Origin of the sequence: Formosa haliotis (genome assembly GCF_001685485.1) — a bacterium.
Taxonomy (GTDB): Bacteria; Bacteroidota; Bacteroidia; order Flavobacteriales; family Flavobacteriaceae; genus Formosa; species Formosa haliotis.
In genome coordinates, this window is sequence record NZ_BDEL01000001.1 from 2,138,598 (window position 1) to 2,369,283 (window position 230,686).

Sequence of the window (230,686 nt, forward strand, 5' to 3'; positions counted from 1 at the left end):
CACTTGTTTTGCCACTAAAAACTCCAATAATTTAAAAGTTTTAAAGCCATCGCCAGCTCCTAATTCTATGATATTAAAAGGTTCCGAAAACTCTAAAGCCCGATAAATTTGCTCCGCTTGAAGCGATAAAATTTCAAATTCGCTATCGGTTAAATAGTAATCCGGCATGCGCATAATTTCCTGAAAAATGCGACTGCCAGTAGCATCGTAAAAATATTTAGACGCCATATATTTATTTTGGGCAGTTAAACCTTCAATAATCTCGTGTTTTACTAGTGTTTCCATATTATTTTACCAATCTAATTCCAGAAAATTGCCATCGCATACTGGGGTGAAAAAAATTACGATATGTAGGACGACTATGTCCAAATACCGTTGCTACAGAGGCGCCACGAAGCACCATCTGGTTAATCATAAACTTACCATTATACTCGCCCAAAGCACCTTCTGCCTTAGTAAAATTAGGATATGGTAAATACGCACTATAGGTCCATTCCCATAACTGCCCCCAAGCCAAATGCCCCGAAGCGACTTCCCACTCAAACTCCGTTGGTAAGCGCATACCTTTCCATTCGGCGTAAGCAAAAGCTTCATAAAAACTAATATGCATTACCGGTTCGTTTTCTTCCACAGGTTTAAATCCATCTAAGGTATAGGTATGCCAAACGCCATCCACTTTATGCCAATACAAGGGCGCTGAAATATGTTCTTCTTGTATAAAATCCCAGCCTTCGGCGTGCCATAAATTAAAATCTTGATATCCACCTGCTTCAATAAATGCGATATAATCAGCATTACTCACTAGGTTTTCACTTATTTGAAATTCTTGAAGAAACACCTTATGAACACCCTGCTCATTATCATAACAAAACGAAGGCGATTGATGCCCGATAGTGTAAATCCCCTCTGGAATAGTTAAAAATTCTGAAGATTCTGAAACCGGTGTAAACTTTAAGTCATTAGTTATCGCAGGAAAAGTAGGCTGATTTCCTAAAATATATTTTATGTCGTAATAAAACAACTCTTGATGTTGCTGCTCGTGATTTATCCCTAAAATGACGATATCTTCAGCTTCCTTACCAATATCACCGTCTAAAAATTTTAGCATTTGGGCATCGACATAGTCGCGATATTCAAACACAGCAGCCACACTTGGCCTAGTCATTAATCCGCGGTTAGGCCGCAGTACCCGATCGCCTGCATTGTTATAATAACTGTTGAACAGGTATGCAAAATCCTCATCGAACACCTGATAGTCTGCCACAAAATTCGTGAGTACAAACTGCTCGAAAAACCAAGTAGAATGCGCTAAATGCCATTTGGGTGGCGATACAAACACGGCTGGTTGCACAGAATAATCCTCGACTAACAAGGATGTGCTAATCTGTTTAAAGCGTTCTCGCGTATGTATAAATTGCTCTTTTAAAGACATAGGTTATGCGTGTATGGTAAAAGTCTTTAATAATTCGCAGTTCTACGCGCTGTATCGCATAAAAACGGTGCTTAATCCACCGTAGTTTCAATTATAGTATCGGTAACCAAGGTTTTATGTACCGGACATTTTGAAGCTATCTCTTTTAATTTTTCTTTTTGTTCTGCGGTTAAATCACCAACAAATTTCAAGGTCTTTTGTAAATGATCTATTTGCGCCGGCTTTTCAAGTTCTAGTTTTAAATCGTCGCTATGCTTTTTTGAGTAAGTGATATATACAAACACTTCTTTTAAATCCCATTTTTTTCGTTCGGCATATAATTTTAAAGTCATTGCGGTACATGCCGACAAAGCTGCGTTTAAGTATTCGTATGGTGACGGACCAAAATCATCACCACCAAAACTTTCCGGTTCATCGGCCACAAGCGTATGCTTTTTAGTTTGAATATTGGTTGTGAATTTATCTTCTTCCAAATTTAAATGGGCGACCAATTGCTCGCCTTCCGTATCTAAAATATCACTAGATTTTTCTTCAAAATAACGTTGCACCCAGGTACCAATAACATTTCCGGCGTACTGGCTATCGCGAGAATCGGTAAGCAAATGATCGGCCTGATCTAAACTCACAAAACTTTTAGGGTGATGCGCTGCTTTATACAATTGCTCGGCATTATCTATAGACACTACATCATCGAAAGGTGCATGCATTATAAGCAAGGGTTTACGCTGTTCCTTCGTAATTTCTGGTAAATCGGTTTTACTAAAATCGTCTACAAAATCTTTATTTATTTTGAACGGCCTTCCGCCAATATTTACCTCTACATCACCTTTCTTTTCAACCTCCTCAAAACCATGCGAAAACAGATGCGTAACATGTTCTACTGTTGAAGGTGCTCCAATAGTCGCCACTGCTTTAACCGATTCTAATTTCGAAGCCGCTACAATCACCGCTGCGCCACCAAGCGAATGCCCAACCAATAGCGACGGCGCTTGGTAATGGGTTTCTAGAAATGCACTCACCGCCATCAAATCGGAGACATTTGAAGAAAAATGACTATCGGAAAACTCACCATCACTACGACCTAACCCCGTAAAATCGAAACGCAACACCCCAAAATCGTGCTGCGTTAAGGCACGACTAATATGTTTTACCGCCGACAAAGTACTCGTACACGTAAAACAATGGGCAAAAACCGCAAAATAATGTGGATTTTGATTGGCTGGTAATTCTAAATAAGCTTGAAGTTTTACTCCTTTATCATTTTCTATTTCAAGTTTCTGACGTTTCATAATGGATTTTTTTACTGGTTTATAGCGTGAGTTCTGGTTAATTTGATGCCTTTACATAAGGCGCATAGTGCTCTAACAAGATTTCTAGTTTAGGACTGATATAACGCTCGCAAAACGGTTTTTTCGGATTCTTAAGATAATAATTTTTTATCGCTTCTCGAGACGGTTTAAATTCCCGAAACGGAAGCACTTTAGTGATGAGCTGAAAATTAAAATCGGTTTGAAAACTATTTAAAAGATCTATAATCCTGTTGTACTGTTCGTTTGAAAACACATACACTGCAGATCGATATGTCTCGCGACGACTATGATTAGACGTGCTGTTATGCGTGTGCAAATGAATGTCTAAAAGCGTGGCTTCAGAAATTTCAAGAGGATTAAAATGTACAATAACAGCTTCCGAAAACGAGGCTGCATCTCCAACCGATGCCACATAACCTTGCTCAACAAGCCTGACACCTTTTAGACTCTGAAACACCGCCTCTGTACACCAATGACAGCCACCACCCAATGCAATTTTGTCTTCTACTTTTAAGTCCATACGGATTAAGTCGAAAAAGTATTGTAAACCTTATGTCTCTTTACTACGAACTACAAGACAACATAGAGCAACCCACTTTGTTTCGTGCCCATTCCGGGCGTTTTGCAAACCACTTTTCAGATTCTGGTTGTTCGGCATAAGGATTTTTAAGGAGTTGAAAAAGCTCATCTACTAATCCATAATCACCTTGCTCTGCATCGTCTATCGCTAATTGTGCCATATAATTTCTAAGCACATATTTTGGATTTAATGCATTCATACGTTTGGCCCGATCGGCATCTGTAGATTTTTCCTGCTGCAAACGATTGGCATAGTTCTGGAACCATGTGTTCCAAGCTTCAGTAGTTTCGTCAGTTAACCCTTTCGGATTATAAAAAGCATCTTCTATAATTTGGAATCCTACTTCAGGATGATCTTTTTCAAATTGCGATAGTCTTCTAAAAAAAATCGTCATATCCGTTTCCATCACTTGTAGCAAATCTTCTAAATCCTGAATAAGCTTTAAATCCGCTACATCGGTATCTTCAAAACCTATTTTAGCACGCATCATGGCTAAACTTTGAGTTTCAAAATCGGTTTTATAATCATCTAACACCGCTTGTAAACCTTCCGCTTCTCCGATTAAAGGATACAAGGCATTTGCCAGTTGATATAAATTCCAAAGTCCGATATTAGGCTGATTGCCGTAGCGATACCTTTTATGTTGCCTATCGGTGGTGTTTGGTGTCCAACCAAAATCGAAACCTTCCAACCACCCGTACGGGCCATAATCTATGGTTAAACCTAGTATCGATAAATTATCGGTATTCATAACACCGTGAACAAAACCTACCCGCTGCCAATCTATAATCATCTTTAAAGTGCGCTGAGATACCGCCTTAAAAAAAGCTAAATAGGTATCTTTTGAAGGCCCTCCAAATTCAGGATAAAACTGCGTTATAGTATAATCTGTAAGTAGCTTTAAAGTGTTAACGTCTTCTCTTGCAGCAAAAATTTCGAAACTTCCAAAGCGCAAAAAACTAGGCGCTACACGACACACTATAGCTCCGGGTTCGTATTCCGGATTGCCATTATACATGACATCGCGCAACACTTGGTCTCCAGTAATTGCTAAGGACAAGGCACGCGTTGTTGGCACTCCCAAATGAAACATGGCTTCGCTGCATAAATATTCGCGTATCGACGAGCGTAAAACAGCTAAACCATCTGCAGTTCTAGAATACGGGGTTTCGCCAGCACCTTTAAGCTGCAAGGCCCAATGTTTCCCTTTGTAATCTATTTCGGTTAAATTAATGGCACGACCATCTCCTAACTGACCGGCCCAATTCCCAAATTGATGTCCGCCATAGCACATGGCATAGGGTGTTGTTCCCGGTAAGACGGTATTCCCTGTAAATACTTTTAAAAACCCTTCCGACTGACTTTCGGTTTCAGAAATCCCTAAGGCCGCTAACATTTCTGGAGACACATGAACCAATTCTGGCTTTTTCGTTTGTTTTGGCGTGACATACGAAAAGCAGGCCTGTGTTACCTGCCGTCTTGTATTGTCCTGAATAGGATCGGCAGGTAAGGTTTCCGTAAAATTTGAATGGATATGTGTTTTAAAAGTTTTCACAATAAAATTATTTTAGTTTATCGGCGTGCATGTGCCGTAATTTGGCCAACTTCGGACTGATAACCGCAGTGCAATAGCCTTGCGTTTTATTATTTTCATAATAATCTTGATGATAGTCTTCTGCTTCAAAAAACACGCCCAACGGACTTACTTCTGTCACAATTTTATCATCAAAATAAGGTTGAATTTTACTGATAACCGCTTCTGTAATTTCCTTTTGTGTTTCATTTGTATAATACACCACAGAGCGATATTGCGTTCCGCGATCGGCCCCTTGACGGTTTAAAGTGGTTGGATCGTGACTGGTAAAAAAGATAATTAAAATATCTTCTAATGAAATAACATCTGCATCGAATGTGACTTGAACAACTTCGGCATGCCCAGTTAAACCTGAGCATATTTCACGATAGGTTGGTGTTCCCGGAACGGTTCCTCCCGTATAGCCCGAAACTACAGATTCAACGCCTTTTATTTGTTGAAAAACGGCTTCTACACACCAAAAACAACCGCCACCTAAGGTAATAACTTCTTTATTTGCACTCATTAGTTCTCTGCTTTCTCTAAGGTTATCGATTCTGAATTTACACAATACCGCAAGCCACTTGGCTCCGGCCCATCGGGAAACACATGGCCTAGATGAGCATCGCAGGTATTACATAACACTTCTACGCGAACCATACCAAAAGAAACATCTTTATGGTACTGAATCGCATTTTCTTTTATGGGCTGCGTAAAACTTGGCCACCCCGAACTTGAACTAAATTTAATTGTAGAATCGAACAACAAAGTCCCGCAACACACGCAACTATAAGTCCCAGCGTCGTGAGCACTACAAAGTGCTCCAGTATGTGGTGCTTCGGTACCTTTTAAACGTGTTATTCTAAATTGTTCAGGCGTTAAAACAGCGCGCCATTCGTCTTCAGATTTTTCTACCCGACGGTCAGGTTTTGGATTGCCATTAACGGCAAAATCCATAACATTTTTCCATGTTAACATAAGCCTGTTATGTGTTTAAATTAATAGAGTGTTTTAGTCGTAGCCGAATGCAATTCCTAACTTTTAAAGCAATGTCGTCTTATTTACTAATAAGAATTTTATATTCCCAAGGTTTGAAATTTACTTTATCTTGACCAACAACAAAATCTTGACCTGCCATATAATCTATGTAAGTCCCTTTCATCATTTCGAAAGATTGCGGTTTACCAGAAAAATTACCAACAAACATGGCATTGTTTTTCCCCTTGCTTCTAGACGAAATTAACACATTTGGACTTCCTGAATCAAATTGTAAAGACGAGGCTTTCTGTTTTCCACCATTTAAGGCCGGATTCGTATTTTTTAACTGTCCTAATTTTTCTAGAACTGGCCACATTTTCCCTTGAGTTCTTCCTATAGAATCTTTTTCGAAAAACTTTAAACGATGATCTAAATCGTATTCCTGCCCCGAATAGATTAGAGGCATCCCTGGAACAAAATAACTATAGGCTAACATAATTTCTGAGGCATCACCTAATCGTTCTTTAACGGTTCCATTCCAAGAATTCTCGTCGTGATTGGTAATAAAATTCATTAATATATCGTCTCCCTCATAATCGGAAAACAACTTTACAGAATAAGCATCCCAATCGGAAATTTTCTTTTTCCCTTGGGCAATCTCGTTCATTAATTTATGACCTTTCCAAGCATAAGCCATATCGAACAAATCGCCTTTTAGTAATTCTGGTTCATCGGCTTCAGCAAGCATAAACAATGGTTTTTCAGCTCTTAATTCTGGAATTGCTGTTTCCCAAAAATCGACAGGCACAGCCCCTGCAACATCGCATCTAAACCCATCAATATTTAGATTTGACACCCAATACTTCATATTGGCAATCATATCTTTACGCATGTCTTGATTATCGTAATTCAAATCGGCAACATCGGCCCATCCCATAGATTTCCCGTGTTTATCTAGAGGTTCTGTAATTTCCCCATCCTTATTTTTAGTGTAGTATTCGGGATGCTCTGTAATCCATTTATGATCCCAACCGGTGTGGTTTGGTACCCAATCTAAAATTACATACATATCGTTATTATGTGCTGTAGTAACTAGATTTTTAAAATCTTGAAGGGTTCCAAATTCTGGGTTTATCGCGGTATAGTCTGAAACCGCATAATAGCTTCCTAGCATACGGTCACGAACAGCTTCATCTTGAATAGTGCTAGCAAACTCCCCTCCTGTTGCTTTTCTATTGGTTTCTGAAATTGGAAACACAGGCATTAACCAAATGATTTTAACTCCTAATTGTTTTAATTTCGGGATGTCTTTGGTGAAGGCGTTAAAGGTTCCTTCGGAAGAATATTGACGAATGTTAGCCTCGTAAATCACGGCATTTTCCATCATAGCATCAGCGACTGGTGCGATTTCATGCGTTGCTTTAACCACAACTTCCGGATCTTTTAAATCTGGATGTCCAGTGGTAATCGAATCTGAAGAGGAATTAGCACCGGGATGTTCTCCTGATACTTGTGCTTCTGGCGTTCGAGGTGTTTCTGTATTTTGGCTTTTGTCTTTCTTACAAGCAGTTAACGCCAAAGCCAAACATGCAATGAGATAAATACGTTTCATTATTAGGGTGTTTTAATTCACAGAACTGTTATTATACCGCCCTAAAATAATACATTTTTAATGACTACGTTCTAAAAGCACAATATCTAAATTTGAATCAATTTCTACCTGCCCATTTTTCACTTCTGAAATCAGTCCAGAATAAGCATCGCGAATAGTAGTACCGTCTTTAAAAATGGTAGCAACAGGAATCGCTTTTACACCTTTTTTTAAATTTAAACCAACAACAACCTCATCTTTAAAACCGGCATGATTATAGGTTCTAGAAAACACATAAGGCGATTGTGAAATCATTTGATGTCTTCCGGCTCCAACCGCTGGATGATGCGCTCTAAATTGCCCTAAATTTTGCCAATGCGCCAAAATAGCTTTTGTAGTGGGATTTGATTTGATAGCATCCCAATTCATATAAGTCCGTAAATTGGCATCGCCAATCGCCCCATCGGCATGAAGAACTCTAGCCGATTCATCGCCATAATAAATTTGTGCGGCTCCTGGACTTAATAATAAACGCGTAGCTGTTTCGAAAGGTTTTTCACGCATAGGATCGAAAGGTTGTCCATCGTCATGCGAACTTAAATAGTTTAAAACACTATAGCCCTTTAAACCGGTGTTTAGAATACTGTCGTATTTAGAAAACATGGCTTCGTAATCGAGTTGTTGAGCATTCCACTTAAATTCAAAGTTGATTAATTGATTGAAAGCCTTATCGAAATAATTCACTTTTTTGTCGCCAAAATCAAAAGATTTCGCATGGCTAATGGCATAATTATACACCTCGCCCACCAAATAAAATCCATTATCATCTAGCACCTTCTCCGGGTTTTCTAATTTAAACTGAGAAAAAGCCGCATCTACCACTGTTCTAAATTCTTTCCATACATAAGGTTCTGTATGCTTTACCGTATCTACCCGATAGCCATCAATTCCGAAATCGGTAATATAATCGGCCAACCATTTCATGATATAAAAACGAGGCGCTCTAGGATATCCTGTTCTTTCAAAAAACACATCTAATTCGGCTATTTCTTTTTCGTAACGGCCTTCCATCTTCCATTTTTCTACCAATTGGGGAGGCAGATCTACATGCTCGTTACTTTCCGTTTTTATATCGGGAAGATTCTCGACTAAGGTACAACTTACGGTACTATCAAAATCCTGATAATTACAGGCAGGCCCTGTTCTTACCCAATCGTCTGGCCAAACCGGATCTTTGTCTGTCACCGGTCCCGTATGATTTATCACGGCATCCAGCACAATTCGGATACCTTTTTTATGGGCAACTTTTACTAATGTTCTCAAGTCGTCTTTCGTTCCGAAATTAGGATCTAAATTGGTCCAATCTTTGGTCCAATACCCATGAAAACCATAAGATAAACCTGTGCCTTCGTCTGTACCACCATGGATTTGTTCTACAATCGGGGTCATCCAAATCGCATTTACACCCAATTTGGTAAAGTAACCGGATTCAACTTTCTGAATTACACCTTTAATATCGCCACCTTCAAATCCTCTTAAAAAACCTGTTTCTTCATTCCTATCAAAATTGAGATCGTTAGTAGGATCTCCATTATTGAATCTGTCGGTTAACATAAAATAAACTGTAGCTGCATCCCACGAGAACGGAATATCTTCTAATTTTCCCAAGGTTTTCTCTGATTTATTTTGACATCCTAAAAGCATGATACCTGTAATTAAAATGGCTACAAAGTTACGCATAATCTTATTGTAATTTTAAAATGAAAGACTCTAATGGTCTAATTGTAATTTTTGCCACTGCACCTTCTTCCGATACTTGTAAGGGTGTTTTATAAATGTTATACAACGCATCTTCCAACATATAAGTCCCAGGTTTTAAGCTCCATGCGTTAATAATTTCATTCGGAATTCTTAAATAAAATTCGGTGCCGTAATTGGCATCAAAATTATTTACTACGATTAATTTTTCGTCGTTGCTCCAACGTGTATAAGCCAATTGTTTTAGGCCATAATGTTCGGTATGTTCGGTATTATACCGGTGTAAATCTCGATACTCACCCATTAAAGCATCACTAGAAATTGTAAAATTGAGCAAGCGTTTATAAAAATCGCGTAATTCCAATTCATCACGGGTAGATTGTCCGCTATCAAATTCTTTATTATTCACCCAACGTCTAACTGTTGGTACACTGCCGTAATCGAAAATAGAGGTACGCGACGGATCGCCAAACCCTAAATCTTCTGCCCCAGGTTCTCCTAATTCTTGTCCGAAATAAATTAGCGTTGGAGATGTACTTATGGTAGCAGACACGACCATTGCCGGTTTTGCTTTAAATGCATTTCCAGCAAATTCGGGGCTTGCAATGCGTTGCTCGTCATGATTCTCTAAAAAGTGAAGCATGTTATGTTCTATATCTTTTAAATCTTCTTGAATTGGCGGAATATTATCGGTTTTACCCCAACCTTGAATAACATGTTTTAAGGTATCGTACAACTGCACTTTATCGTATAAATAATCCATTTTTCCTTTACGGATGTAGTCTCTATATAAACTTGGATTATACACTTCGGCAAGTAGAAAGGCTTCTGAATTTTCCATTTTTATAGCAGAATTCATATAACTCCAAAATTCCACGGGTACCATTTCTGCCATATCATATCTAAAACCATCTACACCTTTTGCGGTCCAATACAATGCAATCTCTTTAAATTTCACCCAAGAGTCTGGCACTGTTTTTCCTTTCCAAAATTCAAAATGAGCCTTATAGTCTTTCGTATCGAAACCTTCTGGCAAACTGTCGAAATCATGATGCCCGTCTGGAGATACACCGTAATTTATCTTTACGGTTTCATACCAATCGTTGGCATCGGGTTGAGATAATCGCGAGCCGTTTCCAGTCCATTTCGCTGGATTCTCATCGAACCTACCATCGGCCAAAGCTGTTTTATCTCCACCTAAAGGTTGGTAGCCATGATGCCATTCGGGCAAGGTAAAGGCTTCGCCAGGATTGTAATAAAAATTATTATTTACATGATAAGTAACCGTGGTGTCGTCGTGTTCCCCAAAACTTGCAACCCCTTCTGGATTCGTTATACTTTTGTAATTCCGGGCCACATGGTTTGGCACAATATCGATGATTACTTTTAACCCTGCCTTATGCGTACGATCTATTAACGCCTGAAATTCGTCTAAACGTTTAGAAACATCTACTGCTAAATCTGGATTTACGTTATAATAATCTTTAACAGCATATGGTGAACCGGCACGGCCTTTAACAACATCTGGATCGTCGTTAGAAATCCCATATTTTGTATAGTCGGTTATCACATCGTGATGCGGAACACCGGTATACCAAATGTGGGTAACTCCCAAATCTTTAATCTCTGCTAGGGCTTTCTCGGTAAAATCGTTAAATTTCCCTACCCCATTCTCTTCAATCGTTCCCCAAGGTTTATTTGTAGCATTTGTATTTCCAAACAATCTAGTAAACACTTGGTAAACGACTTCTTTCTTTTGTGTTTTGGCTGTTTCTGCCGAGTTATTTTCTTTCAATACATTTTTCTTTTTAGTGTCACAACTTACTAAAACTAACAAAATTATTGCTATCGGCATCAAATATCGGTTCAACATTATGCTTTTATTTTAATTTCTAATTCAACGTTTGTATTCCAACTTACCGGAATATTTAGTACCTGAGTATTTCTATTGTAGGTAAACGGTATATTTTTTCCTTTAACTTTTATGCTTTTAGGCTCCGATTTTATATTATGAACCGTTAATAGGATATGTTTTGTTTGTGTGGTATAATTGGCACCAATATCTGCATCAAACTTAAAAACAACATGGTTATTCACGCTATCAAATGAAAACTTAAGCATTTCGAAAGCACCGTTTTCAAAAGCCTTTAAAGTGATACCATCATCATTATACAAATGATATGTGCTGTGTTTTACAGAATCGTCATTGTAGTAATGAAGCAATACATCGTTTCCTTTATAATTCTTTGTATTCTGCATTGGTTTTGCCATCGGAATAAATGCCCCTGCTTTAACATAAGTAGGAATATGGTTTTCTGAAACAAAAACTGTTTTGGTTTGTCCACCAGCTATTTTTTCATCGGTATAAAAATCAAACCACAAGTGATTCTTAGGAAAAATTACTTCTTGCTTCTTTACTCCGGATTTTAAAATTGGAGACACTAAAAATGAATCGCCCCAATAATAAGTACTAGATTGATTCTGTAGAGCAACATCGGCCGAATTTTCGAAAAATAACGGACGCATTAATGGTGTTCCGTGTTGATTATTTAAAAATGCTAAATTGTAATTATAAGGCAACAAAGCATAACGTAATTTTATAGTTTCTCGTGCTAAACCTTTAGCTTTTTCGCTTCTGAAAACAGGTTCGCTAGCCACCTCCTCCTGTGCATGCGGTCTGTAAATAGGTTGAAAAACACCATACTGTAACCATCTTGCATATAATTCATCATCTAGGTTTGCCCCTGCAAAACCACCTAAATCGCTATGCATATACCCCAAGCCTTGCATTCCCATTTGAAGTGCTATTTCTGGCTGACTTTGTAGACCTCCCCAAGTGCGATTTACGTCTCCGGACCACGGAATTAACCCGTAGCGTTGAGCCCCAGAATATCCCGCACGCATTAAAATAAATGGCCGTGTATTTTTATTAATTTCTATACTACTATTATACACCAATTTGGCCCAATCTTGTCCGTAGATATTATGAACTTCGTCTGCTGTTCCTTGGGCATGCATTAATGCTTTTGGATGCACTTCTGGCTCTCCTAAATCACCCCAAATTCCAGAAACTCCCTGTTTAAACAACTCTTTATAAATATTAGAAAACCAATGGTATCCTGAGGCACTATAAATATCTATCAATCCTGTGTTTCCGAAGAAAAAATCGTAAGTAAACGGATTTCCTAGTGTGTCTTTAGCCAGCACATTTTCCCGCACCGCTTCTTCCCAGCGTTTAGACGTGGTTAACACAAAGGGTTCGGTAATTAAAATAGTATGCACCCCTTGATCTGCAAAATCTTTAATCATTTTTTTAGGTGTAGGAAATGAATCTGTATCGAAAGCCAAATTTCCCATAGTACCTTGAACTGTTTTCCCAAACCAATACAGGTCTAATATCACCGCGTCTACAGGAATATCCTCTTCCTTAAATTTTGAAATGGTAGCTCTAGTTTCTGCTTCCGAATGGTAGCCAAATCTGCTTGAGAAGTTCCCCAAAGCCCATCTTGGCGGCATAGGTTGCCTTCCTGTTAAAAGGGTGTATTCATCTACAATTTCCGCCCACGACTCTGCAGCAATAACTTGATATGTTTTACGTCCAGAAATTGTTTCGTAAGTCAGCGTGTTATCCTTTTTACTATCTAAATCCAAGTATCCTAAAGGAGCATTATCAAAATGAATCATGTATTTTTTTGAAGAAAACACAATGGGTAAAGTATAATTCATCAACTCACTATGCGTTTCGTAACCGTAATGTGCACGATTGTAAAGTTCTAATCGGTATCCACGACGATTCATCCCTAAAGCTCTAGCGCCACCGCCATATAAAACCTCGGTACTATCTAAATTAAATTGAATGGTTTCGCCTTCTGCCCGATTCTTATAACCCTCCTTTTCTGTTATTAAAGGCTTTCCTTTATAGACATATTGAATTTGAAATGGTGCTTTTATAATAGTAACCGAAAGTCCTTGTGATTTTAAAACAACTGCTTCAGAGGTTTCTGAAATCGTACTAAAATCCATTTTTGGCTTTAGAACCACAGCATGAGATTCTGGATTTAAAACTTCTCCTTTCGGAACAAAAGTGGTTTCTACAATAGATTCGTTGTATAATTTAAAGACATAAAACCCGTCATTTACAGTCACTTTATATCCTAAATCAGAAGGTGCTGCATTTACAAAAATGCGATTCTCATTTTGTGCTAAACAACCTATAGAAAGACCTATAATTAAGAAAAAGGGAATAAAAAATTTCATACTAATTTGCCATTAAAAAGGTAAAGGGAATATAAATTCGTTTTTGCCATGATGCTTCCGAATGATCGGCACCTTCAATCTTTTTGTTCATAAAATTATTAGAGGTGTAACCTGCATTTTGAAACAACGCATTGACGGCTGTTTCGTATTTTGGGTAATATTGATCTAAGGTTTTAGTTCCAAAATCAAAATACAATTTATGTGAATTTGGTTTTGGCATATGGGCCTTTATATAATCGAAAAATGCTTTAGGAAATGGCCCCGGTGTTTCAGGGTCTATGCCTGGCCAATGAGTCGACATACAAGCTGCACCACCAAAAATTTCGGGATATTCGCAAATGGCATACCAAGACATTAATCCCCCCATACTTGAGCCCGCAACGACTGTATTTTCTAAACTCTTTAACGTTGAAAACTGAGCATCTATAAAAGGTTTAATTTCTTCAACTAAATATTTTAAATACGCATCGCCTTTAAAAATTATATTCGGATTATCTTTTTGGGCATACGCTAAAAATGCTTTTTTGCCTTCTGGATTTAAATAATCGATGGCTTTCTGTGGAAACAAATCGGCATATCGTGTTTCTGAAATACTATGAATGCCCACGACAATAAAACCTCTAGTTTTATGGGATTTCATCAATTCTGAAGCAACCTCATCCACTTTCCATTCTTGATGATTCCAAGTTACTGAAGCATCAAACAGCATTTGTCCGTCGTGCATATAAAGCACAGCGTATTTTTTAGATTTAGAATATCCGTCTGGCAACCAAATATCAACCGTTCTTGGAGTAATGAATTTTGACGGAAATTTTTCAACTCTAAACAATTCACCTGAAGATATATTTGCATTGGCCAATGGTAGCGCTTCAATGGTTTCGCCACTTGTATTCACTGCAGTTATTTGTGCCTCTAAATGTTGCGCCATAAAGACACCTAATAAACAAGTAAATAAAACCCTATACAACCAGTTCATAATCTACTGTTTAGTGGTTAACAAATGAAATCCGGCACCATTGAGTTTTAGTGATGCATCCCAAAGCACGGACTCGTCTGAAATTATATTTTTAAGAGTTTCACCTTCTAGACCTAACTCCTTAAAGCGAGTTAAGTCTAAATCATCTAAAGATTCATTTTTATTTAAAACAAGAACTACCGTTTCACCTTCTAAAGATCGGGATAGCACATAAACACCGTATTCTGGAGCAAAATGAATGGTTTTTCCTTTGTGAATCGCACCGCTATTTTTTCTATAATTGACTATTTTACTCACAAAATTCTGCATACCGGCTTGGTCTTGCGTTAAACCTTCTCCTGAAAACGCATTCACCTCATCCCCATTCCAACCACCAGGGAAATCGGTGCGAATTAAACCATGATCGTGCGGTTTCGCTGTATTTTGCATTAAAATTTCGGTCCCATAATACATTTGTGGAATTCTGGGCATAAGAAAAATATAAGCCAAGGCCATTTTAGTATGCGTTACATGTTCTTTTAATTGTGTAAATACGCGATCCATATCGTGATTGTCAGGAAAAATCATAAGATCTTCGGGAGTAGTATAGGCAAAATCCATAGCTAGACCTTCGTACATTTTCACAAAACCGGTATCCCATGTTTCCTCTTCGTTTAAGGCCTCTACAATATATTTTTGCATCGGAAAATCCATAGTCGATTTTAAGTGCGACTCATATCCCTCTTTATTTGGTGTTCCCGTTTGCCAATATCTCACCAACAACGGATTTGTACTCCACTCTTCACCCACGATACTGAAATTTGGATATTCTTTCATAATGGCTCGAGCCCAATCACTCATAAAATCCTTATCGGAATACGGGTAAGTATCTTGGCGAATACCTCCTAGAGCTAATGTTTCTATCCACCAAATATTATTTTGAATGATATAATTCGCCATAAATGGATTACGCTGATTGAGGTCGGGCATAGCCGATACAAACCAACCTTCGGTCATTTCTTTTTTATCGATAGCCGAAGCATACGCATCTTGATTTACGGTACGCCTATGATTCGAATTTTTAAGCTCCCCGTGGTTCTCGAAGGTTTCTTGTTGATTTATCCAATCTGAAAATGGTAAATCTGCCATCCACCAATGCTCGCTTCCACAGTGATTTGCAACCATATCCATGATTAATTTTAAACCACGTTCACTCATTTCTTGAGACAATTCTATGTATTCATCCATGGTTCCAAAACGCGGATCGACTTGATAAAAATCGGTAATCGCATAGCCATGATACGAGGAATTCGACATGTCGTTTGTTAGAAGCGGTGTTGGCCAAATGGCCGTAAATCCTAATCCATGAATATAGTCTAGGTGGTTTATCATGCCCCGAATATCGCCCCCATGTCTTCCGTAATCGTCATCGCGATTTACCGTAGTTTCGTTAAGTGCTGTATCTATATCATTTTTCGTGTTTCCATTAGCAAACCTATCTGGAGTTATCAGGTAAATAGCATCAGAACTATTAAAACCTACATAATCTGTGGCCTTTCTATCTCTTGCTTTTAATTGATAAGGATAGGTTTCTGTCTTGCCGTTTTTAAAATTAAGAACAATATCAAACTGTCCAGGTTTTGCCGTTTTATCTATATCTAGATCGATAAACAAATAATTAGGACTTTTGGCTTTATGTACCTTCTTAAGATGCACACCTTCATATTTAATTTCAGGAATTGCCTCACCCATGTTCGGTCCGTGAATCATGATTTGTAAGGCTGAATTTTCGAAACCTACCCACCAATTTGGTGGTTCAACTTGTGTAATTTGTCCTTGTATATTTGGTGTTACTAACATAATAAACAAACTTACTATTAATCCTTTTTTTATTTTATTCAACATACTCAAAGCGCGTTTCATAATTAAACAATTTAGCTGTTCGTTTGGCGTCAAAACATCATATTTAAGTCATGCCGAACTTATTTCGACATCCCATGGTATATGGAATTCAACACTTTATTTTGAAACTCTGAAATATATTCAGGGTAACGAGCAACTTTATGACTGAATATGGCTATTCAACTTAAACCATTTAGAAATATCACTATTTTTTTAGCTCCATAATACTCATAGCAAATCCGCCCCCTGGAGCTGACACTTGAGACCATTTTGACTTACTCGTCACCTTCAACTTCTTAATAGTATAGGCCTGTGGTTTCGTTTTATAATGAGCATCTTTGGCATCTGCATAAATTGTTGCTTCGTATTGTTTTCCTTTTACTAAGAAATCGAAATTGATGTTCGAGGTGCGAGACTCATTTCCGTTTACATTCCCTACAAACCAATTACTAGATCCCTTCTCTCTTCGTGCAACTGTTATATAGCGTCCTGGCTCTGCCTCTAAATAGACACTATCGTCCCAGTCTATAGCCACATCTTTTATAAACTGAAACGCATCCATAAACTGTTCGTAATGTTCTGGTAGGTCGGCTGCCATTTGAAGTGGACTATACATGGTTACATACAATGCCAATTGATTGGCTATTGTACTATTTACATGCGATTGATTATCTGGATTTAATTTAGAAATATCCATTTCGAATATTCCTGGCGTATAATCCATAGGTCCTCCTATTAATCGTGTAAAAGGTAAAATAGTGACATGATTTGGTTTAGATCCTCCAAAGGCTTGATATTCGGTTCCTCTTGCAGACTCATTCCCTATTAAATTAGGATATGTTCTCGCAATTCCAGTTGGTCTAACGGCTTCATGAGCATTAACCATAATCTTATAATCTGCTGCTTTTTCTAAAGCATACTGATAGTGATTTACAATCCACTGACTGTAATGATTCTCCCCTCTTGGTAGAATATCGCCAACATAACCACTTTTTACCGAGCCATATCCATTATCGTTCATAAACTTATAAGCGGCATCCATATGGCGTTCGTAATTGCGCACAGATGCCGATGTTTCATGATGCATCATCATTTCTACACCTTTAGATTTTGCGTAAGCATGAAGCGCTTCAACATCAAAATCGGGATATGGAGTAACAAAATCGAAAACATAGTCTTTAGATTTTCCAAACCAATCTTCCCAACCTTCATTCCAACCTTCAACCAAAACCGCATCGAATCCATGTTCTGAAGCAAAATCAATATAACGCTTAACCTTATCGTTATTGGCACCGTGTGTTCCGTTAGGTTTTACTTTAGAATAATCTGTAACGCCCAATTGTACAGATGGTAAATCGTTCGTGTACGACCAAGTACTTTTTCCTGTAATCATTTCCCACCATACACCTATATATTTTACAGGTTTAATCCATGAGGTGTCTTCAATCACACAAGGTTCGTTTAGGTTATAAGTAATTTTAGAGGCTAATATATCTCTAGCATCATCGCTAACCATAACCGTTCGCCAAGGCGACGTAGCGGGTGCCTGTATATAGCCTTTATCTCCGTTTGAATCTGGTGTTAACCAAGACTCAAAAATCATATTTTTATCATCTAAATTAAGATGCATACAAGCGTAATTGATTAAAGCTGCTTCATGCAAATTAATATATAAGTCATCGTCGGTTTTCATGATTAAAGACGTTTGCACTCCTGTTGGAGAAAACGATGTTTGCGATAAATTTTCGGTAACGGCGCCTTCAGAATAACTTCTTATTTCAGACAATTTCGATTCAGTATAATCGTATTCCTGCGTGTCGTAATCGCCAGGAATCCAAAACGCTGTATGATCGCCTGCCATTGCGAATTGTGTTTTTTCTTCTTTAATTACGAAATACACAAGATTTTTTTGAGTTGGAAATTCATAACGAAACCCTAAACCTTCATCAAATAAACGAAACCGAAGAATCATAATTCTATTGGTCTTTTTCTGTGTTAAAGTAATGGCCAATTCGTTATAATGATTGTTTATCGTTTTTGTTTCACCCCAAACTGGTGTCCAATTTTCATTAAACATTGTGCGTTGCGAATTCGAAATTTCAAACCCGTTTAACAAGGAGGTCTCATCATCTTTTAATTCCAACCCTAAATTACTTGTTTTAATAACAGCCTTGTGTTTGTACGTTAGCGCATAGGTTGGCGTGCCATCTGGTTTAAGGGCAAACGACAAGGTTAAATCTTTATTAGGTGATTGTAATTCTTGCGCGTTAACCAAATGAAATGATGTTAACAACACCACTATATTTAGCATGAATACTTTCATGTTTCTTAAGTTTAAATTATTAATTCACAATCTAAATGAGAGCCTGAAACAAGTTTCCACTTCTCTCTAGGCTCCATTTTGAATACGATTGTGTGAAGTCCTGAAACAGATTCAGGATAACCTTACAAATTGTCTTTCTGTCTATTAAAATCTCGTTTCTAGATTCTATTTAAAGGAGATTCTTTATTATCTTCCAATTAATCTATTTCCAAATCCACATATCAATCTTCTAACCTCAACATCAAGGTTTCACCAAACGATAAGATTTCTAATTCGTTTCCTTTTTCGAGTTTAAATTCAGCTCCTTTTTGAGTGACATGAACTTTTACAATCTGATTTCTAAAGTTGACTTTAAACGAATAAGCGTCCCACTGTTCTGGAATTTTAGGTTCGAAAGACAGGGTATTATTTTTAATACGCATACCTCCAAAACCTTCAACAATACTCATCCAAGTTCCTGCCATAGAGGTAATATGAAGGCCTTCTTCGACTTCTTTATTATAATCGTCTAAATCTAAACGCGAGGTTCTTAAATAAAATTGGTACGCCTGGTCCATACGGTCTAATTTCGCGGCTTGAATACTGTGCACGCAAGGCGATAAAGAACTTTCGTGAACAGTAAACGGTTCGTAGAAATCGAAATGACGCTCAAGTTCTTCGGTTGTAAAATGATCTTCAAAAAAGTAAAATCCCTGTAAGGTATCTGCTTGCTTAATATATGGCGAACGCAAAATGCGATCCCAAGACCATTTCTGATTAATTGGGCGAGACGCTTTATCTAAGTCGGCTACAGTAATAAGTTCTTTATCTAAGAAGCCATCTTGTTGTAAATATACATTATGCTCTTCCGAGAATGGTAAATACATGTCGCTCGTTACCGCTTTCCATTGTCTTAATTCAGCTTCAGTAAGGTTTACTTTGTCTTGAATTCTATCGAAATCTGCTTCATACTCCGCAGCTACTTTTTTAATGTTTTCGATGGCATAATCTATACACCACTTGGCTATATAATTGGTGTAAAAATTATTATTCACGTTATTTTCGTACTCATTTGGTCCTGTAACTCCAAGAATAACATACTTATTATGCACTTTAGATAAAGTAGCACGTTGTTGCCAAAAACGAGCAATTCCGATTAACACTTCTAATCCTTTTTCTGGAATATAGCTGTAGTCGTTTGTATAGCGGTGATAGTTAAATATAGCAAATGCTATGGCACCATTTCTATGAATTTCCTCGAAGGTAATTTCCCATTCGTTATGGCATTCTTCACCATTCATAGTCACCATAGGATACAATGCTGCGCCGTTAGTAAATCCTAATTTTTCTGCATTTTCAATGGCACGATCTAAATGATTATAACGGTATTCTAGCAAATTACGGGCAACTTTCTGGTCTTTAGTAGCCATGTAAAACGGAATACAATACGCTTCGGTATCCCAATAGGTACTTCCTCCATATTTTTCGCCAGTAAATCCTTTAGGACCAATATTTAATCGTGCATCTTTACCTAAATAGGTATGATTTAATTGCATGATATTAAATCGGATACCTTGCTGCGCTTTTACATCGCCTTCGATAGTAATATCGGCCATGTCCCAAATTTTAGCCCAGGCCAGTTCTTGCTGAGTTAACAAATGCTGAAACCCTAAAGCCATTGCTTTTTTAATTACATCTTTTGCTGCTGCTATTAAAAAATTCGCTTCATGATTACGATCTACAGTATATCCTCCATATTTATGAATAGAAAATGTTTGATTTTGTTTTACTGCTGAAGTATATTTAAAGGTGATTGATCTATCGGTATGAGACACCTCTTCTTTAGCTTCCAATTTCTTTTCGTCCAGGAAATATTCTGAAGCCATAAACGTACAGGTTTTAAATTCTGTTTTCATGGTGTAGGCTTCAATAAAGCCCATATTCCCGTCTTGAGACACCGCTGTAGTTTCCCAAAATTTATCATCCCAGTTACTATCTTCGTTAGTTATACCCGAATCTAAATAGGGTTCGAAGGTAATTTCGGCATCACCATTTAAAGGCGTTACACTATAAGAAATGGCTCCTAACTCATCATAATCTAAACTTAAAAAGCGCTTAGCTTCTACCTGAATTTCTGTCCCGTTTGCAAGCACTGCTTTAAACGTACGCGACAAAAATCCTGCTTTCATGTTTAACTCACGTTTAAAATCTGAAACAGATGTACAGGTAAATAAATCTAAAGGCATGCCGTTAACAAAGACATTAATTCCAATCCAACTTGGCGCATTAAGTACTTTAGCAAAATATTCTGGGTAACCGTTTTTCCACCAACCTACTCGGGTTTTATCAGGGTAATACACTCCGGCAATATAACTCCCCTGAAATGTTGGCCCCGAATAGTACTCTTCAAAATTTGCACGTTGCCCCATAGCACCGTTTCCAATACTAAATAAACTCTCTGACGATTTAACGCGTTCTACATCAAATCCTTCTTCTATAATCGACCAATTGTCTGGTTTAATATAATCTTGATTCATTTTATTTAAGATAATAGCATATTACGATAGGTTTCCTGAACTGGAAAAAAATCAGAAAACGACATGACTTCGCATGCGCTAGTTATTAATTATTTTATTTAAAAATTCTGTTGAAATCTCCGTGAAGTCTTTAAAAACATAATCGGCTTCATATAACACATCTTGACTTCCTATACCTATTGAAATCATGTTGGCAGTATTTGCTGCTTGTACACCCGCAACAGAATCCTCGAAAACCACACAGTCTTCTGGCTTTATGTTTAATGCCGTAGCGGCATTTAAAAATACTTCGGGATCTGGTTTGGCTTTGCTAACATCGTTACCATCTACAATAGACTGGAATTTTGGTAATAAATGTACTTTTTCTAAAATTCTTCTTGCGTTTTTACTTGCCGACCCCAGGGCGATGCCTTGGTTCTCATCAATTAAATAATCTAACACTTTAGGTACATCGGGTAAAATTTCGCTCTCATCCATATTATCAATAAACTCTAAATACTCTGTATTTTTTAAGGTCATTAACTCTTGAAATTTAGCATCGGAAACCGTTTTATTTCCCCAAGCTAATATTTTTTTTAGCGATTCTACACGGCTTACACCTTTAAGCTGTTCGTTTTGGGTTTCGGTAAAATCGAAATCTAAACTGTTAGCTAGGTTTTTCCAAGCCAGGAAGTGATATTTAGCGGTATCAACAATAACACCGTCTAGATCAAAAATAAATCCTTTTGTTTTCATTAGTTTTCTTTTTCTGGTTGATATGAAATAGCATTTTTATCGGTAATTAATATATTACAAAGTCCTGCAACTATTAGACTAAAACCAGCTACAAGCATAGCATTTATAGTCGCTTCTCCTAATAAGTTAGATACAAAATTGATTCCTCCTATTGCTGCAATAATTTGTGGAATAACAATAAACATATTAAAAATCCCCATAAACATACCCATTTTATTTGGATCTACAGCACTGGATAACATGGCATAAGGCATAGATAATATACTACCCCAAGCAATTCCAACAAGAATAAAAGAGTACTTTAGAAACTCTGGAGACGGCACATAATACATCGATAAAAACCCTAACCCTCCTAAAAATAGCGAAAACATATGTACATATTTTCTGTTTATATTTTTTTTAGAAGTATAGAATGCTAAAATAAGTGCAAATGCCATAGAGGACAAACCGTAAATTCCCATTGCCGACCCCACTAGATTTGATGCCTTTTGAAATGCGGTATTTGCTACATCGAAGGCTGCTGCTTGCGCTGGGATAGCTAGGTCGTACGCAGATTCTATAGGTGCTGGTGTGCGAAACACATGCTCGGTTAAAGCTGGGTTTGCCATACTCCACATGGTAAAAAATGCAAACCAACTAAAGAACTGAATGAGCCCTAACTTTTTCATGGTGGTTGGCATATTCCCTATATTATTTATAATATCTGGAATAAATTGGTTTTTTTTAGCCTTCTCTTTTTCAAAAGCCTCCATATTTTCTGGCGGATATTCTGTAGTGGTAAAAACAGTATATAAAATACTTAATAAAAACACCACAGCCCCAATGGCAAACGCCACTTTAACGGACATTGGAACAACGCCCATGGGAGCAGCATCGCTTACGCCAAGTTGAGACACTAACCAAGGCAAATTACTAGCAATATACGTACCTATACCAATAATTAGCGTTTGCACCACAAAACCATAAGAGCGTTGAGAATCTGGTAATTTATCGGCTACTAAAGCCCTAAACGGCTCCATAGAAATATTAATGGAAGCATCTAAAATCCATAAAAATCCCGCTGCTACCCAAAGTGCAGGAGAATGCGGCACGATAAATAAGGCTATAGAGCTTAAAATAGCTCCAATAAGAAAGTAAGGTCTACGACGACCCCATCGTGGACTCCACGTGCGATCGCTCATATAACCAATAATAGGTTGAACCAATAATCCCGTTAAAGGCGCAGCAATCCATAACAATGGAATGGCTTCTTTATCGGCTCCTAAAGTTTGAAATATTCGAGACATAAAGCCTCCTTGTAATGCAAATCCGAATTGTATTCCTAGAAATCCGAAACTCATGTTCCAAATTTCCCAGAAACTAAGGGCGCGCTTTTTCATTATAGTATTATTAAATTGATACTATTGATAAGCGAAAAACTTATCAAAACTTAAAAGTGAGAAGTAAAAATATAAGTTTTGATTATGCCGCTAATATACAAAAGATTTTAAAACGGCATATTATTTTTTTTATTTGGTTGATTCTCTTTCGATTAATTCGGTTTCTATAACCACCGTTCTTACAGGTTCATCGTCCGTTTCACTCTCTAATTTTTCAATAAGAAGTCCAGCTGCAACTTCCCCAATTTTTTTACCATGCTGACTAATAGTTGTTAAGCTAGGCACGGCATGTTTAGATAGCACACCATCTGTAAACCCTATAACTTGAAGATCTTCGGGAATGTTTTTACCCATTTTTCTTGCGACTTTCATAACTGTAATGGCATACAATTCGTTTACAGCAAACACACCATCAATTTCTGGGTTTAAGAGAAATAAGGTTTTAATTTCTTCCTCTAAAACATCTAGATGATCTTGAGATTCTAATTCATCGTGCACTTTCAAAATTAATTTCTCTTCTATATCTATATCCTTAGCCATTAATGCCTCTATATACCCTTGGGTACGCAAACGCCCTACACTTATATAATCTTCGGTTGTGATTATGGCTATATGCTCACATTCATTTTTAATTAATTTATTTACGGCCTTTTTTGCTCCTTCTAAATCGTCTACAATGACTTTATCGCAACGCACATCGCTAACTATACGATCGAACATTACAATAGGCATACCTTGATTTATAATTTCGTTTAAATGATGAAAATCCTGCTGATGCAAAGTTTCTTTAGAAATAGACATAATAAAGCCGTCTATACTACCACTAGCCAGCATTTCCATATTAAGAACTTCCTTGTCGAAAGACTCATTAGACAAACCGATAACCACATTGTATCCCCTTTTGTTAGCTACACATTCTATACCTTGAATTACTTTCGAAAAAAAATGATGAACAATTTCGGGAATAAGAATCCCTATAGTTCTAGTTTTCCTATTTTTTAAACTTAGAGCAATATTATTTGGTCTGTAATTATACATTTTTGCAAACGCCTGAATCTTCTCCTTAGTATCCCCGCTAATCTCCTTGCTATCCTTAAGCGCTTTAGATACGGTGCCAATAGATACATCTAATTCTTTTGCAATTTGCTTTAGTGTAATCTTTCTTTTCATTACCACTTTTTTGTATTTATGGTAAAGGTATTGGATAATTATATAATTACCTAAATTATCATATTGATAATTTGAAGACTAATTATTATTCAAATTAAACAAAGTTACCAACACGCAAACGTTTTCGTTAAGAATTTCGTAAACCCAAAATCTCATTTAACATAAATTTTACATAATTTTATACACGAGAAGTAAGAATATAAACCAAACAAACAACTTTTAGATTTTTAACTAATTCGCATTGTATGAAAACAATTTTAAACAGTTTATTACTAGCACTGTTTTTTGCTCCAACATTTTTAATGGCGCAAAATACTGTAACAGGTAATGTTTCTGAACAAGGATCAAATTTACCCATACCTGGCGTAAATATTATTGTAAAAGGAACTGCTACTGGAGCAGCAACAGATTTCGATGGAAATTTTTCGCTTTCAGTAAATAACGGAGATGTTTTAGTATTCTCTTTTATTGGGTATACCACTCAAGAAATAACCTATACGGGACAACCTACCCTTTCGGTAAAATTAGCAGAAGATGCTGCTTTACTTGATGAAGTGGTTGTTATTGGGTATGGTTCGGTAAGAAAGGAAGATGTTACCGGAGCCGCAGATTTAGTAACGTCAAAAGACTTTAACCAAGGTCCTATAGTTAATGCTCCTCAGTTAATTCAGGGTAAAGTTGCAGGGGTTTCTGTAACCTCTTCTAGTGGAGCCCCTGGAGACGGACAGGAAATTAGAATTCGAGGAAACAGTTCGCTTTCTCTTAACAGCAACCCTTTAATCGTTTTAGACGGTATCCCGTTAGACCAAGGAGGAATTGCAGGATCTAGAAATCCGCTTAACATGGTTAACCCTAACGATATTGAAAGCATGACCGTACTAAAAGATGCATCGGCAACTTCTATATACGGATCTCGTGCTGCAAACGGGGTAATTATTGTAACCACAAAAAAAGGAAAAAGTTCAGACTTTAAATTCAACTTTAATACCCTTACCTCTGTAGGTACGCCTATTAATAAGGTAGATGTGTTAAATGCAGACGAATTTAGACAAGTCGTTTCTACACTTCCTAGAACAGACGAAACAACTTTAGGGCTTTTAAAAAATAACAATACCGATTGGCAAGACGAAATTTATGGCAATGCTTATGGGCAAGACCATTCGTTTAGTGCCTTAGGTGCTGCTTTTGGTGTACCAATGAGAGCCTCTATCTCGTACACCGATTATGGCGGAATTTTAAAACGTGACAATTACAAAAGAACAACGGGGTCTATAAACTTAACTCCAAGTTTATTTAAAGATCATTTAAAAGTAGAATTAAATGCCAGAGGAAACTACACCGAAAACTTTTTTGCTAATAGAGACGCCATCAGTTCTGCTAATGCATACGCTCCTACAGAAGCTGTTTACGACCCAAATTCACCTTTTGCAGGATATTCTTCTTGGACAGAAAACAGCGGACTGAAACCTACCTTGGCAGGTACAAACCCTGTAGCTTTATTAAACTTACAAGATGACGAATCGGAAGTAAGACGTTTTATTGGAAATGCCAAATTGGACTATCAATTACACTTTTTCGAAGACCTTACGGTAACAGTAAACATGGGACTTGACAAATCGAACAGCCATGGTCGTAAAATTGTATCAGAATTTATGCCTACTACCGACCCAACATGGAACGGATCTAGAAACACGTATAGAAATGAAACAACAAACAAATTATTTGATGCCTATGCCACTTACAACTCTACATTTAACGAAGTACACAACTTAACTGCTGTTTTAGGATATTCGTATCAATCTTTCGAGTACGATAATTATAGTTACGATAGTGAAGATGAAGAAAACAACGTGACTTACGAGTTTATTGACAAATCTAAAAACGTGTTACTATCTTACTTTGGAAGATTAAATTACGATTACGACGGTCGTTATTTGGTAACCGCTACCTTAAGAGCAGATGCGTCTTCAAAATTAAATCCGGATGATCGTTGGGGATATTTCCCTTCTGTTGCTTTAGCCTGGAACGTTCATAACGAAAGCTTTTTAAAAGACTCCTCGCTTAACGAATTAAAATTAAGAGTAGGTTACGGTGAAGTTGGTAACGTAAACGGTTTAGGAGATTATTTATTTTTAACACGCTACACCGGAAGTCAATCTAGTGCAAACTATCAATTTGGAAACAGCTTCTACCAAACCTACAGACCAGACCCTATAAATCCAGATTTACGTTGGGAAATTGGTAACACTTTAAACGTGGGGATTGATTATAGTTTCTTAGACAGAAGAGTTTCTGGATCTTTAAATGCCTATATTAAACAAACTAAAGATTTAATAGCCTCGGCTACAGTAGATCCTTTTACAAATTTTGGAAGCCGTATTGAAAAGAATATTGGCGACATGGAAAACAGAGGTATAGAATTTGCCATAAATGTTATTCCTGTAAGAACCCAAGATTTTGAGTGGTCTATAAGCTATAACATTGCTGTAAACGATAATGAAATAACAAACCTTCCTTTCGACCAAGAAACAGGAGATATTAGTGGAGGAACGGGTAACAAAGTGCAAATTCACACAGAAGGTGAAGCGCCTTATAGCTACTTTGTGTTTGAACAAGTATACGATTCTAACGGAAAACCTATAGAAGGTGCCTATGTAGATAGAAACGGTGATAATGTAATTAACGACGAAGATAAATACATTTATAAAAATCCGTATGCAGATATATTAATGGGTTTAAACACCAATTTAAATTATAAAAACTGGGATTTATCTGTTATTACAAGAGCAAGCCTTGGCAATTATGCTTACAATAATATTGCTTCTTCTAACTCTTATTCAAACAACATTATCCCTACAACAAATAACTTCCTAACAAATGTGCATTCTAGTTATTTAGATAATGGATTTGTGTTTCCTACCGATGAAAATTTTAGAAGCGATCATTTTGTTCAAGACGCTTCATTCTTTAAAATTGACAACATTACTTTAGGTTACACGATAGATGATGCCTTTAAAGACACAAATATTAGAGTATATAGCTCCGTTCAAAATTTACTAACTGTAACAGATTACGACGGTTTAGACCCAGAAATTAATGGTGGTATAGATAACAATTTCTACCCAAGACCAAGAACATTTGTATTAGGACTTAACGTTAGCTTTTAAACTTTGACTTATGAAAAACATTATAAAAAAATTCATTCCTATTTTAACGATCTCCATCGCATTGGTTTCATGCCATGTCGATTTAAACCAAGATCCAATAGATCCAGATAGTTTTACAGAACAAGATGTATTTGCAAATACTACGGAAGCCAAAGGGGCTTTAGCAAAACTATATGCCAGTTTAGCCTTAACAGGACAAAACGGAGGCGACGATGGGTCTCCAGACATTAGCGATATTAACCAAGGGTTTTCGCAATACACACGTATGCTGTTTAACCTTAACGAAATTACAACAGACCACGCCATTGTAGGTTGGGGAGACCCAGGATTACCAGATTTACACGGTATGTACTGGACAGCCAATAACGATTTTACTGGTGCCATGTATTTACGTTTAGCTCAAGAAGTTTCTTTTTGTAACTCATTTATCGCTAACGCATCTGCCTTAGAAGGTGAAGAGGCTCAAGTTTTTATTGCTGAAGCTAGATTTTTAAGAGCTTTTGCCTACTACAATCTAATTGATTTCTTTGGAGATGTACCTTTACTAACTCAAATTTCAACCGAGTTACCATCGCAAAGTAGTAGAACAGAAATTTTTGAATTTATAGAATCTGAATTATTAGATATTCAAGATGCATTACCGCAAAGCCAAGCTAATGAATACGGCCGAGTAGACCGTGTTGCTGCCTGGGCTTTATTATCAAGATTATATTTAAATGCTGAAGTGTGGACGGGCTTAGCGCGATTCGACGACTGTATCACCTACTCTAACGAGGTTATTAACTCATCTTACAGTTTAAACACTAATGATGTTAATGGTAATGGAACTGCATACGATGAATTATTCTTAGCAGACAATGATAGAAACGGTGCTCAAAACGAATTCATTTTCACTATTAATTTCGATGGAATTTCTTCTACCACTTATGGCGGAACAACATTTTTAATTCACGCAGCTGTTGGTGGTTCTATGGATCCTGCTGCCTATGGAATTAATGGTGGTTGGGGTGGAAACCGAGTTACCTCGGCACTAGTTAAAAAATTCCAAGCCAACGATAAACGTGCTATGTGGTATACAGACGGGCAATCTTTAGAAATTACAAGTGTACCTACTTTTACAGATGGTTACGCTTGCGTTAAATTTAAAAACATAGATTCTAACGGTGAGCAAGGAAACGACAAACGTGGTGATTTTACAGATCCAGATTTAGCGATTATGCGACTTCCAGAAATTTATCTTAATTATGCCGAAGCTACTTTACGTGGAGGAAACGGAAATTTAACCACTGCTGTAACCTTAATAAATGCTCTTAGAACCCGTGCATTCGGAAATACTTCTGGTAATATCTCTACGGCTAACTTAGATCTAAATTTCGTTTTAGACGAACGCTCTAGAGAGTTATATTGGGAAGGACAAAGACGTACAGATTTAATCCGTTACAACTATTTCACTTCAGATAGTTATGTATGGCCATTTAAAGGAAATCAGCCAGATGGTACAGGGACAGATGCCTTTAGAACATTATTCCCTATACCTAACAATACCATTTTAATTAATCCGAACCTGGTTCAAAACCCTGGATACTAACATAAAAACACTCTAATATGAAAAATATAGTTTCAAAAATATTTAGTATAATGTTAGTTGTTTTGGCATTATACAGCTGTAGTACAGACGACACAGTCACTGTACTAAACCCTGCGGCTACTACACAGCTTTCCGCGTCAGACAGCGATATTGTTCTTCTTAAAGAAAACGAAGGAACTCCAGCATTAACCTTAACCTGGACAGATCCAGATTATGGTTATAATGCGATTCCAGAATATACTGTGTATATCGATGTTGCTGGAAATAATTTCCAAAATGCAGTTAAACGCGAAGTAGGTAACTCTTTAGAATATGCACCATTAACAGAACAACTTAATACCGTATTACAAACTCTAGAAATAGAACCTGAAACCGAAACAGCCTTAGACATTAAAGTAGAAGGTATTGTTGGTACGTTTGAAGTTGCTGCCGTATCTAACATTTCTACCATACAAGTTACTGGATATGCAAACGTTTTAGACTTATCGTCAGATTGGGGATTAGTTGGTAGTGCCACCGTAAATGGCTGGGACGGTCCAGATATGCCGTTTTATAAAACGAGCGATGCTAATATTTATGCAGCATATGTAACACTTACCGATGGTGAAATTAAAATTAGAAAAGACAATAGTTGGGATGTAAACTATGGTGATACAGGTGCCGATGGTACTTTAGAACCAGGTGGAGATAATATTCTTGTTGATGCTGGTACTTACAAAGTAACTTTTAACGAAGGCACATTAACTTACAGCATAGAGCCTTACACATGGGGATTAGTAGGTAGTGCAACCACAAACGGTTGGGATGGCCCAGATATGCCTCTTAGCTACGATCCTACATCAGATCAATGGCGTGCCATTGTTACGCTGACTGAAGGGGAAATGAAGTTTAGACAAAATAACGATTGGGCGTTTAATTACGGGGATACAGGTGCAGACGGGTCATTAGAAGATGGTGGAGACAACATCGCTGTTTCTGCTGGCAATTATTTGGTAACCTTAAACCTAAACGATTTAACCTATACCCTAGAGCCTATTGAAAAATTATGGGGTCTTGTTGGAGATGCCACTCCTAATGGTTGGGACGGTCCAGACACCGTAATGAATTTAGATTATGCACAAGAAGGGGTTTGGTATTTAAACGATGTAACCCTTACTAACGGAGAAATGAAATTTAGAGCCAACAACGACTGGGGTATTAATTATGGAGATGATGGTAACGATGGTACTCTTGAAGATGGTGGTGCCAACATTCCAATTACTGCGGGTAATTACAATATTGTTTTAAACCTTTCAGACGCTAGTAACCCAACGTATACCCTTACTAAAAACTAATTAGTTAAAAAGGGCTGTTTAAAAAGTTTTGTTTTCGTCAACCTGAGCTTCTGCTAGCCGAGAGGAACGGCAATTCTAGCTCTCATAAAATTGCTAATCAGAGCAATAAGATTCTGAACTAAATTCAGAACGACGGATTTAAATACTTTTCGGACAGCCCTTTTTCTTTTTAATCTTAATTCTTATGAAAAAACTTTACTTACATTTTTAATCATAATAATAACGCACTTTGGTTATGCTCAAATAACCACCAATCCAAGCGCATTTAACGCTACAGATGCGGTTACTATAACGGTAGACATTTCGTCCGCTACCGGGTGTAATTCACTAAGTAATCCAACAAAAGTTTATATGCATTCTGGAATTGGAGACGACTCCAATCCTTGGGGATATAGCGTGATTGGCAATTGGGGCGAAGACGATGGGATTGGAGAAATGTCTAACCAAGGTAATGGTCTATGGAGCATTACCATAACACCAAAAACATATTACAATTTAAGCGACTCGCAAGCCAATACAGCAACCAAGATGGGGTTGGTCTTTAGAAATGCTGCTGGAAATCAAGAAATGAAAGCTTCTGGTTGTGCAGATTTCTATTTAAACGTGGGAAACTTTCAAGTGACTCTAAATTCGCCTAAAGCCAACAGTACAACCATACTTGCTTCCGGAGAAAACCTTTCGATAACAGCTTCAAATAGTAATGGAAATGCAACTTACACCTTAACGAGTAATGGTGTAACTATCGACTCCCAAACAAATATCACAAATTATGCTTTTACGCATTCAAATATAACAAGTAATCAGAATTATAACTTAACCGTTTCTCAAGGTTCAGAAAGCATTCAAAAATCATTTTCTGTTGTTGTAAATCCCGGTACGGTAATGCAAGCGATGCCTAGCGGATTGGAAAATGGAATTAATTATTCTGGAGATCTTACAAAAGCAACACTCGTTTTAGACGCGCCTTTAAAAGATTTCGTTTACGTAGCCGGAAGCTTTAACAATTGGAATCCGACCTCTGCCCATGCCATGAAAAAAGATCCGAGTACTGAAAAATTCTGGTTAGAACTTACCGGATTAACAGCTCAAAAAATTGAAACCTACCAATATTGGGTGGTCGACGAAACCCCTATTACAGATTCTCCTGTAATGGTAAAAGCTGCCGATCCGTTTTCAACTTTAGTACTATCACCTTTTGACGATCCGTATATTCCTGCTTCTACTTACCCTAATTTACCAGCGTATCCTGACGGACAGGAACGTGAAGTAACGGTGTTACAAACAGGTAAAACAGCTTACAATTGGCAAGTCCCTAATTTTGAAAAACCTAAAAAGGAGGACTTAGTAATTTACGAAGTCTTAATTCGTGATTTCGATACAGACCGTAATTTTCAAGATTTAATAGATCGTATCGACTATTTTAAAGATTTAAATATAAATGCCATTGAACTTATGCCTGTCATGGAATTCGAAGGCAACGAAAGCTGGGGCTATAATACAGCCTTCCATATGGCTTTAGACAAATTTTATGGTACCGAAGACAAGTTTAAAGAGTTTATCGATGTCTGTCACCAAAATGGTATTGCCGTTATTCTAGATTTAGCTTTAAATCACGCTTATGGCAGAAATCCGATGGTACGCATGTGGATGAATGATCCCGATGGAGACGGTTGGGGAAGTCCAAGTAGCGAAAGTCCGTATTTTAACGAAGAAGCCAAACACAGTTACAGTGTAGGTATGGATTTTAATCATCAACAACCAAGAACACAATATTACGTAGAGCGCGTGGTAAAACATTGGATTGAAGACTTTAACATCGATGGATTCCGTTGGGATTTAACTAAAGGATTTACTCAAAACTGTACACCTTCCGATGAAAATTGCACAAATACATACCAACAAGATCGTGTCGATATTTTAAAACAATACGCCGATTATTCTTGGAATTTAGATGACTCACACTACGTTATTTTCGAACATTTAGGTCAAGACAATGAAGAACAACAATGGGCGAATTACAGAGTTGATGAAGGCAAAGGAATTATGATGTGGGGAAAAATGACAGATTCTTACAACCAATTAACTATGGGTTATGCCTCAAATTCGAACTTCAACAGAATGGGGAATGAAGCTCATGGCTTTACCGCTAAACGTTTATTGGGTTATGCTGAAAGTCATGACGAAGAACGCCTGATGTACAAAAATTTACAATACGGAGCAGCATCGGGTTCTTATAATGTAAAAGATCTAAATACAGCTTTAGCAAGAATGGAAGCTTTAGGTGCCGTAACCTTAACCATTCCTGGACCTAAAATGGTTTGGCATTTTGGAGATTTAGGTATGGAAAATTCTATTTTCACATGTACAGATGGTAGTGTATCTTCAGACGATTCTTGTAAACTCAGCACAAAACCTCAACCACAATGGACCGAAAGCTGGTTAGGAAACACAAACCGAAATGCGATTTACAAAACCTGGTCACGCATAAATGCATTAAAAATAAATGAAGATGTTTTTGAAGGGGATTATACGATTACATCTGGAACTTTAACTCCAAATATAAGGGTATGGAATACAACATTGCCATCGTCTGAATTGACAGAAGTAGTGATTATTTCAAACTTCGATACGACTACAAAAACTGTAGATCCAGATTTTCCAAGCAATGGCACATGGTACGATTTAATGGACGAAACAGGGTCTACAACCATTTCCGCAACCAATGCCATAACTTTAGCACCTGGAGCATTTAAAATTTACGGAAATAATCTTCCTAAAAGTTTAAGTGTTGAAGACGATAGTTTAAAAAAGTCGTTTGCAATTTTTCCTAATCCATCGCAAAACAGTTTTAAAGTAAACCAAGCTGTTGAAACTGTTAATATATACGATATTACAGGAAAGTTAGTAAAACGTTTTTCGGGTAGTTTTAACGCCCAGCATCAATTCAATATTTCAAATTTACCCGCTAGTTTATACCTCGTAAATATTACTAATAATCAAGGCACAACACAAACAGCAAAGCTTATTAAGCTATAACAACCCATTTTTTTAATAGTATAAAGGCCCAACATTTTTATCGTGTTGGGCGTTTTTCTTATGAAAAACATGAAAATAGAAGCTAAAAGAAGTTCAATGTAACGATTTGTACCAAGTTAAAATTGTGCTGATTTTTTATAATCCACAAACTACTGCCTATTTGCTATTACCTTATTAAAACACCAAGATCAAAACTTCCACACTTCTTTTTAGATAATTTTAATGTGATAACCCTAGAAACCGATAAATTTGTAAATTGCACAAAAAACAAGACTTTTTATGAAAAAAATATTTTTTTTACTTGTAGTGGCTGTATGTTTTTCTTGTAACTCTGATGACGATGGAGGAAGAAACACTTCATTCCACTCCCCTTCTTGGATTCAAGGCACATGGTATGTTGCTGGTTCAGATTTAGCGGGTGTTAGATTTACTTCAGATGACTACTGTACTATAGCATCGGGTAATGAAACCTGTTATAAAAACATTATAGAACAATCTGATCTCGACATTAATATAGAAGGTGAAGTGAGTACAGATACCGATTATGAGTTTAATATAATTTATAGAGGAGAACCAGGTGTAGAGCGCGATGAATATTTACATTACAGAAAGATTTCTGAGACGCAAATGGTATCTATTGTAGACGGTTTAGAACGCCTAACTTATAACAAGCAATAACTCAAATACATATTTAACAACTTAAAAAGCTTCAGTGTAAAACTGAAGCTTTTTTGTTTGGTTATAAATTGTAAATTGCTTCCAAAAACTAAACTTATGAAAAGATTAATTTTAATTTTCGTTATCACTTCCTTTTTTATTTCATGTTCTTCAGATGACGATAACGACGACCAAAATAAAGCAGCATTTAATCCGCCAGCTTGGATACAAGGCACATGGGAAGCCGACTTAATAGATGAGGTTGGTGTAGGTGTAAAATTTAAAGCCGATGATTACTGTAATATCGTAACTGGAAACGACGTTTGCTTTAAAACCGTCGTAGAAGAATCTTTGGGATTAATCACTGTAGAGGATGAACAAAGTACAGATACCGAATATAAATTCACAATTAAAAGACCTTTAGAAACCACTAGCTTTCACTATAAAAAGAAATCAGATACTTCTATTGTTCTAGTGGTTCTGAATATAGACACGGTGGTTTATGATAAAAAGTAGAAAAACAAATCAGCTAAACAAAGACGCTTTGAGGTATTGTTTTTAAATCGAATAAAAAGTGTCTCCAAGAATTCCTGAAGACTCTAAGCATACAAATTTTATCCCGAATCTTAAGCTAAAGGCTAAAGGTTCGGAATAAAACATTTAACTTCTTTCATTCTGTTTATGCCCTGTAGCCAAAACTTGCTCTGGAGACAAGGCTGTTATTTCAGCTCTTAATTCTGATGTCATGTTTATATCTAATGCCGCCAAGGCCGGTTTAAGTTGCTCTAAATTACGAGCACCTATTAAAGGCGAGGTAATCGCATCATGCGATTTCACCCAAGCAATAGCAAGACTTACAGGGTTAAAATTATGTTTTTGTGCAAAAGAGACGTAAGCATCTACCGTTCTATCTGTAATTTCATCATCGTAACGTTTTTGGTACATGCTGCTTTCAGCAAATCGCCCTTCTTTTTTACCGGTTTTATATTTTCCGGTTAATAATCCGCCTCCCAAAGGACTATAAGGTGTAACTCCCAAACCTTCGCTAATCGCCATAGGCAATAATTCAGACTCACATTGTCGTTTCACTAAGTTGTACATGGGTTGAATGACGCTTATTGGTGCAAAATGATTGTGTTGTGTAACAGCAATCGCTTTCATAACCTGCCAAGCCGCAAAATTACTTAAACCGATATATCTAATTTTACCTTGTTTTACAAAATTATCTAAAGTATAAAGCGTTTCTTCTAATGGCGTTTCAGGATCAAAAGCATGAGCATAATACACATCTATATAATCGGTATCTAAACGTTTTAAGCTAGCATCTAATGCGTTGATTAAATGTCGTCTTCCTAATCCGCTATCGTTAATATTATCGCTAGTTGGAAAATATGCCTTTGTTGTAATAACAACCTCGTTTCTATGCGGTTTTATTAATTTCCCTAAAATGCGTTCAGACGCTCCATCTGCATAAATATCGGCACAATCGAAAAAATTAACACCTTTATCTCGTGCTTCATTATAGATAGCTTCAGACATTTGTGCATCGGCTTCATTCCCAAAAGTCATGGTTCCCAAACATAATGTAGATACTTTTAATCCGGAATGTCCTAATGTTTTATAATCCATATTAATTTAGTTTGTTATGTCTTTATCTTATCAATTGAAATGGTTAAAATAAGAAACTGCGCTTGTTTCGATATACAAAATCAATCCAAAATGACTTAAAATGCACCTACTTCCTCTGTAAAATCAACATTACTATTTCAGTACGTCAGGCAAACTTCACGATCTTTAACTGCCTAGCCTAAGCCAATTGGTATAAAGCTGAAACTTTATTTAAATTGGTTTGAGAATTGATTCTATAAAAATAGTCAATTTGCCATTCTTGCGCACGTTTTGCTTGCTTATTATCTGGCTCTACCCAATCTGGATACACACGAAATGCACGTTTCCCTGGATTATTTTCTGAAGAAAGGACACGGTGTTTAAGCAAAACAGATTTTGGAAATACAAATTGCCCATACTGTTCTTGGTCTCTAACATTAACCACATAAAAATCGAAGCTATCATCCATACTAAAAGGAGTGGTTACTCCTTCAATATTTCGTTTCCAAAACGTAACAAACTGTCCCTTTTTCTTTGGGGTAATTTTAGCCTCTCGACATAAGATATGCCGTCCGCTTAATTCAAACAAACAAGCCTTATAAGCTTTACTTTCTTGCTCAAGTTCGAACTTAGAGATTTTTAAATTTAAAGGGTTATAAATCACTTTTATAATTTGAGCCAGCGATGTATTTGATTCATCCATTACCTTATAATACTAAATCTTCGAAAAGGCGCTGTGCTGTTTTATTTAAATCGGCACACATACCTGGATGTGGTCTAGATGTTTGTATAGAAGAACTTCTTACGGCCGTTAACCAACGAAACCGCGATGGAATATCCATTAAAGCAATCGGACCACCATCGGCGCTACCTGTTGCAATTTTTTGAAAAGCCTTCATGTTTTTTTGCAACTGATCTAAATCGAAATCTTCGCAAAAAAGTTTGATTTTTTCTGAAGGTATCGCATACAACACAGAAATAAATTTTTCATGCTTACTAAACAGAATAATTCCTATGTTAATAAACTCTTCGCGTTCTACTTTTGGTACAACACGAATGATAGCATATTCGTATAATTTAAGATCTTGCATGTTCAATTTCATTTACAAAATTTTCAGAATGAGCTAAGCGGGTGTTAAGGAAATTAAAATAGACTTCTCGAATATCGTCCGGGCTCGCCTCTGTACCTTCCCATGCTAACCAGGCATCTGGTATGGTCGCTACAATATCTTTTAATAGCGCTGTAGACAATAAGGCTTTATATTCTGTATCCACTTGTCTTACTTGAGTGGCCTGAGGCAACAAAACATGATCTTTAATAAGTTTAAACGGACTTTTAGCAGCCTCTTCCCAATTTTTCCAAGAATGATGAAAATATAAACATGCACCGTGATCTATTAACCACAATTCGTTGTGCCAAATAAGCATATTGGTATTTCTAAACGTACGATCTACATTAGTAATAAAAGCATCTAACCATACAATTTTAGAAGCTAAGGTTTCATCGATTTTAGTTACAGTTGGATCGAAAGTGATGGCACCCGATAAAAAATGTAAAGCAAGATTTAACCCTTGACTGCCTTGTAATAAATCCTGAATTTCCTCATCGGCTTCGGTACGCCCAAACGCTTCATTTAAATGAGCAAACACCAATTCTGGTAATTTTAAACCTAAAGCTTTCGCTATTTGTCCGCCAATAAGCTCTGCAATTAAAGCTTTTGTACCGTGTCCCGCACCCTTAAATTTTAAAACATATTTAAAATCGTCGTCGGCTTCTGCCAATGCTGGCAACGATCCGCCCTCACGCAATGGCATAATATACCGAGTCACGTTTACATGTCTCAATTCAAATTTATTTGTCATACTTGAAAAACTAGATTGTAAATTTAGCAATAAGTTACACGAAAAGGCAGATAGGTTTTAAATAAAATATAACGCCTAAAATATTAAAACGGATAGCCTATAGCAAAGTTGAAGGTAGTTTCTTTATATTGGAAATCGAAACGCTCGCCTTTTTCTAAAGAAGGATCTTGAAGCGGTGCTGCAAAATCAAATCGGATGACAAACCCTTGTACATCTACACGAAGTCCTGCCCCAACGCCAACACCTAATTCACTCATAAAATCTGACGTGAATTTTCCTCCTGGAGTTGCATCGTTCTCTAGGGAGTTCCACACGTTACCAGCATCTGCGAAAACGGCACCTTTAAAAAAGGAATAAATAGGGAATCGATATTCTATATTAGCTTCTAACCTAATATTCCCTGTTTGGTCTATATACGTATTATTTTCCTCGTTATTTCCACCATCGTAACTTCCCGGTCCTAACGATCGGATTCTAAAAGCACGCACACTATTTGGTCCTCCAGAAGCGTATTGTTTAATATACGGCATAAGCTCTGAGTTTCCGTAAGCCAATCCATACCCCGCAAATATTCTAGTGGCAATTTTTTGTTCTTTTTTGAAGTTGAAATGATATCGTAAATCAATATCGGCTTTAGCATACTGCGCATATTCTAAACCAAGAAAAGTTCTATTTCCTGCATCGTTTTTAGATCCAAATAAACTCACAAAATTTCCAGCTATATCTAAAGTAACATTGGTATAAAACTGATGCTTTTTCTTAACATCAACCATATCATTATAAATAAAAGAATAGTTTAATCCGGCTATAAATTTCTGTTCAAAACTACGGGCTAGAAAAGGATTATCTGCAAGAATTTCGTCAAACTCCGGCGTGGTTTTTAAAAGATTGTTATAGTTAATAGAAATCGGAGATAGCTCGTGTGTTGTAAATCTGTTTTCGTTCCACAAGTATCCAAATTGAGCTGTTCCCGAAACTATAGAATATAAATCTGTTCGGTTTAAATAGTCTACCCCTAGGCTTGTTTTTGTTTTAGGAATGGAATATTTAAAGAAATCGTCGCTAATTTTTATTGGAAAAATAACCCTAGGAAATATTAATTCCGATTTAATACCTACAGTGGTATTACTATTTCTGTTATCTTTTCCGCCTCCCGATTGAAACTCGTATCCTAAATTAGAACTTAACCTAAAGGTTTCTCCACCGTTAAAAATATTTCGATTGCTATAGGTAATTTGAAAAGCCGGCCCCGAAAAGTCGTTAGATTTAGTTACTGCTTGAACTTCGGCTTTTATTGCCCGTTTGTTTAATGGCGACAGGAAAATATTAGCTGTTAACAACGCAACACGATCTGGCATAATACTATCCTGTTCTTCATACTGAATGTTAACATACTTATAGGTACCAATAGTAGACAGACGACGTGCGGTATTTCTAGACTCTATAGGGTCGTAAAAAAAGTCTTCTTGCAACGTAATAAACGGATCTAAATGTTTGGTTTTAAAAAACTCTTCGTCTTGAAAATAACTCTTGTTATTAAATCGTGTTTCTTTCTGCTTAATACTATCGTTCTTAAGATCGTAATTGGTATACACGTTAATTTTTGCCACTTTGTAAGGCACAATAGATTTTTCTGGCACGGCACTTTTCAGCCTTAAATACAAATCGAATTTCCTATTATCGTAACGCGTTGTATCGGCTTCAAAAATCAAGAAATCGGAGTTAAAATTATAATATCCAGATTTTTTTAAATCGGTATCAATGCGTAAACGTTCGGTTTTTAAAAAGTCTAAATCGAACCGAATACCTGGCTTAAAACTGGTATTTCCTACACTTTCTTTAATTTCTCTAAAAATGGGCTCTGGTAAAGAATCTACTTGATAGGTGGCTAATTTATATGGCTTTTTTACGTTAACGGTATAATTTACAGAGGCCTCTTTATTTTCTTCATCTTTTACAATTTCGGAAGACGCACTACTGTAAAAGAAACCGTGATTTTCTAAACGGTTAACAAGAATTTCTTCTACATTAAATGGTTTTACCGACGATTGATACACAGGTTCCTCGCCTATTTTTTTATAGATCCAGCGGTTTATAAATCCGGGATGTTCCTTTTGCATTTTATAGTAAAAGTACAAGCCAGGATAAATACCCAAGATTTTAGTATTCTCTTCAGGTCTTACGGTGGCTTCTAATTCAGATTTTAACTGCGATTCACCTTCAATTATGGTATCGGTTTCCATCTCTATATTAGCACCTGTATATAACAACTCATCTTCGGGAATGTGTTTGGTAATACTACAGGCTTGAAACAGTACAATGAGGAGACATACAAAACTTAAATTGTACCATTTAGACTGATGCGATATGTTAAAAATGTTCTTCAATGTATTTATTTACGAGATTCCTTTTCTTTTTCTTTAATAGTTTCTTCTGCGCCTTTTCCTCTTCTTTTTCCTTTTGTAAAAGGCGTTTATTTTCAGCTTTTTCTTCATCGGAATGGAACATGGCTCTCCATAACTCTTTGAATTTATTAAATTCTTGAGTAAATATTAAAGCCAATCCACTCACTACGGTTTGCCCATCGATAACCGATTCGAACTGGTTTTTCTGAAAGGCTTGCAATCTATATTTTCCGGTAGGTGTAATTAAATATTCTAAACTAACATCGCCAATAAAAGGTGTGTCTTGACTAGAAGATCCGCTGCCCTCGATATCAACCTCGCTACCAACACGAACAATAACACGATCGTGAAATAATTTTTTCTGAGCAGCCACATTTAATTGTGTACGTTGTTCTGGCGAGTCGCCTTGGTAATCTGTAAAACTATTTAAACCAAAATCTAACTCTAAACCTGTGCTTCCTAATAATTTATCTGAAAACATATTTAGCTGATCGGAAATGGCATCGTTTAAGTTATCTCTCGCCATAGAAACAAATCCACCGCTACTACCATCGCTTCCTGCTTCTGGATAAAAACGTCCCATAACCAGAAGTGAAAACACCTGACGGTTAAGCTCTCCTTCTTCTTCATTCACTTGCTGAACTCGCCCATAAACTTGCCCCCCAATAGCTCCTTGGTCATCTTCAGGCATATCTAAATTAAAGGATATTTTTGGATGCATTAATTCGCCGTCTATATTTAAATACACTTCAAAAGGTAAGGTTTGTTTGTATTTACTTTTTACAGCCGGGTCTGATCCCGAAATTTGTGAAGCCATTAAAGGCAGAGAGGAAGCTTTAACATTATACAGAGCTTTTACATCTAAATCGGCATCAAATGGGTTACCAGACCAGGATACACGACTTCCAGAAACTAACTCAAATCGTCTTGTTACCAGTTCGTAAAGACTCATCTCATAATGCCCGCTAGATACCGTGTACACCCCAGAAAGGTTCATTCTTCCGTTAGGATCCATTCTGAAAACAAAATCACCTTCTCCAGAAGTTTCAAAATTATCCCCACTATTTTCGTCTAATATTAAAGTTACTTTAGCCTCGTTAGAAATTGAAAAATTAGCTTTAACATCGAAGCCTGTAACTTCTGAAGCTTCTTCTTGATTTCTGGTTAAAATAGCATCTGGATTATCGCGATTTACAAAAATAACCACGCCATCTCGCTCTTCTATATTTACAGCTGCCGAAGGCATCACATAAGTTACATCTGTCTTTGGATTTACATCGGCATTAATATCTATAACCGGAATATTTAAATCGCCTTTTATAGTCCCTTGTGCATTAAAAGATAGGAAACCATAAATGATGTCGTTTTCCTCTTTCGTAGCGTTTAGCACCTGAAAATCGTCTGCATTTATAGTTAAATCGAAAGTTGGATTTGCAAAATCTTCTGTCCCCACTAAACCATTTAGCACAAAAGTACTTTGGTCTTCATCTCTTATGGTAAAATTATTAAGTCGAATTCCTGAGTTATCGATGGCAAGTGTTTCATCAGACAACGTAAAACCGCTATTTAGTTTTGTAGCCTTAAATTTAGAGTCGTGGAACACCAACTCCCCATTATATTGCGGATCTGAAGGCGATCCTTTAATAATAAAGTGCCCGGTAAACGCCCCTGAAGCATCTGAAACTTCACCAAGCGAAAGCCCTTGTAAAGCTGTCATTTTAAACTCGTTTATAGTGAGTTCGGCTTCTATTCTTGGGTTGGTTTGCGATGCAAAATAATCACCATTCATATCTAAATCGACATCACCCTCTTTAGTGGCTAAATTAAAGGTGTATTTACTACTGCTTTCAGAATTTCCATTAAGGGTTAGTGTTCCAAAATTAGTATCTAATATGTTAAAATTAGTGATGTTTAAATCTGCTAAATACCCAATATTTTCAAATGGGTTTTGCACAGTAAAATCCCCACTTAAATCACCTCTAGCTAATTCTTTATCGGGGTTTAAATAGGCTAGGAATTCGTTCAGTTTAAAATTCTCAAAATCTAGAGTAATATTATCCTTCTTTGCTTGATCATCGCGGGAATTAGCAATGGCTATATGCTGTTCATTTTTACTGAAGTTGAAATTCTTAAACCCTAAAATATGTTTACTATAAGTAAATGCATTGTCGTCTGGAACTTGCCAGTTTTCTCGATTTACAATGAACTCTTCTGGCAGAATATGAAAGCGTACACCGCTTTCTTCTCCAGATATTTTAGATTTCATTTGCATTAAAACCTCATCGCCATCGTAAGCAACCATGGTTAGGTCCATTTCGTTGTCTAACTGATTACCAGAAATATTGGTTTTTTTAATAAGTATTGGTCCTGCTGAGATTTCTTTAAACCCTAAATTAAATACGAATTTATCGGGATCGGTGTCTAACGAAAAAGCCAAACTATCTATTTCATTTCCACTATAATTAATTAGTGGTGCTACGATATTTGCATTTAAAATTTTATCTGATTCATTAAAATTTACTGCAATATCTACAGTATCTATATTTTTTAAATTAGGCAGAAACACATCGTTTAAAACTGGAGCCTCACTCAATTTACCTGTTAATTTTAACTGCACAGGTTTGGTAGGAATCACTTGGGTAGAATCTAAATAAAAATAACTTAATACATGGTTTTTTAATGCGGCACTAAAGGTTTGTGGATTAGCGTTAGATTCTAACTTTAAACTCAATAATTTATTAGTAATATTTAATGCCGTGGTATCTTTAGTTACGTGTGCATCCGCATTAATATCTCCCAGTAAATACGTATTTTTATTAAAAACTATAGTCCCATTATCTACAGTACTTGTTACATCAAAAGCATCTGCATTCCCCTTAAAATCGGCGTGTAATTTTAGACCAGCACGAATATCTTTTTGCACCACACCAAGGGCTTGTAAATCGACCCCAATAACATCTAAATCGGCAATAATTTCTGGTGCTATACTATCTAGAACAATATCCGATTGCAAGTCTACATTTATGTTTTTGTCTTTGTAAGTCGAAGATACATGACCTTTACCATTTACAAGTTCGCCGGTAATAGGTAAATCTACAATCTCGTAATTTTTCAATTTAAAACTTGAAATTACGGCATCTAAATTGGCATCTAAATCGTTCATGGTTTTTCCCGAACCATTGGCTTTTAAGGAAATGCTTATAGGTCCTAAACTTTCGTTCTGTAAAAATTCGTTCAGTTTAAAGTCCTTAATCTCAATATCAGATGTAAAATCCAGCCCGTTTTCACCATTATAACTCCCCGTTAATTCGGCAACACCCTGAGAAGTTGTTAACTCGGCTTGAGTACTAATATTATTTAATGTGCCTTTTAATGTACCCGACAAGGCAATCTCTTCAGGAAGATTAACTCCCAAATCTTTTTCGTTTACAAAATGGAGCACATCTGCTTTTATCGATTGCGCCTTAATTGGATTGATATCTAGTGTAAGGTTATCAACATCGGTTGCATTTTTGATTAAACCTGAAGCCGAAATACTTGTGGTTTTCCCCCAATTTAAAGCCGTGTTTTTTACAGCTATCTCAGATAAATAACCTGTTGCATGGAGATGCCCCGTTATTAATCTCTGACTTAAACTATCGACATACGGATTAGCTTTTAAGTCTGGTTGAAAACGAAACACATCGTTAATATCTAATTGTAGCACAGGAAAAGAAAGTTCTAATTTCGATGTTTCTGGCGATTTCGCCAAAGCTGAAATAGTTGAATAATCTAAACGCGTGTCTCCTTTTACATGGTTCTTATTTAAAGCAATATCTATTCCCGATAATTTTAAAAACTGGTCCGTAGCTTCAGCCGTAAACTCACCTTTACTTATGTTTAACCCCGAGCCTTCGTTAAAATGTAAAGTTTCTAAATGCAATCCTGCGGTTTTATCTTTTAAATAAAAATCATTGGCCTGCAAGGTAAAGTCGTCTAAAACTATAGCATCTCCATTAAATTTATTTTTAAGTGGTTTGGCATTATTTACCGTGTATTGAACAGCATTATTTTCGAAATCGATTTGATCGACTTTTAGCTGAATTTCTGGCCACTCTATTGATGATGATGATGATGAACTAGAAACTTGTTCTTCTTTAGCTTGGGTTGTTGATTGATATACAATTTCGGAATCTTTTAACCCAATCTCTTCTATAGAAAAACTTGAATTTAAAACATCGAATTCACCATCTTCAGCATAAAAACTGGAAATGTTAGTTCTTAAATTTATGCCTAGTTCTGAGGACGCATAATGTGCTTTTGTGTTTTCAATTATAAAATCGTCTACAGATATATAGGGTAAAGTTGTAGCCGTTGTATCTTTTGACGGTGGCACAGGAGTTTGAATAAAACTGATATCGGAATCTATAATTTTAGCATCGGAAGCTCTAAAATTCATGGCATCCAAATCGAAAGTTTTCATATCCAATTCAAGCTCGCCAACTTTATAATAACTTTCTATCCCTAATACAGCATCGTTAAACACCAAATCGATGTCTTTTAAATGAATATCGCCAATGTTTATTTTAAAAGGTTTGGCATCGGGTTCAGGAACTGTTTCGGTTTGTAGAGTGTCTGCCGAGGCAAAAGCGTCGATTAAAAATTGAAAATTATAGCCCGCAATTGAGTCCTTCCGAATAATATTGGCTCGTAAACCTTCCCAATCAAGATTATCTAAATCGAAACCAGACCCCGTAATTAAAGGCCAAAGCGGAATATCTGCTTTAACCGATTTGGAGTAGATTAACGTATCGCCTTTAGTGTCTTCAAGGTAAAGTCCGTTTAACTTAATATCTCCCCCAAAGGTTACAAAAAGTTTTTCAATATCTACTGTTGTGTGGGTTTTATTAGACACAAATGAAGTTGCATAATTTACTATTAAATTTTGCCCCCACGGACTTCTAATTACCAACACTAAAAGTAGGAACAGAACAAAAAGGACAATGACTATATTTCTTAAGATTTTTAATACCTTAAGTTTTTTAGTTGGTTTATTTTTTAGCTCTTTTTTTTCTTCCAAAGTAATTCGTCTAGGAGTTTCAAAAATATCATATTTAATTTACTTAAATGGTGCTATTATTTTTTTTGGATAAAATGTGTTTAAAACCGATTTTCAAATATTTATCTTTCTTATGTTTTTGTTAATTGACAAAGGCTTACAACTGATTTTTAATACCTTAGTTAAGATTAAAAAAGTTTAATTAAACCATTAATATTAGCAAGATGATTACAAACAATTTTTACAAAGACTTAGAGTATAACGACGAAAAACCGGCTGTTAGTGTCTTATTGCAAACTGCATTTAGTAAAGAAATTCGCATTCTTCTAAAAAAAGGCCAACTCATGAAAGAACACAAAGCACCAAATGCCATTGTGGTAGAGATTTTTGAGGGAGACATAGATTTTGGAGTTGAAGGAACAACCTATGCCTTAAAAAAGGGAGATATCCTTACTTTAGAGGCTAACGTACCACATGATTTATTGGCGAAATCAGATAGTATCGTACGCTTAACACTGTCTCTTCAAGATACTGTAGAACGGGTTGAAAAAGTAATAGAATAATTATTAAAACGAATGTAACAAGCTAACCTGCAATTGATTTTTAGCATATCGCTCGGTATTTTGATGCATAAATCCGAGCACCCCTTTTAGGTGGTCAGAAATCACATACCCCAGCCCTACATAAGCCCTATTTCTATCAAAATAGTCCACTTGCACTGTATCGCTAATGGCTTTCTGACCATTAATAAACACCTCATCATAAAGAGATACAAACCAAGTTTTCTTGATTATTAAGGTACTGTTTAAAGAGATATCAATTCCAAACGCGTAACGAATGCGTGTTCTAAAATTTTGTCGTTGCACGAAACGTTGTTCAAACCTTAGACGATGACTAAAATGAAACCGTTTTCCCACGATATGTGGAAATCGAACCTCTTGATATATTCTATTTTCGTGATTGCTGTAACTCCGAGAATCATAAGCACTAGAAAGTATATAAGCATAACCTAGTGTCAGTTTAAAACGGGTATTTTTTGGGGTATAATGCACACCTCCTCGCAACAAAAGTTGTTCTAAATCGCTAGAAACATTCCAATTTCTATGCTGCACATCGCCCTGAAATCCCCAAAGACTATTGTTTAAGTCGGCATTAAAGGCATACACGTACCAACTTCCTATTTTCTTTTCATTTACTTGGGCCGATATTTTTTGGAAACTAAATATTAAGATCCCTAATAGTAATATTTGTCTCATGAATAAAATGAATATAGAAGTATAAGTTTTGTTCAAAAATATAAAAAGTTATTAAAACACTATTATTTTCAGGATTTTAGCGAGGATTACCTTTTGTTAAAAATAATTGATAGTTGGGGACGCAACCATTTCGTTTTTCTTTCATCTATAAATAAAGAATAACCAAAAACCATGAAACGAATACTACTAATCACTCTACTCGCTTTTGCTTTTATGGCGTGTAACGATGATGATGACAACGATAAAAATTGTGAAGACCAAAACCTGGCAACTACAAGTTTAGAAGACACCTATGGCTGTGTAGATACTCCTTACCAGATGGACATAGATTTGACGGATACTTTTACTATTATCTCTACCACAGAAGAATTTGAAAGCAGAGTAACCGGAAGTTGTTATCCGGAAATTGATTTTGACAAATACGATTTAATTATTGGTAAACATCAATTAAACTCAGGAATAGATGCTATCGTTTACGATTTAATTGAAGACTGTGAGACCCAAAAGCTAATTTTAAATGTTACATTTCTTTTAAATGCCGCTACTATTTCGCCAAATATCACCTATCATATACTAAGCTTAAAACAAGATAACATAGCAAGCCTAACCGTAAACATTCAAGACGAAAATTAAGTTCTAAACAAGCATACTTCTTTATTTAATTTTACTCCGAAACCTGTATTAATTTTATCTAATACCACAGATAGTTAATGCAGGTTTTTTAATTGGTCTAAAAATGGAAGTTCCGAATTTCAATTTTTATGTAATTTCTTCTATGATTTTAGCAGATATTATATATTTTCGTTGCAAACCAATTTTACTCTAAAATGAAAAAATCTCTAGTAGCAACTATCTGTTTTTTATTAACATGTGCTGTTTTTGCACAGGAAAAACCCTCGGTAGATAACGCATACATTAAAAACTTAATTTCAAAATATAAAAAGGATGTTCGTGGTCCTTATCGGGATATTCGATGGTTTTGCGACGATGGCACATTAAACATGCCTAAAGAACCTTGTGAAAACGGAGGTGTACAGCATGCTCGTTATAAAGACGAAGTGGTTGCATTAGGCGAAAAAAGCCATGTCTATTTAGGTCAGATTTTAGCCTCTACAGATCCTGAAGCGTTTTGGGATAAAGCCAACTACCATTCGCGTTTAAAGCAATATATTGTTGAAAAATATTTAAAATCTGTAGACGATGGTTGGATTAATAGACGGGCACAGTTTTACCGTGGCGCTTTTCAGGTAGAAGATGAAGAAGCTTGGGGAAAATCATTTTTTAAGTGGTTATTACAAAATGAAGAATATATTACGAAACACTTCTATTTAATTCGCCAGGCCGTTAAAGACATTCCGCATTCTGAAGATGATAACGTTGCCCAACTGATGCGTAGTCAGTCTAAAGTTTTAGCCGAAGAGTACGATCCGTTTATGAATATTAGAATTAAAATTCACGGACAACCAGAACGTGCAGATATCGCTAAAGTTGAACAGTTTAAAAAAGACCACGCTAGCAAATTAACTCCAGAATTAAACAAGGAGTTAGACGCCTTAATAAAAACCATGAACACGTATTTTGAGCCTGTACAAATAGAAAGTTTATCGGCTTATTTACCTGAACTTACAAACTCCGATATAAAATCGAAATTAACCGATTTTATAGACGGTTATAAAAACATAAACGTTGCTACTAAAATTGAAGGTTCTGCAGAAACCATGTGGTATATCCGCGAACATATTCTAGACGAAAAATCGGCTGCAGGACGTTTGGCTTTATTCGATTTATCTTTAAAATTAGAATTATTAATTACAAAACAAATTAACGAATACCCTGAAGCCACACTAAAAGATTTAATAAGTAAAATATGTTACTTAAGCAATGCTTCTGCGGCCTCTGGATATACAGAAATCTGGGAATGGCAAGAAGTTAAAGGGGCTTTATCTGTATCAGACGATCCTAAATTAACTTTAGAAACATTAAATAATATTTTAGAAGCAGCCCGCAAACAATTAGAATGGGGAACGGGCAAAAACAGTGCTATTTTTGGAGATGTCGTTACCCTTTACGAAGGGTTTGAACCTTTAGTTCATAACTTTTTAGACGACAGAATTCGTGGTTCGGTAGCACTTCCGTTAGGGAATAGCATCGGAAAACTAGGAACCTTTATCACTTCAGAATCATCTCTAAACAATCGTGTTTTAAATTTAGACAACCAGAGTCATATACACGGTTTAAACCCAGGATATGCTAAAGGAAAATTAATCGTTGTAGAAGGTTCTGGCGAAAATATGGAAGTGAACCCAAATAACATTTATATTTTTGAAAGACCACCATCCGATTTAAAACCTATTGCTGGAATTTTAACTGTATCGGAAGGAAATTTAGTGTCTCACGTACAATTATTAGCACGAAATTTAGGAATTCCTAATGCCGCAATATCTTCGGATAATGTTCAAGAATTCAAAAAACATTCTGGTCAAGTTGTTTTCTATGCCGTATCTAACAAAGGAACGGTAATTATGAAAAGGAAAGCGACATGACAGCAGACGAGCAAAATCTATTTTCTAAAGCAGAACAAACACATGATATGATAACTGTTCCTGTTGAAAAAATTAGATTAGACCGTACTACGATTCTAAATTTAAGAGAAGTTAACGCGAAATCGTCTGGTATTTATTGCGGACCAAAAGCAGCCAATCTAGGAGAGTTAAAAGAAAATTTCCCAGACCATGTTGTAGAAGGATTTGTTATTCCGTTTGGTATCTTTTTAAATCATATGAAGCAAACTATTCCTAACGAAACCACCACGTATTGGGAATATTTAAACAGTATTTTTAATGATGCTAGACAAATGAAAAAGGACGGAAAATCTGCAAAAGATATTGAAACCTTCCAACTAACAGAGTTAGGTAAACTGCGTAAATTAATTATAGACATGCCACTTTTAGATGGCTTTATTTCTGATTTGGAAGGCAATTTCGAATCGGTATTAGGCACGAAATTGGGCGGTACTTCTGTGTTTTTAAGAAGTGACACCAATATGGAAGATTTAAAAAGTTTTACTGGTGCTGGTTTAAATTTAACCTTATTCAATGTCTTAGAACGCAACAAAATTATAGAAGGTATCAAAACCGTTTGGGCTTCACCTTATACAGAACGTAGTTTTAAATGGCGCCAGAAATACCTAACAAATCCAGAAAATGTATACCCATCTATCGTGGTTATTCCAGGGGTAAATAACGATTATTCTGGAGTTATGATTACTAAGGGAGTTTCTACCGGTAAAACCGATGAAATTACTGTTGCCTTTAGCCGCGGTGTTGGTGGTGCAGTAGATGGTCAAGCAGCAGAAACCTGGACCATAAAAAACAATGGCAACCATCATTTAATTTCACCATCTCGCGAGCCGTACTATTTATCGTTACCAAGTACAGGAGGAACTAAACGAAACGTTACTACTTTTGAAACGCCAATAGTCAGTTCAAAAAACATAAAAACAGTAAATGCGTTTAGTAAGGAACTCGCTAAAAAAATGGAGAAAAAAGGAATCCACGGGCCATACGATGTAGAACTTGGCTTTAAAGATGACAAAATATGGTTATTCCAAGTACGTCCTTTTGTTGAAAATAAAAATGCAAAAAGTTCAACCTATTTAGAATCGATCACGCCTAAAGTAGACCTTAACAAAACCATCTCTAACACCACATCATTATAATTATGAAAAAAATAGTATTACTAATTGTCGTTTTAGCATCGTTTGGTTTTACAGCCAATTATTACTATCCAATCGATGGTTATGCTTTAACAGGAATTAAACGATTGGCCTATTTAGAACGTGTTAAAAGCGGCGAAATTAAAAGCCATAGAATTCCACCAGGAGCTTTTAGACCTTTAGATTCTATTAAACTAAACTTAGTAGATAGACGCCATGAAGTTGGAGATGTTCCAGAAGTAGATCCTGAATTACAAGACCGTATAGAGGGTTTATTTAGAGGTTTAGATAAGAATTATTCTATGACGGTTTTAGACATGACTGAGGGAAGACCTTTACGTTATGCACAACACCGCGAAACGGCAGGCTACCAACCAGGAAGTGTTGGTAAACTGGTTGTATTAACAGCTTTTTTCAATCAATTGTGTCAAATTTTTCCGGAAGGCGATTTTGAAGTACGACGTGCTTTATTGAAGAAGAAAATTGTAAAAGCTGGAAACTGGGCATTACACGACCATCATACTGTACCTATTTACGATTTAGAAACCGAAAAACTTGTTAAAAGAACAATAAGAGCTACAGACGAGTTTACACTTTACGAATGGCTAGACCACATGGTTTCTGTGAGTAACAACGGAGCAGCAAGTGTGGTGTGGAGAGAAGCTGTACTGATGCATGTTTTTCAAGGCCATTATCCTGATTTAACCTTTGAAGAAGGCGAGGAATATTTTAAAAACACGCCAAAAAGCGAACTGTCTAAAATGGCAATCGACTTGGTTAATGCGCCTTTAAGAGAGTTAGGAATTACTGAGGACGAATGGCGATTAGGAAAGTTTTTCACCACTGGAGCCGGAAATTACATTCCTGGTAGAGATGGAAGTATTGGAAGCCCGATAGGACTGATAAAATTTGTTATTGCACTTGAAAAAGGCGAGGTTGTCGATGAGAAATCGAGTTTAGAAATGAAACGTCTTTTGTATATGACCGATAGACGTATTCGTTATGCAGCTTCAAAATCTTTAGACAGCGCTGCGGTGTATTTTAAATCGGGTAGTTTATATTCTTGCGACAAAAACAAGCCAGGTCCTTGCGGTAAATACGCCGGTAATAAATGGAATTATATGAACTCAGTTGCCATTGTAGAACACCCGGACGGAACCCGTTATGCAGTTTGTTTAATGACCAACGTATTACATAAAAACTCTGCTTACGACCATTTAATGTTAGCATCAAAAATAGATGCGATTATGGATCCGAAAGACGAAGATTAAGACGCTTTTTTCAACACTTCTAGTGTTTGCTGAGCTTGATTTCGAATACTTTCGCTATGATCGTTTAATACCATCTGAACCAACGGAATAAATGTTTTTCTGTTGGTTTTTTCTATTAAATACAATACGGCATGCTTAATTTTTATATCGTGACGTTGCAGTAATATTTTATAACATTCGGCTTCACTGTACACTTTTAGATTCAGTTTTTTAATAATCTCTTCAGAGATTTCATTGTTGTACAAGGCCGATTCTGCTATAGGTATTAATTCGCGCTTTAAATGATAATCTAGAATATTATCTAAAAACTCGATAGCATTTACTCGCTGTTCTTCTTCACCATTGATTATAATATCCAGAATAGGATCGATATCATTTGGAGGAAATTTAAGTCCTAAAAACTTAAAAATACGGTGTAACTGACGATCTAATCGTTGCTCTAAAATGTGCATTAATCCATTTCTAGCCTCGTCTTCCGCTTTCGAATTAACACGATCGCTCTTCTCTTTAAAATTAATAATAATTTGAGAGTGTATGGAGGACAACGTGCTTTGATAGACTTGGCATTCATCTAGAATTTTATCAACCACAAAACGGTCTTTTATTTTAAGATTTGGATGCGTCCATTTTAAATGTTTTAAACTCTCTATAGCCTCTATGGTTACAGAATGCTCTGTGGTATCTATAAGTTTAATTAAAGCGTGCACAGCCTTTTGGGAGGCAAAAGTTTCTAAAACGGCAGGGATAACATGAGCATCATCTAAATCGTAATGCTCCTCCATAGTCTTTTGTGTGAGCTCATCAATAATATGCTCGTCGTATTCATGAAGTGCTGCAATGGCATGTTGTCTAGTTTCCTTTTTAGATAACCAAGAAACAATATCATCTAAAAACATATGGTCTTTAGTTTTCGCCGCATTTTCTATGGCTACTTTCACAATTTCAATGTCCTTACTTTGTAATTGATTACTAATGATATAATAAAAGGATTTGGCGTGAATGTTACCAATAGCCTCTAAAATGGTTTGTATTTTTATGGTTTTAAGCTCTGTATCTGTGGCCATACTCCATTCGTCTATCGCCATTTGCAACCATTTATTAAAGTTAAAGCGCTCTTGAATAATATGATTGTTTTTTAACTCTAAAGACAATCCAATAAGCGTGGCATTTCTAACAGACTCTTCCCCACTATTTAAATACGATTCAAAAAGATCTAAGGTATCCCGCTTTCGTTTATGAATAAGATATCGAAACGCACTAGTTGTTAAGTCTTGGTCGGGATCGTGGATTAAAGGCTCTATTTGATCTGAAAGATCTTCGGTTTTTAAAAAATATAAATTTTCTATAGCCAAGGCTTTTACTTTAACCGAGTTGTGATTTAGCAGAGATTTGGTTGAAGCAAACAAACGCTCGTCTGGAGCCTCGAGTGTTCTCCCTAACATATGTAATATCTGATTTTCGGAACCATGCTCGAACACATCTTTTATACTATTGATAATAGACGTAACCGGACGTTCCTCCTTTTTAGGTTTATCGACACCTTTAGCAGCCGATGTGTCTAATAAATTTTTAAATGCATTAATATAGGCTATTCGAAGTTTAAAAATATATCCTATCCAAATAACAATTAGAACGATGGTAATAATACTTACATAAATAGAATGAATATTAAGACCATTAATAAAGAATATAAGAATTAGTCCTGCTAGTCCCGTAGCAATACTATCTATCACCACATCGATAAACGTTTTGGTTTTTTTCTTTATATCTATAGGAATAGGAATAGAGAGTAATTCTGTAGCCGATTTATTTACCGATTGTTTTAAACTCCCATCAACAATTTTTATAAATACAACCACTCCTAACTGAGGTACAAAAAGCAACACTATAGATCCTATTAAGATACCTGTTGGTAACCATAACAACGATTTACCTACTCCAAAGGTTCCCACGATGCGCTTTGTTAAAAACAATTGAATAAGCAAGGACACCACACTTAAGGTTGAAAACCAAAACCCGAAGAAGGAGGTTAAATCTTCAGAATTTAAAATGAGCTCTGAAGCATAATGACTGTATTGATAATCTACCAATTTGGCCACCATTACACTAATTCCAATAACAACCGCCATTAAGCTTAATAATTTAGATTGCTTAATTAGGGTAAACGGAGATTCTCCGCGATGTGCAATTTTATGTTTTCTTGGTAAAACACCGGTTTTAACAACATTTTTCTTCCAAATAAAACGTGTGATAGGAAGGCAGAAAAATAAAATAAAAGCAGCTACAAATAATAAATTTTCTGAATCTAAAAAACGTGTTAACAGCGAAGTTAAATATCCTCCAAAAATACCCCCAGCAATAGCTCCCGCACCTATAAACCCAAAAACACGCTTGGCTTCGCGAATGTTGTACACTAAGTTGGCTAAAATCCAGAATTGAGATGTGGTTAATAAGCCATAAATGGCAACCCAGATGTATGGAATGTAAAGTAAATAGCCTAAATCGACATGAAGGTTTAGTGCAATTCCAAAAATTATAAGACATAACAGGCACCCTAAAATCGTGAGTTCTATAACTCGATTTAAGGGAAAGCGTTCTAAGAATCTATCGTAAAAATAAGATCCAATTACGGCAGAAATAGCTGTTAATATATAAGCCAATGGTAAAGCATTGGCTGTAAGAGTAGATAGAAATAACGAATTTATTGTTGGTTTAACAACAAGTAAAGTAGTTATTAATAAAAATACATTAAGTTGTAATAATAATGTTTTCTGTAACTCATCCTCATTTAAGTCGAAAACATTTAATAAGTAGGTTTTAACTGGTTGTATTAGTCGCATTAGGGGTTATATTTATAGCTTTCTCTATTGGAGATACCAAATTACGAATAATTTGTTCGCCATTCTCATTTTCTATTAAAGCTACTAATATATATTTTCTTTCTGCATCCCACACTAAAATAGAATCGGCATGCCAATTTTTCCATGAACCAGATTTTCTAAACAATCTAGCGTTAGGCGCTAACTTCTCTAGTGTGTTCACAAATTTATGATGCAATTCAGGATTTTCCATCATGTCTAGCATATGCTTAGAACGTTTCGGACTTACCAATCTTCCGTGAAGCATTAAATAATAAAACCTACAAACTTGTTCTGCAGTAGCTGCATGACTTAAATTTTTCAACGGCTCTCTATTCGTTGCACCAGAAGCCGCATAACGCTTTCCTACCCATAATCCACCGCCTTGCTCTTTATCGTACAAGTGATATTTATCTGAAGTTAAAACATCTTCAATTTTTTGAAACCCTACACGATCAATCATTCGAGTTGTAGCCTGATTGTTCGATTTACTAATCATGATCCGCATATCATTCTTAACATCAGAAGTTTCATTTAATTCTCCGCTTTCAATAGCATCCTCCGCAGCTAAAAGCACCGCTATTTTAGGTAAGCTAGCCGCATACATCATTTCATCCCCGTTAAGATTGGCAAATCTTGGAGCTTCAGGATCGTTTAAATCGACCACACCAATAGCCATCTTTTTATTTAGAATAAGATTTTTCCAGGTTTTATTTTTAAAAATCTCTTCCTTAAGATTAGCTGTAAAAGCATTGTTTTTATATAAATCTAAAGGTCTAAAATCTTCTTCGGGTGCAGTAAACGGCAGATTTGCATAATTATCATCGGCACTAAATGCTCCTGAATATTCTAATTTTGAAGATAAGTTATTTGGGTTAACCTTATATTTTGCTAAAGTTTTTGTCCCTAAGATGGATGAAGTTAAAATCAGTGCTCCGAAAAACAAGGATTTAAAATGTTTTTTACTGCCTTTTTTCATAGAATGCAATGCATTAAATACGAGTGTAATATTACTTTAAATTAGATTAATAAAATAAAAATTTAACTTATTTTTTATAAAGCCGAATTAACTCATTGAAGCAAATTAATTTACGTCCTTACACTATCTTTATTTACGTTAAAAACGTTGAAACGGATGTTTTGGTATATGAGTAACAATATTTTAGATGTTAAAATTTATTTTAACATCTAAAGATAAACAAGTCCACTTTAAACTGTTATAAGCCGATTTTTTATCGCAAATGTTATGCCAAGGCTAATAAAAAATACAACTATTAGTGCTATTTAAAATTTGTCTCAATTAAACTTATTATTCCTGAGTTTTAGAATAACTTATCATCCAATTGATATTAAACTTATCTGTAAACATTCCGAAGTAGTCACCCCAAAACGTATCGTCCATTGGCATAGTTACTTTGCCTCCGGCAGAAAGCGATTCAAATAAAGCATCGGCTTTAGCCTTACTTTCTACATTTAAAGATAAGCTAATATTGTTTCCAATAATGGTTTTTACACCCCAATCTCCTACGGTATCACTGCCCATTAAAATTGTAGAATCATCTATTGGTAAACTCATATGCATGATTTTACTTTTATCGGCTTCAGACAGTTCAACACCTTCTTGGGGTGGCATGTCTCCAAACCGACCTAAATACGAAAATTCGCCTCCAAAAACAGATTTATAAAAATTGAAAGCTTCTTCACAATTCCCTAAAAATGTGAGATACGGATTTAATGCTGGCATAATAATATAATTTTTGGTTATCGATTGTTTGTAAGGTCTAATCTGTTAAAATTAATTTTTTTCGGAGTAAAACCATAATTTTTAGTGTTAATAATACTTATTTACAAGGCTTTAAAACATTCTACATTTTCCAATTATAAAATATAAACCTTAGCTATAATTGCAGCAACTCAATAAAAAACAGCATACAGAAATCCCTAAATGTTAAAATTATATGTATTTCATCGATTTATACTGTATTTTACCTGTACGACATTTGGTTTTTACCAAATATTTAACATATATTAGCAGTGTAACTATTTAATATAGTAACGATTAATCCATATATCGCTTCCCTCAAGATATTTTAGGTATAACCACATGTTGGACCCATAAAAGATTTTATTCTTTTTAAACTCTAGCATGACTATTTAGAATTTTAACTAAACCTATATAACCTAAAAAAATTAACCTTATGAAATCCCTAAAAATTACTGTAATTGCCCTTGTTTTATTCGGATCTTTAACTGCATGTGTAAACGAAGAATTAGACGACGATGTACTAGTTGCACCGGACGATGTTGAAGCTACTGTTTTCACCGGTGGAGGTGTTGATGAAAGGTAACACATAATTAAAAATAGTGTTTAAGCCCATATCTAGTAAGATATGGGCTTTTCTTATTTATTTAATTGAAAAATTATAAATACATTTGAGATTACTAAGATTAGGCACTTGAATTATTTTCATAAATTTTTATTAGTTTTTATTAGCTGTTTTAGCTTGCAATTATCTGCACAGGGTAATTCTATAGATTTTATTCACAAACTCTTAGATAAAGCTTCCAACAGTCAAATTTATAATTATAATGATCGTATTGCATTCATTCAAAAAGCCCAAGAGTTGGCTCAAGAATTTAAAATTGATTCTTTAGTTTTAAAAAGTAACTTACAAAAAGAAGCTTTATATGAAGAGTTCAGTTTGGATGATTTATTTTTAAAAACGAATCAGTCAAACCTTGAATTTGCAGAACATAATGGTGATTCTATTAGTCTTGCTAAAGTTTACGAAAACCGAGGTAATTATTATTACAAACGGTCTACTGATAGTGCCTACTACTATTATCATAAAGCAGAAAAAATATATCGTGCTATTCAAGATTCTTTTAATACAGCATCAGCTCTTCTTAACATCGCTCTAATCCAAAAAAACGAAAAGGATTTTATAGGGAGTGAAGTCACATCGTTTGAGGGAGTAAAACTCTTAGATTCCCTGCCTTCCTTAGATAAAATTAACCAAAAAAAAGCATACTTATATAATAATTTGGGTCTAGTGTACGACCAGTTAGACCAATACGAAGATGCTATTAATTACCATAATAAAGCATTAAGCCTAAAACGAAATTTAAAAGGAAAAAATCTACAAACTATAGACAATTCGGTTAATAATTTAGCTCTAGCTTATAAGAATTCTGGGAAATATGAAATTGCCTTAAAATACTATAACGACATCTTAAATAATTCAAAACTAATTGAAGACCGACCTGATTTTTATGCTTTGGTATTAGATAATTACGCACACACCCTATATTTAACCAAGGACAAAACCCAGCTCCCAAACCTCTATTTAAAAGCCTTAAACATTTGTGATAGTATTGGTGCAACCTATAATTCCATCATAATAAATCAGCATTTATCTGAATTTTATTACGATAAAAAACAAACAGATTCGGCTAAGTATTACGCCTATGCTGCTTACGATATTTCTAAAGCGTATCATAACGACGATTTACTAAAATCACTATTATTGCTCTCTAAAATTGAAAGCGATAGCGAAGCGGTAACCCATTACAAATCGTATATCCAACTTAACGATAGCCTTCAAAAAAGTGAACGTGCCGTAAGAAACAAATTTGCCAGAATTAGATATGAAACCAAGGAAATTGAATTAAAAAATCAACAAATTTCTAAAGAGCGCTTGCTGTTTATGTTACTTTCGTTAGGATTACTACTTACTTCCTTCTTGGTATTCATTATCGTATCTCAACGCAATAAAAACAAATCCCTTCAATTTAAACAGCAGCAACAACAAACCAACGAGGAGATTTATAACCTCATGCTTTCTCAACAAGATAAAATTGATGAAGCACGAACCTTAGAGAAGCGACGTATTTCGGAAGAACTACACGACGGTATTCTAGGGCGATTGTTTGGCACACGTCTAAGTTTAGATAGTTTAAATGCCAGCACGAGAGAAGAAGATATAGCAACTCGAAGTAATTATCTTGACGAATTAAAGGCTATAGAATTTGAGGTACGCAAGGTTTCTCACGATTTAAATGTAGACTTTGTATCGCACTCCGGTTATATAGACATCATAAAAACGCTATTAGACAAACAAACTTTGGCTTATAATTTAAAATGTCATTTAAAACACGACGACACGATTAATTGGGATGCGGTTTCAAATAAAATAAAAATCCATTTTTATAGAATTATTCAAGAGGCGCTTCAAAACACCTATAAACATGCCGAAGCAGACGAGATTTATATCGAATTCTACACCAAAGAAAACGACATTTGTTTAGACATCGTAGATAATGGTGTAGGCTTTAATTTCACCAAATCTAAAAAAGGCATAGGTTTAAAAAACATGACCTCGAGAGTGAAAGAAATTAACGGGTTATTGGTTATTAATTCGGATAAAAATCAAGGCACCAAAATTACGATTAGCACACCTATATATAATTAAAAAGAACTACCATGAAAGAGACGATTAGAATTTTAATGACAGATGATCATCCTATGATTTTAGAAGGGTATCAAAACACATTATTATCGACTAAGAAACCTCAGCAAGAATTGCATATCGACACGGCAAACAATTGCGACCAGTCTGTTGAAGCCATGTACAAAAGTATACATACCGAACAACCTTACGATGTGCTTTTTATAGATATTAAAATGCCCCCATCAGAAGATGGGAAATATACCAGCGGTGAAGATTTAGCTAGATTAGCACGTAAAATATTACCCAAGGCAAAAATTGTTATCCTTACCATGTTTAACGAAACTTACCGTATACATAATATAGTAGAAGAATTTAAACCCGAAGGTTTTCTTATTAAAAGCGATTTAACGTCTCGTGAATTAGCAAGTGCTTTCCAAGCCATATTACATCATCCTCCGTTTTACAGCGGAAGTGTAAACAGGTATTTAAAACAAACCATTATTAGTGATATTTATTTAGACGATAAAAATCGTAGAATTCTCTATTTACTCTCACAAGGTATAAAAACAAAAAACTTAGCAGAACATGTCGATCTATCTTTAAGTGGTGTTGAAAAACGAAAAAAACAACTAAAAATGTTATTCGCCATTGAAGACGGACAAGATGAAACCTTAATTGAAGAAGCAAGAAAACTAGGATTCATTTAGTGAATTCCCTAAAAAAAGTTGAAAAAACTCCAAAAAAATGAGAAAAGTACGGTTTTACCGTAAGTAAAATATATTTATACCTATTATCTTTGTAACAGTATCAACTACTACATAATTAATTAATCCCTCAAGTAATTAATTGTTTGATAATAGCAAATTACAACTAAGCCTTATAGATCCCCTCTATAAGGTTTTCTTTTTTAAAACGGATTGAAGCCTTCTTTATACTTCCAAAACAACCGAATAAAAAGTCCAAAATACACCATAGCAACTATAAACTTTAATAAGGTCCCTGTAAGAAAGCCTAAAAACGATCCAAAAGCTGCTTTAGCCGCTGTTTTATGATTGGCCTTATAAATCATTTCTCCTACAAATGCCCCTATAAATGGCCAAACAATGATTCCTATAAATCCTAGTATAGGAAACAGAATAGACACCACTAACCCGACCGTGGTTCCTATAACTCCAGATCTGGTTCCTCCAAATTTCTTCGTTCCCATTACAGGTATTGCATAATCCAAAAGCACAATACCTATAGCAATAACAAGTGTAATACCTAAAACGGTCCAGTTATTAGGTATGGTCTTGGTTAAATATAATAACAACAACCCTAACCAACTTATTGGTGGCCCTGGTAAAACAGGTAAAAAACTACCTAGTATGCCAACTATCATACATATAAAACCCAGAATAATTAATGCTATATCCATAGTTTAAATTTAAGTGAATAGCGAAGTTACATATTTTATTTTCAGTTTTTACGACTAAAAAATTAGTTTAAACTAAAAATTTAGTTATATTTGAATTAAGATAAAACTAAAAACTTAGTTGAATGAAATCATTAACAAAAGCAGAAGAAGAAATCATGCAAGTACTTTGGCAACTAGAACACGCCAATGTAAAAGCCATTATAGAAGAATTACCAGACCCAAAACCAGCCTATAATACGGTATCTACTATTGTTAGAATATTAGAGAGTAAAGGCTTTGTAGATTATGAGAAACAAGGAAAAGGTCACTTTTATTTTCCTTTAATCTCAAAACAAGATTATAGCAACCAGTCCTTAAACACTTTGGTTGATAATTATTTTCAAGGTTCCTTTAAAAGTTTAGTATCCTTTTTTGTTAAAAAGAATGATATGAGCTTAAAAGAATTAGAAGCTGTAATGAAGGAAATCGAAAAAAACAAGTAATTATGCTACACTATATTTTACAAACCATAGCGTTCCAGTTTTTCTTTTTATTGGTTTTCGATTTATTTTTAAAACGCGAAACCTTCTTTAATTGGAACCGATTTTACTTGTTGTTCACCCCTATCGCTTCATTAATTTTACCCGTAATTAAGATAAATTCTTTTAAACAACTAGTTCCTCCATCGTATGTTATCCAATTGCCCGAAGTTATTTTAAATCCCGATGCAAATACCTTACAAACGCAATTATTGCCCACTGTTTATCTTAAAAACAGCACTTCGTTTTGGTCCTGGGAAACTATACTTTATTTAGGTATTGTTATGGCGGCAATCATCTTTTTGGTTAAAATATTAAGACTTATAAAAACCATTGTAAACGGCAATAAAAATAAAGAGCACGGACTCACCCTTGTAACGATTAAAAACAGTACAGCCGCGTTTTCATTCTTTAATTATGTGTTTTTAGGAGACTGCATTCCAAAAGACACTTATGCTACAATTTTATCTCACGAAAGTGTACATATAAAACAAAAACACAGCTTCGATTTACTGTTTTTCGAACTACTTCGAATCGTGTTTTGGTTTAATCCGTTAGTGTATATGTACCAAAACCGTATGGTAACGCTTCACGAATATATTGCCGATGCTTTGGTGGTAAAACATCAAGATAAAACAACTTATTACGAAAACTTATTAAGTCAGGTTTTCGAAGTCAATGCTATTTCATTCATCAATCCATTTTTTAAACAATCATTAATCAAAAAACGAATCATTATGTTAACAAAATCGAAATCAAAACAAATTCATTTATTAAAGTATGCTTTAATTATTCCTTTAATTACAATAATGCTCTTTTACACCTCTAACACAGGGTATTCACAAACTATAGAATCAGCGCCTGCAGAACCTCAAAATCTAACAGAGAAGGAAGTCATTTTAAATTCGGAAGCAACAAAAATACATGTTTCAGGAACAACTGAAAATTCAGTAAAAACGATTGTTGCTGTTAATACAAAGCCCCAAGTAGATCAAATAGAACAAAATGATTTAGTTGAGGTTCCTTTTAGTGTCGTAGACAAAATTCCGTCATATCCTGAATGCGAAGACCTAGAAAGAGAAGAGCAGATGAAATGTGTGTCTAACAAAATATCAAGTTTTGTTACTCAAAACTTCGACACCAATTTGGCTAAGAAAGAAGGATTAACGGGACTTCAACGAGTTAACGTCATATTTAAAATTGATAAAAAAGGTAATATTACAAGTATTGCAACACGATCAAAATCAGAAACATTAGAGCATGAAGCTAAACGTGTTATAGCAATGATACCAAACATGATACCAGGTGAACAAAAAGGAAAAAAAGTAGTTGTCCCTTATTCACTACCCATAATATTTAGTGTTTCAAAATAACAATTTGAATATTAACCGTAAAACAAGTAATTATGTTACACTACATTTTACAAACCATAGCGTTCCAGTTGTTCTTTTTATTGGTTTTCGATTTATTTTTAAAACGCGAAACCTTCTTTAATTGGAACCGATTTTACTTGTTATTTACCCCTATCGCTTCATTAATTCTGCCTGTAATTAAGATAAATTCTTTTAAACAACTGGTCCCAGAATCGTATGTCATTCAATTGCCCGAAGTTATCTTAAATCCCGATGCAAATACCTTACAAACGCAATTATTGCCAACTGTTTATCTTAAAAACAGCACTTCGTTTTGGTCCTGGGAAACTATACTTTATTTAGGTATTGTTATGGCGGCAATCATCTTTTTGATAAAAATATCCAGACTTATAAAAACCATTATAAACGGCAATAAAAATAAAGAGCACGGACTCACCCTTGTAACGATTAAAAACAGTACAGCCGCGTTTTCATTCTTTAATTATGTGTTTTTAGGAGACTGCATTCCAAAAGACACTTATGCTACAATTTTATCTCACGAGAGTGTTCATATAAAACAAAAACACAGCTTCGATTTACTGTTTTTCGAACTACTTCGAATCTTGTTTTGGTTTAATCCGTTAGTGTATATGTACCAAAACCGCATGGTAACGCTTCACGAATATATCGCCGATGCATTGGTGGTAAAACATCAAGATAAAACAACTTATTACGAAAACTTATTAAGTCAGGTTTTCGAAGTCAATGCTATTTCATTCATCAATCCATTTTTTAAACAATCATTAATCAAAAAACGAATCATTATGTTAACAAAATCAAAATCAAAACAAATTCATTTATTAAAGTATGCGCTATTAATTCCTATGGTGTCTAGCATGTTATTGTATACATCTTGTAACAACGATAGTGCTATTTCAGAAACGTCAATAGAAAACAATGCAGACCGCACAGATGTTTTACAAAATATTGAAATCTTAAAAGAATCTATCGAAGCAAAAGGTGAAGTTTCTAAAGAAGAACAAGAGGCCATAATATCTATACTAGCCACAAGTTATTCTTTAAGCAACCCTGAACAAAAAAAAGCAACAAGCACGGAATCAGATTTAGAAGGGGAAATTAGAAACGACGTAGAAGTGCCGTATAGCGTTGTTGAACAACCACCTGTATTTCCAGGTTGCGAAAATTTAACTAGCGATGAACAACGAAAATGTATGGCTACTAAAATCTCTCAATTTGTCGGAAAGAATTACAATACTAATTTAGCAACAGAAATAGGAGCTACAGGCAGACAACGTATTATTGTAATGTTTAAAATTGATAATCAAGGAAATATTATAGGCGCAAAAGCAAGAGCCTCTGAAGAGCCTTTAGCCAGAGAAGCTGAACGAGTAGTAAATTTGCTACCCAAAATGATACCAGGAAAACAAAAAGGAAAAGACGTAACTGTAGCCTACTCCTTACCAATTGTATTTCAGATCGCAGAATAATAAAAGTAAAACAGTTAAAAAACCGAGGCCTAAGTCTCGGTTTTTTGGTTTTATAAACTTCTAAAAGCAAAAGACTTTAAGCTTTTCGGTTAAGAATTGATTCGGAAAAAGTGTTAAATACCAAAAATATTGTATTTTCGAGTTTCATCTTAAACTATGAAGCATTTCGTATTTATTCTTGTATTGCTGTTAATCTGTGCGTGCGACGATTTAAAGGTGAAAAAAACATCTACAGAAGCTATTTTAAATGAAGAATTACAGTCGTTTAAATGGAATGAAGTCGATGAATACCCTACCTTTTCTTCCTGTGAAACCTCGAATAGCCAACAGGACAGAAAAGTATGTTTTGAACAAACATTAGCTACCGTTATTTTAAATCATTTAGAAGCCGAACGCATCATTGTAAACCATGATGTATTAGACACTATTAAGATTCAATTTAAAATCTCTGATACTGGAGAACTAAGCTTGCATGATTTTAAAGTCGACTCTACAACCCAAGCAGAAATTCCAAACATAAAACTTTTAATTACTTCTAGTTTAGATAGTCTTCCCCGAATAGAACCGGCAATAAAGCGTGGACAAAAAGTAAATAGCGAGTTCACGCTACCTATTATTATTAAAGTAAATTAAATCTTTTTCAGTAGACCTAAAAGTCAGAAACATAGTCATTGGTTCTACTTAAAAAACAATTAATCCATTCATTATTTAGAAAATGCGCGATCCTTCCATTTATAGGTCGTAAATACCGAGCTTACCGCCACAAATGTGCAAAATATAGGATACAAAATAGCCGCGAATGGATACCAAATTAATGTTCCTTTCTGGTTAAAAAATTGTGCACTTTTATATATTAGGCCAAAATCCATACCACATTTCACCAGAGCAATTCCTAAGAAGTAAAGCGGTGAAAAATCGCCAAAACACATCAAAATAAAAAGAGATAGTAACAAGGCATTCATACTAAAAACCAAAAGCCCTGTTAGTTGGCTAAATGTATTTTTATAAGCTTTGGTTTTCGATGCCCAACGTTTACGCTGATTCAGTAAACCCTGTAAAGAAGATTGGGAGTGCGTATAAACTACAGCATCTTGAGCTTTTAAATAGTGAACCGATTCGGGATAGGTATCACTAATTTTTTCTAGTAAAAAAATATCATCTCCGCTAGCAATACTATCGTTTTCTTGAAATCCGTTTACCCCATTAAAGGCTTGTTTGGTGTATGCCAAATTCGCGCCATTACATAAAAAGGGTTTATTAATTCCGAAACCTCCTAAAGTTGCCCCTTGCAGACTCATAAAATCAAACCACTGAAAAATATTCAAAAAACGAGATGTGGTAAAATAGGTTACGGGTGCAATGATAAACTGACAAGGATTATGCTGAATAAAACTATTAAAACAACGTAACCACGTTTTTGGAAGCTTACAATCGGCATCTGTAGTTAGAATCCAGTCGAATTTAGCTTGAGAAATAGCCAAACTTATGGCATCCTTTTTTGGTGAATTTGAAACTCGTTTATTTTGAAGTAACCTTACTTGGAGTTGAGAATGTGTCTTAATAAAATCATGAACTAAAGCTTCAGACTCATCCGTAGAGCCATCATTAATCAGTAACACTTCAAACCTATTATCATCGTAATCTAAGGCTGCTATAGATTGTAATAACTCTGGTAAATAATCCGCTTCATTTCTAAACGGAATAACTCCAGAAAATCCTGTTGCATACACCTCTCTTTTCGTTTTAAAATCAGGAACTTTTAAAAATCCGAAATAAAAACATCCAATTAAAACCGTATAAAACATTAAAAGAGTTACGCTCAACACCATCATATATTAGGCCTTTGGAAGTTTAAAATTCAGCACAAAATAACTTCCTATTACACTTGGAAGAACCGTATTTAAAATCCACATAAGTAAAATACAACTCAGTACAACCACTTCATTAATATTGAAAAATGAAAACAAATACACCGCAATACTGCCCTTTAAGACAACATCGAAAATAAAAATACTAGGTAAAATGGATGCTAACACATACATACTAGAAATAAGCATCATAGCCTTTAAATACGTTATATCGACTTGAAACATCTGTAACAAAACATAAAACTGAAACGAGAAAATAACATAGCGTATAAACGAGAGTAATAAGGTTATTCCAAACAATTTTAGGCTCATACTTTTAAAAAAATTCTTAATTTTTGGCATCCATCTTTCTGGCTTCAAATACATTTTCATCAGGATAAATAAGCCCAAAATTAATACGCTTAATACAACATAATTCGACCAATGCAACACTCTAAAACTTATATTCAAGGGAAATTCCGAAGTAAAAAACAGCAAGCCTAAGCAGCCAAAAAACGTGGTTATTAGCATTTGCGCCACATTTCCAACACCATTTAAGCCCAAAATTCGAGTTCTATAGGGCTTAGTAAAATACAAGGCTTTTGCACCATAATCGCCAATACGATTTGGAGTAAAAAGGGAAGCGGTATGGGCGCCTAAAATTTGCTTAGCTGCAGTAGTTAATGTGATTTCACAGACTGTATTTACAAGGGTTTTCCATTTTAAAATCTCGAAAAACCAGTTTAAAATAGTTAATAAAACTAAGCCAAAAACAACGTTAAAGGTCGTCGTACTAGATGCCAAAAGCGCACTAAAATCTATAAGCGACAACCCATCTGTTTGCGACAGTTTATAATAGATGAAATAAAAACTACTGCCAATTATCGATAACTTAAGCAGATAAGTTAAGAATTGATTAGATTTGTAAGTAAGTGCCTTGGCGTACATAGTGCAAATTAAACCTTTTATTGTAAGATGTCTTCTAAATTAAACAAACAAAAATACATAACCGGTCTGCTCATCTTTTTATTCTTAATTTCTGTAAAAGGATATGCTCAAAAAGATGAAGATGTATTACGCATCGAATTGAGTTTTGGTGGAAACCATGCTTTTACTAGTGGATTTGCACAAATTTATGCTTCCGAAGATCCTAAAACCGAAGGCCGCGGATTTAATTTGCCAACCCTAAATTTTGGTGGTCAATACATGTTTTCCGAAACCTTAGGAGCGAAATTAGATATAGGTTTTAGTCGAATTTTCAGCGCTAATGATTCACCCGAATTTAAAATTAACTACACGCGTATTAATGCTCAAGTGGTTTACGACTATTCTCGCTTTATAGGTTTTATTCCGGAAGAAGTTACCCTATTAGCACATGCCGGACCTGGATTTTCGGCCGTGAGACCTTTAGGAACCATAAACGATAACGACCAAAATTATTTAAACGCCATACTTGGCACACAGATTCTTTATATGTTTAGCAGGAATACGAGCGTCTTTTTCGATGCTTCCTACATTCATGGTTTTTCTAATCCGGACACCTATGCGCCACCTTCAGAAGGTTTGGGTGCTTTTAATGGTAGTATGCTAACATTTACCGTTGGGGTTTCCTTATCTTTGAGCGGATGTTATTTTTGTAATTAATGAGTAAAGAACGTATTATTTTAGGGATTGACCCCGGAACCACAATCATGGGGTTCGGACTAATTAAAGTTGTAGGAAAAACCATGACTTTTTTACAATTAAATGAATTAGATTTAAAAAAATACGACGATCATTATTTAAAACTGAAACTCATTTTTGAACGTACTATCGAGCTCATAGAAACCCATCATCCGGACGAAATTGCTATTGAAGCGCCTTTCTTCGGAAAAAACGTTCAGAGTATGCTTAAACTTGGTCGTGCCCAAGGTGTTGCCATGGCTGCCGGTTTATCGCGTGAAGTTCCCATAACCGAATATTCACCGAAAAAAATTAAAATGGCCATTACCGGAAACGGTAATGCTAGTAAAGAGCAAGTTGCCAAAATGCTTCAAAGTTTGTTACAACTAAAAACCTTGCCTAAAAACCTAGATGCCACCGATGGACTGGCCGCAGCGGTATGTCATTTTTATAACGAAGGCCGCGTAGAAATAGGTAAAAGTTATTCGGGGTGGTCTAGTTTTGTAAAGCAAAACGAAGCTCGAGTTACCACTACAACGGTAAAAAAAACAAGCATTAAAACAGGTGTAAAACAAATTAAAAAATGACCTTAAACATCCATCCCAAAGAAACGAGTACTGGTGTTGGCATTTATATTCATATCCCGTTTTGTAAACAAGCCTGTTTTTATTGCGACTTTCATTTTTCGACCTCATTAAAAAAGAAAAACGAAGTCATTGAAGCACTAATTACTGAATTAGAGTTAAGAAAAAATGAATTTGAAAACGATACGGTAGCGACCATATATTTTGGTGGAGGAACGCCAAGCGTTTTGTCTTTAGAAGAAATTAATAGTATTCTAAATGCCGTGTATTCTAATTACAAGGTGATTAAAGATCCGGAAATCACACTCGAAGCCAACCCTGATGATTTATCGGAAGCGAAAATTATAGAACTATCAAAAAGTAAAATTAACAGGCTAAGTATTGGAGTACAATCTTTTTTCGAAGCCGATTTAAAACTTATGAATCGTGCCCATAATGCTGTAGAGGCCAAAACCTGCTTAGCGCTTGCAACTCAGTATTTCAATAATATTTCTGTCGATTTAATTTATGGGATTCCTGGTGCTACAGATCAGCAATGGCTCGAAAATATTCAAACTGTTCTAGATTTCAATATTCCACATATCTCGAGCTATGCCTTAACAGTAGAACCTAAAACAGCTTTAGACGCCTTAATAAAAAAAGGAAAAATTGAGGATGTCAATGAAGCCCAAGCGGAGAGGCAGTTTCATATATTAATCGAGACCTTAACCACTGCCGGGTTCCAGCATTACGAATTGTCAAATTTCAGTAAACCCGGATACTACAGCAAAAATAATTCGGCGTATTGGCAAGGAAAAAGATATATAGGTATTGGGCCATCGGCACATTCTTACTCGGGCGAGTCTCGCAGTTGGAATATTGCAAACAACACAAAATACGTAAAAAGCCTTCGGCAACATATTTTACCTAGTGAGGTTGAAATTCTAACTATTAAAGATAAATACAACGAATATATTATGACCGGTCTTCGAACCGTTTGGGGGGTGTCTTTAACCTATTTAGAAACCGAATTTGGCTCAGAATATAAAAGCTATCTTTTAGCACAATCTGATAAATATTTAAAGGAAGAATTGTTGTATATTGATGGTGAAAATCTAAAAGTAACCCCAAAAGGCAAATTTTTAAGCGATGGCATTGCATCCCATTTGTTTAAGATTTAAAATATTAGTTTTATTATGATTGCAACCATTCAAACAAATTCAAAAAAGTATAAAATAGATTTCACACAGCCCTTAGATATTTCTATCCCCTTAAGTGCTTCATCAACAAATGTTACGGCTTGGTATGTAGATCCTCCAAAAATAGAACCTGTTGTAGACGACGAAGGTTCTGTTGCACGAGTATCGGAAGGTGCTTCAATAAACTTTAATAATATTTCTTTCAATCCGCATTCTCACGGGACGCATACCGAATGTGTTGGGCATATTACAGAAGACGTACATTCCGTAAATCAAAATCTAAAAGAATATTTCTTTTTAGCAGAAGTTATTACTGTTGTGGTAGAAAAATTTGGAGATGACCTGGTCATTTCTAAAAAACAGTTGCAGTTTGCTTTAGGAAACAAAAAGCGGAAAGCAGTAATTATTAGAACCATTCCTAACACTTTAGAAAAGTTAAGTAAACAATATTCGCATACCAACCCGCCCTATTTGCAAGAAGATGCAGCGGTGTATTTAAGAGAAAAAGGTGTAGATCATTTATTAGTCGATTTGCCTAGTATCGACAAGGAAAAAGACGACGGACAGTGGTTGGCGCATCATGCGTTCTGGGATACTAAAGGCGAGCTTAGAAAACATGCTACAGTAACAGAATTTGTGTATGTACATAATTATATTCAAGACGGCACCTATTTTTTAAATCTGCAAATTGCACCGATTGAAAATGATGCCACACCAAGTAAACCCATTTTATATCAAGTGCTTACAGATTGATTTTGTAACTTTATATTTTCTGAAGAACTTTTTAAATTAAAACCTTAATGAAGACGCTGTTAAAGTTAGAAGAAGTAGGCATGCTCCTACTCGCTATCTATCTATTTAGTCAATTATCCTTTGCCTGGTGGTGGTATTTAGCTTTATTCTTTTTACCAGATGCCGGATTTGTAGGCTATGTTTTTAGCAATAAAATAGGAGCGTTTCTATATAATATTTTACATCATAAAGGGGTTGCAATTGTGCTCTATATCGCTGGAACGTTTTGGCATATTGAAATATTACAATTAGCCGGATTGGTTATGTTTGGTCATGCAGCTTTCGACCGCCTTTTTGGATACGGATTGAAATACAACGACAGTTTTCATAATACACATTTAGGATACATAGGAAAATCTAAAGCCTCATGATGAACATTGAACAACTTTACGAGTATTGCCTTAAAAAGAAAGGTGTTACAGAAACCTTTCCTTTCGATAAAGACACCCTTGTTTTAAAAGTTTTTGGAAAGATGTTTTTACTGACCTCTTTAAAAGGTTGGGAAGAAGGCACGCCTTCAATAAATTTAAAATGCGATCCTGAAAAAGCTGAAAATTTAAGAGCAAATTACAATAGTATAATTCCTGGCTACCACATGAGTAAAAAACACTGGAACACCTTAAAACTCAATCAAGGTGACTTACAAATCCCCTTTGTTTTAGAACTTATAGACCATTCCTACGATTTGGTGGTGCAAGGTTTACCAAAAAAATTACGAGATACATTATAAAAATGATAAGTATTTGTTAATCAGTAGGCTGATATTTATTTTTTTGGTAATTTGTAGTTTAAATTCCTCCCTATAAGAATTTGAAATTAATAGATATTTTTTAAGCCTTTACGTCATGTAAAGCGGTTTACACGTGTACTGTTATTAATTTTAAATCTTATCAATCATGAAATCATTTCTCAATCTAAGTCGTATTCTTCTCTTTATTTGCATCTGTTCTTTTAGTACCTATGCCCAAAACCTAAGAGTTGGATCGCCCAAATATGTTACTGTCACTTATTATCATTGGGACAAGCATGGTTCAGATTTAGACTTGAACGCTTGGAAAATGGGAGAACAAGAATATTTCGACAAAGTAACTAGCAAAAATGAATTTATCAGATCGTCTACCTATTATTTACATCGCTTTTCCGATGATAGTAGCGAAATTCTTATGGTACAGTCCTTTAATTCTTGGGAAGATATCGACAAATCTGCCAACAGAAATACCGAATTAGAACGCGAAGCCTGGCCCAACGAAAACGAAAGACACGCCTTTATAAAGAAATTAGCGTCTTTTTATCAATTATATCATTCTGACGAAATTTACGCTTCTCTCCCACAAATAAAACCGCTAACAGAATTTGCAACACCAGACAAAGAGTTGTTATTATATGTAAGACGCAGTCACTTTTCGAAAGACGGAAACGGCCCAGACAAAGAATTTCAATCGCTACAAAAACTATATCTTGATAAAGTTTTTAAAAAGAACGATTATATAAAAGGCTATTATGCTAACATTCATGCTTGGGGTTCAGATAAAACAGAATTTATAGAGGCCTTTTACGTGCGATCGTACTCCGATTTAGAGAAGATGTTTGTTAAAAATGAAGAATTACTAGCTAAGGCCTGGGAAAACGAATCGGATAAAAAACGTATGGACCAGCGTTATAGCAGTTACTTTACCGGAGTTCATGGCGACTATATTTATGTAGCCGTACCGGAATTTTCTAAATAAACGACACGAATTATACCTGTTTTTTATAAGCCGATGGAATACAATGTTTCACGGCTTTAAACTGTCGGTTAAAATTTGATATGTTTTTAAACCCCGATTGGTAAGCTATTTCAGAAATCGATAAATCATTTTCCTTTAAAATAAGCTTGCACGCCTGCTCTATACGTAGCTCATTTAAAAACTGAAAATAGGTTTTATTGGTTCGCTTTTTAAAATATTTACAAAAGGCATTTTTGGTCATTACTGCAATTTCAGAAATTGTTTCTAAAGATATCTCTTCACTATAATGGGTCATTGTAAATTCGAAAACATCACGCATGCGTTTACCTTCATTATCCGTATATTTTTTATCATAAATAAACGATGACAAACTCTCGTAAGACACCTTCGATGTTAACTTAAGTAATTCTAACAAAATAATAAACCGCTCTAATTTCGTGGCCTCTTTCAGTTTAAAAAACAAGGCTTTTATATCTGCTGTCTGCGATGTAGGCTTAAACCCCTGCTCTACCCGTTTAAAAAAAGGCGCTAATTCCTGTAATTCAACCAAATCAAAAAAGTGAGTCCCAAAAGCATTTTCAGTAAAAAACAAGGTTAGCATATGCGATGGCCCACTTCCATGTTCATCACTTTTAAAAACATGAGGTAAATTACTACCTATTATCAAAACATCTCCGGTTTTATATTGGTGTATGGTATCACCCACAATTAAAGCCCCTTCGCCAGATACAATTACACTTAACTGTATTTCTTCATGCTGATGTAGTTTATCATAAAACACATCCTCTAAATCCTCTTGAAACACCAACGCATCCTGCTGAGGTTTCGGAATTTTAAATGGTAAAACTTTCATTTCTGCCGTATTAATTGTTCAAAATTACGCAAATAATACGCTATAAAGTCAATAAAATGAAATTACTGGATAACATTATATCAAAAACGGATAATACCTATGTATTTCAAATTGCCGTTCTCCTATAGCTTTGTAAAAACTAAAATCACGATTATGAGTATTCAATGGAAAGGCATTATGCCAGCAGTAACCACAAAATTCACAAAAAACGATGAATTAGATTTTAAAATGTTCGAAACAAACATTAAAGCGCAACTCGATGCTGGGGTACATGGCATCGTACTGGGTGGGACTTTAGGAGAGGCAAGCACTTTAATCGATGAAGAAAAACGAGCTTTAACCACCACTACTGTCGATATCGTAAAAGGGCAAGTCCCTGTATTTATAAATATTGCCGAGCAAAGCACAAAGCAAGCCATTTTAGCCGCACAAAAAGCAGAAATCGATGGTGCCAAAGGCCTCATGATGTTACCTCCTATGCGCTATAAATCTGGCGATGCAGAAACTGTGGCTTATTTTAAAGCTGTGGCCAACAATACGTCCTTACCCATTATGGTTTACAACAATCCGGTAGACTATAAAATTGAAGTCACTCACGATATGTTCGAAGAGATCCTAGTTTGCGACAACATTCAAGCAGTTAAAGAATCTACCCGAGACACCACAAATATAACCCGCATAAAAAACCGTTTTGGCAACCGTTTAAAAATCATGACCGGTGTAGACACCATTGCTTTAGAAAGTTTATTATTAGGCGCCGAGGGCTGGGTCGCTGGACTCGTTTGCGCATTTCCAAAAGAAACTGTCGCCATTTACGAACTTCAAAAAGCTGGCCGCATACAAGAAGCGCTAGACATTTACCGCTGGTTTATGCCGTTGCTAGAGTTAGATATTAGCCCTAAATTAGTACAAAACATTAAGCTGGCAGAAGTTGCAACCGGTATTGGCACAGAACACGTGCGTTTGCCTCGAATCCCTTTACAAGGCACAGAACGCACCCATGTTTTAAACGTTATAGAGCAAGCCTTAAAACACCGACCAACCTTGCCAGATTATAAAAATTTAAGTGTTTTAGTGTAGTATTTGGGTGTTCCCCTGCGGGTCAGGCTTTCGGCACTCGCTTTTTTTAGGTCTACAAAGCCCTAAAAAAGAGCTCAAACAAAGCCTCAATCCTTAACACAAAAAACATTAAGATTAACATCGTCATAGTCGGAACGTAAAAAAAAAACTAAAAATGATTACAGGAAAAAATTATGTTGGTTTCACACCTTCAGCCAAAGGATCAAAAACTTATAAAACCTTCAATCCGCAGTTAAACGCAGAAAATGAAGACGTATTTACAGAAGCTACTTCCGAAGAAATTAATGAAGCCGTGGCTTTAGCTTCCAAAGCTTTTAGAACATATTCTAAAATATCTGGAACAGAGAAAGCCCTGTTCCTAAATACTATCGCCGAAGAGATTTTAGCGCTAGACACACTCATAGAAACCTATTGTAAAGAATCTGGCCTACCTGAAGGTCGCGCACAAGGAGAACGCAATCGAACTATCGGACAGTTACGTGCCTTTGCAGAATTAGTAGCAGAAGGGTCTTGGGTAGAGGCATCTATCGATACCGCTCAACCGGAGCGACAGCCCGTACCAAAACCCGATGTTCGTAAACTGAATATTGGTTTAGGTCCTGTAGTTGTTTTCGGCGCTAGTAATTTTCCTTTAGCCTATTCCACTGCTGGTGGAGATACCGCAGCTGCACTCGCTGCCGGTTGTCCTGTAATTGTAAAGTCTCACCCCATGCATGCCGGCACGGGAGCTTTGGTAGCATCTGCAGTTGTTAAAGCTGCGAAAAAAACGAACATGCCAGACGGCGTATTTTCAAATTTAAATAGTAGCGGAATTGAAGTTGGTCAAACTTTAGTAAAACATCCTGCGGTAAAGGCCGTTGGTTTTACGGGGAGTATTCGTGCAGGTCGTGCGCTTTACAATTTAGCTTCCGAACGTGAAGAACCTATTCCTGTTTTTGCAGAAATGGGCAGTATAAATCCCGTAGTCATGTTACCAAAAGCTCTTGCCGAAACAGGAAGCTCTTGGGCAAAAACGTACGCCAACTCAATAACTTTAGGAACAGGACAATTTTGCACCAATCCTGGTTTACTTTTCGGTGTAAAAGGAGACGATTTAACGCAATTTATAAATGTACTTGCCAAAGAAATTGTAAACATAGAACCGACATGCATGTTACACCCTAATATAAAATCGGCTTACCAAAAAAATAAAGACCGGGCTTTAAATCAAGACCATATTTCTATAGTTGCCAATTACGATAAGGAGGTACAAATTAATTATGCCAAACAAGCTGTAATTACTGTAGAGGGCACTACCTTTTTAGAAAACACGACCTTACACCAGGAGGTATTCGGACCATTCTCTATGGTTGTACAATGCGAAAATTTAGAGCAATTAAAAACCATAATTTATAAATTAGAAGGCCAATTAACAGGAACTATTTTGGCCTCCGATGGCGAACTAGAAGCGCATTTAGATGTGATGAATGCCGTCCAAAATCGAGTAGGCAGATTAATCTTTAACGGCGTACCCACAGGTGTAGAGGTTTGTCCGTCTATGGTGCATGGAGGACCTTATCCGGCCTCTTCAGATAGCCGATTTACAGCAGTAGGCACACAATCTATAAAACGCTGGGTAAGACCCTTTTGTTTTCAAGATTGGCCATTAAAACTATTACCTCTAGAGTTACAAAATGAAAATCCGCTTGGTATACTTCGACTTGTAAACAACAAGCAAACTTCAGCTAAAATTTAGCCTATGGCAAGAAAATCTTTCTTTTGTGTCGATGCCCATACCTGCGGTAACCCCGTACGTGTTGTGGCTGGTGGCGGACCGCTTTTAACGGGAAATTCTATAAGCGAAAAACGTCAGCATTTTCTAAAAGAATACGACTGGATTCGCAGAGGATTAATGTTCGAACCTCGGGGTCATGATATGATGAGTGGTAGTATTTTATTACCGCCTCAAAATCCTGAAAACGATTTGGCTATTCTATTTATAGAAACCTCAGGTTGCTTACCCATGTGCGGTCATGGCACCATTGGCAGTATAACTATCGCTATAGAAGAAGGCTTAATTACACCTAAAATACCTGGCAAAATTTTAATGGAAGCCCCAGCTGGATTGGTAAAAGTAGAATATCAACAAACCGGAAAGAAAGTAGATTGGGTACGCATAACCAATGTAAAAAGTTATTTAGCAGCCGAAGGTTTAACCGTAAATTGCCCTGAATTGGGTGATATTACCTTCGATGTGGCCTATGGCGGAAATTACTATGCGATTATAGATCCGCAAGCACATTTTTCTGGTATTCATAACTTTTCGGCAAGTACCATTATTCAATATTCACAAATTATAAGGCAGCGCATTAACGAGATATACCCTAATCAATTTATTCATCCAGAGCACGAAGCCATTCGCGATGTATCGCATATCCTATGGACAGGCAATCCTATAGACCCAAACTCGTCGGGAAGAAATGCAGTGTTTTATGGCGATAAGGCCATAGATCGTTCGCCCTGCGGCACAGGAACCTCAGCAAGAATGGCTCAATTACATGCTAAAGGAAAATTGAAAATCGGTGAAACCTTTATTCATGAAAGCTTTATTGGGAGTAAATTTATTGGTCGTATTGTGGAAGAAACAAGTTTAAACGGAAAACCTGCTATAATTCCAAGTATTCAAGGTTGGGCCAAAGTTTTTGGATATAACACCATCATTATCGACGATGAAGACGATCCATACGCACACGGATTTCAAGTGATTTAATATGGGAAAAAACATTGTAATTATTGGTGGTGGAATTATCGGACTCTGTTCTGCTTACTACCTTTTAAAAGATGGGCATCAGGTTACGGTTATCGATAAATCAGATATCTCCAAAGGGGCATCATTTGTAAATGCGGGCTATATTACACCAAGTCATATTATTCCGTTAGCGGCTCCGGGAATGATTTCAAAAGGTATTAAATGGATGCTTAACGCTTCTAGTCCGTTTTATGTAAAACCCCGATTAGACAAAGAGTTTTTGCAATGGGGTTGGGCTTTTAACAAATCCGCTTCTGCTTCAAAAGTGGCACGTGCCATTCCTATAATTAAATCAATTAACTGCTTCGGAAGAGATTTATACGAAGATTTAAAAGCGGCAAACCATTTCAATTTTCATTACGAACGGAAAGGGCTTTTAATGTATTACAAAACCGATAAAGCTGGTGAAGAAGAATGGAAAATAGGTCAACGGGCCATGACCGAGGGTTTACATGTAAAACATCTAAGCCAAAACGACGTCATAAAGTACGAACCCCATATAGCATTAAATATAAAAGGTGCCGTATATTATGATAGTGATGCCCATACAACTCCTAGTGCATTTATGCGTGAAATACTGAAGTATTTAAAACAAAATGGCGTTAAATTTTACACTCACGAAACGGTTGAAGATATTACCCTAAACCATGGCGCCATTAAACACATTAAAACCAACAACCGGCAATTACCTTGCGACGAAGTGGTTTTAGCCGCTGGATCTTGGAGTCCGCTATTAACTAAAACATTTGGATTAAAAATTCCTATCCAAGCCGGAAAAGGCTATTGTATAAACGTTAAGCGGCCAACTAAAATTCAAACACCAGCCATTTTGGTAGAAGCGAAAGTTGCTGTAACTCCTATGCAAGGATTTACTAGATTTGCAGGAACTATGGAACTTAGCGGAATTAATCATAACATCAATCCTAAACGTATACAAGCCATTGCCGATGCTGCTGCCTCGTATTATGAAGGTTTAAAAATTACCACCGCAGAACAAGCTCAAGCCGATTGTGGTTTACGCCCCTGTTCTCCAGACGGACTACCTTATATTGGTAAATCTAAGCGCTGTAAAAATTTAACCATTGCCACCGGCCATGCGATGATGGGTTGGAGTTTAGGACCGGCGACAGGGAAACTAGTTTCAGAAGTTATTGCTAACAAAAAAACAACAATAGATCTGGAGGCTTTCCATCCAGATAGAACTTTTTAATATGAGATACAATCAAATATCAAATCAACTATTTATAAAAAACAGAGCACGTTTTACGGCTAAAATGGTATCAAATACTATGGCTATTTTAACCTCGAACGATGTAAAACATAATAATGCAGATGATGTAATGGGCTTTTCCCAAAACAACGATTTGTTTTATTTAAGCGGTATAGACCAGGATGAAACAATCTTGGTTTTATTTCCTGAAGCACAGAAGCCGGAAAACCGAGCCATCCTCTTTATTACTGAAACTAACGAACAAATGAGGATTTGGGACGGCGAAAAATTAACCAAAGCACAAGCCTCAGAAATCTCAGGGGTGTCTCGTGTAGAATGGGTTCACGATTTCGAAAAAATATTACAACTCATGGCATTCGAAGCCGATGGGTTTTACTTAGGTCACAACGAACATATAAAGCGAGTAACCCACAATCAACAAACCCGACAAGACCGCATGATTTTGTGGGTTAAAGAAAAATATCCTTTACACAATTTACACCGTGTGGCAAAAATAACAAGAGATTTACGTCCGGTTAAATCGGCAGAAGAATTGGCTTTAATGCAACAAGCCGCCGATATTAGTGTAGAGAGTTTTAAAATGGCTTTACAAGCGGCTAAACCCAATATAAAAGAGTACGTTATCGAAGCCGAATTAATTTACAATTTAACCCGATCGGGTGCTTTACGCCATGCGTTTAAACCTATCGTGGCTTCCGGAAAAAATGCCTGTGCCTTACACTACAACACCAATGATGACATGTGTAAAGATGGCGAGATGATTCTTATGGATTTTGGGGTATGCTATGCCAATTATAATAGCGATACTACCCGTTGTTTTCCCGTAAACGGAAAGTTTTCAGAACGTCAAAAAGCAGTGTATAATGCTGTTTTAAGATGTTTAAAAGCAGGAAGCAAATTGCTAAAACCTGGTGTAATTCCTTCAGAATACGAAACAAAAATGGCCAAATTAGTAGAAGCTGAATTGATTAATTTAGGATTATTTACTGCTGAAGATGTTGCAAATCAAGATGAAGACAAACCACTTTATAAGAAATATTATATGCATGGCTCGGCGCATTATATTGGTTTAGATGTTCATGATGTTGGTTTATATACTCGTCCGTTAGAAGTTGGTATGGTTTTAACTTGCGAACCTGGAATTTACATTTCGGAAGAAGGTATTGGCTGTCGTTTAGAGAATGATTATATAATTACCGAGGATGGAAATAGAAATATGACAGCTGCGATGCCCATAGAAGTTGAAGATATTGAAGCATTAATGCAGAAAAAATAAAAGATGAAAACAATAGGAATAGGAGGCTCTACCATTGAAGCCGAATTAGCAGCGATAACACCTAAGGCACAGGTGGTACAACCCATACAAAAATCGGAATTCCCTAAACGCATTTCAAAAGCTTTAGAGCTTATGAAAACAGCCGATTTAAAAGCGATGTATTTACATGCTGGCACAAATCTGTATTATTTTACAGGCACAAAATGGCATGCTAGCGAGCGCATGGTAGGCGCATTAATTTTAGCAGACGGAAGTGTTCACTATATAGCTCCTCAATTTGAGGAAGGCACAATTTTAGACTTTATGGGTGTTAAAGGCGTAATTCACGGATGGGAAGAACATGAAAGTCCGTTTGCGTTACTAGTTTCTGTTTTAAAGGAAAACGGTATAACATCTGGAAACATTGGGATTGATGAAGCCACGCCGTTTTTCATTGTCGATGGCATTTTAAAAAGTCAATCGGAATACACTTTAGTGAATGCCAAATCGGTAACTGCCGGTTGTCGAATGATAAAATCGGAAGCAGAAATAGCCATCATGCAAGCGGCTATGGATATTACGATGGAAGTTCATAAAGCAGTTGCTAGAATTTTGAAACCTGGTATTGCAGCTAAAACAGTAGAAGAATTTATAAATGAAGCCCATAAACGCTACGGTATTCCTACTGGTTCTTATTTCTGTATCGTGTTGTTTGGGGTAGATTCTTCATTTCCGCATGGTGTAAAATCTCCTAAAAATTTAGAAGACAACGAAGTCGTATTGGTTGATACCGGTTGTATGCTTCACGATTACATTTCAGACATAACAAGAACCTATGTTTTTGGTGACATTACCGATGAACACCGTAAAATTTGGAATTTAAAACGCGAAGCGCAATTTTCAGCATTTAAAGCTGCACAATTGGGTAACACCTGCGGATCTATAGATGTTGATGTTCGAAATACTTTAGAAGAAAACGGTTTAGGTCCGGACTATAAAGTTCCAGGATTGCCACATAGAACAGGTCATGGTATTGGTTTAGATATTCATGAATGGCCATATTTGGTACGCACAGATACTACCATCTTAGAAGCGGGAATGTGTTTTAGTAACGAACCTATGTTGGTTATTCCTAACAAATTTGGTATCCGTTTAGAAGATCATATTTATATGACTGAGGATGGCCCAAAATGGTTCACAGAACCTGCACATAGCATAGAAGATCCGTTTGGAATCTCAAAATAAAAGTTGATTATAGTAAGTGTATAAAAGGCGTTAGAGGTGTGAAACTAACGCCTTTTTTTATGAATTAATAGTGCTTCATAAAATCTTCGGCAAGGATACGTTCTAAATAAAACAGAAGCTCTTTTGCATGTTCTTTACTAAAAACAAGAGGCGGTTTTATTTTTAAAACATTATGGTCTGGGCCATCAATACTCATTAAAATACTATGATCCTTCATGCGGTTGGCAAGATAATCGGTATGCTTGGCGAGCGGTTTCAGATTAGCATCTACCAGTTCTATGCCTAAAAACAATCCTTGTCCTCTTACATCACCAATTATAGGATATTTAACAGCTAAAGCCTTTAGTTCTGCCTTTAAAAATTCACCTACAGTTAATGCATTTTTTTGAAGTTGTTCTCGTTTTATTATTTGCAAAACCTCCGTCCCAATGGCACAGGACACCGGATTTCCTCCAAATGTGTTAAAATATTCCATACCATTTGCAAAGGTGTCGGCAACTTCTCGAGTACACGCTACGGCCGCCAAAGGATGTCCATTACCAAGTGGTTTTCCTATGGTCACGATATCTGGAATAACATCATGGAGTTGAAATCCCCAAAAGGTTTTTCCCATACGGCCACATCCGGTTTGCACTTCATCAGAAATACAAAGTCCGCCAGCAGCTCTTACTTTTTGATATGCTAATTTTAAAAACCCTTCAGGCAGTTCAATTTGGCCACCACAACTAATAATTGGTTCTATAATAAAAGCTGCAAGACCTCGATTTTTATGTTGAATACGGTCAATTTGTTTATCAATATTTTCGGCATATAATTTACCCGTATCTTTTCCTCTATATGTTCCGCGGAAGGCATCGGGAATTGGGATAATATGTGTGTACTCGGGAGCGCCTTGTCCGCCTTTGCCTTCAAATTTATACGATGAGATATCAATGCACATGTTACTATTTCCGTGATAGCCCATTTCTGACGCTATAATATCGCGTTCGCCCGTAACCGTTTTTGCCATTCGAATGGCTAACTCGTTAGCTTCACTTCCCGAGTTTACAAAATGTAACACACTCAATTCCGGTGGTAAAGTTTCTAATAAGGCTTCCGTTAACTTATTGATGTTCGGATGCAAATAGCGCGTGTTGGTATTAATTAAAGCCATTTGGTATTGTCCTGCTTTTACCACTTCAAAATGTTCATGCCCCACATGCGCTACATTGTTTACGGTATCTAAATATTTGGCACCATTTTCATCCATTAAATAGACGCCGGCCCCTCTAACCATTTTTATAGGCGTGTTGTATTGTAAACTTAAACCTTTGCCTAAATGCTGTTTTCTATAAGCTATTAAGTCAGCATTTGATGGTTGACGGACTTCTAAATTTTTATCTAATTTGAAAAATGCATTTGGATTTGGGCAAATACTTTTCCAAACTGAAAGTTCTTTATAATAGGTAACCCCTCTAAAATCGGCAGTATAATTGAGCATGGAAAGCATGACTTGAAAATGTAAATGCGGCGCCCAATTCCCGTTTTCTTTCGAAGTTCCTAAACATCCGATGCATTCCCCTTGTTTTATAATATCGCCAACCTTTTTGGACAAGGCGCTCTCTATAGACAAATGTCCATACAACGTATAAAAATGGTTGTTCTCGAATTGATGTTTTAAAATAATGAGTCCGCCATAGTTTTTATCACCTTCGGCATTTACTGCAACGATAACTTCGCCATCGCATAATGCGTGAATTGGCATTTGTGCAGGGAGCCAATAATCGACTCCCAAATGAATCGTTCTACTCGTTCTGCCACTGTTACCAATAGTATCGTAATCGGTAGAGGTATACAACGGGCGAGGTTCTAAATAGCCGCCAGCGATAATCTTGGAAGGCTGCTGCTTTTGTAATGTATTAAGTTTAAACTGAAATACATCGAGATCGTTAAATTCCTCTTGATGCCCAATCCAAGCACTCGACACACTTAAATCTAAAGGTGCGATATCTTGTTTTTTAATCGTTGGAAAAAGTTGTGTAAGACTAAAATTCTGATGTTCTATCCATTTATAAAATGCCTTTTCGTTTGGATGAGCATTAAAACCACAGGCCGCTCTAAAGCTATACTGTGCAAATTCTGGCGAAATCGCTCTCCATTTTTTTAGTAATTCCCAAGCTGGTTTTTCGCTAATTAAAAGATAGGTGTTTTCGGGCTCCTCAATTTTATTTATAGCCGATTTAGTAACCGAAATTACCAATCGCATAGCAATAGCATGATATAAGTGCTCGAGTTCAAGCTCTTGAAGAGGATAACTTTTATGATACCCTTTTACTAAGGGTAAGGCAGCTTCTAACGGATTTTGATGATGCATAATCGCATATGCACAAGCTATGGCCACATCATTTATAATTTGGGTATACACAGCATCGCCATAATCTATAACGGCAATCACTTTGGGCTGAATTAATGCTGAACTTACAATGACATTATTATCATTCGCATCATTATGAACAATACTTTTTCTTAGCGTATTGTAAACTTCAAAAGTAGCTTCGAAGCCTGAAATAAAATGTTTAAGAATTTGTTTCTCTTCCGAAGAAAATAAATGCAACTGCTGTTTTGTCCATAAACTTTGAGCCACATCCCAATCAAATACCTTATGCGCTTCTGGGTGATTAAAACCATTTAAAGCCGAGGTTACCCGTCCGCATTGTTCGCCGAGGCTAAAACGCAAATCGTCTAATTGCGGATTTACACGACTCCATAACCTACCAGAAATCCAAGTAAGCACACGTACAAAACGAACCTGATTGGAAGCATCTGTAAATGATGAAATAAGATTCCCCTTGTTATCCGGAACCGCTTTTGGAGTGCAAATCTCCATGGTACTATGTTCAAGATGTTGCAATAATTCCTGCTGAAATTCAAGTTGTTTTTTACTTTCACCTGGACGAGAAACTTTTAAGATATAAGACAGTCCCTCGGCTGTTTTTATCTTAAAATTATAATCAACTTCTCCAGGAAGCGGGGTTACAAACCCTGAAATTCCATATAAATCTGAAGCTATATTTTTCGCGTGGTCTACAGTTAATGCAAGAGTATTCTGTTCCATGAAAATAGAAGTATTTAATCATTTAAAAGTACTATTTTAATATGAAATAGGGAGACCACAACCCGAGAATAAGCCGTTAATTTTATGAGATAATTTAGATTAAAACCCTTGTTAAAATCGTACTTTTGCAGCATAAAAATTTTTAGAAAATGAGTGTATTACAAACCTTAGAAAGCAGAAGTAACAAAAGTTGTGAACTTTGCGGATCTTCAGATCAATTAAAACAATATGTTATTCCACCATCCTTAAACGAAAATGTAGATAATAGCGTATTGGTATGTAATACCTGCTTACAACAAATTGAAGGCAACGATGAAATGGATGTTAACCACTGGCGTTGTTTAAACGATAGTATGTGGAACGAAAATGTGGCGGTGCAAATTATGTCTTGGCGTATGCTGCAACGCTTACGTGGTGAAGGTTGGCCTAAAGATTTGTTAGATATGATGTATTTAGACGATGATGCTTTGGCTTTAGCTCGCGCTACTGGCGAAGATCAGGACGAGAGTTCTAAAATTATTCATAGAGATTCTAATGGTGTTATTCTAGAAACTGGCGACAATGTAGTGTTGGTAAAAGATTTAAAAGTGAAGGGGTCTAGTATGGTTGCCAAACAAGGAACCGCTGTTAGAAACATCCGTTTAGATCATGAAAATGCCGAATATATAGAAGGAAAGGTTGACGGGCAACAAATTGTAATCATCACAAAATACGTGAAGAAATTATAAACGTTCATTAGTTAATTTAAGAATGAAGTTCTCGAACTAAGAACAAAATATTTTATAAAGAGGCTGTCCAAAACGTTGAAACCTCCTTAAACTGAACTCCTGTCGTCTGCCAGACACTGTGATTCAGAGTCTGAAATAAATTCAGAATGAGGATTTCATAGGTTTCGGACAGTTTTTTTATCTGTTCTAAAATTATAAAGCAGACTGACAAGATCTTTTCTACCCATAAACTTCCCTATAAACCTATTCTCTAAACCTAGTATCTGGGGATTTCTCATAGCCAAAAATCCGGGTATTCTACCTTTAAAACCTCATATTATAACGTTTATTACACACCTACATTGCAGCACCTTATCACACTATATGTCAATCAACTAAGGTTCGTTTCCGTTTGACGATTATATTTAATTTTTTGAAAAATAAAGTGCATCTTTAAGTAGATATGATTATTAGCGCTGTAGAGTATAAATCTTTTAAAATTAGATAAATATGGCACTAGAAATTTTACAAAACAATGAAGCTTTTGTTATTGATGGCGATTTAAATCACACAAATGTTTCAAAGTTTCATGCATCTTTCGAGAATGCATTTACAGACACCAACCAATTGGTGATTAATATTGACAAACTAAAAAGTGCAGATGTTGCAGGTGTTTCGGCTTTCGAGTCCTTATACCAACAAGCTGTAAAGCACAAAAAGCGATTGGTCCTTGTAGGATATGGTAGTCGCGATTTGTACAACCATTTTGAAACTACTTTTACCCGCAATTAGGGTAAAAGATGCCTTATTTAAACAAATTTAACCTTAAAACCCAACGCTTATGGAACTAACAATTACGCATTACAACAACTATTTTAAAATTAAAGGAATTCTAACAAAACATAACTTAGATGTTTTTTACAATTACTTTCAAGATGTTTTTGATGACCGAGATCGGATTACCATAAATTTATCCGGTTTAGATGTTGTCGATCAATTTGGAGTTCAAGCTTTAGAACAATTACAAAAAGAAGCAAAACGATTAGCTATTCCGTTATCTATTATCGGTTCTGGTCAAACTGCAATCTACGATCATTTTAAAACTGAAGCTCTTACCTCATCCTCGTAAAAATTTAATCTGTTTTTTTTATATCCCTAATCGCCCTTAGTCATCACGCTAAGGGCGATTTTATTTAGGTCATTTTCACAAAAACGTCTTTTGTTTTTGGTGAAATGCATCGGCCTGAAGTTGCATTAATTCGCGAGCCTTTTTCTTTTTGTATTGATAAAGTTCATCCTCTTCTGCAATATCTGTATACACCTTATTGTTAAGTGTAGCATCTGTAGTAATTATTAATTTACGCTCACTTACTTTTTGATGAACCCAAGATTTTATAGCCGTGTCTTCATCTTCCAATTTATAATCGTATTCGCCTTTTGGAGTTATTAGTTTAGACAAAATAGGGGCAGTCTCTATAGCCAAAAACAGCAGGAAAATAAAAAATGAAGGCAACCAAGGCAAGGTCCCTAAAGCCGTTACTCGAGCCATAAGACCACCAAAATTATCTATTATAGGCTGAGAGCTGTTAACTTGAGTCTGATAATCTGATTTTAATTGAGAAATCTCATTTTCTAAAGTTTTAATTTTAATTGCATTTTCGGTTTTTAACGTTTGTAACTCTCCTAACGCAGCATCATGTTTGTCTCGTTTTTCTTTGTAAACAGGACCTTTTCCTAGTTTTTTAGTCCCCGATGTTCCCTCGGCTTCAGAAATATAAATAGCATAAAGCGCATCAACTTCTGCTGTTTTAGTGTCTATTTCAGTTTTTAGGCTTTCTATTTCATGTTCTTTAGCTTCAATATTTGGATGAAATTGATTGGCTATCTGATTTTGGTTTGCTAAGGTTAAATCGTTTTTCTGCTCTAATAACACCTGATTGATTTCCTTTTCAAAAATCTTTAATTCTAAGGGTTTAGAAATCACTACAGCTATAATAACTGCTAAAAATAATCTGGGAATGACTTGAAGAAATTCATCTAGAAAAGCATTCCGTTTTTTTAAAGTCGATACAATAAAGCGATCTAAATTAAAAATAAGCAAACCCCAAATTACTCCAAAAACAAGGGCAAGCATAACACTATCGAAAACCATGTGAAGTGCAAAACCTGAAGCTATACTAGCCATAAGGGCGGTAAAAAAAACGGTAGCACCAATACCTGCATATTTATTTTGTTCGCCATTAGAGCAGGTTTTTAAAATGGTTTGATCTGCTCCAGAACACAGAATGAAGAATTGTTTTAACATAACGATTGATTTGATTGATGATTACTATAAGAACGCAGTTTCGGGTTAAATGTTACACTTTATTTTATAAATAATTATAAATAAGCGCATTAAAAATAACTCAATATTTCTTTTTGTGGTCTTTTAGTAAGAATCTCGACATTTACTTTTTTAAATCTGTTATATTTGATTTTGTAAAACCATCCTAATGTCATGAATAAGTTTAGCCTAAGTATATTTTGTAGTCTCTTTAGCCTTATTTTTTGCTACAGTCAAACGGTTTCCGACATTATAAACGCCGTAAATTTAGACTCCCTATCGTTAACCGTAAAAGAATTTTCTGGAGAACAACCTACTATTGTAAACGGAAATACTGTTACTATTTTAAATAGAAAACAAGCCAATAATAATTTAGCGGCCGAGTATTTGTTTGAGAAATTGGACCGATTAGATAATCTATCTGTTGCCTATCAAATCATGAATGATGATGACCAACGCCGGAATGTTATAGCCACCCAATTAGGCACCACACACCCTGAAAATGTATATATAATTTGCGCACACTACGATAGTGTTACCGATTATTGCGCCGACGACAATGCCAGTGGTGTAGCTGCAGTTATAGAAGTTGCTAGGGTATTATCGGGGCAATGTTTAGAAAACACCATAATTTATGCCTTATGGGATGAAGAGGAAATTGGTTTAATTGGCTCTAAATATTATGCCGAATTAGAGAAAACCAATGGCGAGCCTATTTTAGGCGTTTATAATTTAGATATGATTGGTTACGATGGCGATAACGACCAAAGTTTCGATATTGATGTTAAAAAAGATGATGCAGGATCTCAAGGCATGAGCGATGACATTGTTGCTGTTTTAAATTCCTATCCATTTAAACTGAATGCCAATATAATAATTCCGGGCACAGAATACAGCGATCATTCTAGTTTTTGGAATCGTGGTTATCCAGCTGTATTAATTGGTGAAGCTTGGTCTGAAAATGATGAAAATCCAGAATACCACAGCAGTAACGACCGATTTGAATTGTTTAACACCCAGTTTTTTCATGAGATTTCTAAATTATCGGCAGGTTTTATGGCTACAAAAGCGGTGCTAACTGGAGTCGATAATTCTGTATCTGTAAGTGCTAAAAGCCTAAAAGCAAATCAAGATTCGGCGGTTTACCAATGGTATAATTGTACTACCGGATTACCTATATCGGGCGAAACGGCTCAAGTATTTGAACCTACTGAAAACGGAGACTATCAAGTAGAAATTACTTCTGGAGATTGTTCGGAATTTAGTGCTTGTTACACTTTTGAAACTTTAGGATTACCCACATTTACTGATGCCGAAATTACGCTATATCCTAATCCTGTAAAAACCAATTTACAGCTTGAAATTCTGCAACACGGCACCGTAGATTTAGATTTGTTTGATAGTTTAGGAAAATTAGTGTTACACACGACAACTTCGGGAAGGGACATTACTTTAAGTCTATCAAATTTACCTAGCGGGGTATATTATCTAACTATAGAAAATTCTAAAAAACGTGGTAGTTATAAAATTATTAAAGACTAGAAATCTTGAATTAAAAACAAAAATGATTGATATTCTATAGGTTTGCGTTAGCGATTGTAGTGGCATCCTTTTTATGAGATTATAGTACGGCGTATAAGCTGAAGCGAATCTTTATTTGGCAATACGAGTCTAAAGAAAGAGAATATGTAATAAAAAGATATAACGAAAAGCGCGACCTTTAGGGAACGCTCAAATAATATTACAATTATTCCATTTGAAATTGTACCAATCGACTTTTATAGTTCTTGTTTGATTTTAGATTATGTACAGATACTCCAATCTATATCAAATCAAGTGGAATCGACATGGTGGAATTTAAAAATTAAGATTTAGTTTCTCGATTTCCGATTTTAGCTCTTGTACGTTTATTTCTCTAAAATCGAATTCTATTTTAGGGTTTTCTTCCGTTTTTGTTTCTAAACTTCCTAAATACCATTTGTCTTGATCTTTTTTAATAGCTATGAGCACTACATTTTCATCTTTCGGAACACCTTTAAAATGGAAGGTATCTCCAAGTCGGCTACTTGGTATTACGGACTTAATAGATTTAAAAACCATAGTCACTCTAATGTCGTCGCCAGCATTTTTAATTTTAAATTTAAAAGGTATGTTGGCTCTACGAATAAACCGATCGCAATTAATCCAGCCTAATTTCGAAGTTCTTAGAATATAAGCATTTAGTTCGTAGGCCTTAACGCTTGCGGAGTTCTCGATTAATTTATCTTCAAACTTTTTATTTACAATGGAATCTCGTCTTAGAGTTTCTTTTCGAGGCGTGCTTCCTGTAAGAGCAGATAGTTGATTGCTTTCGGCCTGAAAAACAATGGGCAAAGAGTAGGGGACGATTACCGTTTTTCCTCTTTGTTTCCCGGGTGTCATTTTAGGCAATAAGGCTATAACTCTGTTCGCTTCAATTTCTAATTCCGGTTCAGATGCTCTAGACGTGATAGATACAGGTCTGCCTTCTTGATTAATTTTAAAAATTGTATTAATTCTTTGTCTTCCTGTTAATCCCAAGTTCATGGCGATTTCAGTGTTAAAGTTTGCCATTACAAATTTACTAATGGCGACACTAGTGCATTTTTTGCTCGCCGAAGGTTCAAGATGTTCGCAACCAGGATATGCTGGAGGAATTTCAACAATCGAAAAGGGAACTTCTACTTGCTCTTCTTGAACGGCCACCTTTTCATTTTCCGCTTCTTCTGCAGACTCATCTTGAAGTTTCCAGTTGATCTGTTCATGGTCCCATGTACCAGTAAAAAGTTGCATTCCTTCCTTTTTACTAGTGGTAGGAAACAAAATTTCAATAGTGGTATTTGGAGCCAAGTGTAAAGGCTCGTTGTTCTGGTACGCTTTAATGTTTAGCATACCTCCCGTTTCTAAAAGTGTTCCGTTAGATTGGGTAGATAAATTGGCTAATATCATGTCTGAAAGAGTGTAGTATTCTGTGACTTCTAAATCGATATTACCCGTAATAATGTTCTTGTTTTTATCTAAAAAAGAGCTTTTTTTCATTATTAGTTTAGTGCCTTCTTTACAAACAAGAGTGGTGTCTTTCTCTGAATTACAGGTAAATGTTTGAAAAGGTTTCTTCGGAATTTTAATATCTTCCTCTTCAATTTTTGTAGTAACTTCTGATTTTACAGCAGCTGTATTTGTTTGTTTTTGTGTTTCTTTTATAACTTCTTTTTCCACAACTGTATCTGTGGTTGGTTTAAAAGATGTTAGCGTATCTTTTGAAACGGGCCGAGTAACGACTTCTATAGCGTTGTTGTCTTTTTTTATAATTTCTGAATTGTTGTCATCAGTAAAAACAAATACAGAAGCAATAATTAACAATGCTAGAGTAGTAAAACCTAAATATTTTAACCATTTGTGTCTGGTGTATATTTTTTTGCCCGAAATAATTTCAGCTTTTAATTGTTGCCTTTTTATACCTTCTAAAATAGCGATGTGTTCTTCAAACAAACTTCTGAATTCGAAATCTATTTTTAATCGTTCTTCAAAATAGGTTGTTTCACTTTTAGAAAGTGACTTATTTAAATACCTGTTGATTAACTCTATGTCTTTTATATGATTTTCCATGATGTCTCGAATTAAGATTGAGGAGATTGACTAGTTCTGTAGATGTCTTTGGCTTTGGTTAAGCACTTATACTTCTGGTTTTTTGCAATTTTTTCTGATTTAAATTGCATAACATGAGCAATCTCTTTAAAAGACATGGCTTTGTTGTAAAACAGTTGTAAAAGTTGTTGACATCGTTCCCCTAATTCGAGGAATGCACGCTCGGCGCATTGGTATTTTTGTTCTTCTAAAACACTATGAGCAAGTTCTAGTTCGGCTGTATTAAAATTTTGTAAAGTGTTTTTAGTTAATTTTTTCTGGGTGTCTTTCCAAATAAAACGAGAGACAGAGTATAAATAGGTATAAAAAGAAGATGTAAGTTTAAAATCTGACTTTTCGAGATTTCGGTTTAAGATAATGAGTGCTTCTTGAAACACATCGGAAGCGTCTTGTTTCTGACCGCCTTTAGATAGAATTAAAGCCTCTATTTTTGGGTATAACCCATATAACTTGCTAAAGGCTTTTTCTCGCTGACCGGTTTTAAAAAGTTCTAATATGTGCTTGTCGTTCATAAAACTAATTTATTACTTAATGGTCTAAACGCTAAAAGGTCTCCCGTAAAAGTTGAAGTAATTTACAAAAACAAACACGATTATTGAATTTGATCTATATTTTAAAGGCTTAACGGATTTGCGTTAGCGATTGTAGTGGCATCCTTTTTATGAGATTATAGTACTGCGTATAAACTGAAGCCGAATCTTTATTTGGCTATAAGAGTCTAAAGAAAGAGAATATGTAATAAAAAGATATAACGAAAAGCGCGACCTTTAGGGAACGCCCAAAATGAAAAACATAAAAAAGAGGCTGTCGTAAAAGTGTTAAAACCCGTCATTCTGAATTCATTTCAGAATCTCATTATATTGATAACCAAACATGTGAGAACCTGAATCAAGTTCGGGTTGACGAAAAATCAACTTTTTAGACAGCCTCTTATTGTATAAGAACTTTCTACTACTTAGATAATTCTGTAAAATATTTAAAGAATTGTGGAATAGTCTCGATACCTTTTAGGTAATTCCAAATTCCGAAATGTTCGTTTGGCGAGTGGATTGCATCACTATCTAAACCAAAGCCCATTAAAATGGTTTTACTTTGTAATTCTTGCTCGAAAAGCGACACTATTGGAATACTACCACCGCTACGTTGTGGGACTGGTTTTTTACCAAAAGTTTCGGTATAGGCTTTAGAGGCCGCCTGATACCCAATACTATCGATTGGCGTTACATAACCTTGTCCGCCATGATGTGGTTTTACTTTTACGGTAACTGCTTCTGGAGCGATACTTTCGAAATGCTTTTGGAATAATTCTGTAATTTCTTTCCAATCTTGATTTGGCACTAAGCGCATCGATATTTTGGCAAATGCCTTACTCGCAATAACTGTTTTTGCACCTTCGCCAATGTACCCGCCCCAAATTCCGTTTACATCTAAAGTTGGACGTATAGAGTTACGCTCGTTTGTGGTGTATCCCGCTTCTCCATAAACCGCATCTATATCTAAAGATTTTTTATAATCTTCTAAATTAAATGGTGCTTTTGCCATTTCGGCACGTTCGGCTTGAGAAAGTTCTTCGACTTTATCGTAAAAGCCCGGAATGGTAATATGGTTATTTTCGTCGTGAAGTGAGGCAATCATTTTTGTTAAAACATTAATAGGATTGGCCACTGCACCCCCGTAAAGTCCAGAGTGCAAATCGCGATTTGGGCCAGTAACCTCAACCTCTACATAACTCAATCCGCGTAATCCTGTAGTAATTGAAGGCACATCTTTAGCAATCATTCCAGTGTCTGAAATAAGAATTACATCATTTTTTAATTTCTCGTGATTATTTTTTACAAAAGATGAAAGGTTTACACTACCTACTTCCTCTTCGCCCTCTATCATGAATTTTACATTACATGGTAGTTGGTTTGTGCGTGTCATAAACTCTAAAGCTTTTACATGCATGTACATTTGCCCTTTATCGTCGCACGCACCACGAGCAAAAATAGCTCCGTCTGGATGTTTTTCGGTGTTTTTTATAACCGGTTCGAAGGGTGGAGAGGTCCAAAGTTCGATAGGATCTGCGGGTTGCACATCGTAATGTCCATAAACGAGGACTGTTGGAAGTGATTTATCGATTATTTTTTCGCCATAAACAATTGGGTGACCTTCGGTTTTACAAATTTCAACATGCTCGCATCCGGCCTCTTCTAATCTTGTTTTTACAACTTCGGCTGTTTTTAAAACATCGTTTTTGTAGGCAGAGTCGGCACTTACAGAAGGTATCTTTAAAAGCTCTATAAGCTCGTTTAGGAATCGTTCTTTATTTTCTTGAATATATTGTGTTGTATTTTTCATGAGAAATATAGTGTTTGACACAAAAATACAAAACAACATGAATTTTTTCTTAAAAGTTGATTTGATTATTAAAACTAATTTTTATATTTGCACACCCTATTGCGGGCGTGGTGGAATTGGTAGACACGCTAGACTTAGGATCTAGTGCCGCAAGGTGTGGGAGTTCGAGTCTCCCCGCCCGCACAACATGCAAAAGCCGACTTTTTTAAGTCGGCTTTTTTATTTGGGGTAACACATAGTTTTCTTTTCGTTTTCTCGCAGTTATAGATACTACTTATCTTCTAGCCTATGCCCTTACACGATTAAAAAGTTAGGATAGAATTTATTTGTTGTAAGAAATACTACGGGACTAATTTTAGAGCGTATTGCAACGCTATTGTTAACAGCACACATTAATAGGTCATAAATTTGAACTGAAAAACAACTCTAAACTTCAATGATTTTGAAGATTTTTACCTCAGTAGTTTCCTTTAATCTAAAGCTAATAACTTTAACATTATTTTCACTAAACCTACTGAAAGTAAACAGATTAAATACCGACCAATAATAGACTTCCGATCTTTAGAGATAGAGAAAGGTTAGTTTTTAATGGTTAGTTGGTTTTTTTGAAGCCGGATTAGTTTCTAATCCGGCTTCATTATTTTAAACCACCTTTACAATATAGGTGTTGCGTTTTCCTTTATTTATAATAATATAACGCTCGTTAATTAAATCGTCGGCGCTAATTTTATAATCTTCTTTTACTTTTTCTTTATTTACAGCAACTGCATTCTCTTTTAATGCGCGTCTAGCCTCACTGTTAGATGCTAAAAAGTTTGTTTTAGCTGCAAGTACAGCAATCATATCTATATCTTCCAAATCGGCCTTAGAAATTTCTGCCATTGGCACGCCTTCAAAAACATCTAAAAACGTTTTCTCGTCAAGTGTTTTAATATCATTTTTAAAAGATTTAGAAAACAAAATATTTGACGCTTTCTCAGCATTTTCAAATTCTTCTTTAGAATGTACAAAAGTTGTTAACTCTTCTGCCAATTTCTTTTGCAACAATCTTAAATGAGGCGTTTCTTTATGTTCTACTATCAAGGCCTCAATTGTTGCTTTATCTAAAAATGTAAATATTTTAATATACTTCTCTGCATCTTCATCGGTAGAGTTTAACCAAAATTGATAGAATTTATATACCGAAGTTTTGTCTGCATCTAACCACACATTTCCACCTTCACTTTTACCAAATTTAGAGCCATCGGCTTTTGTAATTAACGGACAAGTTAAGGCATAAGCTTTTGCTTCAACCCCCGGATTCATACGTCTTACAAGCTCGGTTCCTGTAGTAATATTTCCCCATTGGTCGCTCCCTCCCATTTGCAGTAAACAGTTGTATGTTTTATGTAAATGATAGAAATCGTAACCCTGAATTAATTGGTATGTAAATTCTGTAAACGACATGCCGACACTACCTTCTTCTCCAGAAAAACGTTTCTTTACAGAGTCTTTAGCCATCATATAATTTACAGTAATACGCTTACCCACATCTCGAGCGAAATCGATAAATGAAAAATCTTTCATCCAATCGTAATTATTCACTAAAACAGGGGCGTTCTTAGCTGTGGAATCGAAATTTAAAAAACGAGATAACACTCTTTTTATTCCAGCTACATTTTTTGCCAATGCCGCTTCGTCTAACAAGTTACGCTCATCGCTTTTCCCTGAAGGATCTCCAATCATTCCTGTTGCACCACCAACTAAAGCCATTGGTTTATGTCCGGCCTTCTCTAAATGCACCAAGATAATTATAGGCACTAAACTTCCAATATGTAAAGAGTCTGAAGTGGGATCGAAGCCAATATAAGCCGTCGTCATTTCTTTCTTTAATTGTTCTTCTGTTCCAGGCATGATATCATGAACTAGACCTCTCCAGGTTAATTCTTCTACAAAATTTTCAGTCATTTTATATATTTTTAGTAATCTGCCACAAAGATAAAAATCAAAGTAGAATTACTTAGCCTTATTAAATAATTCTTTACCTTCGATTTATGATTTTAGTTACAGGAGGCACAGGTTTGGTTGGATCGCATTTACTATATAAACTGGCGAGCAACAATAAAAAGGTTAGAGCAATATATAGGTCTGAACAAAAACTTGATATTGTAAAGCGCGTGTTTTCGTATTATTCCAATACGCCCGACACCCTTTTTAATACTATAGAATGGGTTAAAGCCGATCTTTTAAACATTCCAGAATTAAACGAAGCATTCAGTGCCATTACACATGTTTATCATTGTGCTGCATTCGTGTCCTTCGAACCAGATAAATATACCTTGCTTAAACGCACTAATATAAAGGGTACTGCTAATATTGTTAATTTATGTTTAACTCATAATATTGAAAAACTCTGTTATGTAAGCTCGATTGCGGCTTTAGGAAAATCGCTTACAAATGCTCCGATTACAGAAGAAACGCATTGGAACCCGGAAGATGACAACAATGTATACGCCATAACAAAATACGGAGCAGAAATGGAAGTTTGGCGAGGCACCCAAGAAGGTTTAGATGCCGTAGTTGTAAACCCCGGCGTAATCTTAGGCGGCGGTATTTGGAGCCACGGTAGTGGTAGTTTATTTAAACGAGTAAATAACCATTTAAAATATTACACCACTGGCGTTACAGGTTTTGTCGATGTTAGAGATGTCGTTAATATTATGGTCGCTTTAATGGATAGCGACATTAAAAACGATGGCTTTATTGTGGTTGCCGAAAACTGGAACTACAAACGTTTTTTACAAACCCTAGCCAAAGCACTCGGCGTTGTTGCCCCTAAAAAAGAAATTAAAAATTGGCAAGCAGAAATAGGCTGGAGGTTAGACTGGTTGCGCAATAAACTTACCGGTAGCAGACGTGTATTAAGTAAACAATTAGCACAAACAATAAATTCTGAATCTATTTATAGTAACGAAAAAATCACCACCGCACTACATTATAAATGGATTGATTTAGAAGATAGCATAAGTAATACAGCACGTCAATTTATGGCCGATAATAGTGAATAGTGAAAGGTTAGTAGTCTTTAGTCTTTAGTCTTTAGAAAATTAGCCATTTGTTTTTCCTCACAGAACTATTAAGCGTTAAATGATTAGTCATTTTTCCAGACAAGTACTTAGTTCAAACCATTAACCTCCATTAACTCCTCAAAAAACTACTCTGCTTTTTCTTTTAAATCGGGGATTAGATCATTCGCATCTTTACCCGCTTCCATGGGTTTTAACTTGGTGCCGCTAATCTGTTCTTTCTTTAGAGAATCGCTAATGCGTTTTTTTTCTCTAAGCTCTTCTTTTTCCTTTTCGAATTTATCCTTAAGCCGTGTTAAACTATCTTCAACTTTTACATATAAAGCCTCAAATTCATCAATATCATACGCATAATATTCATTGCTTTTTGCCAATTGTAAGCTATCAATATTATACTTATCGTAGATATAATTCTGTACCGTTACCCCGTGAGATTCTAAAGCATTCCTATCGATACCTTTACTTGCCGATAACAAGTTGATATCGATAATAATATTTACCATTTCGGCTTTAGGAATCAGGTTTTTCGGTTTTTCTGGTCGCTTTACCTGATGACAAGATGCCGAAATAAGCAAAAGACATAGCCCTAGGATTACTTGCTTCATCGGTTAAAAGTTAAACGTTTTGCAGCTTTTACATTATTAAATTTAAAATTCTGATATACTAACTCTCCATTTAAAAAGGTATGGGTAACACGCGATTTAAATGTTGTGCCTTCAAATGGAGACCACTGGCATTTGTATAAAATATTTTCTTTAGTTACTGTCCATGGGTTGTTTAAATCTACCAAAACTAAATCGGCATAATGCCCCACTTTTATAAACCCTCTTTTTTCAACTTTAAATAAAATTGCAGGATTATGGCACATTTTTTCTACGACCTTTTCTATAGAAATTCTTCCGCGATGATGCATTTCTAACATGGCTGGTAAGGCATGCTGCACTAAAGGTCCGCCCGACGGGGCTTGCGTATATACATTTTGTTTTTCTTCAAGAGTATGTGGTGCATGGTCTGTAGCAACAACATCTATTCTATCATCTAAAAGCGCGTCCCAAAGTTGATCGCGATCTTTTTCGGTTTTAACTGCTGGATTCCATTTAATAAAGGTTCCCTTTTTATCGTAATCCTGATCGGTAAACCATAAATGGTGAATACAAACCTCGGCCGTGATTTTCTTATCCTTTAACGGAATTTTATTCGAAAATAACTTGGTTTCTTTTCCGGTAGATAAGTGAAACACATGTAACCTTGCTCCTGTTTTCTTAGCCAAAGCAATTGCTTTTGATGACGACAAATAACAAGCTTCTTCACTACGAATTTCTGGGTGATATTTAATAGAAATATCATCGCCATACTTCGCTTTATACGTTTCGAAATTTTTTCTTATAGTCCCTTCATCTTCACAATGTACAGCTATTAACATGTTGACTTTAGAAAATATTTCTTCTAAAGTTTTAGGATCGTCAACAAGCATATTTCCTGTAGAAGAACCTAAAAACAATTTTAAAGCTGCAACCGTTTTTACATCGACTTTTAAAATTTCTTCTAAATTATCGTTCGTACCACCAAACATAAACGAGTAATTAGCATACGAGGTCTTTGCTGCAATATCAAATTTCTCTTCTAATTTTTCTATGGTTGTAGTTTGCGGATTTGTATTTGGCATTTCTATAAACGACGTTATACCTCCAGCAATGGCCGCTCTAGATTCGGTTTCTATATTTGCTTTTTCTGTTAATCCAGGTTCTCTAAAATGTACTTGATCGTCTATTACACCAGGTAAAACATACTTACCTTCTGCATCAAAAACTTGTACTTCTGAAGACTTTGCGCTTATAGATTCTCCTACTTCTTTAATAAATTCGCCTTCAATTAAAATATCACCTTCAAAAATTTCCCCTTCATTTACAATCTTGGCATTTTTAATAAGTACTTGTTTTGGTTGCATAATATTGGTTTATTTAAATATACTTTTTATCTTCATTGATATCACTCCAAAAATAGCTTCTGAAATAATTCCGGAACTTAATTTTGATTCACCTTTTGTTCTGTCGGTAAAAATAACAGGAACTTCATTAATTTTAAAGTCTTTTAAATAGGCTTTAAATTTCATTTCTATTTGAAAGGCATAACCTACAAACTTAATTTTATCTAAATTAATAGTTTCTAACACTTTTCGTTTATAACATACAAAACCTGCCGTGGTATCATGAATTTTCATACCGGTAATAACACGTACATATTTTGAGGCCATATAAGACATAAGTACCCTGTTCATAGGCCAATTTACCACATTAACACCAGTTACATATCGCGATCCTATAGACAAATCGGCACCGTCTGCGGCACAAGCATTATATAAGCGTTCTAGATCTGTTGGATTATGAGAAAAATCGGCATCCATTTCAAAAATGTATTCATAATTATGCCTTAAACACCACTTAAAACCATGAATGTACGCTGTTCCTAATCCAGACTTTCCTTGCCTTACTTCTAAAAACAAGCGATCCGGAAATTCGGTTTGAAGTTCTTTGACTTTTAAAGCCGTTAAATCTGGAGAATTATCATCGACTACCAGAATATTGAAGTCCTTCTTTTGCGAAAATACAGCTCTAATTATGGCTTCAATATTTCCAATCTCGTTATATGTAGGGATAATGACTATAGAGTCTCTCACTTAAATGCTATTAATTCTACAAATGTACATTATTTAGTAATTTCTTTTTTTTAAATATTCCTTAATAATTTAATGTGGCTAATATAATTTTAAATAATTTTGACACATGCTTCGAGAAGTAACATATAACGAAATATTTACCATTTTAATTATGGTTGGGCTTATTTGCATAACCATAGCAAAAGCAGCTTTTACGAATAGATTTAACGATTTTTCTGCTATTTTAGGGAATTCAAAATATTTAAATATCTATTCGCGCGATCAAAAATTCTTCGACAAATTCGACGCTTTACTATTTACTAATTTTGTTATATCTACGGCTATTTTCATCTGTATATGTTACAGAGTACTCCATTCAGATCTTCGACTAGACCCCAATAGTATGCTTAAAATAATTTTTAGCATTGGTGTTTTTTTAATTATAAAAGTACTGTTCGAGCGGCTTATTGCAAGCTTGTTTAATATGGACGAAGTCATAGATCATTATATTTTTCAAAAAACAAGTTATACCAATTTTTTTGGCATGCTACTTATTCCCGTGAATGCGCTTTTAATTTATAGTATTACGCCATCAAAACTATTACTTTATTTTATTTTATCTTTTTTACTTATTCTGTTAGTAATTAGCCTCGGAACTTCATTAAAACGTTATCAAAACTTAATAAAATCTAACCTTTTTTATTTTATTTTGTATCTTTGCACACTCGAAATCGCACCTTACGTTATTTTGTACAAATTTGTTACTCTATACTAGGGTCATCTTAATTTAAACTGCTTATGAAAGTGAAAACAATTTTAGTCTCTCAGCCAGAACCTAAAATAGAAAATTCCCCTTATTTTGATCTTCAAGAAAAGCAAAAAGTAAAAATTGATTTCCGTCCTTTTATCCACGTAGAAGGCGTTCCCGCCAAAGAAATTAGACAGCAAAAGGTTGATCTTAACAATTATTCTGCTATTATTTTAACGAGCCGTAACGCGGTAGATCACTTTTTTAGAGTTGCTGAAGAAATGCGCTTTAAAGTTCCAGACACCATGAAATATTTCTGCCAGTCTGAAGCTGTAGCCTACTACCTTCAAAAATATGTGGTTTATAGAAAGCGTAAAATTTATGTTGGTAAACGTACGTTTGCTGAGTTATCGCCTTTAATTAAGAAATATAAAGACGAAAAGTTTTTACTTCCAACAACAGACAAACTAAAACCTGAAGTACCAGAAATTTTAAACGGTTTAGGTATTAACTGGAAAGAAGCTATCTTTTACAAAACGGTAATTAGCGATTTGTCTGATTTAGCCGATGTAAAATACGATATTTTAGTATTTTTTAGCCCTTCTGGAATTGACTCATTATTCCAAAATTTCCCAGATTTTAAGCAAAACGAAACCCGAATTGCTGTATTTGGAAACACAACTATTAAAGCCGTAGAAGAAAAAGGATTACGTGTAGATATTGCTGCACCAACTCCAGAAACTCCTTCTATGACCATGGCATTAGATAAATATATAGAAAAAGCTAACAAAGGAAAATAAATGGTATACTAATACTTTAAAAAGGCGATTCAGAAACTGAATCGCCTTTTTTTGGTTTAATATATTGGTTCACATTTTAGATTGTTAAAATGCATATCGTTGCGGACCGCCTCGTCGAATTTCTTCGTTAGCATAGCCCTCAAACTGCTTAAAGTTTTCTCTAAACGCATTCGATAATTTAAATGCAGTTTTATAATAAGCGTCGTCATTATTCCAAGTTGCTCTCGGACTTAAAACATCTGTAGGTACACCCGGACATTTTCTTGGCTGCGCTACTCCAAACACAGAGTGAATATGATAATCGTCGTAATTATACAACCCTAATTTACCATCTAATACAGCGTTAATCATGGCGCGCGTATATTTCAATTTCATACGCGTTCCGATACCATACGGACCGCCAGTCCATCCTGTATTTACAAGCCAAACATTTACACCAGATTCTTTCATTTTCTTGCTCAACATTTCTGCATATTTAGCAGGATGTAAAGGCATAAATGGTGCTCCAAAACAAGCAGAGAAAGAAGGCACTGGTTCTTTAACCCCCGCTTCTGTTCCGGCCACTTTAGCGGTATAACCAGACATAAAATGATAAGCTGCCTGCGAAGGGGTTAGCTTAGAAATTGGAGGTAGTACTCCAAAAGCATCTGCAGTTAAGAAAAATATATTTTTAGGATTATGTCCTATTGATGGTACCGCAATATTATTTATATGATCTATCGGATAACTTACACGTGTATTTTGAGTAATCGAAGTATCTGCAAAATTAACATGACCATTTTTATCTAAAATCACATTCTCTAAAATTGCACCACGCTTAATAGCATTAAATATGTCTGGCTCGTTTTCTTCGCATAAATTGATCACTTTTGCATAACATCCACCTTCAAAATTAAACACCGTATTTTCACTTGTCCAACCATGCTCATCATCGCCAATTAAACGGCGGTTAGGATCTGCAGATAATGTAGTTTTTCCCGTACCTGAAAGTCCGAAGAAAATTGCAGTATCTTCCTTTTCACCCACATTGGCACTACAATGCATTGGCAAAGTATTTCTAAACACAGGAAGAATAAAATTTAATGCAGAGAATATCCCTTTTTTAATTTCTCCGGTATATCCTGTTCCTCCAATTAGGGCAATTTTTCTAGTAAAATCTAAAATCGCAAAATTATGCTGGCGTGTGCCATCCATAATCGGATCAGCAATAAAGCCTGGTGCATTTACAACAGTCCATTCTGGTGTAAATTCTGCTAATTCTGCTTCTGTAGGCCTTAAAAACATATTATACGCAAACATATTGCTCCAAGGATATTCGTTTATTACACGAATATTTAACTTGTAATTTTCATCGGCACAAGCAAAACAATCTCTAACAAAAACTTCCTTGTTAGATAAGTAATTTACCACCTTATCGTATAAGGCATTAAACTTACTTGATTCGAACGGAATGTTTACATTACTCCACCACACTCGATTTCGAGTTACGTCGTCTTTTACAATAAAACGGTCCATAGGAGAACGTCCAGTGAACTCCCCCGTATTTACTGCCAAGGCACCAGAAGAAGCTTCCACACCTTGTCCTTTTTCAATTGTTAAATCATGTAATTCATCAGAGCTTAATTGATATTGAACGGTTGCATTTTTAATTCCGTATTCCTCCAACGAAATCGATTTCGTAATTTGCGAATAATCTACCATAACCTACGTATTTAATTATACCACAAAAATAAAACATTAATTAAAAACAGAACAGTAAAATTCAATATTTCTCAATTAAAATCAACTAAAATATCAATTCGATATTTATGACGGATTTTTTGTTTTTAAAAATGATAAAATCGCAAATAGCCATCCTAAAATTAAGAGTAGTCCTCCAACCGGAGTTATCAGCGCAATGGTTTTAAAATCGAAACCTGAAAGTGTATTTGTAGCCAATCCATAAATAGACCCTGAAAACAACAATACACCAACTAAAACTAGGTAAAAAATGATGGCCTTAGATTTCTGTGAAACAAAAGATGTCCCTCCTACAAATAACAAAAATAAGGCATGATACATTTGGTAACACACACCCGTTTCGAAGGTTTGCAGAGCATCTACCGAAATTAAGGGCTTTAAACCATGCGCTGCAAAAGCACCAATTATTACACTTAGTAAACCTAAAATTCCGCCTGTAAGCAATATCTTTTTATTCATATAAATTTAATTTTAGAAGATTTCAATCTGCTATTTAGTACTTTTATAAAGACTTAACCCCTTTTTAAGCCTCATTACAAAATTAGTTAACTCAGTTCACTATGCGAAACATTTTAATTATAGGTTCAGGAAAATCGACATCTTATTTAATTTCCTATTTATTAGATAAATCGGATACAGAACATTTGCGCTTAACCATAGCCGATATTGAGTTAACTCACGCCAAAAACTTAATTAAAAATCACCCAAATGCCGACACCTTAAAACTAGATATTTTTGATGAATCAGCACGAAGTCTCGCAATTAAAAAAGCAGATATTGTAATCTCTATGCTTCCTGCTCGATTTCATATAGAAGTTGCAAAAGATTGCTTAAAATACGAAAAACACTTAGTAACCGCCTCTTATATAAGTGAGGAATTACAAGCCTTAAACCCAGAAGTTACCAATAAAGGCTTAGTTTTTATGAATGAAATTGGTGTAGATCCCGGAATAGACCACATGAGTGCTATGCAGGTTATAGATCGTATTCGAGAAAAAGGTGGTAAAATGTTACTTTTTGAATCGTTCACCGGCGGATTAGTAGCTCCGGAGAATGACACCAATTTATGGAATTACAAATTTACCTGGAATCCCAGAAATGTTGTGGTTGCGGGGCAAGGAGGTGTCGCAAAATTTATTCAAGAAGGTTCTTATAAATACATCCCCTATCACCGTTTATTTAGACGCACAGAATTTTTAGAAGTTGATGGTTATGGGCAATTTGAAGTGTACGCTAATCGCGATTCGTTAAAGTACCAAAGTGTTTACGGTTTAGATCACGTAAAAACGCTTTACCGAGGCACGATGAGACGCGTTGGATTTAGCAGAGCTTGGAATATGTTTGTACAATTAGGCATGACCGACGACAGTTACGTTATGGAACATAGCGAGCACTTAAGTTACCGAGATTTTATAAATGCATTTTTACCTTATAGCCCATCAGATTCTGTGGAGTTAAAACTCAGATATCAGTTAAAAATAGATCAAGATGATGTGATTTGGGATAAGCTTTTAGAATTAGATATTTTTAATCCGAATAAAAAAATAAAACTTAAAAATGCCACCCCAGCACAAATTTTACAACATATTTTAATGGATAAATGGACATTAAATCCGTTAGATAAAGATATGATTGTCATGTACCATAAATTTGGCTATGAATTAGATGGCAAAAACCATCAAATAGATGCGACTATGGTAACCCTAGGCAAAGACCAAACCTATACCGCTATGGCTAAAACCGTAGGCCTACCCGTTGCTATTGCAACCCTAGCTATTTTAAATAAAAACATCACAACACCTGGCGTACAACTTCCAATTTCTAAAGAAGTGTATACCCCTATTTTAAAAGAATTAGAAAATTTAGACATTACTTTTAAAGAAAAAGAAGTTCCTTACTTGGGTTACAATCCGTTAAACATATAAAACAATTACTTTCAATCTAAAACAGTTTTATTACTTTTATATTCTATTTTACAATAATAATTTTATGAAAGTTACAAATCAAAATATAGAAATTGATGGTATTGATAAAGAAATCCTTCGTGCCCTTATGCACGATGCTAGAACTCCCATTTTAGAAATAGCGCGACATGTTGGTATTTCGGGAGCAGCAATTCATCAGCGGTTACGGAAATTAGAAAAATCAGGATTAATTTCGGGTTCTAAATTCACGATAAATCCTAAAATTTTAGGGTATACCACCATGGCATTCATTGGTATTTATCTAGACAAAGCCATGAGCAATCCTGAGGCTGTAAAGCAATTACGCAAAATACCTGAAGTTATAGAGTGTCATTACACCACGGGGAATTGGAGTATTTTTATAAAGATTTTATGTCGTGATAACGAACATTTAATGCAACTTTTAAATAAGGACATTCAATCTATTGAAGGCGTTTCAAGAACCGAAACATTTATCTCGCTGCAACAACAAATCGATCGCCAAATTCCAATTTAAGTCCTAACAGCTTTTTTTTGAGTTAATATTGATTGTATTTCCATTAATTTTCATGGTATTATTTTTATAATTTCACTGTAATTAATTAAAAATCAATATTATGACAGTTCAAAAAATAATCTTCATGGTTGTTTGCCTTATTGGTATAACAGCCTGTGAAAATAAAAAAAGAGCACCGACCCCATGTCTCACCCAACGCACACACCCAATATAGAAAGTGTTATTGAAAATGCTGAAAGTGCCAAGGAAGATAATATGGAGAAGACAGATCAAATTAAAGTTATATTAGAAGCCAAAAGTGACAGTAAAGTTTCTGGTGATATCGTATTTACTCAAGTAAACGATACTGTAACTATGGTCGCCGAACTTAAAGGCCTAAATCCTGGAGTTCATGCCATTCATTTACACGAAACTGCAGATTGCTCTGCCCACGATGCTAAATCTTCTGGCGGACATTGGAACCCTTCACAAGCTAAGCATGGAAAATGGGGAGCTACGGACGGCTATCATAGTGGTGATATTGGAAATTTTACTGCCGATGCAAACGGAAATGCCACGATAAATTTTGAAACTACCGAATGGTGTATTTCTTGTACAGACCCTAATAAAACTATTATTGGACGTGGAATTATTATTCACGAAGGTAAAGACGATTTTACCACGCAACCTACAGGGAACGCCGGAAAACGTATAGCCTGCGGTGCTATAAAACACTAAAAGTTATACCTAAATTTTATTCATAAAAAAGGTCGAATGAAACCCATTCGACCTTTTTCTTTATTTTAACTTCGAGTTAATTTCTATTTCCTAATAACTGCATTGCCCAATATAACAATGACGCTAAGGCTCCAATAGCAGCTACTAAATAGGTTCTTGCAGCCCATTTTAACGCATCTTCTGCACCAGCATATTCTTCTGGAGCTAACATATTTTTATTCTTTAACCAAGCCAAAGCACGATTACTAGCATCGTATTCTACCGGTAAAGTAATAAAACTAAAAAGTGTAGCCATAGCCATCATTAACAATCCAACTATAGACACCCAAAAGCCTAATCCGGCACCTGAAGCAGCTCCTAAAACTAAACCACCAATAACTAACCATTGCGACATTTTAGAAGAAATACTTACTACAGGAACTAATTGCGAACGCAAAGTTAACCAACTATAAGCCTGAGCATGTTGAACCGCGTGACCACATTCGTGAGCCGCAACCGCCGCTGCTGCCGCGTTAGCTTGAGCATATACAGGCTCGCTTAAATTAACCGTTTTTGAACGTGGATCGTAATGATCGGATAAATGTCCTGGAGTAGACACCACCTTTACATCCCGAATTCCGTTATCGGCAAGCATTTTTTCTGCAATTTCCTTTCCGGTCATTCCATTTCTTAAATGAACCTTAGAATAGGTTTCAAATTTCGCTTTAAGCTTATTGCTTACTAACCAACTTACTAAAGCTATAGCACCAATTAATATATAATATGTATACATCTATCTTAATTTTAATAGGTTAAATTTACTATATATTATCAAATAATGCGCCAAATTCTAGAAATGAAATTTTGTCAGTATTTATGCATACTTCACATCCCAGCCAAAAGCCTCAGCTATACCTTCGTAAACAATTTCACCAGAAACAATATTTAATCCCTTTTTAAGAGAGGCATCTTCGGCACAAGCTTTTTCCCAGCCTTTATTAGCTATTTTTAAAACATAAGGCAAGGTTACATTGGTTAAAGCCAAAGTAGAAGTATAAGGTACCGCCCCAGGCATATTTGCTACACAATAGTGCACGATATCATCTATAATAAATGTAGGATCTTCGTGAGTAGTTGCCTTTGTAGTTTCCATACAACCGCCTTGATCTACGGCAACATCTACTAATATGGTACCTGGTCGCATTAATTTCAGCATATCTCGGCTAACTAGTTTTGGAGCTTTTCCTCCTTTAATTAATACACCCCCTACAATTAAATCGTGAGTTTGTATGTGTTTTTTAATATTATAAACACTAGAATACTCTGTAACTACATGACTTGGCATTATATCGTTTACATAGCGTAAACGTTTCATATTAACATCCATAACGGTAACATGAGCCCCTAGTCCTGCGGCCATTTTTGCAGCCTGCACGCCCACTACACCAGCACCTAGAATAAGTACTTTTCCAGGAGACACCCCAGGAACACCACCTAATAATATACCACGCCCCTTAATTGGTTTTTCTAAATATTTAGCCCCTTGCTGAATAGCCATTCGACCTGCCACTTCAGACATTGGGGTTAACAATGGCAAGGTTCCATCACTATCTTCCACTGTTTCGTAGGCAATACAAACAGCATTACTTTTAATCATAGCCAATGTTAAAGGCTCGCATGATGCAAAGTGAAAATAAGTAAACACTATCTGATTAGGTTGAATTAAATCGTACTCCGCTTCTATTGGCTCTTTTACTTTTACAATCATCTCGCTAGATGCATATACATCTTGTATGGTTTTTAAAATGATGGCACCAGCTTCCTGATACACTTCATCGAAAAACCCACTACCTTCACCTGCTGTAGATTGAACATAAACGGTGTGACCTAGATTAACTAATTCGTAAACACCTGCTGGCGTCATACCAACACGGCTCTCATTGTTCTTAATTTCTTTTGGAATACCTATCTTCATAACGATAAAATTTTATGAGTCAAATTTCGTGTTTTTTATCGATACCCCATAAAAAATTAGGGGTCACGAATAAATAATTACATATTTACCACATTGACCCCTAAAAAAATATAGGTTATAAATATTGAAGCTAAATTTTACAGCAATTTCATAATTTATTTTAGCCTACTATGTTTATAATTTTACCAGGAACTACAATTACTTTTTTAGGTGTACGACCTTGTAATTGTTCTTGAGTTTTCTCGTGAGCCATCACAATCTTTTCTAACTCATCTTTAGACAACTCTAAAGACAACTCTAAAGTAAATCGTGTTTTTCCGTTAAAAGAAATAGGATACACTTTACTACTTTCTACCAACTGACTCGCATCAAACTCAGGAAAGGAGCTTCAGAAATAGATTCTGAATTTCCTAACTGACTCCATAACTCTTCTGCAATATGCGGCGCATAAGGCGATAACAAAATTAAGAATGGCTCTAATACCGCTTTACTCACACATTTTTGTGCATTAAATTCGTTTACAGCAATCATAAACGTAGACACCGATGTATTAAAGAGAAATTCTCGATATCCTCCTGCACCTTTTTAATGGTTTTATGAAGCGTTTTAAGATTGTCTTTTGTTGGCTCTGCTTCGGTTACGTTTAAACCGTTTTCACCAACATATAATTTCCATAATTTTTTAAGGAAACCGTGTACACCTGTAATTCCAGCCGTATTCCAAGGTTTAGCTTGCTCTAATGGCCCCAAGAACATTTCGTAAAGCCTTAAACTGTCTGCACCATATTCTGCACAAATCTGGTCTGGATTTACGACGTTGTATTTCGACTTCGACATTTTTTCGACTTCTCTAGTAACAATATAAGAACCTTCCTTTTCTGTAATAAAATTAGATGAATTAAATTGCTCTTGCCAATTTTTGAACTTCTCTTCATCTAGTTCGTTTTTTAAACTAACATATTCAACTGGAACATGAGTTTTATAAAAACAAACTTATTAACTAGTGGAACAGATACCACATCAACCTTATCAGCTAAACCTAACTCAACTAAATCTTGAGAGATTTTTGAAAAATAAAGATTGAATACTTCATGCTTAACATTATCACCATCAATGGAGTCTTTTTTTAATTTATTTATCAATTCTTCCGAGAAAAAATCATCCTTTATAAAAAAGTATTTTTCTTTTAATTGACTAAGCGATAACTTTTCCTCTTCGGATAAATTATCCATAGCTCCAAATCCACGTCTTGTTTTAATCTTCCCAAACATACCATCTCCTTCGAAAGTAAAGTTAATTCCGATTCTATTTACAAAAGCACTCTCTCCCAAAATCATTCCTTGGTTAATCAGCTTTTTAAAAGGTTCTTCAATACTTACAAATCCGCGGTCTTTTAAGAATTTTACCCAGAAACGCGAGTATAATAAATGCCCCGTAGCGTGCTCGCTACCACCAATATATAAATCGACACTTTCCCAATACTTAAGTGCTTCTTCGCTTGCAAAAGCCTCTCCGCGATTCGCAGCTTCTTCCATATAACGGAAGAAATACCAAGAGCTTCCTGCCCAACCTGGCATGGTGTTCAACTCTAACGGAAAAACAGTGGTGTTATTTATGTTGTCGTTACTAACAACGGTATTTGATTCTGTACACCAAGCCCAAACATCGGCACGACCTAAAGGCGGCTCTCCGGTTTCGGTTGGTAAATATTTTTCTACTTCTGGTAGGCGGATTGGTAAATGTTCGGTACCAATCATTTGCGGTTTGCCATTCACATAATACACAGGAAATGGCTCTCCCCAATACCGCTGACGACTAAATACAGCATCGCGTAAACGGTAGTTCGTTTTTCCTTCGCCTTGTCCGAGTGCTTCTAATTCTGCAATTACCTTTTTAGTAGCCTCTTTATAAGACAAGCCATTTAAGAAATCGCTGTTTGCAATAACCACATTATCTTTAGAGGCAAACGCTTCTTCAGAAATATCTATACCTTCAAAAATATTCGGGATGTCTATATTAAAATGCTTCGCAAAATCGTAATCACGTTGGTCTCCACAAGGCACCGCCATTACAGCACCTGTTCCGTAACCCGCTAACACATAATCTCCAATCCAAATTGGAATTGGCTCTTTAGTAAACGGATGTTCCGCATAAGCTCCTGTAAACACACCCGAAATGGTTTTTACATCGGCCATACGTTCGCGCTCGCTACGTTTTGCCGTTTTCTCTATATACGCTTCAACTTCTGCTTTTTGAGCATCAGTAGTAATTTTAGCTACTAATTCGTGTTCCGGAGCTAAAGTCATGAAACTCACTCCAAAAATGGTGTCAGGACGTGTTGTAAATACATCTATTTTGTCGTCGTGACCTTTTACATGGAAAATTACCGAAGCACCCACAGATTTCCCAATCCAGTTACGCTGACTTTCTTTCAGCGAATCCGTCCAATCAATATCGTTTAAACCTTGAAGCAAGCGTTCGGCATAGGCAGAAATACGCATACTCCATTGGGTCATTTTTTTTCTAATTACAGGATAACCTCCGCGTTCAGACACACCGTTTACAATCTCGTCGTTTGCTAAAACAGTTCCTAATTCTGGGCACCAGTTTACTTCAGTTTCTGCCAGATAGGTTAAACGGTATTGTAATAAAATGGCTTGTTTTTTTTCTGAAGAAAATCCATTCCAATCTTCGGCTGTAAACGGCTCTATATTATCATCGCATACCGCATTAACAGCTGTATTTCCTTTCGAAGAAAAAATAGCTTCTAAAGTTGAAATATCTTCTGCTTTTGAAGTATCGTTGTTAAACCAAGAATTGAACAACTGAATAAAAATCCACTGGGTCCATTTATAATATTCTGGGTTAGATGTACGCACTTCGCGAGACCAATCGAAAGAAAACCCGATTTGGTCTAATTGACGACGATAAGTTGCAATATTAGTTTCGGTAGTAATAGCAGGATGTTGACCTGTTTGAATGGCATACTGCTCTGCCGGTAAACCAAAACTATCGTAACCTTGTGGGTGCAATACATTAAATCCCTTATGACGTTTGTAACGCGCATAAATATCTGAAGCAATATACCCTAACGGATGCCCCACGTGTAAACCTGCTCCAGACGGATAAGGAAACATATCGAGTACGTAATATTTAGGTTTTTCAGATTGATTTTTAGCTTCAAACGTTTTGTTCTCTGCCCAGTATTTTTGCCATTTGGCCTCTATGTCGTTAAAATGATATTGCATATTGTCTTTTCCGCTTAATAAAGGCGCAAATTTAAGGTTATTATAACAATGTTGAAAGTTTAAACGTTGTTATCCGTAAGGAAATAGATTTCTTTTATATTTTTACAGTCAAATTCAACCCTACTATGAGCTCATCTTTTGAAAGTTATCAAAAACGCCGATTAATATCGTCTTATTTTTCCGTGGTATTGAGTATTGCTTTAGTTCTATTTTTACTTGGTTTACTAGGCATGCTAGTACTAAACACCAAGAAAGTCGCCGATCATTTTAAAGAACAAGTGGTAGTAACCATTTATTTAAAGGATACGGCAAAAGAGGTAGAAATAAAACAACTTGAAAAAAGTTTATCGATGGCCGATTACGTAAAAACGACAGAATATGTGTCGAAAGAGCAGGCTGCCGAATTTATGAAAGCCGAAAACGGAGAGGATTTCATGAATTTCTTGGGCTATAATCCGCTACAAAATTCTATCGATGTGCATTTAAAAGCAGATTATGTTACCTCTGAACATTTAAAAACGATTTCTGATGAAGCCCTTGCTAAAACTTTTGTTGATGAAGTTCGCTACGATAACGATTTGGTGAATTTAATGAACGACAATGTAAAACGTATTAGTTTCTGGATATTAGTTATTAGCGGTGTTTTTACCTTAATCGCCGTATTACTTATAAATAGCTCTATAAGACTTTCGGTATACTCGAAACGTTTTACTATTAAAACCATGCAAATGGTAGGCGCTACCAAACATTTTATTAGAAGACCTTTTGTTTGGAAAAGTGTAAAACTAGGAATTATTGGTGCTATTTTAGCACTCATTGGTATGGCTGTTGTATTTTACTATTTAAACAAAACCTTCCCAGATTTACAATTATTAAACAACCCAATTCTTATTGGAGGTTTATTTGTAACCATCTTTATTTTAGGGATTGTAATAACATGGATTAGCACCTTTATCGCTACCCAACGCTTCCTAAATCTTAAAACCGATCAACTTTATTACTAAAACCATGATGAAATCCATTTGCTTATCACTCCTTTTTTTATGCGTTATTAGCTGCAAAAAAGAAGTAAAGAATTTACCAGAAGATTTCGATTTTGGTGAAGCTAAAAACAATACCTATACCAACGCTTATTTTGGCTTATCGTTTAATTACCCAACAGATTGGTCTTTGCAATCGAAACACGATATTAAAGCCATTACAGATAAAGGTGAAAAATATTTAGCACGCGACAACAAGCAAATGAAGTCTATTTTAAAGGCTGCACAAATTAATACAGCCTATTTGTTTTCGCTTTTTAAATACCCGATTAAAGAAGCTAATGGCTATAATGCATCGCTTAGCGTTATTGCCGAAAATATTACCGGAAACCCAGCCATAGTTCGAGGACGCGATTATTTATTTAATTCTAAAGAGTTACTTAAACAAACCCCTGCAGGTTTCCAATTTGAAGGCGGATTCGACACTCAAACCTTAGGAGGTAGAACTTTTGATGTGATGCGAGCCAAAGCTAATTTTGGAGGTTACGCAGTAAACCAAGATTTCTTTTGTATTGTAAGACACGGATTCAGTCTATCTTTTATTTTATCGTACACCAATGAAGAGGAAAAAGCGGTGTTATATAAAATTATAGACTCTATTGAATTAGAGTAATTTTAAGTCTCTTTTAAAAGATTCTTTTTAAATAAAACCGTTACTTTGCACAGCCTTACTGGAAAAGTATTTTAACTATTATGGGAGAACAAAAACAAAAAAACGCAACTAAAAACGAGTTTATATTCGGAAAGAAAAACTATAAATTCATGTTAATCGGACTTGGAATTATTGCTTTAGGCTTTATTTTAATGGCCGGTGGCGGTAGTGACGACCCCAATGTATTTAGTCCAGATATTTTTAGTTTCAGAAGAATTCGCTTGGCCCCAACGCTAGTCCTAATTGGTTTCGGAATTCAGATTTACGCTATACTTTTAAATCCGAATAAAAAATAATGGAAACTATTGATGCGATTGTTCTTGGTATTATTCAAGGACTTACAGAGTTTTTACCCGTATCTTCTAGCGGACATTTAGAAATAGGTAAAGCCATTCTTGGCGATCATTCTGTGCCAGAAGAAAGTTTATTATTTACTGTCGTACTTCACTTTGCAACAGCTTTAAGTACTATGGTAATTTTTAGAAAAGACATATTAAGCCTTTTAAAAGGAGCTTTAAAATTTGAATGGAACGACGATTTAAAGTTTGTTGCTAAAATTGCGCTTTCCATGATTCCTGCTGTTTTTATTGGATTATTTTTTGAAGAGCAATTAGAAGCACTATTTGGCGGAAATCTCTTGTTAGTAGGTGCCATGTTACTTGTTACTGCCATCCTACTTTTTCTTGCCGATAAAGCTAAAAACACAGGAAAACCTGTTAGTTTTAAAGATGCATTTATTATTGGTATTTCGCAAGCTATAGCCATGTTACCAGGAATTTCGCGCTCTGGAGCTACAATCTCTACCTCGGTTTTATTAGGAAACGACAAAACTAAAGCTGCACGGTTTTCATTTTTAATGGTTGTACCCTTAATCTTCGGAAAAATTGCCAAAGATATCTTAGGCGGCGAATTAAACCTTGAAAGCACCAACATTACAGCACTTTCTGCTGGTTTTATTGCGGCGTTTATCTGTGGACTTTTTGCTTGTACCTGGATGATTGCCTTAGTTAAGAAAAGCAAATTATCGTATTTTGCTATCTATTGTGCTATTGTAGGCCTTATTGCTATTAGTTATTCCGTTTTAAATTAATATGAAAACAGCTGAAGATTATTTAAACGGTCAAGTATTATTAATAGACAAGCCGCTAAACTGGACTTCGTTTCAAGCGGTTAACAAATTGCGTTGGGAAATAAGAAACGCCTTCAACATAAAAAAAATTAAAGTTGGCCACGCTGGCACACTCGACCCCCTAGCAACAGGTTTATTAGTGATTTGTACAGGTAAAATGACCAAACAAATCGATACCTTTCAAGGTCAGATTAAAGAATATACGGGTACTATTGTTTTAGGTGGCACAACGCCGTCTTACGACTTAGAAACCGACATAGACCAAACCTTTCCAACAGACCATATTACACCAGAATTAATTCACGAAACCACGACTCAATTTATTGGTGATATAGAGCAATATCCACCGGTATTTTCTGCTATAAAGAAAGAAGGAAAACGTCTTTACGAATATGCTAGAGCCGGAGAGGACGTTGAAATTAAACCCAGAAAAATTCATATTGCAGCGTTCGACATTACTAATATTTCTGGCACCAATATTGATTTTAGAGTGGTGTGCAGTAAAGGAACTTATATCCGTTCTTTAGCTCATGATTTCGGAAAAGCGTTACAGTCTGGGAGCCACTTATCGGTATTAAGACGTACTAAAATTGGCGATTTTAATGTAGCTAATGCCTTAACTCCAGAAGCGTTTATCGCACAATTAAAAGACTAAACGTTTAGAAATTGCGTATATTAGTTTAGACTTTATCCCAAAAACTACAAGCTCTTGAAATTGATCGACAGACATAAAGCCGCTTTATTAACAGCTCTTATTGCCGGAATTGTTATCCTTACGGTGTTTAATATGCACCTAACACGTCGAGATGCCCAAATTTCGGAAACCTATTACGAGATGGAACCTGAACCAGATCCTAAAGATCAAAAATTGCTTGCCGAACAAACCCAACAGCCAAAACCGGAAACCAACAAAGCATTTAACGAAACACAAAATACAAAACGCTTTGCAAAAGCGTACAACCCTATTGCGCCTCCAAAAGATTACGAAAATTCTAGATTAACAGAAACCGATGCCATTACAGAAACGGAGACAGAAGTAGAAGACACGAACTCTGAAGCAGAGAACAATAGCTTGGACGCCGACGAATTGTCGTCTTTTAATAATGTAAATAGTATTTTAAAAGCACGCACACAAAAGAAAAGCAAATCTAACGCTTCTAACGGCAACAATTCTACCGATAAAATTGCCATGAATGCATCTACTAATAAAAACAGTAGTATGCATTATTCTTTGGTAGACAGAACACATGTGTACTTACCAACACCTATTTACCTGTGCCAGGCTAGTGGTAAAATCATAATTAATATTACAGTAAATGCGGCTGGCGATGTTACAGATACTTATGTTAATAACGCATCTACATCAAAAAACGAGTGCTTAATTGACAGTGCCCTAGAGTACGCCAAAAAAGCACGTTTTAGTTCGGATGCCTCGAAAGCCTCCCAAATAGGTTCGATTACCTTTTATTTTGAAGGCAAAAATTAAGCACCTAATAAAGTCACTAAATCTTCTATAGTACTTTGCCCTTTATCTTTATTATACCACGCTTGTAAAGATTCCTTAAACTCGGGTGTTAACACACCATGAGCGGCTTTAAAATCTACAACCAATTGTGTCGCTATTTGTGGTCTTGGTCCGAAAGTATTTACAACGTCACCACTTGTATTATCGATCATGATTAACTTCGGAATTGATTTTCCTCCATTAGTTAAAAACATATTCATAAGATCTTCATTCTCATCGCGAAGTACCACTTTAAAATCGATATTGTCGTTTAATTCGGCCACTTTATTAATAACAGGAAGAATATGTGCAGCATCACCACACCAACTTTCTGCTAGCACTAACCAAGTAATATCGCCTTTAAAATTTTCAATACTAGTTTTATCGGCTTCAGAAACTTTTAAGGTCTTATCCCAACGTTTCATTCTACTCTCATTTAGTTTAGTATATGCAAAAAAGGCTTCCGTTTGCTCGTTTCCTGTTGTTCCGCCTGTAGCCGCCAAGGTTTTAACCAAGTCACGAAATGCCTGATAAGTCATTCCTTTATCTATACTTTCTAAAATTGTAGTATTTGTAATATTAGGTTGTAAAGTATTCATGTGTCGTTATATTTTCGCTTGCAAATTTACTACTATTCCCTAGTTAATTGGGTAACAGTTGTTACATTAGTAGTATTAAACTTAAAACCTTACAAATGGAAAAACATAGATGCGGATGGTGCCATGGCGATGATTTATATGAAGCTTATCATGATAAAGAATGGGGAGTTCCTGTTAGAGATGACGCCACTTTATTTGAATTTCTAATTCTTGAAACTTTTCAAGCAGGGTTAAGCTGGATTACCATTTTAAGAAAACGAGAGAATTTTAGAGTTGCTTTTGATAATTTCGATTATAAAAAAATTGCAAACTACACTCAAAAGAAGCTCGATACTTTAGCTCAAGACGCTGGAATAATTCGCAATAAACTCAAAATAAAAGCAACTGTTAGTAATGCGCAAGCCTTTATAAAGATTCAAGAAGAATTTGGAAGTTTTAGTAATTATATTTGGGATTTTGTTGACGGAACTCCTATAAAAAACGCCGTAAAACATTATAAAGAAGCACCTGCAAACACAGCTTTAAGTGATGCCATAAGTAAAGATTTAAAAAAACGAGGCTTTAAATTTGTCGGTTCTACAGTAATATACGCCCACATGCAAGCTACCGGAATGATTAACGATCATGAAGTGAATTGCTTTAGATATAATGAAGTTTAGAATTTCCTTTGATAAAAAAATATTTCAAGTCAATTTTTAACCTAAGAGTTTAAAACCCACCCAGTTTATGAGATACTGCCGAATACACACCCCAATACAATAATTACAAATATTTTAGGTAGTCTGCTCTCGGAATAGCTCTGGCGCCAAGACTTTCAAGATGATGTGTATGTACTTGGCAGTCTATAACTTTATAATCTGTATGCTGAACAAAGGTTATAAAAGCGGCTTTACTGGCATTACTTACTTTAGAAAACATGCTTTCTCCACAAAACACATCGTTACCCAAATCGAGGCCATAAAAACCACCTACCAACTCGTCATCTTGCCACACTTCTACAGATTTCGCAAACCCCATGTCGTGAAGTTCTATATAGGCTTCGGTCATGTTATTGGTAATCCAAGTTCCAGTTTGCCCGTTGCGTTTTATTTTAGAACAGGCTTCAATTACTTCAGGAAACGCTTGATTAACGGTTACGGTAAAATTACATTTTCGAAGTACCTGTCGCATACTTTTTGAAATTTTCAACTCGTTTGGAAACAAAACAAACCTCGGGTCTGGAGACCACCATAAAATCGCATTATCATCTTCAAACCACGGAAAAATGCCACGTTTATAGGCCAGCAAAAGCCGATCTGTAGATAAATCTCCTCCCACAGCTATAAGTCCCTCACTTGTTGCTTCAGAAATATCTGGAAATTCTATTTTATCTCTTAAAAATTTCATTCAACTAATTTAAAAAAAGAATCAATACAAAAGCAAAAAACCCCAATATCGTAAGATATTGAGGTTAATCACACTTTGAATTAGTCATAGTATACCTTTACTAGAAAGGTAAGTCGTCGTGATCGTCTTGATTTAAACTAGACGCTGGCTCAAAAGCATCTGTAGGCGGAACTGGAGGAACTGCTCCAGAAGTTGCATCTTGCAATGCTTCAATTCTCCATCCTTGAACAGAGTTAAAATACTTAGTCTCTCCTTGTGGATTAACCCATTCTCTACCTCTTAAATTGATACTCACTTTTACATTTTGCCCCACATTATAGCTGTTTAGTAAATCGCATTTATCTTGAACGAATTCTACTAATATGTGTTGTGGATATTGTTCTTCTGTAGTTACAACTAGCTCTCTTTTTCTAAACCCATTACTACCAAAAGTTTGGGTATCTCCTACCATTTTAATTTTCCCTTGTACTTCCATTACATTTAATTTTCTATTATAAAAACTCTCTTTATATTCTTTTATTATCTAAGACAACAAAACTTTCCAGGCACTATCTACATCGCCATAGCTTAAAAATTTATGTGCCAATTTATGTTTTTCTCTTAAGGTATTTACATTTTTTATACTTGGGTAACGCTCACCTCGGTCTTCAACAAAAGCTTTTACGTCTTCTGCCGAGGGCAACACCTCTACATTCCCCAACATACCTAAATCATTCCCAGTTAAAATCATACTGTTTCTAACCTCTTCCGGCAAACTATCTACCCCTATTCCTAGTGTAGACAAAGGTTTCGGAATTTCAAAGAAACCTGTTTTAACACGAGAATAATAATTGCCTCCTGCTCGGGCAACCACATCTAACCGTTCCTGATTTATGGTGTTGTCTTCATTTAAAATCTCTTTTGCCAAATGAATTTTCACAACCTCGCAAATCACCAAATTCCCGGCTCCACCCTGGTCTCCAAGTTTTATAATGTCGTTTACTTTACACTCAAACTGCACCGGCGCTTCGCCTACTCGACATGGTTTTACCAAGTCTGATTCTAACATGGTTAAACCCGCCTTATCAAACTCATTTACACCTTTAGCATATTCAGTACTACTTAAAGACATCTGATATACTATGTCGTAATTTACAACATTAATTACAACCTCCTTTGTTGCTTCCACATTAAGTAACGTATGTTTAACCGAATTATCTCGCACACGTCTAGCAGGTGAAAACACTAAAATTGGAGGATTAGCACTAAAGACATTAAAAAAACTAAAAGGTGATAAATTTTGATTTCCTTCGGCATCAACCGTACTAGCAAAAGCGATTGGCCTTGGAGCGATTGCACTTACCAAATACCCATGTAATTTAGCTATTGTTAGTTCCTTAGGCTCGAATGAAATCATTATCCCTTTAAAATTTTTGACAAAGGTAACTATTCTATCAATTAACAAAAAATGATTTGAACACTTGATACCACAATATTATTAACAGATTTGCATTATATTACCATTAAAATTAATTTTCATGCTTTTTACCAAACATAAAAACCTAATTCGTTGGATATTTATCGGATTTTCGTTTGTTATTGTCACCCTAATTTTATGGAATACTTATATGTTTTTTCAGAGTTTTAAAGCTGAAGAACGTATAAAAATGGAAAACTGGTCTGCAGCCCAACGCGATTTAATAAAAAGCACCAATTTAGATGGCGATATTGGCGAATTACCGCTTCAAATTTTACAAAGCAACACCACGACACCTATGATTATGGTGGATTTAGATGGTAATATTGAGCATAATAATTTAGACGAAAAGATAGCCAAAAACTCCGCTTATGTAAAAGATCTTATTTTAGAATTTGAAAAAGAAAATACACCCATAGAAATTATTTACGATGGCAAAGTATTAAACACCTTATACTACGGCAACTCCCCGCTACTAAACAAACTTAAATACTACCCCATTGCCTTTGTGCTTATTATCGTGCTTTTTGCTAGCCTTGTTTACGTGTTTTACAGAAGCACTAAAATTGCTACACAAAACAAATTATGGTCTGGAATGGCCAAAGAAACGGCTCATCAAATAGGCACCCCATTATCATCTTTAATTGGTTGGACTGAAATTTTAAAAATTGAAGAGGTAAACCCAGAATACATTGAAGAAATTGAAAAAGATATTAGCCGACTTGAAACCATAACCGAACGCTTTAGTAAAATTGGTTCGATACCGAAATTAGAAAAGACCGATATTGTAAAAGAAACCATAGACTCTTACGACTATTTAAAACGTCGCTCTTCGAAACTCATAGACTTTAGTATCGACGTACCAAAAACAGCCATTCCTGTACAATTAAATGCACAGCTGTATAGCTGGACTATAGAAAACTTGGTAAAGAATGCTATAGACGCTATGAAAGGAAAAGGAAAACTATCGGTACAGATTTTAACCACAGATAACGAGGTAAAAATTAATGTTTCCGATACGGGTAAAGGATTATCGAAAAAACAATTTACTAGTGTTTTCGAGCCAGGTTATACTACCAAAAAACGCGGTTGGGGCTTAGGACTCTCGCTTGCTAGACGTATTGTTGAAGATTTCCATAATGGAAAAATCCGAGTGCTTCAATCGGAAGTCGGAAAAGGGACCACAATGCAAATTATTTTAAAAATAGATAAAGACACCCCACAAAACACCTAATTACATCGCGGTATTTATAGCTGCTGCTACCTCTTGAAATTCATCTTTAGATAACTGTGTTTTCTGTAAAAAACGCGCATCTTCCATTGTGTTTAAAGGAATTAAATGAACATGAGCATGTGGCACTTCTAGTCCGATAACAGTCATTCCAACACGTTTACAAGGCACAACTTTTTCTATGGCAATAGCGACTTCTTTAGAAAACTTCATCAATCCTAAATAGAGCTCATCCTCTAAATCGAAAATTTTATCCCCTTCTTTCTTTGGGATACATAAGGTATGACCTTTAGCATTGGGATTGATATCTAAAAACGCTAAAAAATCTTCTGTTTCTGCTACTTTGTAACAAGGAATTTCTCCAGAAATGATTTTACTAAAAATAGAAGCCATAATTTGTTTTTTTGTTTCGTAAATATAAAAAGATTCCTAGAGTTTTAAAATTCACCAAAAATAAATTCGGTTTAAAACTTTAGGAATCTTATTTGAGATTTTTAAGCCTATTATCTTGAAATTTCGATTATATCGAATTTTAGCACACCATTTGGCACTTGAATTTCTGCAACATCGCCAACAGATTTACCTAATAAACCCTTACCTATAGGTGAGTTTACAGAAATTTTTCCCGATTTTAAATCGGCTTCTCCATCTGCTACCAAAGTGTAATTCATTTCCATACCATTGGTTTGGTTTTTAATTTTCACTTTAGATAATACCAAGATTTTAGAATTATCGAATTGCGACTCGTCTATAACACGAGCGCCAGATAAAATCTCCTCTAATTTAGAGATTTTCATCTCTAACATACCTTGTGCTTCTTTGGCTGCATCGTACTCGGCATTTTCACTTAAATCGCCTTTATCTCTGGCTTCAGCAATAGCTTGTGAAGCGCGTGGACGCTCTATATCTTTTAATTGTTTTAGTTCGTCTCTTAATTTTTTTAATCCTTCTGCAGTGTAATAAGATACTTTACTCATAACTTCATCGTTTTAATTCAAAAAAATATGTTTCACAAACCTCAGTTTATAAAACATAAAAATCTCGCAGCACGAGATTGAAATACAAATATACAAAATATTTATAGCAAACTGCTTTTTGTTGTAAATTGCGAACCGAAATTATAACTATGAAAAAACTTTTTTTTATTGCTTTAACTGTCTTATTAATGGCAAATTGCAGTTCGGATGATAATGTGATTAACAATCCTAACATTCCAAATTACAGCTTTGATACTGGCAATTTAATAAATACCAATTTACCGCAGTATAACAGTTTAAAATTTGCTGGGAATTCTATTACTTTAGACAATCCTTACGGATATAATGGACTTGTGTTATATTATGCTGGCAATAACCAATACTCTGCCTTCGAACTTAGCGACCCAAATCATCAAATAACAAATTGCTCTAAATTAACGGTTGAGGGTGTTATTGCTACTTGTAATTGCGACGATGGCAACTCTTACGATATCCTTACAGGAAGCCCTGCGTCTGGCACTACCGGCGGCTACACTTTAAAACCTTATTTTGTTGAAGTGAATGGTGCTATAATTAGAGTATACAATAACTAAAAAAAGCAGAGGCTGTCTAAAAAGTGTTAAAATTATTATTCTGAATTTATTTCAGAATTTCATCATATTGATTACCAAATATATGAGAACCCGAATCAAGTTCAGGTTGACCAAAATTCAACTTTTTAAACAGCCTCTTCCTTCTTTTTTTTTAGAATTTAAACGTTGCTCCTACCAAAAAGTTGGTTGTCGCTTGCGGATAGTAACCAGCACCTTCTATAGTTGTTATGGTATTAGGATCGCTCCAATCGTCATCGTAAGTATAATAATACCCGTTAGACACATATTTCTCATTAAAAATATTGTTAACCATTCCGCTTAAAATAATGGCTTTAAAAATCGACTTCGAATTAAACTCGTAAGTCACATTTAAATCATTTACAAAATAACTATCTAGTTTTGAGACATCAGAATCTGTATTTCCCATATACTGTTCACCTACATATTTACTTAAAAACGATGCTTGAAATGCTGGACAAGGCTGATATACAATAGCATTCCCAACTACAATATCTGGTGAAAATGAAATGTTTGTTTTTCCAAAATTTTTCAGTTCCCCATCAAAAGGCACGATCGACTCTAGTGTTTTGTTGGTACTTAAAGTAATATTTGGCTGAATTGAGAAGGCTTTAGACAAACCTATAACCGACTCTATTTCTAGTCCAAATCGGTAACTTTCACCACTGTTGGTTCTAATCGGGTTTCCTACATCATCTATATTGCCTGTTAATACCAATTGTTCGTTATAATGCATATAATACACATTGGCATTGAATTTAAAACGTTGTTTTTCGTGTCTCCACCCCAATTCAAAATCGTTTAATTGCTCTGGTTTTATATCTGGATTGCTCTGAAAATCATCGCGATTTGGCTCTCTATTTGCTCTAGCATACGAAAAATACATATTATTATTATCGTCTAGCATATAAGTTACACCTGCTTTTGGGTTAAAAAAGTTGTATTTTTCATCGATATCAAATGGCAAACGATCTGAAGTAATCCCTGTTGTTTTATAAGTCACAAAACGCATTTGCATATCTCCAAACAAACTCCATTGTTGTGTTAATTTAAAGGTCGCTTTGGCAAAAACACTTAAATCTGTTTTCTTCCCGTTTCCGTCGTAATAATGATCTCGTATTTCACTATTGCTAGCGTATTGTGCCCAGATTATTTCACCAAAATGATCGCCATCATAGTTACTATACGATCCTCCAGCAATAGCATTTATTCTGTTGTTTTTATAGTTGGCATTAACATTAACAACATAAAAATCGTTATCTAACCAACGGCGACGAATTAAATCGGTTTCTGTTATAGTTTCATCCCCAATCGTTACATTATCTAGTCCGTAATCACTAAACGCTTGGTCTTCCTCATATTGCTCAAAATACCCACTACCATGCGTATAATTTAATCCTACATTTGTAGACCAATTATTGTTAAAACGCTGATTCCAGTGCAACTGATAATGGTCTTGTTGATAATCGTCTACTTCATTATCATAAAATTTTACATTTCCATTCTCGTCGGTATACATCCCCGCAGAATTAAAAGTTCTATCGGTTTCTAAGGTTTCTTTGTCAATTCCATTCCAAGATTGGTAGGTATTTTCATGGCCTCCAAAAACTACTGCTTTAATTAATGTATTATCATCTACATAAGATCCTTGTAGGAAATATGATTTTAAATCTGTTGAAGCACGATCTACATAACCATCAGATTTTATAACCGATAACCGCCCAGCTACTTCAATATGGTCGTTTAAAAGTCCGGAGCTAAATTTTACGTTATTTTTACTTGTATTAAAACTTCCAAAACTTGTAGACACTTCGGCGCTTGCTTCATCTGAAACCGCGTCTGTCAATAAATTTATACTCGCACCAAATGCTCCAGATCCGTTGGTAGACGTCCCTACACCACGTTGTAGTTGCAAGCTTTCTACAGAAGATGCCATATCCCCTAAATTCACCCAAAAGGTTCCTAAAGATTCGGCATCGTTATACGGAATACCGTTAATGGTTACATTAGTAGATTGCGAACTTACACCACGCACACGTATTCCGGTATAGCCAATTCCCGTACCGGCATCACTAGTAGTTACTACCGATGGTAAATAATTTAATAAAATAGGAAGATCTTGCCCAAGATTTCGTTTGGCCAAGGTTTCTTTATCTACATTAGAGTGCGTAATAGGCGAAGTGGCCTCTACACGAACAGCAGTTACTAAAACCTCATCTAAAGTTTCTGTGATAACAGCCGTGGTATCTTGTATTTTTTCCTCTTGAGAAAATGCTGCATAAGTTGACATTAAACAACATAGTAAAACAAAAATATGTTTCATTCGATATAACTTTAATCGAATAAAAAGAGGCCCTTATTCTAAATTTTAATGTGATTTGATTTTAACCAAGCGATTCGCTTCTATTTCCATACGAACAACAGCAATTTACTTACGCGTTGTTCTTTTTCCTAAACAGCATTACCTGTTCCAGGTTCAATGGGTATGATCTCAGCCGCTATTTGGCACCCCTTTATTGAGAACGCTGCAAAGGTAGTAACAATTCTTAGTATTGCTACACATTTTAACTAAATTCTAATCTAAATCTGGCTTGCGCCTTAATGCCTTTCTATCAGACACATTACGCTTACTTTTTAGCCGTTTTTTAATAGCAGATTTCGGAATTTTTGTAGGTCGCCTTTTCTTAGCAACCTTTAAACCCTCCTTTATAATATATAAAAAACGACTTATAACTAAATCTTTGTTTTTATGCTGACTACGGCTTTCGTCGCATTGCAATACCAATACCTGATTTTTTGTTAATCGGGTGTCTAGTTTAGATATAAGTCGTTCCTTTTGTTCTTCGTTTAATACTGAAGACTCTAAAACACTAAAACTTAATTCAACTTTTGAAGCTACTTTATTTACATGCTGCCCTCCTGCTCCCGAACTTCGTACGGCTTTAAAAGACAATTCTGAAATAAGTAAAGCCTCATCTATCATTTTACAGTTGATGTGCTGGTCTTAATAAATCAGTTACGGTTTTTACAGGGTTGAATGTATTTACTGGAACTTCTACAAAAACAGAAATCCAATCTGCCATGGCACCGTTCCATAATCCTGGTAATTCTAGGGCTAATAGCTCCTTGCCTTCTTTAGTTTTTTTAGTTATAAATCCTGAATTCGGATTTACATATTGTAATAAATCAAAAGCATTTCCTTGATAATCTTTTGTTCCGCAAACCAAATCTGTAGGATTAAAATGTGTTGACCCACTTAATATTTGTTTTTGGGTAGGGTCGTTACTATCAATTTGAGCTGTCTCAACAATTTGAAGCGATAAATTTCCGTTAGCATCTTCAACCCAAAACGGACCACCTCCTGGTTCGCCTTCATTTATTACCATTCCGCAAACACGAATTGGTCGGTTTAATTTTCCTCTTAGAGTTTTAACCTGATCTTCACGCGTCGATTTTTCAAAATCAAGTGATATATCTTCATTTAATTTTTTAGCTACAAAAGTTGCGATTTCGACTAATTCGGTTTCACTTATATCCGCTTTATCTAAAGTTTTTAAATGTGAAAACACTTGCTCTTGCACTTCTAGAAGCACGCCTGCAATTAGCTTTTTAAACGGCACACTATTGTCGTTATATTTAGAAACAACCAGATTATCGATGTTTTTTATAAAAACAATATCGGCATCTAAATCGTTTAAATTTTCTATTAAAGCACCATGTCCAGAAGGTCTAAATAGCAACGTACCATCGGCTTCGCGAAACGGTTCTTTTTCTGGTGTTAAAGCTATGGTATCTGTAGATTCTTTTTGAAATGAAAATGAAATATCAAAATCTGTATTTGTCGCAGTTTCTACACGAGATTTAATCTTATTATAGGCTTCGTTAAAGCTGTCGTTATGCCCTTCAGAAATTGTAAAATGAAGCTGTGCTTTTTGGTTTGCTGATGCGTATAAAGCCGCTTCGTACATATGTTCTTCGAAAGCTGTTGCAAGACGATCGTCGTACTTATGAAATGGTAATAATCCTTTTGGAAACGCACCATAATCTAACAGATTTTCGTCTAACATGGTTTTTACAAATACCCACTTTTGTTTTTCAGCATCATACGATTCAAAATCTGGCTCTGTCTTTTTAATTACCTCCATAACTATATCGTAAAAGGGTAATTTATCTAGACCTACAAGAAATAAAGCCAAATCTAAATTTTTGTTTTTACTGATGTATGTGTATAAAGATTCATCTCCATCCGGATTAAACTCTGTTATAAAATTGAACAATGATTTAAACATTCGCGTCGCTGCACCTGAAGCCGGCACAAACTTTAAAATCGACAAATCGTTGCGTTTAGCATCGTAAGCAGAAATATACGCTTTACGTTCGGCATCGGTGAATTTTAAAATACCATGTCCAATAGTTGCTGGTGATTCTAGGTCTATAAAGGGAATTCCATTTTTAAATTGTTCGACTTGCGACTCAATTTTTTCAAGCGTTAATCCTTTTTTGTCAATTTGTTTTAAATCTTGTTCTGAAAATTTCATTGGTGTACTAAATTAATTTATCGATATGTTTTACTGCCATTTGGAAACGCTCATCGAAGCTTCCTTTAAGTAAAACATATGGTTTATTATAATCGTTTAAAGCCTTTTCAAAAGCCTTAAACATCGTTTCTCTTTCGTTTGGTTTATCGCGAACTTCGTCTGCTTCCCAAGGGATGTCAATATACGTTAAAAAGTACAAATCGTAATGATTTTGAATGGCCGAAGCTGTTAAACTTTCATTATAAAAGCCATCGTAATACAGTTCTGCATAAACTTTTGTTTCTAGTAAATTCGTGTCGCAAATAAGTAATGTATTAGCATCTTTAGATATCGTATTCTCTAATGCCATTTGCCCTTTTGCAATAGGCATCACATCTTGAGACGTTAAATTTTCGCCTTTTTTAATTTTTTCTAAGGCATAAGTTCTAGAATATTCTGGCACAAAAACAGTTTGGTAATGCTCGGCCAGTTGTTTTGCTAATACGGTTTTCCCCGTCGATTCTGGTCCGAACAACACCACTTTTAAGCTGTTTGTAGGTCGCTGCCTAAGCTCTTTTTCCATGCGTAATATCCTGAAATTGCTATAAATGTAAATACTAAATATTGCAGACTAGTAAAGGTAAACCCTTTGTAAAAATATAGTGGTATAGAAATTATATCGGCTATAATCCAAAGGATCCAGTTTTCTAATTTTCGTTTGGCCATAAGCCACATTCCAACAAAAAACAAAGCTGTTGTAAGAATATCTACCCAAGCCACCCAACTCGTTAATTTATCGAAAAAGGTATACACTGCATAAACAAAAATCAAAGTTGCAAAAAATATAATGGTTCCTACCTTTTGCTCCTTTGCAGTTGTTTTTGAAATGGGTGTAAGATGACTATCATCGACCTTACGGGTCCAAATATACCACCCATAAACACTCATAATAAAATAGTAGGCGTTTATCATCATGTCGCCCAACAAACTCCATTGATATAAAAGATACACGAAAATTAGTGTACTAATCATGCCGGTTGGAAACACCAAAATGTTATTCTTTTTAGAATACCACACCGACAAAAACCCGAAAATTACAGCTATAATTTCGAGTACAATATTTATGGTTTCGTAGTCTGAATATTGACCGAATAGAAAATTAAAAATGTGGTTCATAATTACTTCTATCGCTTTTCACAATTTTCATATTTACAATAATATGTTCTTGGTCTTGAAAAGAGGTTTTTACAGCTTGAGTTAAAAAGGCCATAACGCCGTCGTAATCGCCATAAATTTGTGTGCTTAACGGATTTTCTAAAACCGTAAACTCTGAAGCTCTTAGTGCTTTTATAAATTCTTCGATTGGAGTTTCGTAATTTTCGTGTAGCGGCATTAAGGTTAATTCTACCGATATTTTCATAACTAACAAATTTTAAAGATTAAATGCAATTAAAACTAATACTGTATTCTTGATCTATCTTTAAAAGATTTCCAGTGGCTAATACAAACAAAACCGACTTACTTTTCTAGGTTTTCGACTCCGTTAGATAGAACATCCTGATAAAACCTTTACTTTAAGATAAAACCGAACAGTATTAAAAATGAATTCAATTGAATGATTCTCAAAAGTACTAAGGATTTTAGTTTTGAAGAATTAAATACGAAACAATTTAGAAGGTTACCAGCGTTTTAAATCTGTTAACAAGGCTTCATTATCTTCGAGAACAGTCCCGATTACAACAATATTTGCGCCAGCTTTAAATGCTGCTTTCATTTGTTCTTTCGATTTTAGTCCGCCGCCAACAATTAAAGGAATACTTAAATCGTTGCTTACCGCTTTAATTATTTCTGTAGGAACAGGATTTTTAGCACCGCTTCCCGCCTCTAAATACATCATTTTCATACCAAGTAATTCGCCTGCTAGAGCTGTATTTACAATATTTTCTACATGTTTAGATGGCATAGGTTCGGTCTCGGTAACTTTTTGCACCGATGTATTGATTCCATTTTCTATAAGTAAATATCCTGTTGGAATAATTTCTAAACTGGTTTCTTTTAATCTTGGAATGGCCTCGACATGTTTTCCAATTAAATATTCAGGATTTCTTCCAGAGAGCAGCGATAAAAACAAAAGACCATTTGCTTCGTTTGTAATTTGAGCAATATCGCCAGGAAATAAAATTACAGGAAGATCTGTATAGCTTTTAATTTCTATTACCAAGGGTTCGGTTAAATTTACAGGAACCGTACTTCCGCCAACAAAAATATAATTAGCTACAGACTCGTTTATTTTTTCAACAAACCCTTTTACATCACTAAGTTTAATTTTCTCTGGATCGATTAAAATGGCTAACTGCCTTTTATTACTAAATATATTGTGTAAAATATTGTTTAATACGTTCTTCATTTATGTAATTGTGTAAACACAAGTAAATTCTTCAACCTCTAAAAATAGATTTCAAATCGACTCTTGTTATCTTTGTAATCAATCCAAGCTACAGTTTCACCTGCACTTAACTCGAAAGGAATCACTAGAATATGATTATAAAAACTTAATCCCGGTGTAGCATATAATTTGTATAATGCCTCCTTTGCTCCCCAAATTACGGTAAGTTTTTTAACATAATCAATTTCATTTTCACATAAGTAGCAAAATTCATAATTTGAAAATTTATGGGCTATTAATTTGATTTTTTCTCGATTTTTCTCGATATCTATTCCCGTTTTATTATCGCTAATAATAACGGCAGAAAAAGTAAATGAATGTGTTATAGAAATTTGCTTGCCATCTACTAAATGTGGTTTCCCATTTTCGTCGTAGTATAAATCGAAATCGGTATATCCTAAAGCAGCTAATAAATGTCGAACACTTAAAAATCCGCGTTGGTGCAGTTCACTTTTCATACCTAACACACGCGATAAACTTTCCGGCTTTAACTTAACTGCCTGAAACAATTCATTATAAGACTCTGTAATCTTCCATATCTTAACAGTAGTTTGTGAGTTTGGATGTAGTGTTTTATAGACTGGCATTTAAATTTCTCATACTTATTATGTAACTTTGGGCTCTTAAATTCAGAGACAAATATACAATTATGAATACAAAAACGATTCCATACCTACCTTATAAAGTAAAAGACATGTCGCTTGCGGCTTGGGGAAGAAAAGAAATTGAATTAGCCGAAGCAGAAATGCCAGGGTTAATGAGCCTTCGCGAAGAATACAAAGACAGTCAGCCTTTAAAAGGTGCTAGAATTGCCGGGTGTTTACATATGACGATTCAGACTGCTGTATTAATTGAAACGTTAAAAGCTTTAGGTGCTGAAGTAACATGGAGTTCTTGCAATATTTTCTCTACGCAAGATCAAGCTGCCGCTGCAATTGCAGAAGGTGGTACTGCTGTTTATGCATGGAAAGGTTTAACTGAAGAAGAATTTGAATGGTGTATAGAGCAAACCTTATTCTTTGGTGAAGACAGAAAACCATTAAACATGATTCTTGATGATGGTGGAGATCTAACCAATATGGTATTAGATAAATACCCAGAATTAGTTGACGGCATTAACGGTTTATCTGAAGAAACAACAACTGGAGTTCACCGTTTATACGAACGTATGAAAAATGGAACATTACCTATGCCAGCAATTAATATTAACGACTCGGTTACTAAATCTAAATTCGACAACAAATACGGATGTAGAGAAAGTGCCGTAGATGCTATACGTCGTGCAACAGATGTAATGTTAGCAGGGAAACGTGTTATTGTTTGTGGTTATGGCGATGTTGGTAAAGGAACTGCTGCATCTTTTAAAGGTGCAGGTAGTATTGTTACTGTTACAGAAATAGACCCTATTTGCGCGTTACAAGCAGCAATGGATGGTTTTGAAGTTAAGAAATTAGAAAGTGTAGTTACAACTGCCGATATCGTAATTACAACTACTGGAAATAAAGACATCGTTCGTGCTGAGCATTTTAAAGCTATGAAAGATAAAACCATAGTATGTAACATTGGGCATTTCGATAATGAAATTCAAGTAGGATGGTTAAACGATAACTACGGAGATACTAAAAACACAATCAAGCCTCAAGTAGATAAATATACTATAGACGGAAAAGATATTATTTTATTAGCCGAAGGTCGTTTAGTAAACTTAGGTTGTGCAACAGGTCACCCTAGCTTTGTAATGAGTAACTCGTTTACAAACCAAACACTAGCACAAATCGAATTGTGGACTAACAGAGATGCTTATAAAAATGAAGTCTATATGTTACCTAAACATTTAGATGAAAAAGTAGCAAAATTACACTTGGCAAAAATTGGTGTTGAACTTACCGAGTTAAAACCAGACCAAGCTGAATATATTGGAGTAACGGTTGAAGGACCTTACAAACCTGAATATTACAGATATTAAAAAAAGTCTTACTGTTTTCACTTAACTGTATTTCCACATATTAAAAATCTCAAGCATATATTTGTTTGAGATTTTTTTGTTTAAAAAGAATTCAGCTTTTAACTATTAGCTAATTATTATTGGTAATATATCTAGTTAAAACCAACACCGAAAAAACCAAAAGGAAGGATAAGATAGTAACTCCGTAGTCAAAAAATGTTTATATTAGTTTCTAATGTTAAGTTATTCGGACTGATTAAATTCTGATTAATCTTTGACAATTACCTTAAAACCAAACCATTATTCTTACTAAGAAAACCGAACAAGTGAACATGAAAATACTAACCCTACTAGCTTTTATTTCTTTTGGTGTTTTAAGTTGTTCTTCAACCCAACCAAGTTTCAATAATGAACATCCTGTTGGAATAAAGCAAAAAACATCAAATCCGAACACACCCTATATTTACAAGAATGGTTTTAAAGATTACGAAGTTAAACCTATTCTAACTCTACAAGACAACGATTCTATCTATGTAAACGAGCTAAGGTTTAACGCTGTATTTTCGGCTTTATACACAAAAAAACTTATGTATGATAAATACGGAAAGTGGGATCAGGAGGTTTGGCTTCAAGGGGCTACGCGTCCAATATTAGTTTGGGAAAACCGAAAATTACTAGAATCAGAAGACCAATTGTATTCTGTAGCTACAAATGGGACCGAAAGTAAAGCAGAAATGTTTGCTTCGGTAATAGTATTCGATTTAAAAAATAACGACTGTATGTCCGACAACTATCAACAAAGAGATGCTTTAATACATTTTTTTGCTTCCGAGATCTGGAACTTAAACCCAAGTGAAGCCTTTTATGATGTGTATTGGGACATGGTAATCGCGCATAATGGATCGCGTTAAAAGCTTTTCAACTTCCAGTTTAATTTTTATTTAAACACTTTAAAATAAAACTCCCGATTTACTCAATCTTAACTTCAATTATGATTACAGAATTTAAAACAGAAATAGTAAAAACAAAAAAAGCCAATAAAGTCGTTACGATTACTTTTTTAATTTTATACCAGATTTCAATTTTCTATGTTTTTCTATACGATAAAGAAAATCAAAACATCCATTTAAAATATTTAGCTTTGGCAACATACCTTGCTGGAATCTATTTTTTATTTGGTCAATCCTTCGTGAAACCTAAGAAAACTGGTGTTTTAAAACTATCAACTAAGACTATTGAATTTGAAGAAAATGGCCAAACTAAAAATATTCCACTAAATGAACTTGAAAATGTGTACTTGAATTCTATGGATTATGGAAGCTGGAAAACGCACTCTATTTATGGAAATAAAAACCAAATAATAATCACCGATAAAGCTGGAAATCGATATAATTTTGAAATTCTAATAAGAAATAAAGATTCTAAAAATGAATTAAAAAGTATTTTAAATAGTCCAGTATATTATGAGAAGTTCAGTTTAACAAAGGCGCCTACCTCCCAGACCAATTTTTAAGAACCTACTAATTAAGCACTGGCCACAACCAAGAATCAACACGTCCTTTTCCAATAATAATTAATAAAAACAAGAAAAGTCCTTGTACATGTGTACAAGGACTTTTATCTTATGTTGTAAAGAAAATTTATTTCTTAAACCTCGAAAGGTACTATAGAAACGTAAGACTTGTTGTCTTTTTTCTTTGTAAATTTCACAATACCATCCACTTTCGCGTGCAATGTGTGATCTTTACCACCATACACATTTTCACCTGGGTGATGTGTATTTCCTCTTTGTCTTATGATGATATTTCCTGCAAGTGCGGCTTGACCTCCAAATATCTTAACACCTAAGCGTTTTGATTCTGATTCTCTACCGTTTTTAGAACTACCTACCCCTTTTTTATGAGCCATTGTCTTAAGGTTTTATATTGTTAATAATAATGAAATAGAAAAATTACTTTTCAATTCCACCGTCTAATTTGTCTTGTAAAGCTTTTAACTCATCCCACTTTCCAGCAGCAGCTAATTTAGCTTGCTTTGGCCAAGTATCTGTAACGATGTGAGCTAAACCGGAACTAGCTTCGTGTAATACTGTGCTTAATTCTTCAGCTTTCGCTTTTGCAATCTTAGCAAAACTATCAAAACCTGCATTTACTAAAGCTTCAGCAGCTTTTGGTCCTGCACCTTCGATTTTTGTTAAGTCGTCTGCTTTTGCTTTAGCAGTTGTTTTTTTTGCTTTTTTAGCAGGAGCAGCTTTTTTAGCTCCAGAAGCAGCAATACTTTCAATTACGATTTCAGTAAGAGCTTGACGGTGTCCGTTTTTAACACGGTATCCTTTACGTCTCTTTTTCTTGAAAACAATAACTTTATCACCTTGAAGGTGTTTTAAGACTTTTGCACTTACTTGTGCTCCGTCTATAGCTGGGGCGCCTACAGTTACATTGTCACCATCTCCAATAAGAAGTACATTATCAAATGATACTGCTTTACCTTCTTCTGAAGCTAAACGGTGAACAAAAACTTTTTGGTCTTTTTCAACTTTAAATTGTTGCCCTGCTATCTCTACAATTGCGTACATAGCGTAACGTTTTATTTATTAATTTTGTTCAAAAATGAGTGCAAATATACATCTAATTAATTAAACTACAAACCTTTTGTTTAATTTGAGATAAAATATTACAGATTTTTAATTTCACTCCAAAAATCAACCCAATTAGTAACATAACTTACTAAAATCACTACCCTAGTATTTTATAAATTTAATAAAAATCAGCAAGAATTATCAAGTTTTAATTAGCAATAGTACACTCTTTTTCAATACTATAGAATTAAACGAATTTTCTTACCATTAATTCTGTTAACACAATAGGATTTCTTATTTTCGTTAGATTATTGTAACAATTTAACCTTTTAAAAGACTCATTTTAAAAGTAAAATCAACTTAACACTAACTCACAATGAAAAAACGCTTATTTTCTTTAGCTTCTTTGTTGCTTATTGGACATTTAGCCTCTGCACAAAAAGTTGAATTTGAAGAGTACGACTTGGACAATGGACTGCATGTCATTCTGCACCAAGACAACACGGCTCCAGTTGTAACAACTTCGGTTATGTATCACGTAGGAGCTAAAGATGAAGACCCAAACAGAACTGGATTTGCTCACTTTTTTGAACACCTATTATTTGAAGGGACCGAAAATATTGGTCGTGGAGAATTCATGAAGATTATTCCTGCTAACGGTGGGAAATTCAATGCCAACACTACAGACGACAGAACGTATTATTACGAAGTATTCCCTTCTAACAAAGTGGAACTTGGTTTATGGTTAGAGTCTGAACGTTTAATGCACCCGGTTATTAACCAAATTGGAGTAGATACCCAAAACGAGGTTGTAAAAGAGGAAAAACGTATGCGCGTAGACAACCAACCTTACGGAAGATTTTTAGAACAAGTTAAAGTAAACTTGTTTAAAACTCACCCTTACAGATGGACTACTATTGGTAAAATGGAGCATTTAGATGCTGCTACCCTTGAAGAATTTCAAGCTTTCAACAAAAAATACTACGTACCAAATAACGCCGTATTGGTTGTAGCTGGAGATATCGACAAGCCAAAAGTAAAGAAAATGATTCAAGATTATTTTGGACCAATTCCTAGAGGTGCAGATATTGTTAGAAACTTCCCTAAAGAAGCTCCTATTACAAAAGAAATTGATGCTAAGGCCTACGACCCAAACATTCAATTGCCAGCTATTATTCAAGCTTATAGAACACCTTCTTACAAAGAAAAAGATTCTTATATTTTAGATATGATTACTACCTATTTAAGTGGAGGAAAATCGTCTAAACTATATAAAAAGTTAGTAGACGAAAAGAAAATGGCTTTACAAGTTGGAACATTTAGCATGAGCCAAGAAGACTATAGTGCTTGTATTGTTTACGGAATTCCGTTAGGCGACACAAAACTTAGCGATTTAACGAAAGAAATCGATGAGGAAATTGTAAAGCTTCAAACACACTTAATTTCAGAAAGAGATCACCAAAAACTACTTAACCAATTTGAAAATCAATTTGTAAATTCAAATTCAAGTATAGAAGGTATTGCTAATTCTTTAGCAACTTACTACATGCTTTACGACGATGTAAATTTAATTAATAACGAAATTAACATTTACAGATCTATTACTAGAGAAGACATAAAAGCTGTTGCTAAAAAGTATTTAAATCCGAACCAAAGGTTATTATTAGAATACTTACCAGAATCTCAAAAGCAGTAACCAAAACATACACAAAAAATGAAAACAAAAATATCATTATTATTAGTCTTGTTTTTAATGTCTGTTGGGCTACAAGCACAAATAGACAGATCGAAACAACCAGAAGCGGGGCCAGCACCAAAAATTACGCTGAAAACACCTCACGAATTTGAATTAAAAAACGGAATTAAAGTACTTGTAGTAGAAAACCACAAACTACCAAAAGTTACTTATTCGTTAAGAATAGACAACAAACCAATTACAGAAGGTAACAAAGCTGGGGTGGCAAGTTTACTTTCTTCTATGTTAGGAAACGGAACAACTAGCATTCCTAAAGATAAATTTAACGATGAAATTGATTTCTTAGGGGCACGATTATCTTTTAGTTCTTCTGGAGCTTACGGAAGTTCTTTAACCAAATACTCAAATCGTATTTTAGAATTAATGGCCGATGCTGCCATAAACCCATTACTTACTGAGGAAGAATTTCAGAAAGAAAAACAACAACTTATAGAGAGCTTAAAATCTCAAGAAAAAAGTGTAGATGCTATTGCCGGACGTGTTGGTAGCGCATTATCTTTCGGGAAAAATAATCCGTTTGGAGAGTTTATTACTGAAGAAACCATAAACAATGTTACGTTAGAAGATGTTAAGAATTTCTATCATACTTACTTCTTACCAAACCACGCCTATTTAGTAGTGGTTGGAGATATAGATGAAAAAACAGCAAAGAAAGAGATTACAAAACATTTTGGTAAATGGAAAAAAGGAGCAGAACCTAATACTTCTGTCCCAGCTATTACACCAAATGTAGCTAAAACTCAAATCGATTTTATCGACATGCCAAATGCAGTACAATCTAACGTAGTTGTAACTAACAATGTAGATTTAAAAATGTCTGATCCAGATTATTTTGCTGCTAAAATTGCAAACTACATTTTAGGTGGTGGTGGTGAAGGTTACTTATTTAAAAACCTTCGTGAAAAACATGCTTACACTTATGGTGCATATTCATCTATAGACGCTAGTCGCTATAATGGTGGTCGTTTTGATGCCAGTTCGCAAGTAAGAAATGCTGTTACAGACAGTGCTGTAGTTCAAATATTAAATGAAATAAAAAGAATTAAAACAGAGCCTGTAGACCAAAAAGATTTAGAAAGTGCTAAAGCGAAATATGTAGGTAGCTTTGTTATGGCTTTAGAAAGACCTGAAACAGTTGCCGATTATGCTTTAAACATTAAACTAAATAACTTACCTAAAGACTTTTACGAAACTTACTTAGAAAAAGTAAATGCCGTAACACCTGCAGATATACAAAAAGCAGCTAACAAATATTTCGAGGCCGATAATTCTCGTATAATTGTAGTAGGTAAAGGTAGTGAAGTTATAGAAAATCTAGAAAAAACTGGAATTCCTGTAAAATACTACGACACGTATGCAACTCCTATAGACAAGCCTAATTACCAAAGTGCTGTACCTGCAGGCGTAACTGCTAATAAGGTTTTAGAAAATTATTTAACAGCAATTGGTGGGAAAGAAAAATTAGACAAAGTAACCTCTTTAGTTATTAAATACGAAGCAGAGGCTATGGGATCGAAAATTATTTCTGAAGAAAAACGAACTGCCGGACATTTAGCACAAAACGTGTATATGAATGATAATTTAATGATGGCAATGGTAGTTTCTCCTGAAGAAGTTTTTGTAAAACAAGGTGGAGCTAAAAATCCAATCCCAGCAGAAATGGCGGCAGATATGAAACTTGCTTCTGGTTTATTTATTGAACAAAATCTATTAGCTGCAGGAACTGCAAAATTAGCAGGCACCGAAGATGTAGAAGGTAAGAAAGCTTACAAAGTAGAAGTTCCTGGTACTACAGTTTCATACGCTCTATTTTACGATGTTGAAACAGGATTAAAAGTTAAGGAATCTCAAGTAATCTCAATGGGTGGTCAATCTCAAACTCAAGACGCTCTTTTAAAAGATTACAAAGCTTTTGATGGTATTTTATTTCCTTCAACTAAAGAGAGCTCTCAAATGGGGCAACCTATTAACTCTAAGCTTACAGAAGTTTTAGTAAACTCTGGTGTAGCCGACGAAGATTTTAAATAAAATCTAAACCTTTTTTATACTTTTAAAACCGAAGCTTTGCTTCGGTTTTTTTATGCTCTTTTATTAGCTAAATACACGCCTAACAATATAATAACAGAAGCAAATCCTTGCAAAGCACTAAAACCTTCACCATCTAACACACCCCAAGTTAGAGCCACTATAGGCATAACATAAGTTACAGACGATGCAAATACCGGTGTAGAGATTCTAATTAGTTTATTAAATAACACTTTAGCTAAAGCCGTACCAAAAAACGATAGTATAAAAATATACATTAAGGCCATTTTAAGTTCTGGTTGCTGAAAGCTAGCAGGTTTAAAAAAACCTGTCCAAACCAAAACTATTAGGGCAGGAATTAAAATAACTACGTAATTTCCGGTGGCTATAGTTAAGGGTTTTAAATGCTGTAAATGACTTTTAATCATATTCACATTAAAGGCATACATTACTGTAGCTAAAATAATATAGCCGGCATACAAATAATTTTGATGCGGATTTAAATCTGCACCTTCAACCACCAACAAGGCTGTACCTATAAACCCCAATATAACGCCTAAAATTTGTCGTTTTGTAGAGGTCATTTGAAAGACTGCAAAACCTACAAGTATCGTTTGTAGCGGGACTAAAGAGTTTAAAATAGAGGCAATAGCACTATCAATTTCAGTTTCGGCAATTGCAAAAAGAAAGGCAGGAATAAACGAGCCAAAAATCCCCGTTAAAGCAATCCATTTCCAAGCGGGCTTATCTATGGTTTTTACATACTTTAAACCCACAGTAAATAAAATTAAAGCTGTCATTACCGTCCGTAAAGCGCCTAATTGAAACGGGGTTACACCTATAAGTGCTTTTTTCATTAAAATGAAAGAACTTCCCCAGATTAGGGACAAGACCAAAAGATAAAACCATTTTAACGTATTTTCACTCATAACCTGCGTTTCCAAGCTGCAAAAATGAAACTTTTAACATAAAAAATCACATTAATTATTAAATTTGTTTCACTAACATTTACTCTTAAATTAAATGAAACATTTAAACACATTTTTTGCCGTATTATTAGTTTCTGTTTTATCATTTTCATGTAAAAACGAAACTAAACCAGAAATAAAAACTGTAGAAACTGCAGTTCCTGAACAAATCACTAAAACTGAAACAGATCCGAATGCAACCTATGCTAAGGCTGAATTTACTATAGATGGAATGACTTGCGAAATTGGTTGCGCAAAAACTATTGAAAAGAAACTTTCTAATCTTGATGGTATAAAATCTGCAACTGTAGATTTCGACAAGCGATTAGCTATGGTTGAATACGACGAAGCCAAAGTTAACCCAGCTACTTTAGAAGAAACCGTTACTAAAGCGGGAGACATGTACAGTGTAAAAGACATGAAAACCGTTGAAGATTTCAACACAACTAGCGCTTGTAAAGGCGACTGTAAAATGGCTTGTTGTGCAGACAAAGCAAATTCTGCTACAAAAGAAGCATGCAATGCAGATTGCGAAAAAGCATGTTGCAAAGATAAAGCTGATGCAGCTGCAAAAACAGCTTGTAAAGAAGACTGCGAGAAAGCATGTTGTCTTTCTTCAGCTAAAGCATAAACTTAAAATATCTTAATTACAATAAAAGCATCTCTTTCGGGGTGCTTTTTTCATTTTATATAGACTCATCTTGACATAACGACACCCTAAATATTTTAGCCGTGGTGCTGTTAAATCTGACTCACCGCTACGTCCTGATATGTCGTATTAACAATAGGACCAAACTGATTAAATATAGCAACATCGGCGGCATCTAGTCCATAACCTACAGCTACGTAACCTCCTTTTAAACCCAATTGAGTCGCATCAAAAGTATACCAACGTCCACCAATATAAGCTTCAAACCAAGCATGCATATCCATAGGTTTCAAATTGTGCAAATAGCCAACTACCATCCGCGCAGGAATACTTAAACTTCTACATAAAGCAATTCCTAAATGCGCAAGATCTCTACAAACTCCAAATTCTTTTTGATTAACTTCTATTGCAGACGTTGGATACACACTACTTCCAGGAATATAACTTATAGTTTTCCGCAACCATTCTTCTATGGCAAACACCTGCTGATAGCCAGGTATTTTATTTACGGTTATGGCATTTGCTAAATCGTTAAACCGATCGGATTCACAATATCTGCTAGGTAACAAATAACAAAGTACGTCGTTGGGTAAGTGCTGTATTTCTACAAAAGGCGCATTAAAATCTACATCTACAAAGGCCGATGTTTTTACATCGGAAACCGTATGAATAGTTAAATTTCCTTGTGGCGCAATAAAACGCTGACATAGATTTCCATATCTATCTGTAAACTCAATAATGGGTATGCTAGGGGCTATTCTAAATTCGTCCCGTTCCACCCACTGTTGGGCACCACTTCGTGGCCGCAACATTAAAATAAAAGGAGTTGGAATTTCTATATCGAAAGCCAAATTACAACTAACACGTAACCACATAAGGGAATGCTATTTCAAATCATTTACATCTCCTAATTAGAGAGAATATTTAAATATAAAGGAATAGCTCTAAAAATGTATTCGTGAATCTGTTATAATAGTAGCACAAACCTGATTAAATAATAATAAAACGATTACTTAATTTAGATTTTCATGTTTACCCCTAAAACCAACAAAAAAGCACCTTTTTCAAGGTGCCTTCAAACAACTAAATTTATTTAACAAACTACTTTAAATGAGTTTTAAAAAAGGCTATCGTTCTATTCCAAGATAAAGTTGCAGCCTCTTCATCGTATCTTGGTGTGGTGTTATTATGAAAACCGTGATTAGCTCCAGGGTAAATAAAAGCTTCATACGATTTATTGTTTGCTTTAAGAGCTGCTTCATAAGTTGGCCATCCTTCATTTACACGTTTATCTAACTCCCCAAAATGAAACATTAATGGCGCTTGTACAAGTGCGGCCTCTTCTACACTTGGCTGACTTCCATAATAAGGTACTGCAGCACCTAAGTCCGGTATTTTAACAGCCATCATATTCGAAATCCAGCCACCAAAACAGAATCCTACAACCCCTATATTACCGTCACAATTTTCGTTATCCTTTAAATAATTAAATGCAGCAATAAAATCTTCTAACATCTCATTTTTGTCGCGTTTCTTTTGCATGGCACGTCCTTCATCATCATTCCCCGGATATCCACCTAGTGGAGTTAAAGCATCTGGAGCGATAGAAATAAATCCTTCTAAAGCTGCTCGCCTACCCACATCTTCTATATACGGATTTAGTCCTCTATTTTCATGAACCACAATTATTCCTGGAAGTTTCTTGGAGGTATCTTTTGGCTTTGAAAGTAAGCCGCGAATTTCTCCTCCGCCTTTAGGTGATTTATAGGTTACATAATCGGAATCTAATCTTGGATCTGTCGGGTTTACCGTAATTGAATCGACATAATTCGGCATAACAAAACTCAGTAGAGAAGGAATGGTAATTCCTCCAACCGCGTAAATAGATAGTCTTTTTAAAAATTGTCGTCTTTCTATTTTATTATGAGCATATTCATCATATAAATCAAAAACCTCTTGATTTATATCTTCTTTTTTCAGTTTTTTCATAGCCTTAAATTAAGAAAAATAATTAATGTTTTAGAAACCATGCCTAAATTTAATAAAAATTAGGAGGTATACTTTTCCTTACAAAGCCATTTCTATTTGATGAAAAAAGATTTAAGAATGGGAAGAATTTACAGAATCTGCTATTAAATTTATTTCCAGTTCACGGTTTCCATGATGTGTTTTATATCTTTTTCAAGATATTTAGCCGCAGGAAAAATAGAATCGTAATTGGGTTTTGCATAAAAATACAAGGAACCTGTTAAGAAGTGCTTTACACTATCGGTAACATAAAATTGCGATTGCGAAGCTGCATTTCCGCCAACTTCGTAAAACATACCATACACTTTACGCTCGTTGTTTATATACACTTGCTCTGCAATTTCATCGGCTTTAATGGTGTGTTTTTGGGTGAAATTTTGAGCATCTTTAATATACTCTATTAAATTTTTAGAATCTTCATTTATACTCTTATACGTTAAATAAATGGTTCCTTTTAGATTAGAATACTCAATATTTACACCATAATTATCTAGTCCCGGCATTTTTTTAAGTCCCACATGATTCGAGAAATTGTTTTTCTGAAACGTAAACGGAACATCTAAATTTACTGTACTATATTGGGCCTCCGGATAACTTAATCGCAAATACGCTTTTGGTTTTGGCGTAGGTGTTTCTCCACAAGACATGGCTAATACAAATAGAATAAAGACAGGAATAAAATAAGATTTTTTAAACATAGTTATGTAATGGTGACTTTTACGCGTTTAATGCGTTTTTTATCTAAAGCTTCTATAGTGAATAGATAATTTTCAAAATTAATTTTAGCATTCATTTTAGGAAAACTTCCAGAATTTTCTAACACAAAACCAGCTATGGTTTCTGCCTCTCCTTTTTTCTGTTCGAAAATAGAATCGTCCTCAATTTTAATAATTTTATAAAAATCTTTTAACGGAGTTTTACCTTCAAACACAAAATTATGATCGTCTAATTTAGAGTATACCAAATCTTCATCATCAAACTCATCGCTAATTTCGCCAACAATTTCTTCAATGATATCTTCTAGAGAAATTAAGCCCGATGTACCACCATATTCATCTACGACTACCGCTAAATGGACTTTTTTCTCCTGAAACTCTGCCATTAAATCATCTAGCTTTTTGTTTTCCGGAACAAAAAAGGGCTCACGAATTAACGTTTTCCAATCGAATTGTTTTCTATCTACATAAGGCAATAAATCTTTAACGTAAAGAATCCCTTTTATATTATCGATATTATCTTTATACACCGGAATCCTAGAATAGCCATTTGCTACAATTTCTGGAATAATTTCTGTGTATTTTAAGTCTTCATTTAAAGCAAAAATATCTATACGCGGTCGCATAACCTGTTTGGTATCTGTATTACCAAAAGACACAATACCTTGTAATATTTTTTGCTCTTCTTTAGAGGTGTCGTGTTCGCTTGTTAGCTCTAGGGCTTGCGATAACTGGTCGACACTTAAGTTCGATTTTTGTTTTCCTAATTTCTCGTGTATACCAAGTGTTATACTTCGCATAGGCAAACTTAGCGGCGAAAACAGGACATCCATAACTTGTAATGGTACAGCCATAAATGTGGCAAATTTCATTTTATTTCGGCTAGCATAAATCTTAGGTAAGATTTCACCAAATAATAAAATTAGAAAGGTTACTAATACCACTTCTACAATGAATCGCACCACTTCTGAGGTAACTCCTCCAAACATATAGTCGCTTAAATAAGCAAAGAGGATTACAATGGCAATATTTATAAAATTATTAGCGACAAGAATTGTGGCTAGTAATTTTTTTGGTCGTTCTAAAAGTTTCGATATAATTTGAATAGCCTTGGTATCGCTTTCAATGCCTTCGTCTATATCGGTTGTGGTTAAAGAAAACAAGGCAACTTCTGCTCCCGAAATAAGGGCAGAACAAATTAATAACACACATAAAAGTATAACTCCAAAAATTAATGGAAGATTTATGGAGGAAAGAAAAATTAAAATACTCGAGGGGTCAGGGTCCAATTGAAATAAAATTAGTTAAACAATTAAAACGGCAAATCGTCTTCTACACCAGAAGAACTCTGATTTGTTTCCGGTTTATTTTCGGTAGGTTTTGCTGCTTGCGGCGATGCTTGCGCATTGGCTCCACTTTCTTTCTTTGTTGTTAAAAAGGTAAAATCTGTGCATTGTATTTCGGTAGAATAACGATCTTGCCCAGCTTCATCTTGCCATTTTCTGGTTTTAAGTCGGCCTTCAACATAAATTTTATCGCCTTTACTTAAATACTTTTCGCAAATTTCGGCACCTTTATTTCGCACTACTATATTATGCCATTCTGTATTAGTTACACGCTCATTAGTCTGCTTACTTACATAAGTTTCGTTGGTTGCCAAAGGAAAACGTCCTACGCAACCACCACCTTCAAAATAATGCATTTTAACATCATCTCCTAAATGCCCTATAAGCATAACTTTATTTAATGTTCCAGACATATATATTAGTTTTCAATCTACAAAATTACGCTTTGTAATTCAACTTTTTTAAAATTAGCAAAAAAATTATGAGATATAAATTTCTAAGGTTAAAAATTGAAGGCTTCTATGAAATTTCCTATTAAAATAGGTACTGGGAAATCTGAAATTTCACTCATAGCAATAGCGCCTTCTATAGCGGTATCCACCTCAACAATCCAAAACTGCGTATACAAATGCTGGTGAGATAATTTATGAACAATCTCATCTTTATTATATAAAGAGACCTCAAAGGGTTTGCCTTTTAAATTGTCTAAAGTTTTTAATTGAGATTGAATTTGACTCGATGTTAGTGCTTTTTTAGATTCAATTAAAGGAAACTGATATAAATTTTGCCAAATCCCCTTACCTTCACGTTGCTCTAATAAGGTTTTATGGTCGGGCAATAAAAACACTAAAAAGTTAAAATATTTCTTAACCACTTTAGCGCCTTTAATCTTAACAGGCAAAGTAGCGATACTATGTTTGCTTAATGCAACACAACTAGAATTTAACGGACATATAGTACAATCTGGATTTTTGGGTTTACACTGTATAGCACCAAACTCCATAATGGCCTGATTAAATGTAGCAGGATCTTTAACATCTATAAGCTCTTGCGCTAAAGCTTTAAATTCTTTAGCTCCTCGAGATGAATTAATAGGTGTATCTATTCCGAAATAGCGAGATAACACGCGGTAAACATTTCCGTCTACAACAGCAGAAGGCTCATTATAGCATATAGAAGCAATGGCGCTAGCCGTATAATCGCCAACTCCTTTTAATTGTAATAGGTCTTTATAATTATCTGGAAAAACACCTTTCAAATCGTTAACCACATATTTTGCGGCAGCATGTAAATTTCTAGCTCTCGAATAATAACCTAAACCTTGCCAAAGTTTTAAAACTTTTGCTTCATTTGCATTAGCCAAGTCGAAAACGGTGGGAAATGTCTTCACAAAAGCTTCATAATATGGTAATCCTTGCTTAATCTGCGTTTGCTGCAAAATTATTTCCGATAACCAAATATAATACGGATTAGAAGTCTGTCGCCAAGGCAATTCGCGCTTATTTACTGAATACCAATGTGTTAAGATTTTACTAAAAGTCATATAGAATAATTAGGTGAGGCAAAAATAATCGTTTATAATCTTAAATTTTAATGAATTAGGTTTGAAATATTGAATATTAAATGACTATATTTGCATCCCTTTATAATTAATTGATAACTTTAATACATAATAAATAATGACTAAGGCTGATTTAGTAGCGAAAATTTCTGAGAAATTAGGAATAGAGAAAGGTGATGTTCAAGCAACTGTGGAAACTTTCATGGAAGAAGTAAAGACATCTTTAGAAGCTGGTGATAACGTATATTTAAGAGGTTTTGGTAGTTTTATCATTAAAACTCGCGCCGAAAAAACTGGTAGAAATATTTCAAAAAATACGACTATTAAAATTCCTGCACACAACATTCCTGCATTTAAACCTGCAAAAGTATTTGTAGAAGGTGTAAAAACTAATGTAGACGTTAAAGAATAACAAAAAACTTAATATTAATCTAAAAAAAACAGATCTATGCCAAGTGGTAAGAAACGTAAAAGACATAAGGTAGCGACGCATAAGCGTAAGAAACGTAGACGCGCTAATCGTCACAAAAAGAAAAAATAATCCCAAAAAGTAGTTTTATATAACTACTTTTTTGGTTTTTAATAATTGTTCTTTGACATGAGTTTCCCCGCGTTATACCTTACGCAAACAAAGGAAACTCCACAGATTAAATCCTGTGAAAAAATAATGTATAATCCATCTATACAAATTAAGTTGTTAATTTATGGTTGTTGGTTTTAAGTAGTTTACCTAAACTTACAACTATAAATAACGACTAAAACGTATGGATAAAAATTAACGAAATGGATAAAGAATTGATCGTAAGATCTGGTCCCCAACATGTTGATTTTGCCTTATTAAAAGATGGAAAACTTATTGAATTACATAAAGACGAAGGAGGTAACAATTTTTCTGTTGGCGACGTGTTTATCGCCAAAATAAGAAAAACTGTTCCTGGATTAAACGCTGCTTTTGTAAATGTAGGCTACGATAAAGATGCCTTTTTACACTATCACGATTTAGGTCCAAAACTCCCTTCCCTTTTAAAATTCACAAAACGTGTAAGCACAGGTAAACTAAACGATTTCTATTTAAAAGATTTCCCGTTTGAAAAAGAGATTGACAAAGATGGTAGCATCGTAGATGTATTAAAATCTAACCAATCCCTACTGGTACAAATTGTAAAAGAACCTATTTCTACAAAAGGCCCTAGAATAAGCTCAGAGCTTTCTATTGCCGGTAGATATATTGTTCTTGTTCCTTTTTCCGACCGTATTTCAATATCACAAAAAATTGAAGACAAAGAAGAAAAAGACCGCCTTAAACGTCTGGTAAAAAGCATTACGCCTCCAGGCTTTGGTATTATTGTACGTACAGTAGCAGAAGGCAAGAAAGTTGCCGAGCTAGATAAAGACTTACAAAATTTGCTTGGTCGTTGGACTGCAATGTGTAAGAAACTTAACAAAGCACATCACCCTAGTAAAGTTTTAGGAGAATTAAACAAGGCTTCGTCTATTTTACGAGACATTTTTAATGACACCTTTACAAGCATACAGGTTGATGATGAAGAACTTTATCACCAAATTAAAGATTACGTGCAACTTATTGCACCTAAAAAAGAATCAATAGTTAAATTGTATCAGTCTAATGTTCCTATTTTTGAAAAATTTGGAGTAGAAAGACAAATTAAAACGTCGTTTGGAAAAACGGTTTCTATGGCAAAAGGTGCCTATTTGGTAGTAGAACACACCGAAGCGCTACATGTTATAGATGTGAACAGCGGAAACCGCTCTAACAAAGCCAATTCTCAAGAAGACACAGCACTAGAAGTAAATATGATTGCCGCCCAAGAGATAGCGAGACAACTTCGTTTACGCGATATGGGAGGTATTATAGTTGTCGATTTTATAGACATGACTAATGCTGAAAACAGAAAAACGCTCTACAATTATCTTCGTGAAGAAATGAAGGACGATAGAGCGAAACATAAAATATTACCTCCAAGTAAATTTGGATTGATACAGATTACAAGACAGCGTGTTCGCCCAGAAATGAACATAAAAACCAGAGAGGATAACCCTAATGGTGTAAAAGGCGAAGAAGTTGAAGCCCCAATAGTTTTGGTGCAAAAAATAACGCAAGAGCTTGAACGACTATTAAAAAAAGACTATAAAAAGTTGGTTTTAAACACACATCCTTTTATAGCGGCCTTCTTAACAAAAGGCTTTCCATCAATACGTTCAAAATGGTTTGTTGAACACAAAAAATGGGTGAAAATTATGCCCAGAGATGCTTACACATATCTAGAATACCACTTTTTTGACAAAGATGGTAATCAAATCAACTAATAAAAAAGCCTTACTTTAAATAAAGTAAGGCTTTTTTTATGCTTTAATCTTAATGATTTTAATTATTTAAATTTAATTGATATATCAAGATGACCTCCTAATCCATCATTAATAATTCTTTGTAAAGTCGAAAATCGAATATCTTTTAAATTTCTTTCTAATTTAGAAATATATGATTTGTTTGTTCCTGCAAGGTTTGCTAGTTGCTCTTGCGTAAGACCTTTATCTTCCCTCGCTTGCTGAATTAATACACCTAGTTTGAAAGCATCAAATTCAGTTTCAAATTCTTCTCGTAATTGAGTTCCTTTCACACCTATTTTTTCATCTATAAATTGATCAAGGCTTTTTAATGATTTATTCTTTACTTTCATAATACTCTTTTTTTATTTGTTCGGCTCTTTCAATTTCCTGTCTAGGTGTTTTTTGTGTTTTCTTTTGAAATCCTTGTCCCACCACAACAATATTGTCCAAATCAAAAAAACATAAAATTCTAAAAATGTTGTTTCCCACTTGCACTCTAATTTCATAAAGTCCAATAGTACCTTTAAGATGTTTTAAATAAATTTCTGGGATACGATCTAATTCTTCGATTATTTTTAATGTCCAAAGAATTTTCTTCTTTACTTTATCTGATTGATTTTCGTAAAAATTCTCAAAATAATCTTTAAAAAAGTAGAGCTCCCTTTTTTATCCATGATACAAATATACAAAAAGTAGCCTTATTGGACAACTTACTTATAAATATAATACCATGGGAATAATCCCTATAAATATTTGCCAAATTTTATAGAATCTTAATCGTTTAGTAGGCCTATTTAAAAGCATACAAACTACACCAATAAACATTGAAATGAAAAATAAAAAAGTGGGGCACATTTCACCTGAAAACATTCGAATATTCATTATAATACCGAAAGTGAAGTAACCTATTCCAATTAATGGCAAAGGTTCTATTAGCTTCCTTCTAAATAACATTAAAAACTACCTTCACTTAATATTCTTTTTAAATAATGAAGCTCAAAAGAAATTATTCATAAAAACCCTAAGTAGCAGGATTCGGAATATCTTCGTGTATTTTATTTATTTCAGCAATCAGCTCATCACTTAACTGCACATGTATGCTATCTATGTTTTCTTTTAACTGTTCTAGCTTTGAAGCTCCAATAATATTACTGGTTACAAAAGGTTGTTGTGTTACAAAAGCTAAAGCCATTTGTGCTAAACTCAACCCGTTATCTTGGGCTAATTTCAAATATGCAGTAGTTGCTTTCGTGCAATTTACACTACTATAACGTGCAAAACGCGGATATAAATTTAACCTCGAGTCCTCCCCTGCCTTGCCTTCTACATATTTCCCCGAAAGTACTCCAAATGCCATTGGCGAATAGGCTAGAAGTCCTAATCCTTCGCGCATAGCAATCTCTGCTAAATCACTTTCAAAAGTTCTATTTAATAAAGAATATGAATTTTGAATGGTTATTACTCTTGGTTTATTATTATACTTAGCCTCCTCTAAATAACGCATGGCACCCCAAGCTTTTTCGTTAGAAATTCCTATATTTCTAATTTTACCAGCCTTTTGGGCCTTCTCTAAACTATTTAAAACCTCGCTAAAATTATCGCCCCAAGGATCGTTTGGATTATGTTTATAATCTCGTGTTCCAAAAAAATTAGACTCGCGCTCTGGCCAATGTAATTGATACAAATCTATATAATCTGTTTGTAAGCGTTTTAAGCTATTATTAATAGCATTTTCTATAGCGTCTGGGGCAAAACCATTCGTTCTTATATGTGCTGTGTAATCTCCTGTCCCTGCAATTTTAGACCCCAAGACAATATCGCTACGTTTCCCCGTTTTCTTAAACCAGTTTCCTATAATACGCTCGGTTTCGGCATAGGTTTCTGCTTGGGCTGGCACAGGATATAATTCTGCTGTATCAAAGAAATTTACCCCCTGATCTACAGCATAATCCATTTGCTGAAATCCTTCGTCCTGGGTATTCTGGTTTCCCCAAGTCATGGTACCTAAACACAGTTTACTTACTTTTATATCGGTATGTGGTAAGGTCGTATATTTCATCTTATATTATTTACTGATTTAACTGTCCTTTTAAAACACTCATTATCATATCGCTCTCTTCAATATGGCCTTGTTCTCGATAAATTAAAGCCAATAAATATTGAAAATCTTGATTTCCAGGTTGAATTTTTAAAGCCTTAGCTATAATTTTTTCAGCCGGTTCGTACTGTTTGTTTTGATAATAATAGGTCGATAAATTATACATAGATCGCGCATCTGTAGGATCTAACTGAATCGCTTTTATTAAATCGGAAACAGCTGCATCGTTTTGCTTTAATTCGAAGTTTAACAGTGCTCTTAAATAATAAGGTCTACCTGCTTTTGGCTCCTTTTTCATCCAAGTGTTTAAGGTATTAAATGCTGCATTTGTATTACCTTTTAAACTGTATGCTGTTGCTAAATTAGAATAGACTGGCATTAACAAACTATCTTTTTTAAGAGCCATTTCGTAGTTTTTAATTGCATTATCTATATCATTATTTTGAAAATAATAATCCCCGAGCTGCAATCTACCGGTAGAAAAATCGGCATTAGTAAACATCATGGTTTCTAATTCATTTCTAGCTTTACTCAAGGTAGTCTGATCTATAGCCGATAAGGTTTGAGCATCAATTCCAGATACCAATTGCATAGCTCCAATTCTAACCAAACGTGTTGTATCGTTTAAATGTTTCGCCGCAATAGAAACACGATCTTGCGGACTCACTTGTCGTAATTTTTGAAGCGCACTATAGCGTACCATCGGCGATGGGTCGTCTAAACTTTTTAAAATCGCTTCAAACTGCTCTCTAGTTGTAATATTTATATTCTCTATTACGGTAGAACGTGCTATTGCCGGATAATTCAAATTATTTATAAAAGTATCTAATTGCTTGCGCTCTTGCGTCGAGATATCAGATTTATTACTAATTAATAATTGGTCTGAGAAGTGATCTGGTCTATCTGGACCATACCATTCTACAACTTGGTCTGCCGCCCATTTATCAGATTTATCTTGGTGGCATTGCGTACAAGCGTTAGGTGTACCATAGGCAACACTCTGGTCGGGTCTAGGCACTCTAAAACTATGATCGCGTCTGTAATCGTTACCCATATAAACAGCCCCCGTCATATGGCAATTTATACATCGTGAACCGTCTGTATCTTTTTCATGGAAATGATGTGAAGGTTCATTATAATTTGAGGTATGACATTGCAAACACAATCTGTTATCCTGAAATTTCACTTTTAAGGTATGCGGATCGTGGCAATCTGTACATCTTACACCTTCGTGATGCATTTTACTTTGAAGAAATGATCCGTACACATAATCTTCATCTTCAATTTGTCCGTCGCCATGATAAAAATCGCTGGAAATATTTTGAAGCATATACTGATCTTCATAATGTGTTCCCGGTATCATTTTTTCTGTAAGTCGAGCGCGTCTTGAGTGGCAAGGCGCACACATATTCATTTGGCTAAACTGAGAGTTCCCAGGAATTATATACATGTTTTCTGTATGGATACTGTCTTGAACATGTTCTGCCCAATACACATGTCGCTCGGCCGGACCATGGCAACTTTCGCAACTTACATTAATAACAGAATAGGTAGTATTAAAACTATCTGTTTCTACATCGTAATCTTTTTCTAAGTTAGTGGAATGACATTCGGCACACATGGTGTTCCAATTTTGTGCTGTTTCTGTCCAGTGCAACCAATCGTGCGGATCTAATTTATCGCCAGCATATTGATGGTACCATTTATTTTGATCGGAATCCCAAGTTACACGAAGCACTTGTTTTCTTCCTCTATCAAAATCTATTAAATATTGCTGAAGCGGTGTCACCCCAAACGTATAAGTTATTTCGTAATCGGCCTCGCTACCATCAATTTCTTTAATATGAACATTAAATTTACCATTGTCTTTTGTAAAATGATAAGATACACCATCTATTACAGTTTTCACATCGTTAAAATCGCCTAAAACAGTACTATCGTTAGCAACCTCCATGGCTAAATCATGATCGGACCCTTTCCAATCATCATACACCCCTTTATGGCATTCCATACATTGAGAATCTCCAACAAAGCCATCTTTATGTTTTAATTCTAATTGATCTATAGCAACGTAATCTGATTGCTTTGGTTTAGAGTTACAGGCGGATAATAGCAACAATCCAATTATCCAAAACGCCAGTTTTTTATACATGCTTTTCTTTTATTTAAGGCAGGACTAATTTAAGATTAATTTATAATTCTGCCTTATCTTTTACTTTCTTTATATTAACTATAAATAAGACGAGTTCTTGTATTCTAACCGCGATAGCTTACACGAACTCCGTTTTAAAATAATGAAATAATAGTGTTAAAGAGATGGAATTATATTGGATTCCTCTTATATACAATAAGCAGATATCCATTCTAGCGAAGACGCCCTCACAACCTCTAGAAATTGCAGATTCAGCGTAGTGAATCTTTTCGTGTGGTTTATTCTAAATTAAATCCTGAAATACAACCATATTGTCAATTAAACCTTATTCCCCTGCATAACCCTAATCTAAAATTACTCATCCACCACACGTTGCAACCGTACAGTAGTACCATTTTTATTTTTTACTTCTAGATATTTACGACCTTGTTTTACAATTTCTAAAGTATCTGTTTGATTCAATATTGGTAATCCCTCACCTTGATTTTGCATAAAAACAGAAATCTCATAATTATAATTTCTATCAACTATGAGGTTATATGGTTTATACCCTAAATTGGACAACATAAATTGTAGATTATTTTTTTCTTTTTTAAGCCTAAAAACAGCTACACCGCTATTATTCGCAGCAACACCACTATAACCATATTTTGACAAACTATCCTTATACATTACACTTGCTGCGGGAGGATCTAGCACTTTATGATTTAAATCGAACAAAACAAATTTTATGCAAATTGAATCTTTATTATTTCTCCAAATTTTGGAGATATGATATCCTATTTTTATTGGTTCTGTTAAATCGTAATTCAAAATTAATGAATCGTTTTTTATTTGATAATGACCTTTACCATATTTATCATCACCCAAACTCGCTCCTGAATGGTACTCAAAAATTCCATTTTTCTTAAAATCAAAGAAATTATAATGCTCTTGATTAGGCATTAAATTACTATATCTTCCTTCAATACTTTTTTGTCCATAAAACTGACTAAATGAACATAAAATGAATATTATAAAAACAGACTTAATCACACTTCGTTCCTTTCGCATTGCTATTTCCATTTTGCTCGTTTGTTAATGTTTTTGAGATATTTTGTCTATCGATTAAATTAGGAACCAAAGCTTTAAAAGCATCCGTTTCAGTAATAATATTACCACTAGAATCCACTTGAAATAACCCTCCTAAAGCCATGCTTCTATAATAAGCTAGTGGGATTTTAAATCCGATCTTACATCTGAGCCACTTATTTAATGGGATGTTATTGTAACTGCAACCTTGTACTTAACATATTTTGTTTTACTTATGTTATATAAAAAATAAACATCCTTAAAACTTAAAGGTTTTCCTGTATCCAGCTCTTTACCATTTATTTGCTTCCAGCCTTCTGTTTTAAACCAATTGTAATCTACTAATTTTAAATTTTGTAAATCGTAATCATCTAATTCTACAATTTCTTTAGATAAAATTCTAAATGTAAATTTAGGAACATGTATATTTAAATTATCCCTGCCACCTTCAGGGTCAAAATAATACCTCCCTTCTTTTTTAGCTATTCTAACTTCCTCTTGGTGATATTCGTATTCTTTTCTACCTAAAATGTTGATATATTCTAGGTTTTCATCAAAATTGCCAGGAATAAAATATTCACTGTTATTCTCATTAAGAACAAAATATACATCTTTTTGTTTTTGAGAAAATAAAATAAAAGGCAATACAATAATAATGGATATTAATATTTTTTTATTTACATTCATTAGTTCCCGAATTTCTATAATTTTCAATAACCCACGCTACCGCACGAAATCGCAGATTCAGCGTAGCTAATCCTTTCGTGTGGTTCATCCTAATTATATACTGAAATACAACTTAATTGTCAATTAAACTTTATTCCCCTGAATAACCCTAATCTAAAACTACTTATCTACCACACGTTGCAACCTTACAGTAGTACCATTTTTGTTTTTTACTTCTAAATATTTACGACCTTGTTTTACAATTTTTAAAGTATCTATTTGATTTAATATTGGTAATCCCTCTCCTTGATTTTGCATAAATACAGAAATCTCATAATTATAATTTCTATCTACTACCAGGTTATATGGTTTATACCCTAAATTGGACAACATAAATTGTAGATTATTTTTTTCTTTTTTAAGCCTAAAAACAGCTACACCGCTATTATTAGCAGCAACACCACTATAACCATATTTTGACAAACTATCCTTATACATTACACTTGCTGCGGGAGGATCTAGCACTTTATGATTTAAATCGAACAAAACAAATTTTATGCAAATTGAGTCTTTGTTATTTCTCCAAATTTTGGAGGTATGATATCCTGTTTTTATTGGTTCTGTTAAATCGTAATTTAAAATTAATGAATCGTTTTTTATTTGATAATGACCTTTACCATAATGGTTTTTTCCTAACTCTCCTTCCACATCCTTCTTAAAAATGCCATTTTCTATAAAGGTAAATCTTATACATGTTCCATTATCTACAACACCATCACAATAGCTGTAAGTATTATTTAATAGGCATTGCGAGAATACAGAAGTATGAAAGCCTAAAAACATTGAAAAAATGATTAAAATTCTAGTCACACTTTTCTCCTTTCGCATTTCTGTTTCCAATTGCTTCATCATTATTTATTTTTTAATATTATCTCTGTCATTTTCATTAGGAACTAATTCTTTAAAGGAATTTGTGTCTTCATAGATTGGATTTCCATTATTATCCAATAAAAAATTACCATTAACACCCTTTTTCACATTTACTAAGCCTGCAAAAGCCATACTTCTATAATAATCCCAACCCAAATTACCACCTGTTCCATATTCTATATCCCATGTTAACAAAGACATAGCAATTGCATCAACATACTGCCCCATAAACTCATGATGAAATTTATTTGAATTAATATCCGTAATGCCATTATCAATAGCATATTCCTCCATTTTATTTTTAAAATCTATTCCGTCCTCGAAGGTCAGCGCGTTACCATACCTCAAATTTAGATAGGCATGAACAATTTCATGTATCATAGTTCTTGCAATTGACAATTGTGTAGCATTTTTTAAATAAGAATCACTTATAGTAATTTTTCCTCCTGATGTACTTGCATTTTTGCCTTCACCGAGTGAATTATTTTGTATTGATAAATGAAAAATATCAGAATCATTAAACAACTTTAAAATAGCGTCAGAAAAAGTAAGAGTAATATTTTGGTTTGGATACATTATTTTCTGCAACAAATCTTTGTTTATCATTTCATTTTGAAGTTGAGTAAAAATACTTTTTGCACAGGGATCCGTCAAATCATTAATAATCCTATCTTCCAACAACCCAGTTGTTGGTCCACTAAGGCCGCCACCATATCCCCAAGTGTTACAGGCCACCTCGCACATATTTGAACCACCTCCAGAGCCATACAAATCTTCTAATCTTAAATAATTCAAATCTGTATTCTTCGGAGCCGTTATAACAACTTCACTTAAATTATTCATATTACACATACAATACGAATCTGACTTTTCATGTCCGCATAGAGACCGACATTCTGCACCATCGTCTCGACCCTGTGCTAAAGAAACATTATTCCCTGTTTCTTCATAAACATGGGTAATATCTCCGTTATAAACTCTAAATCCTTTTTTATAATGCCCTTCTAAATCTGACAATAATATCTGACCCGAAAAATTTTCTGTATCATATATCAAACTTGTATTCATATGCAGTACAACACTCTGCAAACTATCGTTTACTTTTAGTAATAATAACCTTGAATATAAATTTTTGTATTGGGTTGCAACAGGTACAACTGTTAGTTGCGCTTCAGTGTTCGTGATATTTTCTAAAGTTAAATTATCACTATAAATGGTGTCTATAAAAATTTCTTGACGTTGTTGGGAATTATCTTTAGTTTTTGATTCCGCTATAAATAACAATGCTTCTTTTTTAGATACTGTAGAAAAATGTTCGGTTTGTAGTTCTGGTGCAATTTCGGAATCTTTATCGCAACCCACGAATACCATTAATAGGCTTAAAAAATAAAAAAGTTGTTTAAATGAATTGTTTTTGGTTTTTGGTTTTTGGTTTTTGGTTTTTGGTTTTTGGTTTTCATAAGTATATATTAAATAATTAATAGCAAATTTGGGATAATAGGATTAAAATGGTTTGTCTACCTCATAAATTTCACAATTAGATTTTTACTAATTTTTATCAACTCCACTAGATATATCTCAAAATACACCTTTTTTAACTAATGTTTCGTTTTATTTTTAACATAATTACAACAAATAAAACGTATAACAAATGACAATTGTCATGTATTTCAGAAAATTATAAAAATTCATTTTGAACCCGATAGCGCGGACTTATAGTCCGTGCCATAAACATATTATTAAATCGGTAACCCCCGCTACCGCACGAAATCGCAGATTCAGCGTAGCTAATCCTTTCGTGTGATTCCTTCTAATTAAATCCCAAAATATTGAAAACAATTTAATTGTCAATTAAACTTTTTCCCCTAAATCATCTATAGCAATTCAATAATTCATCAAACTTAAAACCAAAAATCCAATAATCCCCAACCAAACAAACAGAGTCCACCAATTCCAGTAAAGCCAGAATGGGTGGACTCCGTTATAAACTATGAAAAAGTTTTTACTTATACCATTTCTCATTTAAAATAACCGTAATAAAACGCCCTTTTTTCCTTTCTATTTCAGAATAAAAAGAAACCGTAACTAAGGCTATGCTTTATTTTTATTCCTTATATAAAGAAAAAAATCATCATTTTCTTTTACGATAATTTCAAACAAAAACTGGTATTAAATATCATTTAACAGCTTAGAGATTTCGTCCAGTTTTGGGGTTAAAATCACTTCAATCCTACGGTTTTTGGCACGGCCTTCGGCTGTCGTATTAGTAGCTATTGGCGCGTATTCACCACGACCAGCAGCGGTTAAATTTTCAGGATTTATACCGTGATTTTCGCGTAAAATAGACACAATGGCTGTGGCACGTTTGGTAGACAAGTCCCAGTTTCCAGATAATTGTCCGCTGCCCGAATACGGCACATCGTCGGTATGACCTTCTATTAACACGGCAATATCTGGATTTTCGGATAAGACAGCGCCTAACTGCTCTACGGCGCGTCTCCCTTCGGCTCCTACAGCCCAGCTTCCCGAACTAAACAGCAACTTGTTTTCCATAGAAATATACACCTTGCCATCGCGTTGCTCTACGGTTAGTCCTTTTCCTTCAAAATCGGTTAAGGCTGCCGAAATAGCTTCCTTTAAAGCGTGCATGTGGGCATCCTTTTCGGCGATAACACGTTCCAATTCGGCCACACGTTGCGAACGGGCTTCCAGTTCTTTTTTAAGTTCGGCTAAGCGGGTGTTTTCTGCTGCCAAAGCTTGTTCTTTGGCTTCCAATTGGGCTAACAATTCGCGGTTTTGCTGTACGTTTCTAGCAATCGCATCGGAACTGTTTTTTTCTAATGCATCGTAAGAATTCTGTAAATTGTCGTGATTGGCTTTTAAAGCCTTATAATCGTTTTCCAGTTTGTTGCGTTGTGCTAAGGTTTCGTCGTATTGTTTTTGAAGCGCGTCCAAATCGGTTTCCAACTGCTTTTTAGCAGCTGTCAGCTCTAAATTTTCATCGCTTAACGTTTGATGTTCTTTTTTAAGCGCTTCGTGTCGCGCTTCCAAATCTTTATAAATTTTTGGCGACACACAGGCCGTAAGCATGCTAAAAGCTAAAACCGGTAGTATTAATTTGTTTGTCATTGTAAAGGTATTAGGGGTTATTCAATCTCTACTAAAATAGGACAATGGTCACTATGCTTAGCTTCTGGTAAAATAACGGCTCGTTTTAATCGATCTTTTAATGGCTCTGTAGCCATACAATAATCTATGCGCCACCCTTTATTGTTTGCGCGGGCATTGGCACGGTAACTCCACCAAGAATATTCTTGCTTTTCAGGATGTAAGTATCTAAAAGAATCTATAAATCCGCTATCTATAAATATTCCTAACCACTCGCGCTCTTCAGGTAAAAATCCAGATACACCTTTCATTTTCGGATTATGAATATCGATTTCTTCATGACAAATATTGTAATCGCCGCACACAATTAAATTAGGATGTTGCTCTCGAAGTTCGTTTAAATATTCATGAATCATATTCATATATTCAAATTTATGAGCTAAGCGATCGTCATTGGTCCCCGAAGGCAAATACATACTCATTACCGAAACATCGTCAAAATCGGCACGAATATTTCTACCTTCAAAATCCATCGATTCTATTCCTGTGCCAAATTCAACGTGATTAGGTTGTACTTTACTTAAAATTGCAACACCACTATATCCCTTTTTTTGAGCACTAAACCAATAGCTATACTTATAACCTGCTTCGGTAAACACATCTAAATCTAACTGATCTTCGTTAGCTTTAATTTCCTGCAAACAAATAACATCTGGACTTGCACTTTTTAACCACTCTATGAAACCTTTTTTTATTGCGGCGCGAATACCGTTTACGTTGTAAGAAATTATCTTCATTTTATTTTTTTATTGCTCTGTTATATCAATATTTACTGCCAATATGCGTTAATTTAACACAACATGCTTATTTGTTTTAGAATTTCAGCTAAAATAAATAATGCGTTACTTTTACACTATTAATTTAAAGACCTTTTAACACAATTAAAACTAACCCATTTTTAGACTGCACGCGTTTTTATACCACATGAAATTTGTAATAACCTTAATCTGTATTTGTTTTAGCCTTTGTGTGTTTTCGCAAGAGCCCAATACCAATTACAAAACAATAAAGGTTGCTGTTAAAGATACCATTGTTATTGATAGCGTGAGTATAAACCCAAGTTGGTTTACCTTAAAAACAACAACAAACCAAGTAATAGACAGCAGTTTATATACGATTGATTTCCCGAAGGCCTTACTAACATTTAAACACCCCATTGCATCAGACTCGGTTGAAATCTCTTATTTAAAATTTCCAGATTTTTTAACCAAAACCTATAAACTGCTGGACGACAGTATTATTCTTTCTGATATTAATAATCAGCAGAAATTATACAAACTCTCGCAACCCTCGAGTACAAAAAAATATGTGCCTTTTGATGGGCTTTCAACTTCGGGAAGTATATCGCGAGGTGTAACCGTAGGAAATAATCAAAACTCGGTTTTAAACAGCGAATTAGATTTACAAATTACAGGAAAATTAAACGACAAAATATCCATTCGCGCTTCTATTCAAGATGCAAACATACCACTACAAGAAAGTGGCTATTCGCAACGTTTAGATGAATTTGACCAAGTATTTATTGAAATTTTTAGCGATACTTGGAATGTTCGTACGGGCGATGTCGATTTATTAAACACCAAAACATATTTTGCCAACTTTAGCAAACGTGTTCAAGGACTATCTATAAACGGGACTTTTAATCACGACAATTCTAAAACCGAAGTCTTTGCTGCTGGTGCTCTTGTTCGTGGGCAGTTTACCAGAAGTCAGTTTACTGCTCAAGAAGGCAACCAAGGGCCCTATAAATTAAAAGGTCCTAACGACGAACTTTTCGTGCTTATTGTTTCTGGTAGCGAAACCGTTTCTGTAAACGGTATTCCGTTAGAGCGTGGCGAAAACAACGATTATATTATCGACTATAATGCTGGTGAAATTATTTTTAATTCTACGTTTCCGGTAACATCCGAAATGCGAATTACGGTCGATTTTCAATATAGCGAGCGAAATTACTCCCGATTAATTGGGTATGGTGGCGGACGCCATGGCAGTGAAAAATTTAGTATTGGAGCCTCGGTATATAGCGAAAGTGATTCTAAAAACAACCCGTTGCAGCAGAATTTATCGTCAGATCAGGTTGAAATTTTATCTGATGCGGGTGACGACACTAGTAAAATGATTGCTCCTTCGGCAACACCTGAACCCTATAACGAAAATCGAATTTTATATAAAGAGGAAGTTATAAATGACGAAACGATATATGTGTTTTCTAACGATCCTGATGATGAATTATACAGTGTAAAATTTAGTTTAATTGGCGATAATCTGGGAAATTACGTTTTAAGCAATATAAACGCCATTAATAATATTTACGAATATGTGCCTCCTATAAACGGCATACCTCAAGGTAATTATGCTCCAGTTTCTCGATTGGTGGCTCCAACAAAACTTCAGATTGCGGTTGTAAACGGCCGTTATAACCCCACTAAAAAAACCGATATTTATTTTGAAGGCGCCGGAAGTAAAAATGATTTAAATTTATTTTCTGATTTAGATGATGATGATAATGATGGTTTTGCCGGAAAACTAAAAATAACCCAAAATATAATTGAACAAGATAGTTTGTGGAAGTTAGATGCTTTTGCCGATTTCGATTATGTGGAACAGAATTTTAAAACTATAGAACGGCTTTATAACACAGAATTTAATAGAGATTGGAATATTGAAAACCCGATTGGGAACCAAAAACTTTTAGTATCTGGATTTCAGCTTCAATTACCCGAAAAAGTGTTTTTTAATTATCAGTTCGAACACCTAAGTTATCAAAATAATTTTAACGGAAATCGGCATGTTGCTCGTGGACATCTACATTTAAACAATTTTCATTTTTTTACGAATTCCAGCTATTTAGACTCCAAATCGAACACTAACACCTCATCATTTTTACGATCTTCTAACACCGCAACGTATAGTTTAGGCAAAAGTTGGATTGGTACAAAATTGGCGATAGAAGACAATCAGCAAAAAGCGGTAATCACCGAAACCTACCTTCCGGCCAGTCAGAAATTTAAAAGTTACGAAGTATTTACAGGAATTGGCGATAGCACAAAAATATTTGCAGAAATAGGTTTTAAACACCGTGTAAACGACAGTTTAAGAAATAATAATTTGCAACATGTAAACACATCGAAAACCTATTATTTAGACTCTAGAATTATTCAGAATAGCAATACAAATTTATCGCTTTATGTAAATTACAGAACGCTAGAAAATGTAAATGAAGACAACGAGCAGTCTTTAAATTCTCGATTAATTTATAACCAAAGTTTCTTTAAACATTTGGTGCAATGGAACACTATTTTTGAAACCAATTCGGGAACGCTACCGCAACAAGAATTTACCTATGTAGAAGTAGAACCTGGTCAAGGGGCTTACACTTGGATTGATTATAATGGCAATGGTATTCAGGAATTAGAAGAATTTGAATTGGCTCAATTTCAGGATGAAGGGAAGTACATTCGCGTGTTATTACCCAACCAAATTTACATAAAAACGCATCAAAATAGATTTAGCCAAACCCTAACATTGAATCCGCAACAATGGAATAATTCCGAATCTACATTTAAATCGATATTATCTCATTTTTACAATCAGACGGCTTATTTAATCGATAGAAAAACAAAACCCGACGGTAGTAACTTTCAAATAAATCCTTTTGAAAACGACGAAGAGAATCAGCTTGGCTTACAATTAAACATAAGAAACGTCCTCTTTTTTAATCGTGGGAAACAGCATTACACCACCTCGTATACCTATTTAAAAAACAGAGCACGAAATATATTAACCATTGGTTTTATAGAGAATAATTTAAAAAGTCATCAGTTAAATTTCAATCATAAATTTGCCGAAAGTTGGCTGGTTACACTGTTAGGAAGTTTAAGTACTACAGAGAGCATTAGTGAAAATTATGTGAGTAAAAATTTCAATATCGATGAAACGCAGTTTAACCCTAAGGTTACCTATTTACTAAATGAGAATGTGCGCTTCGATGTATTTTATCAGTTTACAAATAAGGAAAATACTATTGGAAGTTTTGAAACTTTAGAACAACAAAAATACGGGACATCTTTTGCTGTTTCTAACGTGCAAAAATCGGCAATTAGTGGCGAATTTAATTATTTCTCTAATGCTTATTCTGGAAACGCGAATACACCTGTAGCTTACCAAATGCTAGAAGGGTTGCAACCTGGAAAAAACTTTACTTGGACCCTATTGATTCAGAAAAAAATAACGAAGTTTTTAGATTTAAATCTATCTTATTTTGGACGAAAAACAGAAACCAGTAAAAGTATTCATACAGGAAATGTACAATTAAAGGCTTATTTTTAAAACAACAGAGCCTAAACAATATTAAGTATTTAGACTCCATTAAGTTCAGTGGAAATGAGAACTTCTCAAATTTAAAACTTATTTTCGGGGCCTAATTACGGGAAAACCGTAATTATAAAAGAATTATTAATTTAATAAAAAACAAGCTTTTATCTCCTCGAGTTTATCAATTCTTAGATTTTAACTACAAATAAGTTCCTACATAACGGATTTGCACGCTTACACTTAACATTTTTAGAATAGAAACTTTTAAAAATCGCCCTCTATTTTCAAAATATTATTCCGCCCAGCGGATATAAGTTTACAACTTGCTATGCGATTTTTCTAAGGCGTAGAACGTTGCTTGCACATAATCGTCGGCATCGCCTGTATTGTTTTGGTTATAAACACCTGCTTTAAAATACATGTATTGACCACCTACGTTATAACCGCTATTTTTCATGTCTACTGTTTTAACCACATCGGCTTTACCTTCTCTAGAAATGGTAACAGTAAGCGCATCGCCTTCTACATGAATGGTATAGCTAAATTTCTCATCTAACGCAATCCCATCGGCAGGGTTACTTGCGCTATTGCTGCGCGAACCTATCATTTCGTGCCATTGTTCACTACCATTACCATCGGTTGGTTCGTGGGCAAAATATATAGACCCTAAGGTATTATTTTTTAATTTTCGGTAATAAATACGTACAGGTTCATCATCGTTGGCATGAATTTGTCCAACAATTACGCGTCCCACCTGGCTACTATTACCCGTTGTTGTTACATGGTTTACAGCCAAGGTAGCGCGCATTTCACCATCAAATCCATGGGCCGCTTTTATATCGGCTTCGGGAGCGGTTCCAAACACCCAATTATTTTTAGTAACACCTTGGGTAGGAATACTAGTGTTAGTACCTCGTAACATTTCACGCAGTTCGACACGTGTATACGATGTGTTTTCTGATGTTTTCACACCTTCTACTGGGCATTTAAACACCATACCAGAGTCTTCTGCACTATAAAAATAGGAGCTGTTTTCGTAATTTCTATTTAGCTCGGCTACTGTAATCGTCCTAGCTGTTCCGTTTCCTTTATCTACCGGTATGCTTAAATTCCAAGTAGACAAATCGAAATTTTCTGCTGGAGTCCCTACTGAGTCATCATCCTCTTCTGGATTTATTGGCGTATCATCTTGTTCTGTGTCTACATGGTCATCCTCTGATTGACTACAACTAGTCGATATTGAAACAAAGAAAATAAATGCTAATAAATAGGTCATAAATTTCATAAAAAACGCTTTAAAATAAAATCTTACAAAGATAGGCAAATTGGTCAACCAATATATGTGCCAATATGTTATATTTTTACAAAAAAGATGATTTAATCCTTTACGATATTGGTGTTTATTAATGCTAGTTCAACAATTAAAAAGGAAACTTAAAATTCTAAGCTGGAAACCCAACAGTACCGATTAATAATCTTGTATTAAAACTTCAGTTGGAATATGAAGCGTCTTATTTAATTTTCTAATCATATCTAAAGTCAGTTTTCGTTTTTTATTTAAAACCTCACTTACTCGACTCTTAAATCCCACAAGCTCTGCCAAATCTTTTTGTTTCATCCCCATTTGTTCCATTCTAAACTTAATAGCTTCAATTGGATCTGGCATCCCTATTGGAAAATGTTCGTTTTCAAATCGGTCTATTAAGATTGAAAGAATTTCAAGTTCATCTCCTTCTTTCGTATCCTTCTTAGCATCAAATATATCTTCTAGTCTTTCCAGAGCATTTTGATAGTCTTCTTCGTTTCTAATAGGTTTTATATTCATAATTAGATATTATTTGCATCAATTTTATCATATTCGGCGTGACTCCATATAAATCTTACCCAACATATTTGGTATTCAAAATTAAACTTCACTATTAATCGATAATTATTACCCTTGATATTGTAAACTATACGGTTGTCTTTTAGAATACTTGCACTAGGATATTCTTTTTTTAATTCATTAATCGTATGCCATTCTGATTTTTCTGTTTCTCTATACCAGGATTTTAGCTGCTCTTCGCAATCAGCATGCTTTTCCCAAAAATCTCGTAAAGTTCGTTTTGCAATTACTCTCACTTTATTAATATTTTATACAAATACAACAATAAAAGTTACCGTTTTGGTAACTTTTATAAGTAAACTTACAAAAAAACCTCAAGCTTCAACTTGAGGTTTTTAAAAAATATACCAATTGGTATTATATGTTATATTAAACTACATTTTCATTAACCAAGTACGCACATCTACTGCTTCTTTAATAATCGTACGAAGTTCTTCTATTTTCACACGTTTTTGCTCCATGGTATCTCTGTAACGAATGGTAACCGTATTGTCTTCTAAAGTATCGTGGTCTACAGTGATACAAAACGGCGTACCATTTGCATCTTGTCTGCGGTAACGTCTACCCACTGCGTCTTTTTCGTCGTAATCCACATTGAAATCCCATTTTAAATCTTCAACAATTTTACGAGCAACATCTGGTAAACCGTCCTTTTTAACCAATGGTAAAATGGCAGCTTTTACTGGTGCTAAAACTGCTGGTAATTTTAAAACGGTACGTGTGGTATTATTATCTAATTCTTCTTCTACTAAAGAATTCGAGAATACGGCCAAAAACATACGGTCTAGACCAATAGAAGTTTCTACCACGTAAGGCACATAACTCTTATTTTCTTCGTGATCGAAATATTGTAATTTTTTACCAGAGTGTTTTTCGTGCTGACTTAAATCGAAGTCTGTTCTAGAATGAATACCTTCCAATTCTTTAAATCCGAATGGGAATTTAAATTCAATATCGGCAGCAGCATCAGCGTAATGCGCTAATTTATCATGATCGTGAAAACGGTAATTATCCTCGCCCATTCCTAAAGATAGATGCCATTTTAAACGGGTTTGTTTCCAAGACTCGTACCACTCTTTTTGGGTTCCCGGTTTTACAAAAAATTGCATTTCCATTTGCTCAAATTCACGCATACGGAAAATAAACTGTCTTGCAACAATCTCGTTACGGAATGCTTTTCCGGTTTGTGCAATCCCGAAAGGAATTTTCATTCGTCCCGTTTTTTGAACGTTCAAGAAATTCACAAAAATACCTTGAGCCGTTTCCGGACGTAAATATAAGTCCATCGCTGTATCTGCAGAAGCCCCTAATTTTGTTCCAAACATTAAATTAAATTGCTTCACATCGGTCCAATTTCTAGAACCAGTTAACGGACATGCAATTTCCAACTCTTCTATAAGGGCTTTAACATCAGCTAAATCTTCAGCTTCTAAAGATTTTCCCATACGTGTTAAAATACCATCGATTTTCTCTTGGTATCCTACAACACGTCCATTTGTACTTACAAATTCTTCTTTATTAAAAGCGTCTCCAAAACGTTTTTCAGCTTTCTTAACTTCCTTATCTATTTTCGCTTCTATTTTCGCACAATAGTCTTCTATTAAAACATCGGCTCTATAGCGCTTTTTAGAATCTTTATTATCTATTAATGGATCGTTAAAGGCATCGACATGGCCAGAGGCTTTCCAAGTGGTTGGATGCATAAATATTGCAGCATCTATACCTACAATATTTTCATGCATTTGCACCATGGCTTTCCACCAATAGTCGCGTATATTTTTCTTTAACTCCACACCGTTTTGTGCGTAATCGTATACTGCACTTAAACCGTCGTAAATTTCACTGCTCTGAAACACATAACCGTATTCCTTAGCATGCGAAATTACCTTCTTAAATTGATCATCTTGATTTGCCATGCTGCAAAAATATAAAACGCTTGAAATCTACACGTATCTTTTATTTAAAGTATTGTAAAATTTTGTAATTTAAAGTTTTTGTGGGTTATGTTTGGAGCCATTTTCAATATTTTCTTTCCTAAAGTATGCTACAGCTGCCAGAATGTTATGGCAGATGGCGAGCAAATTTTGTGTACCGATTGCCGACATCATTTACCGGTAACTCAATTTCATTTTAATAAAGATGCTAGTGTTTCTAAAATTTTCTACGGAAGAGTTAAAATTGAAAATGCTACGGCCTTATTGCGTTTCGAAAAAAAAGGCTTAACCCAAAAATTGATACATCAGCTTAAATACAAAGGTCAAGAACCCATAGGAACATTTTTGGGCGATTGGCTAGGTGGTGAATTACAGACTCTAGACGCATATAAATCTATAAACCTTGTTATCCCAGTTCCTTTACATAAAAAGAAACTCAGAAAACGGGGCTACAACCAAGTCGCTAAGTTTGGCAGGCAATTGGCCGAAGCGCTTCATGCCGAATATGTAGACGATGTTCTTATTAAAATCACCAATACAAACTCGCAGGTTTCAAAAAACAGATTGTCGCGTTGGGCAAACTCCGATACCATTTTTAGCATCCAAAATCTAGAAAAGATTAACAACAAACACATTTTATTAGTCGACGATATTATTACCACTGGCGCAACTATGGAGGCTTGTGTTACCTTACTTCAGTCTGGAAAAAATGTTAAAATAAGCCTCGCCGCTATGGCAATTGCTTAAAGTGTTTTTAGATACTGCCAAATAAGTTGTTTCTTTGCGTAAATTCTAATTGCATAATGAGTAAAACGCTTTCTAATTTTTTGTTTATAAGTGTGCTGTGTTTAATTATTGCTAATTGCGCCAACAGAGGGACACCTACTGGAGGAGAAAAAGACGTAGATCCGCCGGTTATTGTACGTTCGGTTCCAGAAAATTTCAGCACGAATTTTAAAGGCAATGAAATTAGAGTGTATTTTGATGAGTACGTTAAAATTAAAGATTTAAGTAAGCAACTTATTATTTCGCCTCCTATGACAACGGCTCCAGAGATTACGCCTTTGGGAAGCGCCAGTAAATATATCACCATAAAAATTTACGATACCTTAGCCCCTAACACAACTTATGCTTTTAACTTCGGGAACAGCATTATAGATAATAATGAAAGTAATCCGTTTCCGTATTATAAATATGTGCTTTCTACCGGAAGTTATATTGATTCGTTAACCGTTAGCGGAATAATTTCTGATGCTACCATAAAAAAGCCAGATAATTTTGTTTCTATTGGATTGTACGAAGTAGATTCTACTTTTAACGACTCTATTATTTACAAAGAAAAACCTAAGTATGTTACCAACACACTCGATAGTTTAACGACGTTTTCTTTAGAAAATATTAAGGCTGGAAAATATCTTTTAGTTGCGATGAAAGATGAAAATCAGGATTTTAAATTTCAACAAAAAACAGATAAAATTGGATTTCTTGGAGGCTATATTGAAGTTCCAAAAGACACCATTTACCGTTTAAAATTGTTTAAAGAAGATTTAGATTTTAAACCTTTTAGACCACGATTAATATCGCGTGGCAAAATTGCATTTGGATTTCAAGGAGATTACGAAAACATGAATATCGATATTATTAGCGATACACCTCCAGATTTTGAGCACACTGTAACTAAAGATGAAAAATCGGACTCGTTGATGTATTGGTATCGTCCGAAATTTGAAGTGGATTCCCTGCGATTTAAAATAGGTTATAAAAACAAAGCTATTGATACATTTACCGTAAAAATCTCAGAAAAATATCCAGATTCATTAGTGCTAAAAGGGTCTCCCTCTGGAAATATAAACTTTAACGACGATTTTATTCTATCTGCTACTACTCCATTTAAAGCTTTAAACAGTTCTAAAATTTCGCTTATAGATAAAGATTCTACCACGATACCTTACACTACAAAATTAGATACCATTCATAACAAACTGTCATTTTTATTCGAGAAGAAGGAAAGCACTAAATATCGTTTACAACTGTTACCCGAAGCTATTACAGATTTTTTCGATAATAAAAACGATACCCTTCAATATATATTCCAAACGAAGGCTTACGACGATTACCCGAACGTACGTGTAATACTTCAGAATGCAAAATACCCTGTAATTGTTCAGTTAACCGACCAGATGGGGGAAGTAAAAGCGGAGCGATACAGCACCGAACCCGAGCCTATAGATTTTACATACATGGCTAACGGAAAATATTTACTTCGTGTTATTTACGACGAAAATGGAAACAAGAAATACGACACCGGAAATTTCTTAAAGAAAATTCAACCCGAACGTATTAGCTATTTCCCAGAAACTTTAGATGTACGTGTAGGTTGGGATTTAGTACAGGATTTTACCTTAAAGTAAATCCGTCTCTATCGTTTAAAAACTTAAATTTTTCTCTTGTATTTACTATATGATCTTTGTGTAAGGTCACGATGCGATACCCGATTTCATTTTCATTAAATTCTGAAATGGTTTCGCCTAAAACATCGTAAACTGCAGAATGCCCCGAATATTCGTGTCCTTTTTCATCTGTACCCACCCGATTTACACCTATACAATAGGACATATTTTCTATGGCACGCGCTTGCAATAAGGTGGTCCAAGCATGAATACGTGGTTTTGGCCAATTGGCTACATATAACAACACATCGTAATCGTTTTGGTAACGCGCCCAAACAGGGAACCGTAAATCGTAGCACACTAGCGGACAAAGAGACCAGCCTTTATATTCTACAATAGTCCGTTCTGTACCTGCGGCATATACTTTATCCTCGCCAGCTAATGTAAACGTATGTCGTTTTTTGTATGTTTTTAAATCTCCATTAGGATACACAAAAACCAATTGATTATAGTACGTATCGGCTTCAGACATAATAAGGCTACCCATAACCGCTGCTTGTTTTTTTGCTGCCAATTCTTTCATCCAGAGAACGGTTTCTCCGGTAATGGTTTCAGCAAATAGCGAAGCATTCATTGTAAAACCAGTCGTAAACATTTCTGGAAGAACAATTACGTCTACGGTATCTACAATAGTCGATACTAGCGCATAGATTTTATCTCTATTGGCTTCCGGATTTTCCCAAACCAAATCGGTTTGTATCAATGCTATGTGTAATGGCTCCTGCATTAAAAAATTAAAAATCTCTTGTTTTTATTAGCTTTCCGTTCGGCTTTCTTTTCTTCTTTTATAGCCTTACGTTCTTCTTTTTCTTCGGCCTTTTCTTCTTTCCTTTTTTGTTTTTCAATGGCTCTAAATTCATCTTCTCGTGCTTCATATTTATGACGAATTTCACGCTGATCGTCTATAGTTAAACTTTCGGTAACATCGTATCCATCTAACAAAATAGAACTGCCTTTAACCTCATAAATATTTCCCTTATGTTCAATTTCCTGAGCATTTAAAGGTGCAATTAATAAGAATAAAAAAGTAAATAATAATAGTAAAGGTTGTTTCATATACTCACAATTAACTTAACCAAAAATACTAAATACCAATGTATTTGCCTAGTTTTTCAATTTTAAGCCCAATGTCATCAATTAATCCCCAATAAAACGAGTTAAAACAAGGTAAAAATTCCGCCAAAAACGCCCTTTTACACCAGCCTTTTTTATCTTTGCAACACTTAAAAAAAAACACATGAAACTATTAAAAATTCTATTTCTTTTTTTAGCAATTCAAGTCAGTGCCCAGCAAGGTGGTATGTGGATTCCATCGCTTTTACAAGGCATGAACGAAAATGACATGCAAGCTTTGGGCAGTAAACTTTCTGCAAAAGACATTTACGATGTTAATCATTCAAGTTTAAAAGATGCCATAGGGCATTTTAATGGTGGTTGTACTAGTGAAGTAATTTCTAAAAAAGGATTATTACTAACAAATCACCATTGCGGATTTGGCCAAATTCAATCGCATTCTTCTTTAGAACACGATTATTTAAAAGACGGATTTTGGGCCGAAAACTATGAAGACGAGCTACCAAACAATGGTCTTTATGTAGAATTTATTGTGCGTATAGAAGATGTTACCACTCAAGTTTTAGAGGGTGTTACAGACACTATGACTGCCAAAGAAAAACAAGCGAAAACCGACGGAAACAGTAACCGTATTCAATCTGCTGTTACTAAAGAAGCTTGGCAAGACACAAAAATAAAATCGTTTTTTAAAGGAAATCAATACTTCCTTTTTGTTACAGAACGTTTCAACGATATCCGTTTAGTTGGAGCTCCTCCTACAAGTATCGGGAAATTTGGATCGGACACAGACAACTGGGTTTGGCCTAGACATACAGGCGATTTTTCTCTTTTTAGAATTTACGCCGATAAAAAAAATCGTCCAGCAGCATACTCTAAAGACAATGTGCCTTACAAGCCTAAACACTTTTTACCCGTGTCTCTAGACGGTATTAGCGAAGGAGATTTCACTTTAGTATTCGGATTCCCAGGAACTACACAAGAGTATTTACCTGCTGCCGCAATTAAAGAAATTACCGAAGACTTAAACCCTAGTAATATTGCCATTCGTGAAGCGGCCTTAAAAGTGATCGATGCACAAATGAAAGCTAGCGACGAAATAAGAATTCAATACGCCTCAAAACAAGCACGTATTGCAAATGCTTGGAAAAAATGGATAGGAGAAAATCTTGGAATTAAAAAGAGTAACGCCATTGCTAAACGAAAAGAAGCAGAAGCAGAATTTACGAAAGCTCTAAAGAAAAAGAATTTAGAAAGCCAATACGGACACTTACTTCCTGAGCTTGAAAAACAATATGAAGCATTTGCACCTATAGATATAAAGCGAAATAATTTTGTTGAAATCTTTGTAAGAACCAACGAATTAATGGGGATGATGTTTAGATTATCTCAGATGGAAAATGCAGCTATAAACGGAGACGATGCCTTTAATGTGGCCAGAGAATCTACAAAAAACCGTATTAAAAGTGTTTTAAAAGATTTTAATGTCGATGTAGATCAAGGTGTTTTCGAAGCCATTATGCCTTTTTACACCGATAATGTAGACCCTTCTATTTATAAGCATACCGCTTTTACAAACCTAGAAAGTGCTAACGCCATTTTAGACAGTGCTCCTGGAGACTTCATAGAAAAACTAAATGCAGATCCGGCTTATGCTTATGCAAAACCTTTTATTATAGAGTTCTACACTAAAATAGAACCAGAATTCCAAGAGAAAAACACTGCAATTAATGCTCTAGAAACGGAGTATATGAAGGCTTTAATGGAAGTTGTTCCTAACGAGCGCTATTACCCAGACGCTAACAGCACTTTACGTGTAACTTACGGACAAGTTCGTGGATACGCTCCTCGTGATGCTGTATATTACGAGCCTGTATCGTATTTAGATGGGGTAATGGAGAAATATATTCCTGGCGATTATGAATTCGATGTCCCTCAAAAACTTCAAGATTTATATACCAGTAAGGACTTTGGACGTTATGCAGATGCCAATGGTAAATTACCCGTTTGTTTCTTAGGAACAAACCACACCACCGGTGGAAACTCTGGAAGCCCTGCCATTGATGCCCACGGAAACTTAATTGGTTTGAATTTCGACCGCGTTTGGGAAGGAACCATGAGTGACATGAATTACGATCCTGAAATTTGCCGTAACATTATGGTAGATGTACGCTATGTATTATTTGTAATCGATAAATATGCTGGTGCAACACGGTTAATTAAAGAAATGAAATTAGTTCATCCTAAAAAATAAGGGTTGGATAATACTTTAATATACACATCAAAAAAAGCGAGGTTTTATCCTCGCTTTTTTCATTTTATTACAAGACAAAAAAACTTAAAACTCACTCCTAGAACACATTTTTATTACGGCATTAACTAAGCATTTTTAAGCCAAAATGGAATAAAATAGTAATATTCACGTAACATTACATTTTCTAATTTTGAGCATGAATTCACTCAAAATACCCTCTGTTTTTTTCAGTCTAAAACTTACTGGTAAAGTACAAGCGCTAGTACTCGTTTCTTTTATAATTTTAAATAGTTTCTCTTTACAAGCTCAAGACAACCCGCATTCTCGGCACGACAATATAGATTCGGTTTTTACCCAATTAAAGATTCAACTAAACAAAGCAGAATACCTTGAAGACACTTCAGCAATCGTAACATCTCAAATTCATTTGGCTAATTTTTACGAGCGACTAGAAATTGAAAACGAAGCCATAAAGCATTATCACATCGCTTTAGAGCATCACCAAAAAACAGACACCACTCTAGCCTATATATGCAATAAAATTGGTGCTATTCACCTCTCATTAAAACAATATGAGAGCGCATCTCGCTATTTAAATAAAAGTTTAAAACTCACACAGCGCATAGCTTACGAAAAAGGAAAGGCTATTGCTTATGCCTTACTTGGAAGTGTTGCCGAAAAAGAATCTGATTATCAACTAGCCCTTAAAAACCAAGAAAAAAGTTTAGCCATTTTTGAAAAACTATCCGATAGTACAGGATTAGCTGTTACCTACGAAAATACTGGAAGCATCTACGAGGACTTAGAGCAGTATGAAAATGCACTGAACTATTTTCTTAAAGCACAAGTATTCGCAAAAAACAGCACGACAGCCACCAAAATAAATATTCTGAATAATATTGGAGATGCTAATCGAAAAATGGGAAATCCTAATGAAGCATTACCTTATTCCTTGCGAGCGCTACAACTGTCTCAATCCTCTAAAAACATTCATCAAGAAGAAGGGGCTTTAAAAGATTTGGCCCTAATTTACGCCGATTTAGGCGATTATAAATCGGCTTTCGATTACATGATCCACTTTAAAAACTTAAACGCAAATGCTATTGAGTATAAAAAAGCCGAATTGGTTGGCACCTTACAAATATTATACGAAGTTGAAGAGCGTGAAGCAGAACTAAGACTATTAAATAAGCAACATGAACTCGATCAAGTAAGGCAAAGGATTATTCTACTGGCTTCGGGTTTCTTCTTTTTAATATTAATAGGATGGCTTTTATATTTCAGAAAACAAAAACAACAACAATCTAAAATTCAACATTACAAAAACAAACTCTTAGAAGTGCATCTCGAGAAAAAAACTCAAGAAGAAGCTGCTTTACAAAGAGAAGTAGAAATTAAACTTTCGGCACTTACCAATTACAGTTTGCACTTATCTCATAAAAATAAAATGATTGCCGACATATCTAGAACCCTTACCAATTTAAAAGATCGGAATACGGTTATGATAAAATCTAAATTGGAAACCTTAATAAAAGAGATTGATTTAGACTTATCGCAAGAACAAGAATGGACAGAATTTATTAGTTTCTTCGAGCAAATCCATCCTCATTTTTTCCAAAACTTAAAAAACGGTGCTACAAAAGAATTATCACCGTCAGAATTACGCTTATGCATGCTTTTACGTCTTAATTTATCGTCTAAAGACATTGCTTCAATTTTACGTATTACTCCTGATAGTGTACGTATTGCGCGCTATCGCCTGCGAAAAAAGCTGCCTTTAGATACTAAAGAAGAACTTCAAGCATATATTCTTAAACTATAACAGCATGTTTCTAAACTATTACCAACACGTAAATCCAGTGTTAATGTTGCCTTAGAATATAACCCGTATACCACAGTTTATCACATTTTGTTAACGCTTACTTTAGATAAAAAAAGGGTCTTGATTCTACATTTGCCTAAAAATAAATTTAACAATCAATTATGAAAAACTGGATTACAATAATGGTACTTTTCGTTACAACGTTTAGTTCATTAGCACAAACCGGGCAAGTTCAAGGAACCATTACAGACCAAAATGCGATAACAGTTCCTGGAGCATCGGTATTACTTGAAGAAATTAATAAAGGAGCTGTATCCGACTTCAACGGAAAATTCACCCTTGTTAATATAGCACCGGGCACGTATACCTTAGTTATAAAATATTTAGGATATGCAGACTATAGCCAACAAATTACGGTTAACCCAACAGTTACCACTAACTTAAGCATTTCGTTAACCGAACAAAATACAGAATTAGACGAAGTACAAATTGTGGGTCTAGGGTTTGGTAGTCAAGCCAGAGCCCTTAACACTCAAAAAAACAAACAAAATATTACCAATATAGTATCTACAGACCAAATTGGTAAATTCCCAGATGCCAATATTGGAGATGCTGTAAAACGTATTCCTGGTATTACTATGCAAGTAGATCAAGGAGAAGCACGTAATATTATTGTACGTGGTTTAGCGCCACAGTTAAACTCGGTAACTTTAAACGGTAGTCGTATTCCATCGGCAGAAGCCGACAACAGAAATGTTCAAATGGATTTAATTCCTTCAGACATGATTCAAACTGTCGAAGTAAACAAGGCTGTAACTCCAGACATGGATGCCGATGCTATTGGAGGGTCTATAAACTTAATTACTAGAACATCTCCTCACGGATTTCGTTTCTCGGCCACTGGTGGATCTGGAATTAACTTAATTAACGACAAGCGTATTTTAAACGGATCGTTTTTATTGGGGGACCGTTCTAAAAACGACAAATTCGGATGGGTAATTGCTGCATCCTACAATGATACTAAATTTGGATCGGATAATGTGGAAGCCGAATGGGACGATGAATTCGAGTACAACACAGGTGCCGAAGACGAAGATGGAGACCCTATTATGCAGGAGGTAGATGTTAACCCATATGCTAGCGTTAACGAAATAAGAGAATACCACGTGCAACGTATACGTCGTAGTTTTTCTGCAAACTTCGATTATAAGTTAGATAACAACAACACGCTTTATTTTAAATCTATTTATAACTGGAGAGACGACCGCGAAAACCGATTTGTTTTAGAGCAAGGAATTCTTGATGGTGAAGATATCGAGTTTGGCGATTTTACAGTAGACTCTAATGGTAACCTAACAGGTTTTCCTGTTGAAGCAAAACGCGAAGTTAAAGGTGGTATCGATAATAGCCGTAATAAAAATACACGTCTAGAAGACCAACGTATGCAAAACTACAGTCTTGGTGGAGAGCACTTAATAAACAACTTACAGGTAGACTGGATGGCATCTTTCTCTAAGGCTTCAGAAGAGCGTTTAAACGAGCGCTACTTGGTATACGAAAGCGAATATGGTGTTAATTATAATAACAACCCAGACAAGCCAAGCTATATGCCAACAAACGCTGATGATGCCGATTATAGCATATTTGAGTTTGATGAATTGTATGAAGAAAACCAATATACCGATGAAACCGATTATAACGCTTTAGTAAACTTCGAATTACCTCTTCATATTTTTGATAAAGATAACGGTACCTTAAAATTTGGTGCTAAAACAAGAATTAAAGAAAAGAAACAGGATAACAGTTACACCGAGTATTCGCCAGAAAATGACGATTTAGAATTCTTAGGAAATATACCAACAAGAAATTATACAGAAGCGAATTTCAATCCTGGTAGCCAATACCAAATCGGGTATTTCCCAACACCAGAATACTTAGGAAGCTTAAACCTATACGACAGCAATTTATTTAGTGCAGAAGACAAACCCGAAGAATACGAAACGGCAAACTTTAATGTTAAAGAAAACGTATACGCAGGTTATGTTATGACCGAGCAAAATATTTCCGATAAATTAAGCTTTCTTTTAGGAGTACGTGTAGAACACACAGTTGCAGATGCTACAGGAAATGAAATTATATTTAACGCAGATGGCGATTATATAGAAGCTTCGCCTGTTAACAGTAAAAACGACTACACAAACGTTTTACCAAGTATACATTTAAAATATAACGCAACAGAAAACACAATCTTAAGATTTGCTTGGACCAACACTATTGCTCGTCCAAACTATGTAGATATTGTACCGTCTAGAGAAATTAACAACGAAGACGAAGAGATCATTCTGGGTAATCCAGATTTAGGACCAACCTCATCTATGAACTTAGATCTTATGGCCGAACATTACTTTCATTCTATTGGTTTAGTTTCTGGGGGCGTATTCTATAAAGATATTAAAGACTTCATTTACACCTTCCAATACGAGAACGAAGACGGCTACGAAGTGTACCAACCGTTTAATGGAGACGAGGCCTCTATCTTTGGTTTCGAAGCAGCTTTCCAACGTCAGTTAGATTTCTTACCAGGGTTTCTTAAAAACTTAAACTTGTACTTAAACTATACCTATCTTGCTTCTGAAGCCTCTGGTATTAGAAACGAAGATGGCGAAGAACGCGACGATTTAGATTTACCAAATACAGCTCCTAATATGTTTAACGGGTCGTTAGGATATGCTAACAAATACTTTAGTTTACGTTTATCGGCTAACTATTCCGATTCGTACATAGACGAAATTGGTGGCCGTGCATTTGAGGATCGTTATTACGACGAGCAATTCTTTTTAGATTTTAATGCAAGAGCTAACATTACAAAACAATTAAGTTTGTATGTCGATGTTAATAATATTACTAACCAACCATTACGCTATTACCAAGGTGTACGCGAAAGAACCATGCAAATGGAATATTACCAAACGCGCATAACATTTGGTTTAAAATACGACTTATTTAAAAGAAAATAATACGATGAAAAAATACATATTTAGTGCTTTAATTTTAGCCGCTGTTAGCTCTTGTAAAAATAATTTACCCGAAATAGAGCCCACTCTTATTTCCGAAAAGACGCCACACGACACCGACGATCCAGCAATTTGGGTAAACAAAGACAATCCAGCAAAAAGCATTGTTTTCGGAACCGATAAAGACGAAATAAATGGCGGTGTATATGCTTTCGATTTAGACGGAAATATCATGCACGATAAAAGTTTAACTCACGTTAGCTATCCTAACAATGTTGATATTGAATACGGGTTTGCTTTAAACGATTCTACAACTGTAGATATTATGATGTTTACCGAACGTGAAAAACATCAAATCCGTCTTTATGCCATTCCAGATATGATCCCTCTAGACAACGGTGGCTTCCCTGTTTTCGAAGATGAAACCGATATAGAACTTAAACGCCCTATGGGAATAAGCATTTATAAAAACCCTGAAACCCAAAAAGTGTATGCCATTGTAAGTCGTAAAAAAGGACCAAAATCGGGCTATTTATACCAATATGAATTACAACCTAAAGCAGATGCTGTTGCGCTTTCATTAACAAGAAAATTTGGAACCTTTAGCGGCACCAAAGAAATTGAAGCTATAGCTGTAGATGATGCTTTAGGCTACGTCTATTACTCTGATGAAGGTGTAGGTGTTAGAAAATTTCATGCCGACCCAGCGCAAGGTGACGAACAGATTTCAATGTTTGGAAGCGAGCACTTTAAAGACGATATCGAGGGTATTGCCATAGCCACTTATCCAGATGGTCATGGTTATTTAATAGTGTCAAATCAGCAAGATCACAGCTTTAATATTTTTAACCGCAGCGATAATAGTTTTGTAAAAACACTAAACTTAGGCACTAAAGAAACCGATGGTTGCGACGTTACCACAACCGCTTTAGGCGATAAATTCCCTAACGGATTATTTGTATCTATGAACGACGAAAAAGATTTTTTCTTTCACAGTTTAGATTTACTAGAATTGAAATAGAACGATTATAATAATTTTTATAATTAGGAAGGCTTTCTGAATAGTTGAGTTTTCGTTAACCTGAATTCCCGTCTGCCCATAGGCACAGTGATTCAGATTCTCACATAGTTGTTTATCAATATGATGAGATTCTGAAATAAATTCAGACTGACGAATAATAATACTTTTTGGACAGCCTTTTTTATTTTCACCACAGGCTTTAAAATCTATAAACCAAGACAGCATTAGCAATCTATTTAAATATTTATATCTCCACCTTATTTCACTCCAATATTAGACATAATACCCGTACTTTTGTATTTGTATTTTATATGCCCAAAATAAAAAAACGAGGGATAACCATAGCCAAAGTTCGGTTTGAACCAAAAGTAAACATCTCTAGCTAGCTAAATATTCATCTAACTTGTTTTAATTCACAACGGGCATCAAACAAACTAGAACAGTATGATGACGCTTTACAACATTACTAAACCTAAGGTAAAAACCGTTCCCATTATAATTAGTTCTCCGCATTCTGGAACCTATTTTCCGCCAGAAATCGGTTCTAAATTGCATCCTGAATACGTTGCAAACCCAGACGATACCGATTGGTTTATAGACACCCTTTATAGTTTTGCTTCAGATTTAGGAATTACATTAATTACAGCAAATTATAACCGTTGGGTAGTCGATCTTAATCGCGATCCCGAAAGTAAACCGCTTTATAATGATGGTCGTGTTATAACGGGCTTGGTTCCTACAACAAACTTTAATGGGGAAGCTTTATATAAATCTGAAACACCTTCGGAAGACGAAATTAATTTCAGAATTGAAAATTATTACAAACCCTACCATCAAAAAATCGAAGAATTACTGCAGGACACAAAAAAACAGTTTGGTAAAGCTTTGCTTTTCGATGCACATTCCATCCGAAAAAAAGTTCCTGGTATACAAGACGCTCCTTTTCCCGATTTAATTTTAGGCGATAATGAACAAACCTCAGCGTCGCAATCTATAATCGATTCGGCATATAAAGCATTACAAAGCGGCGATTATCATGTAGAACATAACCATCCGTTTAAAGGCGGACAAATTACACGTTCTTTTGGTAGACCTCAAGAACATATTCACGCGCTTCAGTTAGAAATGGCTAAAACCAATTATATGAACGATGCCGAAACAGCTTATGATGATGCCCGTGCAGAACATATGCAAACGCTACTAAAACATATGTTTCAGGAATTAATTAAAACCTTATCTTAAAATTATACCATGTCTCAACATTATACTTTTAAAGGCCTTTTAACCGAGAACGGCTGGTTAGAAAACGTTACTGTTTCGGTGAATGAAATAGGCGAAATTTCAGCAATTCAAAGCAATTCAGAAACAGCGGGAGAACGTGTAGATGGCTATGCGTTACCAGGATTTCAAAATGCCCATTCACATGCCTTTCAATATGCTATGGCCGGATTGGCAGAACTGCATGAAGGCACTGGGGATCCGGATGATTTTTGGAGTTGGAGAACCGCAATGTACGATTTAGCGCTTCGTATTTCACCAGAACATTTAGAAGCGATTGCAACGCAATTATATGCAGAAATGGTTCGACATGGGTATACCGAAGTTGCAGAATTTCATTATTTACATCACGATACAAACGGAAATCCTTACCATAATTTAGCCGAATTGGGTGAGCGTTTAATGGCGGCAGCGCAAACAGCAGGCATTCATATCACTTTAATTCTGATGTTTTATCAGCAAGGCGGATTTAATATGCCTGCAGAAGATAAACAACGCCGATTTATCTCTAAAACTATCGACGATTATTATCGTCTTTTAGAGCAAACAGAAGCCATTGCTAAATCATATAAAAACACAACCGTAGGAATTGGTATTCATTCCTTACGAGCGGTAGAACCCGAAAGTATCATTCAGCTTTGTAACGCCTTACAGGGAGACAAGCCTTTCCATATTCATATTTCTGAACAATTAAAAGAAATTGAAGATTGCTTGGCTACTTATGGAAAACGACCTGTAGAATGGTTGCTAGACCATTGCGATGTGAACGACAACTACCATTTGGTTCATGCCACACATTTAAACGAATATGAAGTTAAAGGCATTGCGGCAACCAAAGCCAATGTCGTCATTTGTCCGTCTACAGAAGGTAATTTAGGAGATGGCTTATTTCCTTTTAATTATTTTAAAAGACTAAATGGTAATTGGAGTATTGGTACCGACAGCCATATTGGATTAAATCCGTTTGAAGAATTACGTATTCTAGATTACGGACAACGTTTAACCACCCATAAACGCAACACGTTTTACAAAAGCAATCTAGGAGACAGCGGTTTTAATGCTATAAAAATGGCTTGGAAAACCGGACGTAAAGCCATGGGAAAACAAAATACCGAATTCTTTAAAATTGGAGATGCCTTTAATGCGGTAATTATGGATGCAACGGCTCCTTTAGTGGCCACAGCTTCTACAAAACATTTATGCAATACGTTTGTTTATGCTAGCGATGTGTCCCACCAGCTCGGTACTATAATTAATGGTAAATGGCTTGTAAAATCTGGAAAACATCTTAATGCAGATAGTATAACGGCTAAATTTAAAGCAACTATGAAGGATTTAGGGTCACGCCTATAGCGCTCTAATCTTCGTATTTAAATCGCTTTTACATTCTGTTTTCAATTCCTTTTTATTAATTTAGGAATGCTAAAGCGCGTAAAATCAATTTAACAAACCTAAACATTTATTCTGTGGAACACTTTTCAGACCTACTAAATCAATTTCCTGAAGCTAAAACCATTCACGTAAATAAGGGTGATATGCTTCAGTTTGTAGGCGATGAATACGCCAAAGTGTATTATGTAAAGGAAGGTCTTTTACGAAGTTATACTATTGATGAAAAAGGGAAAGAACATATTTTCGACTTTTCACATGAAGGCCATTATATTTTAGATGCCGAGGCTTACCATAACCACACGCCTACATCTTTATTTATTGATGCTATAGAAAACAGTACTATTATTATAGTGCCACAAGAAAAAATAAATCCGAAAGATTTGAATGCCGAACTTATTCTTAACGAATATAACGACCTAACCGAACGGGTAGGCATTTTACAAAAACGATTGATACTTCTTATTAGCGAAACGGCCAAAAACCGTTACCTCTATTTTATAGATCGGTTTCCTGAAGCGATTCATCGCATCCCTCTAAAAATGATAGCATCCTATTTAGGAATAACCCCCGAAGTTTTAAGTAAAATTAGAGGTGAAATCGCCAGAGAACATTAATTTTTTTTGACTTCTGTAACCTCTCCTCTGCAGGAATACCCATAAAGTCTTATTAAACAATATATTTATTTGAAAGGGATCATTGGATTCCATTTTTATAACAGATCTTCCCCAACTACAGCATCATAAAAAGATAGATTCATTTTTTTTCCATAGAAAAAAATGAAATTTTACTTTAAAAGTCGCTTCTTAATATAGATTAAGTTTCAAACTATATTCTCGTCCTACCTTTGTGCTATAATTAAATATAAACATCATGAAAGATACAATTAGTAACACAGTAAAACATTGGTGGATTCCATTAGTTTCAGGATTCTTATTTATTTTCTTAGGCATTTTAGTCTTTAAGACACCTGTTACATCGTACTTAGCACTTACCATCTTCTTTGAAATCGGATTTTTAGTAACCGGTATTCTTCAGATTGTGTATTCAATATCAAATAAAGCCGTCTTAACCAATTGGGGTTGGGGACTTACTTCTGGAATTATAGATCTATTTTTAGCTATACTTTTATTTGCTAACCCAGGTTTATCTGCTGCTATACTACCAATTTATATCGGTTTTATGTTACTCTTTAGATCGATGCTAGGAATAGGGTATTCTGTAGATTTAAAACAATGGGGTGTACAGGAATGGGGATGGATATTATTTGGCTCTATCCTAGGCGTAATATTCTCGTCTTTAATGATAATGAACCCTGCTTTTGGTAGTTTAAGTATAGTAATTTACACAGGTTTATCTATAGTAATGCTAGGAATGGTTCAGATTTCTATAGCACTAAGTTTGAAAAAAATTAAAAAAGAAATTAAAGATGATGAAGTTTTAGAAGCTCATCCTATATAAACAGTTATCACTTTAATTAACTAAAATCCCGATTTCGGAGTTGTGAAATCGGGATTTTTCATGTTTATATTGGAGTACTAAATTTTATATAACAGTATTTATTTTTTGTAAACAGTAAGCACTTCTCTCCCTACAAGATCTCCTTTTTTATTGTACTCCTCTAGCTTAACTAAACCAACCCCTTTAGCCATCCATAGTTTTGAAGTTCCCTTTTTAGTGATCAACATCTTAATCTCTGTATTTTCTGTTAATACCATACAGTCAAAAGTTCCAGCTGGGACAGTAATGGTTTCTTCTCCTACAACTTTTCTATTAAAAGTTTTAGCTCCAAATCCCATTTTAGTAGTACCTGCCATAATGTCCATATGGATATCTGAATTAGGCAACTCATCGCCAACTTTTAAATTATTTGGCATAACAATATTTGTTCCATTTACTTCTGTCTCAGCATCAGAATTCGTATTTGTTAGGCTGGCAGAAATCCGCTCTTTTAATAAGGTTTTAAGATCTACTTTAATATTCCCATTTTCACAATACATATTATAATCTGTATTAATGGTTTCTTTACCTTTTGAGTCCTCGGTTACAGTATGTACAACAACTACTGTTTTTCCTCCCTCTTTTTGAATATCTTTAATTATATTGTACTTTTTAGCTTCCACTCTATCCTTTTTGTCGTAACGAGTATGCTCATACTCAACACCTTTTGTTGTTGGATAATATCCGTCACAAGATTGTGCGTATCCAACTGAAGTTAGTACAAAAAATACAGCTAATGCAATCAAGTTTTTAAATTTTAATTTCATGTTATTTAATTTTTATAGTTAGTTCAAAGTTTTATTTTATCCTTAATATCCTCATAGGTTTTAACCATTTTTTTAGGAGCTTTAAATCTATATCCTATAAATGCTTTGAAAAAAGGGATATTATCTTCAGTATAGGTACTCCTATCTGTATTATGATTCATGGCTAGGTAATTAAAATTCGCTCCAAAATAGAAATCATTGATATTATATGTTGCAGTTGAAGACACACTCCACTCCGTTAATAACGATGTATACGAATTTTCATCAGATTTAGAATAGTTAAGACCTAAACCCACATTTCCTCCAACAGAAACCAAAAAATTACTAAATAGCACAAAATTGTAATAATAACTTGGGGTAAGTGCGATATCGAATAAATATAAATCTTCGTCTGCATAGCCATTTTCTGTTTCTCCTCTTAAATTAAATTTTGAATAATAAGTGGTAAGACCTGCAATAAAACTTCCCGTACTTTTTAACTGCTTTTCATCCTGATTTGAAATAGCTCTAAAGGAAAAGTTCTCATTAAAAATATAATTAGTAGACCCTCCTATTTTAATGGTCTTGGTGTCTGGCAAATAAACATCAAAATTATTAGTTTCATAAAATCCCTTTTCACTATATACATCGATAGTCTGCATCCATTTCCCTAAGAAAATCTTAAAATTCAGATTAAATAGCCTTGAATCTTCATTATCTCTATTTTCCACCATAAAATCGGGTGCAAAAGAATATGACAATGCAACAATTCCGTAAGACACACTTGCCCCAATTCTATTTTGTTTATTTGGATTCATTTCTAATCTCATATCTGTATCTCGATCTCCAAACACATACGAATTATAAGTATTAATATAAAAGGTTTTTGCTGTAATTCTATTAGGGTATTTTTCTATAAATTCATTTTTTATAGCATATAAAATAGTGTCATTTTCAATTTGACTATAACTTAATTGGAAAAAAATTACGAATAAAAATTGTAGGATACAATTCTGTTTCATAGTTAAATGACTTTACTAAAGTTAGCTAGGACTCTTATATAACGGTATATATTTCTTATATTAATAATTTATCAAATTTCTACACACACTTTCAGTGTTAGATATAAAGAAGCGCTAGCTGTTCTTAAATTGTATCATACCAAAGTTCAATATTACTAACTACATTATATAATATAAAATCAACCTGTCTTAAATTCATTTATATTAAAACCCACCATTAACATTAGACCACTGCCATTTATTTTATCACACTCCTTGTCTAAAACCGAAAAATCTTAGGCCTTATATTCGGATAAAACCATCCCACTAAATAGGATCGTGACTAAGACCGCATAGTTTTAAGTAAAATAAAATATAGTGTTTAAGACAATATTAACAATATCGGACCAATTAAACAAACTAAAATATCTGAAGAAAATCGAAAAAAGCAGTTAACACCATTTAAAATACTAAAAATCACATGATTTAAGCTTGAAATCTAAAATAATACAATTCAAAATAACTATTAAATCCTAAAATGTATAAATCACATTTAAAACTTTACATTCAGCAGTTCGCCACTTAACTGTAGTAAATACAACTCGGCCAATTTAGCTTCGTATTTTGCATTATTTCTACTAAATTCTGCTGTTAAAAGATTTAGTTGCGCTTGCCTAAATTCTATAGATGTTATCTGCCCTAGCTTAAATTTCTCTTTCGTACGATCGAAATTATTTTGGGAAGTAATAATATTATTTTCCTGAATATTATAAATTTTTAACTTGTTTTGATAATCGCCCCAAGCATTTTCAAAATCGCGATCTAAACTTATAAAAATCGATTCTTTTTGAAGTTCCTGATTTTCTAAATTCAGTTTTGCATTTCTAACATTGGTTATCGTGCTCCCACCATCAAACAAATCCCAACTTAAGTTAAGGCCAGCCGCAAGCCCTGTATTTGTAGATTGTGCCACAAAGGCTGCTGCATTATTATTGTTTTTATTCCACCCATAAGACCCTACTAACCCAACCGTAGGTAAATACCCCGATCTGTTGGCTTTAATAGTAAACTCGTTAATAGTAATATTTTTATCGATTTGCAAAATAGATACGTTATTAGCTCTCATTTTATTATACAAATCAGCTTTATCTATATCTAACAGGAAAGTTACTATGGTATCTACTTCTATATCTATTGGTAATTCTGTACCTAAAACCACATTTAAATCGCGCTTCGTATTTAATAGGTTTTGTTCAGAATTCATTAAGTTAATACTGTCGTTATTAATATCTACTTGAGCGTTTAAAACATCTAGCATAGTCCCTTGACCATAATCGAATTGATACTGCGCTCTTACAATCCGGTCGTTAGAGATATCTAAAGTTTGCTGTAAAGCCCGCACATTTTCAGATACCTGCGACACATTATAATACACTGTAAATAATTGTGCAATAGTATTTTCTATAGTTTCGCGAGCTTCCAATTCTGTTAATTGATATTGCTCTTTAAGTTGTTTGTAATTGTAATGTCTGCCAAGCCCATCAAAAATGGTATAGTTTAAATTTACAGACGCATTATAACCCGAACTTTCGGCTCCATTTAATGTCGTCACGCGCCCATCCGAAAATTCGGCTTCCGTATTATCTAAATTATAATTCGCTCCTGCATTTCCTGTTACCGTTGGAAGGTAACCAGAATTTAAAATGCTCTTATTATTTTCGGCGATTTCAGTATTATTCCCGGCTATTTTAATACCATAATTATTTTCTAAGGCGATTTCTATAGCTTCAGAAACCGGTAATTTTTGTTGTGCGAAAACCGATGCCATAACAAACGACATCAGCATAAATAATTTGTATTTAATGTGCATGCTCTTCATTTTGTTCTTTAATAGCGCGTTCAACTTCCTCTCGGGTTACTGGTTTTCCTGTGGCTAACCATTTACTTTTTTGCTTAATCGAATTGCTAAACGATAAGAATAACGGCAACACTAAAAGGGTTAAAATAGTCGCGTATGCTATCCCGAAAGAAATAGAAATGGCCATAGGCTTTAAAAACTGGGCTTGCCTACTCTTTTCTAAAAGTAAAGGCGCCAATCCTGCTATGGTGGTTACCGAGGTTAAGAAAATGGCTCTAAATCTAGATTTTCCGGCTTCCTTTAAAGCCTCGTCTAATTTTAAACCTGCTTTTAAATTAGTATTAAACTTGCCTATTAGCACCAATCCGTCGTTTACCATAATTCCTATTAATGCAATAATTCCTAGTAAGGACAATACATTTACCGGAAATCCTAACAACCAGTGTCCCCAAGCTACAGCCGTTAAACTAAATGGTATAAGCAGTATTAATAATAATGGCTGACTTAAACTTCTAAACGTAAAGGCAATCGTGATGTAGATTAATAAAATAATGATTAATCCGGCACTTTTTAAAGAACGATTAAGTTTGGTTGCTTCTCTATTTTGCCCTTCGTAAGACGCCGAAATGGTAGGATATTTAGATTGTAAACTTGGTATAACGGTCGCCTTTATTTCATCTAAAATATCGGTAGCACTTGTGTTTGGATCTTTTAAATCGGCCGATACTTCAATTTCTCTACGCCCTTCAAGGTGGTTTATAGCCACATCGCCTCGTTCTATAGAATAGTTAGCGATGTCCTTTAAAGTGACACGCTCGCCTGCTGGGGTTACAATACGCATATCGTCTAAATCGTTAATCGAAGCACGGTTTGGTTTATCGTAACGTACCCAAACTCTAATTTCGTCTTGTCCACGCTGAAAACGCTGTGCTTGTACCCCGAAAAATCCTGCTCGAATCTGACTCATTACCGTACTTAAATCTAAGCCCAACAAATACGCACTTTCTTTAAGCTCTAAACGGATTTCTTTAATTCCGGCCGGATCATTATCGGCAACATCTTTTAATAACGGATTTGCTTCAAGAACAGCTTTTAATTCTACTTTCGCCGCTTTAAGTTCTTCTATATTATTACTCAATAAAGAGACAGCTACCGGACTTCCTCCAAAATTACCACCAGAACCAAAAATTAAACGTTCTGTACCAATAACTGGCCCCACTAATTCTCTTACTCGATTGGCTACCAAAGAGGCATTTATAGCATCTGGACGCTCTTCCCCTGGCAACATATTTATATCTAATCGGGCACTAGAGGCACTGTTTATATTTAGAATGGTATTTTCGAATAAGACTTTATCTGTGCCCTTTAAATATTGCTCCGTAAATTCTTCGTTAACCATATAGGCCTTTTCTTCTATTAAAGACATGATAGAATCTGTAACCCTTACGTTGGTCCCGTTGGGCATATCGAGTTCTATAGACACACGGTCGCTGGCAATACTAGGAAAGATAGTTACTCCAATAACTCCTCCACCAATGGCTCCGAAGGTTAAAATTAGAGCTCCCAAAAATATACCAAGGGCTAAAATTTTAAATTCAAATATAAAATTTAGTACAGGCACGTAAAACTTGTCTCTTAAAAAGACCATAAACCGATCTCCAAGGGCATTAATCCCTCGCATTTTCGAGAAAAATTGCTTGATCTTAGACTGTTGTTGTCTTTCGTTTTTAACAGGTTTTTGAAGTGCTTTTGAATGCGCTAAATGCGCCGGCAGAATAATAAGCGCTTCTACTAAAGAAACCACAAGCGTAAGCATAACGATTACCGAAACTTCACTAAAGAATTCCCCAATCCGACTCTCTAAAAACAGGAAGGTTGAAAACGCTAACAGCGTGGTGATAATGGCTGAAACCACAGGAGGAATAACTTCCATCGTTCCGTCGATAGCGGCATCAATCGGGTTTTTACCTGCTTCGTAATGCTGATAAATATTTTCGGCTATAACAATACCATCATCTACTAAAATACCGATAACGATAATCATTCCGAAAAGCGAAAAGACGTTTATCGTGACATCAAACTGACTCGCAAAAATAAACATTCCTAAAAAGGAAATAGGTAAACCAAAGGCTACCCAAAATGCTAAACGCGTATTTAAAAACAAGGCTAAAAAGAGCAAAACCAATAACATTCCCACCACCGCATTCTCTACCAACAATTGTGTACGTTGTTTTAGTGTAATAGATAAGTCACGCACAATATCTAACTTCACATTATTATGCGATTGGTTGTAAGTATCTATATACTCTTTAACGGCTTCTGCCGAAGACAATAAATCTTCATTATCTGTACTAGTTACACTTACATTTACAGATAAATCACCATTAAAAAAGGTGGCATTTGGGGTTTCCGAAAATCGATCTCGTAAGATGGCAACATCTTTTAGACGGACTGTTTTTCCGTCGGAAAACGCACGAACCACCACGTTCGACAATTCGTCGCTATAATACGATCGGTTATTGGCTCTAATTAAAAACTCCTCATCATTGGTTTTAATATTTCCTCCGGTAACCAAGATATTAGAATTACTAACCGCTGTGGCGACTTCGTTAAACGTGATATTATAGGCTAAGAGGCTGTTTTCGTTAACCGCAATTTCTATTTCCTCTTCTGGATAACCCGTAACTTCTACTTGAGAAATACCTTCTATAGCACGTAAATCGTTCTCAATTTGCCTCCCTAATTGCTTTAAAGTAGCTAAAGGAATGTTTGTACCACTAATAGCAAACGAGATGGTTTCCCGAACATTTTCATTTTTTGCTACAACGAGGGGTTCCATACCCGTAGGAAATGTAGGTACACGATCTACCGCATTTTTAACCTCTAAAAGCATAAAATCGATATTCTCTCCCTTTTCTATTTCGATGGTAATGGTACCACTGTTCTCTTGCGAAGTAGAGGTTACCCGATCTACACCACGAAGCCCTTTTAAATTATCTTCTATTTGAAGCACAATCCCTTCTTCAATCTCTTGCGGAGACGCTCCAGGGTAATTAATTTGAATGGTAATAATTTTAGAAGGAATAATAGGAAAGAAAGACGATTTCAAGGCTAGCACACCAATGATTCCGAAAATGGTGAACCCTAGAATAAAAATGGTAACGGCAATATGATGCCTTATAAAATAAGCAATAATTTTTCTCATAAGGACTTAGTTAGGTTTTTTAGAATTTTCGTCGTAAACTTTAACTAACATCCCTGAGTATGCTCCTGGCACCGGACGAGAAATAATAACACTCCCATCGGGCACATCTTTTAAAACCACTTTTGTATCGCTAAAATGAATAGGTTTTACCGGAATAGCATCTAAAATACTGTCTCGAACAACATAAATTTCTTTTGTATCTAACAATAAATTTCTATCTATTTCAATGGCATCTGGTTCTTTTTTTGCATTTAGCTGAGCTTCTAAATACATCCCTTCCTTTAGGTTTTCGTGTTTCACCTCAATAAAAACAGTAATGGTTTGTGTAGTAGGATCTATACTTCCATTTACACGAGACACTGTTCCCGAATACGTTTCTGTACCTTCTAAAGTATTTAACACTACAGATTCTCCAACCTCTAATAAACTTGCAAAAGATTTACTTATGGCTACTTCCATTTCGTAAACCGAAGGATCTATAAATTCACCCAATTTTTGACCGCTTCTAATTAATGTACCCTCTGTAACCAAAGCTTCAGTAAGAATCCCATCAAAAGGGGTGGTAATAACATATTTTGATAAACGCTGCTCTAAATTTTTAACGTTGAAATAATTAGAAACAATTTCTCTCCCGGTAATGAAATAGTTTTCTTTTTCTGAAGTCATTTCTGGAAGTGTAGGCGTTGTTTTGTTTAAATCGAAGCTAGTAAGATAATCTTGCCATTTCTGAAAAACCTCTGGAAAATCTAAGCGTAAATCGGCCATGATGGCGGCTATCGAATTATACAAATTACTCTTAGCAGATTGCACGCTAGCGTAATATTCGGAAGCATCGATCCGAATTAAAGTTTGCCCTTTTTTGTAGGACTGCCCTGCTTTAAATAAAATAGAACCAGGCTGAAAAACACCTTCAACCTCTGCATACAGCTCAAACCTACGTTTAGCCGTTAAATTTCCGTTAGCAGGAATAATAATAGGAACTACCCCATTTTTAACCGTATCGACAAAGACCGACTTTACAACTTTTGGAGGTACAGGTTTTACTTTATTTTTGTTTGCAATTAAGGATTTAGAAATAAATATGGAGGCTACTATTAATAGTACACCAAGAATAGCAAGTATAATTTTTCTCATTCTGGAGTGTTTATCCGGTTTAGACTCCAAAACTATCCCTAAGTTTACTTTAAAATTGTTAAATAAAACTTAAAATCCTAAACACACTGATTTTTAAAAGGTTACACCTTACAACCGAAATCATGTATAAATTAAAGGATCTGCTACTGTAATGCCACAAATTTTTCTAATAAATATAAGGTTAAAACTATAGCCCTTGTAACCTGAAAAAGCTATAACTCTAAAGCTTTAGCCCTAAATAATCTCCATTTTTTTCAGCAAGAAACTCGCATTCATATTCTGGCAAATACCGGTTTTAAACGTATAATCGAAATGTAGTTCGTCGTTAATAATTTCGGCATCGAAATAGTAATTTTTCACCTCTTCTAGTTCTTCTGAAATTTCACATAAACTTAAATCGTGAGTTGCAATAATTCCTGTGGCATTAGAAGCCACTAATTTCTCTACAAATTTTCTAGATCCTATAGCTTTATCTGTACTATTTGTTCCTTTTAATATTTCATCTAAAACAATAAAATATTTATCGGTTTGAATGGCATCGACTATATATTTTAATCGTGTTAATTCTGAAAAGAAATACGAGCTATCGTCGGTTAACGAATCGCTAGTACGCATACTCGTTATTAACTTTATAGGGTTATAGACACTAGATTTGGCACAAACTGGAAGTCCAACATTTGCCATAACAATATGCAGCGATACAGTTCTTAAAAACGTACTTTTCCCGGCCATATTGGCTCCGGTAATAATAAAAAATTGCTCGTTTTTAATATTGAAATTATTATCGATACGTTTTTTAATCTTCAATAATGGATGCCCCAATTGTTTCGCTTGAATAACATCCTCATTATCATTTATAACAGGAAACACAAACTCTTTATGATTAAAGGTGTAATTTCCTAAGGAATTATAAGCATCGAAAAACGAAATCACTTCAAACCATTCTGTTGTTTTGTTAGCATATTTTTTAATCCATTGTTCTATGGCATACGCATTCTTTATATCGAGTAAAAAAAGTCCATTCCCAAAAATGGCTGAAATGAGATTATTTCGATTATCTAAACGATCTAATAATCGGGATAAGTCAGAAAAAATAAGGGATGCTTTTTCGCCTTCCTGAGTAATTAGCTTTTGCTTAGCCAATAGCATTTCTGAAGTAAAAGATTCATTCTCTATAAGAGTTAACAGACTTGCGTACTGTTTAAAGGTTTCTTTTAATTTTTCGGTTTGAGAGGCAATGACATTAATTGATTTTAAATAAAATCCGGTAGTTACTAAACCTATTAGAAGAAAAACTCCAATGTAATTTGCCGAAATAATTTCAAAATATACTAGTGCAAATAATGCTAAACTAATCACACTTGCTACATAAGGTAAAACCCTTAATACCATCGGGAATTTTGGCTTATAGCTAGACAACCACGCATTGATTTGTCTCGCCGGTGTTTCCACTTTTATAAGGCTAGAAACCGCCGAATAATTTTGTCGCCAAATAGATTTATTAGCTAACTCTTTAATGGCTTCTTGCCTAGCTTCTATCTGGGTAATATGGTTTGCTTTTAAAGCGTCTGCCAATTTCTCGGCGCCTTCCTTAATGTAGGTTCTATTTAAACACTGATAAAAAGAACCTCTACCGAATAAATCGATATCTAAACTAAACTCATGGTTAGGATCTTGATATTCCTCGCCTGTCGGTCGATTAAAATATCCGTTATTAATAATATCTATTTCGGTATTGTTAACCGCTACTATGGCTCTCTCTAAATTTCGCTTATGCTTAATATTGGTATATTTTACCAATAGGAACAAAAACAATGCAATACCAACCACTCCAATACCTATAGCCAATTGCCAATTATTAAATGTGATATAAATACTGTAGGCCGTAGCTACAAACACAAATAATCTTAAAAAGCTTAAGCCTTGCATTTGCTTGTTTAAAGCATCAGCTTTGATTTGATGATTTTGAGATTGTTCGGTATAAAAAGAGAGTAGAGATTTCATTTTAAGAAAAAGAATGTTTTAAAAAAGACTAAAGCTAAACAAAAATACCAAGCACATGGCTTGGTATTTTTAATAGTATTGCAATCTAAAAAGGAATTTATCCCTTTACATTTGCTTTTATAAATTCTCTATTCATACGTGCGATATTATCTAAAGAAATTCCTTTAGGGCATTCTATTTCGCAAGCACCTGTATTTGTACAGTTTCCAAAACCTTCAAGATCCATCTGAGCCACCATATTTCTAACACGGTCTGCTGCTTCTACTTGTCCTTGTGGTAATAATGCATACTGAGATACTTTAGCACCTACGAATAACATGGCAGACGAGTTTTTACAAGTAGCCACACAAGCTCCACATCCAATACAGGTTGCGGCATCCATAGCTTCATCTGCAGCATGTTTAGAAATAGGTAAAGAGTTTGCATCTTGTGTATTTCCAGATGTATTTACAGAAATATATCCTCCGGCGTGTTGAATACGCTCGAAAGCCATTCTGTCTACAATTAAATCTTTAATTACCGGGAAAGCAGCTGCTCTCCATGGCTCGATAGTAATAGTATCGCCATCTTTAAACATACGCATGTGTAACTGGCAAGTTGTAATACCTCTATCTGGACCATGAGCTTCTCCATTAATATATAAAGAACACATACCACAAATACCTTCACGACAATCATGATCGAAAGCTACTGGCTCTTCTCCAGAGTTTACCAATTGTTCGTTTAAAACATCCATCATTTCAAGGAAAGACATATGTTCTGAAATATCAGTTACTTTATAATCGACCATTTTACCCTTTGCACTAGAGTCTTTCTGTCTCCAAATTCTAAGTGTTAGATTCATATTCATAATGTCAATCTTATTTGTATGAACGTTGTTTTAGTTCAATATCTTTAAATTCTAATTCTTCTTTATGTAACACTGCATCTGCAGGTTCTCCTTTATATTCCCATGCTGCAACATAAGCAAAGTTTACGTCATCACGTTTTGCTTCACCTTTTTGCTCTCCATCTAGTTCTACAGACTCTTCTCTAAAGTGACCTCCACAAGATTCTGCTCTATTTAAAGCATCTTTGGCAAATAACTCTCCTAATTCTAAGAAGTCTGCTACACGTCCAGCTTTTTCAAGCTCAGGGTTTAATTCGTTCGCACTTCCTGGTACTTTAACTTCTTTCCAGAACTCTTCACGAATGGCTTTAATTTCGGCCATAGCCTCTGTTAAACCTTGTGCGTTTCTAGACATTCCTACTTTATCCCACATTACTTTTCCAAGTTTTTTGTGGAAATAATCTACAGATTTTGTTCCTTTATTATTGATGAAGAAATCGATACGATCTTTCACTTCTTTTTCAACCTCATCAAATTCTGGAGTATTTGTTGGGATTTTTCCTGTTCTAATATCGTGAGATAAATAATCTCCAATGGTATAAGGTAATACGAAATATCCGTCTGCTAAACCTTGCATTAAGGCAGAAGCTCCAAGTCTGTTTGCACCGTGATCAGAGAAGTTAGCTTCACCAATACAGTATAAACCTTCAACCGTGGTCATTAAATTATAATCAACCCAAACACCACCCATTGTATAGTGTGTTGCAGGATAAATCATCATAGGCGTTTTGTATGGATTCTCATCAACGATTTTCTCATACATTTGGAATAAGTTTCCGTATTTCTCCTCAACGATTTTCTGACCTAACTCGTATATTTTCTCTGGAGTAGCATTGGTAATATTATGAATTTTTGCCTGCTCCTTACCATAACGTTCTATAGCTGATGCAAAATCTAAATATACAGCCTCTCCGGTTGCATTTACACCATATCCAGCATCGCAACGCTCTTTGGCTGCTCTAGATGCCACATCACGAGGCACTAAGTTACCAAAAGCAGGATAACGTCTTTCTAAGTAGTAATCTCTATCTGCTTCTGCAATATCTGTAGGTTTTAATTTTCCTTGCTGAATTGCTTTTGCGTCTTCAATTTTTGCAGGAACCCATATACGACCATCATTACGTAAAGACTCAGACATTAATGTTAATTTAGACTGATAATCTCCTGAACGCGGAATACATGTTGGGTGAATTTGTGTAAAACAAGGATTTGCAAAATACGCTCCTTTTTTATGAATTTTCCAAGCTGCAGTAGCATTAGAACCCATAGCATTAGTAGATAAGAAATATACATTTCCATAACCTCCTGTTGCAATAACAACAGCATGTGCAGAATGACGTTCTATTTCTCCAGTAATTAAATTACGAGCAATAATACCTCTTGCTTTTCCACCAATTTTTACAACGTCTAACATTTCGTGACGATTGAACATTTCAATCTTTCCACGAGCAATCTGACGGTTCATTGCAGAATATGCACCTAATAATAATTGCTGTCCTGTTTGTCCTTTAGCATAAAATGTTCTAGACACTAATACACCACCAAACGAACGGTTATCTAATAACCCACCATAATCACGTGCAAAAGGAACACCTTGAGCCACACATTGGTCGATAATATTTCCAGACACCTCAGCTAAACGGTGTACGTTTGCCTCACGTGAACGGTAATCTCCACCTTTTACGGTATCGTAAAATAATCTGTAGTTTGAATCACCATCACCTTGATAGTTCTTCGCTGCATTTATTCCTCCTTGTGCAGCAATAGAGTGTGCACGTCTAGGAGAATCTTGATAAGCAAATGCTTTTACGTTATATCCTAATTCGGCTAACGTTGCTGCTGCCGAACCTCCAGCTAAACCTGTACCAACAACAATAATATCGATATGACGTTTGTTTGCAGGGTTAACTAAATTAATATGATTTTTATAATCTGTCCATTTATCTTTAATTGGACCTTCTGGTACTTTTGAATCTAAAGCCATACTTATTGAAGATTAATGGTTAAAAAAATGATGATAAAGTGCAATGAAGATAAATCCTAATGGAATTATTATTGAGTATGCTTTACCAATAGCTTGTAATGTCTTTTTTCTTCCGGCTGTTCCTCCCATAGATTGGAACGCAGATGTGAAACCGTGCAATAGGTGTAATGCTAAAAACACAAAGGCTATTACATAAGCACCTACACGAATAGGACTTGCAAATTTATGAACTAATTCTTCGTAATAACGGTAACCTTCTACACCTTCCATGGTACCTGACCAATCGCCTTTAATAAATTTTGTGTTAATTTCTGGAAACCAAAAATCGATAAAATGTAAGATGATGAATGCTAAAATAGCAACACCACTCCAAATCATATTTCTACTCATCCAAGTAGAATTTGCTGCACCGTTGTTTTGTACATACTTTACACCAATTGCTTTTCTGTTTCTAATTTCTAATACAAACCCCATTACAAAGTGAAATACAACTCCAAATATTAAAACCGGCTGTAAAGCAAATTGAATTAAAGGATTTGTTCCCATAAAATGGGACACTTCGTTAAAAAGCTCAGGACTAAATACCGATAAAATGTTGATGGCAAAATGCTGAAGCAAGAAAAACATAAGAAAGAAGGCTGAAAGCGCCATAGCGACTTTTCTTCCTATTGATGAATTTAAAAATCCGCTCATTTTTTTATAATTAGTTTTATTCCCAACAAATTTAACTTAGAATAGTTTTATAGGCAAAAACTAAGTCATTTAAATTTATATTTAGAACCATTTTAAAGAACAATACAACTACCTGAATATCAAATTATTTCAGCTTTCATTTTTTTTATTCAAACGTTGAACCAAAAAGAAACGCATTCCCTTTGAAAATTTAGATAGAAATTTCGGCTAAAATGCGTCAAATCTAATTCAAATACTTAGATGTTTCTTAGTATAAATACGTAGACAAAAAATAGTGCAAAAAACCTTTAACAGCATTTTAAGGTTTCTATTTTAACCAATACCTATTATATATGTAATTTTGAAAAAACATCTCATTTAAACTTCAATTCGAATGAAATATCATCAAATCAACTCAGATTTATTCATACAAAATAGAGCTAATTTTACAGCACAAATGAAACCTAACAGTTTGGCTGTTTTTAACTCTAACGACGTATACCCTATAGGTGCAGACAGTGCTTTACCATTTCAACAAGACCGAAATATATTCTATTTAAGTGGTGTAGATCAAGAAAGCAGTATTTTAGTTTTATTCCCAGACTGCCCCAACCCTAAGCATCGTGAAATGCTATTTTTAACAGAAACCAACGAGCACATAGCTGTTTGGGAAGGCGCAAAACTAGACAAAGAGGCGGCCTTTAAAACTTCGGGAATTAAAACCGTGTATTGGCTTCAAGATTTTGAGCGTGTGTTTAAAGAGATCATGACGCAATGCGACACCGTTTATATAAACACCAACGAACATTATAGAGCCAATGCAGAAACCGAAACTCGCGAAGCCCGTTTTAACGCATGGCTAAGAAAAAATATCCTGCACATGCAGTTGCTAAAAGTAATCCCATTTTACAACGCTTACGTTCTGTAAAACATCAAATAGAAATAGATCTTATTCAAAACGCATGTAATATTACAGAAAAAGGTTTCCGACGCATCCTTAATTTTGTAAAACCAGGCGTGATGGAATTTAATATTGAAGCGGAATTTATGCACGAATTCCTAAACAATCGCTCTAAAGGATTTGCTTACACCCCAATTGTAGCATCAGGTAACAACGCCAATGTTTTACATTATATTGAAAATAATCAAGAATGTAAAGCTGGCGATTTAATATTACTTGACGTAGGTGCAGAATATGCCAATTATGCTTCGGATATGACTCGTACAATTCCAGTTTCTGGAACATTTACAGACAGACAAAAAGCAGTTTACAATGCCGTAAATCGCGTTAAAAATGAAGCTACAAAAATGTTAGTTCCTGGCACTATTTGGGCAGATTACCATGTAGAGGTTGGTAAATTAATGACATCGGAATTATTAGGACTAGGTTTACTAGACAAAGCCGATGTACAAAACGAGGATCCAGATTGGCCAGCTTATAAAAAATATTTTATGCACGGCACATCGCATAATATGGGCTTAGACACGCATGATTACGGTATTTTAACAGAACCTATGCAAGCTAACATGGTGTTTACCGTAGAACCAGGCATTTATATCCCAGATGAAAAATTCGGGATTCGCCTAGAAGACGACGTTGTAATTCAAAGCTCTGGAGAACCATTCAATTTAATGCGAAATATCCCTATAGAAGCCGATGAAATTGAAGAGCTTATGAACTCATAACATTCAAAATACCCAATAATATTAAAAGCAAAACTTAATTACAAAGTTTTGCTTTTTTATTGATATTTACACCACTCAATAAAAAAACCAAGCAAACAAACCATGATGAAATACCTATACCTTGCCATTTTCTTTTTCGCAATAGCTTTAACCACGAATGCGCAAACAACCACAGTCGAGAAATCTATTTTTGGAGTACAAACAGGTTTTTTTGGACTTTATGTAAATAACGAAGCCCGTTTAACAAATAGCATTGCCTTGCGTAGTGAAATTGGCTTAGATGCCGGTCTTTGGGGCAGCGACTTTAACGATATTTATGGATTTTTATTAACTCCCGTACTAACCCTTGAACCCCGTTGGTATTACAACCTTAATAAACGCGTAGATAAAGGCAGACGTACAAGCAATAATAGCGGAAATTTTGTCTCGATAAAAACGAGCTACCATCCCGATTGGTTTACAATAACGAATGCAGAAGACATTAACTTTATAGGAGATTTTACCATTATTCCAACATGGGGAATTCGCAGACATATTGGAAATCATTTTAACTACGAAACAGGAATTGGAGTTGGTTACGGCCGTTACCTAACCAATCGTGATGGCTACGAATATTATGGCGACAAGAACGTAGTCGCTGTTAATTTACACCTACGTATTGGCTATACGTTTTAGACGGAACACAAGACATTTTACTTAAAAAAGGCATCTAAAAAAAACATTGAAAACGCCATCCTGAACCCGTTTCAGAATCTCATAATCGTGAAAACAATTCATTGAGAGCACTTGAAACACGTTCCGGTTGACGTAAACATGCCTTTTAGATACCTTTTGTAATCTTTTATTAACTATTCCACTCGTAATAGTTAGAGCCACCGTTTAAGATAAACCCTGTTTTTGGATATAAATTATTCCCTATTTCATTTGATTTTCCGGTCTCTAAAAACATGCCGCAAGCCTTGGTATCTTTCACCAATTGCTTTGCCCGTTCTATTAAATTCACCGAAACACCTTGACCTCTATATTCTGGCTGTACAAACAAATCGTTTAAAAGCCATAATTTTTGCATGCGTGTCGATGAAAACAAAGGATACAACTGTACAAAGCCTATAAGCTTACCCGATTCATTTTGAGCAACAAACAGCTCGGAGTCTTTATTTTTAAACCGTTCTGCTAAAAAATGTTCTGCACCTTCTACATCAGATTCTTTTTCATAAAAAACGCGGTAGGCATCAAACAACTCAGCAACACATTTCAGATCTCCTTCTACAGCTTTTCTAATGCTCATATTGAAATATTAAGCCAAAGCGGTTTCAAAAACATAGCGGTGTAATTTCTGAAGCGTTTCAGTTTTATCGCTAGTATTTATAAGTAATGAAATGTTATTATTACTACCTCCGTAAGAAATCATTCTAATATTTATATCCTGTAAAATTTGGAATAATTTATGCGTATCTGGATGATGCACAATGTTATTACCCACTAAACACACAATAGTTCTATGCGTATCGACATCTACTTTAGAAAACTCTTCTAATTCTGAAACAATATCTTTTAAATACGTTGCATCATCTATAGTTAAAGACACCGCAATCTCAGACGTTGTAATCATATCGATAGACGTGTGGTATTTTTCAAAAATTTCGAAAACTTTCTTTAAAAATCCACTTGCTTGAAGCATTCGCGCCGACTTAATTTTTATAGCCGTAATACCATCAATAGCCGCTACAGCTTTTATTCCTTCACCTTCAGCAGAACTGTCAATTAAAGTTCCGTGAGCTTTTGGCTCCATGGTATTTTTTATACGTACCGGGATTTCTAAATCACGAACTGGCATCACGGTTTGTGGATGTAAAATTTTTGCCCCGAAATAAGCTAATTCTGCTGCTTCATCGAAAGATAAATGCGAAATAGCATCGGTATCTTGAACAAATCTAGGATCGTTATTATGGAACCCATCTATATCTGTCCAAATCTGAACTTCGCTAGCTTCAAGAGCAGCACCAACGATACTTGCTGTATAATCACTTCCTCCACGCTCTAAATTCGACACATTTCCATCGGCATCTAAACAAATAAAGCCTTGTGTGATAAAAATATCGGTATCGGCATGCGCTTCTAACACACGGTTTAAATTTTGTTTAATATAAAACGAATCTGGCTCGTTTAATCTATCGGTACGCATAAAATCGAAAGCCGAAATTAAGCTTGCTTTTAGTCCGTCTTGCTGTAAAAAACGACTAAACATAAAAGTAGAAAGCAATTCTCCTTTAGATACTATTTTATTATAAAGTAATGTACTGTGTTTTTGAGAAGTTAATGTTCTTAACTCTTCAAAAACCGCTTTTATATAGGCTAAAGATTCCTCTTTAAATGAGTCTTTAGAAAACAAATCGTTTACAACCTGAACATAATTTTGGTATAAGGCTTCTACTTGACTTAAAGCTTCTGCTGCCTTTCCATCTTTAATGGTATTCGATATTTCAACCAATGCATTCGTTGTGCCAGACATGGCTGATAACACAACTACCTTTCTCCCGCCTTCTGAAACGATATTTTTAACGTTGGTCATATTTTTTACCGACCCTACAGAAGTTCCTCCAAATTTTAATACAAGCATAATTTCTTAATTTTAAAGTGCCAAAAGTAAACACAAACAAGGTAATACAAATAAAATTGAAAAAATTGTTCTAAATTTACACAAAATGTTAAATAGTTAACAAATGAGAACCATCGCCTCTTGTGTTGAAGAAATTTTATTAGCACAACCATTTTTAGAAGAAGCCATATCTAGAAACATTGTAAACTACTCGGCCTTAGCGAACGAATTGGTAGACCCCATTTCGGAAATGTTAAGAAAACCCGTAAAACCCGGTGCAATTATGATGGCGTTACGCCGATATTCTCCTCCTAAAGATTTAGGAAATTCTGTGCGTTTAAAAAAGGTATTAAATAGTTTAGGAGATATTACCGTACGTTCGAATTTATCGAATTACACTTTTAAAAACTCTACAACCCTATTCGAGAGTCATGCCAAAGTGATTAATAAAATAGGTGATAAATTGAATATTTTTTATGCATTTACGAGAGGAATTCACGAGAGTAATATTGTGATTTCTAGCTCTGAACAAGACCATATTGAAACTTTATTTGCTAAAGAACACAAATTGGGCTTACAGAATAACCTATCGGCTATTAGTATTAATTTACCTGCCGATAACACCAAAATTGCAGGATTGTATTATCAGATTTTTAAACGTTTGGCTTGGGAAGGTATCACCCTTTACGAAGTTGTTTCTACCACCAACGAATTTACTGTTTTGGTTGAAGAATTATATGTAAACAAAGCTTTTTCGGCTATTAAAAGACTACATAGTTAAATAATTTCGGCATCTCAATAGCCCATTAAAAACGAGGCTATCTAATTAAGTAAAATTTTCGTCAACCGGAATCACCTTGATGAGATTCTGAAATACATTCAGAACGACGTGTTTATTACTTTTTTGGACAGCCTTGTTTTAAAATAATGCCAGTTATAACCAATCTATAACATTATGCTCTCGGATATTCTATCTGATCGCTATACATACTCCATATTTTAAATCCGCCACCAACATTTACAATATCGGTAACACCGTTGTGTCTTAAAATAAGTTCTGCTAGATATCCGCGTAATCCTTTTTGGCAGAACACTACTATTTTTTTCTCCTGAGCTAATACGCTATCAATATGTTCTCTTAAAGTATCTAACGGATAATTTACAGCACCAGGAATAGTTCCGTTATTAAACTCACCTTCATTTCTTACATCCAACAAGACATAATTTTCTTTTGGAGTATTGGCCATATAGGCTTCTAAAGCTTCCACAGAAATCTGTTCAGACTTACCATGTAATATATTTTCGGTAACAAAACCAGCAACAACAACAGGATCTTTAGCTGGCGAGAATGGCGGTGCGTAAGCTAAATCTAAACGTTGTAAATCTGTCACTTTCAGTTTTCCATAAATTGCAGTGCTTAATACATCGACACGTTTATCTACACCATATTCTCCAAACAACTCGGCACCTAAAATTTCTTCAGTTTTAGAATCGTAATACAATTCTATAATTAAATCTTTCTGACCAGGATAATAACTAGGTGTCGATCCCGCAACAATTAAAACCGACTGAAAATCTATTCCGTTTTTAGTTAATGCCGTAGCATTCATTCCTGTTCTAGCCAAAGTATAATCGAACACCTTAACAATGGCCGTTTTATAAGCTCCTTTAAAGGTTATTTGTCCATCGGTTGCATTAGAACCAGCGGCCCGTCCTGCTTTATTTGAGTGCGTCCCCAGCGGAAAATAATCTTCTTGATTGGTTTGCAGGTTTCTAATAGAGATATTATCGCCCGCAGCATACACATCTTTAATTGAGGTTTCCATAAATTCATCGACTCTCAATGCGCCGTTTTCAATGGCCTCTGCACCTTCGTCTATTAACATTTGTGTGTTAGGCTTAATTCCCGCACTTAAAATCACGAAATCTGTTGGAATACGTTTACCATCGCTGGTTATTACTGCCAAAATTTTGCCATCTTTATCGATATCAAACTTATTGACAAACGTATTAGACAACACATCTACGCCATTAGAAACCAACACATCTTCTGCAAATTTCGCAAACTTCTTATCCCACATATTCAACACATGCGAACTACCTTCTATTAGTGTAACTTTTTTACCTATTTCGCTCAAGTTTTCGGCAACCTCAACCCCAATCAAACCGGCTCCAACAACAGTAATATGTTTAGACGTACTTGTAAGTCCCTCTTTAGTTATTTTATCAAAATCGACCATAGACCTACAGGTAGACCAGCTATGAGCAAACTTAATATTTTCTACAGGTGGCACAACCGAACTTGCGCCAGTGGCAAAAACTAAAGTATCGTATCTGTAGGCATCAGAATTGGTATAAACAATTTTTTGCGTCGTGTCTATTTTAATAATCTCTTCATTTAAACGAACATCAATATTAAATCGGTGTTTTAATAATGCAGGCTTTACCACCAACAAATTATCTCTACTTTCTATAACTCCAGAAAAAGCATAGGGCATACCACAAGTGGCGTAACTTATATTTGCTCCTTTTTCAAATAAAATAATTTCTGCATGTTCGTTTTCTCGTCTTGCTTTTGCTGCTGCCGATGGACCTGCAGACAAACCACCAATTACTATAATTCGTTTCATTTTCGATTTCGTTATTTCTCTACAAAGGTCAACTAAACTCTGTACATAATATGTAACCTAAATTACATACGATCAAAAATGAAACGCTTTAAAAGAATTCAAAGTTGAAGAGGTTTAGTAGTTAAATTGATAATTTATAGTATTCCAGAATTTTAGGAACATATAATTTATACTATATATAATGTACGATTATTATATTTGTTTCTCATTTTAACAAACATGATTTTACAACACAAAGATTCTCCTATCTATTTTAGCGATCAAGGTAAAGGCACAGCTATAATTTTACTACATGGTTTTTTAGAAAATAGCAGCATGTGGAAACGGCTAGCACCAAAACTTGCGAAGAAACACAGAGTTATTTGTATCGACTTATTAGGCCATGGAGACACAGCATGTATTGGATATATTCACACCATGGACGAGATGGCCGATGCGGTTCAGACCGTTTTGAATCATTTAAAAATAAGACGCTATTATATTGTTGGCCATTCTATGGGTGGCTACGTTGCCTTAGTTTTGGCCGAACGTTTACCCGATAATATTAAAGGATTGGTTTTAATGAATTCGACTACTAAACCAGATTCTCCAGAACGCATCGCTTTACGAAACCGGGCTATTGAAGTGGTTAAACAAAATTACGAAACCTTGGTTACGATGTCTATCGCTAATTTATTCAGACCTGAAAACACAGAGAAATTTGCAGATGAAATTGAGTGGCTAAAACAAGAAGCCTTAAGAACTCCGCTTCAGGGGTATATCGCAGCCCAGGAAGGCATGAAGATTAGACAGGATTTAGATGTATTGCTACATTTTTCGCCTTACAAAAAAATGATAATATACGGGTTAAACGATCCTGTTTTAGATCCTAAATCTATTATTCAACAAACGCTGAACACCGAAGTAAAATTGGTAGAACTTCCAGACGGACATATGAGTTATATTGAAAACGAGAGCGAAGTACTACAAGAATTAATGCATTTCATCGAATAAACACACTGTTTTATCGATTATTTGATTTTTTTTTTCTAAGTTTAAAGTCCTAATACCTAATACTTATGAAAAATTCTACTCAAAAAACCAGTGCTTTACCAAAGCTTTATTGTAATTTGTTTGGTCATAATTACGAAGTAACCAAGCAAGTTACCTACCATGTAAAGGAATACAAATGTTCGCATTGCAAACGAGAATTAACCACAAATAGTAACGGCAATTTAATAGAACTTACGCCTAAGTTTAAAGAAATTAATTCTATTTTAGAACGCATACATAGCTCGAAAATAGCAAGACTTAAAGAACGATCTTTTTCAGAACCTTCTTATTTTTAAACCATCTTAAAAGGTTTTAATGATCTGAACTTACATCTTTCTGATACAAATTGTATACCGACAGCGGCAGTACTTTTGTCCCTACTTTACGAAAGCCTATGGTTTCGTAATACCTGCAAAGTTTCGGGTTTTTAGCATCGGCATCAAGCCTTAAATATCGACAGTCCTTCCGTCTAGCTTGCTGTTCTATATCTTGAAGAATTTGCTGTCCTAAGCCCAGACCTTTATACGTATCTTTAACAACTAAAGAATGTACATACAATGCGGTTTCGGTTTGTTTACCCCAATACAATTCATCTTCATTTAAAATTTGAACCATCCCGATTGTTTTATCATCGCCTGTTTTTATAACAAAAAACGCTCCATTCCGTAAACCAGAAGCTACCCATTTCAACTTCTCTTCTGGCGGATCCATCCAATATTGCCAATGATCTATATTCATTTTTGCAATGCTTTTAGCCGCTTCTATAAATAAGTCTAAAACCATATCCTTTTCGGAAACATCTATCTTATAAAATTTTATTTCCATAGTCTTAGTTCCTTTTAATAGTTCTCATAAGTTCAATATTTAGTATTACAATCCTAAAAAGAAGCTCAAAATACATATCGCCACGTTCTTTATAAGCACAAACAACGTTCGAAAATAGGTTGAAATTTAAGTATAAGCTTTAAAAATAACTTCATTTTCAGAACAAATTTCTGCAAACAACCGAAATATCAAATCTATAAAAACCCTCCAATTTTTTTTGGCTTTTTCATTAATTCAATAGTTTAAGCTATAGATTATTCCTAAAAAATAGATTCTAAGCTCGTTATACTAAAAAATTCTATTTGTATATCTATATGCTTTAGCCTATATTTGGTTATCCAGATTGGTTAACCAAAAAGGTTGACCAATTAAAAATCAAACTAAATAATTAAAACTAGAAACTAAACATGATGAAAAAAATTACATTATTAATTTTAATGCTATGTACTGTAACAGTCATAGGACAAAACAAAACGTATCTCCTTGATGATCCTGAAGACGTTAGGGATGTAGAGTACCAAGCCGGAGATGTCGTAATTTTAAAAAATGGAGTTTACGATACCGATGAGCGTATCATTTTTTAGGGTCGGGAACGGCAGATAACCCAATTACATTTAGAGCTGAAACACCAGGAGGTGTTATTTTTACTGGGGGACCAAGATTAACCATTGGAGGTTCATCTAATAAAACAACAGGAGAAAAATTAGCTACCGGAGAATACTTAATCGTTGATGGGTTTCACTGGAAAGGCGGCTATGGCGCAAGTAACTTTATTGAGTTTAGAAATGGTTACGACTTGGCTCACCACAGTACCATTCAAAATTGTGCTATCGATGGTTTAGGAATTGACCCTGACGACATTGAAGAAGGAAAATATGAAAAACATAGATGGGTCGTATTATTTGGAACCTATAATAGTGTTTTAAATTGTTCGTTTATGAACAAAACTAGCGCAGGAGCCTTAGTACTGGCAGAATATGCATATAATGCTTGGGGACCACCATACAACAGTGACGATCCTGATTACGAAACCAACAATACACGCTGCGATTTAGTAGGCCATACGATTAGTAATAATTACTTTTATAATTATGAAAAAAGGATCAGTCTTTCCAGAATGCTGGAGATAGCGAAACCATTCGTATTGGTACTAGTGAATACCAAAACGTAAATAGTGGTGCTTTAGTAAACAACAACTATTTTGTGCAATGCGATGGTGAAAACGAAATTATTACCAATAAAAGTAAAAACAACTCTTACATTAATAATACCTTTAGAAGAAGTAGAGGGTCTTTAGTATTACGTCACGGATCTAATGCTATTGTAGAAGGCAATTACTTTTTAGGAGAAAACGTTGATGGTACAGGAGGAATTAGAATTACAGACAGCGAACACACCATTACAAACAATTATATACAAGATTGTATTACCGTTTTAGATCAAGCAAAATGGAATAACGGTATCACCTTTATGGGTGGTGGCGATAATAATTCGGTAGAATGTACTTCAACAAGTGTTTCAAACGGGTATCAAAAAACAGAAAACATTAACCTTTCTAGAAATACTATTGTAAACACGAATGCGCCGTTATTTTATAACGAAGATAAAGGTTCTACAGATCCTACTGGAGCAGTTACAGATAATTTAATTTATTTCGCTGCTAATAATCCAAATATTACCGATGTTATATCTGGTGATACTGATGATGCTTATAAAAATCTTGGTACAAAACTAGACTATTTGGGTAACGTTTATACAGGAACAGCATTAGGTGTAGAAAACGATGGTTTTGCCGAAGACAACGGAATTATGGCCGATGTAGATGGCGAAATCTTTACATTTTCTGGAGCAGACGGAAAAGGTGCAGATATGGGTATTTACAAACCCACTACAGACGATATGGTTGGTCATGGTATTGGAGCTTGTTTCTTAGACAGTACGGGAGCAAACATTACCAATGGAGATTGTACCATTCAAATTCCAGAATCTATAGTTGTTGGAAGTGTACCAACTTTTACTTTTGAAGCAGGAGCTGAAAGTGTTGATGTAACAGCAAATGTAGGATGGACTGCAGTTTCTAATAACGATTGGATTACTATTGATACAGATGGAGCAGATGGAAACGCAACTGTTCTTGTAAGCGTAACAGAGAATACAGATTTATCTACCAGAACTGGTACGGTAACCTTTACTCAGGTTCCAGGTGGAGACGACATTGTAAAAACCTTAACTGTAAATCAGGATGGCGGACCGCGTACCAATTTAATTAACACGGGTGAATCAGACGACCCAGTATCTGTATTTTACGTTTCAAAAGAAAACTCGTCTAAAGATGAAGTGGCAACAAACTCTTTAGATAAAGACCCAAATTCTGTTTGGACTGCCGATGATGGTTCTGTTGTAGCTGGTGATATTAAGGGTGATGGAGAATATGTAATTTACGATTTAGGAGACTCTTATACTTTAGATTTCTTACAATTTAACACTACCAATAAAAGTGACGCTTTCGGATTCCAAATTCTAGTTTCCGCTACCGGTACCGATGACGCCGATTTTTCTATGATTTTACCAACTGCAGGTGATTTATTATATACTGCTACAGGAACGACAGAGTTTAACGAGTACGAAATTGATGCAGAAGCACGTTACGTTAAAATTATTGGATACGGAAGATTTAATGAGGATAGAACGAAAAGAGAAAGCGCTTGGACTGCTGTTGGAGAGATTGAATTTTTCGGATCGAAAACTTTATCTTCAAATGATTTTACTGCAAACGACTTAAAATTATATCCAAACCCTGTTACTAATGGCGTTTTATACTTAAATAAAAAATCGAACGATTACAATAACTTAAGAGTCTATGATGTTTCTGGTAAAACTATTTTAACCAGAACTCTTAATTCATCTTTAAATAAAGAAGAAATTAACGTATCTTCATTATCTCAAGGTTTATATTTTGTAGAAATTTCAAGAGGTAACAGCAGAGCTGTAAGCAAGGTTATTATTTCTAAATAAGCATTTACACCTAATTTCAAATACTGAAAAATCCTCAGAGCTTTAAAACTCTGAGGATTTTATTTTTGTATATGATTAACGAGCGTAGCTCCAAAAAAACAAAGCTTTTATAGCTCCGGTTTACTTAAATTCAGATGCTTTACAAACCAAAAAGCACGGCTACACAGCAACGTCAATCTGTTATTTCAATGTTTTATTGGTCTTTACTCAATGCGTTCCAACCTTGTGCTTTTAATGGAATTTTGGTTTCAGCTCGTGTTACAAGATGCATTCCTGCACTTTCTTCAGTCATAAATCCAATAACAGTTAAATTTGGGTTTGCTTTAATTTTAGGAAAGTCCTCTTGAGAAATAGTAAATAACAATTCGTAATCTTCTCCTCCACTTAATGCAACTGTAGTACCATCAATATCAAACTCCTCGCAAGTACTGATAAATTGCGGGTCTAACGGAATTTTGTTTTCGTATAAATCGCACCCCACTTTACTTTGCTTACAGATATGTATAATTTCAGAAGATAATCCATCGCTAATATCAATCATAGCGGTTGGTTTTACATCAAGATCTTTAAGTAACTTAACAATATCTTGGCGTGCCTCAGGTTTTAATTGACGCTCAATTATATACGTATAAGGCTCGAGATCCGGCTGGTTATTAGGATTTACCTTAAAAACTTCTTTCTCTCTTTCCAGCACCTGAAGTCCCATATACGCACCTCCAATATCTCCGGTTACCACTAACAAATCGTTAGGTTTTGCTCCATTTCTATACACCACATCCTCTTTAGAAACAGTTCCTAATGCCGTAACCGAAATTAGTAAACCTGTTGTAGAAGAAGTCGTATCTCCACCAATAAGATCTACACCGTATAACTTTGCGGCCGTTTCTATACCTGCATATAATTCTTCAATCGCTTCTAAAGGAAAACGGTTAGACATGGCTATAGATACCGTAATTTGCGTGGCTTGCGCATTCATAGCAAACACATCAGACAAATTCACAATAACTGCTTTATAACCTAAATGTTTCAACGGTACATAGCTCAAATCAAAATGTACGCCTTCTACCAATAAATCTGTGGTAACTACCACTTGTTTATCTTTAAAATCTAGAACAGCAGCATCATCGCCAACACCTTTAACTGTTGAGTCTTGTTTAATTTCGAAATGTTTCGTTAGGTGATCGATAAGGCCGAACTCCCCTAACTGACTTAAATCTGTACGTTGTTGGTTTTTATCTTCTATCATACTGCAAAAATAAGAAGCTTATTTATAATTATGCCAAAACAATATTAATATCGACGAAAAAGTACAAATTTCGGCTATTTCAAGAATGTTGCAATTAAAATTTTAAGCGTAAGAACCGGCAGATACCAATTTTACTTTAACCTTAAATTGTATAGTATTAACGAACCAATAACAAGGTTAAGTCTCACAATTACTTATATTTACATCATGTTTGCATAAACCATAAAAAAAGACTTAAAAGTACTCGTGTTTCAGGTCTTTGGCTGAAGAATTCGTAAACTTTTTAGTCATAAAAATACAATAGTTAAAATCAATCTCACCATTAACTAATATAATGTAAGGTTCTATGGTTAAACCCTACTTAAATTGTATATTTGCTCACTCTTTAGAATTAATCTATTTAATTTATGATAAAAGTATCTGAAACAGCCAAAAAGAAAGTCATTGAATTAATGACCGAGGATGGATATAATGCAGCCACCGATTATGTTCGTGTTGGTGTTAAAAGTGGTGGTTGTTCTGGTTTGTCATACGATTTAAAATTTGACAAAGAACAACAAGAAGACGACAAGGTCTTCGAGGCTAACGACATAAAAATAATTGTCGACAAAAAAAGTTTCTTGTATTTAATTGGAACCACACTAGAATATTCTGGAGGTTTAAATGGTACAGGCTTTGTGTTTAACAATCCTAACGCAAACAGAACTTGCGGATGTGGGGAAAGTTTTTCATTATAACAACGTCTTTCAATTGTTTTTAGAATTTAAGAAAACGACAAAAAAATTAAAATTTAAAGTAAATAAAGTATAGTTAGGTGTTTCATTTTTATTTAAACACAAGTTTATAATTAGTACTTTATATAACATTAAAACACATGAGTAAGTATACAGAGGATGACTTAAGGGAAGAATTAAAAACCAAAGAATACGAATATGGTTTTTACACAGATATTGAATCTGACACCTTTCCTGTAGGTTTAAATGAAGATATTGTACGCGCTATTTCACTAAAGAAAGAAGAACCACAATGGATGACCGAATGGCGACTTGAAGCTTTTCGTGCTTGGGAAGAAATGATTGAACCAGAATGGGCCAATGTACATTATACCAAGCCAGATTTTCAGGCCATCTCCTATTATTCGGCACCAAATAGCAAACCTAAATATGATAGTTTAGACGAAGTAGACCCAGAATTATTAGCCACATTTGCTAAACTTGGAATCTCTTTAGACGAACAGAAAAAATTAGCTGGTGTAGCTATGGATGTTGTAGTAGACTCGGTTTCTGTAGCAACAACCTTCAAAAAAACACTAGGAGAAAAAGGTATTATTTTTTGCTCAATTAGTGAGGCAATAAAAGAACACCCAGAACTAGTAAAGAAATATTTAGGGACTATAGTGCCGCAAAAAGATAACTTTTATGCCGCTTTAAACAGTGCTGTTTTTAGCGATGGTTCGTTTTGTTACATTCCAAAAGGCGTACGTTGCCCAATGGAATTATCTACCTATTTTAGAATTAACCAAGCTGGTACCGGACAGTTCGAGCGTACTTTAGTTATTGCAGACGAAGGTAGTTATGTTAGCTACCTAGAAGGGTGTACAGCACCAAGCCGTGACGAAAATCAATTACACGCTGCTGTTGTAGAACTAATTGCTTTAGACGATGCCGAAATAAAATACTCTACCGTGCAAAACTGGTTTCCAGGAAATGCTGAAGGTAAAGGAGGGGTTTACAACTTTGTAACCAAACGTGGACTTTGCGAAAAAAATGCTAAAATATCTTGGACCCAAGTTGAAACCGGTTCTGCAGTAACCTGGAAATACCCTAGTTGTATATTAAAAGGAGATAACTCTATTGGAGAATTTTACTCGATAGCAGTAACCAATAATTATCAGCAAGCCGATACCGGAACAAAAATGATTCACTTAGGGAAAAACACTAAATCTACCATTATTAGTAAAGGAATCTCGGCAGGTAAATCTCAAAACTCATACAGAGGTTTAGTACAAATTAGTCCAAGAGCAGAAAACGCGCGTAACTTCTCGCAGTGCGATAGTTTATTAATGGGTAACGAATGTGGTGCACATACCTTCCCATATATTGAAGCTAAAAACAAAACCGCACAAATAGAACACGAGGCTACAACAAGTAAAATTGGTGAAGACCAAATTTTTTACTGTAACCAACGAGGTATCGATACAGAAAAAGCGATTGCTTTAATTGTAAACGGATTTAGTAAGGACGTTTTAAACAAATTACCAATGGAATTTGCTGTAGAAGCTCAAAAACTTTTAGAAATTAGTTTAGAAGGTTCAGTAGGATAAAAATTCAAGAAAAACAGATTTAAAATTCGTATTAATATGAAAAAAGCACTTATAGTTTTACTTTGCCTTTCGGTATTTATAAGCTGTAAAAACGATACTAAATCAACTTCAGAAACTACTTCAACAGAACACAATGAAGATTCTAAAGTTTTAAAAGGAGAATTTGTGTATTATGCAGATGCTGCCGTTTTACAAACAACAGATCAGATTTATGGTGTTATTATAAACAAAAAAATGCACGACTTAGATACCCAAGCTAAAGCATTTAAAAAAGAAGACACCGATATGGTTTTTGTAGAAGTAAAAGGTCTTATAAAGCCGAAACCAGAAGGACAAGAAGGCTGGCCGTTTCAAGTAGAAATAACAGACATTATAAATGTTAGTGCTTCGAAAAACCAAGACGAGCACACTATAAAAATAAAAGACACCAATAATTAAGATAAAGAGTAATGTTAAAGATTAATAATTTACACGCAAGCGTAGAAGATAAAGGGATTTTAAAGGGCATTAACATAGAAGTTAACCCTGGAGAAGTTCATGCTATTATGGGACCAAACGGTTCTGGTAAAAGTACGTTATCTGCTGTTATCGCTGGAAAAGAAGAATATGAAGTAACTGATGGTGAGATTTTCTTTGACGGAGAAAACATTGAAGAATTATCTGCAGAAGAACGCGCACATAAAGGTATCTTTTTATCGTTTCAATACCCTGTAGAAATTCCAGGTGTTTCTGTAACCAATTTTATGAAAACTGCGATTAACGAAACTCGTAAAGCTAAAGGTTTACCAGATATGCCAGCTAACGAAATGTTGAAGTTAATTCGCGAAAAAGCAGAGCTGTTAGAAATTGATAGAAAATTTTTATCGCGTTCGCTTAACCAAGGTTTTTCTGGTGGAGAGAAAAAACGTAACGAAATTTTCCAAATGGCGATGTTAGATCCAAAATTAGCCATTCTAGATGAAACCGATTCTGGTTTAGATATTGATGCTTTACGTATAGTAGCAAATGGTGTAAACAAATTAAAAAGCAAAGACAACGCTGTTGTTGTAATTACACACTACCAACGTTTATTAGATTATATCGTTCCAGATTTTGTACACGTATTGTACAACGGACGCATAGTTAAATCTGGAGGAAAAGAATTAGCGCACCAACTTGAAGAAAAAGGTTACGACTGGATTAAAGAAGAAGTTAATGCGTAAAATTAGTTTGTAGTTTAAGGTTTCAAGTTTGTAGATGCAAACTAAAAACTAATAACAAAAAACTAACAACAAAAGACAAATGGATTTAAAAGAAAAATTAATGTCTTCGTTTATGGCATTCGAAAATAAAGTCGATGTCGATACACCTGTACATCAAATACGAAACGAAGCCATCAAAATATTTGAAGCTAACGGATTCCCTTCAAAAAGAGCGAAGCATGGAAATACACGTCATTAAACAGTGTATTAAAACACGATTATAGTTTATTCCCTCAACAAGAGTATGCCATAGAATACGGCGATGTAAAACGTTTTTTAATACACGAAATCGATTCGTATAAAATCATATTTATAGACGGTAAATATTCATCGCACTTATCGCAAACCACACATGAAGGTATCGATGTGTGCTTGATGTCTACAGCCTTAACGAAGCCAAAATACCGACTAGTTATTGAGAATTATTTCAATAAAGTAGCAGAAAAAGATGGTTTAACATCTTTAAACACGGCATTTTCCAACGAAGGGGCTTACATACATGTTACTAAAAATAAATTGGTTCAAAAACCAATTCAAATTATACATTTTTCTACAGGTACAGAAGAGGCTGTGATGCATCAACCACGAAATTTAATTGTGGTAGACGAGAATAGCCATGTGCAAATAATAGAGCGTCACCAAAGTTTAACAGACAATCCGGTACTTACCAATTCGGTAACCGAAATTTTTGCCAACAAACGTGCTATTGTAGATTATTACAAAATTCAGAACGACAACCAAAATGCGTCGTTAATAGATAATACGTTTGTTAACCAAAAACAAGAAAGCCATTGCTCTGTGCATACCTTTTCTTTCGGAGGGAAATTAACACGTAACAATCTTAACTTCTACCAAAACGGGGAACGTATCGACTCTACCTTAAACGGTATTACCATAATTGGCGACAAACAACATGTAGACCACAATACATTGGTACACCATATCGAACCAAATTGCGAGAGTCACCAAGATTACAAAGGTATTTTTGCAGACAGTAGTACAGGTGTTTTTAACGGTAAAGTAGTGGTAGATAAAGAAGCTCAAAAAACAAATGCGTTTCAGTCTAACAACAACATTTTGTTAAGCGACAAAGCCACGATTAACAGTAAACCACAGTTAGAAATTTTTGCAGACGACGTAAAATGTTCTCACGGTTGTACTATTGGCCAGTTAGACGAAAGTGCTATGTTTTACCTACGTTCTCGTGGTATTCCTGCTAAAGAAGCCAAAGCCTTATTAATGTATGCGTTTAGTAATAATGTTTTAGATTCGGTTAAAATTCCAGAAGTTAAAACAAGAATTAATAAACTTATCGCACAAAAATTAGGTGTAAATCTAGGATTCGATCTTTAAAATTTGAAGCTAATTCCGGCTTTCGGCAGTCGCTTTTTTCTCGCTCACTCGAAAAAGAGCTCCAACAAACTGCCTCTATCCGGGCTATAAAAACTAACTATGTTTAACGTTGAACACATAAGAAAAGATTTCCCGATACTTAACCGACAAGTAAATGGTAAACCCTTAGTGTATTTAGATAATGCAGCAACTTCGCAAACCCCACAACAGGTTATCGATGTTATTGTAGATTATTACAGCAATTACAACGCTAATATCCATCGTGGTGTACATAGTTTAAGCCAAGAAGCAACAGATGCTTACGAGCAAGCACGGCTAAAAATCCAAAAGCATGTAAATGCAAAATTTAGTCACGAAATTATTTTTACTTCAGGGACTACACATGGTATAAACTTAATTGCCAACGGTTTCGCTTCACTATTAGAGCAAGGCGACGAAATTATTGTTTCGGCACTAGAGCACCATAGTAATATTGTGCCTTGGCAAATGTTATGCGAGCGTACAGGAGCAGAATTAAAGGTCATTCCTATGAATTTGGAAGGTGAGCTAATCATGTCTGAATACGATAAATTACTCACTCCAAATACTAAATTGGTATTTGTAAATCATATTTCGAATGCTTTAGGCACCATTAATCCTATCGAATACATTATAGAGCAAGCGCATCAAGTAGGTGCTGCGGTTTTAGTAGACGGCGCGCAAGCTTGCCCGCATATTAAACCCGATGTTCAAGCTTTAGATGTCGATTTTTACGTAACATCTGCCCATAAAATGTGCGGACCTACAGGTCAAGGTATGTTATACGGTAAAGAAGCTTGGCTAAATAAACTACCTCCTTACCAAGGTGGTGGCGAAATGATTGCCGAAGTGAGTTTCGAAAAAACAACCTATGCCGATTTACCCCATAAGTTTGAAGCAGGAACGCCAAACATTTGTGGCGGTATTGCCTTTGGTGCAGCCATAGATTACATGAACGCTATTGGGTTTGATGCTATAGAAACCTATGAGCACCAATTGCTAGCCTATGCGACTATTAAATTATCAGAAATAGAAGGCTTGAAAATCTACGGTACTTCAAAACATAAAACCTCTGTAATTTCGTTTAATTTAGAAGGTATACATCCTTACGATATAGGTACTATTTTAGACAAATTAGGTATTGCTGTGCGTACTGGTCATCATTGTGCTCAGCCTATCATGAATTTCTTTAATATTCCTGGAACGGTAAGAGCGTCGTTTGCATTTTATAACTCTAAAGCAGAAGTTGATGCTTTAGTTGCTGGTGTTAAAAAAGCAAAAATGATGTTGTCGTAAGACCAACTTTATTCTCTTTTTTGTAATTTTCTATTTTAAATCATAAATTATGAAATTCATTACAATACTTGCAAGCATCATCTTATTTAGCACTTGTGGTCTTCATAAAACGAATACTACGGTAGCCGAAAACAGTACAACTACTAAAGCAATAGAAAAAACCCAAAGCGATGTATTTATAGAATATAGTGCTATAACTAGGGGAAAATTTCTACTTATTAAATTAGAAGACCAGCAAATATCTGTTCAAAGAGATCAACATAAAGAGCCAAAAACAAGAAGTGTTTCGGGTATAGAATGGGATTTATTAATGGATCGGTTACATGCCACCGACTTAAATACGTTTTCAGATTTAGAAGCACCTTCATCTAAACGCATGCATGATGGCGCAGCTGCAGCCCGATTAAAAGTTATTGAAGATGATAATATTTATGCGACTCCAGAATTCGATCATGGCCATCCGAATACTAAAATCAAGGCTTTAGTTGATTATATTTTATCTCTAGCCGAAAAGGTTGAATAACACACTTACTATTTGTAATTTTAACAAAAAAAACGCGTGACTATACAAGACATACAAAACGACATTATAGACGAATTCTCAATGTTTGACGATTGGGAAGAACGCTATCAATATATGATCGATTTAGGGAAATCTTTACCCCTTATTGACGAACAATATAAAACCGACGACAATCTTATTAAAGGATGCCAGAGCAAAGTTTGGGTTCACGCCGAATTAAAAAACAATGCTGTTCAATTTACAGCAGATAGCGATGCCATTATTACAAAGGGTATTATTGCTATATTAATTCGAGTGTTTTCTAATCAGCACCCAAAAGATATCATAGATGCAGACACCAATTTTATAGATCAAATTGGTTTAAAAGAGCATTTATCGCCTACACGTGCTAACGGTTTAGTTAGCATGGTAAAACAATTAAAAATGTATGCCATTGCATACCAAACACAACTTAGTTAAGATGAGTACAGAAATAGATACAGCCGAATTAGGAGAGAAAATTGTAAAGGTTTTAAAAACCATTTTCGACCCGGAAATACCAGTAGACATTTACGAATTAGGGTTAATTTACGATGTATTTGTAAATGAAGATTATGAGGTAAAAATCCTTATGACGCTTACTACACCTAACTGTCCGGTAGCAGAAACTTTGCCTTTAGAAGTAGAAGAAAAAGTAAAATCGTTAGACATGGTTAAGGATGCAGAAGTAGAAATTACTTTCGATCCGCCATGGAGTCAAGATTTGATGAGCGAAGAGGCGAAACTTGAATTAGGGATGCTTTAATATGGCAGACGACATTGTAAATAGAATAGCTAATAGTAAGCTAAAAGTTCTAGATTTAGAGGATTATTACCCTTCTGGATCTAGAATTCTATTAGATATTAAAGATTGGCTTCTAGAAGGCATTGTCCTTAAAGAAATCGATTTTAGAGCCCATGTTGCTGCTCATAATTGGGAACAATACCAAAATGCATATGTTGCTTTACATTGTAGTACAGATGCCATTATCCCGTCGTGGGCTTACATGCTTATTACAATTCAACTACAACCTGTTGCAAAAAAAATAGTGTTGGGTAATTTAAAGGCTCTAGAAACTGCTATTTTTCAAGATATTATTAACTCCTTAGATGTTTCAGAGTTTCAAGATGCACCGGTAATCATAAAAGGCTGCTCCAAAAAGCCTGTACCCGAAAGTGCTTATATTATGATTACTAATAAAATTAAACCAATAGCACGTTCTATTATGTTTGGCGAAGCATGTTCTAGTGTTCCGTTATTTAAAAGAAAATAAGATTTATACTTTCTTTTTAGTTCACAACTTATATTTTTGCAACTTAAACGTTATTATAACATAAAAGATTATGAAAAGAATTTTTACTATTTGCTTCCTATTGGTAGCAACTGCTTCTTTTGCTCAAACCAAGAGCGAGTTAGAGGCTTTAAAAAAGGCTAAAAAAGATTCTATAAGCGCATTTCAATCTGAAGTAGATGCTTTACAAAAGAAAATTGATGCATACCCAGGATGGCATATTGGTGCCTTCGGAACCATAGGTGCTAATTTATCTGAATTCAGTAATTGGTATGCGCAAGGTTCTCCAAATAACTCGGCAGGTAATATTACCATTACTGCAAATCCATTTGCTAAACTTAACAGAGAAAAGTTTTTCTGGTACAGTACAGCAAACATTAACTTAAGCTGGGTAAAATTTGATGACAAAGACGACCCAACAGACAATGAAGATTACAGACAGGCTACAGATGTCTTTACACTGACCTCTTTATACGGATATAAATTTAGCAGTAAATTAGCTGCTTCTGCACTTGGAGAGTACAGAACTACACTATTAAACAACTTTAACGATCCTGGATATTTAGATTTAGGGGTTGGTATTACGTGGACACCGGTACCAGAATTAATAGTAGTAGTACATCCTTTAAACTACAACTTCGTGTTTAGTAATGACGACGTTATTTTCGATTCGTCTTTAGGGGCAAAAATCGTAGGTAACTATGCTAATTCATGGGGGAAATTAAAAGTAAACTCTAATTTATCTATGTTCTTAAGTTACGATAGTTCTAATCTTTCTAACTGGACTTGGACCAACGGATTATCTTATACCATCTGGAAAGGTATTGGTCTAGGTTTCGAATTTGGTTTAAGAGACAACAAACAAGAAGCACTTAATTACGCCATTAATACAGAAGGAATCGAAGATGCAACTTTCGACAATGTAGATAACAAATTACAATCTTATTGGACATTTGGTCTAAGCTACGCATTCTAAGTCTAAACCATATTTTTATACAGAAGAGCTTCAAATGAATTTTTGAAGCTCTTTTTTTATGCTGTAACCTATTAATTTATAGTCGCATTAAACCTTTTCGACATTTTGGAGTCTCATAGTATTATTAACAATAAAATTCCATATTGTATGAAACTAATTAAAATAGGCACCTTAGTATTAGGATTGCTTGCCTTTACTAATGTTAATGCGCAAGACAAAAAAGGAAATAGAAATCCTGAAAAAGCATTTGAAAAACTGGACGCCAATAATGACGGTAAATTAAGCTTAGAGGAGTTCTCGGCTAGAAAACAAAAACCTGGAAACGAAGACAAGAAACCTGCAGACAACGAAAAAGTATTTGCTAAAAAAGATACAAACTCTGATGGTTTTCTAGATTTAAACGAGTTTTCTGCAAGACCTCCAAAAAAAGAATAACCCAAACTTTTAGTAGCTAAAAGAGGCTGTTTAAAAGGAATAGGAAACCGTAATTCTGAATTTATTTCAGAATTTATCATAGTGATCCTCTATCATTATGAGCACCTGAATCTTACTTTTTAGACAGCTTTTTATTTAAAATTAAGCGTACTCGACCCTTACTCGCACCGATTTACTAATGGGCGTATTACTTTTATCGGCAAACTCATCTATTGGAATTAACGGATTTGTTTCTGGATAATAAGCTGCTAAGTTTCCTACAGGAATGTTATACGGAATCACTAAAAAGTTAAACACCTTACGCTCTACTCCTTTGTAATTACTCATTAAATTTACAACATCAAATTTTTTAAACTTATAGGTATTCATATCTGTTTCATTCATAAAGAGTACACGTCTTTCATTATGTACTCCACGATATCGGTCATCTAAACCATATATGGTGGTATTAAATTGATCGTGAGAGCGAATACTCATCAATAAAAACTCATCGGGTTTTAAATCGTGTATTGGCAAACTAGTTACGGTAAATTTTGCGCGTTTATTTGGCAAGCGACTAAAATCTAAATCTCGAACATTGTTTGGCAAATAATACCCCAAACCTTTAGATTTTGTATTCACATCTTTAAAGCCCCGTATTACAGTTCCCATTTTTTCTCGTAGCAATTCGTAGTCTGTACTTAGGGTTTTCCAATCTACCGGATGATTACCTTTAAAATAGGCTGCTGCAATTCCACCTACAATATCGGGCTCACTTTTTATATCTTCAGAAATAGGATGCAGAAACCCTTTAGATTGATGTACAATTCCCATACTATTTTCAACCGTAAAATGACGCTGTTTTCCTCCTACAAAGTCTTTTTCCGATCGTCCTAAAGTTGGTAAAATTAAGGCTGTTTTTCCTACAATACAGTGACTTCTATTTAATTTGGTACTTATCTGTACTGTAAGGTCACAATTCTGGAGCGCTTGAGCCGTATATTCCGTATCTGAAGCCGCCGAAACAAAATTTCCGCCCAAAGCCACAAAAACTTTTGCTTTCTTATTATACATCGCCTGAATAGCATTTACAACATCGACACCTTGGTCTTCTGGCGGATTAAATCCGAAGGTCTCTTTAATGGCATCATTGAATGCACGAGACACATAATGCATAATCCCAACCGTTCTATCGCCTTGTACATTACTATGTCCTCGAACAGGACATGTACCTGCACCTGGTTTTCCTAAACTACCTTTTAACAGCAGTAAATTCACGCATTCTTTAATATTGTCTACACCATTTTTGTGCTGTGTTAAGCCCATGGCCCAACAAATAATTATCTTTTTAGAATTGGCTAACAGACTTACAACTTCATCTATTTTCTCGATATCTACACCACATAAATCTAACAATTGGGCTTCCGATTGTTCATCTAAATGCGACACCAAGGCCTCGTAGCCTTCGGTATAGGTTTCGATAAATTCATGATCGAAAACCTCTTTTTTAAAAGCATCTAAAACTGCTAATTTCTTCTGGATTAATTTTAAAAGTGCCACATCTTGATTAATTCGGACTTGCAGATGATAATCGGCAAGTGCATGTCCGCTACCCAACATACCCGAAATTTCTTGTGGATTTCTAAATCTTGCTAAACCCGCTTCTGCTAGGGGATTAATACTGACTACATGCCCGCCATTGGCTTTACATTTCTCTAAAGCCGATAACATTCTTGGATGATTAGTTCCCGGATTTTGACCAATAACTAACACAACCTCGGCCTTATCAAAATCGTCTAATTTCACCGATCCTTTCCCTATACCCAAAGTCTCCGAAAGCCCTACACCACTAGATTCATGACACATATTTGAGCAATCGGGCATGTTATTTGTACCTAAAGCTCTGGCAAATAATCCATACAAAAATGCAGCTTCGTTACTAGATCGTCCTGATGTATAAAAAATAGCTTCGTTTGGGTTTTCTAATTCATGTAAATGATCTGCAATAACATCATACGCATCCTCCCAGCTAATAGGTTCGTAATATATGGCTCCTGGTTTTAGCAACATGGGTTGTGTTATCCGGCCACTTTTTCCAATTTTATAATCGGTCCATGTAGAAATTTCTTCTATAGAATGCCTTGCATAAAAATCGGCATTCACTTCTTTATTCGTAGCTTCTTCAGCCAAAGCTTTGGCCCCATTTTCGCAGTATTCCCCTAATTTAGATCGCTTTTCTGGATCTGGCCAAGCACAGCCTGGACAGTCAAATCCATCAATCTGATTCATATGCGATAGGGTCCTTAAAGACCTTACTACACCCATTTCTTTAAATACATGACTCATGGCAACTTTTACGGCAGTAAACCCGGCAGCATGATCGGCAGGCGACTTTAATTCTATTCCTGTAAATTCATCAGATCCTTGTGTTTTAACGTTACGGTGCCTAAATCTTGTCATAAGTATAGTAATGGTTTGTGTTTAAAGTTACACAAATTTATTGTTCCGTATAAAAACAAATGCTGTAATCTCTTTCAGGTTAAAACAAAAAAAATACGCTTCGCAGCGTATTTTTATTTATTCTTCTTCACTTAAATCAAGATCGTTGTAATCGGGATAAAGAAAGTGATTATAGGGGAATCGTGTAACATGAATTTCTCTAACTTCATCGTAAACACGTTTTCTAAAATCTTCTAAATTTTGTTTGTTTAAAGCCGAAATAAACAAGGCATTTTCACCCAGTTTACTCATCCAAGTACGCTTCCACTCGTCTAAAGAGTAATGCGATTTGGTACGTACTTCCTGTAAATCGGTTTCATCATAAGGTTCTGCTTTATAAGCATCAATTTTATTAAACACCATAATAGTTGGCTTATCGGCACCTTTAATTTCACCTAAAATTTTGTTTACAGATTCTATATGCTCTTCAAAACTTGGATGTGAAATATCTACCACATGCAATAATAAATCTGCTTCGCGAACTTCATCTAAAGTACTTTTAAACGAATCGACCAATTGCGTTGGTAATTTTCTAATAAACCCTACAGTATCACTTAACAAAAACGGCAAATTATGGATTACAACTTTTCTAACCGTGGTATCTAAAGTGGCAAATAATTTATTTTCGGCAAACACTTCACTTTTACTAATCACATTCATTAGGGTCGATTTACCAACATTGGTATACCCAACTAAAGCCACACGTACCATAGCACCACGATTACCGCGCTGTACAGACATTTGCTTATCGATTGTTTTAATTTTAGCCTGTAATAATGCGATACGCTCTCTTACAATACGTCTATCTGTTTCAATTTCGGTTTCTCCAGGTCCACGCATTCCAATTCCCCCTTTTTGACGCTCAAGGTGTGTCCACATTCCTTTTAATCGTGGCAACAAATACTGGCATTGTGCCAATTCTACTTGAGTTCTAGCATAACTTGTTTGGGCACGCTGGGCAAAAATATCGAGGATTAAATTTGTTCTATCTAGAACCTTACAATTTAAAATTTTACTAATATTACGTTCTTGAGCCGGCGATAATTCGTCATCGAAAATCGCTGTACCTATATCATTTTCATCTATAAATTGCTGTACATCTGCCATTTTCCCCGTCCCTATAAAGGTTTTGGGATTAGGCATTTCCATTTTCTGAGTAAAACGTTTTATCACTTCACCACCAGCCGTATAGGTTAAAAACTCTAATTCATCTAAATACTCTTTAGATTGTTCTTCGTCTTGATCTTTGGTAATAACACCTATTAAAACCGCTCGTTCTAAATCTATATCTTTTTTTTCTAGCATAAATTGAATTAAAGCACAAAGTTACATAATTGTACGCTGATTAATTTTTATATTTTTAAGATTCCTTTTTACTTTTGATGTCTTACCTTGCGATAGAAATTTATTAGAATACATGAAAACCATTGCTTTTTTTAATTTAGAAAATTTATTTGATATTACCAACGATCCAAAAACAAATGACGACGATTTTTTATCGACTTCAGAAAAACGGTGGAATTTAAGGCGATATGAAAACAAATTATTTAAACTAGGATTAGCCATTTCTAGCATAGGAAAAACCGAAACAGAAACCCATCCTGCCATTGTTGGTGTTGCCGAAGTAGAAAACGCAAAAGTGCTTCAAGATCTTATAGATTCTGAACATTTAAAAGATATTCCGTACGATTTTGTGCATTACGATTCTGCCGACGAACGCGGTATAGACGTGGCTTTTATTTACGACAAAACTCAATTTACTGTAACCGATTCTGCGCCTTACTCTATTACTTTAATCGACGAAAATGGCCTAGTAGATTATACTCGAGATATTTTACGGGTGTCGGGATTTTTTGATGGCGAACTGATACATTTTTTAGTAAACCATTGGCCGTCTAAACACGAAGAATCTAACATCCCGAAACGCATGGAAGTTTCTAACAAAGCGACAGAAATTATAGAAGGTTTAAAAGCTGAAGATCCCAACGCAAAAGTTATAGTTATGGGCGACTTTAACGATAATTCTTCGAGCGATAGTGTACAGGCTTTGGTTAATAATAATGCCCTTTTTAACCCAATGGAAAGTTTAAAATCTTTTGATCGCGGTACTGTAAATTATCATTTTAAATGGGATGTATTCGACCAATTTATGCTCACTCATAATTTTCTAGATCACAGACCCGGAACACATAATTTTGATAGCGCTAATATTTTCGACCCCGATTTTTTAAAACAATACCGAGGTCGTTTTAAAGGACAACCGTTTAGAACTTATGCTGGCAAAAAATATAAGGGCGGTTATAGCGACCATTTTCCAGTGTATTTATTATTAAGAACTGTACCGAGTCCACCACAAGATTAGTTTATTTTTCGGTTAAAATTCTAAAATCATCTAATTGGTAAGACCCGTCTAAAGCTTCATTGGTTCCCGATCCTGTAACCTTGAAGGCCACATAAAGTGTACCTGAATATTTGGAGAGATCAATTAAACCAGAATCTTTAAACTTATACCATTCATCGTATTTGGTTGGAACCTTCGCTTCGATTTCAGTCCAAGTCGCATTTAAAACATCGATACCGTTAAAATCTGTAGATACTAAAATTTCAATTGTATTTCGAACAGAATCTAAGTGGTGCTGTGCCATTTTAAAGTTTAAAATTTCATTGACATACAAATCCATATCGATTCCCGGAGAAATTAACCACCCCACATTGGCGGTATCATTGGCACCAAACGTTCCGAATTCGGCATAGCCATTTTTACTATAAATTTGTTCTGTCCACAGGACTTGGCCACGCTCAGAGAAATTAATCCAGCCTTCTGTGTTTAAGGTTTCATTATCAATCGCATCGCTAAAAGTTTCTTCAAAAACAATGGTAAAATCGTCGGGATTTAAGGGAGAACAACGCGAATCGGTCATAACTACATCTTGAGTATTATTTAGTACCAAAACAAAATCATCGCCGCCATAACTTTTAGAAATTACACCTTTAATAGTTCCGTTCTGGCTTGGTAGTATTTCATTTTTAAAGGTTGAAAACGAACTGGTTTCCAAAATAAATTCCTCATAACTAAAACCTTCACAGCGTTGCATAATCCTGTGCGTATCGAAATCGTCAACGGGATTAAAATACGATTGTCCTTCTAGATACTCCGGAAATTCCACATTATGAATGGCCACATACATACCAATGTAATTATCATTTATATCGGAAAAATTAAGTGTAAAGGCCTCGATTTCTAATGTTTCTGAAGTTCTAAGCACATGTGTTTTAATCTGATTTTCGCTTAGTAAATCGACACGACTACCATCTATTGCGCCTCCAATTGCCAACACTTCTGAAGCGGTTTCTCCTAAATACAAGCCTTTTAATTTAATATAAACTTCACGCCCAAAATTAAACTGATTGTATAAATCTACCTGATTTAAAACAACATGTATCGCAGCCGTCGGGTTACTTGGTAGGTCTTGAATATACATCTCTTTATAGAAGTTCCCTGTTTTATCGGATGACGTTATGTACCCTTTCACCACGCTATTGGAGGCGAACTGCACTACTTCACCAGGTACAAATTGCGCCTTTAAGGATGCTATTGAAATTTCTGAAAAGGTTCCATCTTTCACCCCCTCCAAAAGCTCGCTTACGGCCACATTTTCGTCTTTATTTAAATTTGATGGTACCGAAAAATCATCGTCTTGTACACAAGTTAGCAATACACTTACTAGTAAAATACTTAAAACCTTCTTTATAATTCTCATCCCATTCATAGTCTTAACAATTTAATTTCAAAATCTAATATTCACATTTGCAAAATAGGTTGTTCCCCGTCCATACCAATATTTCGGTCCGAATACGCGAATGGGGTGTTCTTCATCGGCTTTCAGTTCTCTATAATTTGCATTTCTACCCTGCTCAAATCCGCCAGTCTTATAGGTTTCATTCAACACATTATTAATGCTAACAAATAATCCGAGGTAATACTTTTTTATACGCCACGTTTTTCCTCCAATTACATTCACCACAATATAATCGCCAAAACGTTCTTGTTTTAAAAGTTGTTTCGCCACATTTTCGTCGTAATCATTAAAAGGTAAGCCGTCATCGTCTAAATAAAAATTGGAGGTTCTTGTTAGCGGACTCACATCGACATAAGTGTTCGAAAAATAATTTGCGGTAGCACCAAACCACCAATATTCGGGGTCGCTATATTCGAAACCAAATGAAACCGCAGATTGCGGGCCTCCCGAAACTCTGTAGTTTTTAAGCTGAGATGAACCAAAATCGATAGAACCATCTTCGGTAACGAAACTCGAAGAGGTTAAATACAAATTGGGGTTATTATTATAAACATGCTGACCTTGAGAAGCGGCGGCCTTTAGTTTAAAAGACGACGTTAATTTGGCTTCGATCCCTAATTCTAATCCAAAATGCAAAGTGTTTACATGGTATAAAATTTCTTGAACAAAGGCCGATGTTTCATTGAATTCTATCCCAGCCGATGTTAAACCATCGGCATAATAAAACCCAATTTCATTGCCTCCCCTTTTATCTAAATAAAACCCTGTTAGTTTTGCTGTAATACTACGAGATCTATAAAAATAACTCGCATCGAAAGCGAACGTTTGTGCTTCGGAAATGTCTTTGACAACCGCATTATTTTCTCTAGGATTAGAAAATGAATTTTGAATATTTGGCGCATTTTGTAAATAAGCGGCATGTAAATTAACAATATGTTTTGCGGTAAACTTATAAGTAAATCCTCCTTTTAAACCATACCCTAAAAAATTTAAAGCGGCACTTTTTCCATAAGAATTATCTGGAAAAGCTTCGTGCCGAAATAATCCGTCGCGCTGATATGTGGTATGATTAAGCTCTAGTGCAAGAAAATAATCAAACCTTTGGTAACTAAATTGCGCTTGAGCAAATGCTGAAATTATATTGGCATTTAAATTGTAATCGTATTTAATCCTACCCCCTTCGCCAACTAGGGCATCAGGATTATTTAAATCGTACTGCCAACCATCAAAAGCATCGACATTTAAATAACTTGTAGCCCCCAGAAGATCTGTAATTTCAGCAAAATTACGGGAAACTAAATGCTTATAATTTAAAGATCCGCTAAACAAAATATGAGCATTTAGCTGGGTATTAAAAATTGAATTTACAGTGAATAATTTGTCGTCTGTACGGTCTTCGTATTGCACATAAGCAGCCTCTAGACCTTGACTTGCATTCGTGATATTTGAATCGTAAATAGTGTTCCAATCGATTTGACCATTACTTTTAAATTCTTGCTCTGCTAAGTAAGCGTTTGCATAATCTGGACCTGCAGAATCCGCTAGGTAATAACTTGGCAGTTTTTGATAATAGGCAGGACTCGGGTTGGCGCCTCCCGGATAATCTAACCGACTGTTTCCCTGTTTCCCAAACGTATAGCTAACGTTTGTTTGAACTTGTGTTGCTTTGGCTATGTCCCAATAATGACTTAACATTAAAATGGGTTCGGCAATTTCCTTAACTCTAGAATTTCGTTTTTCATCATCTTGAAATCCCCAATATTCGTTGTATTTTATATCTCTTAAATCGAAAACCTCTTGAGTATTTGGCGAAGATTTACCTCGTCTATTAGGCGTATAAATACCTGTAAAATTTAAACTTTGAGTATCGCTTAAAACCTTTTCCACCGAAATAAAAAATGAATTTGCATCGTAAAACGTAGCATCTTGATACCCTTCATCACCCCACCGTCTACCTATATTTAGCGCATAGGCCCACCCCTTTTTAAGCAGACCAGAAGCATAACTTGCCATAAACCGATTAGAATAACTCCGGTTAGAAGAGGTGTACGTGATACGTCCGCCTTGTCGATATTTTGAGGCCCTTGTACTTATGTTTGTTGTTCCTAAAACATCGCCAAAGGCAAAGGAAGAAGCGGCTAAACCAAAACTAAATTCTTGATTCCTCAGTACATCATTAATTCCGCCCCAACTGCTCCATTGCGGTCGGCCATTATGGAGTGAATTCATTTCTACACCGTTAATTAACAACTTCCCTTCGCTAGAATCTAGCCCACGAATTTTAAAGAATGAACCACTAAACTCGAAGGCAGCAGTGCGTTGAAATACATCGCGGGAAGCCTGAAGCAAACCCGAAATATTATCGGCAGAACTGCTATCATTATTTAATTCGTCATCGGTTAAAATTATAGTGTACAAATCTTGATTAGCCGTGGCATCTATATTCAAAAACATATCATCTATATGTAAAGGAACATTTTTAAGTATTGTTATTGGAAACCGTTTTGTAGCATATCCGGCTTTTGATATTTTAAGAAATTGTTCTCCGTAAATGGCAGTAACAGCCATTATAAACTCACCATTTATATTGGTCTCTGTGGTAGTATTTGCACCTTCTATTTGAATTAAAACTTGAGAAATAGGTTGTAATGACACCGCATCTTTAACGCTACCAGAAATTGTTTGGTTTTGCCCAAAAACGGAATGTATCACCCAAAGGGCACAAAGATTTGCTAGAACAAAATTTTTCATCGGAACCACATTAAAACCTATTACTTTCTAGCTATCAATTACTTAGGAGACTTTAATTTAATAATTTTTATTAATATTATCCTATATTTATATGTAATTTTTTCTTGTATGTGTAACAGAATCAAATATTTAATCTGGTTATTCTGTCTCATTAATATGCCATTAATGTGGGCACAAGACCGTGAATTCATAGTACACACAATAGCCTTTTATAATCTGGAAAATTTATTCGATACTGAAGACGATCCTCTAACTTTTGATGAAACTAGTCCGATAATGGAATTAGCAGATCATCATATAGAAATCTACAATAAGAAAGTAAATAATATGGCCAAAGTTATTGCAGAAATTGGCTTTGAAACATCCCATAATGCGCCGGTAATACTAGGAATTTCAGAAATTGAAAATAAACATGTTATTGAAGCTATGATTAACGATTCCTTGTTGCTAAATTACAATTATGGCTATATTCATTTTAATTCGCCCGACCGCAGAGGTATTGATGTGGCGTTAATATATCAAAAATCATTATTTACGCCCGTAGCTACAAAATCCTATCCGCTGTATTTAAAAGATGACCTAACAGGATCACGTATTTATACCAGAGATCAATTGGTAGTAAGTGGTATTTTAGACCAAGAACAGATTTATATTATTGTAAATCATTGGCCATCTAGACGCGGTGGAGAAACGAAAAGTAATGCAAAACGTATGGCCGCAGCAACACTTAATAAACATATTACAGATTCTCTTTTCACCTCAAATCCGTATGCCAAAATAATAAGTATGGGCGACTTTAATGACGACCCAACAGATGCAAGTATTAAAACCGTTTTAAAAACCGAGAATAAGAAAAACAAAGTGGGTTTAAAAGGCTTTTACAACCCTATGGAGCAATTGTATAAAGATGGATTTGGAACAACGGCTTACAGAGACAAATGGAGCTTATTCGATCAGATTATTGTTTCGCAAGCTTGGCTTGATTCTAATTATACATCGTATCGGTTTTATAAAGCCGGTATTTACAATGCCCAATTTCTTATTACTAAAACAGGGCCATATAAAGGTTATCCGTTTAGAAGTTTTGGTTACGAAGGATTTACCGGTGGTTATAGCGATCATTTTCCTGTTTACATTTATGTTATTAAGGAAAAAGATTAAATAAAAAAAGCGACTTAAAAGCCGCTATATAATATTTTATAGTTTTAGAAACCTAACCACATACCCCATGGAATTCTCGATAATAAGAGTACTAGACCAATGGTGTAGAATATAGAAATAGTTTTAAATTTTGATGCAGAAGTAAGTTTCGCTTTATGCTTTGAATATCCAATGGTGATAAAAACAAGTGCAATAATATTAATTATAGGATGCTCTATTAAATATAATCTGCTTACAGAATCTTTCATTATACCTCCCATACCAAGCTCGCTAAACAATGCCATTCTAGGTGAAACTACATACAATATTAATCCAATTAATAATTGAATATGAGAAACGATTATAGTAAATAAGGCGATTCTAAAATCTTTAGGGCCATATTCCTTTTTATTAGCTAACTTAATAATACTATTAACTGTAGCTACAATCAACACGGCAAGAACTAAAAATGCCCAATAGGAATGTAAATTTCGAAGTACACTATACATGATTATTTTTTAAGAATTTATTGATGGTAAATATAACAAATATGTTTTACAAAAAAACGGCTGCTTCAAAAACTGAAGCAGCCGTTATATTTTTAAGTATTTCTAATTGGATTAGAAGTTGAAACGCACACTTGCACTCCAAGTTCTTCCAAAACCAAAGTACCCCTGGTTTGCTACGTTAATACCTTTATAAGTTTCATCTTCTGGCTCTGCAGCGATGTTAGAAGATAAATCAGATAAGTAAACATAATCAAACACGTTGTTTAAGTTAAATCTGAAATCTATAGATTTTTTAAAGTCATTATCTAAAGGTAATGAATAAGATACTCCCATATCTACCAAGTTATAAGATGGTAATTCTAAGTTATCTTTTACAGCACCTACAGAAGCATATAATTTATCGTAGAATCTGAAATCTGCATCTACAGAGAATCTTTCGAAAATACGGTAATCTGCACCAATACCAACAGTAAACTGAGCTGCGTTTCCTACTTTACCACCATCTACATCTTGTACTTCTGTACTAATTACGTTTTGGTTTTCATCGCTAATACGTGTTTCAGCATTTCCTTTGTACTCCCAATCTCCAAGAGATAAGAATCCTTTTATTTTTAAATCCATAATAGGTCGGTAAGCTGCATCAATTTCTATACCCGAGTGTAATTGTTCTACACCTTGGTTTGTTTTATAGAAAAGGAATTCGTCTTCAATATAAGATGTTGTAACCACTCTATCTTTCCAAGACGTTCTATATAAGTTAACATTAGCCGTGAAGTTTTGGCTAGCAAAACTATACCCTAATTCTAAACCAAAAATCTTTTCGTTTTCAGTTAATGGGTTAATTTGGTTAGTAAAGTTTAAGTAAATATTATCGTGGTAAGGCTGACGTGAGTAGTACCCAATATTTCCGAAGAATTTATGAGAATCTCCGATAATATAAGCGGCACCAGCTTTAACGTTAAATCCTACGTTGTTAACTTTTTCTGAATCTACACCATCTGTAATATTATCTGGTAATGGCGTCCCTGTTCCTTGAGGAGATGTTCCGTCTATTAACGATTGATCTGCATATTGGTAGTGATCGAAACGTTGGTGATGTTGACTAGATAGAGACCCTTGAAAGAATGTAGAGAAGTTATCTTTAGAATATTCCATTTGTGTGAATAATCCACCGTAAGAAATTCTCTCGTCATTACTATATCCAATTTTTTCATCTTCTCTGAATTCTGCAAACATTGCAGTCCAAGGATTTGCAGCCATATCTCTATTTGTGCTACCTATTTTATACTCTCCTGCATAACCATAACGTTGGTGGTTATTGTTTTGATCTCTTAATGTGATATTCTCATTCCAAGTTTCTAAACCATGGAAGTTTTCAACAACTCTATAGTGCTCACCATAGTATGTTCTTAAATCTAAACCAACATTAAAAGTTATATAATCAGATAATTCTGTTTCAAAATTAGAAACTGCTCCGTACCAACTATGGGCGTTTATACTAGATCTTGTAATATAACCACCACCGTAGCCATATCCTCCAGCACCATCTTCAATAGCTTCGTTTTCAGCGTAAATAGCATCGTAATCTATATAACCATCGTCTGTTCTAATAACGCTTCCTAGGTTTCCGGTACCACCACCACGACCCCAAGAGGCATATAATACAGTAGACAGGTTAGATTTTTCTGAAATTTTATAATCCCAGTTTAAGTTTGCTACAGGTTTATGGTAGAAGTTTCTTCTTTCAGACATATACTCACCATTGTAGTACCCGTAGTTGTTGTTGTATTTTCTTCCGTATTCTTGGTAAGTCGAAATAGATTTAGACCAGTTTTGGTCGTGCCATTGTGGAGCTCCAGTAATTAAGAAGTTAAAGTTATGTTTTTCGTTTGGCGTATACCCAATAGAGAAAAAGTAGTTTTGCCCTTGTCCGTAAGTACCATCGTTATAACCATCTCCTTGCCAGTGTGTAAATAAGAAACTTGTTCCCCATCCACTTTCAGACTTTCCTGAGTTGTAACCAACAGTTGACTTATAATAATTATCGTTAGCAAAACCTCCATATAAGAATCCACCTTGTTGGCTTTCTGTAGACTTCGTTACAAAGTTTACTGTACCTCCAACAGAAGAAATCGCTAATTTAGAAGATCCTAATCCACGTTGAATTTGAATTGCACTAGCAATATCATTCATTCCAGACCAGTTAGACCAGTACATTTTACCGTCTTCCATTCCGTTAATTGGCTGTCCGTTTAATAAGTAAGCTGTATTATCTTGTTCGAAACCACGAACAGATATTTGCGAATCTCCGAAACCTCCAGATGCACCAGACACATACACAGAAGGTGTATTTACCATAGTTGCAGAGATATCTTGTGAACCAATTTTTTGCTGAATTTCTTTAGCTCTAATTGTAGAAACCGCTACTGGTGTTTTTCTACCTTCTGCTAAATCGATGATTCCGCTACCTACGATAACGACTTCATCTAAAGATGTTTCATTTTGCTCTAATCTGATTTTTCCAAGTGCTTTAGAGCCAGTGAAAGAAATTGTTTTTGATTCGTAACCTATATAAGAAATTACAATTTGTCCAGAAGTCGCATCTGAAGTTATTGTAAAATTACCATCAAAATCTGTAGTTGCCCCGATCGAAGTACCTTTTATTAAGATATTAGCTCCTGGTAAAGGCATGTTTGTTTCAGGTTCAATGACTGTTCCCGAGACAATACTTTGCGCAAAGGACACGGTACTAAATACCATGATAATTGCAAAAAATAAGTTTTGTGTAATGTTCTTCATTTTGTTATTTGAGATTTATTTTACGAGTGCAAAAATAGTGCTATTTCGTAATCTAACATTATGTAAATGTTAAAAAATTAACACCGCACAAGATACTGATATTCTGACAAATAACAAAAATGAAGAACTTTTAGAGTATTTATTAAGGCTTTACAATTTAAAGCCTTCCTTTTTTGTAAAAATTTAAAAGATTAAGAGTGGAATTATCATGTTCGTAATTCTCACTGTCATCAAATTCTTTTAAAATTTTGCTTGCAAGTTGTTTTCCTAGCTCTACACCCCATTGATCGTAGCTAAAAATGTTCCAAATAACACCTTGAACAAAGATTTTATGCTCGTACATCGCTATTAATTTACCTAAACTTGCAGGTGTAAGTTTCTTAATAAAAAGTGTATTGGTAGGCTTATTCCCTTCAAAAACTTTAAAAGGCAATAATTTTGCTTGCTCGGCTTCAGATAAATTTTGACCTTTCATTTCTGCCAGAACCTCATCTTTGGTTTTTCCATTTAGAAGTGCTTCTGTTTGCGCTAAAAAATTAGACATTAATTTATCTTGATGATCGGTATTACCGTATAACGACTCGACATAGCCAATAAAATCGGCAGGAATTAATTTTGTGCCTTGGTGTATTAATTGAAAAAAGGCATGCTGAGAATTTGTTCCTGGCTCTCCCCAAATTAAGGTTCCTGTCTGGTAGTTAACACGAACGCCATTTCGGTCTACACTTTTACCATTACTCTCCATAATTCCTTGTTGAAGATAGGTTGCAAACTGGGTTAAATATTGGCTATACCCTATAACTGCTTCGCTTTCGGCATTGAAAAAATTGTTATACCACACACTTAAAAGTGCTAAAACAACTGGGATATTTTTATCGAAATCTGCTGTTCTAAAATGCTCGTCCATATCATGAGCACCTTCTAATAAACTTTCGAAATTTTTATAACCTACAGCTAAACTAATGGTTAAACCTACTGCGCTCCAAAGTGAAAAACGCCCACCAACCCAATTCCACATCGGGAAAATATTAGCCTCGTTAATTCCAAATTCCTTAACCTTTTCAATATTTGTAGACACCGCTACAAAATGATGTGCTACCGCTTCTTGCGTAGCATGCTCTAAAAACCAAGCCCGTAAGGTATTGGCATTAGACAGTGTTTCTTGAGTAGTAAAAGTTTTAGAAACCACAACAAATAATGTGGTTTCAGGATCTAAAGTTTTAATAACTTCATTGACATGATCACCATCTACATTACTTACAAAATGTGTTGTTAAATGATTTTTGTAATACTGTAACGACTCCACAACCATTGCCGGCCCTAAATCTGAACCTCCAATACCTATATTGACAACGTTGGTAAAGGCTTTTCCTGTAAACCCTTTTAATTCGCCATTTGCAACTTTATTTGTAAAGGCTTCAATTTCTGCTTTAACACGATATATTTCAGGCATTACATTTTCACCATCAACCAAAACTTTAGCCGATTTTGGTGCTCTTAGGGCTGTATGTAAAACAGCTCTACCTTCTGTTTCGTTAATAACTTCTCCTGAAAAATAACTTTGAATCGCTTCTTTCAACTTTACCTCATCTGCTAATTGTAGCAAATAAGTCATAGTGTCTTCGGTAATTCTGTTTTTTGAAAAATCTACATAAAAATCTTCCCATATAATTGTGTTTTTATCTGCACGATTCGGGTCGTTAGCAAATAAATCTTTCATATGGGTGTGTTGAATGTCTTCAAAATGTTTTTGAAGATTTTTCCATGCTTGCGTTGTTGTTGGGTTGATTGTTGGTAAGGCCATGATTAATATGCTTGTGTAATTAAGTTTTGCTCGGTTAGAGTATCTGTTTTGGTTTTAAAAGGTACAGCATCTAGTTGTACACGAATAGGTTTAATATACTCTAAATAACGTGTTTTTAAATTTTCAGAAATAGGTTCTGCTGCTGGTAATTTTTGTTTAAAAGGATCTACTTGCACTCCATTTTTCCAAAAACGATAGCAAACATGAGGCCCAGATGTATTTCCAGTCATTCCTACCCAACCAATTACATCACCTTGCTTTACGTAATCGCCTTCTTTTACTTTACGCTTTTGCATGTGTAAGTATTGCGTTTCGTAAATTTTATTATGACGGATTTTTACGTAATTACCGTTACCACCTGTGTAACTAGACTTTGAAACACGACCGCTAGCCGTAGCTACAATTGGTGTCCCTACATTGGCAGCAAAGTCTGTTCCTTTATGCGGTCTTACACGGTTACCGTATAAAGCAATTCGTCTGTTTAAATTAAATCGTGATGAAATTCGCTTATATTCTACCGGTGCTTTTAAGAACGCACGACGTAGTGTTTTTGCTTCTTCATTATAAAAATCTGTAGTGCCATGTACCGAATCTGTTTCAAATTCGAAGGCATAAAAAGGTTCTGTATTATGTTCAAAATAGGCCGCTTTTATTTTAT

General features: G+C 35.1%; 196 protein-coding genes, 1 tRNA gene and 4 pseudogenes (2 of these 201 only partly in view). 92 read left to right on the forward strand and 109 right to left on the reverse strand.

Annotated elements, in window-relative coordinates; genetic code table 11:
- The 18 genes from A9D35_RS08770 to A9D35_RS08855 form a co-directional block, all read right to left on the reverse strand.
- On the reverse strand, positions 1-285 hold the 5' end (the start) of the coding sequence (locus tag A9D35_RS08770) for an L-histidine N(alpha)-methyltransferase (protein ID WP_066221735.1). 654 nt of this gene lie to the left of the window's left edge; the window shows 285 of its 939 coding nt (coding positions 1-285); its start codon is at positions 283-285; the stop codon falls past the left edge of the window.
- Position 286: 1 nt separating this feature from the next.
- On the reverse strand, positions 287-1,432 hold the full coding sequence (gene egtB, locus A9D35_RS08775) for an ergothioneine biosynthesis protein EgtB (RefSeq protein WP_066221738.1): 1,146 nt from the start codon (positions 1,430-1,432) through the stop codon (positions 287-289).
- Positions 1,433-1,503: 71 nt separating this feature from the next.
- Positions 1,504-2,721, reverse strand: coding sequence for a bifunctional alpha/beta hydrolase/OsmC family protein (locus A9D35_RS08780; RefSeq protein ID WP_066221741.1), 1,218 nt, complete (start codon positions 2,719-2,721; stop codon positions 1,504-1,506).
- A 37-nt stretch (positions 2,722-2,758) separates the two neighbouring features.
- Positions 2,759-3,262: a peptide-methionine (S)-S-oxide reductase gene (locus A9D35_RS08785; protein ID WP_066221743.1), complete on the reverse strand. Its 504-nt coding sequence runs from the start codon at positions 3,260-3,262 to the stop codon at positions 2,759-2,761.
- A gap of 43 nt (positions 3,263-3,305) precedes the next feature.
- The gene (locus tag A9D35_RS08790) at positions 3,306-4,877 is read right to left on the reverse strand and encodes a protein adenylyltransferase SelO (protein WP_066221746.1); all 1,572 of its coding nucleotides are present in this window, start codon (positions 4,875-4,877) and stop codon (positions 3,306-3,308) included.
- Between the two features lie 7 nt (positions 4,878-4,884).
- A complete protein-coding gene (gene msrA / locus A9D35_RS08795) occupies positions 4,885-5,421 on the reverse strand; it encodes a peptide-methionine (S)-S-oxide reductase MsrA (RefSeq protein ID WP_066221749.1) in 537 nt (178 codons plus the stop codon).
- Complete coding sequence (gene msrB, locus A9D35_RS08800; RefSeq protein WP_066221752.1) at positions 5,421-5,873, reverse strand: peptide-methionine (R)-S-oxide reductase MsrB; 453 nt, start codon at positions 5,871-5,873, stop codon at positions 5,421-5,423. The genes msrA and msrB overlap by 1 nt, the downstream gene beginning before the upstream one ends.
- A gap of 79 nt (positions 5,874-5,952) precedes the next feature.
- On the reverse strand, positions 5,953-7,485 hold the full coding sequence (locus A9D35_RS08805; RefSeq protein WP_083191664.1) for an alpha-amylase family glycosyl hydrolase: 1,533 nt from the start codon (positions 7,483-7,485) through the stop codon (positions 5,953-5,955).
- Positions 7,486-7,542: 57 nt separating this feature from the next.
- Positions 7,543-9,204, reverse strand: a complete 1,662-nt coding sequence (locus tag A9D35_RS08810; RefSeq protein ID WP_066221755.1) for an alpha-amylase family glycosyl hydrolase — start codon at positions 9,202-9,204, stop codon at positions 7,543-7,545.
- Between the two features lie 4 nt (positions 9,205-9,208).
- Positions 9,209-11,095 carry an alpha-amylase family protein gene (locus A9D35_RS08815; protein ID WP_066221758.1) on the reverse strand — a complete coding sequence of 629 codons (1,887 nt, stop codon included), beginning with the start codon at positions 11,093-11,095 and terminating at the stop codon, positions 9,209-9,211.
- Positions 11,095-13,479 carry a glycoside hydrolase family 31 protein gene (locus A9D35_RS08820; RefSeq protein WP_066221761.1) on the reverse strand — a complete coding sequence of 795 codons (2,385 nt, stop codon included), beginning with the start codon at positions 13,477-13,479 and terminating at the stop codon, positions 11,095-11,097. Before A9D35_RS08820 ends, A9D35_RS08815 begins: the two co-directional genes overlap by 1 nt.
- A gap of 1 nt (position 13,480) precedes the next feature.
- The gene (locus tag A9D35_RS08825; RefSeq protein ID WP_066221765.1) at positions 13,481-14,455 is read right to left on the reverse strand and encodes an alpha/beta hydrolase; all 975 of its coding nucleotides are present in this window, start codon (positions 14,453-14,455) and stop codon (positions 13,481-13,483) included.
- A gap of 3 nt (positions 14,456-14,458) precedes the next feature.
- Positions 14,459-16,294 (reverse strand): glycoside hydrolase family 13 protein, encoded by a 1,836-nt coding sequence (locus A9D35_RS08830; RefSeq protein WP_235817949.1) that lies wholly within the window; start codon positions 16,292-16,294, stop codon positions 14,459-14,461.
- A gap of 247 nt (positions 16,295-16,541) precedes the next feature.
- Positions 16,542-18,659 carry a glycoside hydrolase family 97 protein gene (locus tag A9D35_RS08835; protein ID WP_066221767.1) on the reverse strand — a complete coding sequence of 706 codons (2,118 nt, stop codon included), beginning with the start codon at positions 18,657-18,659 and terminating at the stop codon, positions 16,542-16,544.
- A 221-nt stretch (positions 18,660-18,880) separates the two neighbouring features.
- The gene (locus tag A9D35_RS08840) at positions 18,881-21,175 is read right to left on the reverse strand and encodes a glycoside hydrolase family 65 protein (RefSeq protein ID WP_066221770.1); all 2,295 of its coding nucleotides are present in this window, start codon (positions 21,173-21,175) and stop codon (positions 18,881-18,883) included.
- Between the two features lie 78 nt (positions 21,176-21,253).
- Complete coding sequence (gene pgmB / locus A9D35_RS08845; RefSeq protein WP_066221773.1) at positions 21,254-21,910, reverse strand: beta-phosphoglucomutase; 657 nt, start codon at positions 21,908-21,910, stop codon at positions 21,254-21,256.
- Complete coding sequence (locus A9D35_RS08850) at positions 21,910-23,289, reverse strand: MFS transporter (protein ID WP_066221776.1); 1,380 nt, start codon at positions 23,287-23,289, stop codon at positions 21,910-21,912. Before A9D35_RS08850 ends, pgmB begins: the two co-directional genes overlap by 1 nt.
- Positions 23,290-23,418: 129 nt before the next feature.
- Positions 23,419-24,459, reverse strand: a complete 1,041-nt coding sequence (locus A9D35_RS08855; RefSeq protein ID WP_066221778.1) for a LacI family DNA-binding transcriptional regulator — start codon at positions 24,457-24,459, stop codon at positions 23,419-23,421.
- Between the two features lie 245 nt (positions 24,460-24,704).
- On the opposite strand from A9D35_RS08855, the gene A9D35_RS08860 reads away from it, so the two are divergent.
- From A9D35_RS08860 to A9D35_RS08885, 6 genes are all read left to right on the forward strand, one after another.
- Positions 24,705-27,626 carry a SusC/RagA family TonB-linked outer membrane protein gene (locus A9D35_RS08860; RefSeq protein WP_066221781.1) on the forward strand — a complete coding sequence of 974 codons (2,922 nt, stop codon included), beginning with the start codon at positions 24,705-24,707 and terminating at the stop codon, positions 27,624-27,626.
- A 10-nt stretch (positions 27,627-27,636) separates the two neighbouring features.
- Positions 27,637-29,214 carry a RagB/SusD family nutrient uptake outer membrane protein gene (locus A9D35_RS08865; protein ID WP_066221784.1) on the forward strand — a complete coding sequence of 526 codons (1,578 nt, stop codon included), beginning with the start codon at positions 27,637-27,639 and terminating at the stop codon, positions 29,212-29,214.
- 17 nt (positions 29,215-29,231) lie between these two features.
- Positions 29,232-30,548, forward strand: coding sequence for a SusE domain-containing protein (locus A9D35_RS08870; protein WP_066221789.1), 1,317 nt, complete (start codon positions 29,232-29,234; stop codon positions 30,546-30,548).
- Positions 30,549-30,899: 351 nt separating this feature from the next.
- Positions 30,900-33,584: an alpha-amylase family glycosyl hydrolase gene (locus A9D35_RS08875; protein ID WP_235817876.1), complete on the forward strand. Its 2,685-nt coding sequence runs from the start codon at positions 30,900-30,902 to the stop codon at positions 33,582-33,584.
- A 279-nt stretch (positions 33,585-33,863) separates the two neighbouring features.
- A complete protein-coding gene (locus A9D35_RS08880; RefSeq protein ID WP_066221793.1) occupies positions 33,864-34,262 on the forward strand; it encodes a hypothetical protein in 399 nt (132 codons plus the stop codon).
- A gap of 96 nt (positions 34,263-34,358) precedes the next feature.
- Positions 34,359-34,757 (forward strand): hypothetical protein, encoded by a 399-nt coding sequence (locus A9D35_RS08885; RefSeq protein WP_066221796.1) that lies wholly within the window; start codon positions 34,359-34,361, stop codon positions 34,755-34,757.
- Between the two features lie 144 nt (positions 34,758-34,901).
- Here A9D35_RS08885 and A9D35_RS08890 read toward each other — a convergent pair whose 3' ends face one another.
- The 6 genes from A9D35_RS08890 to A9D35_RS08915 form a co-directional block, all read right to left on the reverse strand.
- The gene (locus A9D35_RS08890) at positions 34,902-35,870 is read right to left on the reverse strand and encodes an aldo/keto reductase (protein WP_066221798.1); all 969 of its coding nucleotides are present in this window, start codon (positions 35,868-35,870) and stop codon (positions 34,902-34,904) included.
- Between the two features lie 178 nt (positions 35,871-36,048).
- Positions 36,049-36,552, reverse strand: coding sequence for a MepB family protein (locus A9D35_RS08895; protein ID WP_066221801.1), 504 nt, complete (start codon positions 36,550-36,552; stop codon positions 36,049-36,051).
- 4 nt (positions 36,553-36,556) lie between these two features.
- Complete coding sequence (locus A9D35_RS08900; RefSeq protein WP_066221804.1) at positions 36,557-36,940, reverse strand: DUF3037 domain-containing protein; 384 nt, start codon at positions 36,938-36,940, stop codon at positions 36,557-36,559.
- The gene (locus A9D35_RS08905; RefSeq protein ID WP_066221810.1) at positions 36,927-37,712 is read right to left on the reverse strand and encodes a HipA family kinase; all 786 of its coding nucleotides are present in this window, start codon (positions 37,710-37,712) and stop codon (positions 36,927-36,929) included. Before A9D35_RS08905 ends, A9D35_RS08900 begins: the two co-directional genes overlap by 14 nt.
- An 83-nt stretch (positions 37,713-37,795) precedes the next feature.
- Positions 37,796-40,099: a translocation and assembly module lipoprotein TamL gene (gene tamL, locus A9D35_RS08910; RefSeq protein ID WP_369692161.1), complete on the reverse strand. Its 2,304-nt coding sequence runs from the start codon at positions 40,097-40,099 to the stop codon at positions 37,796-37,798.
- Positions 40,083-45,176, reverse strand: coding sequence for a translocation/assembly module TamB domain-containing protein (locus A9D35_RS08915; RefSeq protein ID WP_066221812.1), 5,094 nt, complete (start codon positions 45,174-45,176; stop codon positions 40,083-40,085). Before A9D35_RS08915 ends, tamL begins: the two co-directional genes overlap by 17 nt.
- A gap of 203 nt (positions 45,177-45,379) precedes the next feature.
- On the opposite strand from A9D35_RS08915, the gene A9D35_RS08920 reads away from it, so the two are divergent.
- Entirely contained in the window at positions 45,380-45,718 is a 339-nt protein-coding gene (locus A9D35_RS08920) for a cupin domain-containing protein (RefSeq protein WP_066221815.1), read from the forward strand.
- Between the two features lie 3 nt (positions 45,719-45,721).
- Here A9D35_RS08920 and A9D35_RS08925 read toward each other — a convergent pair whose 3' ends face one another.
- Positions 45,722-46,411: a DUF2490 domain-containing protein gene (locus A9D35_RS08925; RefSeq protein ID WP_066221818.1), complete on the reverse strand. Its 690-nt coding sequence runs from the start codon at positions 46,409-46,411 to the stop codon at positions 45,722-45,724.
- Positions 46,412-46,582: 171 nt separating this feature from the next.
- Here A9D35_RS08925 and A9D35_RS08930 point away from each other — a divergent pair, with 171 nt between their 5' ends.
- The 4 genes from A9D35_RS08930 (at position 46,583) to A9D35_RS08940 (ending at position 51,397) form a co-directional block, all read left to right on the forward strand.
- Positions 46,583-47,044 carry a hypothetical protein gene (locus A9D35_RS08930; protein ID WP_141675498.1) on the forward strand — a complete coding sequence of 154 codons (462 nt, stop codon included), beginning with the start codon at positions 46,583-46,585 and terminating at the stop codon, positions 47,042-47,044.
- 194 nt (positions 47,045-47,238) lie between these two features.
- Positions 47,239-48,954, forward strand: coding sequence for a hypothetical protein (locus tag A9D35_RS19190; protein ID WP_235817877.1), 1,716 nt, complete (start codon positions 47,239-47,241; stop codon positions 48,952-48,954).
- Positions 48,951-50,129 (forward strand): PEP/pyruvate-binding domain-containing protein, encoded by a 1,179-nt coding sequence (locus tag A9D35_RS19195; protein ID WP_235817878.1) that lies wholly within the window; start codon positions 48,951-48,953, stop codon positions 50,127-50,129. The genes A9D35_RS19190 and A9D35_RS19195 overlap by 4 nt, the downstream gene beginning before the upstream one ends.
- A gap of 2 nt (positions 50,130-50,131) precedes the next feature.
- Positions 50,132-51,397 carry a serine hydrolase gene (locus A9D35_RS08940; protein ID WP_066221823.1) on the forward strand — a complete coding sequence of 422 codons (1,266 nt, stop codon included), beginning with the start codon at positions 50,132-50,134 and terminating at the stop codon, positions 51,395-51,397.
- Here A9D35_RS08940 and A9D35_RS08945 read toward each other — a convergent pair.
- The 3 genes from A9D35_RS08945 to A9D35_RS08955 all read right to left on the reverse strand — a co-directional run bounded on the left by A9D35_RS08945 (position 51,394) and on the right by A9D35_RS08955 (position 55,999).
- Positions 51,394-54,237, reverse strand: a complete 2,844-nt coding sequence (locus A9D35_RS08945; RefSeq protein WP_066221827.1) for an NTP/NDP exchange transporter — start codon at positions 54,235-54,237, stop codon at positions 51,394-51,396. The two genes, A9D35_RS08940 and A9D35_RS08945, sit on opposite strands and share 4 nt — an antisense overlap.
- Positions 54,215-55,234 carry a serine hydrolase gene (locus tag A9D35_RS08950; RefSeq protein ID WP_083191665.1) on the reverse strand — a complete coding sequence of 340 codons (1,020 nt, stop codon included), beginning with the start codon at positions 55,232-55,234 and terminating at the stop codon, positions 54,215-54,217. The genes A9D35_RS08945 and A9D35_RS08950 overlap by 23 nt, the downstream gene beginning before the upstream one ends.
- Before the next feature lie 330 nt (positions 55,235-55,564).
- Positions 55,565-55,999: a VOC family protein gene (locus tag A9D35_RS08955; protein WP_066221831.1), complete on the reverse strand. Its 435-nt coding sequence runs from the start codon at positions 55,997-55,999 to the stop codon at positions 55,565-55,567.
- Between the two features lie 454 nt (positions 56,000-56,453).
- On the opposite strand from A9D35_RS08955, the gene A9D35_RS18685 reads away from it, so the two are divergent.
- The 3 genes from A9D35_RS18685 to A9D35_RS08965 all read left to right on the forward strand — a co-directional run bounded on the left by A9D35_RS18685 (position 56,454) and on the right by A9D35_RS08965 (position 59,413).
- Positions 56,454-56,603, forward strand: coding sequence for a hypothetical protein (locus A9D35_RS18685; RefSeq protein WP_159427051.1), 150 nt, complete (start codon positions 56,454-56,456; stop codon positions 56,601-56,603).
- 156 nt (positions 56,604-56,759) lie between these two features.
- Entirely contained in the window at positions 56,760-58,727 is a 1,968-nt protein-coding gene (locus tag A9D35_RS08960; RefSeq protein ID WP_066225980.1) for a tetratricopeptide repeat-containing sensor histidine kinase, read from the forward strand.
- A gap of 11 nt (positions 58,728-58,738) precedes the next feature.
- Positions 58,739-59,413, forward strand: a complete 675-nt coding sequence (locus A9D35_RS08965; protein ID WP_066221835.1) for a response regulator — start codon at positions 58,739-58,741, stop codon at positions 59,411-59,413.
- A gap of 200 nt (positions 59,414-59,613) precedes the next feature.
- On the opposite strand, the gene A9D35_RS08970 is transcribed toward A9D35_RS08965, so the two are convergent.
- Complete coding sequence (locus A9D35_RS08970) at positions 59,614-60,123, reverse strand: DUF456 domain-containing protein (RefSeq protein ID WP_066221838.1); 510 nt, start codon at positions 60,121-60,123, stop codon at positions 59,614-59,616.
- A gap of 122 nt (positions 60,124-60,245) precedes the next feature.
- On the opposite strand from A9D35_RS08970, the gene A9D35_RS08975 reads away from it, so the two are divergent.
- The 4 genes from A9D35_RS08975 (at position 60,246) to A9D35_RS08990 (ending at position 64,134) form a co-directional block, all read left to right on the forward strand.
- Entirely contained in the window at positions 60,246-60,605 is a 360-nt protein-coding gene (locus A9D35_RS08975; protein ID WP_066221841.1) for a BlaI/MecI/CopY family transcriptional regulator, read from the forward strand.
- A 2-nt stretch (positions 60,606-60,607) separates the two neighbouring features.
- Entirely contained in the window at positions 60,608-62,014 is a 1,407-nt protein-coding gene (locus A9D35_RS08980) for a M56 family metallopeptidase (protein WP_066221844.1), read from the forward strand.
- Between the two features lie 32 nt (positions 62,015-62,046).
- On the forward strand, positions 62,047-63,501 hold the full coding sequence (locus A9D35_RS08985) for a M56 family metallopeptidase (protein ID WP_066221846.1): 1,455 nt from the start codon (positions 62,047-62,049) through the stop codon (positions 63,499-63,501).
- Positions 63,502-63,657: 156 nt separating this feature from the next.
- A complete protein-coding gene (locus A9D35_RS08990) occupies positions 63,658-64,134 on the forward strand; it encodes a hypothetical protein (protein ID WP_066221848.1) in 477 nt (158 codons plus the stop codon).
- 71 nt (positions 64,135-64,205) lie between these two features.
- Here the strand turns inward: A9D35_RS08990 and A9D35_RS08995 are convergent, their stop codons facing one another.
- Complete coding sequence (locus tag A9D35_RS08995) at positions 64,206-65,333, reverse strand: glycosyltransferase family 2 protein (protein ID WP_066221851.1); 1,128 nt, start codon at positions 65,331-65,333, stop codon at positions 64,206-64,208.
- 3 nt (positions 65,334-65,336) lie between these two features.
- Positions 65,337-66,296: a lysylphosphatidylglycerol synthase domain-containing protein gene (locus A9D35_RS09000; protein WP_066221853.1), complete on the reverse strand. Its 960-nt coding sequence runs from the start codon at positions 66,294-66,296 to the stop codon at positions 65,337-65,339.
- Positions 66,297-66,323: 27 nt separating this feature from the next.
- On the opposite strand from A9D35_RS09000, the gene A9D35_RS09005 reads away from it, so the two are divergent.
- The 7 genes from A9D35_RS09005 (at position 66,324) to A9D35_RS09035 (ending at position 71,291) form a co-directional block, all read left to right on the forward strand.
- The gene (locus A9D35_RS09005) at positions 66,324-66,992 is read left to right on the forward strand and encodes an outer membrane beta-barrel protein (protein WP_066221856.1); all 669 of its coding nucleotides are present in this window, start codon (positions 66,324-66,326) and stop codon (positions 66,990-66,992) included.
- Positions 66,992-67,597, forward strand: coding sequence for a crossover junction endodeoxyribonuclease RuvC (gene ruvC, locus A9D35_RS09010; protein WP_066221859.1), 606 nt, complete (start codon positions 66,992-66,994; stop codon positions 67,595-67,597). Before A9D35_RS09005 ends, ruvC begins: the two co-directional genes overlap by 1 nt.
- The gene (gene hemW, locus A9D35_RS09015) at positions 67,594-68,754 is read left to right on the forward strand and encodes a radical SAM family heme chaperone HemW (RefSeq protein ID WP_066221860.1); all 1,161 of its coding nucleotides are present in this window, start codon (positions 67,594-67,596) and stop codon (positions 68,752-68,754) included. Before ruvC ends, hemW begins: the two co-directional genes overlap by 4 nt.
- Positions 68,755-68,769: 15 nt before the next feature.
- Complete coding sequence (locus A9D35_RS09020) at positions 68,770-69,525, forward strand: cyclase family protein (protein WP_066221861.1); 756 nt, start codon at positions 68,770-68,772, stop codon at positions 69,523-69,525.
- Between the two features lie 47 nt (positions 69,526-69,572).
- The gene (locus A9D35_RS09025; RefSeq protein ID WP_066221863.1) at positions 69,573-69,935 is read left to right on the forward strand and encodes a DUF4260 domain-containing protein; all 363 of its coding nucleotides are present in this window, start codon (positions 69,573-69,575) and stop codon (positions 69,933-69,935) included.
- Positions 69,935-70,294 (forward strand): MmcQ/YjbR family DNA-binding protein, encoded by a 360-nt coding sequence (locus A9D35_RS09030; protein ID WP_066225983.1) that lies wholly within the window; start codon positions 69,935-69,937, stop codon positions 70,292-70,294. The genes A9D35_RS09025 and A9D35_RS09030 overlap by 1 nt, the downstream gene beginning before the upstream one ends.
- 166 nt (positions 70,295-70,460) lie before the next feature.
- Complete coding sequence (locus tag A9D35_RS09035) at positions 70,461-71,291, forward strand: hypothetical protein (protein ID WP_141675499.1); 831 nt, start codon at positions 70,461-70,463, stop codon at positions 71,289-71,291.
- 10 nt (positions 71,292-71,301) lie between these two features.
- Here A9D35_RS09035 and A9D35_RS09040 read toward each other — a convergent pair whose 3' ends face one another.
- Positions 71,302-72,144: an AraC family transcriptional regulator gene (locus A9D35_RS09040; protein ID WP_066221868.1), complete on the reverse strand. Its 843-nt coding sequence runs from the start codon at positions 72,142-72,144 to the stop codon at positions 71,302-71,304.
- Positions 72,145-72,297: 153 nt separating this feature from the next.
- Between A9D35_RS09040 and A9D35_RS09045 the strand changes: the two genes are divergently transcribed.
- The 6 genes from A9D35_RS09045 to A9D35_RS09070 all read left to right on the forward strand — a co-directional run bounded on the left by A9D35_RS09045 (position 72,298) and on the right by A9D35_RS09070 (position 79,743).
- Entirely contained in the window at positions 72,298-73,224 is a 927-nt protein-coding gene (locus tag A9D35_RS09045) for a dihydrodipicolinate synthase family protein (protein ID WP_066221883.1), read from the forward strand.
- A gap of 154 nt (positions 73,225-73,378) precedes the next feature.
- Complete coding sequence (locus tag A9D35_RS09050) at positions 73,379-74,959, forward strand: aldehyde dehydrogenase (NADP(+)) (RefSeq protein ID WP_066221884.1); 1,581 nt, start codon at positions 73,379-73,381, stop codon at positions 74,957-74,959.
- 3 nt (positions 74,960-74,962) lie between these two features.
- Positions 74,963-75,973, forward strand: coding sequence for a 4-hydroxyproline epimerase (locus tag A9D35_RS09055; RefSeq protein ID WP_066221885.1), 1,011 nt, complete (start codon positions 74,963-74,965; stop codon positions 75,971-75,973).
- Between the two features lies 1 nt (position 75,974).
- Entirely contained in the window at positions 75,975-77,222 is a 1,248-nt protein-coding gene (locus A9D35_RS09060) for an NAD(P)/FAD-dependent oxidoreductase (protein ID WP_066221886.1), read from the forward strand.
- Position 77,223: 1 nt separating this feature from the next.
- Positions 77,224-78,519, forward strand: coding sequence for an aminopeptidase P N-terminal domain-containing protein (locus tag A9D35_RS09065; protein WP_066221890.1), 1,296 nt, complete (start codon positions 77,224-77,226; stop codon positions 78,517-78,519).
- A 3-nt stretch (positions 78,520-78,522) separates the two neighbouring features.
- Positions 78,523-79,743 (forward strand): M24 family metallopeptidase, encoded by a 1,221-nt coding sequence (locus A9D35_RS09070; RefSeq protein WP_066221892.1) that lies wholly within the window; start codon positions 78,523-78,525, stop codon positions 79,741-79,743.
- Between the two features lie 64 nt (positions 79,744-79,807).
- Here A9D35_RS09070 and A9D35_RS09075 read toward each other — a convergent pair whose 3' ends face one another.
- Positions 79,808-82,837 (reverse strand): aminotransferase class III-fold pyridoxal phosphate-dependent enzyme, encoded by a 3,030-nt coding sequence (locus A9D35_RS09075; RefSeq protein WP_066221895.1) that lies wholly within the window; start codon positions 82,835-82,837, stop codon positions 79,808-79,810.
- 149 nt (positions 82,838-82,986) lie between these two features.
- Here A9D35_RS09075 and A9D35_RS09080 point away from each other — a divergent pair, with 149 nt between their 5' ends.
- The 3 genes from A9D35_RS09080 to A9D35_RS09090 all read left to right on the forward strand — a co-directional run bounded on the left by A9D35_RS09080 (position 82,987) and on the right by A9D35_RS09090 (position 84,673).
- On the forward strand, positions 82,987-83,565 hold the full coding sequence (locus tag A9D35_RS09080; RefSeq protein ID WP_066221898.1) for a PhnA domain-containing protein: 579 nt from the start codon (positions 82,987-82,989) through the stop codon (positions 83,563-83,565).
- A 489-nt stretch (positions 83,566-84,054) separates the two neighbouring features.
- Complete coding sequence (locus A9D35_RS09085; protein WP_066221901.1) at positions 84,055-84,336, forward strand: STAS domain-containing protein; 282 nt, start codon at positions 84,055-84,057, stop codon at positions 84,334-84,336.
- A 49-nt stretch (positions 84,337-84,385) separates the two neighbouring features.
- A complete protein-coding gene (locus tag A9D35_RS09090) occupies positions 84,386-84,673 on the forward strand; it encodes an STAS domain-containing protein (protein ID WP_066221905.1) in 288 nt (95 codons plus the stop codon).
- 75 nt (positions 84,674-84,748) lie between these two features.
- On the opposite strand, the gene A9D35_RS09095 is transcribed toward A9D35_RS09090, so the two are convergent.
- Positions 84,749-85,849, reverse strand: a complete 1,101-nt coding sequence (locus A9D35_RS09095; protein WP_066221906.1) for a DUF4407 domain-containing protein — start codon at positions 85,847-85,849, stop codon at positions 84,749-84,751.
- 192 nt (positions 85,850-86,041) lie between these two features.
- On the opposite strand from A9D35_RS09095, the gene A9D35_RS09100 reads away from it, so the two are divergent.
- Positions 86,042-87,409: a M28 family peptidase gene (locus A9D35_RS09100; RefSeq protein WP_066221908.1), complete on the forward strand. Its 1,368-nt coding sequence runs from the start codon at positions 86,042-86,044 to the stop codon at positions 87,407-87,409.
- A gap of 315 nt (positions 87,410-87,724) precedes the next feature.
- Here A9D35_RS09100 and A9D35_RS09105 read toward each other — a convergent pair whose 3' ends face one another.
- The 3 genes from A9D35_RS09105 to A9D35_RS09115 all read right to left on the reverse strand — a co-directional run bounded on the left by A9D35_RS09105 (position 87,725) and on the right by A9D35_RS09115 (position 91,873).
- Positions 87,725-89,494: a hypothetical protein gene (locus tag A9D35_RS09105; protein WP_066221911.1), complete on the reverse strand. Its 1,770-nt coding sequence runs from the start codon at positions 89,492-89,494 to the stop codon at positions 87,725-87,727.
- Between the two features lie 11 nt (positions 89,495-89,505).
- Entirely contained in the window at positions 89,506-90,045 is a 540-nt protein-coding gene (locus A9D35_RS09110; RefSeq protein ID WP_066221913.1) for an RNA polymerase sigma factor, read from the reverse strand.
- Between the two features lie 439 nt (positions 90,046-90,484).
- On the reverse strand, positions 90,485-91,873 hold the full coding sequence (locus A9D35_RS09115) for a dipeptidase (RefSeq protein ID WP_066221916.1): 1,389 nt from the start codon (positions 91,871-91,873) through the stop codon (positions 90,485-90,487).
- A 101-nt stretch (positions 91,874-91,974) separates the two neighbouring features.
- Between A9D35_RS09115 and A9D35_RS09120 the strand changes: the two genes are divergently transcribed.
- Positions 91,975-92,056, forward strand: a tRNA-Leu gene (locus tag A9D35_RS09120).
- A gap of 459 nt (positions 92,057-92,515) precedes the next feature.
- Here A9D35_RS09120 and tyrS read toward each other — a convergent pair.
- Positions 92,516-93,820, reverse strand: coding sequence for a tyrosine--tRNA ligase (tyrS, locus tag A9D35_RS09125; protein ID WP_066221919.1), 1,305 nt, complete (start codon positions 93,818-93,820; stop codon positions 92,516-92,518).
- A gap of 86 nt (positions 93,821-93,906) precedes the next feature.
- Here tyrS and A9D35_RS09130 point away from each other — a divergent pair, with 86 nt between their 5' ends.
- Positions 93,907-94,920, forward strand: coding sequence for an NAD-dependent epimerase/dehydratase family protein (locus A9D35_RS09130; protein WP_066221922.1), 1,014 nt, complete (start codon positions 93,907-93,909; stop codon positions 94,918-94,920).
- 146 nt (positions 94,921-95,066) lie between these two features.
- Here A9D35_RS09130 and A9D35_RS09135 read toward each other — a convergent pair whose 3' ends face one another.
- Genes A9D35_RS09135 through A9D35_RS09145 form a run of 3 tightly spaced genes read right to left on the reverse strand, consistent with a single transcriptional unit; the run spans position 95,067 to position 97,615 of the window.
- Complete coding sequence (locus A9D35_RS09135) at positions 95,067-95,543, reverse strand: DUF4296 domain-containing protein (RefSeq protein ID WP_066221925.1); 477 nt, start codon at positions 95,541-95,543, stop codon at positions 95,067-95,069.
- Positions 95,540-96,886, reverse strand: a complete 1,347-nt coding sequence (locus tag A9D35_RS09140; protein ID WP_066221929.1) for a dihydroorotase — start codon at positions 96,884-96,886, stop codon at positions 95,540-95,542. Before A9D35_RS09140 ends, A9D35_RS09135 begins: the two co-directional genes overlap by 4 nt.
- Positions 96,887-96,895: 9 nt before the next feature.
- Positions 96,896-97,615: a polyprenol monophosphomannose synthase gene (locus A9D35_RS09145; RefSeq protein ID WP_066221932.1), complete on the reverse strand. Its 720-nt coding sequence runs from the start codon at positions 97,613-97,615 to the stop codon at positions 96,896-96,898.
- A gap of 151 nt (positions 97,616-97,766) precedes the next feature.
- Between A9D35_RS09145 and A9D35_RS09150 the strand changes: the two genes are divergently transcribed.
- Both A9D35_RS09150 and A9D35_RS09155 read left to right on the forward strand, forming a co-directional pair.
- Complete coding sequence (locus A9D35_RS09150; protein ID WP_235817951.1) at positions 97,767-98,369, forward strand: DUF4271 domain-containing protein; 603 nt, start codon at positions 97,767-97,769, stop codon at positions 98,367-98,369.
- Between the two features lie 23 nt (positions 98,370-98,392).
- Positions 98,393-99,142: a uroporphyrinogen-III synthase gene (locus A9D35_RS09155; RefSeq protein ID WP_066221939.1), complete on the forward strand. Its 750-nt coding sequence runs from the start codon at positions 98,393-98,395 to the stop codon at positions 99,140-99,142.
- Positions 99,143-99,226: 84 nt separating this feature from the next.
- On the opposite strand, the gene pckA is transcribed toward A9D35_RS09155, so the two are convergent.
- Positions 99,227-100,843 carry a phosphoenolpyruvate carboxykinase (ATP) gene (pckA, locus tag A9D35_RS09160; protein WP_066221941.1) on the reverse strand — a complete coding sequence of 539 codons (1,617 nt, stop codon included), beginning with the start codon at positions 100,841-100,843 and terminating at the stop codon, positions 99,227-99,229.
- A gap of 105 nt (positions 100,844-100,948) precedes the next feature.
- A complete protein-coding gene (locus A9D35_RS09165) occupies positions 100,949-101,341 on the reverse strand; it encodes a DUF423 domain-containing protein (RefSeq protein WP_066221943.1) in 393 nt (130 codons plus the stop codon).
- 101 nt (positions 101,342-101,442) lie between these two features.
- On the opposite strand from A9D35_RS09165, the gene A9D35_RS09170 reads away from it, so the two are divergent.
- The 3 genes from A9D35_RS09170 (at position 101,443) to A9D35_RS09180 (ending at position 104,059) form a co-directional block, all read left to right on the forward strand.
- Positions 101,443-102,807, forward strand: coding sequence for a saccharopine dehydrogenase family protein (locus A9D35_RS09170; protein WP_066221946.1), 1,365 nt, complete (start codon positions 101,443-101,445; stop codon positions 102,805-102,807).
- Between the two features lie 64 nt (positions 102,808-102,871).
- The gene (locus A9D35_RS09175) at positions 102,872-103,342 is read left to right on the forward strand and encodes an Lrp/AsnC ligand binding domain-containing protein (protein WP_066221952.1); all 471 of its coding nucleotides are present in this window, start codon (positions 102,872-102,874) and stop codon (positions 103,340-103,342) included.
- A gap of 183 nt (positions 103,343-103,525) precedes the next feature.
- The gene (locus tag A9D35_RS09180; RefSeq protein ID WP_066221955.1) at positions 103,526-104,059 is read left to right on the forward strand and encodes a superoxide dismutase family protein; all 534 of its coding nucleotides are present in this window, start codon (positions 103,526-103,528) and stop codon (positions 104,057-104,059) included.
- 76 nt (positions 104,060-104,135) lie between these two features.
- Here A9D35_RS09180 and A9D35_RS09185 read toward each other — a convergent pair whose 3' ends face one another.
- From A9D35_RS09185 to A9D35_RS18375, 3 genes and pseudogenes are all read right to left on the reverse strand, one after another.
- Positions 104,136-104,831: a zinc metallopeptidase gene (locus A9D35_RS09185; RefSeq protein ID WP_066221959.1), complete on the reverse strand. Its 696-nt coding sequence runs from the start codon at positions 104,829-104,831 to the stop codon at positions 104,136-104,138.
- Positions 104,832-104,912: 81 nt separating this feature from the next.
- Positions 104,913-106,013, reverse strand: a complete 1,101-nt coding sequence (gene ald / locus A9D35_RS09190; RefSeq protein ID WP_066221961.1) for an alanine dehydrogenase — start codon at positions 106,011-106,013, stop codon at positions 104,913-104,915.
- A gap of 160 nt (positions 106,014-106,173) precedes the next feature.
- Positions 106,174-109,260: pseudogene (locus A9D35_RS18375) on the reverse strand (class I tRNA ligase family protein).
- A 125-nt stretch (positions 109,261-109,385) separates the two neighbouring features.
- On the opposite strand from A9D35_RS18375, the gene A9D35_RS09215 reads away from it, so the two are divergent.
- From A9D35_RS09215 to A9D35_RS09240, 6 genes are all read left to right on the forward strand, one after another.
- Positions 109,386-110,264, forward strand: a complete 879-nt coding sequence (locus tag A9D35_RS09215) for a cell division protein FtsX (RefSeq protein WP_066221972.1) — start codon at positions 109,386-109,388, stop codon at positions 110,262-110,264.
- A gap of 4 nt (positions 110,265-110,268) precedes the next feature.
- Entirely contained in the window at positions 110,269-110,913 is a 645-nt protein-coding gene (locus A9D35_RS09220; RefSeq protein WP_141675500.1) for a hypothetical protein, read from the forward strand.
- 80 nt (positions 110,914-110,993) lie between these two features.
- Positions 110,994-111,248: a DUF3098 domain-containing protein gene (locus A9D35_RS09225; RefSeq protein ID WP_066221977.1), complete on the forward strand. Its 255-nt coding sequence runs from the start codon at positions 110,994-110,996 to the stop codon at positions 111,246-111,248.
- A complete protein-coding gene (locus A9D35_RS09230; RefSeq protein ID WP_066221979.1) occupies positions 111,248-112,042 on the forward strand; it encodes an undecaprenyl-diphosphate phosphatase in 795 nt (264 codons plus the stop codon). Before A9D35_RS09225 ends, A9D35_RS09230 begins: the two co-directional genes overlap by 1 nt.
- Position 112,043: 1 nt before the next feature.
- Positions 112,044-112,736, forward strand: coding sequence for a tRNA pseudouridine(55) synthase TruB (gene truB / locus A9D35_RS09235; protein ID WP_066221982.1), 693 nt, complete (start codon positions 112,044-112,046; stop codon positions 112,734-112,736).
- Between the two features lie 54 nt (positions 112,737-112,790).
- On the forward strand, positions 112,791-113,567 hold the full coding sequence (locus tag A9D35_RS09240) for an energy transducer TonB (protein ID WP_235817879.1): 777 nt from the start codon (positions 112,791-112,793) through the stop codon (positions 113,565-113,567).
- Here A9D35_RS09240 and A9D35_RS09245 read toward each other — a convergent pair.
- Positions 113,564-114,184, reverse strand: coding sequence for a thioredoxin family protein (locus A9D35_RS09245; RefSeq protein ID WP_066221988.1), 621 nt, complete (start codon positions 114,182-114,184; stop codon positions 113,564-113,566). The genes A9D35_RS09240 and A9D35_RS09245 overlap by 4 nt on opposite strands.
- A gap of 95 nt (positions 114,185-114,279) precedes the next feature.
- Between A9D35_RS09245 and A9D35_RS09250 the strand changes: the two genes are divergently transcribed.
- Positions 114,280-114,843: a DNA-3-methyladenine glycosylase I gene (locus A9D35_RS09250; RefSeq protein ID WP_066221991.1), complete on the forward strand. Its 564-nt coding sequence runs from the start codon at positions 114,280-114,282 to the stop codon at positions 114,841-114,843.
- A gap of 103 nt (positions 114,844-114,946) precedes the next feature.
- Here A9D35_RS09250 and aat read toward each other — a convergent pair whose 3' ends face one another.
- The 3 genes from aat to A9D35_RS09265 all read right to left on the reverse strand — a co-directional run bounded on the left by aat (position 114,947) and on the right by A9D35_RS09265 (position 116,966).
- Entirely contained in the window at positions 114,947-115,570 is a 624-nt protein-coding gene (gene aat, locus A9D35_RS09255; RefSeq protein WP_066221993.1) for a leucyl/phenylalanyl-tRNA--protein transferase, read from the reverse strand.
- A gap of 100 nt (positions 115,571-115,670) precedes the next feature.
- A complete protein-coding gene (locus A9D35_RS09260) occupies positions 115,671-116,045 on the reverse strand; it encodes a DUF3127 domain-containing protein (protein WP_066221996.1) in 375 nt (124 codons plus the stop codon).
- Positions 116,046-116,093: 48 nt separating this feature from the next.
- Positions 116,094-116,966, reverse strand: a complete 873-nt coding sequence (locus A9D35_RS09265) for a flavin reductase family protein (RefSeq protein ID WP_066221998.1) — start codon at positions 116,964-116,966, stop codon at positions 116,094-116,096.
- Between the two features lie 121 nt (positions 116,967-117,087).
- On the opposite strand from A9D35_RS09265, the gene A9D35_RS09270 reads away from it, so the two are divergent.
- Positions 117,088-118,260, forward strand: a complete 1,173-nt coding sequence (locus A9D35_RS09270) for a sensor histidine kinase (RefSeq protein WP_066222000.1) — start codon at positions 117,088-117,090, stop codon at positions 118,258-118,260.
- Here A9D35_RS09270 and A9D35_RS09275 read toward each other — a convergent pair whose 3' ends face one another.
- Both A9D35_RS09275 and greA read right to left on the reverse strand, forming a co-directional pair.
- Entirely contained in the window at positions 118,261-118,650 is a 390-nt protein-coding gene (locus A9D35_RS09275; protein WP_066222002.1) for an HIT family protein, read from the reverse strand. It lies immediately after the preceding gene.
- A 110-nt stretch (positions 118,651-118,760) separates the two neighbouring features.
- Positions 118,761-119,234, reverse strand: a complete 474-nt coding sequence (gene greA / locus A9D35_RS09280; RefSeq protein WP_066222004.1) for a transcription elongation factor GreA — start codon at positions 119,232-119,234, stop codon at positions 118,761-118,763.
- 149 nt (positions 119,235-119,383) lie between these two features.
- Here greA and A9D35_RS09285 point away from each other — a divergent pair, with 149 nt between their 5' ends.
- Entirely contained in the window at positions 119,384-119,827 is a 444-nt protein-coding gene (locus tag A9D35_RS09285) for a hypothetical protein (RefSeq protein ID WP_066222007.1), read from the forward strand.
- 151 nt (positions 119,828-119,978) lie between these two features.
- On the opposite strand, the gene A9D35_RS09290 is transcribed toward A9D35_RS09285, so the two are convergent.
- The 8 genes from A9D35_RS09290 to A9D35_RS09325 form a co-directional block, all read right to left on the reverse strand.
- A complete protein-coding gene (locus A9D35_RS09290; RefSeq protein ID WP_066222010.1) occupies positions 119,979-122,168 on the reverse strand; it encodes a TonB-dependent receptor in 2,190 nt (729 codons plus the stop codon).
- Between the two features lie 252 nt (positions 122,169-122,420).
- Positions 122,421-122,828, reverse strand: a complete 408-nt coding sequence (arfB, locus tag A9D35_RS09295; protein WP_066222012.1) for an alternative ribosome rescue aminoacyl-tRNA hydrolase ArfB — start codon at positions 122,826-122,828, stop codon at positions 122,421-122,423.
- A 1-nt stretch (position 122,829) separates the two neighbouring features.
- A complete protein-coding gene (locus A9D35_RS09300; RefSeq protein ID WP_066222015.1) occupies positions 122,830-124,383 on the reverse strand; it encodes a DUF4301 family protein in 1,554 nt (517 codons plus the stop codon).
- A 7-nt stretch (positions 124,384-124,390) separates the two neighbouring features.
- Entirely contained in the window at positions 124,391-124,945 is a 555-nt protein-coding gene (locus A9D35_RS09305; RefSeq protein WP_066222018.1) for an AAA family ATPase, read from the reverse strand.
- Positions 124,906-125,538 (reverse strand): nicotinamide riboside transporter PnuC, encoded by a 633-nt coding sequence (gene pnuC / locus A9D35_RS09310; RefSeq protein ID WP_066222021.1) that lies wholly within the window; start codon positions 125,536-125,538, stop codon positions 124,906-124,908. Before pnuC ends, A9D35_RS09305 begins: the two co-directional genes overlap by 40 nt.
- Positions 125,522-125,782 carry a YkoF family thiamine/hydroxymethylpyrimidine-binding protein gene (locus tag A9D35_RS09315; RefSeq protein ID WP_066222024.1) on the reverse strand — a complete coding sequence of 87 codons (261 nt, stop codon included), beginning with the start codon at positions 125,780-125,782 and terminating at the stop codon, positions 125,522-125,524. The genes pnuC and A9D35_RS09315 overlap by 17 nt, the downstream gene beginning before the upstream one ends.
- Before the next feature lie 258 nt (positions 125,783-126,040).
- On the reverse strand, positions 126,041-126,769 hold the full coding sequence (locus A9D35_RS09320; protein WP_066222026.1) for a phosphoglycerol geranylgeranyltransferase: 729 nt from the start codon (positions 126,767-126,769) through the stop codon (positions 126,041-126,043).
- A 38-nt stretch (positions 126,770-126,807) separates the two neighbouring features.
- Positions 126,808-127,395: a 4'-phosphopantetheinyl transferase family protein gene (locus A9D35_RS09325; protein WP_141675501.1), complete on the reverse strand. Its 588-nt coding sequence runs from the start codon at positions 127,393-127,395 to the stop codon at positions 126,808-126,810.
- Positions 127,396-127,457: 62 nt separating this feature from the next.
- Here A9D35_RS09325 and ahcY point away from each other — a divergent pair, with 62 nt between their 5' ends.
- The 3 genes from ahcY to A9D35_RS09340 all read left to right on the forward strand — a co-directional run bounded on the left by ahcY (position 127,458) and on the right by A9D35_RS09340 (position 130,266).
- Positions 127,458-128,774, forward strand: coding sequence for an adenosylhomocysteinase (ahcY, locus tag A9D35_RS09330; protein ID WP_066222029.1), 1,317 nt, complete (start codon positions 127,458-127,460; stop codon positions 128,772-128,774).
- Positions 128,775-129,085: 311 nt separating this feature from the next.
- Positions 129,086-129,664, forward strand: coding sequence for a hypothetical protein (locus A9D35_RS09335; RefSeq protein ID WP_066222032.1), 579 nt, complete (start codon positions 129,086-129,088; stop codon positions 129,662-129,664).
- Between the two features lie 80 nt (positions 129,665-129,744).
- On the forward strand, positions 129,745-130,266 hold the full coding sequence (locus A9D35_RS09340) for a hypothetical protein (protein WP_066222035.1): 522 nt from the start codon (positions 129,745-129,747) through the stop codon (positions 130,264-130,266).
- Positions 130,267-130,400: 134 nt separating this feature from the next.
- Here the strand turns inward: A9D35_RS09340 and rpmA are convergent, their stop codons facing one another.
- Entirely contained in the window at positions 130,401-130,661 is a 261-nt protein-coding gene (gene rpmA / locus A9D35_RS09345; protein ID WP_066222038.1) for a 50S ribosomal protein L27, read from the reverse strand.
- 43 nt (positions 130,662-130,704) lie between these two features.
- Complete coding sequence (gene rplU / locus A9D35_RS09350) at positions 130,705-131,328, reverse strand: 50S ribosomal protein L21 (RefSeq protein ID WP_066222041.1); 624 nt, start codon at positions 131,326-131,328, stop codon at positions 130,705-130,707.
- A 379-nt stretch (positions 131,329-131,707) separates the two neighbouring features.
- On the opposite strand from rplU, the gene A9D35_RS09355 reads away from it, so the two are divergent.
- The gene (locus tag A9D35_RS09355) at positions 131,708-133,027 is read left to right on the forward strand and encodes a M16 family metallopeptidase (protein ID WP_066222044.1); all 1,320 of its coding nucleotides are present in this window, start codon (positions 131,708-131,710) and stop codon (positions 133,025-133,027) included.
- A gap of 18 nt (positions 133,028-133,045) precedes the next feature.
- Positions 133,046-135,115: a M16 family metallopeptidase gene (locus tag A9D35_RS09360; RefSeq protein ID WP_066222047.1), complete on the forward strand. Its 2,070-nt coding sequence runs from the start codon at positions 133,046-133,048 to the stop codon at positions 135,113-135,115.
- Between the two features lie 50 nt (positions 135,116-135,165).
- Here A9D35_RS09360 and A9D35_RS09365 read toward each other — a convergent pair whose 3' ends face one another.
- On the reverse strand, positions 135,166-136,041 hold the full coding sequence (locus tag A9D35_RS09365; RefSeq protein ID WP_066222050.1) for a DMT family transporter: 876 nt from the start codon (positions 136,039-136,041) through the stop codon (positions 135,166-135,168).
- Between the two features lie 94 nt (positions 136,042-136,135).
- On the opposite strand from A9D35_RS09365, the gene A9D35_RS09370 reads away from it, so the two are divergent.
- Positions 136,136-136,711, forward strand: coding sequence for a heavy-metal-associated domain-containing protein (locus tag A9D35_RS09370; protein WP_066222052.1), 576 nt, complete (start codon positions 136,136-136,138; stop codon positions 136,709-136,711).
- 110 nt (positions 136,712-136,821) lie between these two features.
- On the opposite strand, the gene A9D35_RS09375 is transcribed toward A9D35_RS09370, so the two are convergent.
- From A9D35_RS09375 to mutY, 6 genes are all read right to left on the reverse strand, one after another.
- Positions 136,822-137,604 carry a transglutaminase-like domain-containing protein gene (locus A9D35_RS09375; RefSeq protein ID WP_066222056.1) on the reverse strand — a complete coding sequence of 261 codons (783 nt, stop codon included), beginning with the start codon at positions 137,602-137,604 and terminating at the stop codon, positions 136,822-136,824.
- Between the two features lie 226 nt (positions 137,605-137,830).
- Positions 137,831-138,718 carry a dienelactone hydrolase family protein gene (locus tag A9D35_RS09380; protein ID WP_066222060.1) on the reverse strand — a complete coding sequence of 296 codons (888 nt, stop codon included), beginning with the start codon at positions 138,716-138,718 and terminating at the stop codon, positions 137,831-137,833.
- A 149-nt stretch (positions 138,719-138,867) separates the two neighbouring features.
- Complete coding sequence (gldD, locus tag A9D35_RS09385; RefSeq protein ID WP_066222066.1) at positions 138,868-139,455, reverse strand: gliding motility lipoprotein GldD; 588 nt, start codon at positions 139,453-139,455, stop codon at positions 138,868-138,870.
- A 2-nt stretch (positions 139,456-139,457) separates the two neighbouring features.
- Positions 139,458-140,762 (reverse strand): gliding motility-associated protein GldE, encoded by a 1,305-nt coding sequence (locus A9D35_RS09390; protein WP_066222068.1) that lies wholly within the window; start codon positions 140,760-140,762, stop codon positions 139,458-139,460.
- A 23-nt stretch (positions 140,763-140,785) separates the two neighbouring features.
- The gene (locus A9D35_RS09395; protein ID WP_066222072.1) at positions 140,786-141,232 is read right to left on the reverse strand and encodes a single-stranded DNA-binding protein; all 447 of its coding nucleotides are present in this window, start codon (positions 141,230-141,232) and stop codon (positions 140,786-140,788) included.
- A gap of 89 nt (positions 141,233-141,321) precedes the next feature.
- Positions 141,322-142,362: an A/G-specific adenine glycosylase gene (gene mutY, locus A9D35_RS09400; protein ID WP_066222075.1), complete on the reverse strand. Its 1,041-nt coding sequence runs from the start codon at positions 142,360-142,362 to the stop codon at positions 141,322-141,324.
- A gap of 136 nt (positions 142,363-142,498) precedes the next feature.
- On the opposite strand from mutY, the gene A9D35_RS09405 reads away from it, so the two are divergent.
- Entirely contained in the window at positions 142,499-142,792 is a 294-nt protein-coding gene (locus A9D35_RS09405) for an HU family DNA-binding protein (RefSeq protein ID WP_038532346.1), read from the forward strand.
- Between the two features lie 371 nt (positions 142,793-143,163).
- Positions 143,164-144,708: an Rne/Rng family ribonuclease gene (locus tag A9D35_RS09410; RefSeq protein ID WP_066222079.1), complete on the forward strand. Its 1,545-nt coding sequence runs from the start codon at positions 143,164-143,166 to the stop codon at positions 144,706-144,708.
- A 62-nt stretch (positions 144,709-144,770) separates the two neighbouring features.
- Here A9D35_RS09410 and A9D35_RS09415 read toward each other — a convergent pair whose 3' ends face one another.
- The 11 genes and pseudogenes from A9D35_RS09415 to A9D35_RS09460 all read right to left on the reverse strand — a co-directional run bounded on the left by A9D35_RS09415 (position 144,771) and on the right by A9D35_RS09460 (position 155,551).
- The gene (locus A9D35_RS09415; protein ID WP_066222082.1) at positions 144,771-145,079 is read right to left on the reverse strand and encodes a helix-turn-helix domain-containing protein; all 309 of its coding nucleotides are present in this window, start codon (positions 145,077-145,079) and stop codon (positions 144,771-144,773) included.
- Positions 145,063-145,338: pseudogene (locus tag A9D35_RS09420) on the reverse strand (type II toxin-antitoxin system RelE/ParE family toxin); the annotation flags it as partial. The gene A9D35_RS09415 and the pseudogene A9D35_RS09420, both read right to left, overlap by 17 nt.
- Before the next feature lie 412 nt (positions 145,339-145,750).
- A complete protein-coding gene (locus A9D35_RS09425) occupies positions 145,751-146,788 on the reverse strand; it encodes an aldo/keto reductase (protein ID WP_066222085.1) in 1,038 nt (345 codons plus the stop codon).
- A 10-nt stretch (positions 146,789-146,798) separates the two neighbouring features.
- Positions 146,799-148,979 carry a tetratricopeptide repeat protein gene (locus A9D35_RS09430; RefSeq protein ID WP_066222088.1) on the reverse strand — a complete coding sequence of 727 codons (2,181 nt, stop codon included), beginning with the start codon at positions 148,977-148,979 and terminating at the stop codon, positions 146,799-146,801.
- Positions 148,980-149,333: 354 nt separating this feature from the next.
- Complete coding sequence (locus A9D35_RS09435; protein WP_141675503.1) at positions 149,334-150,044, reverse strand: hypothetical protein; 711 nt, start codon at positions 150,042-150,044, stop codon at positions 149,334-149,336.
- Positions 150,007-150,174, reverse strand: coding sequence for a hypothetical protein (locus A9D35_RS18690; RefSeq protein ID WP_159427052.1), 168 nt, complete (start codon positions 150,172-150,174; stop codon positions 150,007-150,009). The genes A9D35_RS09435 and A9D35_RS18690 overlap by 38 nt, the downstream gene beginning before the upstream one ends.
- 56 nt (positions 150,175-150,230) lie before the next feature.
- A complete protein-coding gene (locus tag A9D35_RS09440; protein WP_066222093.1) occupies positions 150,231-150,737 on the reverse strand; it encodes a hypothetical protein in 507 nt (168 codons plus the stop codon).
- A gap of 159 nt (positions 150,738-150,896) precedes the next feature.
- Positions 150,897-151,628 carry a hypothetical protein gene (locus A9D35_RS09445; RefSeq protein WP_141675504.1) on the reverse strand — a complete coding sequence of 244 codons (732 nt, stop codon included), beginning with the start codon at positions 151,626-151,628 and terminating at the stop codon, positions 150,897-150,899.
- 3 nt (positions 151,629-151,631) lie between these two features.
- Positions 151,632-153,008: a hypothetical protein gene (locus A9D35_RS09450; RefSeq protein ID WP_141675505.1), complete on the reverse strand. Its 1,377-nt coding sequence runs from the start codon at positions 153,006-153,008 to the stop codon at positions 151,632-151,634.
- An 807-nt stretch (positions 153,009-153,815) separates the two neighbouring features.
- On the reverse strand, positions 153,816-154,775 hold the full coding sequence (locus A9D35_RS09455; RefSeq protein WP_066222103.1) for an OmpA/MotB family protein: 960 nt from the start codon (positions 154,773-154,775) through the stop codon (positions 153,816-153,818).
- Between the two features lie 17 nt (positions 154,776-154,792).
- Positions 154,793-155,551 carry an exodeoxyribonuclease III gene (locus A9D35_RS09460; protein WP_066222108.1) on the reverse strand — a complete coding sequence of 253 codons (759 nt, stop codon included), beginning with the start codon at positions 155,549-155,551 and terminating at the stop codon, positions 154,793-154,795.
- A 187-nt stretch (positions 155,552-155,738) separates the two neighbouring features.
- Here A9D35_RS09460 and A9D35_RS09465 point away from each other — a divergent pair, with 187 nt between their 5' ends.
- The gene (locus tag A9D35_RS09465) at positions 155,739-159,143 is read left to right on the forward strand and encodes a DUF8818 domain-containing protein (RefSeq protein WP_066222110.1); all 3,405 of its coding nucleotides are present in this window, start codon (positions 155,739-155,741) and stop codon (positions 159,141-159,143) included.
- 301 nt (positions 159,144-159,444) lie between these two features.
- Here A9D35_RS09465 and A9D35_RS09470 read toward each other — a convergent pair whose 3' ends face one another.
- From A9D35_RS09470 to A9D35_RS09485, 4 genes are all read right to left on the reverse strand, one after another.
- Complete coding sequence (locus tag A9D35_RS09470) at positions 159,445-160,413, reverse strand: polysaccharide lyase family 7 protein (RefSeq protein WP_083191778.1); 969 nt, start codon at positions 160,411-160,413, stop codon at positions 159,445-159,447.
- Positions 160,414-160,596: 183 nt separating this feature from the next.
- Positions 160,597-160,953, reverse strand: a complete 357-nt coding sequence (locus tag A9D35_RS09475) for a helix-turn-helix domain-containing protein (RefSeq protein WP_066222116.1) — start codon at positions 160,951-160,953, stop codon at positions 160,597-160,599.
- A gap of 2 nt (positions 160,954-160,955) precedes the next feature.
- The gene (locus tag A9D35_RS09480; protein ID WP_066222119.1) at positions 160,956-161,249 is read right to left on the reverse strand and encodes a type II toxin-antitoxin system HigB family toxin; all 294 of its coding nucleotides are present in this window, start codon (positions 161,247-161,249) and stop codon (positions 160,956-160,958) included.
- A 138-nt stretch (positions 161,250-161,387) separates the two neighbouring features.
- On the reverse strand, positions 161,388-162,929 hold the full coding sequence (locus A9D35_RS09485) for a glycine--tRNA ligase (protein ID WP_066222122.1): 1,542 nt from the start codon (positions 162,927-162,929) through the stop codon (positions 161,388-161,390).
- An 87-nt stretch (positions 162,930-163,016) separates the two neighbouring features.
- On the opposite strand from A9D35_RS09485, the gene A9D35_RS09490 reads away from it, so the two are divergent.
- Positions 163,017-163,694, forward strand: coding sequence for a ComF family protein (locus A9D35_RS09490; protein ID WP_066222125.1), 678 nt, complete (start codon positions 163,017-163,019; stop codon positions 163,692-163,694).
- Positions 163,695-163,750: 56 nt separating this feature from the next.
- Positions 163,751-165,358 carry an Ig-like domain-containing domain gene (locus A9D35_RS09495; RefSeq protein ID WP_066222128.1) on the forward strand — a complete coding sequence of 536 codons (1,608 nt, stop codon included), beginning with the start codon at positions 163,751-163,753 and terminating at the stop codon, positions 165,356-165,358.
- On the opposite strand, the gene A9D35_RS09500 is transcribed toward A9D35_RS09495, so the two are convergent.
- Positions 165,345-166,124, reverse strand: coding sequence for an amidohydrolase (locus A9D35_RS09500; protein ID WP_066222131.1), 780 nt, complete (start codon positions 166,122-166,124; stop codon positions 165,345-165,347). The two genes, A9D35_RS09495 and A9D35_RS09500, sit on opposite strands and share 14 nt — an antisense overlap.
- Positions 166,124-166,453 (reverse strand): hypothetical protein, encoded by a 330-nt coding sequence (locus tag A9D35_RS09505; RefSeq protein ID WP_066222134.1) that lies wholly within the window; start codon positions 166,451-166,453, stop codon positions 166,124-166,126. Before A9D35_RS09505 ends, A9D35_RS09500 begins: the two co-directional genes overlap by 1 nt.
- Positions 166,454-166,634: 181 nt before the next feature.
- On the opposite strand from A9D35_RS09505, the gene A9D35_RS09510 reads away from it, so the two are divergent.
- The 4 genes from A9D35_RS09510 (at position 166,635) to A9D35_RS09525 (ending at position 174,579) form a co-directional block, all read left to right on the forward strand.
- Positions 166,635-168,722 (forward strand): S46 family peptidase, encoded by a 2,088-nt coding sequence (locus A9D35_RS09510; protein WP_066222137.1) that lies wholly within the window; start codon positions 166,635-166,637, stop codon positions 168,720-168,722.
- 196 nt (positions 168,723-168,918) lie between these two features.
- Positions 168,919-170,544 carry a tetratricopeptide repeat protein gene (locus A9D35_RS09515; RefSeq protein ID WP_066222140.1) on the forward strand — a complete coding sequence of 542 codons (1,626 nt, stop codon included), beginning with the start codon at positions 168,919-168,921 and terminating at the stop codon, positions 170,542-170,544.
- Between the two features lie 161 nt (positions 170,545-170,705).
- Positions 170,706-173,561 (forward strand): TonB-dependent receptor, encoded by a 2,856-nt coding sequence (locus tag A9D35_RS09520; RefSeq protein ID WP_066222142.1) that lies wholly within the window; start codon positions 170,706-170,708, stop codon positions 173,559-173,561.
- Between the two features lie 4 nt (positions 173,562-173,565).
- Positions 173,566-174,579 carry a phytase gene (locus A9D35_RS09525; RefSeq protein ID WP_066222145.1) on the forward strand — a complete coding sequence of 338 codons (1,014 nt, stop codon included), beginning with the start codon at positions 173,566-173,568 and terminating at the stop codon, positions 174,577-174,579.
- Here the strand turns inward: A9D35_RS09525 and A9D35_RS09530 are convergent.
- Positions 174,565-174,804, reverse strand: coding sequence for a hypothetical protein (locus A9D35_RS09530; RefSeq protein WP_066222147.1), 240 nt, complete (start codon positions 174,802-174,804; stop codon positions 174,565-174,567). The genes A9D35_RS09525 and A9D35_RS09530 overlap by 15 nt on opposite strands.
- Positions 174,805-175,023: 219 nt before the next feature.
- Between A9D35_RS09530 and A9D35_RS09535 the strand changes: the two genes are divergently transcribed.
- From A9D35_RS09535 to A9D35_RS09550, 4 genes are all read left to right on the forward strand, one after another.
- On the forward strand, positions 175,024-175,821 hold the full coding sequence (locus tag A9D35_RS09535; RefSeq protein ID WP_235817880.1) for an N-formylglutamate amidohydrolase: 798 nt from the start codon (positions 175,024-175,026) through the stop codon (positions 175,819-175,821).
- A gap of 9 nt (positions 175,822-175,830) precedes the next feature.
- Positions 175,831-177,210 carry a formimidoylglutamate deiminase gene (gene hutF / locus A9D35_RS09540; protein WP_066222153.1) on the forward strand — a complete coding sequence of 460 codons (1,380 nt, stop codon included), beginning with the start codon at positions 175,831-175,833 and terminating at the stop codon, positions 177,208-177,210.
- Positions 177,211-177,323: 113 nt separating this feature from the next.
- Complete coding sequence (locus A9D35_RS09545) at positions 177,324-177,863, forward strand: Crp/Fnr family transcriptional regulator (RefSeq protein ID WP_083191668.1); 540 nt, start codon at positions 177,324-177,326, stop codon at positions 177,861-177,863.
- A gap of 256 nt (positions 177,864-178,119) precedes the next feature.
- The gene (locus A9D35_RS09550; protein ID WP_066222160.1) at positions 178,120-178,707 is read left to right on the forward strand and encodes an HdeD family acid-resistance protein; all 588 of its coding nucleotides are present in this window, start codon (positions 178,120-178,122) and stop codon (positions 178,705-178,707) included.
- A 98-nt stretch (positions 178,708-178,805) separates the two neighbouring features.
- On the opposite strand, the gene A9D35_RS09555 is transcribed toward A9D35_RS09550, so the two are convergent.
- The 9 genes from A9D35_RS09555 to A9D35_RS09595 form a co-directional block, all read right to left on the reverse strand.
- Positions 178,806-179,492, reverse strand: a complete 687-nt coding sequence (locus A9D35_RS09555; protein WP_141675506.1) for a TapB family protein — start codon at positions 179,490-179,492, stop codon at positions 178,806-178,808.
- Between the two features lie 44 nt (positions 179,493-179,536).
- On the reverse strand, positions 179,537-180,514 hold the full coding sequence (locus A9D35_RS09560) for a DUF4421 family protein (RefSeq protein ID WP_066222166.1): 978 nt from the start codon (positions 180,512-180,514) through the stop codon (positions 179,537-179,539).
- Positions 180,515-181,046: 532 nt separating this feature from the next.
- A complete protein-coding gene (locus A9D35_RS09565) occupies positions 181,047-182,363 on the reverse strand; it encodes a TolC family protein (protein ID WP_235817881.1) in 1,317 nt (438 codons plus the stop codon).
- Complete coding sequence (locus A9D35_RS09570; protein WP_066222172.1) at positions 182,353-185,556, reverse strand: efflux RND transporter permease subunit; 3,204 nt, start codon at positions 185,554-185,556, stop codon at positions 182,353-182,355. The genes A9D35_RS09565 and A9D35_RS09570 overlap by 11 nt, the downstream gene beginning before the upstream one ends.
- A gap of 6 nt (positions 185,557-185,562) precedes the next feature.
- Complete coding sequence (locus A9D35_RS09575; protein WP_066222175.1) at positions 185,563-186,690, reverse strand: efflux RND transporter periplasmic adaptor subunit; 1,128 nt, start codon at positions 186,688-186,690, stop codon at positions 185,563-185,565.
- Between the two features lie 234 nt (positions 186,691-186,924).
- Complete coding sequence (locus tag A9D35_RS09580; RefSeq protein ID WP_066222177.1) at positions 186,925-188,694, reverse strand: MutS-related protein; 1,770 nt, start codon at positions 188,692-188,694, stop codon at positions 186,925-186,927.
- 97 nt (positions 188,695-188,791) lie between these two features.
- Positions 188,792-189,538, reverse strand: a complete 747-nt coding sequence (locus A9D35_RS09585) for a succinate dehydrogenase/fumarate reductase iron-sulfur subunit (RefSeq protein WP_066222184.1) — start codon at positions 189,536-189,538, stop codon at positions 188,792-188,794.
- 16 nt (positions 189,539-189,554) lie between these two features.
- A complete protein-coding gene (locus tag A9D35_RS09590; protein WP_066222186.1) occupies positions 189,555-191,567 on the reverse strand; it encodes a fumarate reductase/succinate dehydrogenase flavoprotein subunit in 2,013 nt (670 codons plus the stop codon).
- Between the two features lie 12 nt (positions 191,568-191,579).
- Positions 191,580-192,260, reverse strand: coding sequence for a succinate dehydrogenase cytochrome b subunit (locus A9D35_RS09595; RefSeq protein WP_066222189.1), 681 nt, complete (start codon positions 192,258-192,260; stop codon positions 191,580-191,582).
- A gap of 373 nt (positions 192,261-192,633) precedes the next feature.
- Here A9D35_RS09595 and A9D35_RS09600 point away from each other — a divergent pair.
- Both A9D35_RS09600 and A9D35_RS09605 read left to right on the forward strand, forming a co-directional pair.
- Positions 192,634-193,925: pseudogene (locus tag A9D35_RS09600) on the forward strand (aminopeptidase P family protein).
- A gap of 102 nt (positions 193,926-194,027) precedes the next feature.
- Positions 194,028-194,600: a hypothetical protein gene (locus A9D35_RS09605; protein WP_235817882.1), complete on the forward strand. Its 573-nt coding sequence runs from the start codon at positions 194,028-194,030 to the stop codon at positions 194,598-194,600.
- A gap of 169 nt (positions 194,601-194,769) precedes the next feature.
- Here A9D35_RS09605 and A9D35_RS09610 read toward each other — a convergent pair whose 3' ends face one another.
- Together A9D35_RS09610 and A9D35_RS09615 are read right to left on the reverse strand one after the other, a co-directional pair.
- On the reverse strand, positions 194,770-195,213 hold the full coding sequence (locus A9D35_RS09610) for a GNAT family N-acetyltransferase (RefSeq protein WP_066222196.1): 444 nt from the start codon (positions 195,211-195,213) through the stop codon (positions 194,770-194,772).
- A gap of 9 nt (positions 195,214-195,222) precedes the next feature.
- Complete coding sequence (locus A9D35_RS09615) at positions 195,223-196,545, reverse strand: aspartate kinase (RefSeq protein WP_066222198.1); 1,323 nt, start codon at positions 196,543-196,545, stop codon at positions 195,223-195,225.
- A 103-nt stretch (positions 196,546-196,648) separates the two neighbouring features.
- Here A9D35_RS09615 and A9D35_RS09620 point away from each other — a divergent pair, with 103 nt between their 5' ends.
- Positions 196,649-197,305, forward strand: coding sequence for a hypothetical protein (locus tag A9D35_RS09620; RefSeq protein ID WP_066222200.1), 657 nt, complete (start codon positions 196,649-196,651; stop codon positions 197,303-197,305).
- Positions 197,306-197,477: 172 nt separating this feature from the next.
- Here A9D35_RS09620 and A9D35_RS09625 read toward each other — a convergent pair whose 3' ends face one another.
- Complete coding sequence (locus tag A9D35_RS09625; RefSeq protein ID WP_066222203.1) at positions 197,478-199,154, reverse strand: FAD-dependent oxidoreductase; 1,677 nt, start codon at positions 199,152-199,154, stop codon at positions 197,478-197,480.
- Between the two features lie 219 nt (positions 199,155-199,373).
- Between A9D35_RS09625 and A9D35_RS09630 the strand changes: the two genes are divergently transcribed.
- Together A9D35_RS09630 and A9D35_RS09635 are read left to right on the forward strand one after the other, a co-directional pair.
- A complete protein-coding gene (locus A9D35_RS09630; protein ID WP_066222206.1) occupies positions 199,374-200,147 on the forward strand; it encodes an alpha/beta fold hydrolase in 774 nt (257 codons plus the stop codon).
- A gap of 65 nt (positions 200,148-200,212) precedes the next feature.
- A complete protein-coding gene (locus tag A9D35_RS09635; protein ID WP_066222209.1) occupies positions 200,213-200,482 on the forward strand; it encodes a DUF1660 family phage protein in 270 nt (89 codons plus the stop codon).
- Between the two features lie 16 nt (positions 200,483-200,498).
- Here A9D35_RS09635 and A9D35_RS09640 read toward each other — a convergent pair whose 3' ends face one another.
- Positions 200,499-201,011: a GNAT family N-acetyltransferase gene (locus A9D35_RS09640; protein WP_066222211.1), complete on the reverse strand. Its 513-nt coding sequence runs from the start codon at positions 201,009-201,011 to the stop codon at positions 200,499-200,501.
- A 437-nt stretch (positions 201,012-201,448) separates the two neighbouring features.
- Between A9D35_RS09640 and A9D35_RS19200 the strand changes: the two genes are divergently transcribed.
- From A9D35_RS19200 to A9D35_RS09645, 3 genes are read left to right on the forward strand one after another with little or no spacing between them, the layout of a single operon-like run.
- Positions 201,449-201,595 (forward strand): hypothetical protein, encoded by a 147-nt coding sequence (locus A9D35_RS19200; RefSeq protein ID WP_235817883.1) that lies wholly within the window; start codon positions 201,449-201,451, stop codon positions 201,593-201,595.
- A gap of 23 nt (positions 201,596-201,618) precedes the next feature.
- Positions 201,619-202,182 (forward strand): chondroitinase-B domain-containing protein, encoded by a 564-nt coding sequence (locus A9D35_RS19205; protein ID WP_235817955.1) that lies wholly within the window; start codon positions 201,619-201,621, stop codon positions 202,180-202,182.
- Complete coding sequence (locus tag A9D35_RS09645; RefSeq protein ID WP_235817961.1) at positions 202,155-204,026, forward strand: chondroitinase-B domain-containing protein; 1,872 nt, start codon at positions 202,155-202,157, stop codon at positions 204,024-204,026. Before A9D35_RS19205 ends, A9D35_RS09645 begins: the two co-directional genes overlap by 28 nt.
- Before the next feature lie 193 nt (positions 204,027-204,219).
- On the opposite strand, the gene thiL is transcribed toward A9D35_RS09645, so the two are convergent.
- Positions 204,220-205,272, reverse strand: a complete 1,053-nt coding sequence (thiL, locus tag A9D35_RS09650; protein ID WP_066222214.1) for a thiamine-phosphate kinase — start codon at positions 205,270-205,272, stop codon at positions 204,220-204,222.
- A 407-nt stretch (positions 205,273-205,679) separates the two neighbouring features.
- Between thiL and A9D35_RS09655 the strand changes: the two genes are divergently transcribed.
- The 12 genes and pseudogenes from A9D35_RS09655 (at position 205,680) to A9D35_RS09710 (ending at position 214,747) form a co-directional block, all read left to right on the forward strand.
- Positions 205,680-206,009 carry a HesB/IscA family protein gene (locus tag A9D35_RS09655; RefSeq protein WP_066222216.1) on the forward strand — a complete coding sequence of 110 codons (330 nt, stop codon included), beginning with the start codon at positions 205,680-205,682 and terminating at the stop codon, positions 206,007-206,009.
- A gap of 137 nt (positions 206,010-206,146) precedes the next feature.
- A complete protein-coding gene (gene sufB / locus A9D35_RS09660; RefSeq protein WP_066222219.1) occupies positions 206,147-207,595 on the forward strand; it encodes a Fe-S cluster assembly protein SufB in 1,449 nt (482 codons plus the stop codon).
- Positions 207,596-207,631: 36 nt separating this feature from the next.
- Positions 207,632-208,033 carry a hypothetical protein gene (locus A9D35_RS09665; RefSeq protein WP_066222222.1) on the forward strand — a complete coding sequence of 134 codons (402 nt, stop codon included), beginning with the start codon at positions 207,632-207,634 and terminating at the stop codon, positions 208,031-208,033.
- 11 nt (positions 208,034-208,044) lie between these two features.
- On the forward strand, positions 208,045-208,797 hold the full coding sequence (sufC, locus tag A9D35_RS09670; protein WP_066222225.1) for a Fe-S cluster assembly ATPase SufC: 753 nt from the start codon (positions 208,045-208,047) through the stop codon (positions 208,795-208,797).
- Between the two features lie 79 nt (positions 208,798-208,876).
- A pseudogene (sufD, locus tag A9D35_RS09675) lies at positions 208,877-210,189 on the forward strand (Fe-S cluster assembly protein SufD).
- Positions 210,190-210,288: 99 nt separating this feature from the next.
- Positions 210,289-211,503, forward strand: coding sequence for an aminotransferase class V-fold PLP-dependent enzyme (locus tag A9D35_RS09680; protein WP_066222228.1), 1,215 nt, complete (start codon positions 210,289-210,291; stop codon positions 211,501-211,503).
- 49 nt (positions 211,504-211,552) lie between these two features.
- Entirely contained in the window at positions 211,553-212,026 is a 474-nt protein-coding gene (locus A9D35_RS09685; RefSeq protein WP_066222231.1) for a hypothetical protein, read from the forward strand.
- 36 nt (positions 212,027-212,062) lie between these two features.
- Positions 212,063-212,485 (forward strand): SufE family protein, encoded by a 423-nt coding sequence (locus A9D35_RS09690; protein WP_066222234.1) that lies wholly within the window; start codon positions 212,063-212,065, stop codon positions 212,483-212,485.
- 1 nt (position 212,486) lies between these two features.
- The gene (locus A9D35_RS09695; RefSeq protein ID WP_066222237.1) at positions 212,487-212,810 is read left to right on the forward strand and encodes a DUF59 domain-containing protein; all 324 of its coding nucleotides are present in this window, start codon (positions 212,487-212,489) and stop codon (positions 212,808-212,810) included.
- Between the two features lies 1 nt (position 212,811).
- Positions 212,812-213,318, forward strand: a complete 507-nt coding sequence (locus A9D35_RS09700) for a DUF2480 family protein (protein WP_066222239.1) — start codon at positions 212,812-212,814, stop codon at positions 213,316-213,318.
- Positions 213,319-213,388: 70 nt separating this feature from the next.
- A complete protein-coding gene (locus tag A9D35_RS09705) occupies positions 213,389-214,312 on the forward strand; it encodes a DUF3078 domain-containing protein (RefSeq protein WP_141675507.1) in 924 nt (307 codons plus the stop codon).
- Between the two features lie 147 nt (positions 214,313-214,459).
- Positions 214,460-214,747, forward strand: a complete 288-nt coding sequence (locus A9D35_RS09710; protein ID WP_066222244.1) for an EF-hand domain-containing protein — start codon at positions 214,460-214,462, stop codon at positions 214,745-214,747.
- Positions 214,748-214,888: 141 nt separating this feature from the next.
- On the opposite strand, the gene A9D35_RS09715 is transcribed toward A9D35_RS09710, so the two are convergent.
- Positions 214,889-217,186 carry an FdhF/YdeP family oxidoreductase gene (locus A9D35_RS09715; RefSeq protein WP_066222247.1) on the reverse strand — a complete coding sequence of 766 codons (2,298 nt, stop codon included), beginning with the start codon at positions 217,184-217,186 and terminating at the stop codon, positions 214,889-214,891.
- Between the two features lie 117 nt (positions 217,187-217,303).
- Entirely contained in the window at positions 217,304-218,530 is a 1,227-nt protein-coding gene (gene hflX / locus A9D35_RS09720; protein ID WP_066222249.1) for a GTPase HflX, read from the reverse strand.
- Positions 218,531-218,642: 112 nt separating this feature from the next.
- On the opposite strand from hflX, the gene A9D35_RS09725 reads away from it, so the two are divergent.
- Positions 218,643-219,587, forward strand: coding sequence for an endonuclease/exonuclease/phosphatase family protein (locus A9D35_RS09725; RefSeq protein ID WP_066222252.1), 945 nt, complete (start codon positions 218,643-218,645; stop codon positions 219,585-219,587).
- Between the two features lies 1 nt (position 219,588).
- Here the strand turns inward: A9D35_RS09725 and A9D35_RS09730 are convergent, their stop codons facing one another.
- Together A9D35_RS09730 and A9D35_RS09735 are read right to left on the reverse strand one after the other, a co-directional pair.
- Positions 219,589-220,995 carry a DUF5689 domain-containing protein gene (locus A9D35_RS09730; protein ID WP_066222254.1) on the reverse strand — a complete coding sequence of 469 codons (1,407 nt, stop codon included), beginning with the start codon at positions 220,993-220,995 and terminating at the stop codon, positions 219,589-219,591.
- Between the two features lie 18 nt (positions 220,996-221,013).
- Positions 221,014-223,776: a carboxypeptidase-like regulatory domain-containing protein gene (locus A9D35_RS09735; RefSeq protein WP_066222257.1), complete on the reverse strand. Its 2,763-nt coding sequence runs from the start codon at positions 223,774-223,776 to the stop codon at positions 221,014-221,016.
- A gap of 165 nt (positions 223,777-223,941) precedes the next feature.
- On the opposite strand from A9D35_RS09735, the gene A9D35_RS09740 reads away from it, so the two are divergent.
- On the forward strand, positions 223,942-224,937 hold the full coding sequence (locus tag A9D35_RS09740) for an endonuclease/exonuclease/phosphatase family protein (protein ID WP_235817884.1): 996 nt from the start codon (positions 223,942-223,944) through the stop codon (positions 224,935-224,937).
- Between the two features lie 44 nt (positions 224,938-224,981).
- On the opposite strand, the gene A9D35_RS09745 is transcribed toward A9D35_RS09740, so the two are convergent.
- The 4 genes from A9D35_RS09745 to A9D35_RS19680 form a co-directional block, all read right to left on the reverse strand.
- On the reverse strand, positions 224,982-225,425 hold the full coding sequence (locus tag A9D35_RS09745; protein ID WP_066222263.1) for a hypothetical protein: 444 nt from the start codon (positions 225,423-225,425) through the stop codon (positions 224,982-224,984).
- 111 nt (positions 225,426-225,536) lie between these two features.
- Entirely contained in the window at positions 225,537-228,224 is a 2,688-nt protein-coding gene (locus A9D35_RS09750) for a TonB-dependent receptor (RefSeq protein WP_066222265.1), read from the reverse strand.
- Positions 228,225-228,381: 157 nt separating this feature from the next.
- A complete protein-coding gene (gene pgi, locus A9D35_RS09755; RefSeq protein ID WP_066222268.1) occupies positions 228,382-230,028 on the reverse strand; it encodes a glucose-6-phosphate isomerase in 1,647 nt (548 codons plus the stop codon).
- 2 nt (positions 230,029-230,030) lie between these two features.
- Positions 230,031-230,686, reverse strand: the 3' portion of a protein-coding gene (locus A9D35_RS19680) for a M23 family metallopeptidase (protein WP_369692162.1). The gene runs 94 nt beyond the window's last position; 656 of the gene's 750 nt are visible here — the last part of the coding sequence; its start codon lies off the right edge, out of view; its stop codon occupies positions 230,031-230,033.

Excerpts from the sequence above, each read along its gene's own strand:
- egtB (WP_066221738.1), bottom strand. The coding sequence starts at position 1,432 with ATGTCTTTAAAAGAGCAATTTATACATACGCGAGAACGCTTTAAACAG.
- A9D35_RS08780 (WP_066221741.1), bottom strand. The coding sequence starts at position 2,721 with ATGAAACGTCAGAAACTTGAAATAGAAAATGATAAAGGAGTAAAACTT.
- A9D35_RS08785 (WP_066221743.1), bottom strand. The coding sequence starts at position 3,262 with ATGGACTTAAAAGTAGAAGACAAAATTGCATTGGGTGGTGGCTGTCAT.
- msrA (WP_066221749.1), bottom strand. The coding sequence starts at position 5,421 with ATGAGTGCAAATAAAGAAGTTATTACCTTAGGTGGCGGTTGTTTTTGG.
- msrB (WP_066221752.1), bottom strand. The coding sequence starts at position 5,873 with ATGTTAACATGGAAAAATGTTATGGATTTTGCCGTTAATGGCAATCCA.
- A9D35_RS08805 (WP_083191664.1), bottom strand. The coding sequence starts at position 7,485 with ATGAAACGTATTTATCTCATTGCATGTTTGGCTTTGGCGTTAACTGCT.
- A9D35_RS08810 (WP_066221755.1), bottom strand. The coding sequence starts at position 9,204 with ATGCGTAACTTTGTAGCCATTTTAATTACAGGTATCATGCTTTTAGGA.
- A9D35_RS08815 (WP_066221758.1), bottom strand. The coding sequence starts at position 11,095 with ATGTTGAACCGATATTTGATGCCGATAGCAATAATTTTGTTAGTTTTA.
- A9D35_RS08820 (WP_066221761.1), bottom strand. The coding sequence starts at position 13,479 with ATGAAATTTTTTATTCCCTTTTTCTTAATTATAGGTCTTTCTATAGGT.
- A9D35_RS08825 (WP_066221765.1), bottom strand. The coding sequence starts at position 14,455 with ATGAACTGGTTGTATAGGGTTTTATTTACTTGTTTATTAGGTGTCTTT.
- A9D35_RS08830 (WP_235817949.1), bottom strand. The coding sequence starts at position 16,294 with ATGTTAGTAACACCAAATATACAAGGACAAATTACACAAGTTGAACCA.
- A9D35_RS08835 (WP_066221767.1), bottom strand. The coding sequence starts at position 18,659 with ATGAAAGTATTCATGCTAAATATAGTGGTGTTGTTAACATCATTTCAT.
- A9D35_RS08840 (WP_066221770.1), bottom strand. The coding sequence starts at position 21,175 with ATGAATCAAGATTATATTAAACCAGACAATTGGTCGATTATAGAAGAA.
- pgmB (WP_066221773.1), bottom strand. The coding sequence starts at position 21,910 with ATGAAAACAAAAGGATTTATTTTTGATCTAGACGGTGTTATTGTTGAT.
- A9D35_RS08850 (WP_066221776.1), bottom strand. The coding sequence starts at position 23,289 with ATGAAAAAGCGCGCCCTTAGTTTCTGGGAAATTTGGAACATGAGTTTC.
- A9D35_RS08855 (WP_066221778.1), bottom strand. The coding sequence starts at position 24,459 with ATGAAAAGAAAGATTACACTAAAGCAAATTGCAAAAGAATTAGATGTA.
- A9D35_RS08860 (WP_066221781.1), top strand. The coding sequence starts at position 24,705 with ATGAAAACAATTTTAAACAGTTTATTACTAGCACTGTTTTTTGCTCCA.
- A9D35_RS08865 (WP_066221784.1), top strand. The coding sequence starts at position 27,637 with ATGAAAAACATTATAAAAAAATTCATTCCTATTTTAACGATCTCCATC.
- A9D35_RS08870 (WP_066221789.1), top strand. The coding sequence starts at position 29,232 with ATGAAAAATATAGTTTCAAAAATATTTAGTATAATGTTAGTTGTTTTG.
- A9D35_RS08875 (WP_235817876.1), top strand. The coding sequence starts at position 30,900 with ATGCATTCTGGAATTGGAGACGACTCCAATCCTTGGGGATATAGCGTG.
- A9D35_RS08880 (WP_066221793.1), top strand. The coding sequence starts at position 33,864 with ATGAAAAAAATATTTTTTTTACTTGTAGTGGCTGTATGTTTTTCTTGT.
- A9D35_RS08885 (WP_066221796.1), top strand. The coding sequence starts at position 34,359 with ATGAAAAGATTAATTTTAATTTTCGTTATCACTTCCTTTTTTATTTCA.
- A9D35_RS08890 (WP_066221798.1), bottom strand. The coding sequence starts at position 35,870 with ATGGATTATAAAACATTAGGACATTCCGGATTAAAAGTATCTACATTA.
- A9D35_RS08895 (WP_066221801.1), bottom strand. The coding sequence starts at position 36,552 with ATGGATGAATCAAATACATCGCTGGCTCAAATTATAAAAGTGATTTAT.
- A9D35_RS08900 (WP_066221804.1), bottom strand. The coding sequence starts at position 36,940 with ATGCAAGATCTTAAATTATACGAATATGCTATCATTCGTGTTGTACCA.
- A9D35_RS08905 (WP_066221810.1), bottom strand. The coding sequence starts at position 37,712 with ATGACAAATAAATTTGAATTGAGACATGTAAACGTGACTCGGTATATT.
- A9D35_RS08920 (WP_066221815.1), top strand. The coding sequence starts at position 45,380 with ATGATTACAAACAATTTTTACAAAGACTTAGAGTATAACGACGAAAAA.
- A9D35_RS08925 (WP_066221818.1), bottom strand. The coding sequence starts at position 46,411 with ATGAGACAAATATTACTATTAGGGATCTTAATATTTAGTTTCCAAAAA.
- A9D35_RS08930 (WP_141675498.1), top strand. The coding sequence starts at position 46,583 with ATGAAACGAATACTACTAATCACTCTACTCGCTTTTGCTTTTATGGCG.
- A9D35_RS19190 (WP_235817877.1), top strand. The coding sequence starts at position 47,239 with ATGAAAAAATCTCTAGTAGCAACTATCTGTTTTTTATTAACATGTGCT.
- A9D35_RS19195 (WP_235817878.1), top strand. The coding sequence starts at position 48,951 with ATGACAGCAGACGAGCAAAATCTATTTTCTAAAGCAGAACAAACACAT.
- A9D35_RS08940 (WP_066221823.1), top strand. The coding sequence starts at position 50,132 with ATGAAAAAAATAGTATTACTAATTGTCGTTTTAGCATCGTTTGGTTTT.
- A9D35_RS08945 (WP_066221827.1), bottom strand. The coding sequence starts at position 54,237 with ATGCGACTAATACAACCAGTTAAAACCTACTTATTAAATGTTTTCGAC.
- A9D35_RS08950 (WP_083191665.1), bottom strand. The coding sequence starts at position 55,234 with ATGAAAAAAGGCAGTAAAAAACATTTTAAATCCTTGTTTTTCGGAGCA.
- A9D35_RS08955 (WP_066221831.1), bottom strand. The coding sequence starts at position 55,999 with ATGCCAGCATTAAATCCGTATCTCACATTTTTAGGGAATTGTGAAGAA.
- A9D35_RS18685 (WP_159427051.1), top strand. The coding sequence starts at position 56,454 with ATGAAATCCCTAAAAATTACTGTAATTGCCCTTGTTTTATTCGGATCT.
- A9D35_RS08965 (WP_066221835.1), top strand. The coding sequence starts at position 58,739 with ATGAAAGAGACGATTAGAATTTTAATGACAGATGATCATCCTATGATT.
- A9D35_RS08970 (WP_066221838.1), bottom strand. The coding sequence starts at position 60,123 with ATGGATATAGCATTAATTATTCTGGGTTTTATATGTATGATAGTTGGC.
- A9D35_RS08975 (WP_066221841.1), top strand. The coding sequence starts at position 60,246 with ATGAAATCATTAACAAAAGCAGAAGAAGAAATCATGCAAGTACTTTGG.
- A9D35_RS08980 (WP_066221844.1), top strand. The coding sequence starts at position 60,608 with ATGCTACACTATATTTTACAAACCATAGCGTTCCAGTTTTTCTTTTTA.
- A9D35_RS08985 (WP_066221846.1), top strand. The coding sequence starts at position 62,047 with ATGTTACACTACATTTTACAAACCATAGCGTTCCAGTTGTTCTTTTTA.
- A9D35_RS08990 (WP_066221848.1), top strand. The coding sequence starts at position 63,658 with ATGAAGCATTTCGTATTTATTCTTGTATTGCTGTTAATCTGTGCGTGC.
- A9D35_RS08995 (WP_066221851.1), bottom strand. The coding sequence starts at position 65,333 with ATGATGGTGTTGAGCGTAACTCTTTTAATGTTTTATACGGTTTTAATT.
- A9D35_RS09000 (WP_066221853.1), bottom strand. The coding sequence starts at position 66,296 with ATGTACGCCAAGGCACTTACTTACAAATCTAATCAATTCTTAACTTAT.
- A9D35_RS09005 (WP_066221856.1), top strand. The coding sequence starts at position 66,324 with ATGTCTTCTAAATTAAACAAACAAAAATACATAACCGGTCTGCTCATC.
- ruvC (WP_066221859.1), top strand. The coding sequence starts at position 66,992 with ATGAGTAAAGAACGTATTATTTTAGGGATTGACCCCGGAACCACAATC.
- hemW (WP_066221860.1), top strand. The coding sequence starts at position 67,594 with ATGACCTTAAACATCCATCCCAAAGAAACGAGTACTGGTGTTGGCATT.
- A9D35_RS09020 (WP_066221861.1), top strand. The coding sequence starts at position 68,770 with ATGATTGCAACCATTCAAACAAATTCAAAAAAGTATAAAATAGATTTC.
- A9D35_RS09025 (WP_066221863.1), top strand. The coding sequence starts at position 69,573 with ATGAAGACGCTGTTAAAGTTAGAAGAAGTAGGCATGCTCCTACTCGCT.
- A9D35_RS09030 (WP_066225983.1), top strand. The coding sequence starts at position 69,935 with ATGAACATTGAACAACTTTACGAGTATTGCCTTAAAAAGAAAGGTGTT.
- A9D35_RS09035 (WP_141675499.1), top strand. The coding sequence starts at position 70,461 with ATGAAATCATTTCTCAATCTAAGTCGTATTCTTCTCTTTATTTGCATC.
- A9D35_RS09040 (WP_066221868.1), bottom strand. The coding sequence starts at position 72,144 with ATGAAAGTTTTACCATTTAAAATTCCGAAACCTCAGCAGGATGCGTTG.
- A9D35_RS09045 (WP_066221883.1), top strand. The coding sequence starts at position 72,298 with ATGAGTATTCAATGGAAAGGCATTATGCCAGCAGTAACCACAAAATTC.
- A9D35_RS09050 (WP_066221884.1), top strand. The coding sequence starts at position 73,379 with ATGATTACAGGAAAAAATTATGTTGGTTTCACACCTTCAGCCAAAGGA.
- A9D35_RS09055 (WP_066221885.1), top strand. The coding sequence starts at position 74,963 with ATGGCAAGAAAATCTTTCTTTTGTGTCGATGCCCATACCTGCGGTAAC.
- A9D35_RS09060 (WP_066221886.1), top strand. The coding sequence starts at position 75,975 with ATGGGAAAAAACATTGTAATTATTGGTGGTGGAATTATCGGACTCTGT.
- A9D35_RS09065 (WP_066221890.1), top strand. The coding sequence starts at position 77,224 with ATGAGATACAATCAAATATCAAATCAACTATTTATAAAAAACAGAGCA.
- A9D35_RS09070 (WP_066221892.1), top strand. The coding sequence starts at position 78,523 with ATGAAAACAATAGGAATAGGAGGCTCTACCATTGAAGCCGAATTAGCA.
- A9D35_RS09075 (WP_066221895.1), bottom strand. The coding sequence starts at position 82,837 with ATGGAACAGAATACTCTTGCATTAACTGTAGACCACGCGAAAAATATA.
- A9D35_RS09080 (WP_066221898.1), top strand. The coding sequence starts at position 82,987 with ATGAGTGTATTACAAACCTTAGAAAGCAGAAGTAACAAAAGTTGTGAA.
- A9D35_RS09085 (WP_066221901.1), top strand. The coding sequence starts at position 84,055 with ATGGCACTAGAAATTTTACAAAACAATGAAGCTTTTGTTATTGATGGC.
- A9D35_RS09090 (WP_066221905.1), top strand. The coding sequence starts at position 84,386 with ATGGAACTAACAATTACGCATTACAACAACTATTTTAAAATTAAAGGA.
- A9D35_RS09095 (WP_066221906.1), bottom strand. The coding sequence starts at position 85,849 with ATGTTAAAACAATTCTTCATTCTGTGTTCTGGAGCAGATCAAACCATT.
- A9D35_RS09100 (WP_066221908.1), top strand. The coding sequence starts at position 86,042 with ATGAATAAGTTTAGCCTAAGTATATTTTGTAGTCTCTTTAGCCTTATT.
- A9D35_RS09105 (WP_066221911.1), bottom strand. The coding sequence starts at position 89,494 with ATGGAAAATCATATAAAAGACATAGAGTTAATCAACAGGTATTTAAAT.
- A9D35_RS09110 (WP_066221913.1), bottom strand. The coding sequence starts at position 90,045 with ATGAACGACAAGCACATATTAGAACTTTTTAAAACCGGTCAGCGAGAA.
- A9D35_RS09115 (WP_066221916.1), bottom strand. The coding sequence starts at position 91,873 with ATGAAAAATACAACACAATATATTCAAGAAAATAAAGAACGATTCCTA.
- tyrS (WP_066221919.1), bottom strand. The coding sequence starts at position 93,820 with ATGACTGAAAATTTTGTAGAAGAATTAACCTGGAGAGGTCTAGTTCAT.
- A9D35_RS09130 (WP_066221922.1), top strand. The coding sequence starts at position 93,907 with ATGATTTTAGTTACAGGAGGCACAGGTTTGGTTGGATCGCATTTACTA.
- A9D35_RS09135 (WP_066221925.1), bottom strand. The coding sequence starts at position 95,543 with ATGAAGCAAGTAATCCTAGGGCTATGTCTTTTGCTTATTTCGGCATCT.
- A9D35_RS09140 (WP_066221929.1), bottom strand. The coding sequence starts at position 96,886 with ATGCAACCAAAACAAGTACTTATTAAAAATGCCAAGATTGTAAATGAA.
- A9D35_RS09150 (WP_235817951.1), top strand. The coding sequence starts at position 97,767 with ATGGTTGGGCTTATTTGCATAACCATAGCAAAAGCAGCTTTTACGAAT.
- A9D35_RS09155 (WP_066221939.1), top strand. The coding sequence starts at position 98,393 with ATGAAAGTGAAAACAATTTTAGTCTCTCAGCCAGAACCTAAAATAGAA.
- pckA (WP_066221941.1), bottom strand. The coding sequence starts at position 100,843 with ATGGTAGATTATTCGCAAATTACGAAATCGATTTCGTTGGAGGAATAC.
- A9D35_RS09165 (WP_066221943.1), bottom strand. The coding sequence starts at position 101,341 with ATGAATAAAAAGATATTGCTTACAGGCGGAATTTTAGGTTTACTAAGT.
- A9D35_RS09170 (WP_066221946.1), top strand. The coding sequence starts at position 101,443 with ATGCGAAACATTTTAATTATAGGTTCAGGAAAATCGACATCTTATTTA.
- A9D35_RS09175 (WP_066221952.1), top strand. The coding sequence starts at position 102,872 with ATGAAAGTTACAAATCAAAATATAGAAATTGATGGTATTGATAAAGAA.
- A9D35_RS09180 (WP_066221955.1), top strand. The coding sequence starts at position 103,526 with ATGTCTCACCCAACGCACACACCCAATATAGAAAGTGTTATTGAAAAT.
- A9D35_RS09185 (WP_066221959.1), bottom strand. The coding sequence starts at position 104,831 with ATGTATACATATTATATATTAATTGGTGCTATAGCTTTAGTAAGTTGG.
- ald (WP_066221961.1), bottom strand. The coding sequence starts at position 106,013 with ATGAAGATAGGTATTCCAAAAGAAATTAAGAACAATGAGAGCCGTGTT.
- A9D35_RS09215 (WP_066221972.1), top strand. The coding sequence starts at position 109,386 with ATGAGCTCATCTTTTGAAAGTTATCAAAAACGCCGATTAATATCGTCT.
- A9D35_RS09220 (WP_141675500.1), top strand. The coding sequence starts at position 110,269 with ATGATGAAATCCATTTGCTTATCACTCCTTTTTTTATGCGTTATTAGC.
- A9D35_RS09225 (WP_066221977.1), top strand. The coding sequence starts at position 110,994 with ATGGGAGAACAAAAACAAAAAAACGCAACTAAAAACGAGTTTATATTC.
- A9D35_RS09230 (WP_066221979.1), top strand. The coding sequence starts at position 111,248 with ATGGAAACTATTGATGCGATTGTTCTTGGTATTATTCAAGGACTTACA.
- truB (WP_066221982.1), top strand. The coding sequence starts at position 112,044 with ATGAAAACAGCTGAAGATTATTTAAACGGTCAAGTATTATTAATAGAC.
- A9D35_RS09245 (WP_066221988.1), bottom strand. The coding sequence starts at position 114,184 with ATGAATACTTTACAACCTAATATTACAAATACTACAATTTTAGAAAGT.
- A9D35_RS09250 (WP_066221991.1), top strand. The coding sequence starts at position 114,280 with ATGGAAAAACATAGATGCGGATGGTGCCATGGCGATGATTTATATGAA.
- aat (WP_066221993.1), bottom strand. The coding sequence starts at position 115,570 with ATGAAATTTTTAAGAGATAAAATAGAATTTCCAGATATTTCTGAAGCA.
- A9D35_RS09260 (WP_066221996.1), bottom strand. The coding sequence starts at position 116,045 with ATGGAAGTACAAGGGAAAATTAAAATGGTAGGAGATACCCAAACTTTT.
- A9D35_RS09265 (WP_066221998.1), bottom strand. The coding sequence starts at position 116,966 with ATGATTTCATTCGAGCCTAAGGAACTAACAATAGCTAAATTACATGGG.
- A9D35_RS09270 (WP_066222000.1), top strand. The coding sequence starts at position 117,088 with ATGCTTTTTACCAAACATAAAAACCTAATTCGTTGGATATTTATCGGA.
- A9D35_RS09275 (WP_066222002.1), bottom strand. The coding sequence starts at position 118,650 with ATGGCTTCTATTTTTAGTAAAATCATTTCTGGAGAAATTCCTTGTTAC.
- greA (WP_066222004.1), bottom strand. The coding sequence starts at position 119,234 with ATGAGTAAAGTATCTTATTACACTGCAGAAGGATTAAAAAAATTAAGA.
- A9D35_RS09285 (WP_066222007.1), top strand. The coding sequence starts at position 119,384 with ATGAAAAAACTTTTTTTTATTGCTTTAACTGTCTTATTAATGGCAAAT.
- A9D35_RS09290 (WP_066222010.1), bottom strand. The coding sequence starts at position 122,168 with ATGAAACATATTTTTGTTTTACTATGTTGTTTAATGTCAACTTATGCA.
- arfB (WP_066222012.1), bottom strand. The coding sequence starts at position 122,828 with ATGATAGATGAGGCTTTACTTATTTCAGAATTGTCTTTTAAAGCCGTA.
- A9D35_RS09300 (WP_066222015.1), bottom strand. The coding sequence starts at position 124,383 with ATGAAATTTTCAGAACAAGATTTAAAACAAATTGACAAAAAAGGATTA.
- A9D35_RS09305 (WP_066222018.1), bottom strand. The coding sequence starts at position 124,945 with ATGGAAAAAGAGCTTAGGCAGCGACCTACAAACAGCTTAAAAGTGGTG.
- pnuC (WP_066222021.1), bottom strand. The coding sequence starts at position 125,538 with ATGAACCACATTTTTAATTTTCTATTCGGTCAATATTCAGACTACGAA.
- A9D35_RS09315 (WP_066222024.1), bottom strand. The coding sequence starts at position 125,782 with ATGAAAATATCGGTAGAATTAACCTTAATGCCGCTACACGAAAATTAC.
- A9D35_RS09320 (WP_066222026.1), bottom strand. The coding sequence starts at position 126,769 with ATGAAGAACGTATTAAACAATATTTTACACAATATATTTAGTAATAAA.
- A9D35_RS09325 (WP_141675501.1), bottom strand. The coding sequence starts at position 127,395 with ATGCCAGTCTATAAAACACTACATCCAAACTCACAAACTACTGTTAAG.
- ahcY (WP_066222029.1), top strand. The coding sequence starts at position 127,458 with ATGAATACAAAAACGATTCCATACCTACCTTATAAAGTAAAAGACATG.
- A9D35_RS09335 (WP_066222032.1), top strand. The coding sequence starts at position 129,086 with ATGAAAATACTAACCCTACTAGCTTTTATTTCTTTTGGTGTTTTAAGT.
- A9D35_RS09340 (WP_066222035.1), top strand. The coding sequence starts at position 129,745 with ATGATTACAGAATTTAAAACAGAAATAGTAAAAACAAAAAAAGCCAAT.
- rpmA (WP_066222038.1), bottom strand. The coding sequence starts at position 130,661 with ATGGCTCATAAAAAAGGGGTAGGTAGTTCTAAAAACGGTAGAGAATCA.
- rplU (WP_066222041.1), bottom strand. The coding sequence starts at position 131,328 with ATGTACGCAATTGTAGAGATAGCAGGGCAACAATTTAAAGTTGAAAAA.
- A9D35_RS09355 (WP_066222044.1), top strand. The coding sequence starts at position 131,708 with ATGAAAAAACGCTTATTTTCTTTAGCTTCTTTGTTGCTTATTGGACAT.
- A9D35_RS09360 (WP_066222047.1), top strand. The coding sequence starts at position 133,046 with ATGAAAACAAAAATATCATTATTATTAGTCTTGTTTTTAATGTCTGTT.
- A9D35_RS09365 (WP_066222050.1), bottom strand. The coding sequence starts at position 136,041 with ATGAGTGAAAATACGTTAAAATGGTTTTATCTTTTGGTCTTGTCCCTA.
- A9D35_RS09370 (WP_066222052.1), top strand. The coding sequence starts at position 136,136 with ATGAAACATTTAAACACATTTTTTGCCGTATTATTAGTTTCTGTTTTA.
- A9D35_RS09375 (WP_066222056.1), bottom strand. The coding sequence starts at position 137,604 with ATGTGGTTACGTGTTAGTTGTAATTTGGCTTTCGATATAGAAATTCCA.
- A9D35_RS09380 (WP_066222060.1), bottom strand. The coding sequence starts at position 138,718 with ATGAAAAAACTGAAAAAAGAAGATATAAATCAAGAGGTTTTTGATTTA.
- gldD (WP_066222066.1), bottom strand. The coding sequence starts at position 139,455 with ATGTTTAAAAAATCTTATTTTATTCCTGTCTTTATTCTATTTGTATTA.
- A9D35_RS09395 (WP_066222072.1), bottom strand. The coding sequence starts at position 141,232 with ATGTCTGGAACATTAAATAAAGTTATGCTTATAGGGCATTTAGGAGAT.
- mutY (WP_066222075.1), bottom strand. The coding sequence starts at position 142,362 with ATGACTTTTAGTAAAATCTTAACACATTGGTATTCAGTAAATAAGCGC.
- A9D35_RS09405 (WP_038532346.1), top strand. The coding sequence starts at position 142,499 with ATGACTAAGGCTGATTTAGTAGCGAAAATTTCTGAGAAATTAGGAATA.
- A9D35_RS09410 (WP_066222079.1), top strand. The coding sequence starts at position 143,164 with ATGGATAAAGAATTGATCGTAAGATCTGGTCCCCAACATGTTGATTTT.
- A9D35_RS09415 (WP_066222082.1), bottom strand. The coding sequence starts at position 145,079 with ATGAAAGTAAAGAATAAATCATTAAAAAGCCTTGATCAATTTATAGAT.
- A9D35_RS09425 (WP_066222085.1), bottom strand. The coding sequence starts at position 146,788 with ATGAAATATACGACCTTACCACATACCGATATAAAAGTAAGTAAACTG.
- A9D35_RS09430 (WP_066222088.1), bottom strand. The coding sequence starts at position 148,979 with ATGTATAAAAAACTGGCGTTTTGGATAATTGGATTGTTGCTATTATCC.
- A9D35_RS09435 (WP_141675503.1), bottom strand. The coding sequence starts at position 150,044 with ATGGAAATAGCAATGCGAAAGGAACGAAGTGTGATTAAGTCTGTTTTT.
- A9D35_RS18690 (WP_159427052.1), bottom strand. The coding sequence starts at position 150,174 with ATGGCTTTAGGAGGGTTATTTCAAGTGGATTCTAGTGGTAATATTATT.
- A9D35_RS09440 (WP_066222093.1), bottom strand. The coding sequence starts at position 150,737 with ATGAATGTAAATAAAAAAATATTAATATCCATTATTATTGTATTGCCT.
- A9D35_RS09445 (WP_141675504.1), bottom strand. The coding sequence starts at position 151,628 with ATGATGAAGCAATTGGAAACAGAAATGCGAAAGGAGAAAAGTGTGACT.
- A9D35_RS09455 (WP_066222103.1), bottom strand. The coding sequence starts at position 154,775 with ATGACAAACAAATTAATACTACCGGTTTTAGCTTTTAGCATGCTTACG.
- A9D35_RS09460 (WP_066222108.1), bottom strand. The coding sequence starts at position 155,551 with ATGAAGATAATTTCTTACAACGTAAACGGTATTCGCGCCGCAATAAAA.
- A9D35_RS09465 (WP_066222110.1), top strand. The coding sequence starts at position 155,739 with ATGAAATTTGTAATAACCTTAATCTGTATTTGTTTTAGCCTTTGTGTG.
- A9D35_RS09470 (WP_083191778.1), bottom strand. The coding sequence starts at position 160,413 with ATGAAATTTATGACCTATTTATTAGCATTTATTTTCTTTGTTTCAATA.
- A9D35_RS09475 (WP_066222116.1), bottom strand. The coding sequence starts at position 160,953 with ATGAATATAAAACCTATTAGAAACGAAGAAGACTATCAAAATGCTCTG.
- A9D35_RS09485 (WP_066222122.1), bottom strand. The coding sequence starts at position 162,929 with ATGGCAAATCAAGATGATCAATTTAAGAAGGTAATTTCGCATGCTAAG.
- A9D35_RS09490 (WP_066222125.1), top strand. The coding sequence starts at position 163,017 with ATGTTTGGAGCCATTTTCAATATTTTCTTTCCTAAAGTATGCTACAGC.
- A9D35_RS09495 (WP_066222128.1), top strand. The coding sequence starts at position 163,751 with ATGAGTAAAACGCTTTCTAATTTTTTGTTTATAAGTGTGCTGTGTTTA.
- A9D35_RS09500 (WP_066222131.1), bottom strand. The coding sequence starts at position 166,124 with ATGCAGGAGCCATTACACATAGCATTGATACAAACCGATTTGGTTTGG.
- A9D35_RS09505 (WP_066222134.1), bottom strand. The coding sequence starts at position 166,453 with ATGAAACAACCTTTACTATTATTATTTACTTTTTTATTCTTATTAATT.
- A9D35_RS09510 (WP_066222137.1), top strand. The coding sequence starts at position 166,635 with ATGAAACTATTAAAAATTCTATTTCTTTTTTTAGCAATTCAAGTCAGT.
- A9D35_RS09515 (WP_066222140.1), top strand. The coding sequence starts at position 168,919 with ATGAATTCACTCAAAATACCCTCTGTTTTTTTCAGTCTAAAACTTACT.
- A9D35_RS09520 (WP_066222142.1), top strand. The coding sequence starts at position 170,706 with ATGAAAAACTGGATTACAATAATGGTACTTTTCGTTACAACGTTTAGT.
- A9D35_RS09525 (WP_066222145.1), top strand. The coding sequence starts at position 173,566 with ATGAAAAAATACATATTTAGTGCTTTAATTTTAGCCGCTGTTAGCTCT.
- A9D35_RS09530 (WP_066222147.1), bottom strand. The coding sequence starts at position 174,804 with ATGCTGTCTTGGTTTATAGATTTTAAAGCCTGTGGTGAAAATAAAAAA.
- A9D35_RS09535 (WP_235817880.1), top strand. The coding sequence starts at position 175,024 with ATGATGACGCTTTACAACATTACTAAACCTAAGGTAAAAACCGTTCCC.
- hutF (WP_066222153.1), top strand. The coding sequence starts at position 175,831 with ATGTCTCAACATTATACTTTTAAAGGCCTTTTAACCGAGAACGGCTGG.
- A9D35_RS09550 (WP_066222160.1), top strand. The coding sequence starts at position 178,120 with ATGAAAGATACAATTAGTAACACAGTAAAACATTGGTGGATTCCATTA.
- A9D35_RS09560 (WP_066222166.1), bottom strand. The coding sequence starts at position 180,514 with ATGAAACAGAATTGTATCCTACAATTTTTATTCGTAATTTTTTTCCAA.
- A9D35_RS09565 (WP_235817881.1), bottom strand. The coding sequence starts at position 182,363 with ATGCACATTAAATACAAATTATTTATGCTGATGTCGTTTGTTATGGCA.
- A9D35_RS09570 (WP_066222172.1), bottom strand. The coding sequence starts at position 185,556 with ATGAGAAAAATTATTGCTTATTTTATAAGGCATCATATTGCCGTTACC.
- A9D35_RS09575 (WP_066222175.1), bottom strand. The coding sequence starts at position 186,690 with ATGAGAAAAATTATACTTGCTATTCTTGGTGTACTATTAATAGTAGCC.
- A9D35_RS09580 (WP_066222177.1), bottom strand. The coding sequence starts at position 188,694 with ATGAAATCTCTACTCTCTTTTTATACCGAACAATCTCAAAATCATCAA.
- A9D35_RS09585 (WP_066222184.1), bottom strand. The coding sequence starts at position 189,538 with ATGAATCTAACACTTAGAATTTGGAGACAGAAAGACTCTAGTGCAAAG.
- A9D35_RS09590 (WP_066222186.1), bottom strand. The coding sequence starts at position 191,567 with ATGGCTTTAGATTCAAAAGTACCAGAAGGTCCAATTAAAGATAAATGG.
- A9D35_RS09595 (WP_066222189.1), bottom strand. The coding sequence starts at position 192,260 with ATGAGCGGATTTTTAAATTCATCAATAGGAAGAAAAGTCGCTATGGCG.
- A9D35_RS09605 (WP_235817882.1), top strand. The coding sequence starts at position 194,028 with ATGATGAAATACCTATACCTTGCCATTTTCTTTTTCGCAATAGCTTTA.
- A9D35_RS09610 (WP_066222196.1), bottom strand. The coding sequence starts at position 195,213 with ATGAGCATTAGAAAAGCTGTAGAAGGAGATCTGAAATGTGTTGCTGAG.
- A9D35_RS09615 (WP_066222198.1), bottom strand. The coding sequence starts at position 196,545 with ATGCTTGTATTAAAATTTGGAGGAACTTCTGTAGGGTCGGTAAAAAAT.
- A9D35_RS09620 (WP_066222200.1), top strand. The coding sequence starts at position 196,649 with ATGAGAACCATCGCCTCTTGTGTTGAAGAAATTTTATTAGCACAACCA.
- A9D35_RS09625 (WP_066222203.1), bottom strand. The coding sequence starts at position 199,154 with ATGAAACGAATTATAGTAATTGGTGGTTTGTCTGCAGGTCCATCGGCA.
- A9D35_RS09630 (WP_066222206.1), top strand. The coding sequence starts at position 199,374 with ATGATTTTACAACACAAAGATTCTCCTATCTATTTTAGCGATCAAGGT.
- A9D35_RS09635 (WP_066222209.1), top strand. The coding sequence starts at position 200,213 with ATGAAAAATTCTACTCAAAAAACCAGTGCTTTACCAAAGCTTTATTGT.
- A9D35_RS09640 (WP_066222211.1), bottom strand. The coding sequence starts at position 201,011 with ATGGAAATAAAATTTTATAAGATAGATGTTTCCGAAAAGGATATGGTT.
- A9D35_RS19200 (WP_235817883.1), top strand. The coding sequence starts at position 201,449 with ATGCTATGTACTGTAACAGTCATAGGACAAAACAAAACGTATCTCCTT.
- thiL (WP_066222214.1), bottom strand. The coding sequence starts at position 205,272 with ATGATAGAAGATAAAAACCAACAACGTACAGATTTAAGTCAGTTAGGG.
- A9D35_RS09655 (WP_066222216.1), top strand. The coding sequence starts at position 205,680 with ATGATAAAAGTATCTGAAACAGCCAAAAAGAAAGTCATTGAATTAATG.
- sufB (WP_066222219.1), top strand. The coding sequence starts at position 206,147 with ATGAGTAAGTATACAGAGGATGACTTAAGGGAAGAATTAAAAACCAAA.
- A9D35_RS09665 (WP_066222222.1), top strand. The coding sequence starts at position 207,632 with ATGAAAAAAGCACTTATAGTTTTACTTTGCCTTTCGGTATTTATAAGC.
- sufC (WP_066222225.1), top strand. The coding sequence starts at position 208,045 with ATGTTAAAGATTAATAATTTACACGCAAGCGTAGAAGATAAAGGGATT.
- A9D35_RS09680 (WP_066222228.1), top strand. The coding sequence starts at position 210,289 with ATGTTTAACGTTGAACACATAAGAAAAGATTTCCCGATACTTAACCGA.
- A9D35_RS09685 (WP_066222231.1), top strand. The coding sequence starts at position 211,553 with ATGAAATTCATTACAATACTTGCAAGCATCATCTTATTTAGCACTTGT.
- A9D35_RS09695 (WP_066222237.1), top strand. The coding sequence starts at position 212,487 with ATGAGTACAGAAATAGATACAGCCGAATTAGGAGAGAAAATTGTAAAG.
- A9D35_RS09700 (WP_066222239.1), top strand. The coding sequence starts at position 212,812 with ATGGCAGACGACATTGTAAATAGAATAGCTAATAGTAAGCTAAAAGTT.
- A9D35_RS09705 (WP_141675507.1), top strand. The coding sequence starts at position 213,389 with ATGAAAAGAATTTTTACTATTTGCTTCCTATTGGTAGCAACTGCTTCT.
- A9D35_RS09710 (WP_066222244.1), top strand. The coding sequence starts at position 214,460 with ATGAAACTAATTAAAATAGGCACCTTAGTATTAGGATTGCTTGCCTTT.
- A9D35_RS09715 (WP_066222247.1), bottom strand. The coding sequence starts at position 217,186 with ATGACAAGATTTAGGCACCGTAACGTTAAAACACAAGGATCTGATGAA.
- hflX (WP_066222249.1), bottom strand. The coding sequence starts at position 218,530 with ATGCTAGAAAAAAAAGATATAGATTTAGAACGAGCGGTTTTAATAGGT.
- A9D35_RS09725 (WP_066222252.1), top strand. The coding sequence starts at position 218,643 with ATGAAAACCATTGCTTTTTTTAATTTAGAAAATTTATTTGATATTACC.
- A9D35_RS09730 (WP_066222254.1), bottom strand. The coding sequence starts at position 220,995 with ATGAATGGGATGAGAATTATAAAGAAGGTTTTAAGTATTTTACTAGTA.
- A9D35_RS09735 (WP_066222257.1), bottom strand. The coding sequence starts at position 223,776 with ATGAAAAATTTTGTTCTAGCAAATCTTTGTGCCCTTTGGGTGATACAT.
- A9D35_RS09740 (WP_235817884.1), top strand. The coding sequence starts at position 223,942 with ATGTGGGCACAAGACCGTGAATTCATAGTACACACAATAGCCTTTTAT.
- A9D35_RS09745 (WP_066222263.1), bottom strand. The coding sequence starts at position 225,425 with ATGTATAGTGTACTTCGAAATTTACATTCCTATTGGGCATTTTTAGTT.
- A9D35_RS09750 (WP_066222265.1), bottom strand. The coding sequence starts at position 228,224 with ATGAAGAACATTACACAAAACTTATTTTTTGCAATTATCATGGTATTT.
- pgi (WP_066222268.1), bottom strand. The coding sequence starts at position 230,028 with ATGGCCTTACCAACAATCAACCCAACAACAACGCAAGCATGGAAAAAT.